The sequence below is a fragment of the Streptomyces sp. NBC_00236 genome, assembly GCF_036195045.1.
Classification (GTDB): Bacteria; Actinomycetota; Actinomycetes; order Streptomycetales; family Streptomycetaceae; genus Streptomyces.
Genome location: NZ_CP108100.1, coordinates 3600160 through 3830351, shown reverse-complemented (window position 1 = coordinate 3830351; position 230192 = coordinate 3600160). Strand labels below are relative to the sequence as shown.

Annotated in this window: 198 protein-coding genes, 2 tRNA genes, 3 rRNA genes and 2 pseudogenes (2 of these 205 only partly in view); 132 read left to right on the top strand and 73 right to left on the bottom strand. The window is 70.8% G+C overall.

The features are described from left to right. The 3 genes from OG446_RS17140 to OG446_RS17130 all read left to right on the top strand — a co-directional run. Positions 1 to 550, top strand: the 3' portion of a protein-coding gene (locus OG446_RS17140) for an aspartate-semialdehyde dehydrogenase (RefSeq protein ID WP_328894867.1). It extends 515 nt beyond the left edge of the window; the window shows 550 of its 1065 coding nt (coding positions 516–1065); its start codon lies beyond the left edge, outside the window; its stop codon occupies positions 548 to 550. A 359-nt stretch (positions 551 to 909) separates the two neighbouring features. Next, the gene (locus OG446_RS17135; protein ID WP_148019926.1) at positions 910 to 1485 is read left to right on the top strand and encodes a SigE family RNA polymerase sigma factor; all 576 of its coding nucleotides are present in this window, start codon (positions 910 to 912) and stop codon (positions 1483 to 1485) included. Positions 1486 to 1577: 92 nt separating this feature from the next. Beyond that, on the top strand, positions 1578 to 2744 hold the full coding sequence (locus OG446_RS17130; protein WP_328894866.1) for a hypothetical protein: 1167 nt from the start codon (positions 1578 to 1580) through the stop codon (positions 2742 to 2744). A 75-nt stretch (positions 2745 to 2819) separates the two neighbouring features. Here the strand turns inward: OG446_RS17130 and OG446_RS17125 are convergent, their stop codons facing one another. Together OG446_RS17125 and OG446_RS17120 are read right to left on the bottom strand one after the other, a co-directional pair. Beyond that, positions 2820 to 3674, bottom strand: coding sequence for an SURF1 family protein (locus tag OG446_RS17125; RefSeq protein ID WP_328894865.1), 855 nt, complete (start codon positions 3672 to 3674; stop codon positions 2820 to 2822). 83 nt (positions 3675 to 3757) lie between these two features. After that, positions 3758 to 5596 carry a S9 family peptidase gene (locus OG446_RS17120; protein ID WP_328894864.1) on the bottom strand — a complete coding sequence of 613 codons (1839 nt, stop codon included), beginning with the start codon at positions 5594 to 5596 and terminating at the stop codon, positions 3758 to 3760. 71 nt (positions 5597 to 5667) lie between these two features. Between OG446_RS17120 and OG446_RS17115 the strand changes: the two genes are divergently transcribed. Further along, positions 5668 to 6507, top strand: a complete 840-nt coding sequence (locus OG446_RS17115) for a class I SAM-dependent methyltransferase (RefSeq protein ID WP_328894863.1) — start codon at positions 5668 to 5670, stop codon at positions 6505 to 6507. A 75-nt stretch (positions 6508 to 6582) separates the two neighbouring features. Next, positions 6583 to 6984, top strand: coding sequence for a nuclear transport factor 2 family protein (locus tag OG446_RS17110; RefSeq protein ID WP_328894862.1), 402 nt, complete (start codon positions 6583 to 6585; stop codon positions 6982 to 6984). Between the two features lie 93 nt (positions 6985 to 7077). Here OG446_RS17110 and OG446_RS17105 read toward each other — a convergent pair whose 3' ends face one another. Beyond that, positions 7078 to 7872 (bottom strand): SGNH/GDSL hydrolase family protein, encoded by a 795-nt coding sequence (locus OG446_RS17105; RefSeq protein WP_328894861.1) that lies wholly within the window; start codon positions 7870 to 7872, stop codon positions 7078 to 7080. Positions 7873 to 8184: 312 nt separating this feature from the next. Beyond that, entirely contained in the window at positions 8185 to 9327 is a 1143-nt protein-coding gene (locus OG446_RS17100) for a cobalt-precorrin-5B (C(1))-methyltransferase (RefSeq protein WP_328894860.1), read from the bottom strand. Positions 9328 to 9338: 11 nt separating this feature from the next. Between OG446_RS17100 and OG446_RS17095 the strand changes: the two genes are divergently transcribed. Then, positions 9339 to 10094, top strand: coding sequence for a cobalt-precorrin-6A reductase (locus tag OG446_RS17095; protein WP_328894859.1), 756 nt, complete (start codon positions 9339 to 9341; stop codon positions 10092 to 10094). 12 nt (positions 10095 to 10106) lie between these two features. Here the strand turns inward: OG446_RS17095 and OG446_RS17090 are convergent, their stop codons facing one another. The 4 genes from OG446_RS17090 to OG446_RS17075 form a co-directional block, all read right to left on the bottom strand. Continuing rightward, positions 10107 to 10733, bottom strand: coding sequence for a precorrin-8X methylmutase (locus OG446_RS17090; RefSeq protein ID WP_328894858.1), 627 nt, complete (start codon positions 10731 to 10733; stop codon positions 10107 to 10109). A 138-nt stretch (positions 10734 to 10871) separates the two neighbouring features. Beyond that, the gene (locus tag OG446_RS17085) at positions 10872 to 11732 is read right to left on the bottom strand and encodes a carbohydrate ABC transporter permease (protein WP_328894857.1); all 861 of its coding nucleotides are present in this window, start codon (positions 11730 to 11732) and stop codon (positions 10872 to 10874) included. Continuing rightward, positions 11729 to 12697 (bottom strand): carbohydrate ABC transporter permease, encoded by a 969-nt coding sequence (locus tag OG446_RS17080; RefSeq protein ID WP_328894856.1) that lies wholly within the window; start codon positions 12695 to 12697, stop codon positions 11729 to 11731. Before OG446_RS17080 ends, OG446_RS17085 begins: the two co-directional genes overlap by 4 nt. Before the next feature lie 83 nt (positions 12698 to 12780). Further along, entirely contained in the window at positions 12781 to 14100 is a 1320-nt protein-coding gene (locus OG446_RS17075; protein WP_328894855.1) for an ABC transporter substrate-binding protein, read from the bottom strand. Between the two features lie 268 nt (positions 14101 to 14368). Between OG446_RS17075 and OG446_RS17070 the strand changes: the two genes are divergently transcribed. Then, positions 14369 to 16777: a glycoside hydrolase family 2 protein gene (locus tag OG446_RS17070; RefSeq protein WP_328894854.1), complete on the top strand. Its 2409-nt coding sequence runs from the start codon at positions 14369 to 14371 to the stop codon at positions 16775 to 16777. After that, positions 16774 to 17805 (top strand): LacI family DNA-binding transcriptional regulator, encoded by a 1032-nt coding sequence (locus OG446_RS17065; protein WP_328894853.1) that lies wholly within the window; start codon positions 16774 to 16776, stop codon positions 17803 to 17805. Before OG446_RS17070 ends, OG446_RS17065 begins: the two co-directional genes overlap by 4 nt. 315 nt (positions 17806 to 18120) lie before the next feature. Here the strand turns inward: OG446_RS17065 and OG446_RS17060 are convergent. Beyond that, positions 18121 to 19065, bottom strand: a pseudogene (locus OG446_RS17060) (ROK family protein); the annotation flags it as partial. A 261-nt stretch (positions 19066 to 19326) separates the two neighbouring features. Here OG446_RS17060 and OG446_RS17055 point away from each other — a divergent pair. Then, positions 19327 to 19668: pseudogene (locus tag OG446_RS17055) on the top strand (tyrosine-type recombinase/integrase); the annotation flags it as partial. A gap of 66 nt (positions 19669 to 19734) precedes the next feature. Here OG446_RS17055 and OG446_RS17050 read toward each other — a convergent pair. Both OG446_RS17050 and OG446_RS17045 read right to left on the bottom strand, forming a co-directional pair. Continuing rightward, positions 19735 to 19808, bottom strand: a tRNA-Pro gene (locus tag OG446_RS17050). 117 nt (positions 19809 to 19925) lie between these two features. Next, a complete protein-coding gene (locus OG446_RS17045; RefSeq protein WP_328894852.1) occupies positions 19926 to 20867 on the bottom strand; it encodes a metallophosphoesterase in 942 nt (313 codons plus the stop codon). 79 nt (positions 20868 to 20946) lie between these two features. Between OG446_RS17045 and OG446_RS17040 the strand changes: the two genes are divergently transcribed. Then, a complete protein-coding gene (locus tag OG446_RS17040) occupies positions 20947 to 21411 on the top strand; it encodes a GatB/YqeY domain-containing protein (protein WP_219573607.1) in 465 nt (154 codons plus the stop codon). A 146-nt stretch (positions 21412 to 21557) separates the two neighbouring features. Here OG446_RS17040 and OG446_RS17035 read toward each other — a convergent pair whose 3' ends face one another. Then, positions 21558 to 23807, bottom strand: coding sequence for a transglycosylase domain-containing protein (locus tag OG446_RS17035; protein WP_328894851.1), 2250 nt, complete (start codon positions 23805 to 23807; stop codon positions 21558 to 21560). A gap of 398 nt (positions 23808 to 24205) precedes the next feature. Between OG446_RS17035 and OG446_RS17030 the strand changes: the two genes are divergently transcribed. Then, a complete protein-coding gene (locus OG446_RS17030) occupies positions 24206 to 24556 on the top strand; it encodes a WhiB family transcriptional regulator (protein ID WP_018551136.1) in 351 nt (116 codons plus the stop codon). Positions 24557 to 24586: 30 nt separating this feature from the next. Here the strand turns inward: OG446_RS17030 and OG446_RS17025 are convergent, their stop codons facing one another. Both OG446_RS17025 and OG446_RS17020 read right to left on the bottom strand, forming a co-directional pair. Further along, positions 24587 to 26089: an ArsA family ATPase gene (locus OG446_RS17025; RefSeq protein WP_328894850.1), complete on the bottom strand. Its 1503-nt coding sequence runs from the start codon at positions 26087 to 26089 to the stop codon at positions 24587 to 24589. Further along, positions 26086 to 27075 (bottom strand): ArsA family ATPase, encoded by a 990-nt coding sequence (locus OG446_RS17020; protein WP_328894849.1) that lies wholly within the window; start codon positions 27073 to 27075, stop codon positions 26086 to 26088. Before OG446_RS17020 ends, OG446_RS17025 begins: the two co-directional genes overlap by 4 nt. An 82-nt stretch (positions 27076 to 27157) precedes the next feature. Between OG446_RS17020 and OG446_RS17015 the strand changes: the two genes are divergently transcribed. From OG446_RS17015 to OG446_RS17000, 4 genes are all read left to right on the top strand, one after another. Further along, positions 27158 to 27316: a DUF4177 domain-containing protein gene (locus OG446_RS17015; protein ID WP_003967454.1), complete on the top strand. Its 159-nt coding sequence runs from the start codon at positions 27158 to 27160 to the stop codon at positions 27314 to 27316. Beyond that, positions 27316 to 27786 (top strand): RidA family protein, encoded by a 471-nt coding sequence (locus OG446_RS17010; RefSeq protein ID WP_219573178.1) that lies wholly within the window; start codon positions 27316 to 27318, stop codon positions 27784 to 27786. The genes OG446_RS17015 and OG446_RS17010 overlap by 1 nt, the downstream gene beginning before the upstream one ends. A gap of 147 nt (positions 27787 to 27933) precedes the next feature. Continuing rightward, on the top strand, positions 27934 to 28818 hold the full coding sequence (locus OG446_RS17005) for an NUDIX hydrolase (RefSeq protein ID WP_328894848.1): 885 nt from the start codon (positions 27934 to 27936) through the stop codon (positions 28816 to 28818). Continuing rightward, positions 28815 to 29645 (top strand): MBL fold metallo-hydrolase, encoded by an 831-nt coding sequence (locus OG446_RS17000; RefSeq protein ID WP_328894847.1) that lies wholly within the window; start codon positions 28815 to 28817, stop codon positions 29643 to 29645. The genes OG446_RS17005 and OG446_RS17000 overlap by 4 nt, the downstream gene beginning before the upstream one ends. A gap of 157 nt (positions 29646 to 29802) precedes the next feature. Here the strand turns inward: OG446_RS17000 and OG446_RS16995 are convergent, their stop codons facing one another. After that, on the bottom strand, positions 29803 to 30477 hold the full coding sequence (locus tag OG446_RS16995; protein ID WP_123460131.1) for a Crp/Fnr family transcriptional regulator: 675 nt from the start codon (positions 30475 to 30477) through the stop codon (positions 29803 to 29805). Positions 30478 to 30945: 468 nt separating this feature from the next. Here OG446_RS16995 and OG446_RS16990 point away from each other — a divergent pair, with 468 nt between their 5' ends. From OG446_RS16990 to OG446_RS16975, 4 genes are all read left to right on the top strand, one after another. After that, positions 30946 to 31929 carry a hypothetical protein gene (locus OG446_RS16990; protein WP_328894846.1) on the top strand — a complete coding sequence of 328 codons (984 nt, stop codon included), beginning with the start codon at positions 30946 to 30948 and terminating at the stop codon, positions 31927 to 31929. A gap of 73 nt (positions 31930 to 32002) precedes the next feature. Next, entirely contained in the window at positions 32003 to 32836 is an 834-nt protein-coding gene (gene nth / locus OG446_RS16985) for an endonuclease III (protein ID WP_328894845.1), read from the top strand. A 61-nt stretch (positions 32837 to 32897) separates the two neighbouring features. Continuing rightward, entirely contained in the window at positions 32898 to 33641 is a 744-nt protein-coding gene (locus OG446_RS16980; protein ID WP_328894844.1) for an NUDIX hydrolase, read from the top strand. Positions 33642 to 33730: 89 nt separating this feature from the next. Continuing rightward, positions 33731 to 34936, top strand: a complete 1206-nt coding sequence (locus OG446_RS16975) for a MarP family serine protease (protein WP_328894843.1) — start codon at positions 33731 to 33733, stop codon at positions 34934 to 34936. 48 nt (positions 34937 to 34984) lie between these two features. On the opposite strand, the gene OG446_RS16970 is transcribed toward OG446_RS16975, so the two are convergent. The 6 genes from OG446_RS16970 to OG446_RS16945 form a co-directional block, all read right to left on the bottom strand. Further along, a complete protein-coding gene (locus tag OG446_RS16970; protein WP_328894842.1) occupies positions 34985 to 35188 on the bottom strand; it encodes a hypothetical protein in 204 nt (67 codons plus the stop codon). Between the two features lie 105 nt (positions 35189 to 35293). Next, positions 35294 to 36361 carry an alpha/beta fold hydrolase gene (locus OG446_RS16965; RefSeq protein WP_328894841.1) on the bottom strand — a complete coding sequence of 356 codons (1068 nt, stop codon included), beginning with the start codon at positions 36359 to 36361 and terminating at the stop codon, positions 35294 to 35296. Continuing rightward, on the bottom strand, positions 36358 to 36888 hold the full coding sequence (locus tag OG446_RS16960; RefSeq protein ID WP_328894840.1) for a phage holin family protein: 531 nt from the start codon (positions 36886 to 36888) through the stop codon (positions 36358 to 36360). Before OG446_RS16960 ends, OG446_RS16965 begins: the two co-directional genes overlap by 4 nt. 39 nt (positions 36889 to 36927) lie before the next feature. Next, positions 36928 to 38334: a Na+/H+ antiporter NhaA gene (nhaA, locus tag OG446_RS16955; protein ID WP_328894839.1), complete on the bottom strand. Its 1407-nt coding sequence runs from the start codon at positions 38332 to 38334 to the stop codon at positions 36928 to 36930. A gap of 223 nt (positions 38335 to 38557) precedes the next feature. Further along, the gene (acs, locus tag OG446_RS16950; RefSeq protein WP_328894838.1) at positions 38558 to 40555 is read right to left on the bottom strand and encodes an acetate--CoA ligase; all 1998 of its coding nucleotides are present in this window, start codon (positions 40553 to 40555) and stop codon (positions 38558 to 38560) included. A 183-nt stretch (positions 40556 to 40738) separates the two neighbouring features. Then, positions 40739 to 43600 carry a bifunctional SulP family inorganic anion transporter/carbonic anhydrase gene (locus OG446_RS16945; protein ID WP_328894837.1) on the bottom strand — a complete coding sequence of 954 codons (2862 nt, stop codon included), beginning with the start codon at positions 43598 to 43600 and terminating at the stop codon, positions 40739 to 40741. A 284-nt stretch (positions 43601 to 43884) separates the two neighbouring features. Here OG446_RS16945 and OG446_RS16940 point away from each other — a divergent pair, with 284 nt between their 5' ends. Then, positions 43885 to 45210 carry a hypothetical protein gene (locus tag OG446_RS16940; protein ID WP_328894836.1) on the top strand — a complete coding sequence of 442 codons (1326 nt, stop codon included), beginning with the start codon at positions 43885 to 43887 and terminating at the stop codon, positions 45208 to 45210. 455 nt (positions 45211 to 45665) lie between these two features. Here OG446_RS16940 and OG446_RS16935 read toward each other — a convergent pair whose 3' ends face one another. Next, positions 45666 to 46661: an ATP-binding protein gene (locus tag OG446_RS16935; protein ID WP_328894835.1), complete on the bottom strand. Its 996-nt coding sequence runs from the start codon at positions 46659 to 46661 to the stop codon at positions 45666 to 45668. A gap of 102 nt (positions 46662 to 46763) precedes the next feature. Between OG446_RS16935 and OG446_RS16930 the strand changes: the two genes are divergently transcribed. Then, a complete protein-coding gene (locus OG446_RS16930) occupies positions 46764 to 47588 on the top strand; it encodes an oxidoreductase (RefSeq protein WP_328894834.1) in 825 nt (274 codons plus the stop codon). A gap of 450 nt (positions 47589 to 48038) precedes the next feature. On the opposite strand, the gene OG446_RS16925 is transcribed toward OG446_RS16930, so the two are convergent. Further along, positions 48039 to 48887 carry an HAD family hydrolase gene (locus tag OG446_RS16925; protein WP_328894833.1) on the bottom strand — a complete coding sequence of 283 codons (849 nt, stop codon included), beginning with the start codon at positions 48885 to 48887 and terminating at the stop codon, positions 48039 to 48041. 567 nt (positions 48888 to 49454) lie between these two features. Here OG446_RS16925 and ssd point away from each other — a divergent pair. The 7 genes from ssd (at position 49455) to OG446_RS16890 (ending at position 54610) form a co-directional block, all read left to right on the top strand. Then, positions 49455 to 50516: a septum site-determining protein Ssd gene (gene ssd, locus OG446_RS16920; RefSeq protein ID WP_328894832.1), complete on the top strand. Its 1062-nt coding sequence runs from the start codon at positions 49455 to 49457 to the stop codon at positions 50514 to 50516. Next, positions 50513 to 51661, top strand: coding sequence for a TadA family conjugal transfer-associated ATPase (locus OG446_RS16915; RefSeq protein ID WP_328894831.1), 1149 nt, complete (start codon positions 50513 to 50515; stop codon positions 51659 to 51661). The genes ssd and OG446_RS16915 overlap by 4 nt, the downstream gene beginning before the upstream one ends. Before the next feature lie 29 nt (positions 51662 to 51690). Beyond that, positions 51691 to 52536 (top strand): type II secretion system F family protein, encoded by an 846-nt coding sequence (locus tag OG446_RS16910; RefSeq protein ID WP_328898323.1) that lies wholly within the window; start codon positions 51691 to 51693, stop codon positions 52534 to 52536. Continuing rightward, positions 52533 to 53375, top strand: a complete 843-nt coding sequence (locus OG446_RS16905) for a type II secretion system F family protein (protein ID WP_328894830.1) — start codon at positions 52533 to 52535, stop codon at positions 53373 to 53375. The genes OG446_RS16910 and OG446_RS16905 overlap by 4 nt, the downstream gene beginning before the upstream one ends. Positions 53376 to 53452: 77 nt before the next feature. Continuing rightward, positions 53453 to 53638 (top strand): DUF4244 domain-containing protein, encoded by a 186-nt coding sequence (locus OG446_RS16900; RefSeq protein WP_328898322.1) that lies wholly within the window; start codon positions 53453 to 53455, stop codon positions 53636 to 53638. A gap of 127 nt (positions 53639 to 53765) precedes the next feature. Beyond that, entirely contained in the window at positions 53766 to 54152 is a 387-nt protein-coding gene (locus OG446_RS16895; RefSeq protein WP_389256698.1) for a TadE family type IV pilus minor pilin, read from the top strand. After that, a complete protein-coding gene (locus OG446_RS16890; RefSeq protein ID WP_328894828.1) occupies positions 54149 to 54610 on the top strand; it encodes an Rv3654c family TadE-like protein in 462 nt (153 codons plus the stop codon). The genes OG446_RS16895 and OG446_RS16890 overlap by 4 nt, the downstream gene beginning before the upstream one ends. Here the strand turns inward: OG446_RS16890 and OG446_RS16885 are convergent. Then, complete coding sequence (locus tag OG446_RS16885) at positions 54549 to 57029, bottom strand: DEAD/DEAH box helicase (protein ID WP_328894827.1); 2481 nt, start codon at positions 57027 to 57029, stop codon at positions 54549 to 54551. The genes OG446_RS16890 and OG446_RS16885 overlap by 62 nt on opposite strands. Positions 57030 to 57107: 78 nt before the next feature. On the opposite strand from OG446_RS16885, the gene OG446_RS16880 reads away from it, so the two are divergent. The 12 genes from OG446_RS16880 to OG446_RS16825 all read left to right on the top strand — a co-directional run bounded on the left by OG446_RS16880 (position 57108) and on the right by OG446_RS16825 (position 75947). After that, complete coding sequence (locus tag OG446_RS16880) at positions 57108 to 57461, top strand: STAS domain-containing protein (protein ID WP_003967428.1); 354 nt, start codon at positions 57108 to 57110, stop codon at positions 57459 to 57461. 370 nt (positions 57462 to 57831) lie between these two features. Further along, a complete protein-coding gene (locus OG446_RS16875) occupies positions 57832 to 58305 on the top strand; it encodes an ATP-binding protein (RefSeq protein WP_328894826.1) in 474 nt (157 codons plus the stop codon). A 284-nt stretch (positions 58306 to 58589) separates the two neighbouring features. Further along, the gene (locus OG446_RS16870) at positions 58590 to 61025 is read left to right on the top strand and encodes a sodium-translocating pyrophosphatase (RefSeq protein ID WP_328894825.1); all 2436 of its coding nucleotides are present in this window, start codon (positions 58590 to 58592) and stop codon (positions 61023 to 61025) included. Positions 61026 to 61304: 279 nt separating this feature from the next. Next, complete coding sequence (locus OG446_RS16865; RefSeq protein ID WP_328894824.1) at positions 61305 to 61931, top strand: small secreted protein; 627 nt, start codon at positions 61305 to 61307, stop codon at positions 61929 to 61931. 72 nt (positions 61932 to 62003) lie between these two features. Further along, positions 62004 to 63539, top strand: a complete 1536-nt coding sequence (locus OG446_RS16860) for a class I SAM-dependent methyltransferase (protein ID WP_328894823.1) — start codon at positions 62004 to 62006, stop codon at positions 63537 to 63539. 725 nt (positions 63540 to 64264) lie between these two features. After that, positions 64265 to 64462, top strand: a complete 198-nt coding sequence (locus OG446_RS16855) for a hypothetical protein (protein WP_328894822.1) — start codon at positions 64265 to 64267, stop codon at positions 64460 to 64462. A gap of 313 nt (positions 64463 to 64775) precedes the next feature. After that, positions 64776 to 67646 (top strand): type I DNA topoisomerase, encoded by a 2871-nt coding sequence (topA, locus tag OG446_RS16850; RefSeq protein WP_328894821.1) that lies wholly within the window; start codon positions 64776 to 64778, stop codon positions 67644 to 67646. Between the two features lie 354 nt (positions 67647 to 68000). Beyond that, a complete protein-coding gene (tmk, locus tag OG446_RS16845; RefSeq protein ID WP_328894820.1) occupies positions 68001 to 71264 on the top strand; it encodes a dTMP kinase in 3264 nt (1087 codons plus the stop codon). A gap of 261 nt (positions 71265 to 71525) precedes the next feature. Next, a complete protein-coding gene (locus tag OG446_RS16840) occupies positions 71526 to 72731 on the top strand; it encodes a DNA polymerase III subunit delta' (RefSeq protein WP_328894819.1) in 1206 nt (401 codons plus the stop codon). A gap of 113 nt (positions 72732 to 72844) precedes the next feature. Continuing rightward, entirely contained in the window at positions 72845 to 74395 is a 1551-nt protein-coding gene (locus OG446_RS16835; RefSeq protein WP_328894818.1) for an alpha/beta hydrolase, read from the top strand. A gap of 98 nt (positions 74396 to 74493) precedes the next feature. Continuing rightward, positions 74494 to 74567, top strand: a tRNA-Thr gene (locus tag OG446_RS16830). 207 nt (positions 74568 to 74774) lie between these two features. Beyond that, positions 74775 to 75947: an acyltransferase family protein gene (locus OG446_RS16825; RefSeq protein WP_328894817.1), complete on the top strand. Its 1173-nt coding sequence runs from the start codon at positions 74775 to 74777 to the stop codon at positions 75945 to 75947. A 51-nt stretch (positions 75948 to 75998) separates the two neighbouring features. On the opposite strand, the gene OG446_RS16820 is transcribed toward OG446_RS16825, so the two are convergent. The 3 genes from OG446_RS16820 to OG446_RS16810 form a co-directional block, all read right to left on the bottom strand. Next, the gene (locus OG446_RS16820) at positions 75999 to 76793 is read right to left on the bottom strand and encodes an SDR family oxidoreductase (RefSeq protein WP_328894816.1); all 795 of its coding nucleotides are present in this window, start codon (positions 76791 to 76793) and stop codon (positions 75999 to 76001) included. A 107-nt stretch (positions 76794 to 76900) separates the two neighbouring features. Next, positions 76901 to 77542, bottom strand: coding sequence for a response regulator transcription factor (locus tag OG446_RS16815; RefSeq protein ID WP_328894815.1), 642 nt, complete (start codon positions 77540 to 77542; stop codon positions 76901 to 76903). 2 nt (positions 77543 to 77544) lie between these two features. Next, positions 77545 to 78864, bottom strand: coding sequence for a sensor histidine kinase (locus OG446_RS16810; protein ID WP_328894814.1), 1320 nt, complete (start codon positions 78862 to 78864; stop codon positions 77545 to 77547). A 133-nt stretch (positions 78865 to 78997) separates the two neighbouring features. Between OG446_RS16810 and OG446_RS16805 the strand changes: the two genes are divergently transcribed. Both OG446_RS16805 and OG446_RS16800 read left to right on the top strand, forming a co-directional pair. Next, on the top strand, positions 78998 to 79732 hold the full coding sequence (locus tag OG446_RS16805) for an ABC transporter ATP-binding protein (RefSeq protein ID WP_328894813.1): 735 nt from the start codon (positions 78998 to 79000) through the stop codon (positions 79730 to 79732). Next, positions 79726 to 82245: an ABC transporter permease gene (locus tag OG446_RS16800; RefSeq protein ID WP_328894812.1), complete on the top strand. Its 2520-nt coding sequence runs from the start codon at positions 79726 to 79728 to the stop codon at positions 82243 to 82245. The genes OG446_RS16805 and OG446_RS16800 overlap by 7 nt, the downstream gene beginning before the upstream one ends. Before the next feature lie 65 nt (positions 82246 to 82310). Here OG446_RS16800 and OG446_RS16795 read toward each other — a convergent pair whose 3' ends face one another. Next, the gene (locus OG446_RS16795) at positions 82311 to 82991 is read right to left on the bottom strand and encodes a phosphotransferase (RefSeq protein WP_328894811.1); all 681 of its coding nucleotides are present in this window, start codon (positions 82989 to 82991) and stop codon (positions 82311 to 82313) included. Positions 82992 to 83189: 198 nt separating this feature from the next. On the opposite strand from OG446_RS16795, the gene OG446_RS16790 reads away from it, so the two are divergent. Next, positions 83190 to 84545, top strand: a complete 1356-nt coding sequence (locus OG446_RS16790; RefSeq protein ID WP_328894810.1) for an alpha-lytic protease prodomain-containing protein — start codon at positions 83190 to 83192, stop codon at positions 84543 to 84545. A gap of 142 nt (positions 84546 to 84687) precedes the next feature. After that, positions 84688 to 85566 carry a carbohydrate-binding protein gene (locus tag OG446_RS16785; RefSeq protein ID WP_328894809.1) on the top strand — a complete coding sequence of 293 codons (879 nt, stop codon included), beginning with the start codon at positions 84688 to 84690 and terminating at the stop codon, positions 85564 to 85566. Between the two features lie 205 nt (positions 85567 to 85771). On the opposite strand, the gene OG446_RS16780 is transcribed toward OG446_RS16785, so the two are convergent. Beyond that, positions 85772 to 87481, bottom strand: a complete 1710-nt coding sequence (locus OG446_RS16780) for a bifunctional 3'-5' exonuclease/DNA polymerase (protein WP_328894808.1) — start codon at positions 87479 to 87481, stop codon at positions 85772 to 85774. 146 nt (positions 87482 to 87627) lie between these two features. On the opposite strand from OG446_RS16780, the gene OG446_RS16775 reads away from it, so the two are divergent. From OG446_RS16775 to OG446_RS16765, 3 genes are all read left to right on the top strand, one after another. After that, on the top strand, positions 87628 to 88539 hold the full coding sequence (locus tag OG446_RS16775; protein WP_328894807.1) for an NADP-dependent oxidoreductase: 912 nt from the start codon (positions 87628 to 87630) through the stop codon (positions 88537 to 88539). An 84-nt stretch (positions 88540 to 88623) separates the two neighbouring features. Beyond that, positions 88624 to 89808, top strand: coding sequence for a DUF2786 domain-containing protein (locus tag OG446_RS16770; RefSeq protein ID WP_328894806.1), 1185 nt, complete (start codon positions 88624 to 88626; stop codon positions 89806 to 89808). Between the two features lie 95 nt (positions 89809 to 89903). Next, a complete protein-coding gene (locus OG446_RS16765; RefSeq protein WP_328894805.1) occupies positions 89904 to 92051 on the top strand; it encodes an FUSC family protein in 2148 nt (715 codons plus the stop codon). 33 nt (positions 92052 to 92084) lie between these two features. Here the strand turns inward: OG446_RS16765 and OG446_RS16760 are convergent, their stop codons facing one another. Further along, the gene (locus OG446_RS16760) at positions 92085 to 92576 is read right to left on the bottom strand and encodes a hypothetical protein (RefSeq protein ID WP_328894804.1); all 492 of its coding nucleotides are present in this window, start codon (positions 92574 to 92576) and stop codon (positions 92085 to 92087) included. 251 nt (positions 92577 to 92827) lie between these two features. Here OG446_RS16760 and OG446_RS16755 point away from each other — a divergent pair, with 251 nt between their 5' ends. Further along, positions 92828 to 93070 (top strand): DUF397 domain-containing protein, encoded by a 243-nt coding sequence (locus OG446_RS16755; protein ID WP_328894803.1) that lies wholly within the window; start codon positions 92828 to 92830, stop codon positions 93068 to 93070. A 120-nt stretch (positions 93071 to 93190) separates the two neighbouring features. Here the strand turns inward: OG446_RS16755 and OG446_RS16750 are convergent, their stop codons facing one another. Beyond that, positions 93191 to 93691 carry an ATP-binding protein gene (locus OG446_RS16750; RefSeq protein ID WP_328894802.1) on the bottom strand — a complete coding sequence of 167 codons (501 nt, stop codon included), beginning with the start codon at positions 93689 to 93691 and terminating at the stop codon, positions 93191 to 93193. Between the two features lie 333 nt (positions 93692 to 94024). Between OG446_RS16750 and OG446_RS16745 the strand changes: the two genes are divergently transcribed. From OG446_RS16745 to OG446_RS16725, 5 genes are all read left to right on the top strand, one after another. Next, entirely contained in the window at positions 94025 to 94906 is an 882-nt protein-coding gene (locus tag OG446_RS16745) for a helix-turn-helix domain-containing protein (protein ID WP_328894801.1), read from the top strand. Between the two features lie 54 nt (positions 94907 to 94960). Continuing rightward, positions 94961 to 96418 carry an aldehyde dehydrogenase family protein gene (locus tag OG446_RS16740; protein ID WP_328894800.1) on the top strand — a complete coding sequence of 486 codons (1458 nt, stop codon included), beginning with the start codon at positions 94961 to 94963 and terminating at the stop codon, positions 96416 to 96418. A 119-nt stretch (positions 96419 to 96537) separates the two neighbouring features. Beyond that, positions 96538 to 97179: a PadR family transcriptional regulator gene (locus OG446_RS16735; RefSeq protein WP_328894799.1), complete on the top strand. Its 642-nt coding sequence runs from the start codon at positions 96538 to 96540 to the stop codon at positions 97177 to 97179. Positions 97180 to 97253: 74 nt separating this feature from the next. After that, positions 97254 to 98204 carry an ATP-binding cassette domain-containing protein gene (locus OG446_RS16730; protein WP_328894798.1) on the top strand — a complete coding sequence of 317 codons (951 nt, stop codon included), beginning with the start codon at positions 97254 to 97256 and terminating at the stop codon, positions 98202 to 98204. Then, positions 98201 to 98986, top strand: a complete 786-nt coding sequence (locus tag OG446_RS16725) for an ABC transporter permease (RefSeq protein WP_328894797.1) — start codon at positions 98201 to 98203, stop codon at positions 98984 to 98986. Before OG446_RS16730 ends, OG446_RS16725 begins: the two co-directional genes overlap by 4 nt. An 81-nt stretch (positions 98987 to 99067) precedes the next feature. On the opposite strand, the gene OG446_RS16720 is transcribed toward OG446_RS16725, so the two are convergent. Together OG446_RS16720 and OG446_RS16715 are read right to left on the bottom strand one after the other, a co-directional pair. Then, positions 99068 to 100492, bottom strand: a complete 1425-nt coding sequence (locus OG446_RS16720) for a glutamate decarboxylase (protein WP_328894796.1) — start codon at positions 100490 to 100492, stop codon at positions 99068 to 99070. Between the two features lie 152 nt (positions 100493 to 100644). Continuing rightward, complete coding sequence (locus OG446_RS16715; protein ID WP_328894795.1) at positions 100645 to 101931, bottom strand: ion channel protein; 1287 nt, start codon at positions 101929 to 101931, stop codon at positions 100645 to 100647. Between the two features lie 136 nt (positions 101932 to 102067). Between OG446_RS16715 and OG446_RS16710 the strand changes: the two genes are divergently transcribed. Further along, the gene (locus OG446_RS16710) at positions 102068 to 102826 is read left to right on the top strand and encodes a MerR family transcriptional regulator (protein ID WP_328894794.1); all 759 of its coding nucleotides are present in this window, start codon (positions 102068 to 102070) and stop codon (positions 102824 to 102826) included. A gap of 45 nt (positions 102827 to 102871) precedes the next feature. Here OG446_RS16710 and OG446_RS16705 read toward each other — a convergent pair whose 3' ends face one another. Next, positions 102872 to 103237 carry a YbjQ family protein gene (locus tag OG446_RS16705; protein ID WP_328894793.1) on the bottom strand — a complete coding sequence of 122 codons (366 nt, stop codon included), beginning with the start codon at positions 103235 to 103237 and terminating at the stop codon, positions 102872 to 102874. 148 nt (positions 103238 to 103385) lie between these two features. Here OG446_RS16705 and OG446_RS16700 point away from each other — a divergent pair, with 148 nt between their 5' ends. Beyond that, on the top strand, positions 103386 to 104102 hold the full coding sequence (locus tag OG446_RS16700) for a DedA family protein (protein WP_328894792.1): 717 nt from the start codon (positions 103386 to 103388) through the stop codon (positions 104100 to 104102). Positions 104103 to 104129: 27 nt separating this feature from the next. On the opposite strand, the gene OG446_RS16695 is transcribed toward OG446_RS16700, so the two are convergent. After that, positions 104130 to 105830: a threonine/serine ThrE exporter family protein gene (locus OG446_RS16695; protein ID WP_328894791.1), complete on the bottom strand. Its 1701-nt coding sequence runs from the start codon at positions 105828 to 105830 to the stop codon at positions 104130 to 104132. 141 nt (positions 105831 to 105971) lie between these two features. After that, positions 105972 to 106466 (bottom strand): inorganic diphosphatase, encoded by a 495-nt coding sequence (locus OG446_RS16690; RefSeq protein ID WP_123525235.1) that lies wholly within the window; start codon positions 106464 to 106466, stop codon positions 105972 to 105974. Between the two features lie 86 nt (positions 106467 to 106552). Between OG446_RS16690 and dacB the strand changes: the two genes are divergently transcribed. The 6 genes from dacB (at position 106553) to folE (ending at position 114148) form a co-directional block, all read left to right on the top strand. Then, a complete protein-coding gene (gene dacB / locus OG446_RS16685) occupies positions 106553 to 108058 on the top strand; it encodes a D-alanyl-D-alanine carboxypeptidase/D-alanyl-D-alanine endopeptidase (RefSeq protein ID WP_328894790.1) in 1506 nt (501 codons plus the stop codon). Between the two features lie 49 nt (positions 108059 to 108107). Next, positions 108108 to 109241, top strand: a complete 1134-nt coding sequence (locus tag OG446_RS16680; RefSeq protein WP_148019994.1) for a zinc-dependent metalloprotease — start codon at positions 108108 to 108110, stop codon at positions 109239 to 109241. Between the two features lie 201 nt (positions 109242 to 109442). Next, positions 109443 to 110534 carry a tRNA lysidine(34) synthetase TilS gene (gene tilS / locus OG446_RS16675; protein ID WP_328894789.1) on the top strand — a complete coding sequence of 364 codons (1092 nt, stop codon included), beginning with the start codon at positions 109443 to 109445 and terminating at the stop codon, positions 110532 to 110534. Positions 110535 to 110632: 98 nt separating this feature from the next. Continuing rightward, positions 110633 to 111172, top strand: a complete 540-nt coding sequence (hpt, locus tag OG446_RS16670; protein ID WP_037777945.1) for a hypoxanthine phosphoribosyltransferase — start codon at positions 110633 to 110635, stop codon at positions 111170 to 111172. A gap of 196 nt (positions 111173 to 111368) precedes the next feature. Then, the gene (ftsH, locus tag OG446_RS16665) at positions 111369 to 113393 is read left to right on the top strand and encodes an ATP-dependent zinc metalloprotease FtsH (protein ID WP_328894788.1); all 2025 of its coding nucleotides are present in this window, start codon (positions 111369 to 111371) and stop codon (positions 113391 to 113393) included. A 149-nt stretch (positions 113394 to 113542) separates the two neighbouring features. After that, the gene (folE, locus tag OG446_RS16660) at positions 113543 to 114148 is read left to right on the top strand and encodes a GTP cyclohydrolase I FolE (protein WP_326660608.1); all 606 of its coding nucleotides are present in this window, start codon (positions 113543 to 113545) and stop codon (positions 114146 to 114148) included. A gap of 28 nt (positions 114149 to 114176) precedes the next feature. Here folE and OG446_RS16655 read toward each other — a convergent pair whose 3' ends face one another. The 6 genes from OG446_RS16655 to OG446_RS16630 form a co-directional block, all read right to left on the bottom strand. Beyond that, complete coding sequence (locus tag OG446_RS16655) at positions 114177 to 114659, bottom strand: DUF3180 domain-containing protein (protein WP_328894787.1); 483 nt, start codon at positions 114657 to 114659, stop codon at positions 114177 to 114179. Between the two features lie 106 nt (positions 114660 to 114765). Continuing rightward, positions 114766 to 115377, bottom strand: a complete 612-nt coding sequence (gene folK / locus OG446_RS16650; protein ID WP_328894786.1) for a 2-amino-4-hydroxy-6-hydroxymethyldihydropteridine diphosphokinase — start codon at positions 115375 to 115377, stop codon at positions 114766 to 114768. After that, positions 115374 to 115733, bottom strand: a complete 360-nt coding sequence (folB, locus tag OG446_RS16645; protein WP_328894785.1) for a dihydroneopterin aldolase — start codon at positions 115731 to 115733, stop codon at positions 115374 to 115376. Before folB ends, folK begins: the two co-directional genes overlap by 4 nt. A gap of 212 nt (positions 115734 to 115945) precedes the next feature. Further along, on the bottom strand, positions 115946 to 116428 hold the full coding sequence (locus OG446_RS16640) for a nuclear transport factor 2 family protein (RefSeq protein WP_328894784.1): 483 nt from the start codon (positions 116426 to 116428) through the stop codon (positions 115946 to 115948). Continuing rightward, positions 116425 to 117285: a dihydropteroate synthase gene (gene folP / locus OG446_RS16635; protein WP_443050146.1), complete on the bottom strand. Its 861-nt coding sequence runs from the start codon at positions 117283 to 117285 to the stop codon at positions 116425 to 116427. The genes OG446_RS16640 and folP overlap by 4 nt, the downstream gene beginning before the upstream one ends. A 30-nt stretch (positions 117286 to 117315) precedes the next feature. Next, entirely contained in the window at positions 117316 to 119157 is a 1842-nt protein-coding gene (locus OG446_RS16630; protein ID WP_328894783.1) for a phosphatidylglycerol lysyltransferase domain-containing protein, read from the bottom strand. 140 nt (positions 119158 to 119297) lie between these two features. On the opposite strand from OG446_RS16630, the gene OG446_RS16625 reads away from it, so the two are divergent. Further along, positions 119298 to 120419, top strand: a complete 1122-nt coding sequence (locus OG446_RS16625) for an alpha/beta hydrolase (protein ID WP_328894782.1) — start codon at positions 119298 to 119300, stop codon at positions 120417 to 120419. Between the two features lie 329 nt (positions 120420 to 120748). Here OG446_RS16625 and OG446_RS16620 read toward each other — a convergent pair whose 3' ends face one another. After that, entirely contained in the window at positions 120749 to 121936 is a 1188-nt protein-coding gene (locus tag OG446_RS16620) for a betaine/proline/choline family ABC transporter ATP-binding protein (protein WP_328894781.1), read from the bottom strand. 130 nt (positions 121937 to 122066) lie between these two features. Here OG446_RS16620 and OG446_RS16615 point away from each other — a divergent pair, with 130 nt between their 5' ends. The 4 genes from OG446_RS16615 (at position 122067) to OG446_RS16600 (ending at position 125651) form a co-directional block, all read left to right on the top strand. Continuing rightward, a complete protein-coding gene (locus OG446_RS16615; protein ID WP_328894780.1) occupies positions 122067 to 122780 on the top strand; it encodes an ABC transporter permease in 714 nt (237 codons plus the stop codon). Between the two features lie 3 nt (positions 122781 to 122783). Beyond that, a complete protein-coding gene (locus tag OG446_RS16610) occupies positions 122784 to 123458 on the top strand; it encodes an ABC transporter permease (RefSeq protein WP_306070622.1) in 675 nt (224 codons plus the stop codon). Positions 123459 to 123528: 70 nt separating this feature from the next. After that, the gene (locus tag OG446_RS16605) at positions 123529 to 124515 is read left to right on the top strand and encodes an ABC transporter substrate-binding protein (RefSeq protein ID WP_328894779.1); all 987 of its coding nucleotides are present in this window, start codon (positions 123529 to 123531) and stop codon (positions 124513 to 124515) included. Positions 124516 to 124616: 101 nt separating this feature from the next. Continuing rightward, complete coding sequence (locus OG446_RS16600) at positions 124617 to 125651, top strand: hypothetical protein (RefSeq protein WP_328894778.1); 1035 nt, start codon at positions 124617 to 124619, stop codon at positions 125649 to 125651. Between the two features lie 50 nt (positions 125652 to 125701). On the opposite strand, the gene OG446_RS16595 is transcribed toward OG446_RS16600, so the two are convergent. Together OG446_RS16595 and OG446_RS16590 are read right to left on the bottom strand one after the other, a co-directional pair. Continuing rightward, positions 125702 to 126844, bottom strand: a complete 1143-nt coding sequence (locus tag OG446_RS16595; RefSeq protein ID WP_219567351.1) for an NADH-quinone oxidoreductase subunit D — start codon at positions 126842 to 126844, stop codon at positions 125702 to 125704. A 58-nt stretch (positions 126845 to 126902) separates the two neighbouring features. Then, positions 126903 to 127895, bottom strand: a complete 993-nt coding sequence (locus OG446_RS16590) for an SAM-dependent methyltransferase (RefSeq protein ID WP_328894777.1) — start codon at positions 127893 to 127895, stop codon at positions 126903 to 126905. A gap of 96 nt (positions 127896 to 127991) precedes the next feature. On the opposite strand from OG446_RS16590, the gene OG446_RS16585 reads away from it, so the two are divergent. The 3 genes from OG446_RS16585 (at position 127992) to OG446_RS16575 (ending at position 130564) form a co-directional block, all read left to right on the top strand. Beyond that, on the top strand, positions 127992 to 129206 hold the full coding sequence (locus OG446_RS16585; RefSeq protein WP_328894776.1) for a sensor histidine kinase: 1215 nt from the start codon (positions 127992 to 127994) through the stop codon (positions 129204 to 129206). Between the two features lie 71 nt (positions 129207 to 129277). Then, entirely contained in the window at positions 129278 to 129952 is a 675-nt protein-coding gene (locus OG446_RS16580; RefSeq protein ID WP_328894775.1) for a response regulator transcription factor, read from the top strand. 9 nt (positions 129953 to 129961) lie between these two features. Continuing rightward, a complete protein-coding gene (locus OG446_RS16575) occupies positions 129962 to 130564 on the top strand; it encodes an AAA family ATPase (RefSeq protein WP_328898320.1) in 603 nt (200 codons plus the stop codon). Between the two features lie 21 nt (positions 130565 to 130585). Here the strand turns inward: OG446_RS16575 and OG446_RS16570 are convergent, their stop codons facing one another. Beyond that, positions 130586 to 131704, bottom strand: coding sequence for a DUF5937 family protein (locus tag OG446_RS16570; protein ID WP_328894774.1), 1119 nt, complete (start codon positions 131702 to 131704; stop codon positions 130586 to 130588). Between the two features lie 80 nt (positions 131705 to 131784). Beyond that, the gene (locus OG446_RS16565) at positions 131785 to 133002 is read right to left on the bottom strand and encodes a threonine aldolase family protein (protein ID WP_328894773.1); all 1218 of its coding nucleotides are present in this window, start codon (positions 133000 to 133002) and stop codon (positions 131785 to 131787) included. A 176-nt stretch (positions 133003 to 133178) separates the two neighbouring features. Between OG446_RS16565 and OG446_RS16560 the strand changes: the two genes are divergently transcribed. The 10 genes from OG446_RS16560 (at position 133179) to OG446_RS16515 (ending at position 141330) form a co-directional block, all read left to right on the top strand. After that, complete coding sequence (locus OG446_RS16560) at positions 133179 to 134144, top strand: Rossmann-like and DUF2520 domain-containing protein (protein WP_328894772.1); 966 nt, start codon at positions 133179 to 133181, stop codon at positions 134142 to 134144. Next, positions 134141 to 135157 carry a pantoate--beta-alanine ligase gene (gene panC, locus OG446_RS16555; protein WP_328894771.1) on the top strand — a complete coding sequence of 339 codons (1017 nt, stop codon included), beginning with the start codon at positions 134141 to 134143 and terminating at the stop codon, positions 135155 to 135157. Before OG446_RS16560 ends, panC begins: the two co-directional genes overlap by 4 nt. Next, positions 135154 to 136890, top strand: a complete 1737-nt coding sequence (locus OG446_RS16550) for an L-aspartate oxidase (RefSeq protein ID WP_328894770.1) — start codon at positions 135154 to 135156, stop codon at positions 136888 to 136890. Before panC ends, OG446_RS16550 begins: the two co-directional genes overlap by 4 nt. A 2-nt stretch (positions 136891 to 136892) precedes the next feature. Beyond that, positions 136893 to 137936, top strand: a complete 1044-nt coding sequence (nadC, locus tag OG446_RS16545; RefSeq protein ID WP_328894769.1) for a carboxylating nicotinate-nucleotide diphosphorylase — start codon at positions 136893 to 136895, stop codon at positions 137934 to 137936. Then, complete coding sequence (locus tag OG446_RS16540) at positions 137936 to 138733, top strand: type III pantothenate kinase (RefSeq protein WP_148020019.1); 798 nt, start codon at positions 137936 to 137938, stop codon at positions 138731 to 138733. Before nadC ends, OG446_RS16540 begins: the two co-directional genes overlap by 1 nt. A 138-nt stretch (positions 138734 to 138871) precedes the next feature. Beyond that, positions 138872 to 139447: a hypothetical protein gene (locus OG446_RS16535; protein WP_328898319.1), complete on the top strand. Its 576-nt coding sequence runs from the start codon at positions 138872 to 138874 to the stop codon at positions 139445 to 139447. A gap of 45 nt (positions 139448 to 139492) precedes the next feature. Continuing rightward, entirely contained in the window at positions 139493 to 139672 is a 180-nt protein-coding gene (locus OG446_RS16530) for a hypothetical protein (RefSeq protein ID WP_148020020.1), read from the top strand. A 112-nt stretch (positions 139673 to 139784) separates the two neighbouring features. Continuing rightward, positions 139785 to 140282, top strand: a complete 498-nt coding sequence (locus OG446_RS16525; protein WP_328894768.1) for a BlaI/MecI/CopY family transcriptional regulator — start codon at positions 139785 to 139787, stop codon at positions 140280 to 140282. 99 nt (positions 140283 to 140381) lie between these two features. Then, complete coding sequence (locus OG446_RS16520; protein ID WP_371604830.1) at positions 140382 to 140849, top strand: amino-acid N-acetyltransferase; 468 nt, start codon at positions 140382 to 140384, stop codon at positions 140847 to 140849. A 145-nt stretch (positions 140850 to 140994) separates the two neighbouring features. After that, entirely contained in the window at positions 140995 to 141330 is a 336-nt protein-coding gene (locus tag OG446_RS16515; RefSeq protein ID WP_148020023.1) for a histone-like nucleoid-structuring protein Lsr2, read from the top strand. Here the strand turns inward: OG446_RS16515 and OG446_RS16510 are convergent. Next, positions 141309 to 141929, bottom strand: a complete 621-nt coding sequence (locus tag OG446_RS16510) for an SCO3374 family protein (RefSeq protein WP_328894767.1) — start codon at positions 141927 to 141929, stop codon at positions 141309 to 141311. The two genes, OG446_RS16515 and OG446_RS16510, sit on opposite strands and share 22 nt — an antisense overlap. Before the next feature lie 441 nt (positions 141930 to 142370). On the opposite strand from OG446_RS16510, the gene OG446_RS16505 reads away from it, so the two are divergent. From OG446_RS16505 to OG446_RS16495, 3 genes are all read left to right on the top strand, one after another. Beyond that, positions 142371 to 144899: an ATP-dependent Clp protease ATP-binding subunit gene (locus OG446_RS16505; protein ID WP_148020025.1), complete on the top strand. Its 2529-nt coding sequence runs from the start codon at positions 142371 to 142373 to the stop codon at positions 144897 to 144899. 221 nt (positions 144900 to 145120) lie between these two features. Beyond that, positions 145121 to 146308 carry a PQQ-binding-like beta-propeller repeat protein gene (locus tag OG446_RS16500; protein WP_328894766.1) on the top strand — a complete coding sequence of 396 codons (1188 nt, stop codon included), beginning with the start codon at positions 145121 to 145123 and terminating at the stop codon, positions 146306 to 146308. Positions 146309 to 146825: 517 nt separating this feature from the next. Beyond that, complete coding sequence (locus tag OG446_RS16495; RefSeq protein WP_328894765.1) at positions 146826 to 147551, top strand: M23 family metallopeptidase; 726 nt, start codon at positions 146826 to 146828, stop codon at positions 147549 to 147551. Between the two features lie 18 nt (positions 147552 to 147569). On the opposite strand, the gene OG446_RS16490 is transcribed toward OG446_RS16495, so the two are convergent. Beyond that, a complete protein-coding gene (locus OG446_RS16490; RefSeq protein WP_328894764.1) occupies positions 147570 to 148154 on the bottom strand; it encodes a TetR/AcrR family transcriptional regulator in 585 nt (194 codons plus the stop codon). A 123-nt stretch (positions 148155 to 148277) separates the two neighbouring features. Here OG446_RS16490 and OG446_RS16485 point away from each other — a divergent pair, with 123 nt between their 5' ends. Further along, complete coding sequence (locus tag OG446_RS16485) at positions 148278 to 149855, top strand: MDR family MFS transporter (RefSeq protein ID WP_328894763.1); 1578 nt, start codon at positions 148278 to 148280, stop codon at positions 149853 to 149855. 73 nt (positions 149856 to 149928) lie between these two features. Here OG446_RS16485 and cseC read toward each other — a convergent pair whose 3' ends face one another. The 5 genes from cseC to OG446_RS16460 form a co-directional block, all read right to left on the bottom strand. After that, positions 149929 to 151293, bottom strand: coding sequence for a two-component system sensor histidine kinase CseC (cseC, locus tag OG446_RS16480; RefSeq protein ID WP_328894762.1), 1365 nt, complete (start codon positions 151291 to 151293; stop codon positions 149929 to 149931). Next, the gene (cseB, locus tag OG446_RS16475) at positions 151290 to 151994 is read right to left on the bottom strand and encodes a two-component system response regulator CseB (protein ID WP_328894761.1); all 705 of its coding nucleotides are present in this window, start codon (positions 151992 to 151994) and stop codon (positions 151290 to 151292) included. The genes cseC and cseB overlap by 4 nt, the downstream gene beginning before the upstream one ends. Positions 151995 to 152004: 10 nt before the next feature. Next, the gene (locus OG446_RS16470; protein ID WP_328894760.1) at positions 152005 to 152769 is read right to left on the bottom strand and encodes a hypothetical protein; all 765 of its coding nucleotides are present in this window, start codon (positions 152767 to 152769) and stop codon (positions 152005 to 152007) included. Then, on the bottom strand, positions 152757 to 153401 hold the full coding sequence (locus OG446_RS16465; protein WP_328894759.1) for a SigE family RNA polymerase sigma factor: 645 nt from the start codon (positions 153399 to 153401) through the stop codon (positions 152757 to 152759). Before OG446_RS16465 ends, OG446_RS16470 begins: the two co-directional genes overlap by 13 nt. Before the next feature lie 206 nt (positions 153402 to 153607). Then, positions 153608 to 154510, bottom strand: a complete 903-nt coding sequence (locus OG446_RS16460) for an A/G-specific adenine glycosylase (protein ID WP_328894758.1) — start codon at positions 154508 to 154510, stop codon at positions 153608 to 153610. A 337-nt stretch (positions 154511 to 154847) separates the two neighbouring features. On the opposite strand from OG446_RS16460, the gene OG446_RS16455 reads away from it, so the two are divergent. Next, positions 154848 to 155672 carry a hypothetical protein gene (locus tag OG446_RS16455; protein ID WP_328894757.1) on the top strand — a complete coding sequence of 275 codons (825 nt, stop codon included), beginning with the start codon at positions 154848 to 154850 and terminating at the stop codon, positions 155670 to 155672. Positions 155673 to 155954: 282 nt separating this feature from the next. Here OG446_RS16455 and disA read toward each other — a convergent pair whose 3' ends face one another. Continuing rightward, positions 155955 to 157079 carry a DNA integrity scanning diadenylate cyclase DisA gene (disA, locus tag OG446_RS16450; protein WP_114245192.1) on the bottom strand — a complete coding sequence of 375 codons (1125 nt, stop codon included), beginning with the start codon at positions 157077 to 157079 and terminating at the stop codon, positions 155955 to 155957. Between the two features lie 124 nt (positions 157080 to 157203). Beyond that, positions 157204 to 158616 (bottom strand): DNA repair protein RadA, encoded by a 1413-nt coding sequence (radA, locus tag OG446_RS16445; RefSeq protein WP_148020034.1) that lies wholly within the window; start codon positions 158614 to 158616, stop codon positions 157204 to 157206. Positions 158617 to 158800: 184 nt separating this feature from the next. Here radA and OG446_RS16440 point away from each other — a divergent pair, with 184 nt between their 5' ends. Next, positions 158801 to 160741, top strand: a complete 1941-nt coding sequence (locus OG446_RS16440) for a hypothetical protein (protein WP_328894756.1) — start codon at positions 158801 to 158803, stop codon at positions 160739 to 160741. A 27-nt stretch (positions 160742 to 160768) separates the two neighbouring features. Here the strand turns inward: OG446_RS16440 and OG446_RS16435 are convergent, their stop codons facing one another. Then, positions 160769 to 161617, bottom strand: a complete 849-nt coding sequence (locus OG446_RS16435) for a hypothetical protein (protein ID WP_328894755.1) — start codon at positions 161615 to 161617, stop codon at positions 160769 to 160771. An 84-nt stretch (positions 161618 to 161701) separates the two neighbouring features. On the opposite strand from OG446_RS16435, the gene OG446_RS16430 reads away from it, so the two are divergent. From OG446_RS16430 to proC, 9 genes are all read left to right on the top strand, one after another. Then, positions 161702 to 162652, top strand: a complete 951-nt coding sequence (locus OG446_RS16430) for a Ppx/GppA phosphatase family protein (protein ID WP_328894754.1) — start codon at positions 161702 to 161704, stop codon at positions 162650 to 162652. 109 nt (positions 162653 to 162761) lie between these two features. Next, positions 162762 to 163571 carry a sugar phosphate isomerase/epimerase family protein gene (locus OG446_RS16425; RefSeq protein WP_371930509.1) on the top strand — a complete coding sequence of 270 codons (810 nt, stop codon included), beginning with the start codon at positions 162762 to 162764 and terminating at the stop codon, positions 163569 to 163571. After that, positions 163568 to 164236 carry a TetR/AcrR family transcriptional regulator gene (locus tag OG446_RS16420; protein WP_328894753.1) on the top strand — a complete coding sequence of 223 codons (669 nt, stop codon included), beginning with the start codon at positions 163568 to 163570 and terminating at the stop codon, positions 164234 to 164236. The genes OG446_RS16425 and OG446_RS16420 overlap by 4 nt, the downstream gene beginning before the upstream one ends. Positions 164237 to 164393: 157 nt before the next feature. Next, the gene (gene ilvD, locus OG446_RS16415; protein ID WP_328894752.1) at positions 164394 to 166244 is read left to right on the top strand and encodes a dihydroxy-acid dehydratase; all 1851 of its coding nucleotides are present in this window, start codon (positions 164394 to 164396) and stop codon (positions 166242 to 166244) included. A 589-nt stretch (positions 166245 to 166833) separates the two neighbouring features. Next, a complete protein-coding gene (locus tag OG446_RS16410) occupies positions 166834 to 167406 on the top strand; it encodes a hypothetical protein (protein WP_328894751.1) in 573 nt (190 codons plus the stop codon). 24 nt (positions 167407 to 167430) lie between these two features. Next, the gene (locus tag OG446_RS16405; protein WP_328894750.1) at positions 167431 to 168219 is read left to right on the top strand and encodes a class I SAM-dependent methyltransferase; all 789 of its coding nucleotides are present in this window, start codon (positions 167431 to 167433) and stop codon (positions 168217 to 168219) included. A 59-nt stretch (positions 168220 to 168278) separates the two neighbouring features. Further along, entirely contained in the window at positions 168279 to 169046 is a 768-nt protein-coding gene (locus tag OG446_RS16400; RefSeq protein ID WP_328894749.1) for an ABC transporter ATP-binding protein, read from the top strand. Next, positions 169043 to 169810: an ABC transporter permease gene (locus OG446_RS16395; protein WP_328894748.1), complete on the top strand. Its 768-nt coding sequence runs from the start codon at positions 169043 to 169045 to the stop codon at positions 169808 to 169810. Before OG446_RS16400 ends, OG446_RS16395 begins: the two co-directional genes overlap by 4 nt. Before the next feature lie 59 nt (positions 169811 to 169869). Further along, on the top strand, positions 169870 to 170679 hold the full coding sequence (gene proC / locus OG446_RS16390; protein ID WP_328894747.1) for a pyrroline-5-carboxylate reductase: 810 nt from the start codon (positions 169870 to 169872) through the stop codon (positions 170677 to 170679). 1 nt (position 170680) lies between these two features. Here proC and OG446_RS16385 read toward each other — a convergent pair whose 3' ends face one another. After that, positions 170681 to 171265, bottom strand: coding sequence for a cysteine hydrolase family protein (locus OG446_RS16385; protein ID WP_328894746.1), 585 nt, complete (start codon positions 171263 to 171265; stop codon positions 170681 to 170683). A 74-nt stretch (positions 171266 to 171339) separates the two neighbouring features. Here OG446_RS16385 and OG446_RS16380 point away from each other — a divergent pair, with 74 nt between their 5' ends. The 12 genes from OG446_RS16380 (at position 171340) to OG446_RS16325 (ending at position 185101) form a co-directional block, all read left to right on the top strand. Then, complete coding sequence (locus OG446_RS16380) at positions 171340 to 172362, top strand: GlxA family transcriptional regulator (protein ID WP_328894745.1); 1023 nt, start codon at positions 171340 to 171342, stop codon at positions 172360 to 172362. Between the two features lie 652 nt (positions 172363 to 173014). After that, positions 173015 to 174540: ribosomal RNA gene (locus tag OG446_RS16375) — 16S ribosomal RNA — on the top strand. Positions 174541 to 174838: 298 nt separating this feature from the next. Next, positions 174839 to 177963 (top strand): 23S ribosomal RNA (locus tag OG446_RS16370). Positions 177964 to 178042: 79 nt separating this feature from the next. Next, positions 178043 to 178159, top strand: a 5S ribosomal RNA gene (gene rrf / locus OG446_RS16365). The 16S, 23S and 5S rRNA genes sit together here, the layout of an rRNA operon. A gap of 74 nt (positions 178160 to 178233) precedes the next feature. Then, positions 178234 to 178878: an HAD family hydrolase gene (locus OG446_RS16360; protein ID WP_328894744.1), complete on the top strand. Its 645-nt coding sequence runs from the start codon at positions 178234 to 178236 to the stop codon at positions 178876 to 178878. Positions 178879 to 178920: 42 nt separating this feature from the next. Next, positions 178921 to 180126, top strand: a complete 1206-nt coding sequence (locus OG446_RS16355) for an MFS transporter (RefSeq protein WP_328894743.1) — start codon at positions 178921 to 178923, stop codon at positions 180124 to 180126. After that, the gene (locus tag OG446_RS16350; RefSeq protein ID WP_328894742.1) at positions 180095 to 181264 is read left to right on the top strand and encodes an acetoin utilization protein AcuC; all 1170 of its coding nucleotides are present in this window, start codon (positions 180095 to 180097) and stop codon (positions 181262 to 181264) included. Before OG446_RS16355 ends, OG446_RS16350 begins: the two co-directional genes overlap by 32 nt. 94 nt (positions 181265 to 181358) lie before the next feature. After that, entirely contained in the window at positions 181359 to 182174 is an 816-nt protein-coding gene (locus OG446_RS16345) for a phosphatase (protein ID WP_219573527.1), read from the top strand. Between the two features lie 128 nt (positions 182175 to 182302). Continuing rightward, entirely contained in the window at positions 182303 to 182515 is a 213-nt protein-coding gene (locus OG446_RS16340; RefSeq protein ID WP_123460011.1) for a helix-turn-helix domain-containing protein, read from the top strand. A 110-nt stretch (positions 182516 to 182625) separates the two neighbouring features. Beyond that, on the top strand, positions 182626 to 182724 hold the full coding sequence (locus tag OG446_RS16335) for a 30S ribosomal protein bS22 (RefSeq protein ID WP_003948845.1): 99 nt from the start codon (positions 182626 to 182628) through the stop codon (positions 182722 to 182724). A gap of 244 nt (positions 182725 to 182968) precedes the next feature. Next, entirely contained in the window at positions 182969 to 184057 is a 1089-nt protein-coding gene (locus OG446_RS16330; protein WP_328894741.1) for an NAD-dependent epimerase/dehydratase family protein, read from the top strand. 15 nt (positions 184058 to 184072) lie between these two features. Further along, the gene (locus OG446_RS16325) at positions 184073 to 185101 is read left to right on the top strand and encodes a lysophospholipid acyltransferase family protein (protein ID WP_328894740.1); all 1029 of its coding nucleotides are present in this window, start codon (positions 184073 to 184075) and stop codon (positions 185099 to 185101) included. A gap of 98 nt (positions 185102 to 185199) precedes the next feature. On the opposite strand, the gene OG446_RS16320 is transcribed toward OG446_RS16325, so the two are convergent. From OG446_RS16320 to OG446_RS16310, 3 genes are all read right to left on the bottom strand, one after another. Further along, positions 185200 to 186396 (bottom strand): DUF5667 domain-containing protein, encoded by a 1197-nt coding sequence (locus OG446_RS16320; RefSeq protein ID WP_328894739.1) that lies wholly within the window; start codon positions 186394 to 186396, stop codon positions 185200 to 185202. Positions 186397 to 186621: 225 nt separating this feature from the next. Then, positions 186622 to 187398, bottom strand: a complete 777-nt coding sequence (locus tag OG446_RS16315; protein ID WP_024490754.1) for an ECF subfamily RNA polymerase sigma factor, BldN family — start codon at positions 187396 to 187398, stop codon at positions 186622 to 186624. Between the two features lie 643 nt (positions 187399 to 188041). Then, on the bottom strand, positions 188042 to 188986 hold the full coding sequence (locus tag OG446_RS16310) for an HAD family hydrolase (RefSeq protein ID WP_328894738.1): 945 nt from the start codon (positions 188984 to 188986) through the stop codon (positions 188042 to 188044). Positions 188987 to 189212: 226 nt separating this feature from the next. On the opposite strand from OG446_RS16310, the gene OG446_RS16305 reads away from it, so the two are divergent. From OG446_RS16305 to OG446_RS16270, 8 genes are all read left to right on the top strand, one after another. Then, entirely contained in the window at positions 189213 to 189488 is a 276-nt protein-coding gene (locus OG446_RS16305) for a glutaredoxin family protein (RefSeq protein ID WP_326736901.1), read from the top strand. Between the two features lie 272 nt (positions 189489 to 189760). After that, positions 189761 to 190534, top strand: coding sequence for a redox-sensing transcriptional repressor Rex (locus tag OG446_RS16300; protein ID WP_148020057.1), 774 nt, complete (start codon positions 189761 to 189763; stop codon positions 190532 to 190534). Next, the gene (locus OG446_RS16295) at positions 190531 to 192027 is read left to right on the top strand and encodes a glutamyl-tRNA reductase (RefSeq protein WP_328894737.1); all 1497 of its coding nucleotides are present in this window, start codon (positions 190531 to 190533) and stop codon (positions 192025 to 192027) included. Before OG446_RS16300 ends, OG446_RS16295 begins: the two co-directional genes overlap by 4 nt. Further along, complete coding sequence (gene hemC / locus OG446_RS16290) at positions 192024 to 193010, top strand: hydroxymethylbilane synthase (protein ID WP_328894736.1); 987 nt, start codon at positions 192024 to 192026, stop codon at positions 193008 to 193010. Before OG446_RS16295 ends, hemC begins: the two co-directional genes overlap by 4 nt. Beyond that, complete coding sequence (locus tag OG446_RS16285) at positions 193007 to 194674, top strand: bifunctional uroporphyrinogen-III C-methyltransferase/uroporphyrinogen-III synthase (protein ID WP_328894735.1); 1668 nt, start codon at positions 193007 to 193009, stop codon at positions 194672 to 194674. The genes hemC and OG446_RS16285 overlap by 4 nt, the downstream gene beginning before the upstream one ends. A 121-nt stretch (positions 194675 to 194795) precedes the next feature. Continuing rightward, positions 194796 to 195794, top strand: coding sequence for a porphobilinogen synthase (hemB, locus tag OG446_RS16280; protein WP_328894734.1), 999 nt, complete (start codon positions 194796 to 194798; stop codon positions 195792 to 195794). A 442-nt stretch (positions 195795 to 196236) separates the two neighbouring features. Further along, positions 196237 to 196680, top strand: coding sequence for a hypothetical protein (locus tag OG446_RS16275; protein WP_328894733.1), 444 nt, complete (start codon positions 196237 to 196239; stop codon positions 196678 to 196680). Between the two features lie 691 nt (positions 196681 to 197371). Further along, positions 197372 to 198256 (top strand): helix-turn-helix domain-containing protein, encoded by an 885-nt coding sequence (locus tag OG446_RS16270; protein WP_328894732.1) that lies wholly within the window; start codon positions 197372 to 197374, stop codon positions 198254 to 198256. A 29-nt stretch (positions 198257 to 198285) separates the two neighbouring features. Here the strand turns inward: OG446_RS16270 and OG446_RS16265 are convergent, their stop codons facing one another. Both OG446_RS16265 and OG446_RS16260 read right to left on the bottom strand, forming a co-directional pair. After that, on the bottom strand, positions 198286 to 198525 hold the full coding sequence (locus OG446_RS16265; RefSeq protein WP_328894731.1) for a DUF397 domain-containing protein: 240 nt from the start codon (positions 198523 to 198525) through the stop codon (positions 198286 to 198288). Beyond that, positions 198522 to 199307 (bottom strand): helix-turn-helix domain-containing protein, encoded by a 786-nt coding sequence (locus tag OG446_RS16260; protein ID WP_328898317.1) that lies wholly within the window; start codon positions 199305 to 199307, stop codon positions 198522 to 198524. Before OG446_RS16260 ends, OG446_RS16265 begins: the two co-directional genes overlap by 4 nt. 152 nt (positions 199308 to 199459) lie before the next feature. Between OG446_RS16260 and OG446_RS16255 the strand changes: the two genes are divergently transcribed. Further along, positions 199460 to 199855 carry an ATP-binding protein gene (locus tag OG446_RS16255; RefSeq protein WP_328894730.1) on the top strand — a complete coding sequence of 132 codons (396 nt, stop codon included), beginning with the start codon at positions 199460 to 199462 and terminating at the stop codon, positions 199853 to 199855. A gap of 18 nt (positions 199856 to 199873) precedes the next feature. Here the strand turns inward: OG446_RS16255 and OG446_RS16250 are convergent, their stop codons facing one another. Further along, the gene (locus OG446_RS16250; protein ID WP_328894729.1) at positions 199874 to 200677 is read right to left on the bottom strand and encodes a HEAT repeat domain-containing protein; all 804 of its coding nucleotides are present in this window, start codon (positions 200675 to 200677) and stop codon (positions 199874 to 199876) included. Positions 200678 to 200785: 108 nt separating this feature from the next. Between OG446_RS16250 and OG446_RS16245 the strand changes: the two genes are divergently transcribed. Beyond that, complete coding sequence (locus OG446_RS16245) at positions 200786 to 201205, top strand: DUF3224 domain-containing protein (RefSeq protein WP_328894728.1); 420 nt, start codon at positions 200786 to 200788, stop codon at positions 201203 to 201205. Positions 201206 to 201290: 85 nt separating this feature from the next. On the opposite strand, the gene OG446_RS16240 is transcribed toward OG446_RS16245, so the two are convergent. Together OG446_RS16240 and OG446_RS16235 are read right to left on the bottom strand one after the other, a co-directional pair. Continuing rightward, a complete protein-coding gene (locus tag OG446_RS16240; RefSeq protein ID WP_328894727.1) occupies positions 201291 to 202043 on the bottom strand; it encodes a DUF4232 domain-containing protein in 753 nt (250 codons plus the stop codon). 53 nt (positions 202044 to 202096) lie between these two features. Continuing rightward, entirely contained in the window at positions 202097 to 202837 is a 741-nt protein-coding gene (locus OG446_RS16235) for a DUF4232 domain-containing protein (protein ID WP_328894726.1), read from the bottom strand. Positions 202838 to 203254: 417 nt separating this feature from the next. Here OG446_RS16235 and OG446_RS16230 point away from each other — a divergent pair, with 417 nt between their 5' ends. Further along, positions 203255 to 204697 carry a helix-turn-helix domain-containing protein gene (locus OG446_RS16230; protein WP_328894725.1) on the top strand — a complete coding sequence of 481 codons (1443 nt, stop codon included), beginning with the start codon at positions 203255 to 203257 and terminating at the stop codon, positions 204695 to 204697. Positions 204698 to 204903: 206 nt separating this feature from the next. On the opposite strand, the gene OG446_RS16225 is transcribed toward OG446_RS16230, so the two are convergent. The 3 genes from OG446_RS16225 to OG446_RS16215 all read right to left on the bottom strand — a co-directional run bounded on the left by OG446_RS16225 (position 204904) and on the right by OG446_RS16215 (position 208768). Beyond that, positions 204904 to 206187, bottom strand: coding sequence for a choice-of-anchor A family protein (locus OG446_RS16225; protein WP_328894724.1), 1284 nt, complete (start codon positions 206185 to 206187; stop codon positions 204904 to 204906). Positions 206188 to 206377: 190 nt separating this feature from the next. After that, positions 206378 to 207175, bottom strand: a complete 798-nt coding sequence (locus OG446_RS16220; RefSeq protein ID WP_328894723.1) for a DUF4253 domain-containing protein — start codon at positions 207173 to 207175, stop codon at positions 206378 to 206380. A 9-nt stretch (positions 207176 to 207184) separates the two neighbouring features. After that, positions 207185 to 208768, bottom strand: coding sequence for a hypothetical protein (locus tag OG446_RS16215; RefSeq protein WP_328894722.1), 1584 nt, complete (start codon positions 208766 to 208768; stop codon positions 207185 to 207187). Between the two features lie 314 nt (positions 208769 to 209082). Here OG446_RS16215 and OG446_RS16210 point away from each other — a divergent pair, with 314 nt between their 5' ends. Both OG446_RS16210 and OG446_RS16205 read left to right on the top strand, forming a co-directional pair. Beyond that, on the top strand, positions 209083 to 209661 hold the full coding sequence (locus tag OG446_RS16210; RefSeq protein WP_328894721.1) for a DUF6232 family protein: 579 nt from the start codon (positions 209083 to 209085) through the stop codon (positions 209659 to 209661). After that, positions 209658 to 210005: a hypothetical protein gene (locus OG446_RS16205; RefSeq protein WP_328894720.1), complete on the top strand. Its 348-nt coding sequence runs from the start codon at positions 209658 to 209660 to the stop codon at positions 210003 to 210005. Before OG446_RS16210 ends, OG446_RS16205 begins: the two co-directional genes overlap by 4 nt. 197 nt (positions 210006 to 210202) lie before the next feature. On the opposite strand, the gene argS is transcribed toward OG446_RS16205, so the two are convergent. Next, a complete protein-coding gene (argS, locus tag OG446_RS16200) occupies positions 210203 to 211978 on the bottom strand; it encodes an arginine--tRNA ligase (protein ID WP_328898316.1) in 1776 nt (591 codons plus the stop codon). A gap of 179 nt (positions 211979 to 212157) precedes the next feature. Between argS and lysS the strand changes: the two genes are divergently transcribed. Beyond that, a complete protein-coding gene (lysS, locus tag OG446_RS16195; RefSeq protein ID WP_328898315.1) occupies positions 212158 to 213924 on the top strand; it encodes a lysine--tRNA ligase in 1767 nt (588 codons plus the stop codon). A gap of 299 nt (positions 213925 to 214223) precedes the next feature. On the opposite strand, the gene OG446_RS16190 is transcribed toward lysS, so the two are convergent. Together OG446_RS16190 and OG446_RS16185 are read right to left on the bottom strand one after the other, a co-directional pair. Beyond that, a complete protein-coding gene (locus OG446_RS16190) occupies positions 214224 to 215162 on the bottom strand; it encodes an ACP S-malonyltransferase (protein ID WP_328894719.1) in 939 nt (312 codons plus the stop codon). Between the two features lie 287 nt (positions 215163 to 215449). Further along, positions 215450 to 216361: a UbiA family prenyltransferase gene (locus OG446_RS16185; protein WP_328894718.1), complete on the bottom strand. Its 912-nt coding sequence runs from the start codon at positions 216359 to 216361 to the stop codon at positions 215450 to 215452. 410 nt (positions 216362 to 216771) lie between these two features. On the opposite strand from OG446_RS16185, the gene OG446_RS16180 reads away from it, so the two are divergent. The 3 genes from OG446_RS16180 to OG446_RS16170 all read left to right on the top strand — a co-directional run bounded on the left by OG446_RS16180 (position 216772) and on the right by OG446_RS16170 (position 219403). Further along, complete coding sequence (locus tag OG446_RS16180; RefSeq protein WP_328894717.1) at positions 216772 to 217581, top strand: 4'-phosphopantetheinyl transferase family protein; 810 nt, start codon at positions 216772 to 216774, stop codon at positions 217579 to 217581. A 63-nt stretch (positions 217582 to 217644) separates the two neighbouring features. Then, the gene (locus OG446_RS16175; protein ID WP_328894716.1) at positions 217645 to 218745 is read left to right on the top strand and encodes a sensor histidine kinase; all 1101 of its coding nucleotides are present in this window, start codon (positions 217645 to 217647) and stop codon (positions 218743 to 218745) included. Beyond that, positions 218729 to 219403, top strand: a complete 675-nt coding sequence (locus OG446_RS16170; RefSeq protein ID WP_328894715.1) for a response regulator transcription factor — start codon at positions 218729 to 218731, stop codon at positions 219401 to 219403. The genes OG446_RS16175 and OG446_RS16170 overlap by 17 nt, the downstream gene beginning before the upstream one ends. 101 nt (positions 219404 to 219504) lie before the next feature. Here the strand turns inward: OG446_RS16170 and pdxR are convergent, their stop codons facing one another. Then, a complete protein-coding gene (gene pdxR / locus OG446_RS16165; RefSeq protein ID WP_148020077.1) occupies positions 219505 to 220905 on the bottom strand; it encodes a MocR-like pyridoxine biosynthesis transcription factor PdxR in 1401 nt (466 codons plus the stop codon). Between the two features lie 107 nt (positions 220906 to 221012). On the opposite strand from pdxR, the gene OG446_RS16160 reads away from it, so the two are divergent. The 9 genes in view from OG446_RS16160 to OG446_RS16120 are tightly spaced (at most 5 nt apart) and all read left to right on the top strand, a layout consistent with a single transcriptional unit that may run on beyond the window. Next, entirely contained in the window at positions 221013 to 222353 is a 1341-nt protein-coding gene (locus OG446_RS16160; protein ID WP_328894714.1) for a nucleotide sugar dehydrogenase, read from the top strand. Next, entirely contained in the window at positions 222353 to 223456 is a 1104-nt protein-coding gene (gene trpD / locus OG446_RS16155; RefSeq protein WP_328894713.1) for an anthranilate phosphoribosyltransferase, read from the top strand. Before OG446_RS16160 ends, trpD begins: the two co-directional genes overlap by 1 nt. Continuing rightward, a complete protein-coding gene (locus OG446_RS16150; protein WP_328894712.1) occupies positions 223456 to 224253 on the top strand; it encodes an indole-3-glycerol phosphate synthase TrpC in 798 nt (265 codons plus the stop codon). Before trpD ends, OG446_RS16150 begins: the two co-directional genes overlap by 1 nt. Then, positions 224250 to 225437, top strand: coding sequence for a tryptophan synthase subunit beta (gene trpB / locus OG446_RS16145; protein WP_328894711.1), 1188 nt, complete (start codon positions 224250 to 224252; stop codon positions 225435 to 225437). Before OG446_RS16150 ends, trpB begins: the two co-directional genes overlap by 4 nt. Beyond that, positions 225434 to 226231: a tryptophan synthase subunit alpha gene (gene trpA, locus OG446_RS16140; protein ID WP_148020082.1), complete on the top strand. Its 798-nt coding sequence runs from the start codon at positions 225434 to 225436 to the stop codon at positions 226229 to 226231. Before trpB ends, trpA begins: the two co-directional genes overlap by 4 nt. Further along, entirely contained in the window at positions 226228 to 227388 is a 1161-nt protein-coding gene (locus tag OG446_RS16135; protein ID WP_328894710.1) for a DegT/DnrJ/EryC1/StrS family aminotransferase, read from the top strand. The genes trpA and OG446_RS16135 overlap by 4 nt, the downstream gene beginning before the upstream one ends. Further along, the gene (locus OG446_RS16130) at positions 227385 to 228509 is read left to right on the top strand and encodes a DegT/DnrJ/EryC1/StrS family aminotransferase (protein WP_328894709.1); all 1125 of its coding nucleotides are present in this window, start codon (positions 227385 to 227387) and stop codon (positions 228507 to 228509) included. Before OG446_RS16135 ends, OG446_RS16130 begins: the two co-directional genes overlap by 4 nt. Before the next feature lie 5 nt (positions 228510 to 228514). Then, positions 228515 to 229417 (top strand): sugar phosphate isomerase/epimerase family protein, encoded by a 903-nt coding sequence (locus tag OG446_RS16125; RefSeq protein ID WP_328894708.1) that lies wholly within the window; start codon positions 228515 to 228517, stop codon positions 229415 to 229417. Beyond that, positions 229410 to 230192: the 5' portion of a M20/M25/M40 family metallo-hydrolase gene (locus OG446_RS16120; protein ID WP_328894707.1), read on the top strand. Its footprint extends 525 nt past the window's final position; the window shows 783 of its 1308 coding nt (coding positions 1–783); the start codon lies at positions 229410 to 229412; its stop codon lies beyond the right edge, outside the window. Before OG446_RS16125 ends, OG446_RS16120 begins: the two co-directional genes overlap by 8 nt.

Sequence of the window (230192 nt, the reverse complement as noted above, 5' to 3'; positions counted from 1 at the left end):
GCGCGAACAGCTGTCGATGGTGGCCGGCACCGAACTCGGTACGAAGCCGGGCGACGTGCGCCGCGTCGTGGGCGACACGGACGGCGGCCCGTTCGCCGCACCGGTGGCCCTCAACGTCGTGCCGTGGGCCGGTACGGACGCGGGCGACGGCTGGTCGTCCGAGGAACTGGCGATCCGCGACGAGTGCCGCAAGATCCTCGATCTGCCCTCCCTGAAGGTCTCGGCGACCTGTGTGTACGTGCCGGTGATCGCCACGCACTCGATGTCCGTGCACGTCCGCTTCGAGAACGAGGTCGCGGTCGACCGGGCCCACGAGATCCTGGCCACCGCGCCGGGCGTGGTGCTCTACGACAACCCCGGAGCCGGTGACTTCCCCACCCCGTCCGATGTGGTGGGCACCGATCCCACCTGGGTCGGCCGGGTCCGCCGCTCGCTGGACGATCCCCGGGCGCTGGAACTCTTCCTCTGCGGTGACAACCTCCGTAAGGGGGCGGCGCTGAACGTGGCGCAGATCGCCGAAGCGGTCGCTGCGGAATTTCCCCGGTCCTGATCGAACCTGTTTTGTACGCTCTGTGAATGCCCTGTGAGCAAGTTGCTGGTCTGAACCTCTTGAGCTGGGGTATCGCGGTGGCCGACGATGACCTTTCGGCTCGTCGCAACCGCCGGCCGGCCGGCAGGCGTCTGAGCGGTCACTTCTTGCGCAGCGGGGCGCATATTCGGGGCATTTGGGGAAGATCGGGTACGTATGAGGGCTTATCGCATGGAGCCAAACGCGGTGCCGTATGCGTACAACCCTGACGGGGGGAAACGTGTCCAACTGGCGTGGCAGAGGTTCTCGATATCACAGTGGTGGGCCCCCTGCGCGGCGCTTCGGTGCGACCGCTCAGACGGCCCCGCGCGTCCGGTGGTATGCCGGTGATCGCGCCCATGCCCGCAACGCGCGCCGCGGGGCTGCCGTCGCAACGCGAGGGCGCTGAGGAGAGCGTGGCAGCCGGAACCACCGTCGACCATCTCACCGAGACCTACCGCGCCCACTACCGTTCGCTGCTCGGCCTCGCCGCCCTGCTGCTGGACGACACGGCGTCCTGTGAGGACGTCGTGCAGGAAGCGTTCATCCGCGTTCATTCGGCGCGCAACCGGGTACGCGAGCCCGAGAAGACGCTTGCGTACCTGCGCCAGACCGTCGTCAACCTCTCCCGCTCCGCGCTGCGCCGGCGCATCCTCGGGCTGAAGCTGCTCTCCAAGCCCATGCCGGACATGGCGAGCGCGGAGGAGGGGGCGTACGACCAGCTGGAGCGGGACGCGCTGATCAAGGCGATGCGGGGGCTGCAACGGCGCCAGCGGGAGGTGCTGGTGCTGCGCTACTTCGCGGACATGACCGAGGCGCAGGTCGCCGAGACGCTGGGGATATCCCTGGGCTCGGTGAAGGCGTACGGTTCCCGCGGCATCGCGGCGCTGCGCGTGGTGATGGAGGCGCAGGCATGAGCGGGCGTCACGACGACGATCACCTGCACGACGACGGGAACCGGGGCCGGCCTGCCCGCGGACATCGGAATGACCGGACTGGAAACGGAATTGTGAACCACGGGCCGGAGAACACTCCGCACAGGGACGGCGAATCGGGCCGGGAAGCGGGCCAGGGGGCGCCGTCGGGCGCCGATGGCGCCGCTTCCGGTCTGTTCGGTCCGGGATCCGGATCCCTCGGCGATGACCTCCTCGACGAGGCCGCGCTGCGCCGGATGATGCGCGGCGCCGTGCAGGGCCTCGAACCGAGCGACGGCACCCTCGACCATCTGTACCGCGCGGTGCCCGCCCGACGTGCGCGGCGCCGGCAGGCGCTCGTCGGGGTGGCTGCGGCCGCCCTGCTCATCGGTACCGCGGTCCCCGCCTTCGTCCATGTGGCCGGCTCCGAGGGCTCCAACGCGGCCAGCCCCGCCATCGCCGGTCACGGTGAGCAGGCGCAGGGCGGCAACGGCGACAAGCCCGGCGCGGAGTCCGGCAACGGGGGCGGCACCGGCGGCAGCGACGGGCAGCAGAGCGGTACTCAGGGCCTTCCGGACACCACGGCGACCCCCTCCGACAGCAGCGGCCAGGGCGCGGGCGAGGAGACGAACGGCGGCTCCGCGGACGATCCGTCCGCCAGTAAGGAGGTCGTCATGCCGGCCTGTGCCCCGGATCAGCTCGGGGTCGTCTCGGCCGGCACCGGCGCGGTCGGTGCCGACGGCACGGTGTACGGGACCTTCCGCATCGCCAACGTGTCCGGCAAGGACTGCTCGGTGAGCAGCGGCGGCACGGTGGGATTCGCGGCGGCGGGGGCGGCCGACCCGGCCAGGATCGTGGTCGTCCGGCACACGCAGGGGGATCCGGCGTCCGGACTGCCCGATCCCGCGCAGGAGGAGGCGACCGTGCTCCTGAAGCCGACCATGGCCTACGAGGTGCAGTTCGCCTGGGTGCCCCAGGAGACCTGTCCGACCACCGGCGCCTCACCCTCCCCTACGCCCACGGACGGAGCGGCCGGCAGTACCGGGGTCGCGGCCGGCTCCACGACGGGCAGCGGGACCGGGGACGGCGAAGCGGGTACGGAGACGCAGCTCGGCAGCGACGAGGGCGACGGTGCGGCCAAGGGCACCGTGTCCGTGATGCACACACCCGAGCCGGGGGCGCCGGTCGCCGAGACGACGATCGCCAACGCCTGCGCGGGCACGATCTACCGGACGGGCGTGCTGGCACCCCCGTCGTCGTAGGCGCGGGGGTGTGCCTCGGCTCGCGGGGGTCCGCCGGAGCCGCTGGGCGCCGCGTGCCTCCGGGGCGCGGGCGGGTCAGCTCGCCCGGGTCTCCTCGTCGGCGACGAGACCGAGTTTCAGGTCCCGGGCTGCTTCGGCCTCGCGCCGGAGCAGCCGGAACCACATGAAGACGACGAACGCGGCGAAGACGAACCACTCACCCGTGTAGCCGAGGTTCTGGAACGCCTTCAGGTCGAGCCCGCTGCCCTCCGGCGCGGCGGCCGGCACGGGACGAAGCTCGGCTCCGCCCTTTCCCGGCGCGTCGATCAGGGCGGCATCGGCGGTCCCGGACGCGTCGGTCCCGGACGCACCCGTGCGGGCGCCGGTGTCCTGGAGGGTCACCCAGGCGTCGTAGACGTCGTACTGCACGAGGTTGACCAGGGACGCGGCGCTGATCATGCCGACCTGGCCGTCGGGAAGGCCGCCCTTCGCGTCGACGCCGTCCGTCCCCGTGTTCTCCGAGGCCTGGAGGTCGCCGGTCACGGTGACCCGGCCGGTTGGTGCGGCCGGCACCGGGGTCCGCCCGGCCTCCCCGGGCAGCCAGCCGCGTACCACCGGCAGGGCCTTGCCGCTGTCGGTGCGCAGCATGTCCAGCACGTAGAAGCCACTGCGGTCGCCCAGCTTCCGGCCGGGCACCAGGAACTGATCGGCGTACCGGCCGCTGGCGGTCGCGGGACGGCCGGAGGTCACCGTGTCGACGGGCAGCAGCTCGTCGAGCGGCTCGGCGGCCATCGAGCCGGGCGCGGGCTGCTTCTCGGCGGCCTCGTGCGTCTGCACGCGGTCCTCGAAGCGGCCGAGCTGCCAGGTGCCCATGAACACGCAGAACGGGATGGCCAGCACGACGAAGAGGTTGATCCCCCACCATCGCGGGGTCAGCAGGAACCGGTACACCCCTCCACGGTACGGTCCCCGCTCCGGCTCCCCGGAGCGGGGGCACCCCGTACGCCGCCTTTTATCCGGCCCCTACGCCACCGTCAGGCGCCCTCGCCCCGGTCTCCCAGGTGGCGCCGGGCGAAGTCGAGTTCCAGGCGTACCTGCTTGATGCGCTCCTCCACCACGAGCGAGCCGTGGCCCGCGTCGTACCGGTAGACCTCGTGCACGGCGTCGCGGCCCTTCAGCCGGTCGACGTAGTTCTCCACCTGGCGGATCGGGCAGCGCGGGTCGTTGACGCCCGCCGAGATGTAGACGGGGGCCCGCACGGCGTCGACGTAGGTGAGGGGCGAGGAGGCCTCGAACCGCTCGGGCACCTCTTCCGGAGTACCGCCCAGCAGCGTGCGGTCCATGGCCTTCAGGGCCTCCATCTCGTCGTGGTACGCCGTGACGTAGTCCGCGACCGGGACCGCGGCCAGGCCCACGGCCCAGTCGCCGGGCTGGGTGCCGAGACCGAGCAGCGTCAGATAACCGCCCCACGAGCCGCCGGCCAGCACGAGCTTCGCCGGGTCCGCGAGGCCGGACTTCACCGCCCACTCCCGCACCGCAGCGATGTCCTCCAGCTCGATCAGGCCGACCCGGTGCTTGAGCGCGTCCGTCCAGGCCCGCCCGTAGCCGGTCGATCCGCGGTAGTTGACCCGGACGACCGCGTAGCCGTGGTCCACCCAGGCGGCCGGTCCGGCCGCGAAGGCGTCGCTGTCGTGCCAGGTCGGTCCGCCGTGGATCTCGAAGACGGTCGGGAACGGGCCCTCGGCCGGAGCGGCCGGGCGCTGGACGAGCGCGTGGATGCGGCCCCCGGGCCCGTCCACCCACACGTCCTCGACCGGGACGGACACCGGGGCCTTCGCCCCGGGCGGATCGAGCACCACCGCGCCGGTGGTGGAGCGGACGACGGGCGGCTCGGCGGCCGACGACCACAGGTACTCCACCGTGCCGTCCGGCCGGGCCGTGGCGCCCGAGACCGTACCCGCGGGCGTCTCCACCCGCACCAGGGTCCCGTCGGCCGCGGCCGGCTCGTACCGCCAGAGCTCGCTGCGGGCCTCGAAGCCGTGCTCGACCAGCAGCGCGGAGCCGTCCGGATACCACTCGGCGCCGACATCGCCGGGCAGAGCGATGGCCAGGTCCGTCTCCGTGCCCGCCACCGGGTCCCAGATCATCGGCTCCCAGCGGCCGCGCCGCTGGTGCCCGACCAGCAGCCGGGTGTCCCCGGCGACCGGCGCGAAGCCGAGGACGGTGAGGCCGAGCTCCTTCGTGCCGCCCTCGGTGTCGTCCAGCTCCGCGACCGCGGTGCCGTCGGGCCGCACCACGCGCAGCGCGGAGTGCATCGCGTCGCCGTGCTCGGTGTGCTCCAGCGCGATCAGCGAGCCGTCGTGCGACAGGTCGCCCACCCCCGCCGACTCGCGGTGGCGGTAGATCTCCACGGGCGCCGCCCCGGGCCGTACGACGTGGACCGTCGTGCCGTCCTCGTCCGTCGAACGGCCGATCACCGCGGTGCCGTCGCGTCCGATGGCGAGCCCGGCCGGGTAGGAGGGATCGAGACCGGGAGCCGCGGGCTCGTCCACCGCTCCCTCGCTCCCGGCACCGAACGGCTGGCGCATCCACACCCCGAACTCGTCCCCGTCGGTGTCGTTGAACCACCACACGGCCTCGCCGTCCGGCGTCAGCACGCCGTCCGTCGTCCCGTTCGGCCGGTCGGTCACCTGGCGCCGGCCGCCCGTCGACCGGTCCCATGCGTACAGCTCGTACGTCCCCGTCGCGTTGGAGACGAACAGTGCGCGGTCCGGCGCGTCCTCCGCCCAGTCGGGCAGCGACACCCGGGGGGCCCGGAAGCGCTGCTCCCACGCCGGGGCGGAATCGTCTCTCGAACCAGTGGTCTCAGTCATGCCCCCCATTCTGCGCCGGAGGGCCGACAAACCGTTCGCGTCGTCCTCAGCCTGTGGATAACCTCGCCGACATGTTTGCTCCGATACCCGCCGACTGGCGCGAGGCCAACCGTGCGATGTGGGATGAGCGTGTGCCCATCCATGCCGAAAGCGACTTCTACGACCTCGACTCCTTCCGCGCGGGCAAGGACGCCCTGCGGGACTTCGAGCTGGCCGAGGTCGGGGACGTGACCGGCCGGACGCTGCTGCACCTGCAGTGCCACATCGGTGTCGACACCCTGTCCTGGGCCCGGCACGGCGCCGCGCAGGTCGTCGGCCTCGACTTCTCCGAACCGGCCGTCGAGACCGCCCGCGCGCTCGCCCGGGAGCTGGGCATGGGCCCGGACCGGGCGGCTTTCGTCGCCGCCGACGTCCACGACGCGGCACAGGCGGTGCCGGACGACGCGTACGACATCGTCTACACGGGCATCGGCGCGCTGAACTGGCTGCCCGACATCGACCGCTGGGCCGAGACGGCTGCCTCCCTCGTCGCGCCCGGCGGGTTCCTCTATCTTGCGGAGTTCCATCCGTTCACCGACTGCCTCGACGACGCGACCGGTTCGCGCGTCGTGCACGACTACTTCGCCCGCGACGCGTGGGTGGACGAGACGCCGGGCACGTACGCGGACTCCGACGCGCAGACCGTCCACAACCGCAGCGTCGAATGGCAGCACCCGGTGGGCACTGTGGTCTCCGCACTGGCCGCGGCCGGTCTGCGGATCGATTTCCTCCACGAGCACGACGCGTCGCTCTTCGCGCGGTTCCCGGTGCTGGAGCACGCATCGGACGGCTACTACCGCTTCCCGGCGGGGCGGCCGCGGATTCCGATGATGTACTCGGTCAAGGCGAGCCGGCCGGCCGGCCGCCAATAGCGCGACGGGCAGCCGGATGGTCCCGTTCGCCCAAGGTCGGGACCGATTGTCAGTGGTCGGGTCCAGACTCGCACCATGACCACGACTGCTGATTCGACGGCCGATCTGCGTGCCACGGTCGAGAGGTACTGGACCGCGGCCGACGTCCGTGACTGGGACACCTTCGGGGCGACACTCGCCGACGAGGTGCTGTACGACCTGCCGCAGACCCGCGAGCGCATCCGCGGCAAGGAGCGGTACATGGCGTTCAACCGGGATTACCCGGGGGACTGGCGGGTGCGTGTCGAGCGGGTCGTGGCCGACGGCGCCGGCCGGCAGGCCGCCGTCCGGACGCTGTTCACGGAGGGCGGCCAGGAGTCGCACGCCGTCCACTTCTTCACCTTCGACGCGCGGGGGCGGATCACGGGGATCACCGACTTCTGGCCCGAGCCGTACGAGCCCCCGGCCGGCCGGGAGCATCTGGTGGAGCGGTACTGAGCGGATGCGAAGCGACCGGTACGCACGGACGCGGCACCTCTTCGGAGCCGGGAACTCCGAAGCGATGCCGCGCCCGGTACAACCGTGCCGACCCTACGCGACCGAACGGAAGGCGGGCAGATAGCCGCCCAGCTGGCCGGAGTCCCTGGGGTGGTACGAGTTGTAGATGGGGATCGTGACGCTGTGGAGCCACGGGCTGCCGGAGCACAGCTCGTGCCCGGTAAACTCGTCGACGACGCTGGAGAAGGTGAATCCGGCGTTCGCCGCCTGCTTGGCGATGACGCCGTTCAGCACGTCGGACGCGTTGTTGATGGCGGTGCGCTCCTTCTCCGTGAGACCGGCGATGCAGTTGCCGCCGATCTTGTAGAAGCGCGGATAGCCCAGCACCACGACGTGTGCCTGCGGGGCCTTGGAGTGGATCGACGAGTAGAGCGAACCCAGCCGCGACGGCAGCGTGTTGTTCATCTGGCCGACGGCCGTGCTGACACCGGCGAGGCAGGCGGCCTCACCGGACAGCACGCAGTCCTGCATGACATCGGCGAAGCCGACGTCGTTGCCGCCCGCGGTGACGCTGACCAGCGCGGTGGACGAGCTCAGTGAGCCGAGCTGACTGCTCGCCACGGAGCTCGTGGTGGCGCCCGAACAGGCGACGAAGGCGAAGGACGAAGGGGAGTTCGCCGCCGCCCACAGGTAGGGGTAGGCCTTGGTGCTGCGACGGCAGTCACCGCTGTCGGACATATAGCTGCCGGCGCCGACACCGGACGAGTACGAGTCGCCCAGGGCGACGTACCCGCCGGCGGCGGCCGAGGCCGGCTGGGCCATGCCGAGAGCAGCGGCTGCGGCGAGGAGCAGCGTGGATGCGGATGCCCAGAATCTCCGTACTGACATAGCTGTCAGCCCTCCGAAGTGTGGGGGGTGGGTGGGGGATTGATGAAGCGTCACCTGTTGTAGCAGCTTCGGGTACCCGCCGGTAATGGCTTCGCGAGAACGTGCCGGATTTGCCCTAATGATCGTTCGGTAGTCATAGCTCCGCGCGTAGATAAACCTGCAACTGACCCTGAAACAAAGGTTTGAGGACCATCTGCTCATCACTTCGGAGGTAGCGGCGGAGTGTCCTGAGAGCAGATTCGAGGAGAAGCGAGGAGGGGAAGGACGACGCCCGAACGCCGCACCGTGCCGAGCCGGACGCCCGGCGGTGCCTCAGCGCACCGTGCTGCGCCCGACCACCGCGCCCGCCCGGTCGATGCAGATGACGTCGACGGCGACCGGCGCGCCCCGCAGCACCGTCAGCGCCTCGTCCCGCGCCGCCGAGGCCACCAGGTCCCCGAGCGGGATCCCGCGGGCCAGGCAGGAACGGAGCGCCGCGAGCCCGGTGTTGGCCGCGGCCACCTCGGCGGCCAGCACCTCGTCCGCCCCGCCCCGCCGGGCCAGTGCGGCGAGGAACGACGGATCCACCTGGGAGCGTGCGGAGTGCAGGTCCAGATGGCCGGCGGCGAGCTTGGAGAGCTTGGCGAACCCTCCGCAGACGGTGAGCCGCTCCACCGGATGACGGCGTACGTACTTGAGTACCGCGCCCGCGAAGTCACCCATGTCCAGCAGGGCGATCTCCGGCAGCCCGTACTCGGCCACCACGGCCTTCTCCGACGTGGAACCCGTGCAGCCCGCCACATGGGTCTGCCCGTCGGCCAGCGCCACGTCCACACCGCGCCGGATCGAGTCGATCCACGCCGAGCAGGAGTACGGCACCACCACACCCGTCGTGCCGAGGATTGAGAGCCCGCCCAGGATGCCCAGGCGCGGATTCCAGGTGGAGCGGGCGATCTCCTCGCCGTCGTCCACGGAGAGCGTGATCTCCACATCGCCCGCGCCCCCGTGCGCGGCCGCGACCCGCGCCACGTGCTCACGCATCATCCGGCGCGGAACGGGGTTGACCGCGGGCTCGCCGACATCGAGCGGCAGGCCGGGCAGCGTCACCGTGCCCACGCCCGGACCGGCCCGGAACACCACACCCGAGCCGGGCGGCAACAGCCGCACGGTGGCCCGGACGAGAGCCCCGTGCGTGACATCGGGGTCGTCGCCCGCGTCCTTGACGATGCCGACCGTGGCCTGCCCGTCGTGCAACTCCTCGACCGCGAGCGCGAAGGCGGGGGTCTGCCCGCCGGGCAGGGTGACGGTCACCGGGTCGGGGAAGTCGCCGGTCAGCAGGGCCGTGTACGCGGCCGTGGTGGCCGCGGTCGCACAGGCGCCGGTGGTCCAGCCGGGCCGCAGACCCGTGTGCTTGAGTTGGGCGCTGCGCCCGCCCGACGCCTCATCCTTGCCGCGCCCGCCCGACGCCTCACCCATGGAGGGATCCTATGCACGTGCTCGTACTCGGCGGCACGACGGAGGCCCGCCGGCTGGCCGGGCTGCTGGTGGCGCAGCTGCCCGAAGGGGCCGGGGTGACCAGTTCGCTGGCCGGCCGCGTGGCCGGACCGAGGCTGCCGCCCGGGGAGGTGCGCATCGGGGGCTTCGGCGGAGCCGGGGGCCTGGCCGCATGGCTGCGTACGCACCGGGTGGATGCGCTCATCGACGCCACCCATCCTTTCGCCGGGACGATCAGTTTCCACGCGGCCGCCGGTGCCGCTGCCGCCCATGTTCCTCTCCTCGCTCTGCGCCGCCCCGGCTGGGTGCCCGGTCCGGGCGACGACTGGCACCCGGCCGACTCCCTGGAGGAGGCCGCGGCGGTGCTCCCGGCCCTCGGCCGGCGCGTGTTCCTGACGACGGGGCGCCTCGGCCTGGCGGCCTTCGCCGGGCTGGACGGCCTGTGGTTCCTGTCGCGGTCGGTGGACGCCCCCGAACCGCCGTACCCGGCCCGCATGGAGACGCTGCGGGACCGGGGGCCGTTCACCCTCGACGGCGAGCGCGAGCTGATCCGCCGCCACCGCATCGACGTCCTCGTCACCAAGGACAGCGGAGGCGCCGCCACCGCCCCCAAACTCGCCGCGGCCCGCGAGGCCCGGATCCCGGTGGTCGTGGTGCGCCGGCCACCGGTACCGGAAGGCGTGGCGGTGGCCGGCACGCCGGAGGAGGCCGTCAGCTGGCTGCGCGCACAGCTCGGCCACCCGGACTGACCGGCCGCCGGCTCACTCCTCCTCGGAGGCCAGGGCGTTGACCGCCGAGGCCGCCATCGCACTGCCGCCCCGCCGGCCCCGCACGATCAGGTGGGCGAGGCCCGACGGGTGCGCGGCCAGGGCGTCCTTGGACTCGGCGGCGCCGACGAAGCCGACCGGCACGCCGATGACGGCGGCGGGCCGCGGCGCCCCCTCCTCGATCAGTTCGAGCAGCCGGAACAGCGCGGTGGGCGCGTTCCCGACGGCGACGACGGCCCCGTCCAGCCGGTCCCGCCACAGCTCCAGCGCGGCGGCACTGCGGGTCGTGCCGAGCTCCGCCGCGAGACCGGGAACGGCCGGATCGGACAGGGTGCACACCACCTCGTTGTCCGCGGGCAGCCGCCGCCGGGTGATGCCGCTGGCCACCATCGCCACGTCGCACAGGATCGGCGCACCGGCCCGCAGCGCCGTACGGGCGCGGCTCACCACGTCCGGGGTGAAGGCGAGATCGCGGACCAGGTCGACCATGCCGCAGGCGTGGATCATCCGGACCGCGACCTGGCTCACATCGGCCGGCAGCCCCGTCAGATCGGCCTCGGCCCGGATGGTGGCGAAGGACTGGCGATAGATGGCCGGTCCGTCCTTCTCGTACTGGTGCACAGTGCTGTCGCTCTCTTCGCGTGGCTGCCTTCTCGGCCCCGCGCGGACGCGGGGCGGCCGTACGGGCCCGACCGAGGCTATCCACTGGGCCGGCGGCCCCCGCACTGCCGTCCGCGGCGCGGTGGCGGGCCGCCGGATCTACTTGGTCGCGCCCTGGGCGAAGCCGTTGTAGATGTAGCGCTGGAGGAACAGGAAGATGAGCAGCGTGGGGAGGATGACGAGGATCGCCCCCGCCGAGATGTTCTCCCAGTGCGCTCCGAAGGGCCCCTTGAACCGGAAGAGGGCGGTGGAGACGGTGCCCAGGTCCTCCGACGGCATGTAGAGGAAGGGGATGTAGAAGTCGTTGTAGACGGTGATCCCCTTGATGATGACCACCGTGGCGATGGCCGGCTTGAGCAGGGGGAAGATGACCTTCCGGTAGACGGTGAACGAGTTGGCGCCGTCCAGGCGGGCCGCTTCGTCCAGCGAGACCGGGATGCCCCGGATGAACTGCAGGAAGATGTAGATGGAGACGATGTCGGTCCCCATGTACAGCAGGATCGGCGCCCACCGAGTGTCGAACAGCCCGAAGCTGTTCACCACCTGGAACGTGGCCACCTGCGTGGTCACCGCCGGCACCAGGGTCGCGATCAGGAACAGCCCCATGACAAGCTTCCTGGCCGGGAAGTGGAAGCGGTCGATGGCGTACGCCGTCATGGAGCCGATGATCACCGTGCCGGTGATGGAGAACAGCAGGATGAACGCGGTGTTGCCGAACGCGGTGATCATCTTGCCGTCGCTGAACGCGGTCGCGTAGTTGGCGAAGTTGAACCAGTCCGAGGGGAGCGACAGCGGTCCGCTGTCGGCCATCTCGTCCGAGGTCTTCAGCGAGGTCAGGAAGACCACGGCCAGCGGGATCAGGATGACCAGGGAGGCGAGCACCAGGGTCAGGTAGACGAACGTCCGGCCGATGAGGCCGCGTGTCCGGGCAGCTGCTGCGGTCTGTCGGGCCGTGCTCATACGAGATCCACCTTCTCATCGGGCACGAGACGGCGCTGGATCCAGGTGATCAGCAGGATGATCAGCAACAGCACCACCGCGGCGGCCGAGGCCAGCCCGGTCTTGTTGAACTGGAATGCGAGCTTGACGGTCTGGATGACGAACGTCGAGGTGCCGGTCGAGCCGCCGGTCATGATCCACGGGATCTCGAAGACCGAGAGCGACCCCGAGATCGCCAGGATGATGCTGAGGCTCAGTACGGGCCGGATGCTCGGGGCGATGATGTGCCGGAACTGCTGCCACCGGGTCGCACCGTCGAGCTGGGCGGCCTCGTAGAGCTCGCCGGGAATGGACTGGATCGCTCCGAGGAACAGCACGAAGTTCAGACCGGTGTAGCGCCAGATGGAGACGCCGGCCAGCGAGGTGTTCGCGGACGAGGGATCGCCGAGCCAGGCGTGGTCGGAGTCCATACCGACCCAGGACAGTACGGAGTCGAGGGTTCCGCCGTCCTTGAAGAAGTACAGGAAGATGAAGCCGATGGCCACGCCGTTGACCAGGTAGGGGAAGAAGAGGATTCCCTTGAACAGGTTGCGGAACCTGAGGTCGAAGCTGAGTACGGTCGCGAAGAAGAGCGCGATCGAGATCTGCACGACGGATGCGGCGAGGTAGTAGAAGCTGACGAAGAACACCCGGAAGAGCTCGGGCCGGGTGAAGATCTGGACGTAGTTGTCGGTGCCCGTGAAGTTGCGCTCCGGGCTGATGCCGTCCCAGTCGGTGAAGCTGTAATAGACCATGTTGGCCACGGGCACGTACGTGAACGTGATCAGCAGGGCGAGCGGGACGACGAGGAACATCCACGGGGTCAGGCGGCGCAGCAGCCGCCCGCGCGATGCTCGTCCCGGCGGGCGTCGCCGGCTGCCCGGCGCTTCGCGGCGGGCCGTGGCGCGCGGCGGTTTCACCGGGGCCAGGTCGGTGGTTTCGGTCATGTCAGGGCCTTCTCTCTTCCGCTTGCGCGTCAGGCTGTCGGCCCCGGCCGCTGCCGAGCGGCCGGGGCCGACCACCGCCGTTGTCAGGAACCGGCGGTCTTCGCGGCCTCGTCCCACCGCTTGTCGAGGCCGGCGAAGTAGTCCTTGAGGTTGCCGTCCTCCGCGCCGCGGGCGATGTCGATCAGCTTCTGGCGGTAGTCGGGGGTGTTGAGCCCGATCTCGGAGGCCTTGTCGATGTCGTTGACCTTCGCGGTGTCCGATTCGGACCGTTCCGTGAAGGTGACATCGTTGTCAACGAAGTCCTTGAGGGTGTCCGGCATGGCTGCGGACTTCACCGTCGGGACGGCACCCTCCTTGGCGGAGTAGCCGGACTTCTCCGTGAACCAGTCGATCCACGCCCGGGCGGCTTCCTTGTGCTCGGAGTTGATGTTGACGGCCTGCTGGTAGTCGGAGACCAGGGTGGCGCAGAACTTGCCGTCCTTCTGGGCCGGGAAGGGCATGAAGCCGATGTCGTCCTTCTTGCCGCCCGCCGCTTCGGCCGCCGCCTGCATCTGAGTGATCGACCAGGAGCCGAGCATCATCGAGCCGATCTTGCCCTTGGCGACGAGGTTCTTGGACTCCTCCCAGTTGGTGGTGTTGGGGTCCTTCTCGGACAGGCCGCCCTTGACGATGTCGTGGAGCAGCGAGTCGGTCACGTTGAGCTCGCTGCCGGCCTTCCAGGGCGAGACCGCCCCGGCGAGCTTGTTGCTGGCGTCCTTGTCGCAGGTGACCGAGCCGATGTTGCTGGTCCACTGCACCAGCGGCCAGCCGTCGCCGAAGTTGGTGTAGTAGGGGACGGCGCCGGTCTTGTCCTTGATCGCACCGAGTGCGGCGATGAACTCCTCGGAGGTCTTCGGCCACGCGGTGACGCCGGCCTTCTTCCACACGGCCTTGTTGTAGACGAAGCCGTTGGCCGTGCCGAACTGCGCGACGCCGTAGACCTTGCCGCCGACCGCCGTCTTGTCGCTGAAGCGGTACTTCTTGCTCAGCTCCTCGGTGGTGCCCAGGGGGGCGAAGAACCGCGGGTAGTCGTTCTTCGCCACGGCGCCCGGGATCATGAGGACGTCACCGTAGTGCTTGGTGTTCATACGGATCCGGGCCTCGCCCTCGTAGTCCGTGAGGCCCTCGAACTTCACCTTGACCTCGGGGTAGATCTTCCGGAACCGCTCCGCGTAGTCGTCCATCGCGCCGCTCTTGACGAGGTCGGTGCGCTGGGTGAGGACGGTGATGGTGCCGGACACCTTGCTCGCGTCCGTGGGTGCCGACGCGGTCTCCGTGGAGGCCGTTCCTCCGCCACTGCAGCCCGTCGCGGTCAGCGTGGCGACGGCCAGCAACGCACCGGCGAGGGTCTTGGTCTTGCCCATGTGCCCAACTCCTTCAAGATGGCGGCTCAAGGTCTGCGGTGGGATAGCGGCACTATGGCAGCCAGGTAGTGAACCGGTAAAGCTCAAATTTCGATCGTGATGCTCAATCGTTACCGGGGGGTCGATTCCGCCCCGTATATCCCGCACTGTGTGTGCGCAAGATTACGGATTGAGTACTAGACCGGTTTATAGACAGGCTGCGTTGGGCGGGATAGTTTATCGGCGTCGTACATCTACCGGCCTGAGTCAGGCGATTGGAGCCGCACCCATGAAGGACGTCACCCCGCTCACCGACGGCTGGACCCTGCGCCACGACGAGACGCCGCTCCCCGCTCAGGTCCCCGGCTGTGTGCACACCGACCTGTACGCCGCCGGGGTCATCCCTGACCCCTACCTCGGCCTCAACGAGACCGAGGTGGCCTGGGTGGGCAGGCGCTCCTGGACGTACGTCACGGACCTCGCCCCCGACAGCGGCCACGAACGCACGGACCTGGTCTTCGACGGCCTGGACACCGCCGCGACGATCACCCTGGACGGCCGGAAGCTGGGCAGCACCCGCAACATGCACCGGGGCTACCGCTTCGACGTCACCGGCGCCAACGGTGTGCTGGAGGTCGACTTCGCCTCCGCGTACGACGAGGCCGAGTCCGTCCGCGCGCTGACCGGGAAGCGGCCCAACGTCTACCCGGAGCCCTCGCAGTACATCCGCAAGATGGCGTGCAACTTCGGCTGGGACTGGGGGCCCACGCTGGTGACCGCCGGTATCTGGCGGCCGGTCGGGCTGGAGCACTGGTCCACCGCGCGCATCGCCTCGGCGCGGCCCCTCGTGACCGTCGAGGACGGCACCGGCCGGGTCGAGGTGCGGGTCCTGGTGGAGCGGACCGAGGGCGGCCGGGAACGTGGCCTGGTGGCCGCCGCGACGGTGGACGGGGTGCGCGTCGAAGTCGCCTTCGAGGGGGACGAGGCCGTCCTGCGGCTGGACGTCGAGGACCCCCGGCTGTGGTGGCCCCGCGGCTACGGCGAGCAGCCCCTCTACCGGCTGGACGTCGAACTCCGCGACGAGACGGGGGTACTTGACACCTGGGAGCGCCGGATCGGCTTCCGTACCGTGGAGCTCGACCGCTCGGCCGACGAGCACGGCTCCGGGTTCACGCTGGTGGTCAACGGGGTGCGGATCTTCGCCCGTGGCGTCAACTGGATCCCCGACGACGCCTTCCCCTCGCGGATCACCCCCGAGCGCTACCGCACCCGGCTCCAGCAGGCCGCCGACGCGAACATCGACCTCGTCAGGGTCTGGGGCGGCGGCATCTACGAGGACGACGCCTTCTACGGCGCCTGCGACGAACTCGGGCTCATGGTCTGGCAGGACTTCCTCTTCGCCTGCTCCGCCTACCCCGAGGAGCAGCCGTTGCGCGGTGAGGTCGAGGCCGAGGCGCGTGACAACGTTGTCCGGTTGATGCCGCACCCCAGCCTGGTCCTCTGGAACGGCAACAACGAGAACCTCTGGGGCTTCCGCGACTGGGAGTGGGAGCCCGAGCTGGCCGGCGACTCCTGGGGCGAGGGCTACTACCTCGGCCTGCTGCCGCGGATCGTCGCGGAGCTCGACCCCACCCGCCCCTACGCCGCGGGCAGCCCGTGGTCCGGTTCCTGGGACCACCACCCCAACGACCCCGCGCACGGCACCTACCACTCGTGGGAGGTGTGGAACCGCCAGGACTACGCCGAGTACCGGGCCAACGTGCCCCGGTTCGTGGCGGAGTTCGGCTGGCAGGCACCCCCGGCCATGGCCACGCTGCGGCGGGCCCTGCCCGGCGAGGAACTGGCCCCCGACTCCCCGGGCATGCTGCACCACCAGAAGGCGGAGGACGGCAACGGCAAGCTCGACCGGGGCGTGGCACGGCACTTCGAGCTGCCCGAGAACGACTTCGACCGCTGGCACTACCTCACCCAGGTGGTTCAGGCCCGTGCCGTGGCCGCGGGAATCGAGCACTGGCGCTCCCACTGGCCCGTCTGCGCCGGCACGGTCGTCTGGCAGCTGAACGACTGCTGGCCGGTGAGCTCGTGGGCGGCCATCGACGGCGACGGCAGGCTCAAGCCGCTCTACCACGAGCTGCGCCGGGTGTACGCGGACCGGCTGCTGACCCTGCAGCCGGGCGACGGCGGTGGCGGCGGCCCGGTCCTGGCCGTGATCAACCAGTCCGCCACCGAGTGGAGGACCGCGGTGACCCTGCGACGCCTGGAAGCCGACGGCACCACCGTGCACCGCGGCGTCCACGAGGTGACGGTCGGCCCCCGCTCGGTCCTCCGGCTCCCCGTCCCGGCGGAGCTGATCCCCGCCGAACAGTCGGCCAAGGAGTTCCTCGTCGCCGACGCCGACGGCCTGCGCGCACTCCACTTCCCCGTAGCGGACAAGGATTTCGCCTACCCGCGGCCGGAGTACGACGTCACCGTGGAGGCAGTGGAGGGCAAGAGCGCTACAGTCGACGTCGTGGTAAGCGCGCACACTCTGCTGAGAGACCTCCTCCTCCAGGCCGACCGCCTCGACCCGCACGCCGCGGCCGATCAGGGCCTGCGGACGCTGCTGCCCGGCGAGCAGGCCCGGTTCCGTGTGACCGGCTGCGGTTCCGTGGACGCGAAGAGGGCGCGGGCGGCCCTCTTCTGCGCGGACGCCAGGTGAACACTCCCGCACGTGTGACCATCAAGGACGTCGCCGCCCGCGCCGGCGTGTCCAAAGGTGCCGTCTCGCTGGCGTTCAACCAGAAGCCGGGCGTCTCGGACGTCACCCGCCGGCGGATCTTCGACGCTGCGAAGGAGCTGGGCTGGGCGCCGAACCTCACCGCGCGCAGCCTCTCCAGCCAGAAGGTCGACATCATCGGCCTGGCCCTGTGCCGGCCCGCCCGGCTGCTCGGCCTCGAACCGTTCTACATGGACTTCATCTCCGGCATCGAGAGCGTCCTCGCCGAACGGTCGTACTCCCTGCTCCTGAGGCTGGTGCGGGACCTCGACGAGGAGACCGAGCAGTACAAGTCCTGGTGGCGCAGCCAGACCATCGCCGGCGCCATCCTGGTCGACTTCCACGAGGACGATCCGAGGGTCCCGTCGCTGCAGTCCATCGGGCTGCCGGCGGTGGCCGTCGGTCATCCGTCCCTCACCGGCTCGTTCCCCGCGGTGTGGACCGACGACGCCACGGCCGCGGCCGAGGCCGTCCGCTATCTGGCGGCGCTCGGCCACCGGCGCATCGCCCGCGTCGGCGGCCCGGTCGGGCTCGGCCACAGCGCCATCCGGGCCACGGCCTTCGCCTCCACGATGCGGGAGTTGGGTCTTGAGGAGGGCCGCCAGATCGCGACCGGCTTCGACGGGAGCGAGGGGGCCAGGGCCACCCGCTCCCTCCTGATGTCGGCCGGCCGGCCGACGGCCATCGTCTACGACAACGACATCATGGCCGTCGCGGGAGCGGGGGTCGCCGCGGAGATGGGCTTCGTGGTCCCCGACGACGTGTCGCTGCTGGCCTGGGACGACTCGCAGCTGTGCCGGATCACGCATCCCACGCTGTCGGCCATGAGCCACGACGTGCACAACTTCGGGGCCCAGGTGGCCCGTACCCTGTTCGCCGTCATAGAGGGTGAGCACACCGGTTCCGTACAGGTGCCGACCCCGTCCCTCACACCGCGTGGCTCCACCGCACAGGCACCCGCCCGGAACTGAGCGCGCGTTCGCGAGCGCTGCGGCCTCTCCACCCGTCGTCCGGGTGGAGAGGCCGCAGCGTTTTCTGACGCGGTTCTTCTGCTCTGCCTTCCGATGTGCCCGCCGGTGCGGGGAGGGCCGGCCGGCTTACGGGTGCAGCCCCGAGGCGAGGGCGGGAACGCCGGCCTGCGCGGAGGCGACGGTGTCCTGTGCGGAGGCGATGCCCGGTTGTGCGGAGGCGACGGTGTCCTGTGCGGAGGCGACGCCCGCTTGTGCGGAGGCGACGGCGTCCTGTGCGGACGCGGCGCCCGCTTGTGCGGAGGCGACGGCGTCCTGTGCGGACGCGGCGCCCGCTTGTGCGGAGGCAACGGCAGCCGCGCCTATCAGTCCGGCGTCCAGGGCCAGGAGCGCCGGCACCACGGGCAGACCGCGGGTGAAGTCGAGGACGGCGTAGTCGGCCATGTGCCGGCGCAGGGGAGCGAAGAGTGTGTCGCCGGCCTGCGCCACGCCTCCGCCGATCACCACGAGGTCGAGCTCCACGAGAGCCGCTGTCGCCGCGATGGCGGCCGCGAGCGCCTGGGCCGCCCGTTCATAGGCCCGCCGTGCGTGCGGGTTCCCCGCCCGCGCCGCGTCCGCCACCGCTGCCGCGGTCGGGGCCACCCCGGCCGGCGCGGTCCATCCGGCCGACTGTGCGTGCGCGGCGATGGCCGTGCCGCTGGCGAACCCCTCGACGCAGCCGGGAGCACCGCACGGGCACAGCGAACCGTCCAGATCGACGGTGATGTGCCCGATGTGACCCGCGTTCCCCGTCCTGCCGGTGTGCAGCCGGCCGTCGAGGATCAGGCCGCCCCCGACCCCGGTGGACACCACCATGCACAGCGCGTTCGCGAACCCGCGCGCCGCGCCCAGCCAGTGCTCCGCGGCGGTCATGGCCACCGCGTCCCCGACCAGTACGGGCCGCAGCCCCGCGGGCAGTCGCGGGTGCGCCGCCACCCGCTCGGTCAGCGGGAAGCGCCGCCACGCGGGAATGTTGACCGGGCTGACCGTGCCCGCGGCGGTGTCGACCGGACCCGCGCTGGCGATGCCGAGGCAGGTCAGCTCGTCCCACATCGGGTGGAGGGCCAGTTCGTCGAGTACCGATGTCACCGCGGCCATGAGCTCGTCGGCGGACCGCTGTGCGGGGGTAGGCCTCTGCGCGCGTACGAGCAGGGTGCCCGCCTCGTCCACGAGCGCTCCGGCGATCTTCGTGCCGCCGATGTCCAGTGCTCCGTACACCGTCACGTCACCACACCTTTCGTGAAGGAAGCGGGTTTCCTTCGCTCCGATGACACTCTGACGGGTCCTGACAACGTTGTCTAGTAAACGTGTTTAGTTTAGGTCAAAGTTTAGTAAAATACCCGGAGTGACGGCATGCTGAGGCAGCTGAAGGCCGTTCGCCCCTGCGCACTTACGGCTGTGGGAGCGTCTCCTGATCCCTTGGACGCCACGCCGCCGAACAACGCCTCGCCGACGACACCATCGTCGAGGAGGCCCGCCTCACTCGGCTGGGAGCGGCTTGCCGCGGGCGACGACTGGGAGGAACACGGATTGGTCTTCGCCCCGGCAGTCGGCAAGCCTCTCGATGCGGCCAACCCGGGTGGTACTCAAGGCGGTCGAGGGGATTGACGCCGACGACTGGACGCCCCGGGAGCTCCGGCACGGCTTCGTATCCTGCTCTCCGACCGGGGTGTCCCTTTGGAGGAGATCTCTCGCCTCGTCGGCCACTCGGGCACGGCCGTGACCGAGGAGGTCTACCGGAAGCAGATCCGGCCCGTGATCCAGACCGGTGCGGTGGTCATGTACGGCATCTTCAAGCGGGGCCCGGAAGGGTGGTCACGCAGATAGACACGCACCCAAAACAGGTGAGGCACCTACGAAAATCCGTAGGTGCCTCACCTGCTGTTTTGGCTGTCGGGGTGGCGGGATTTGAACCCACGACCTCTTCGTCCCGAACGAAGCGCGCTGCCAAGCTGCGCTACACCCCGATCGCCGCCGGTCTCCCGGCGACATCGATTACTTTAGCCCACCGGCGGCCGGAGACGAAATCCGCTTTTTGTGCCGATCGCGCGGGCGCCGATGGGTCAGTGGCCGGGCACCCTCGGTCACACGTCTCGCGCCGTGAGGGTCAGCAGGGTCGCCTCCGGTGGACAGGCGAAGCGGACCGGGGTGTAGCGGTTGGTGCCGCAGCCCGCCGAGACGTGGAGGTAGGCGCGGTGGCCGTTGGCCGTGTGGCTGGAGAGGCCCTTCACCCGGTCCGTGTCCAGGTCGCAGTTGGTGACCAGGGCTCCGTAGAAGGGGATGCAGAGCTGGCCGCCGTGGGTGTGGCCGGCCAGGATCAGCGGGTAGCCGTCCGCGGTGAAGGCGTCGAGTGAGCGCAGGTAGGGGGCGTGGACCACGCCGATGGAGAGGTCGGCGCCGGTCTCGGGGCCGCCCGAGACTTCCGCGTAGCGGTCGCGCTTGATGTGCGGGTCGTCTAGGCCAGTGAAGGCCAGTTCCAGGCCGTCCAGCTTCAGGCGTCCGCGGGTGTTGGACAGGTTCAGCCAGCCCGCGTCGTCGAAGGCGTCGCGCATCGGTTCCCACGGGTTGTGGACGACGCCGACGGCCGGGGCGTTCCCGTTGAGGCCGTGCTTGCCCGCGGCCTTCTCGAAGAGGTAGCGGGCGGGGTTGCGGAGCTTGGGGCCGTAGTAGTCGTTGGACCCGAACACGTACACACCCGGGAACTCCATCAGCGGGCCCAGCGCGTCGAGCAGTTCCGGTACGGCCTCCGGGTCGGAGAGGTTGTCGCCGGTGTTCACGACGAAGTCCGGGCGCAGCCCGGCCAGCGACTGCAGCCAGGCGCGCTTCTTGCGCTGGCCGCAGACCATGTGGACGTCGGAGACCTGCAGGACGCGCAACGGGCGTGCCCCGTGCGGGAGTACCGGGACGGTGACCCTTCGCAGACGGAACGAGCGGGCCTCGAATCCGGCCGCGTAGGCGAGACCGGCGGCGCCGGCCGCGGCGGTGACCGCCGTGATTTTCAGGGGTACTCCGTAGCGTGCGCGCATGCGCCCATCGTCGCAGACGGTGCGTGTCCACGGGAAAACCGGCGGGCGGTGGGCACCCCGCACCTGCCACAATCACCCCATGACCACGCTCAAGTCCAAGCTCAAGGAAGACCTCACCACGGCCATGAAGGCGCGCGACGAGCTGACCTCGTCCACGCTCCGGCTGACCCTCACCGCGATCACCAAGGAGGAGGTCGGCGGCAAGACGGCCCGCGAACTCTCCGACGACGAGGTGCAGAAGGTGATCGCCAAGGAGGCCAAGAAGCGCCGCGAGGCGGCCGAGGCCTTCGCCAAGGGCGGCCGGACCGAGCAGGCCGAGCGGGAGAAGAGGGAGGGCGAGCTGCTCGACGCCTACCTTCCGCAGCAGCTGAGCGACGACGAGCTGACCGCGATCGTGGCGTCCGCCGTCGACGAGGCGAAGGCCGCCGGGGCCGAGGGGCCGCGCGCGATGGGCGCCGTGATGAAGATCGTGAACCCGAAGGTGGCGGGGCGCGCCGAGGGCGGCCGGGTGGCCGCCACGGTGAAGAAGCTCCTCGCGGGCTGAGCCTCGCGGGCCGAAAGGGCCGAAAGGGCCGAGAGGCCCGGCAGACAGCGGACATGAAGGTGGGGCGCTCCCGGACCGGGAGCGCCCCACCTTCATGTCCGGCGTACGTGTTCATGTCCGACGTACGCACGCGGAACGGGCCGGGATCAGGGGCCGTTCGTCCCGCCGTCGTTCTGGCCGCGGCCGTTGCCGTTGCCATCGTTGCCACCGATCAGGTCCGGCGAGATGCTGATGCCGGGGAAGGGGCTGTCGTCGCCGGGCTTGTCGTCGCCCTCGCCCTCGCCCGGCTTCTTCTTCTCCTTCTTGTCCTTGTCCTCCTTCACCTTCGCCCGCGGTACGTCGACCGGGTTGAAGGCCGGGGTCTCGGAGGCGTCGAGGGAGCCGGTCATCGCCGTCTTCCAGATCGGGCCGGGCAGACAGCCACCGCAGACGTCCTCGTAGTACTGGCCGCCGATGGTGATGTTGCTCATCGGGATCTGGCGGGCGCCGTCGCTGCCGACCCACACCGCCGTGGACAGGTTCGGCGTGTAGCCGACGAACCAGGCGTTGATGCGCTCGTCGGTCGTACCGGTCTTGCCCGCGTTGTCACGGTCACTGAGACCGGCCGACTGCCCGGTGCCGTCCGCGACGACGCCCTTGAGCATCTGGTTGATGGTGTCGGCCGTGTGCTCGCTCATGGCCCGGTCGCAGGTCGACTTCGGTACGTCGATCTGCTTGCCGTCCGGCTTGGTCACCGAGAGGACCGCGATCGGGGAGCAGTACGTGCCCCGGTTGGCGAACGTCGCGTAGACCGAGGCCATCGCCAGTGGCGTCGACTCCTGGCCGCCGAGCGTGGTGTTGGCGACCTGCCACAGCGGCTTGTTGTCGCCGCGGTTGTAGCCGACCTTCTTCGCCATCGCGAGCGTCTCGCAGAGGCCGGTCTTCTGCTCCAGCTTCGCGAAGTAGGTGTTGATCGACTTGCCCAGCGCGCTGGTCATGTCGAACATGCCCTTCTCCGTCTCGAGCTCGTTCCCCACCTCCCACGGCTTGTCGTCCGCGGGCTGGTTGTCGCAGGTGCGGAAGCTCTCGCCGGGCAGGGAGATCTCGTGCGGGGTGGTGAAGCTCTGGGCCGGGCTGATGCCCTTCTCCAGTGCGGCCGCCGCCGTGATCGGCTTGAAGGTCGATCCGACCTGGAAGCCGGCGTAGCTGCCGCCCATCTTGTGGTCGACGGAGAGGTTCAGCACGGTCTGGTGCTTGGACGCGTCCAGTCCGTACGGGCGGGACTGCGCCATCGCCAGGATCTGGCCGGTGCCGGGCTGGACCTGGACGACCGAGGCCGCGACCTTGTCGGTCTCGTTGACCCGTGAGGTCGCCGCCTCGTTGGAGGCGGCCTGGGAGCGCGGGTTCAGGGTCGTCTTGATGGTGAGTCCGCCGGTCGCCCAGAGCTTGGCGCGGTCCTTCGCGGTCTTGCCGAAGGCCGGGTCGCTCGTGACGACCTGGCGTACGTAGTCACAGAAGAAGCCGGACCCGCTGACCGCGGTGATGCAGCCGTTCTTCGGCCGCTTCACCTTCAGCTTGATCGGCGTGGCCTTGGCCTTGTCCGCTTCCTCCTGCGAGATGTCCTTGACGTCGGCCATCCGCTGGATGACGGTGTTGCGACGCTTGGTCGCCTCTTCCTTGTCGTTGACGGGGTCGTAGCGGCTGGGCGACTGCACGATGCCGGCCAGCATCGCCGCCTCCTCCAGCTTGAGGTCCTTCGCCGACTTGGAGAAGTACCGCTGGGAGGCCGCCTCGACGCCGTACGCCTGCTGTCCGAAGAACGTGATGTTGAGGTAGTTCTCCAGGATCTTCTTCTTGCCGAGCTCTTCCTCGACCTGGATCGCGTACTTCAGCTCCTGGACCTTGCGGCCCAGCGTCTGCTGGGTGGCCTGGGCGACCTTGGTCGGGTCGTCGCCCGCCTCCTCGACGAAGACGTTCTTCACGTACTGCTGGGTGAGGGTCGACGCGCCCTGCGCGGTCCCGCCCGCCTGTACGTTGCGGTTCATCGCACGCAGGATGCCCTTGAGGTCGACCGCGCCGTGCTCGTAGAAGCGGGCGTCCTCGATCGCGATGATCGCTTTCTGCATGTACGGGGAGATCTTCGTCAGCGGCACGACGGTGCGGTCCCGCGAGTACACCGTGGCGATCTGGCCGCCCTGGTTGTCCAGGATCGTGGTGCGCTGGCTCAGCGGCGGAGTCTTCAGATTGGCCGGGATCTCGTCGAATCCGTCGACCGTTCCCTTGGCGGCGAGACCCAGTGCTCCGGCGGCCGGCAGCGCGATGCCCGCCAGGACCACTCCGGAGAGTGCGGCGACACCGAGGAACTTGGCGGCCTGCTGGGTCGTCGTGAGACCCCCGCCCGAGCGCTTCTTTGGCATGGGGGCAGCCTACGTTCTCATTCGCCGGACACACGTATATGCCTTGGCCTAAGCTGCTCTCAACTGTCACAGCAGTCCGGTTTGGTATCAACCCCCCTGCATGACCCTGTGCATGACCCGGCCACGAGTTCAGGCGCTCCCGAAATCGCCTCGTGTGTCATCGACCGTCCGTTATGACTCAGGTGGTCTGTCCCGATTCTGCCGGGATAGTCCTGCATGTCCTCGCCTCACTCCCCTGGGTGATCTGCCGCATACGCATAGTCCGTTCGGGCCATTCAAGATTGGGCCCGAAGGGGGTGTTGTGCTGTCGCCACCTTCCGTAACGTCCTCAACTGGCAGCGGTGAATATGCCGCTACCGCCGTGGGGGAGCCTCGATTCGGGAGAGGACGGCGCCGGGATGGGCTGGGTAACCGACTGGAGTGCGCAGGCAGCCTGCCGCACTACCGATCCGGATGAACTGTTCGTACAAGGGGCAGCGCAGAACAGGGCCAAGGCGGTGTGCACCGGATGCCCGGTGCGGACCGAGTGCCTTGCCGATGCGCTCGACAATCGCGTCGAGTTCGGCGTGTGGGGCGGAATGACCGAGCGGGAGCGCCGCGCACTGCTGCGCCGGCGCCCGACGGTCACGTCCTGGCGCCGGTTGCTGGAGACCGCGCGCAGCGAGTACGAGCGGTCCACGGGCATCCTGCCCGTGGCGATCGGGCTGGAGGACGACGAACTGCACGAGACGTTCGCCGCCGTGGGGTAGCCCCGGGCGGCAGGACGGACGACGGGGAGACTACGCAGCTCCGGCCGAGGCGGAACCGGTCGCGAGCCGGTCCCCGATGGCTCGCAGCCCTGCGAGGTCATGGACATCTCCGGGCAGCGCGGCCACCGCGGTCACGGCCACCTCGGGATGCAGCGCGGTGAAGCGGTCGCGTGTGTGCTGTTCGCGCGCGACCACCTGCATCCGTTCGGCATGCAGGCGCAGCAGACCGGCCGTCAGCTGTTCGACGGTCACGGCGTCAGCGGTAGCTGTGTTCGGTGCGGCGTCGGTACGGGTGTCCGCTTCGGCGTCCGGGATGTCGGCGGGGTCATGCTCCGAGGCGTGCTCGGACGGTTCGGGGGTGGCGGCTCCTGCGGTGTCCGGGGTCGTTGCGGAACCGGCCGCGGGGGATTCGGCGGGCTCACGAAGTCCAGCCTTCCCGGCCCCCTGATCCACAATGCCGTCGGCATCAAGATTTTCTGCGGCGGCCAGCGCGCGCTCAGCGGAGAGCCGGGCGGCGTCACTGCCGTGGACCCGGTTGAGCACCAGACCGGCCAGCGGCATGTCCTCCGCGGCCAGCCGCTCCACGAAGTACGCGGCCTCGCGGAGCGCGTCCCGCTCGGGTGTCGCGACGACGAGGAACGCCGTGCCCGGTGCCTGGAGGAGCTTGTACGTGGCATCGGCACGGGTCCGGAATCCGCCGAACATGGTGTCCATCGCGGCGACGAAGGTCTGCACGTCCCGCAGGAACTGGCCACCGAGCAGCTTGCCCAGCGTTCCCGTCATCATCGACATGCCCACGTTGAGAAACTTCATTCCGGCCCGGCCGCCCATCTTGGCCGGGGCCATCAGCAACTTGATGAACTTGCCGTCCAGGAACGAGCCCAGCCGCTTCGGCGCGTCCAGGAAATCCAGGGCGGACCGTGACGGCGGAGTGTCGACGACGATCAGGTCCCACTCGTCGCGCGCCCGGAGCTGACCGAGCTTCTCCATCGCCATGTACTCCTGCGTACCGGCGAAACCGGCCGACAGGGACTGGTAGAAGGGGTTCTCCAGGATCGCCCGGGCCCGCTCCCCGTCCGCGTGCGCCTCGACGATCTCGTCGAAGGTCCGCTTCATGTCGAGCATCATGGCGTGCAGCTCGCCGGCGCCCTCGGTCCCGACGCCCGTCACCCGGCGTGGGACGTTGTCCAGCGAGTCGATGCCTATGGACTGGGCCAGCCGGCGCGCCGGGTCGATGGTGAGGACGACGACCTTGCGGCCGCGCTCGGCCGCCCGTACGCCGAGGGCCGCCGCGGTCGTCGTCTTGCCGACGCCGCCCGAGCCGCAGCACACGACGATCCGGATGCCCGGGTCGTCGAGCAGGGCGTCGGTGTCCAGGGAGGGGGCCGGGGCCGTGCCGGCGGTCGTGCCGGTGCCGGTGCCCGCGTCGGCGTTCGTGCCGGTGTCGGTGCCCGCGTCGGCGTTCGTGCCGGTGCCGGTGCCCGCGTCGGTACGCGCCTCCGTGTCCGGGCCCGTGCCCGTGTCCGATGTCATGAACCCACCCCTTGTCCGGCCGCCCCGTCGCCCACGCCCTGCTTGCGCAGTTCCTCCGCCAGTTCGTACAGCCCGGCCGGGTCCACGCCCTCGCCGATCAGCGGGAGTTCGTACATCGGCAGCCCCAGCCCCGTCAGTACGGCGCGCTGCTCACGCTCCAGCTCCACCCGCTGGGCGTGCTCGGCCGCCTGCGCGACCAGGGGCCGTACGAGTCCTGCGGAGCCGGTCACGCCCGCCCGGGTGAGGGTCTTGGCGATCTCCTTGCGACGGCCGCCCGCGGCGGTGCGCAGCGCGTCCTCGTCCAGCAGGTGCGGGCGCACCATGTTCACGATGACCCGGCCCACCGGAAGTTCGGCGGCGCGCAGTTCCGTGATGCCGTCGGCGGTCTCCTGGACCGGCATCTCCTCCAGGAGGGTCACCAGGTGCACCGCCGTCTCGGGGGACTTCAGCACCCTCATCACGGCCTGCGCCTGATTGTGTATCGGGCCGATCCGGGCCAGCCCCGCCACCTCGTCGTTCACGTTGAGGAAGCGGGTGATCCGGCCGGTCGGCGGGGCGTCCATGATCACGTAGTCGTAGACGAACCGGTTCCGCTTGTCCTTGCGGCGCACCGCCTCGCACGCCTTGCCCGTCAGCAGGACGTCCCGGACACCCGGCGCGATGGTGGTGGCGAAGTCGATCGCGCCGAGCTTCTTCAACGCCCGGCCCGCGCTGCCGAGCTTGTAGAACATCTGGAGGTAGTCGAGGAGGGCGCGCTCGGCATCGATCGCCAGTGCGTACACCTCGCCGCCGCCCGGTGCGACGGCGATCTTGCGCTCCTCGTAGGGGAGGGAGTCCGCCTCGAAGAGCTGGGCGATGCCCTGTCTGCCCTCGACCTCGACGAGGAGGGTGCGCCTGCCCTCGGTCGCGAGGGCGAGCGCGAGGGCGGCGGCGACCGTGGTCTTACCGGTACCGCCCTTGCCGCTGACGACCTGGAACCTGCTCACGTATTCGAGCCTAACCAGTCGCGCCGCAGGCTACGCACGAGGCCGGGCGTCCCGTGGACCGGCCAGGCATTACAGTCGGGCCATGACCAAGTGGGAATACGCGACCGTGCCCCTTCTCGTGCACGCGACCAAGCAGATTCTGGACACCTGGGGCGAGGACGGCTGGGAGCTGGTCCAGGTCGTTCCCGGCCCGAACAACCCCGAGCAGCTCGTGGCCTACCTCAAGCGGGAGAAGGCCTGATGGCGGGCGCCGTCGAGGCGAAGCTCGCCGAACTCGGGCTGGCGCTGCCGGACGTCGTACCGCCGCTCGCCTCGTACCAGCCCGCCGTGCAGTCCGGGGTGTACGTGTACACATCGGGCCAGCTGCCGATGGTGGACGGCAAGCTCGCCGTCACCGGCAAGGTCGGCGCGGAAGTCACGCCCGACGAGGCGAAGGAACTGGCGAAGACCTGCGCGCTCAACGCGCTGGCCGCCGTGAAATCGGTCGCGGGCGACCTGGACCGGATCGCCCGTGTGGTGAAGGTCGTCGGGTTCGTCGCCTCGGCCACGGACTTCACCGGCCAGCCCGCCGTGATCAACGGTGCGAGCGAACTGCTCGGCGCGGTGCTCGGTGACAAGGGCGTGCACGCCCGCAGCGCCGTCGGCGTGGCCGTGCTGCCGCTGGACGCGCCGGTCGAGGTCGAGGTCCAGGTCGAGCTGACCGGAGCCTGAGCCGAAGCCGTACCGCTGCCGGGGCGTCGCCCCGATTCCACGGGATCCCGTCCGGTCGTGACGACCGGGCGGGATCATCTGTGTACGGGGCATGTACGGATCACCGCGCCCCTCGAACATCGGCACGGTTCCGGATAGCCTCCGGCCATGTCCAATGGTCAGTGGTACCCACCGGAATGGCCCGACCGGATCCGGGCCCTCGCCGCAGGCGAACTGACGGCGGCGGCCCCCAGGCGGGCCGCCACCGTGATGCTGCTCCGGGACTCCGCCGCGGGTACCGGGGACGGGCCCACGGTCCACATGCTGCGCCGCCGCACCTCGATGGCCTTTGCCGGAGGTGCGTACGCCTATCCGGGTGGCGGGGTCGACCCGCGCGACGACGACCGGCTCGTCGGCTGGGCCGGACCCGCGCTGGAGGACTGGGCGAAGCGGCTCGGAGTCGGTACGCCGGCCGAGGCCCAGGCGATCGTGTGCGCCGCGGTCCGCGAGACGTACGAGGAGGCGGGCGTCCTGCTCGCAGGTCCGACCGCGGGCACGGTCGTCACGGACACCACCGGTGCGGACTGGGAGGCCGATCGCGAGGCGCTGGTCGCGCGGGAGCTGTCGTTCGCCGAGTTCCTCGACCGGCGCGGGCTGGTGCTGCGCTCCGACCTGCTCGGTGCCTGGGCGCGCTGGATCACTCCGGAGTTCGAACCGCGCCGCTACGACACCTGGTTCTTCGTCGCCGCGCTCCCGGCCGGCCAGCGCACCCGCAACGCCTCGACGGAGGCCGACCGCACGGTGTGGATCGGTCCGGCCGAGGCGGCCGACGGATACGACCGGGGTGAGCTGCTGATGATGCCGCCGACGGTTTCCACGCTGCGTGCGCTCAGGCCGTACGCCACCGCCGCGCAGGCGCTGGAGGCGGCATCGGGCCAGGATCTCGCCCCCGTGCTCGCACAGGCCCGCCTGGAGGGCGGAGAGCTGGTGCTGAGCTGGCCGGGGCACGAGGAGTTCACCAAGCACATCCCGGCGGGCGGTGGTTCCGCATGAGTGACGCGGCAGCGCTGCCCGGACAGCCGCGCGGCGGGGTGCTGTCCGGTCCCGCAACGACCCGTGCGGTCAACGTCCTCGCGCCGAACGCGTCGGCCATGACGCTGGACGGCACCAACACCTGGATCGTCGCCGAGCCCGACTCGGACCTCGCGGTGGTCATCGACCCGGGCCCGCTGGACGACGCCCATCTGCGGGCGGTCATCGACACGGCCGAGCGCGCGGGCCGGCGGATCGCGCTCACGCTCCTCACCCACGGGCACCCCGACCATGCGGAGGGGGCGGCCCGGTTCGCCGAGCTGACCCGGACGAAGGTGCGGGCGCTGGACCCGGAGCTCCGGCTCGGCGACGAGGGCCTGGGCGCGGGGGACGTGATCACGATCGGTGGTCTGGAGATGTACGTGGTGCCGACCCCGGGACACACCGCGGACTCGCTCTCCTTCCATCTGCCCGCCGACCGTGCGGTGCTGACGGGCGACACGATCCTCGGGCGCGGGACGACGCTGGTGGCGCACCCGGACGGGCGGCTCGGGGACTACCTCGACTCGCTGCGGAGGCTGCGTTCGCTGACGGTCGACGACGGGGTGCACACGGTGCTGCCCGGCCACGGCCCGGTGCTGGACGACGCGCAGGGCGCGGTCGAGTTCTACCTGGCACACCGCGCACACCGCCTGGCCCAGGTGGAGACGGCCGTGGAGGCCGGGTATCTGACGTCGTCCCAGGTGGTGGCACACGTGTACGCGGACGTGGACCGGTCCCTGTGGCCCGCGGCGGAGCTGTCGGTGCGGGCGCAGCTGGAGTATCTGCGGGAGCACGGACTGATCTGACGGGCCGCCGGCCGTACGGATCCCGGGCGGGCGCTGCCTCGTACGGATCCGTACGGGCCCCGGCCTGTGACGGACGCGAGGGGCCCCGGCCTGTGACGTACGCGAGGGGCCCCGCCGGTGTCGGCGGGGCCCCTCGGGCGTTGCGTACGGAAACGGGTCAGCGGGACCGCTTGGCCAGCCGCTCCACGTCCAGCAGGATCACCGCACGGGCCTCCAGCCGCAGCCAGCCGCGGCCGGCGAAGTCGGCGAGGGCCTTGTTGACCGTCTCGCGGGATGCGCCGACCAGCTGGGCCAGCTCCTCCTGCGTCAGGTCGTGCACGACGTGGATGCCTTCCTCCGACTGGACGCCGAAGCGGCGCGACAGGTCGAGGAGGGCGCGGGCGACCCGGCCCGGCACGTCGGAGAAGACCAGGTCGGACATCTGGTCGTTGGTCTTGCGCAGGCGCCGGGCGACGGCGCGCAGCAGGGCCGTGGCCACCTCGGGGCGTACGTTCAGCCAGGGCTGAAGGTCGCCGTGGCCGAGGCCGAGGAGCTTGACCTCGGTCAGCGCGGTCGCGGTGGCGGTACGCGGGCCCGGGTCGAAGAGCGACAGCTCACCGATCAGTTCGCCGGGGCCGAGGACCGCCAGCATGTTCTCGCGCCCGTCGGGGGAGGTGCGGTGGAGCTTCACCTTGCCCTCGGTGACCACGTAGAGGCGGTCACCCGGGTCACCCTCGTGGAACAGCGCGTCGCCGCGCGCGAGGGTCACCTCACTCATCGAGGCGCGGAGCTCCGCGGCCTGCTCGTCATCGAGCGCCGCGAAAAGCGGGGCGCGCCGCAGAACGTCGTCCACGAGTTCTCTCCTTGTCGGCCTGTTCAGGGAACCGTGGTCCCCATCATGCCGGACGGTAAAACAGTGCGATCAATCACAAACCAGTTTGACGCACGCAGGTGCCGGAGCGTACGGCAGGGGGCCGATTGGCGGCGGATCTCCCGTGACGGGGCGGATGCGGGGGCCGAGCGCTGGGCCGGACGGGTGACTTGAGCGCCGGTGAGCGTGCAGGCCGAGAGGGCCGACCGGGTGTCGGCGGGCCGCGATTCAGCTGTGGGCGAACAGGGCGTCAGAGGGCTCCGAAATGGCGGGCAGGCGAGTCCTCCGGGTCGGGGGCGGGAGGTGCGGGCGGGGGTGCCCTCCCTGAATCACATACCCCCACCCAGTATCGGGATCTGGATTGACCTCATACCCCTAGGGGGTATCTACTACTGACGTGGGCCCGCACCCGCAGGTATCCCGCCCGCCCTATTCGCCGAGGAGTCCGTCATGAACACCGCATGGAAGATCACCGCCTTCACCGCCGGTCTCGCCACCGTCTTCGGCGCCTCGTACGGCATCGGTCACGCCACCGGCGGCCCATCTGCGAAGCCGGCCACCGCCACCCACGCGGGGCATGCCTCCGCCGCGCCTTCGGATCCGGCCTCCACGGACGGCGACGGAGCCCCGGACGGCGCCGGCCCGCTGCCCGGGGGCCTGCAGATCTCCGAAGGCGGCTACACGCTCAGCCTCGGCGACCCCTACGTCACCGCCGGTGCCCCCGCCGACCTGCGCTTCCGGATCCTCGGTGCGGACGGCGAGCCCGTCACCGCCTACCGGACCGCGCACGGCAAGGAGTTGCACCTCATCGTCGCCCCGCGCGACCTCTCCACCTTCCAGCACCTGCACCCCACCCGCGCCGCCGACGGGACCTGGCGGACCTCCGCCGCCCTGCCCGCCGCCGGCGAGTACCGCGTCTTCGCCGACTTCACCCCGGCCGGCGCCTCGCAGGGCCTCACCCTCGGCGCCGATCTGCATGCCGCCGGCGATCTACGGCCCGTACCGCCGGCCAGGACAGGGCGCACCGTCACCGTCGACGGCTACCAGGTCACCCTGACCGGCGACCTCGTCCCGGGCCGCTCCACGCGGATCGGCCTCGCCGTGGCCAAGGACGGCAGGCCCGTCACCGATCTCCAGCCCTACCTCGGCGCGTACGGCCACCTGGTCGCCCTGCGAGCCGGTGACCTGGCCTATCTGCACGTCCACCCCGACGGAGAGCCCGGCGACGGCACCGCGCCCGGCCCGGACATCACCTTCACCACCACCGCGCCGAGCCGGGGCGCCTACCGCCTCTTCCTGGACTTCCGGCACGGTGGCGTGGTCCGTACCGCGGCCTTCACGGTCACCGCCGCCGACAGCCCGGCGGAGGCTTCCCCCACGGCTTCGGCGGCTGCCTCGGCATCCGCGGAGCACGACGGGGATCACCAGCACTGAAGCACCCACCGCCCGATCCGCGCCTGAGGAGAACCGGCCCCGGGGCTTCGCCCCTTCGGCGTAGCCTTCTGGCATGGCAGAGAGCAAGGTCCGCAAGCCCGCGGCCGAACCGGTGGTGAAGGCGGCGGTGAAGCCGGGGAAACCGGAGTCGCGCCTGGCGATGGTGCGGCGTGCGCGGAAGATCAACCGGGTCCTGGCGGAGACGTATCCGTACGCACACCCGGAGCTGGACTTCGAGTCGCCGTTCGAGCTGCTGGTGGCCACCGTGCTGTCGGCGCAGACGACGGACCTGAGGGTGAACCAGACGACGCCGGCGCTGTTCGCGAAGTACCCGACTCCGGAGGACATGGCGATGGCCGTCCCGGAGGAGATGGAAGAGATCATCCGGCCGACGGGCTTCTTCCGGGCCAAGACCAAGTCGCTCATAGGCCTCTCCGTCGCTCTCCGGGACCGCTTCGGCGGCGAGGTGCCGGGACGCCTCGCCGATCTCGTGACCCTGCCCGGGGTCGGCCGCAAGACGGCCAACGTCGTCCTCGGCAACGCCTTCGGTGTCCCTGGCATCACCGTCGACACGCACTTCGGCCGGCTGGTCCGCCGCTGGAAGTGGACCGAGCAGGAGGATCCGGAGAAGGTCGAGGCGGAGATCGCGACGATCTTCCCCAGGAGTGAATGGACGATGCTCTCCCATCGCGTCGTCTTCCACGGCCGCCGCGTCTGCCACGCCCGCCGTCCCGCCTGCGGTGCCTGTCCGGTCGCCCCGCTCTGTCCTTCGTACGGGGAGGGCGAGACGGACCCCGAGAAGGCCAGGAAGCTGCTGAAGTACGAGATGGGCGGTCAGCCGGGCCAGCGGCTGAAACCGCCGTCGGACTACCCGGGCAGCCCCGCCCCCGCGCTGGGCGCAGGCTGACCCGGCGAGGCGCTCCGGAACGAAATGCGTGAGGACAGGCGTTGTGAAACGAGGGGTGCCTATGAAGACGCATGAACACAGCACGGACGCGGCCGCCGCCGCTGCACGGGACGCCGACGACGAAATCGCCGGCCACGCCGCGATCGACGTCACGACCGAGGGCCTGCCCGACTGGCTGGAACCAGTCGCCCGAGCCGCGCGGACCGTCGAGCCGCAGCAGCTCAGCCGCTTCCTGCCGCCCGCGAGCGGCGCCGGGCGGCAGTCCGCGGTGCTCGTCCTGTTCGGCGAGGGCGCACACGGGCCGGAACTGCTCCTGATGGAGCGCGCCGGAAGCCTGCGTTCCCATCCGGGCCAGCCCTCCTTCCCCGGCGGCTCGCTGGATCCGGCCGACGGTGACCAGGAGACGACGGGGCCGCTCCGGGCCGCGCTGCGCGAGGCGGAGGAGGAGACCGGCCTCGATCCGCACGGGGTGCAGATCTTCGGTGTGCTGCCGCGGCTCTACATCCCCGTGAGCAGTTTCGTCGTGACTCCCGTCCTCGGCTGGTGGCGTTCGCCCAGCCCGGTCGGGGTCGTCGACCCGGCCGAGACCGCCCGGGTCTTTACGGTGCCCGTGGCGGATCTCACGGATCCGGCCAACCGGGTGACCACGCGCCACCCGAGCGGCCACCGCGGCCCGGCATTTCTGGTCGAATCCGCACTCGTATGGGGGTTCACGGCAGGGGTGATCGACCGGATTCTGCACTTCGCGGGCTGGGAGCGCCCCTGGGACAGGGCCAAGCAGGTGCCGCTCGACTGGCGCGCATGACAGGCTGACTCCCGAGCTCCGCCGCCGGGCCCTTCCCGGCCACGGGGGAGACGTACGGGCCCGGTGACGAATCTGCGAGGCAATAGACGGTGAACGTGCTGGACATCCTGCTGCTGGCCGGCGCCGTGTGGTTCGCAGTCATCGGCTACCGCCAGGGGTTCGTCGTCGGCATTCTGTCGGTGATCGGGTTCCTGGGCGGCGGTCTCGTCGCCGTCTATCTGCTTCCCGTCCTGTGGGACCAGGTGACGGACGGCTCGGAGGTCTCGTCGACCGCGGCCATCGTGGCGGTCGTCATCGTGATCGTGTGCGCCTCGGTGGGCCAGGCCTTCACCACCCACCTGGGGAACAAACTCCGCCGGTACATCACGTGGTCGCCCGCGCGCGCCCTCGACGCGACCGGCGGCTCCCTCGTCAACGTCGTCGCGATGCTGCTGGTGGCCTGGCTGATCGGTTCCGCGCTGGCCGGTACGTCCCTGCCGACGCTGGGCAAGGAGGTCCGCAGCTCCTCCGTTCTGCTCGGCATCTCCCGGGTGATGCCGCCCCAGGCCTCCACCTGGTTCACGGACTTCTCCTCGGTCCTCGCGCAGAACGGCTTCCCGCAGGTCTTCAGCCCGTTCGCCAACGAGCCCATCACCGAGGTCAGGGCCCCCGACCCGGCTCTGGCCGGCAGCCCCGTGGCGGCCCGCGCCAAGGAGTCGATCGTCAAGGTCGTCGGTACGGCCCCGAGCTGCGGCAAGGTCCTCGAAGGCACCGGCTTCGTCTTCTCCGACCGCCGGGTGATGACCAACGCCCACGTCGTCGGCGGCGTCGACGAACCGACCGTGCAGATCGGCGGCCAGGGACGGCTGTACGACGCGAAGGTCGTCCTCTACGACTGGCAGCGCGACATCGCCGTACTCGACGTGCCGGACCTTGACGCGAAGCCGCTGCGGTTCACCGACACCGACCACGACGCCGCGACCGGGAACAGCGCGATCGTCGCGGGGTTCCCGGAGAACGGCTCGTACGACGTGCGCTCCGCGCGTGTCCGGGCCCGTATCGACGCGAACGGGCCCGACATCTACCACCGCGGCACCGTCCGCCGCGATGTCTACTCGCTCTACACGACGGTCCGTCAGGGCAACTCCGGCGGCCCGCTGCTGACGCCCGACGGCAAGGTGTACGGAGTCGTCTTCGCCAAATCGCTCGACGACCCCGACACCGGTTACGCCCTCACGGCCGACGAGATCCGCGAGGACATCACGCAGGGCCGTACCGCCAACCAGCAGGTCGACAGCCAGGGGTGCGCGCTCTAGGAGTTGTGTGGGCCGTAGGTCCCGCCTGCGGGGTGGCGGGACCGCGGATCATCCGCGCGGGTGGCGCAGCCGCGCCGAGACCCAGCGGGCCCGGCGGCGGAGGATGCGCGGAATGCCGAGCCGGGGATCATGCAGAACATGCATAGCGTGCACCCGGCCCTGGGGGCCGCCCCCCTCATGAGTGCCCGGTGCCGCCGTGGCGGTCGAGCGACGATTGCGTGCTGCGTCACCGAAGTCGTGCGTCCAGCCCATACCCGGACGTCTGCCCGTGACACGTGGTCGGTAACCGCCCATCCGCCAGCCAATTGGCCTATGCGGCAGGCAAGTGGCTGTTCGTCGGACATGTGTGCCCGTCGGCTAGCGGTCGGGCTCGGAATCCTTGAGCCAGTTGATGAGTTCGGCCGAGAACCCGGCCGGATCCTCCTCATGGGGGAAGTGACCCAGACCGTCGAAAAGTCGCCAACGGTACGGCGCCTCGACGTACTCGCCGGACCCCGCCGAACTACGGGTGCGGACCGCCGGATCGAGTGAGCCGTGCAGATGCAGGGTCGGCACCCGCACCGGCCGCTTCATGCGCCGGTTGAACTGGATTCCGTCCGGCCGCGCCAGCGAGCGGACCATCCAGCGGTAGGGCTCGATCGAGCAGTGCGCGGTCGACGGGATGGACATGGCACGCCGGTACACGCCCACCGCGGCGTCGTCCGGGAAGTCCGCGGTTCCCGGGCCCGCCCACTCGTGGATCAGCCGTCCCACCAACGCCGCGTCGTCCGCCACGAGCTGACGCTCAGGCACCCAGGGCCGCTGAAAGCCCCAGATGTACGAGCCGGCACGGGACTGGGCGAAGTCGGAGAGCATCGAGGAGCGCCACCGGCGCGGATGCGGCATCGAGGAGACCACCAGCCGGCGCACCAGCTTGGGACGCATCACCGCGGCCGTCCAGGCCAGGTAGCCACCCATGTCATGGCCGACCAGCGCGGCGTCCGGTTCGCCGAGCGAGCGGATCACGCCGGTGATGTCGAGAGCCAGGTTGGCGGGGTCGTAGCCGCGGGGCGTCCGGTCACTGCCACCCACCCCGCGCAGGTCCATCGCCACGGCGCGGAAGCCCGCGTCGGCGAGTGCCGGAAGCTGGTGGCGCCAGGTCCACCAGAACTGCGGGAAACCGTGCAGGAGCAGGACCAGCGGGCCTTCGCCCATTTCGGCGATGTGGAAGCGGGCACCGTTGGCCGCGACGTCCCGATGGGTCCAGGGGCCGTCGAGGCGGACGGGACCGCCCGCCGCGGACGCGGGGCCCGTTGGACCGCCGGGAGCGGGGGCGGCCGGGCCGGGGGTGTGGCCCGACGGACCGGCCGGCTTCTCGTGGCCGGCCCGGTCTTCCGGGCTCACCGGGCTCACAGGGCGAAATGCGCTGGAATCGGGGACCGTCATGTAGATGAGCGTGCCACAGCAGACGCCTTGTCCTGGACCGGACGGTTCTCGATGGCCTTGTCCGCAAGTGTGCTGCCGCCCACCGGCAGGATGGCGTCCGCGCCGACGCTCGGACGCGGGTGCGGCTTGACCCCCTGAAGGACGGCGGCGGTCTGCTTCGCCGAGGCGATGGACTTCTCCGGCGGCTTGACCTTCTTGAACTTGGCAAGGCCGAAGAGGGCGAGCAGGACTCCCAGCAGAATGAACGCACTGCCCACGATCAGGAACGACCAGGCCAGGCCGAGTCCCAGGTTGTGGATTCCGTACGCGGCCGCGAAGCTCAGTACCGGGATCGCGAACAGAATCAGCACACCCGTGACGATGAACGCCACGCTGCCGATGACGCCACGCTTGACGTCCTGCCGCACCTCGGCCTTGGCCAGGGCGATCTCGTCGTGCACCAGCGCCGACAGTTCGGCCGTCGCCGAGGCGACCAGCTGGCCGAGACTGCGGTCGGCGCTGCCCGCGTAATTGCCGGGGTCGCTCATCCCTGACTCCCTCTCCTGTTCAACACATCCGATGTCAGATCATGCCGGACTGTCCGGCTTGCTGCTCGCTGCCCCCGCCACTTGGGCAAGGCGGCGGTGCTCGGCCGCCTTCTTCTCGTAGAGCGCGGCCATCCGCAGGTGGTACTCCGGATCGTCCTGTTCGTAGATGTCCGGAATCCCGGACGCGTCCTCGTCGAGTTCCTCCGCGTCGAACAGCGCCCGGTATCTGCGTACCCGCAGTTTGAGCAGTACACCGGAGACTACGGCGGCAATCAGGGAACCGATGAGAACCGACGCCTTGATCTCGTTGATCATGTCGTCGTCGCCGGCGAAGGCGAGCTCCCCGATCAGCAGCGAGACGGTGAAGCCGATGCCGGCGAGTGCGGCGACGGCGAAGACATCGGCCCAGGCCAGGTCCTTGTTCAGCTCCGCCCTGGTGAACCGGGTGGCCAGCCACGTACCGCCGAAGATGCCGATTGTCTTGCCGACGACGAGCCCGAGGACGACACCGAGAGTTTCGGGCCGGGTGAACACCCCGGCCAGTGCGCCGCCGGAGAGGGAGACCCCGGCGGAGAAGAGCGCGAACAGCGGTACGGCGAGACCGGCCGACAGGGGGCGGACCAGGTGTTCGATGCGTTCGCCGGGGGAGTGCTCCTCCCCCTCGCGCCGGGTGCAGCGCAGCATCAGGCCCATGGCGACACCGGCGATGGTGGCGTGGATGCCGCTGTTGTACATCAGTCCCCAGATGACCAGGGCGAGCGGGACGTAGACGTACCAGCCGCGGACGTCGAAGCGCAGCAGGAGGTAGAAGACGGCGAGGCCGGCGAAGGCGCCGATCAGTGCGACGAAGTCGATGTTCTCGGTGAAGAAGACCGCGATGATCAGGATCGCGAAGAGGTCGTCGACCACGGCGAGGGTCAGCAGGAACGCGCGGAGCGCGGCGGGCAGCGAGGTGCCGATGACGGCGAGGACGGCGAGCGCGAAGGCGATGTCGGTGGCCGTGGGGACGGCCCAGCCGCCGGTGGAGCCGTCGCCGACCACCGTCACGAGCGTGTAGACGAGGGCCGGTACCGCCATGCCGCACAGGGCGGCGACGACCGGGAGCGCGGCCGCCTTGGGGTCGCGCAGTTCTCCCGCGACGAGTTCGCGCTTGAGTTCGACTCCCGCGACGAAGAAGAAGACGGCGAGCAGTCCGTCGGCCGCCCAGTGCGCCACGGACAGATGGAGGCCGAGGACCCCGGGCCCGAAGTGGAAGTGGCTGACGCTCGAGTAGCTCGATCCGAAGGTGTTCGCCCAGACGAGGGCTGCCACGGCTGCGACCAGGAGTATGACTCCGCCGACCGTCTCCGTGCGCAGGGCGTTGGTGAGGTAGTTCCGCTCGGGGAGCGGCAGACGGCCCAGGAAGGGGCGGCGAGGAGAAGGGGGTGCGGGGGTGGGCGTGGCCACGGGGGGAGACCTCCGGGTCGGTACGGCAGCGACGGCATGGTTGATGCACTTGCCGACCAGACTTCCCGGCACACCCTGTGGAGATTTCTTATCGTTTTTTTGATCAGCTGCCACTGTACCCGGGGTGCGCGGGGCGGTGACCGGTGATCGTCACCCTAAATGCCCGAAGGGCATCCGGCGCGTTGGCCGGATGCCCTTCGGGGCGTGCGCTGCTTGCGGGCTGTCAGTCCTCGGACGAGGCGGACGGAAGCTGGGTCTGGATGAGGTCCATGACCGAGGAGTCGGTCAGTGTGGTGACGTCTCCCAGGGCGCGGTTCTCGGCGACGTCGCGGAGGAGGCGGCGCATGATCTTGCCGGAGCGGGTCTTGGGCAGTTCGGCGACCGGCATGATCCGCTTGGGCTTGGCGATCGGGCCGAGCGTGGTGCCGACATGGTTGCGCAGCTCCGCGACCAGTTCGTCGGAGTTGGTCGCGGTACCCCGCAGGATCACGAACGCGACGATGGCCTGACCGGTCGTCTCGTCGGCGGCGCCGACGACGGCGGCCTCGGCGACTGCCGGGTGCGACACGAGCGCGGACTCGACCTCGGTGGTCGAGATGTTGTGCCCGGACACGAGCATGACGTCGTCGACCCGGCCCAGGAGCCAGATGTCGCCGTCCTCGTCCTTCTTGGCGCCGTCGCCCGCGAAGTACTTGCCCTCGAAGCGCGACCAGTAGGTGTCGAGGAAGCGCTGGTCGTCACGCCAGATGGTGCGCAGCATGGAGGGCCACGGCTCGGTGAGGACGAGGTAGCCGCCTCCGCCGTCCGGGACCTCACGCGCCTCGTCGTCGACGACGGTGGCACTGACGCCCGGCAGGGCGCGCTGGGCGCTTCCCGGCTTGGTCTCCGTGACCCCGGGCAGCGGCGAGATCATCATCGCGCCCGTCTCCGTCTGCCACCAGGTGTCCACGATCGGGCACTTGTCGGCGCCGATGTGCTTGCGGTACCACATCCACGCCTCGGGGTTGATCGGCTCACCGACCGAACCCAGGACCCTGAGGCTGCTCAGGTCGAACTTGGCGGGGATGTCGTCTCCCCACTTCATGAACGTGCGGATCGCGGTCGGCGCGGTGTAGAGGATCGTGACGCCGTACTTCTGGACGATCTCCCAGAAGCGCCCCTGGTGCGGGGTGTCGGGCGTGCCCTCGTACATGACCTGCGTCGCGCCGTTGGCCAGCGGGCCGTAGACGATGTACGAGTGGCCGGTCACCCAGCCGATGTCGGCGGTGCACCAGTAGACGTCGGTCTCGGGCTTGAGGTCGAAGACGGCGTGGTGGGTGTACGCGGCCTGTGTGAGGTAGCCGCCGGAGGTGTGCAGGATGCCCTTGGGCTTCCCGGTGGTGCCCGAGGTGTACAGGATGAACAGCGGCTGCTCGGCCTCGAACGCCTCGGGGGTGTGCTCGGTGGACTGGCGGGCGGTGATCTCGTGCCACCAGACGTCGCGTCCCTCGTTCCACGCGGTGTCCTGACCGGTGCGGCGGACGACGAGGACGTGCTCGACGCTCTCGATACGGGAGACGGCGTCGTCGACCGCGGGCTTGAGCGCGGAGGGCTTGCCGCGGCGGTAGCCGCCGTCGGAGGTGATGACGACCTTCGCGTCCGCGTCCTGGATGCGGGCGGCGATGGCGTCGGCGGAGAAGCCGCCGAAGACGACCGAGTGCGCGGCACCGATGCGGGCGCAGGCCAGCATCGCGACGGCGGCCTCGGGGATCATCGGGAGGTAGACGGCGACGCGGTCGCCCTTGCCGACACCGAGCTCGGTCAGCGCGTTCGCGGCGCGGGAGACCTCGTCCTTCAGTTCCGCGTAGGTGATGGCACGGCTGTCGCCGGGCTCGCCCTCGAAGTGGATGGCGACCCGGTCGCCGTTGCCCGCCTCGACGTGACGGTCCACGCAGTTGTACGCCACGTTGAGCTCGCCGTCCGCGAACCACTTCGCGAAGGGCGGGTTGCTCCAGTCGAGCGTCTCGGTCGGCTCGGTGGCCCAGGTCAGGCGGCGGGCCTGCTCGGCCCAGAAGCCCAGCCGGTCCGCCTTGGCCTGCTCGTACGCCTCCGCTGTGACGTTGGCGTTCGCGGCCAGATCGGCAGGCGGTGCGAACCGCCGCTCCTCACGAAGCAGATTGGCCAAGCTTTCGTTGCTCACGACATCTCCCAGTCCCAGGGTGTCCGTTGTGTCCCGGGGCATAGCTCATCAGGCCAGGGGCCGGGTGACAAGTGCCTGCCGGGAATTGGTTTAGACCTGTGTCTTCGTGTATGGAGACATGATCCCGCTTCCGCGGCGGGGGTGGTGGTGCACGTCGTGCGTGGGTGGGGTGCGGGTGTGCGGAAGCGGGACCACAAGGTCTCACGGACCTGGGGGCCAGGTGGTTCAGGCGCCGGTACGCGCCAACTCGGCCGGATCAGCTGACGCATGCGCAGGCAAGGGGCCGGAGAAAGGCGACGAGGAGGGTGATGGTGACGGGGATGGAGGAGACGCGCTGACCGGGTCGAAGACCTCGTCGAGCCCGTTGCCGGCACTGGCGCCCTCTGTCAGCAGATACGACTGTGCCTCGGCCACGTGGAAGTACATGCCGTGGAGCTGGAGGGTGCCCTCGGTGAGGCGGCGTGCCACAGACGGATGGGCCCGTAGATGGTCCAGTTGCTGGACGATGTTGGTGAGGCAGAGCTGCTCCACCGCGTCGGCGGGCATCCGGCCGGAGATCCGCGCCCAGGGCCGGTCGCGCGAGGCCATGCGCTCCAGGCTGGGGAGCCCGTGCCGGAGCCAGCGCCAGAGGGCGGTCTCAGAACCTTCCGGCCGGGTGCTGAGCAGCGCGTTCATCGCACCGCAGCCGGAGTGCCCGCAGATGGTGATGGACTCGACCCCCAGCACGTCCACCGCGTACTCGATGGCCGCACCGACCGAATGGTCGCCGGTCTCGGAGTCGGACGGTGGGACGAGATTGCCGATGTTGCGGACGGTGAACAGATCGCCGGGCCCGCTTGCCGTGATCATGCTCGTGACGAGCCGGGAGTCCGCGCAGGTGATGAACAACTGAGAAGGGCGTTGCCCCTCCCTGGCCAGTCTCGCCAGCTCCTCGCGGACCAGCGGCGCCGTGTTGCGCTGGAACGAGCTGAGACCGCTGACCAGCCGCTGGCTGCCGGTCGGCAGCGGTCGTGCGGACCGATGATCGGGCGTGAAGTGACCGGCGTGATCCAGTGAGGGGCCGGCGTCTGCTTCTGCGTGGCCGAGTGCCTCCGGGGCGGGGAAGGGGCTGGGCCGCGTCCCGCCCGTGTCCGACGCGTGGTGATCCGGACGCGCGGGTGGTTGCGCGGCTTCCGGTGTCTCGGTCGTGGGGTGGACGGAAAGGGCCTTGGTCTCAGTCGTCACCGCAGGTGCAGGTGCAGGTGCAGTCGCAGGTGCAGCGGCAGTCACAGCCGCAGCTGCCGGCGTCGGCATGCTCGGCTCCGTGCTCATACGGGGGTGTGCGCGGCTACCCGTAGCGGTGACGGGCACGTGCTCGGGTCCGTCGTGGCAGTGGTGATTGCGCCAGGGCGTCCAGGGTCGGCAGCAGGAGTGTGCCGCAGAGGCCGGCTCGGCGATTCTGCCCCCGGAGCGGCCGGTGAAGGCGACCCGGCCGCCGTGGGCGGCATGGGCGTTGCTCCAGTCATGGATCAGCTCGTACGCCGCGTGATCCATGAAGAAGCCGTCCAACTCGACGACCACGTCCGCATCCTGCGGCAGTTGGCCCAGTGCTCTGCTGAGACGGGGCACCGCAAGGAACGTCAACTGCCCTCGCACGACCACCAGATGCTGTCCATCGTGGTCGGAGGACGTAATCCGTGTCCGGGCCAGCCGGTGCAGGGCGACGGCCACCGCCACGGCGATCCCGATCGCCACGCCCTTGAGTACGCCGAAGAGCAGCACCCCGGTGATTGTCGCGCCGTACACCAGGAATTCCCGGTGCCTGTGGACGTTGCGGATGTGTGCGAAGTTCACCATCTGGATGCCGACCACCATCACGAGCGCACCGAGGGCGGCCAGCGGGATCCATTCCAGTGCGGTGACCAGGAACCCGGTGGCGAGCAGGACCCAGACGCCGTGCAGCACTGTGGAGGCGCGCCCGGTCGCTCCGGCCCGTACGTTCGCCGAACTGCGCACCGCGCCACCGGAGACCGCCAGCCCGCCGAGCAGACCGGAGATGGTGTTGGCGATGCCCTGCGCGCGGAGTTCGCGATCGAGATCGGAGCGTTTGACCGGGGGTGCGGCCGCGGCGGGGGACCCGTCCGGGGCATCGGCCGCCGGCTCGCCGGTCCGGATGTCTTCGCTTCCGGCGGCGGGCCCCGCCGACTGCTCGCGGCTCCGGTCCGCAGCCAGCTTGTCCACCGCGACGGCGGCGAGCAGGGATTCCAGACTGGCCACCAGCATCATCGTGAATACGGCTGTGGCGAGACCGAGCAACGGTCCCTGAGGCATTTCCGGCAGGGCGTGCGAGCGCCAGGACGGCAGGTCCACCCGGGCGATCGAAGGGGCTGCGAGAGCGGCCACCGCAGTCGCCATGGCGACCGAGGCCAAGGCTGCCGGGACCCGCCGCACCTTCCGTCCGGCGCGTCCCGGAATCCGAGGCCAGAGCACCAGGACGGCGATGGTGAGCCCGCCGATCAACGGTGCCGCCGGGCCCGCCCGCTCCAACTGGGCAGGCAGATGAAGGGCGTTGGAGACAGCTGAGCTCTGAGGCGAGCCGCCGAGCACGATGTGCAGTTGGGCGAGCGCGATCGCCACACCGATGCCGGCGAGCGTCCCGTGGACGATGGCGGGACTGACGGCCAGTGCGCTGCGCGCGGCCCGCAGTGAGCCCAGCACGATCTGAAGAAGGCCTGCACCGATGGTGATCGCGCAGGTGGTGCGCCAGCCGTAGATCTGGATCAACTCGGCTGTCACCACGGTCAGTCCGGCGGACGGCCCGGAGACCTGCAAAGGGGTTCCGCCGAGCAGGCCGGCGACGATGCCGCCGACTGCGGCGGAGATGAGGCCCGCTTCCAGTGGCGCGTCCATGGCGACGGCCAGGCCGAGCGACATGGGGATGGCCAGCAGGAAGACGGTGATCGATGCGGACAGGTCGGCACCCGCGATGCGGAATCGTCCGCCGCGGTGCGGCGGTGGCGGGCTGTGCGGTCGCTTGACTCCCGAGGATCGGGGAGGGCGCGAACTGCGGGATGAGTGGTCATGACGAGTGGGGACGCAGGCAGACATGTTTCCCGTCTCCTCCGGGGCAGCGCGGTCGCGGAACGTGGGGACGCGGCCGTGGGTCACGGCGTGCAGCGGCGGGATATCTCAACTCTCGGTAAACAGATCGTAATGGAGAGTAAAGATCTGTGTCCAGGATTAGGGGTAAATGGGCCATTGAAGCACCCGTTCCAGTGAATAAGCAGCTTTTCATGCGGCCTGTCGCCCGAATTTGTGTGCAGTGCGTGCGACTTTGGCCTCGCCGTCTCGGCACTTCAGCGCAAGTTTCCTGCAAGGAAGAGGGTGGGCGGATGATGGCCGCCGCGAAGAGGTTCGCCTTGGGTGTCATGGCCGTTGCGCTGGTCGCGGGAGTGGCTGGCTGCTCCGGGGCGGGCTCCGGCCCTGGCGGCTCCGGACCCGGTGCCGCGAACGGCGCCGCAGGGGCGAAGAAGAAGGCGGCCGAAGCGGCCCCCCGGAGCGCGGTCCGTGTCATCGGTGATGGGTCGACCGCCTTCACGGGTGCCCAGCCGAAGCAGCCGGCCGTGCGCCGTCTGGCGCCCGGTCAGAAGCCTCCGCAGTTCGTGGTGTTCTCCTGGGACGGGGCAGGGGAGGACAGCCAGCGGCTCTTCTCGCACTTTCGCGAGGTGGGGAAGAAGTATCACGCGAGCATGACGTACTTCCTCAGCGGCGTGTACCTGCTGCCGGAGGCGAAGCGCGAGCTCTACGACCCGCCCAAGCACAACGTGGGCAGCTCGGACATCGGCTTCAACGACACCGGGGGCATCAGGGACACCCTGGCCCAGGTCCGCGGTGCCTGGCTGGACGGCAACGAGATCGGCACTCACTTCAACGGCCATTTCTGCGGCAAGGACGGTGGCGTCGGCACCTGGTCGGTGGATGAGTGGAAGAGCGAGATCCGCCAGGCCAAGTCGTTCGTGAAGGGCTGGAAGAGCAACGATCCGGACCTCAAGGACGAGAAGTCACTGCCCTTCGACTACGACAAGGAGCTGATCGGCGGACGGACTCCCTGCCTGGAGGGGCAGAAGAACATGGTCGCGGCGGCACGCTCGATGGGCTTCCGCTATGACTCCAGCGGAGTCAACGACCAGGTCTGGCCGAAGAAGAAGGACGGCATCTGGGACCTCTCGATGCAGCTTGTCCCGGTGCCCGGGCGCGAGTTCGAAACCCTGTCGATGGACTACAACTTCATGTTCAACCAGTCCGGCACGACACAGGGTGATCCGGACCAGCACGAGTACTGGGGCGATCAGATGCGCGACGGTCTGCTCCAGGCCTTCGACCGCTCCTACGACGGGAACCGTGCCCCGCTGATCATCGGCAACCACTTCGAGTCCTGGAACGGTGGCACGTACATGCGCGCCATCGAGGAGACGATCGCGACGGTGTGTACCAAGGAGGGCGTGCGCTGCGTGTCGTTCAGGCAGCTTGCGGACTGGCTGGACGCGCAGGATCCGGCCACGCTCGCCAAGCTCGGCACGCTGAAGGTCGGCAAGGCGCCGAAGGCCGGCTGGGCATCGTTCCTCGGCAAATCCGCGAGCCCGGTCAAGGGCGACGAGCAGGGCCGGGCTGAGGCGAAGGAGCCTGTCGGGTCCGCGGGGAAGCAGGCCGACCGCTAGGGCGTGTTTCGGAAGTCCCGCCTGCTCGGCGACGCCTGGCACTTCCCCGAGCTCTCGGCTTCGCTCGAGCAGGGGAGGCCCCCTTGCTCGCCGCGTTGTCGGGATCATCCCGATACAACCAGTATCGGGGCGACCCTCCGCCTTGCGATCGCACGCACCAGGCGCCGCCGAGCCCGCCCTCCGGGCGGACGGCGCTACGTCCGAAACACGCCCTGGACCGCCCACGGAGAATCGGCCCGCAGCCGGCCCGTCACCGGACCGGCTGCGGGAAGCCGTTCGGCCGCCGGACCCACTGATGACGGTCCGGCGGCGATCCGTGGTCGGACCGGAGCCCGGGTCTGACCCGGGGCTCCGCTCCAGGGGTTCCCAGGAGTTGTCTCTGCGGGCTGGGAGAAGCGTGAGCCCTGGAGCGGCAGCCGGTCAGGCGGGAGGGCGGGCCGTGGAGCGGCAGCCGGTCAGGCGGGCTGCGCGGCCGCGGCCCGCGCCAAACGCTCGTCGAGTACGAACGCGGGGTCGACCTGGGCCGCCAGGTCGGCCCCCGTCTTCTCGTTGCCCCAGCTCTCCGCGTTCCTCAGGTGGAAGTGCACCATCTGCCGCGTGTAGCGCTCCCAGTCGCGCTGCCCGTACGAGTCCTCCGCCGCGTTCTGCAGGGCCTGCAGGGCCATCCGGTTGTCCGCCTCCAGCAGCTCGAAGCGGGCGGGACGACCCTTTTCCATGGCCCGCACCCAGTCGGAATGGCCGACGGTGACCAGCAGATCCTCGCCGACCTCGGCACGCAGGAACTCCAGGTCGTCCTCTCCCTGCACCTTGTTCCCGACCACCTTCAGCGCGACGCCGAAGTCCTGTGCGTACTCCTTGTACTGGCGGTAGACCGAGACGCCCTTGCGGGTCGGTTCTGCGACCAGGAACGTCATGTCGAACCGGGTGAACATTCCGGAGGCGAAGGAGTCCGAACCGGCGGTCATGTCGACCACCACGTACTCTTCGGGGCCGTCGACGAGGTGGTTGAGACAGAGCTCGACCGCACCGACCTTTGAGTGGTAGCAGGCCACCCCCAGGTCCGATTCGGTGAACGGGCCCGTGACCATCAGCCGGATGTCCCCGTCATCGAGCCCGACGGTGCGGGCGCAGGCGTCGTAGACGGGGTTGTCCTCGCACACCCGAAGCAGCCGGGATCCTTCGCCCGGCGGCGTTGTCTTGATCATCGTCTCGGCGGAGGCGATGCGGGGATTGCTGCCCCGCAGGTACTCCTTGATCAGTGGCAGCTGCGCTCCCATGGCGGGCAGTGCCGCCGCTTCCTGTTCGTCGAGGCCCAGCGCGGCCCCGAGATGCTGGTTGATGTCGGCGTCCACCGCGACGACGTGAGCTTCATTGGCGGCAAGGTGGCGGATGAAGAGCGAGGACAGCGTGGTCTTGCCGCTGCCGCCCTTCCCTACGAAAGCGATCTTCATGTTCACCTAGGGTAGCGGCATGACTGCGGTCCGCTGTCACGGTTCGTGAAGAACGCCACTTTGGGCCGGTAGGTGTGCAAGGGGCGCGTAGCCTCGCTACTTATGAGTACGACTTCCTCGGACCCGCTCGCCGCTCTGGGCGCCCTGCCAGGGGTGACCGATGCGGTGGACTCTGTACGCAAGGCCGTCGACCGGGTCTATGGGCACCGTGTCATGCGGCGTCGCAGCAACGAGGTCACCGCCGAGGCAGCCCTGCGTGGCGCCCGGGGTTCGGCTGCGCTCTCGGGCGCCGACTGGAACCTTGAGGAGGTGCGCCGCCGCGCCGACTTCAGTGCTGACAGCGAGGCGCACGTGATCGGTGCGGCCCTGCGTCTGACGGCCGAAGCGGGCCAACTCCTTTCCATCTGGCGGCAGTCGCCTCTGCGAGTTCTTGCGCGACTTCATCTGGTGGCGGCAGGTGGCGCGGCGCCCGAGGACGCGGTCGGGCGGCCCCGGCTGGCGGACGAACCGGTGGATGAGCCTCTGATCGAGGCGCCCCTGCCGAGCGCCGGCGAGGTCGCGGGGCGGCTCGAAGGGCTCAGCGGACTCATTCTTTCGGGGAGTGCGGCGCCCGCTCTGGTGACGGCCGCTGTCGTGCACGGCGAACTGTTGGCGCTGCGCCCCTTCGGCTCGTACAACGGCCTGGTCGCGCGGACTGCCGAGCGGATCGTGCTGATCGGGAGCGGGCTCGACCCGAAGTCGATCTGCCCGGCCGAGGTCGGTCACGCAGAGCAGGGGCGGGCCGCTTACGTCGCCGCGTTCGAGGGATACCTGGCGGGTACGCCGGAAGGTATGGCCGCCTGGATCGCGCACTGCGGGCGGTCCGTGGAACTGGGTGTCCGGGAATCGACCGCCGTGTGCGAGGCGCTTCAGCGGGGAGCCGCGTAAAGCGCAGTGCTGCGTGGGGGGCGGCGCGGGGCGGTGGCACGGGAGCCGGCGCGGCTGGTTGCTGCTGTGATGGCTGACCGGCCGGTGCGGCGCTTCGCGCCCGCCTTGCGTGGTGGGGGTTGTTTGACGCCCGGTGGCAAGGGTTGCGGCGGTACCGAATTCGGTACCGCCGCTGGCATGTCCGCCCAGTTACCAAGCGTCCTCGATATATGCCCATCAGGTCGGGTACTTTGCCCGTTCCTGGTGCGGCTGGCCCGTAATCGACGGGTCGACGTCGCGTGGGTGCCCGGCTTTCATGCGCGGTCCGTGGGGCCTTCTCTGCGTTACAGGTCATCCTCTCGGACGTCCTTGGTCTCGCGGGCCGTTGAGTCCTTTGTACTCCAGGGGTCGGGTGAGCGGAAGTGCTGGCTGTACTTCTTTACTTTTAGGTTCAATTACGGACTAGTTGGTTCAAACGGGCAAGGGTGGCGTTGTGGTGGCACGACGCCGGGCGGTGTACCAGACGATCCCGGCCGTGATGGCTGCTGCGCCCACCGCCGCAGCAGCCATCAGTGCCGGCCGTGGCGGCATCGAGAGTGTGGGCAGGCGTTGCTTGAGTCGGACCGGGCGGTCGAAGACGAGAATCGGCCATTCCCTCAGGGTCGCCTCGCGCCGCAGTGCGCGGTCCGGATTGACGGCGTGCGGGTGGCCGACGGATTCCAGCATGGGTACGTCGGTGGCTGAGTCGCTGTATGCGTAGCAACGGGCGAGGTCGTAGCCCTCGGACACGGCGAGAGCCCTGATGGCCTCGGCCTTCGTCGGTCCGTACGCGTAGTACTCCACCTCGCCGGTGAAGCATCCGTCGTCGCCGACGACCATGCGGGTGGCGACGACGCGGTCGGCGCCCAGCAGCTCACCGATCGGTTCCACCACTTCGGCCCCGGAGGTCGACACGATGACCACATCGCGTCCGGCGGTGTGATGTTCCTCGATGAGGGTCGCCGCTTCGTCGTAGATGATCGGGTCGATCAGGTCGTGCAGGGTCTCGGCGACAATTTCCTTCACCTGCTGCACGTTCCAGCCCTTGCAGAGCGATGAGAGATATTCACGCATCCGCTCCATCTGGTCGTGATCTGCGCCCCCGGCGAGGAACACGAACTGTGCGTACGCAGTGCGCAGTACAGCGCGGCGGTTGATCAGTCCGCCTTGGTAGAAGGACTTGCTGAAGGTCAGTGTCGATGACTTCGCAATGACCGTCTTGTCCAGGTCGAAGAAGGCGGCTGTGCGCGGCAAGAAGCGGTTTTCCACAAGGCAGAGCATAGGGGCCCACCATTCGGCGTAAACCCCGGCGCGTGGGTTTGCCTGAGAAGGCCCTCGGGTACACCATGGAAGTCACGGATCGTTCGCGACCGTGCTAACCCGGTCCGACTCCTCCCCCCCCCCGAGTCGGCCGTGGGGACGACCCCCGCTCTCCCCCCCGGCGGGGGTCGTCGCATGTCCGGACGCGGTTCTGTCGCTCGGAATCACACACTTCTCCTCCTTTTCGGCCTTCATGGCCTGCATTCGTGGGCGACTCCGCTCAGCATGCATCGTCACGGTGCGTCACGGGGCGGTTCCTCTCGGAAGTCGCCGGTTTGAGCGACGGAGTTATTCACAACGGTGGAGTTGTCCACAGTTCTTGAGCAAGATCCACACGATTTTCCGAAGCACTGCACCGTGATTCCACCCGTGAAGTCCACGGGTTCCGGAATCACCGTTCTCGGAAGGCTCCGAGAACGCCGTGAACCGCGGTGAAGGTGAGCGAAGAAGGGGGCGGAGATCGTGGCTGAATCCAGTGCACGGGATCGTCTGCCGGCTGGCGAGGCCCGACGGGGCGGACCGCTGATTGTGACCGAGGATGTGGAACTGCTCGACGATCTGCTGAGGCTGTGCGCAGCCGCCGGAGCGGAGCCCGAGGTCCATCACACGATGCCTGACCGCCGAGGGGGATGGGAGCAGGCCCCCATGGTCCTCGTGGGGGACGACGCGGCGGTTCGGTGCCGCGGGGCGGCCCGCAGGCGCGGAGTGATGCTCGTCGGCCGCGATCAGGATGCTCCCGACGTGTGGCGCAGGGCCGTGGAGATCGGGGCCGAGTACGTGCTGCGCCTGCCCGATTCGGAGAACTGGCTGGTCGATCAGATCGCCAACGCGGCTGAGGGGATCGGCCGGCCGGCGCTGACCGTCGGGGTGATCGGTGGCAGGGGTGGTTCCGGCGCGTCAACGCTGGCCTGTGCGCTGGCGGTGACTGCGGCGAGGGCCGGGCGGCGGACGATGCTGATCGACGGCGACCCCTTGGGCGGGGGCATTGATGTGCTGCTCGGCGGTGAGCGGGCCGAGGGAATGAGGTGGCCTGATTTCGCCCATTCCAAAGGGCGGGTCGGTGGCGGCGCGCTGGAGGAGTCGCTGCCCGCCCTGCACGGACTGCGGGTGCTCAGCTGGGGTCGTGACGACTGGGTGGTCATCCCGCCACAGGCCATGCAAGCGGTGATGGGCGCCGCGCGCCGGCTCGGCGGGGTGGTGGTCGTGGATCTGCCGCGGCGGGTCGACGAGGCCGTGGCCGAGGCCCTGGCGCAGCTGGACCTCGGGCTCCTCGTGGTGCCCGGGGAGCTGCGGGCGGTCGCTGCGGCGAAACGGGTGGCATCGATGGCCGGAATGGTTCTGGAGGACCTCCGCGTGGTGGCGCGAGGACCGTATGCCTCCGGGCTCGACGACCAGTGGGTGGCGCACGCCATGGGGTTGCCGCTCGTTGGTGAACTCCCCTTGGAACCGGGGCTGCTGGCCGAGCAGGACATGGGGGAGCCGCCCGGAGGAAGCCCCCGCGGGCCGCTGGCCAGGTTCTGTACGGCCTTCTGGGACCGAGCCCTTGCGGGCGAAGCGGCCGGTGGCCAGGTCGTTGGGGGTGCGTCATGACCGAGGCGTTGCTCGACGCGGTAAGGCAGCGGCTGGCGCAGAGCGGTGCGGCGCCGACTCCGGCGGGGGTGGCGGCTGCGCTGAGGGCGCAGGGGAGGCTGCTCGGGGATGCCGAGGTTCTGGGCGTGGCCGATGAGTTGCGCGGGGAGCTGATCGGGAGCGGTGTGCTGGAGCCGTTGCTCGCCGATCCGGCGGTCACGGATGTACTGGTGTCCGCGCCCGACCGGGTGTGGGTGGACCGGGGCCGCGGGCTCGAACTCACCGCGGTGACCTTCGTGGACGCGGCGGCGGTCCGCAGACTGGCGCAGCGGCTGGCGGCCGTCGCGGGGCGGCGTCTGGACGATGCCAGGCCCTGGGTGGATGCCCGGCTGCCGGACGGGACCCGGATGCATGCCGTGCTGCCGCCGGTCTCCGTCGGATCGACCTGCCTGTCGCTCCGGGTCGTCCGGCCGAAGGCCTTCTCACTGGAGGACCTGGTCGCGGCGGGGACGATCCCACCGGGCGGCGACCGAGTGTTGCGGGCTCTGGTGGAGGCCCGGGTCTCGTACCTGATCAGTGGCGGGACGGGGGCGGGGAAGACAACGCTCCTGTCGAGCATGCTCGGCGTGGTGGGGGAGCGGGAGCGCATCGTGCTCGCCGAGGACTCGGCCGAGCTCCGGCCGGACCATCCGCACGTGGTGCGCCTCGAATCGCGCCCTGCCAATCAGGAGGGTGCGGGGCGGGTGACCCTTCGGGATCTGGTGCGTCAGGCCCTTCGTATGCGTCCCGACAGGCTGGTCGTCGGAGAGGTGCGAGGTGCCGAGGTCACCGAGTTGCTGGCGGCCCTCAACACGGGGCACGAGGGCGGCTGCGGAACTGTTCACGCCAATGCCGCCGAGCATGTACCCGCCCGGCTGGAGGCGCTGGGGACCGCTGCGGGGCTGGACCGGACGGCGCTTCACAGTCAGCTGGCGGCGGCGTTGTCGGTGGTGGTCCATCTCGTGCGGGACCGGACCGGCCTGCGGAGGATCTCCGAGATCCACGTACTGGAACGCGATGGAGCGGGGCTGGTGGTGACCGTTCCGGCCTTGCGCCGGGTAGCCGCCCGTTTCGAGCGGGAGCGGGGCTGGGACCGGCTGCGGGCGCTGATCGGGGACGCACGGTGAGCGGTACGGCGGTGGGGGCGCCGGAGGCGGTGGTTGCGGCCGCGCTGTGTGCGGGGGCGGCTGCCGGGCTCGTGGTGGCCGGGCGGAGTCAAGGGCACCGGAGAGCCCGTGCGCTGTTCGGTCCCGGGATGGTGCAGTCGCCGCTTCGTGAGGGCTGGGCGAACGGCCGGATCCGGTGGGGAACGCGGCTGCGGGGGCGACGGGAGTGGCTGTGCGTGCCGGTGGCTCTGGTTCTGGCCGTCCTCGGCGAGTCCGTGCTGCCGTTGATCGCGGGGGTGGTCGCGGCCCCCGTTGTGAGGCGGTGGCTGGGGAGAAGGGAGTTGCGCAAGGAGCGGGAGCTCCGTGCAGACGGGGTGGTGGACCTGTGCGGCGCGGTGGTGGGCGAGCTGAGGGCCGGGCACGAACCGGGGCAGGCGCTGCTTGTCGCGGTCCATGCCACGGGGGCACTGGGCGCGGCAGGGCCCGGGGTGTCGGCCGCGGCGCGGTTCGGCGGCGATGTTCCCCGGGCCCTGGGGCAGGCGGCGGGCGAGCCGGGCCTGGAGGGCCTCGCGGGAGTGGCGGCCTGCTGGCGGGTGGCAGCGGACGGCGGTGCGGGGCTCGCCGCCGGGCTGGACCGGCTGGAAGGTGCGTTACGGGCCGAGCGGCGTCAGCGGGAGGAGCTGAGGGCGCAGTTGGCCGGGCCGTGGTCGACGGTCGTGGTGCTGGCACTGCTGCCGGTGCTGGGAGTGGGGCTGGGATCGGCACTCGGGGCGGATCCGCTGGCGGTGTTGCTGCACAGCCCCGTCGGGCTGGGCTGTCTGGTGGTGGGCGCTTCGCTGGAAGCGGCCGGGCTGGTCTGGGCGACTGGGATCGTCCGCAAGGGAGAAGCGGCGTGAGCGCCGTGCTGGGTGAGGTTGTCCACAGGGTGGGGGCGGCGGCGCTGGTGCTGGGCGTGTGTGCCCAGACCGCTCTCGCTCTGGGCCGGCGCCGGACCGGGCAGCGGGTTCGCCGGCGCGGTCTGACGCTCCTGGCCGTGAGCTCTTCCGTTCCGGTGTCCCTGGGCGGGCGTGCGGGCCTGCTGGGAGGGCGCCCGGGGCGGATGCGGTTGCCGGTCTCCGTCGCCGGTGCCAGGCAGGGGGCGGCCGCGCTGGGCGCCCTTCTGACGGGCTGGATCCTGGTGGGCGGACCCGCGGGGTGGGTGGTTGGACTGGCGGCGGCCTGCGGTACCTGGAGATGGCAGCGGGCGCGGCTCGGACAGGCACCCCGAGCTGCTGCCGAGGCGGCGACAGCAGCGGAGGCGACGCGTCAGCTTCCGCTGGCGGCCGATCTGCTGGCGGCCTGCATCTCTGCGGGCGCCGGTCCGCGCGAGGCGGCCGAGGCGGTCGGGGAGTCGCTGGGCGGGCCGGTCGGCGAGCAACTGGCGCGTACGGCAGCGGAAATCCGGCTCGGTGGTGATCCTGCCGTCGCCTGGGGGAGGTTCGGGGCGATACCGGGAGCTGCCGCCCTGGCGCGCTGCCTGGACCGGGCCGGGTCGACCGGCGCTCCTGCGGCCGAGTCGGTGGCCCGGCTGGCCGAGGTCATGCGGGCCGAGAGGACGAGCGCGGCGGTGGCGCGGGCCCAGCGGGCGGCCGTTCTGATCACCGCGCCCCTCGGGCTCTGCTTCCTGCCTGCCTTTCTGACCGTGGGCGTGGCGCCTGTGGTGATCGGGCTGGCGGGAGGGCTGCTACAGCCTTGACGGCCATAAAGATCCTGGTAAGAGCAATTTCTCCATAGATATCGGTTAATCGGGGGTTTGAAGTGAAGCGGTCAATCATGTGCTGGGTGCGAACCGTGGCACGCAAAGTTCGGGCGGACACCGGAATGACGACGTCGGAATACGCGGTCGGAACGATTGCGGCGTGTGCGTTTGCCGCGGTGCTCTACAAGGTGGTCACCAGCGCGCCGGTGATGGCACAGATGCAATCGCTGCTCAAGGACGCGCTCGATGCGAAGTTCTGAGGGCGGAGCCGGAGCGGTACAGGGCTTCGGGGCAGGGGAACGGGCCGTGCGGAAGAGACGCGCCAGAGAGGGAGCCGGGCCCGCCGGGCGGGGGCGTGACAGGGGCGCGGTGACGGCTGAGGCGGCCATGGCGATTCCGGTGATAGTGATCTTCGTGCTCGCCCTCCTGTGGGCGTTGATGGCCGCCTCGGGCCAGATCCGGTGTGTGGACGCGGCGCGGGCCGGTGCCAGGGCGGCAGCCCGCTCCGAACCGGAGGCGCAGGTGAGGGAGGCGGCCCTGTCGGCGGCACCTGAGCGGGCCCGGGTCGAGGTGGAGCGGGCCGGGCAGCTGTGGCGGGTCACCGTGGCCGCACCGGCTCCGGGTCCCGGGCCGCTGGCCGTGACACTGAGCGCGGAAGCTGTGGCGGCGACCGAGGACATGGGGGCCCAGGACATGGCCGGGGTCGAGGACATGGCCGGGGTCGCGGCCGGGGGCACGGTGGCGGCTGAAGGCATTGCGGGGGTGGCGCCATGACGGCGGGGCCCGGTTCGCGAAGGACGGCCCGGGCCCCGGGCCGGCTCCGGATGTGCGGGAGGACGGGGGATCAGGGGCTGGCGACCGTGTGGGCGGCCGTGACCACGGCGACGTTGTGTGTCGTCTTCGCCGTGGTGCTGGCTCTCGGACAGGTGGTGGTGGTCCGGCACCGGGCCGCGGGCGCGGCAGACCTGGCCGCGCTCGCCGCGGCGGACCGGGCTCTGGAGGGAGCCGCTGTCGCCTGCGGGTCGGCCCGGGACGTGGCAGCGGCTCAGGGGGCGGAAGTGGTGCGGTGCGCCGTCCAGGGGGAGATCGCCGATGTGACGGCCCGGGTGCGCCGTGGGCCGTACGCACCCGAGGTCAGGTCCCGGGCGGGTCCGCCGACGGCGGCGCCCGTCAGCCGCTCGGACCGTCCGGCTCCACCGGGCCGGGCGGGGCGGACCGGAGGAGTTCCGTGAGCAGGCGGACGGCGCCTCGTTTGTGCAGGGGTTCGTTGCCGTTGCCGCACTTGGGGGACTGGATGCACGACGGGCAGCCCGCTTCGCACTCGCAGGACGCGATCGCCTGGCGCGTGGCGGTCAGCCAGGCACGGGCGGTGTGGAAGGCGCGTTCGGCGAAGCCGGCGCCGCCGGGGTGGCCGTCGTACACGAAGACGGTCGGCAGCAAGGTGTCCGGATGCAGGGGTACGGAGACCCCGCCGATGTCCCAGCGGTCGCAGGTGGCGAAGAGCGGCAGCATCCCGATCGACGCGTGCTCGGCGGCGTGCAGCGCGCCGCCGAGGATCTCCGGGTTGATCCGTGCGGCGTCGAGCTGGTCCTGGGTGACCGTCCACCACACGGCCCGGGTGCGCAGGGTGCGGGGCGGAAGGTCCAGTTTGCTCTCGCCGAGCACCTCGCCGGTGATCAGTTTGCGACGGAGGAAGGAGACCACCTGGTTGGTCACTTCGACGGAGCCGTAACAGAGCCTTCCGTCTCCCCAGGGGATCTCGGTGTCGGTCTCCAGGACGGTGATGGCCGTGGTGTCGCGGGCGGTCGTCGAGTACGGCGGACTGGCCTCCTCGACCAGGGCGACCGAGTCCTCCAGGTCCAGTTTCCTGACCAGGTAGGTGCGGCCCTGGTGGAGGTGGACGGCGCCTTCGTGGACGGCTGTGTGCGCGGCCGACTCGTCGACGGTGCCCAGCAGCCTGCCGGTGCCCTCCTCGACGATCTGGACGGGGCGCCCGCCCTCGCCCCGGATGTCGGTGAGGTCGGCGGCCCGCTCGCGCCGGGTCCAGTGCCAGCCCGAGGCGCGTCTGCGGAGCAGCTTGGCGGCTTCCAGCTGCGGCAGAAGCTCGGCCACGGCGGGACCGAAGAGGGCCAGATCCGATTCGGTGAGCGGTAGCTCCGCGGCGGCGGCGCACAGGTGGGGAGCCAGGACGTAGGGGTTGTCCGGGTCGAGGACGGTGGACTCCACGGGCTGCTGGAACAGCGCTTCGGGATGGTGGACCAGGAAGGTGTCCAGCGGGTCGTCTCGGGCCACCAGGATGGCGAGGGCGCCCTGGCCTGCCCGGCCGGCGCGGCCGGCCTGCTGCCACAGCGAAGCCCTGGTGCCGGGGTACCCGGCGATGATGACCGCGTCCAGGCCGGAGACGTCGATGCCGAGCTCGAGGGCGGTCGTGGCGGCGAGGCCGAGCAGGCTGCCCGAGTGCAGTGCGCGCTCCAGGGCGCGGCGTTCCTCGGGGAGGTAGCCCCCGCGGTAGGCGGCGACCCTGGAGGGCAGGGACCGGTCGACCTCGGCGAGGCGTTCCTTCGCGATGACGGAGATGAGCTCGGCGCCACGCCGCGAGCGTACGAACGCGACGGAGCGCACGCCCTGCACGGTCAGGTCGGTGAGCAGATCGGCGGTCTCGGCCGTCGCGGTACGACGCACGGGGGCGCCCTTCTCGCCCGACAGCTCGGTCAGGGGCGGCTCCCACAGGGCGAAGACCAGTTCACCCCGAGGGGAGGCGTCGTCGGCGACCTCGGTGACCGTGAGGCCGGTGAGACGGCCGGCCGCGACCGAGGGCTCCGCAGCGGTGGCCGAGGCGAGGAGGAAGACCGGATCGGCTCCGTAGCGGGCGCACAGGCGGCGGAGCCGGCGCACCACCTGGGCGACGTGCGAGCCGAAGACACCCCGGTAGGTGTGGCACTCGTCGATGACGACGTAGCGCAGGGCACGCAGGAAGGAGGACCAGCGGGGGTGGGACGGGAGTATCCCGCGGTGCAGCATGTCGGGATTGGTGAGCACGTAGTTGGCGTACTGGCGTACCCATTCGCGTTCTTCGACCGGGGTGTCGCCGTCGTAGACGGCGGGGCGGATCCCGTTGCCCAGCGGGGCCGCCAGTTCCTTCACCGAGCGTCGCTGGTCGGCCGCCAGGGCCTTGGTGGGGGAGAGGTAGAGCGCGGTCGCCCCACGGCCGTTGGGGGCTTCGGAGCCGTCCAGCAGGGCGCTGAGGACCGGGGCGAGGTAGGCCAGCGACTTTCCGGAGGCCGTGCCGGTGGCGATCACGACCGACTCGCCGTCCAGGGCGTGCTCCGCCGCGGTGGCCTGATGGGCCCAGGGATGATCGATGCCGGCGTTCTGGATGGCGGCGATCACTTCCGGGCGGATGCGATCGGGCCAGATGGCATGGGTTCCCGCGCGCGGGGGCAAGTGCTCCGTATGAGTGATGCGCGAGGACCGGCCCGCCGCAGCGGCGAGCCGGTCGAGAACCACGTCGGGAGAGGGGCGGGAGCCCCCGTTCCCGGGTGGTTCGCTGGGGCGGTGATTCTTGGCCATCGGCACCGAGTGTGTCACTGGCAGGACGGACAATGGTCCCAAGGCGTCGTGCATGGCTGCCCGTAAGTGATTGAATGCCATCGCGGCTGGCGATCCGTCCCCTGGCTCCGCCGGGGAGACCGAGGGGCGACCGCTCGATAGCAAGGTGCTGGAGGATCCGTGGACCTGTCCTTGTCGACTCGCAATGTGTCCGGCCCTGGTGGCGACCGTACGGTCGTCGAGGTCGGTGGCGAGATTGATGTGTATACCGCGCCCAAGCTGCGCGAGCAGTTGGTCGAGTTGGTGAATGACGGCAGCTACCACTTGGTTGTCGACATGGAGGGTGTCGACTTCCTCGACTCCACCGGCCTCGGCGTGCTCGTGGGCGGTTTGAAGCGTGTGCGGGCCCATGAGGGCTCGTTGCGCCTGGTGTGCAACCAGGAGCGCATTCTCAAGATTTTCCGGATCACCGGTCTGACCAAGGTGTTCCCCATCCACACCACGGTCGATGAGGCCGTGGCGGCCACCGACTGACGTCCCGTCCGCGGTCGGGCCGGCTCTGCAGCCGGTCCGGCGGTGGCCGGCGCGACAGCATTTCCGCACCAGGACGGCCTGGGCGGCGGTAGCCGTTCATCGGTGACCGGTGACCCCGGTCACTGGTGTCCGGCATCGTTCCGTCACCCGTTCGGCGGTATGCGGCCGACATTCGTCGGTCGGCGACGGCCGGTCGTCATGCGATCGGTCAGCGGTCGGAACAGTGGTCCGGCGGTTGTCGGACTGCTGAACGGTTGTCGGGCGGTGTCCGCCGGCCGACGGATCAGCGGCTTCGCAGACAGAGCTCAGGAGTACCGGGCCGCTGGCCCGGCTCCTGTGGATGCAGTTACGTACGTTCGAGGGGGATCGCATGGCCACCGTTGAACTCCGCTTCAGCGCCCAGCCCGAACACGTCAGAACGGCCCGCCTCGTGGCGGCTGCCGTGGCGCGCCGGGCCGGGGTCGACGAGGCAGTGCTCGACGAGGTCAGACTCGCCGTGGGAGAGGCCTGCAGCCGCGCGGTCGGGCTGCACCGCAGCCACGGCATCACGGCTCCCGTCACGGTCGTCCTGATCGAGGACGAGAAGTCCTTCTCCATCGAGGTCGGTGACGAGGTGCCCGGCCCGGGTGCCGACGGCTCCGTGCCCGGCGTCTCGGGGCGACGCGACCTCGCGCCCGGCGTGGGACCGGACGAACCGGAACCGGACGCCGACGGCGACGGTGAGGACGAGATGGGTCTGGCGGTCATCAGCGGTCTGGTCGATGACGTGGAGGTCAGGTCCGGTGCGGACGGCGGAGTGATCCGCATGAGCTGGCCGAAGACGCCTGTCACCGTTCTTCCCTGAGGCGGCTCGGGTCCCGGGGTGGTTCAGCCACCCCGACGGCGTAGTCGGCCGGCCCTGATCCAGTTTTCCGAGGCCCTGCTGAGCAGGGCCTTTTTCGTTTCCGCGCCGCCGGTGATCCTCCGGCACATGCATCTGTCCCATTACTGCATTCGGTCCATGCGGGGATCTCGATCAATTGCCGTTCGGTGGATGAAGAGCAATTGCATTTACCGCGCACTGTTTTGATCGTGTTCCGCTCCCTACAATCCGTCCACGTCTTGAGCGCTGAGCGTCAAGGAGGACGTATGGCGGGGTTCGGCACCACACCACTGGCAGAACTGACGCAGTTTTCCGCACTTTCCGACCCACCCACCACTCTCGCGGCCGCGGTACTCACCGATGACAACCGCATCATCGTGATCGTCGTCGCGGTCGTCGCCGTCGCCGCACTGATCGTCGCCCAGCTGCTGGTGCGGCAGGTGCTGGCGGCGGGTGAGGGCACCGAGCGCATGAAGGAGATCGCGGCCGCGGTCCAGGAGGGTGCGAATGCCTATCTGGCACGACAGTTGCGTACGGTCGGCGTATTCGCCGTCGTGGTCTTCTTCCTGCTTCTGCTGCTTCCGGCCGACAACTGGTCGCAGCGCGCAGGACGTTCGGTGTTCTTCCTGGTCGGTGCGCTTTTCTCGGCAGCCACCGGATACATCGGCATGAGGCTGGCCGTACGGAGCAATGTCCGGGTGGCGGCCGCCGCGCGTGAGGCGACCCCTGCGGAAGGCGAACCGGAAAAGGATCTCACCGCCGTTTCGCACAAAGCAATGAAGATCGCTTTCCGTACGGGCGGCGTGGTCGGCATGATCACCGTGGGGCTGGGGCTCCTGGGCGCCTCCTGCGTGGTTCTCGTCTATGCCGCCGACGCGCCGAAGGTGCTGGAGGGCTTCGGGCTCGGTGCGGCGCTGATCGCGATGTTCATGAGGGTCGGCGGAGGCATCTTCACCAAGGCGGCCGATGTCGGCGCCGACCTGGTCGGCAAAGTGGAACAGGGCATCCCCGAGGACGACCCGCGCAACGCCGCCACCATCGCCGACAACGTGGGCGACAACGTCGGGGACTGTGCGGGCATGGCGGCCGATCTCTTCGAGTCGTACGCCGTCACGCTGGTCGCCGCCCTGATCCTGGGCAAGGCCGCCTTCGGCGACTCGGGCCTCGCCTTCCCCCTCATCGTGCCGGCGATCGGTGTGGTCACCGCGATGATCGGGATCTTCGCGGTCGCCCCGCGCCGCTCCGACCGCAGCGGAATGACCGCCATCAACCGCGGCTTCTTCATCTCCGCCGTCATCTCGCTGGTGCTGGTGGCCGTCGCGGTCTTCGTCTACCTGCCGTCCTCGTACGCGGAACTGGACGGGGTCACGGATGCGGCCATCACCTCGCACGGTGGGGACCCGCGGGTCTTCGCGCTGGTCGCCGTTGCCATCGGCATCGTGCTGGCAGCCCTGATCCAGCAGCTGACCGGCTACTTCACCGAGACCAGCCGGCGCCCCGTCAGGGATATCGGCAAGTCCTCACTGACGGGGCCTGCGACCGTGGTGCTCGCGGGCATCGCCATCGGCCTGGAATCCGCCGTCTACACCGCGCTGCTGATCGGGCTCGGCGTCTACGGAGCGTTCCTGCTGGGCGGTACGTCGATCATGCTGGCGCTGTTCGCGGTGGCGCTGGCCGGTACCGGGCTGCTCACCACCGTCGGTGTGATCGTCGCCATGGACACCTTCGGCCCGGTCTCCGACAACGCGCAGGGCATCGCCGAGATGTCCGGTGATGTCACCGGCGCCGGCGCGCAGGTCCTCACCGACCTGGACGCCGTGGGCAACACCACCAAGGCCATCACCAAGGGCATCGCCATCGCCACGGCGGTTCTGGCGGCAGCGGCGCTCTTCGGCTCCTACCGGGACGCGATCGCCACCGCGGTCGACGATGTCGGCGCCTCGGCCGGGGAGCTGGGGCTGAGTCTGGACATCTCCCAGCCCAACAACCTGGTCGGCCTGATCCTCGGCGCAGCGGTGGTGTTCCTCTTCTCCGGCCTGGCCATCAACGCGGTCTCCCGTTCGGCGGGCGCCGTGGTCTACGAGGTACGACGGCAGTTCCGTGAGCATCCCGGGATCATGGACTACACGGAGAAGCCGGAGTACGGGCGCGTCGTCGACATCTGCACCAAGGACGCGCTGCGCGAGCTGGCCACCCCCGGTCTGCTGGCGGTGCTGGCGCCCATCGCGGTCGGCTTCACCTTCGGTGTCGGGGCACTCGGCTCGTACCTGGCGGGCGCGATCGGCACCGGAACGCTGATGGCCGTCTTCCTCGCCAACTCCGGTGGTGCGTGGGACAACGCCAAGAAGCTCGTCGAGGACGGTCACTACGGCGGCAAGGGCAGTGACGCCCATGCCGCGACCGTCATCGGTGACACGGTCGGCGATCCGTTCAAGGACACGGCCGGGCCGGCGATCAACCCCCTGCTCAAGGTGATGAACCTGGTGGCGCTGCTCATCGCCCCCGCGGTGGTGCAGTTCAGCTACGGCGAGGACGCGAGCGCGGGGGTGCGCGCGGTGGTGGCCGTGCTGGCCATCGCGGTCATCGTCGGTGCCGTCTACGTCTCCAAGAGGAGGGGGATCGCCGTGGGCGAGGACGGCGGTTCCGAGGGAGGTGACGGGGAGGGTACGGCCAGGCCGGCCGACCCGGCAGCCGCTCAGTGAGCCGGATTCGGCGTGACGTACGCGGACCCTAGATGACGGAGGATCAAGAATCGGGCGGGCGCGGCATTCTGATGTCGTGTCCGTCCGTCTCTGTGTCCGCAGGAGTGGTGGAGCGTACAGCTGTTCCCGTGCTCGGGGGCTGTGTGGGTGAGTTGTATCTCCCTCATTTCCCTTGGTGCAAATGGCTGCAAAAGGCTATCCATCGGACGCCCGGCACCCGGATGGGGGGCGTTCGGCGTGTAAGTTCCGGGGCCGAGAGCCTTGGAAGGGACCAATCCGGTGAACAAGAAGCTAGCGGCCGCGCTGTCCGGCGGTGCGGTACTGGTACTTACGTTGTCGGGCTGCAGTGACGACAGCGACGACAAGGTGAACGACTGGGCCAAGCAGGTCTGTGACCAGGTCCAGCCCCAGCTGCAGAAGATCGCGAACGCCAACGCCTCGATCCAGCAGCAGACCGCCGACAACAGCAAGCCCGCCGACGTCCAGGAGACCGACTCGGCCGCCTTCCAGCAGATCTCGCAGGCGTACAAGGCGCTGGGCACCGCTGTCGACTCGGCGGGTCCGCCGCCGGTCGACGACGGCGAGACGACGCAGAAGGAGGCCGTGAAGGAGCTCAACGCCTCCTCCGTGGCCTACGCGAATCTGCAGAAGAAGGTCGACGCCCTGGACACGAAGGACCAGGCGGAGTTCGCCGACGGCCTCAAGGGCATCGCCGACGAACTGAACAAGATCAGCACCAACGGCGACCAGGCGCTGAAGAAGCTTCAGTCCGGTGAGGTCGGTGAGGCGATGGCCAAGCAGAAGGGCTGCCAGAAGCCCACGGCCTCGGCTTCGCCCTCGGCCGGTGCGTCAAAGGAGGCGGCGCCCTCCAAGGAGGCGTCCGCCTCGCCCAGCAAGGAGTCGTAGCCGGGCCCGCGAACGGCCCGGCGCCCCTGATGGGCCGCCGGGCCGCTGCCGTTGTCAGTGGGAGCCGTCACAATGGGGCATGTGAGTAAGACCAGTCTTCCCGCAGCAGACCACGCGACCCGGCTCCGCGAAGCCCTGCTCGCCGCCGCCTTCACCGCAGACGGGCTCCTCGAACTGCTCGGCGCACCCGCCTATGCCGCGCTCGCCCGCAGCGAGACGGTCCCGGCGCTGAGGGCCACCCGGGGCGACGCGCCGCTCGACACGCTCGTGCGCCTCTTCCTTCTTCAGCGCCCGGTCCCCGCCGGACGGGCAGCCGCCGTGCTCCCGCTGACGGAGTGCGTGGCGGACGGCTGGCTGACCGAGGCGGACGGCGAGGTGCGGGCCACGGTCGACGTGCGGCCGTACAGCGGCCCGGAGGACCAGGACTGGTTCATCGTCTCCGACCTGGGCTGCGCGGTGGGCGGTGCCGGCGGGATCGGTTCGCACGAGGAGGGCGTCGTCCTCGGCATCGGCGGGGCGTCCACCACCCTCGCCGGGATCACCGTCCGCAGGCCCGTCGGATCCGCCCTGGACATCGGTACGGGCTCCGGCATCCAGGCGCTGCACGCCGCACAGCACGCCACCCGGGTCACGGCCACCGACCTCAACCCACGCGCCCTCGACTTCACCCGGCTCACCCTCGCCCTGTCCGGCGCCGCCCCGGCCGACCTGCGCGAGGGTTCGCTGTACGAGCCCGTCGGCACGGAGACGTACGACCTCATCGTCTCCAACCCGCCCTTCGTCATCTCGCCCGGCGCCCGCCTCACCTACCGCGACGGCGGTATGGCGGGCGACGACCTGTGCCGGACCCTCGTGCAGCAGACCGGCGACCGGCTCAACGAGGGCGGCTACGCCCACTTCCTGGCCAACTGGCAGCACACCGAGGTCGAGGAGTGGCAGGACAGGCTGCGTTCCTGGGTGCCGCAGGGCTGCGATGCCTGGATCGTGCAGCGCGAGGTGCAGGACGTCACGCAGTACGCCGAGCTGTGGCTGCGTGACAGCGGCGACCACCGCACGGACCCCGCGGAGTACGCCGCGCGGTACGACGCCTGGCTCGACGAGTTCGAGGCCCACGGCACGAAGGGGGTCGGCTTCGGCTGGATCACGCTGCGGAAGTCCGCCGCGGCAGCCGCCGGGGAGGCCTCGATCGTGATCGAGGAGTGGCCGCATGCGGTGGAGCAGCCGCTCGGGCCGGCCATCGAGGCGCACTTCGCCCGCCAGGACTATCTGCGGGAGCAGGACGACGCGGCGCTGCTGGCCGCTCACTTCACCCTTGCCGCCGAGGTCGTGCAGGAGCAGGTGGGCCTGCCGGGGGCCGAGGACCCGGAGCATGTGGTGCTGCGTCAGAACCGCGGTATGCGGCGCGCGACGAAGGTCGACGCGGTCGGTGCCGGGTTCGCCGGCGTGTGCGACGGATCGCTGCCCGCCGGCCGGATCCTGGACGCGATCGCCCAGTTGATGAACGAGGACCCGGTGCTGCTGCGCGACCGCACCCCGCAGGCCATCCGGCTCCTGGTCGACGAGGGCTTCCTGGAGCCCCTGCCCCCGGCCGGGCGGATGGCTGGGTGAGCTGAATCGGGCCGGATGATCCGTCGGAGGCCCGATGATCCGTGGCGGGCTGGGCGAGGCCTCATCGGGCTGGACGAGGCATCTGCCGGTGTGGGGCGGCCCGCCGCCGGGCGACTGTGGGGCGCGTTCTGTGGCCTGCCTCCTGCCCCGGGCCGCCCGGAACTGCGCTGCTGAGCCCTGGGGGCGGCTCCGGTTCGGGGCGGGGCACCTCTGCCGTATGTGCCGGATGGCCTTGTCACCAGTACTTTCCCCGGAGCTTCGGCGCGGTCGCTGCTTCGGCGCCGGACTCCGGTTGGGTACTGGCCGGACCCGCGGGCGTGAACGCGCACTCTCGGGGAGGTTCCGCCGACGTCCTACGAGGGCTGATCCGGGCCCGAGTTGTCCGCGGGAGACGGCCTCCGGGGCTGGCCCCATGTCCGGCCCTCATGTCCGGCCTCCATGTCCGGCCTCCATGTCCGGCCTCCGTGTCCGGATTCCACGTATGAGTTCCATGGCTGAGGTGGCGGCACAGGGGGACCCCGCCCGTGATGTGAATTCGGCCATGGTTGCCGCGCCTGTGGTGATGCGCCGAGGGGGCGTCAGCCGTGAGGTGTCCACCACGGCCCGGCTGTTCACCCGGAGTTCGTGCCTGCGACGTTCCACGGTGGGAACCTCCCCCGAACCGGGCGGCACCGGGCGGGCGGACCGTGCCGGGCCGCGCCGGGGGGACGGGGAGGCGTACGGGTATGGAGAGCGGACCTGCTGTCTTCGCCGGAACGGTGTTCGCGCTGTTCGGCGCGGCATTGCTGCTGTGGACGGGGGCGCGCGTGCTGCGCCGTGCGCCGGTGGCGTACGGGGTGAGCCCCGTCGCCTCCACCGCACTCGCCACTGTGTTCGGCGTACTTTTCCTCGTCCTCGGGGTGTGGTGCCTCACCCGCATCTGAAACCCGATCCGGTCCGTTCCCGCCCCGGCCGGCGCGGGAACACGCCCGGGCCGGGCGCCCCGGGGGCTTCTCGTCCGCAGGGCGGCCACAGCGCCGCCGAAACCCGCAGGCAGCGGCCGCGCGGACGGCGGACGGAGCGGGCCGGGCGGCAGGAATGGCGGAAGTCGGGTTACCGTTCGAGTGGCCGTTGCGGGCTTTTGCCGTTTGACACGGGGGCGGGTTGTACCGTCACACTCCGCAGCGACAGCACTGTCGGCAGCGCCATCGCGCTGCCCTGATGCCCACCGAGCGTCGACCGGAGAGAAGAGCGAAGTTGTCCCCGACCAGCGAGACCGCACAGGGCGGCCGCCGACTCGTCATCGTCGAGTCGCCTGCCAAGGCGAAGACGATCAAGGGCTATCTCGGCCCCGGATACGTCGTCGAGGCGAGCGTCGGGCACATCCGCGACCTCCCGAACGGCGCCGCCGAGGTGCCGGACGAGTACACCGGCGAGGTACGCCGTCTCGGCGTCGACGTGGAGAACGACTTCCAGCCCATCTACGTCGTCAACGCCGACAAGAAGGCCCAGGTCAGGAAGCTGAAGCAGCTTCTGGCCGAGTCCGACGAACTCTTCCTCGCCACCGATGAGGACCGCGAGGGCGAAGCCATCGCGTGGCACCTGCAGGAAGTGCTCAAGCCCAAGGTCCCGGTCCACCGGATGGTCTTCCACGAGATCACCAAGGACGCGATCCGGGCCGCCGTCGCCAACCCGCGCGAGCTCAACCAGCGCATGGTCGACGCCCAGGAGACCCGCCGTATCCTCGACCGCCTCTACGGCTACGAGGTCTCGCCGGTCCTGTGGAAGAAGGTCATGCCGCGGCTGTCGGCGGGCCGTGTCCAGTCCGTCGCCACCCGCCTCGTCGTCGAGCGGGAGCGCGAGCGCATCGCCTTCCGTTCCGCCGAGTACTGGGACCTGACCGGCACCTTCGCCACCGGCCGCACCGGTGACGCATCCGACCCCTCGACGCTCACCGCCCGCCTCAGCGCGGTCGACGGGCGCCGCATCGCCCAGGGCCGCGACTTCGGTCCGGACGGGCAGCTCAAGGCCGGCTCCGCCCAGACGCTGCACCTGGACGAGACGAACGCCCGCGCCCTGGCCGCCGCGCTCGCCGACTCCGCGTTCGCCGTGCGGTCCGTCGAGTCGAAGCCGTACCGCCGCTCGCCGTACGCCCCCTTCCGTACGACGACCCTCCAGCAGGAGGCGAGCCGGAAGCTGGGCTTCGGGGCCAAGGCCACCATGCAGGTCGCGCAGAAGCTGTACGAGAACGGCTTCATCACCTACATGCGTACCGACTCCACGACCCTCTCGGACACCGCGATCTCCGCGGCCCGGGCGCAGGTCACGCAGCTCTACGGTGCGAATTACCTGCCGGACAAGCCGCGCACGTACGCCGGCAAGGTCAAGAACGCGCAGGAGGCGCACGAGGCGATCCGCCCCTCCGGCGACCGCTTCCGCACCCCTGCCGAGACCGGTCTCACCGGTGACCAGTTCCGGCTCTACGAGCTGATCTGGAAGCGGACCGTCGCCTCCCAGATGAAGGACGCGGTCGGTAACTCCGTCACCGTCAAGATCGGCGGCCGGGCGAGCGACGGCCGGGACGCCGAGTTCTCCGCGTCCGGCAAGACGATCACCTTCCACGGCTTCATGAAGGCGTACGTCGAAGGCGCCGACGACCCGAACGCCGAGCTCGACGACCGCGAGCGCCGACTGCCGCAGGTCGCCGAGGGCGACGCGCTGACCGCCGACGAGGTCACCGTCGACGGCCACGCGACCAAGCCGCCGGCCCGCTACACCGAGGCCTCGCTGGTCAAGGAGCTCGAAGAGCGCGAGATCGGCCGCCCGTCGACGTACGCCTCGATCATCGGGACGATCCTCGACCGCGGGTACGTGTTCAAGAAGGGCACGGCGCTCGTCCCGTCGTTCCTGTCGTTCGCCGTGGTCAACCTGCTGGAGAAGCACTTCGGCCGGCTCGTCGACTACGACTTCACGGCCCGCATGGAGGACGACCTCGACCGCATCGCGCGGGGCGAGGCCCAGTCCGTGCCGTGGCTGAAGCGCTTCTACTTCGGTGCGCAGGAGGGCGACGACGCGGCCGGTGCCGGAAAGGCCTCCGACGCGGGCAACGGCGACGGCGACCACCTCGGCGGGCTCAAGGAGCTCGTCACCGACCTCGGCGCGATCGACGCCCGGGAGATCTCCTCGTTCCCCGTCGGCAACGACATCAAGCTGCGGGTCGGCCGGTACGGCCCGTACATCGAGCGCGGCGAGAAGGACTCCGAGGGCCACCAGCGCGCGGACGTCCCCGAGGAGCTGGCGCCCGACGAGCTGTCCGTCGAGTACGCGGAGGAGCTGCTGGCCAAGCCGAGCGGCGACTTCGAGCTCGGTGCGGACCCGGTCAGCGGGAACCAGATCATCGCCAAGGACGGGCGCTACGGCCCGTACGTCACCGAGGTGCTGCCCGAGGGCACCCCGAAGACCGGCAAGAACGCGGTGAAGCCGCGGACGGCCTCGCTCTTCAAGTCGATGTCACTGGACACGGTGACGCTGGCCGACGCGCTGAAGCTGATGTCGCTGCCGCGTGTGGTCGGCGAGGACGCCGAAGGCGTCGAGATCACGGCGCAGAACGGCCGCTACGGCCCGTACCTGAAGAAGGGCACGGACTCGCGGTCCCTCACCTCCGAGGACCAGCTCTTCGACATCACGCTCGAAGAGGCCCTCGCCATCTACGCCCAGCCGAAGCAGCGCGGGCGGGCCGCTGCCAAGCCGCCGCTGAAGGAGCTGGGGACCGACCCGGTGAGCGGTGCTCCGGTCGTCGTCAAGGACGGGCGCTTCGGTGCGTACGTCACGGACGGCGAGACGAACGCGACGCTGCGGACCGACGACAGCGTCGAGGACATCACGCCGGAGCGCGGCTACGAGCTGCTCGCCGAGAAGCGGGCCAAGGGGCCGGCCAAGAAGAAGACGGCAAAGAAGGCCCCGGCAAAGAAGGCGCCGGCAAAGAAGGCGACTGCGGCCAAGAAGACGGCCACGGCGGCCAAGAAGACCGCGGCGAAGAAGACGACTGCCGCGAAGAAGACGACCACTGCGGCGAAGAAGACCGCGGCCAAGAAGACGGCTGCTTCCTCGGCTTCCGTGGAGGACTGACCTTCCTGGGGCCCTGGGCTCCTTGACGCCGGAGGGGCTGGACGAGTGTCCAGCCCCTCCGGCGTTGCCGTTTCCGGGGGTGGGAGGCGGGTGAGGGGGCGAGGGGTTGCGCCTGCGGCGGACCTTTCCCTACCTGCCCCTTTCCGTAACCGAGGGCTCCGCCCCCGGACCCCCGCTCCTCAAACGCCGGAAGGGCTGGAGTCGCCGAGGCGCCGGCCGGGCTGGAGACGCCGGCGGGATGGTTCTGCGGTCCCCGGGTCCGCGTGCCCGTCGAGTGGGTCGGATCGTGAGGTCGACGGTCGTATGTTCGGACGCGGACCGCGGGCACCGCCCCGCTCCCGATAGGCTGGGCGGATGACGCGAGCCGAGCAGCCAACGGTCGTGAGCCCCACCTCCGACACACTTGCCGCAGACTCACGCGAGCGCGCCGTACGAGCCCTGTTGCGTGTTCCCCCGCTGAAGCGGTTGTGGAGCGCCCAGCTCGTCGGCAGTACCGGCGATGCACTCGCCCTTCTCGTGCTGGTGTTGCTGTCGCTGCAAGCGGCGGTCCTTGAGGGCTCATTCGGATCCGGATACCGCGGGGCGGCCTTCGCCGTCGCCGCCGTCTTCGGGGCCCGGATTATTTCCACCCTGCTCTTCGGAGCCGTACTCCTGGGGCCGTTGACGACCCTGACGGCGCCGGGAGGGCCGCTCGACCGGCGGTGGCTGATGATCGGCGCCGACGGGCTGCGGCTCGCGCTGCTGGTCGTCGCGCCCCTGTGGATCGACTGGACGCCCGACAAGGCGCTCATGATGATCCTCATCACCGTCTTCGTCACCGGCGCCGGTGAGCGCCTGTGGACGATCGCGAAGGACGGGGCGGCGCCCGCGCTGCTGCCCGCACCGCCGATCGAGGGCGCCGCGGTGCGTCCGTTGCCGGACCACCTCGACTCACTGCGCCGGCTCTCCCTGCGTACGGACTTCGCCGCCGTTCCCGCCGCCGCGGCCGTTCTGCTGGTCGCCACGCTGATCGGCAATCTGCTGGGCTCGGGCCTGGAGTGGTTCTCCTTCCACCAGGCGGCCCTCGGCTCGTACGTCGCGGCCGGGCTGTTCTCCGCCTCGATCTCGACCGTGTACTTCCTGGAACTGCCCGGCACACCGACGCCCCGCCCGCGCTCGCCCCTGGAGGGGTTGCGCCGGCCGTCCGCCGGCAGCGGACCGGACAAGGGCCGTACGGGCGCCGTCCCGCTGATCGTCGCGACCTGCGCCGCGGTCGCCGGAGCGATCGCGGCCGCGGCCGCCGTCGCCGTGCTGGACGCCGCCGACCTCGGTGGTGGCCCCGCCACTTTCGCCCTGCTGATCCTCGCCCTGACGGGTGGTACGGGTGTCGGCATCCGTACCGCGCAGAAGGTGCTGCCCACCCTGTCGCGGCGGCGGCTGCTCTCCCTGGCCACCGCCGTCACCGGAGTCGCCCTCCTGGCGATGGGTCTGGTCCCGGACACGGCGACCGTCCTCATGCTCGCCGTGCTCGCCGGATACGCGGCGGGCGTCGCCGCGAACACCGGCCATGTGCTCGTCGACCAGGAGACCGAGGAGTTCCGCCGGGCCAGGACCACCGAGCACCTCCAGGCCGTCGTCCGGGTCCTGATCGCGCTCGGCGCGGTCGGCGGCCCGCTGGTGGCCGCCGCCATCGGCACCCACCGGCTGACCGCGGGCGACTTCGTCTTCGCGCACGGCGGTGCCGCCTTCACCCTGATGCTGATCGGCGCCCTGCTGCTGCCGGTCGCCGCGATCGTCCTCGCGAAGACGGACGACCGTTCCGGAGTGCCGCTGCGCCGCGATCTGCGCGAGGCGCTGCGTGGGGGCGACCCGGCGGTCGCGCCCGCCGGGACCGGCTTCTTCCTCGCTCTGGAGGGCGGTGACGGAGCGGGCAAGTCCACCCAGGTCGAGGCGCTCGCCGAGTGGATCCGTGCCAAGGGCCACGAGGTCGTCGTCACCCGCGAACCGGGTGCGACCCCCGTCGGCAAGCGGCTGCGCTCGATCCTGCTCGACGTGTCGTCGGCCGGGCTCTCCAACCGGGCCGAGGCACTGCTGTACGCCGCCGACCGCGCCGAGCACGTCGACTCGGTCGTGCGCCCGGCGCTGGAGCGGGGCGCGATCGTCATCTCCGACCGCTACATCGACTCGTCCGTCGCCTACCAGGGCGCGGGCCGTGATCTCGCGCCGACCGAGATCGCCCGGATCTCGCGCTGGGCGACGAGCGGACTCGTACCGCATCTGACGGTGCTGCTGGACGTCGACCCGCAGACCGCGAGGGAACGGTTCACCGAGGCGCCCGACCGGCTGGAGTCCGAGCCGCCCGAGTTCCACGCCCGGGTGCGTTCCGGATTCCTGACGCTGGCCGCCGCCGACCCGACGCGTTACCTGGTGGTGGACGCCGGCCAGGAACCGGAGGCGATCACCACGGTCGTGCGTCACCGGCTCGACCAGCTCCTTCCGCTCTCCGAAGCCGAGATCAAGGCCCGGGAAGAGGCGCGCAAGGCCGCCGAGGAAGAGGCCCGGCGCCTCGCCGAGGAGGAAGCCGCGCGCAAGGCGGAGGAGGAGCGTCTGGAGCGCGAGCGCCAGGAGCAGCTCGCCAAGCTCCGCGCCGAGGAGGAGGAGCGCAAGCGCCGCGAGGAGGAGGAAGCCCGCAGGCGCGAGGCCGAACGCCAGGCGGAAGAGGCCAGGCAGCGCGCCGAGGAGGCCCGCCGCATCGCCGAGGAGGAGCGCGCCCGGGTCGAAGCCGAGGACGCGGCCCGCGAGGCCGAGCAGGCCCGGTTGCGCCGCCAGGCCGAGGAGGAGGCGCGGCTGCGCCAGGAAGCCGAGGCCCGGCGTCTGGAGAAGCAGCGCAAGGCGGAGGAGGCCCTGCTCCGGGCCGAGGCGGCTCGACGGCAGGCAGAGGCAGAGGCCGCTGCCGCCGCGGAGAGCGCCCGGGCCCGGGCGGCGGCCGCGCAGGCGGAAGCCGACGCGGAGGCCGCCGAGGCCGCCCAGGCCTCGCGTGCCGCCGAGAGGCCCGGGTCGTCCGGGTCGTCCGAGCCATCCGTGTCGGACAGCGAGCTGACGGTGCCGACCCCGATCGTCAACCCGAACGAGATCACGCAGCCGGTGCCCTCCCCGGTGGATCCGAAGTCCGGCTCCGGGCGGTCCCGCAGCGCGTCGCCGTCCGCGCCCTGGCCTTCCGACGAGGCCGAGACCGCGATGATCCCGAAGATCTCCGACGCGCCCGGGCATCCCGGTGCGGCGGACGAGACGGCGGTGCTGCCGCCGGTACGGGACGCGGGAGGGCATGACTCCGCACGCGACGCCGACCCCGCGGACCGGGTACCTCGTGGCATCTTCCGGGACGAGCGCCCGGCGGCCTCCGTACCCGAGGGCGAGAACGAGCGCACCCGCGAGCTGCCGCAGATCACCGACCCGCAGGCGAACCCGCCCGCGGACCGGGACCGGCAGGGGCCGTCCGGCCGGTCGGGGCGTCCGCGTCCGGACTGGGCGGAGGAGACGCCGCTGGACGATCTGCCCACGCTGGCGGACGAACTGCTCGGCGACCACGACGACGAGGACCCGGGGCCCAGGGGCCGGGGACGCCGCCCGCGTCGCTGACCGGGTACGACGCCGATGGCCCCGCGCGAACAGGCGCGGGGCCATCGGCGTCCGGCAGCCCGGGCTGCCTTCGTCTCTCCGGCTGCCCCGGCTGCCGTTGTCCCTCCGGCAGTCTGCCGGGATTGTCAGACCCGTCCCCCACAATGGGAAGCCGGACCGACGCACATCACGGCGACAGCCGTGACGAGAGCCACCCGGGCCGTACCACCGTTCCGACGGAACGGCGGCTCGGCCCGCACACCACCGGAAGGGCGGTGACCCATGTCCGTATGGGACGACCTGGTCGGCCAGGACCGCGTGCAGGAGCAGCTCGGTGCCGCCGCCCGGGACGCCGACGTGCTGGTCACCGCCATTTCCGCGGGAGAGCCGGTGCCGCCCGGCTCGAAGATGACCCATGCCTGGCTGTTCACCGGCCCCCCGGGCTCCGGCCGGTCCACCGCCGCCCGGGCCTTTGCCGCCGCCCTGCAGTGCACCAGCCCGGACCGTGCCCTGGGCGGGGCGCCGGGGTGCGGCTTCTGCGACGGCTGTCACACGAGCCTCATCGGTACGCACGCCGATGTGGACGTGATCCGCACCGATCTGCTCTCCATCGGTGTGAAGGAGACCCGCGAGCTGGTCCGCCGTGCCCAGCTCTCGCCGGCCGTCGGGCGCTGGCAGGTCATCGTCATGGAGGACGCCGACCGCCTCACCGAGGGCGCGGGCAATGTGCTGCTCAAGGCGGTCGAGGAGCCCGCGCCGCGCACGGTGTGGCTGCTCTGCGCGCCCTCGCTGGAGGACGTGCTGCCCACGATCCGGTCGCGTTGCCGCCACCTCACGCTGAGCACGCCGTCGGTCGACGCCGTCGCCGATGTCCTGATCCGGCGCGACGGCATCGATCCGGAGCGGGCCATGTCCGCCGCCCGCGCCACCCAGGGGCACATCGGCCGGGCCCGCCGTCTCGCCACCGACGAGCGGGCGCGTGCCCGCAGGGCCGCCGTCCTGAAACTTCCGCTGCGGGTCGATGACATCGGCGGCTGCCTCAAGGCCGCCCAGGAACTGATCGACACCGCCACCGACGATGCCAAGCAGGCGGCCGAGGATGTCGACGTCAAGGAGACGGAAGACATGAAGGCCGCGCTCGGCGCCTCGGCCGGGGGCCGGATGCCTCGGGGCACCGCAGGGGTGATGAAGGAGCTGGAGGACCGGCAGAAGCGGCGCAAGACCCGTACCCAGCGCGACAGCCTCGACCTGGCGCTCACCGAACTGACCGGGTTCTACCGCGATGTGCTCGCCCTGCAACTGGGTTCCCGGATCGCCATCGCCAACGCGGACGCCCAGGACTCCCTCGACCGCATCGCCCGCTCCTCCACGCCGGAGCGCACCCTGCGCCGGATCGAGGCGGTGACCGCCTGCCGCCGGGCCCTGGACCGCAATGTGGCCCCGCTGCTCGCGGTGGAGGCGATGACGATGGCGTTGCGGGCCGGCTGAGGCCGTCGGTCACGGCTGCGCGACGCGACGGTCGCACAGCCCCGGCCGATCTCCGAATCACCCGAAAGAGCAGGGAATCGGACGAGCCGACGCCCGGCGGCTACGCTCCGGACATGCATAACAGGCGCCCGCTCCGTACCCTCGCCCTAGCGCTCGGCACCGCCGGCCTCCTCATCTCCGGCTGTACCGACGGGGGTTCGACGACGGGCGCCTCGTCGCCCGCGCAGGCGGCCTCGGCCACGCCTTCCGCCGTACCGGCGGCGCTGAAGCCGTTCTACGCCCAGCAACTGAGCTGGCGGGACTGCGGCGTCACCGGATTCCAGTGCACCACGATGAAGGCGCCGCTCGACTACGCGAAGCCGGACGGCGGCGAGATCAAGCTGGCGGTCTCCCGCAAGAAGGCCACCGGGCCCGGCAAGAAGATCGGCTCCCTCCTGGTCAACCCGGGGGGTCCCGGCGGATCGGCCATCGGCTATCTCCAGGGATACGCCGCGATCGGCTACCCCGCCCAGGTGCGCGCCCGCTACGACATGGTCGCCATCGATCCGCGCGGGGTGGCGCGCAGCGAGCCCGTCGAGTGCCTCACCGGTTCACAGATGGACGCGTACACCCAGGTCGACCAGACCCCGGACGACGCCGTCGAGGTCGCGAAGCTGAGCAGTTCGTTCAAGAAGTTCGCCACCGGCTGCGAGCAGCGCTCGGGCGAGATCCTGCCGCACGTCTCCACCGTGGAGACGGCCCGCGACATGGACATCCTGCGGGAGCTGCTCGGGGACGAGCAGCTGCACTACGTCGGCGCCTCGTACGGAACGTTCCTGGGAGCGACGTACGCCGAGCTCTTCCCCGCGCGGGCGGGCCGTCTGGTGCTCGACGGTGCGATGGATCCCTCGCTCCCGGCGGCCGAGATGAACCGGGACCAGACCGCGGGATTCGAGACCGCGTTCCAGTCCTTCGCGGCGGACTGCGTGAAGAAGGCGGACTGCCCGCTCGGCACGACGTCCGCCGCCGACGCGGCGACGAACCTGAAGAAGCTGTTCAGCGACCTCGACGCGAAGCCGATCGCCACGGGCGAGTCCCGCAAGCTCGGTGAGTCCCTCGCCACCACGGGTGTCATCGCCGCCATGTACGACGAGTCGGCCTGGCCCCAGCTCCGCGAGGCGCTCGCCGGTGCCGAGACGGGCGACGGCTCGGGGCTGCTCTCCCTGGCGGACAGTTACTACGAGCGTGAGCCGAACGGCACGTTCGCGAACCTCATGTACGCCAACGCGGCCGTGAACTGCCTCGACCTCCCACCCGCCTTCGCCACCTCCCAGGCGGTCACCCAGGCCCTGCCCAGCTTCGAGAAGGCCTCGCCGGTCTTCGGAAAGGGCTTCGCCTGGGCCTCCCTGAACTGCGCCTACTGGCCGGTCCCGGCCACTGGCACCCCGCACCCCGTCAAGGCCGAGGGCGCCGCCCCGATCGTGGTCGTCGGAACGACCCGGGACCCGGCGACCCCGTACAAGTGGGCGAAATCCCTGGCCGGCCAGCTCTCGTCGGGCACCCTCCTCACCTACGAGGGCGACGGGCACACGGCGTACGGCCGCGGCAGCGACTGCATCGACACGGCGATCAACACGTACCTGCTGGAAGGCACGGCGCCGGACGACGGCAAGAAGTGCTCCTGACCTGCGGCTGAGGCGTGGAAACGGGGCGGTACGGAGCACCCCTGGAAACTGTGTAGACTTGGCGTCGCTGCTGATCGCATCATGGTGCGACAGGGCGTGCCGCCTTAGCTCAGTTGGCCAGAGCAACGCACTCGTAATGCGTAGGTCTCGGGTTCGAATCCCGAAGGCGGCTCGGATCAGCCCCAGGACTCACTCGCCGTGACCTGGGGCTTTTTCATGCCCGGAGCCGTTTTCGGGTCCGGAGCGCTGCGGTCCCACGCCCGTCGGCGGGACGGCCCGGAGGCGCCGCGCATCCCCGGTGGCCGGGGGGTAGCCGGCGGGGGAATACGGTGGGTCGGCGCGGGATCCTTTCGGTGCCGCCCGGCGGGGGCTGCTGTGTATGATCACCGCCCGGGCCGGACGGCCGGCATTCTGCGCCGCTGCAATGGACCCGATCAGCAGGGTGTTCTGGAGGAGACGGCGGATGACAAGCCCCATGGGCGGGGAGATACCGGGGCCGGCCGGCGAGAGAGCCGTCCTTACGGTGCCCCCCGCACCGGAACGGTCGGCTGCACCCGTGCCCGCTCGGGACGGCAGGGATCCCTTTTTCGACAATGCCAAGTTCCTGCTGCTCGTCCTCGTGGTCTGCGCGCATTTCTGGGCCGACTGGATCAACCACAGCGATGCCGTCAGGTCTGCGGCAGCCTGGGTCTACTCCTTTCACATGCCGGCCTTCATCGTGCTTTCCGGCTTCCTCTCCCGCAGTTACACGGGGCGCCCGGATCAGGTGCAGCGGCTGATCACCGGGGTCCTGGTCCCGTATCTCATCTTCGAGACCCTCTATGCGCTGGTCCGGCAGTACGTTCTCGACGAGGGCGAGATCGACGTCACGATCCTCCAGCCCTGGTTCGTGTGCTGGTTCCTCGTCGCGCTGTTCATCTGGCGGATCACGGTGCCCGTCTGGCGTGCCGTGCGGTGGCCGGTGGCCGTCGCTGTCGTGATCTCGATGCTTTCGGGCCTCACCAGCAATGGGAACATCCTGCAGTTCGCCCGGGTGCTCCAATTCCTGCCCTTCTTCGTGCTGGGCCTGCAACTGCGCCGGGAGCACTTCGCATGGCTGCGCTCCCGGCGCATCAGGGTGGCCTCGGCCGTGGTGATGTGCCTGGCTCTGCCCGTCTCCTATCTGGTCGCTCCGCGTCTGAACGACTGGGAATGGTTCAGCTGGCGGCACGACTACACCGAGCTGCACGTATCGCTTTCCTTCTGGTTCTTCATGCGGGTCGCGCTGTTCGTCGCCGCGGTCGTGATGACGGCGGCGTTCTTCTCGCTCGTCCCGAACCGCAGGACGTGGTTCACGGTCATGGGCACGCGCACCATGTACGCCCTCCTGCTGCACCCGCTGCTCTACCGTGCCGCGGTGCACGCCGGGGTGTACGACCGGCTCGATTCGCCGTGGGGCAAGATCGCGCTGACCGCCGTGGCCGCGGTTGTCGCCGTCGTGCTGATGACCGCGGTGGTGCAGCGGATCTTCCGGCCTCTTGTCGAGCCGCGTGTGCAACGGCTCATGACCTGATTCCCGGGGCCGGGGCGGGACGTCGGCGCCTCCTCCGTGCGGGCGGTGAGGCTACGCCGATCCGCCGTTGCTCTTCAGCAGCTGGCCGTTGACCCACTGACCCTGCTGCGAGCAGAGGAAGTCCACCAGGTGCGCGGTGTCCTGCGGGGTGCCGAGGCGGCCCAGTGGGGTGTTGCGTACGAGGAGTTGGGAGAGTTCGTCGTTCATCCAGCCGGTGTCCACGGGGCCCGGGTTGATGACGTTGGCGGTCACTCCCAGGTGGGCGAGCTCGTGCGAGGCGGCCAGGGTGATGCGGTCCAGGGCCCCCTTGCTGGCGCCGTACGGGAGGTTGCCGACCGTGTGGTCGCTGGTGAGGGCGATGATCCGGCCGGAGCCCGGGGCGGCGCGGAAGCGGAGCCCGTACTCCCGGATCAGCAGCCAGGTGGCGCGGGCGTTCACGGCGAAGTGCCGGTCGAAGCTCTCGACCGTGGTGTCGAGGAGGCCGGAGTCGACCGACTCGGCATGGCTGAGCACGAGCGCGGTGACCGGTCCGATCCGGCGTTCGGCCTCGTCGAAGATGCGGGACGGGGCGTCGGGGTCGACCAGGTCCGCCTCGATCGCGGCCGTGCGCGCGCCTTGTCCGGTGAGGGATGCGGCGATGGCCGCGGATGCGCCCTGCTCCTCGCCCCAGGTCATGCGCCGGTCGTACGGCGTCCAGTAGGTGAAGGCGATGTCCCAGCCCGAGGCGGCCAGTTGGCGGGCGATACCCGCACCGATGCCGATCGTGCGGCCGACTCCGGTGATCAGCGCGAGGGGGCGGGGCGACGCGGAGGGCTGTGGCTGCGGGGGTTGTTCGGCTGTGGTCACAGCGTGGAATCCTCCGTCACGGGGGTGCGCCCCGGCAATGTCTTTTGGGTGCCGGGTGCCGGGTGCCGGGTGCCGGGTGCCGGGTGCCGGTACGCCGGCGACGCCGGTCAGCCCCGCAGGTACGCCAGAACTGCCAGCACCCGGCGGTTCGTGGTGTCGTCCAGCGAGAGGTCGAGCTTGCTGAGGATGCTGCCGAAGTGCTTGCTGACCGTGCCCTCGCTCACCGTCATCGCCGCGGCGATCGACGCGTTGGACCTGCCCTCCGCCATCAGGGCCAGCACCTCCTGCTCACGCGCGGTCAGCCGGGAGAGCGGGTCCCGGCGGCGACGGATCAGCCGGCGGACCACCTCGGGGTCCACGACCGTGTTCCCGGCCGCGACCCGGTGCAGGGCGTCGACGAACTCCTCGACGTCGCCGATGCGTTCCTTGAGCAGATAGCCGACGCCCGCACCGTCGGCGGAGTCGAGAAGGTCCTCGGCGTAGGCGCGCTGGACGTACTGGCTGAGTACGAGGACGGGCAGGTCCGGCTGCCGGGTGCGCAGTTCGATCGCGGCGCGCAGGCCCTCGTCGGAGAAGCCGGGCGGCATGCGCACATCGGTCACCACGATGTCCGGGCCGTGCTCGGCCACGGCCGCGATCAGCTCGTCCGCCGTGGAGGCGCCCGCCACCACCTGATGGCCGAACCGCTCCAGAAGTCCGATCAGGCCTTCGCGCAGGAGCACACTGTCCTCGGCCAGTACGATGCGCACGCTCACGTCCTCGTATCCGCAGGTGAGAGGGGGACCTGCAGCCGAAACACCGTGGGCCCGCCGGGCGGACTGGACACTAGCAGGTGGCCGTCGAGCACCGAGATACGGTCGGCCACGCCCTGGAGCCCCGTGCCGCCACGGGTGTCGGCGCCGCCCGATCCGTCGTCCCACACCTCCACCACCAGTCGGCCCCGCTCCGCCCGGCCGCTCACCCGGGCACGCCCCGCACCGCTGTGCTTGGCGACATTGGCCAGCGCCTCGCAGACCGCGAAGTAGACCGCCGTCTCCACGGTTTGGGGGAGCCGGTCCGGCAAGGCGAAGTCCACGTCCACCGGGACCACCGACCGGTCCGCGACGTCCTCGACCGCCGCCCGGAGGCCGCGGTCGGTGAGGACCTGGGGGTGGATGCCCTGGATGAGCTCCCTGATCTCCACCAGCGCGACCCCGGCCTCCTGGTGGGCCTTGGCGAGCAGCCCGGCCAGCGGTTCGGCCGGGTTCTCCAGCCGGGCCAGACCCAGCGTCATGGAGAGGGCGACCAGCCGTTGCTGCGCGCCGTCGTGCAGATCGCGCTCGATCCGTCGGCGTTCCGCCTCGAAGGCGTCGACCAGCCGCATCCGGGAGCGGCCCAGCTCCCGCAGCCGGGAGTCGAGGCCGGCTTCCGGAGCGGAGAGCAACTGCCGGGTCAGTGTGGCCCGGCAGGCTGCGAGGACCCCCAGCGGATAGGCGAACAGCGGGAGCAGGACCAGTCCGGCGAGCAGCGCCGCGAAGGCGGGCGGGTAGCTGTGGATCAGCCAGATCTTGAGCACGCGGGCCTCCTCGCCGCCGCTCGCCGCCAGCATCACGGGGGCGGCGATCAGTCCGCCGCAGGCGACGAGGGCCGTGCCCACGGCCAGCGCCTCCAACGGCCACAGGACCAGGGCGAACAGCAGCGCGTAGCCCAGTTCCCGCCAGGTGGCCCGTTCCTGGAGGCGGGTGCGCAGCCAGGCGGAGAGGCCGGTGCCGTCCGGTTCCCGGTGGGCCGGGACGAGGGGCCGCGGGTCGAGCAGCCGTAGCCTGCGCCGTTCCAGGGCGGCCAGCGGGATGCCCGCGAGCACGAGGGTGAGGAGCAGCGGGATGCCGATCAGGACCACGGTGAGCGCGCTGCCCGCGACGGTCAGGAGGAGGAGCGCGGTGAGGGTCGCGATGCCCAGCGGCACGCTCGTCAGCAGGTAGAGCGTGGCGCGCCACGGCCAGGCGCCGCGCAGGTAGCGGCGCCGGCGCAGGGCCTGCCACAGGCCCGGGGAGGGCAGGGGGTCGGCGGAAGGGGTGGCGGGGGAGGGCATGGGGGAACGGTAGGCCGGGTCCGGTGGGGTGGACCACCCGGCGAGGTGGAGCCCGGGGGTGGAGCTACCTCCACCCCCGGGACTCCCTCTCGCTGCGATGTGCCGCAGGTACGGCGCCGGTTGAGTGGTGGTCATGAATCACGCAGCTGTCCGGCTTCGCTCGGTCACCCGGTCCTACGGCAGGAACCCCGGCGCGGTGACCGCGCTCGACGGGGTCACCCTCGACGTCCCCCGGGGCACGTTCACCGCCGTCATGGGCCCGTCGGGCTCCGGCAAGTCGACCTTGCTCCAGTGCGCCGCCGGTCTCGACCGGCCCACCGGCGGGCAGGTGTTCCTCGGCGACACCGAACTGACCGGGCTCAGCGAGCGGAAGCTGACGCTGCTCCGCCGCACCCGCATCGGTTTCGTCTTCCAGGCGTTCAACCTGCTTCCCTCGCTCAGCGCCGAGCAGAACGTCGCCCTCCCGCTGCGGCTGGCGGGCCGCCGGCCGAAGCGGGCCGAGGTCCTGGACGTCCTGGAGCGCGTCGGGCTGCGCGACCGGTCCGGGCACCGGCCCGGTGAGCTCTCCGGCGGCCAGCAGCAGCGCGTGGCCCTGGCCCGCGCCCTGGTCACCCGGCCCGATGTGCTGTTCGGGGACGAACCCACCGGAGCGCTGGACTCCGAGACCGGCCGACAGGTGCTGACGCTGCTGCGCACCATGGTGGACGGCGGCCAGACCGTGATCATGGTGACGCACGACCCGGTCGCCGCCTCCTTCGCGGACCGGGTGCTGTTCCTGGCCGACGGCCGGGTGCGGGACGAGCTGGCCTCCCCGTCCGCCGGGCAGGTCGCGGCGCGCATGACGCGGTTGGCGGCCCTGCCGTGCTGAGTATCGCGCTGCGCTCCATGCGGACCCGCTGGGTCACCTTCGTCGGCTCCTTCCTCGCGCTGGCCCTCGGCGTGGGGATCGTCGCCACCACCGGGCTGGCCCTCGCGGCCACGTTCGACGCCCCCCGGCACGGGCCCGAGCGGTTCGCCGCGGCGCCCGTCGTGGTCCGGGGTGAGGACCGGCTGCGGGTAGGGACCCCGATCGGAGTCCGTACGCAGGAGCTGACCTCGCCCCGGCCGGTCCCGGCGGAGCTCGTCAACGCCCTCGCGGAGCTCGGCCGTACGGTCGAGGACCGCACGTTCCCCGTCTCGGTCGCCGGTGCCCGCCTCGACGGGGACGGCGAGTCAGGCCGGGGCGCAGACGGTGAGGGAACGGTCGGCCACCCGTGGCCCGTCGCGGCCGCCGCCCCGTACCGGCTGGCCACCGGACGGGCCCCGGCCGCCGCCGGAGAGGTCGTCGTCACCGCGGGGAACGGCTCCGATGTGCGTACGGGGGAGCGGATCACGGTCACCACCGGCTCGGGGACCGCCGCCCGGACCGTCGTCGGCACGGTGCGCCCCGCCGGGTTCGAGACCGCCGTGTTCTTCACCGCGGCCGAGTCGGCCAGGATCTCCCCGGCCGTCGACGCCGTGGTGGTGCACGCGGATCCGGCGGCGGTACGCGCGGTCGTGGCCCGCGAGGACCGGATGGCGGTCCTCACCGGCGACGACCGACGGCGGGCGGATCCCGACCCGGACCGGGACGCCGAGGCGCTGGTCTCCGTGAACGCGCTGCTGGGCACGGCCGCCGGCATCACCGTGTTCGTCTCCGTCTTCGTGGTCGCCTCGACGTTCTCCTTCGCGGTCGCCCAGCGCCGCCGCGAGTTCGGCCTGCTGCGCACGGCGGGCGCGACCCCCGGCCAGGTGCGGCGGACGGTGTACGCGGAAGCGGCGGTCATCGGCGTCCTGGCGTCGGCGGCGGGCTGCGGGATGGGCGTCCTCGGTGCGCCGCGGCTCGCCTCCTGGATGGCCGGTGAGCAGATCGCGCCCCGCTGGTTCGAGATCGGCGACCAGAACTGGCCGCTGCACACCGCCTTCTGGACCGGACTCGCGGTGGCGCTGGCCGGAGCGGTCGCCGCCTCGCGCCGGGCCGGAAGGGTGGGACCGGTCGAAGCGCTGCGTGAATCCGCCGTCGACAGCGGTTCGATGCCCCTGAGCCGGGTGCTGCTGGGCGCGGCCGTCCTGCTGACCGGGGTGGTTCTGCTGGGTATCGCGCTCGTCCAGGATCCCGGGAGCCTCCTGAAGCGCAAGACGTACGTCACCCAGCCGATGCTGCTGATCGTCGGCTGCGCCCTGTTCGCCCCCGTGCTGGTACGTCCCGTCACCCGCCTACTCGCCTGGGCGCCCGCCCAACTGCCGGGCGCCACCGGTGTGCTGGCCAGGGAGAACGCCTCCGCCGGGCTGCGCAGGACGTCCGCCGTCGCCGCACCCGTGATCGTCACCGTGGCGCTTGCCGCCTCGCTGATGGGCACCACGGCGACGCTCGACGAGGCGCGGGCCGTCGAGGCGCGTACCCAGGTCACCTCGGATTTCGTGGTCACGGCGGCCGGCGAGGGCGCCGCGCTCCCGCCGGAGTTCGTGGAGCGGGCCCGGCGGATTCGGGGCGCCGTCGTCAGCGCCTCGCGGTCCACCTCCGTGACCGTTCTGGAGGAGGGCACGGCACTCGTCACCTCGGAGGCGCGGGCGGTGGACGCGGCCGATGCGGCGGCGGTGTCGGCGCTCCCCGTGGTGGCGGGCAGTCTCGCGGGGCTCGACGACGGTTCCCTCGTCGTCAACGAGGAGTGGATGACCACGACGGTCGGCGAGCGCGTCGGCGTCTGGCTGGCCGACGGCCGCAAGGTCACCCTGCGGGTGGCGGCCGTGCTGAGCACCGGCACCGGGAACAACGGGGTGTATGTGACCCCGCGCAATGCCGGGGGTGCCGCAGTCGACCGTCTCGACGTCAAGGTCCGTGACGGCGAGGGGCGTTCGGCCGTCGCGGCGCAGCTGGCGGCGGCCGGGCGGGCTACGGGTACGGAGGTGGCGACGAGGGACGGGTGGCTGGCGGAGAACCACCGGCGGACCGGTGGGGACACCCGTCTCGGGCTCCTGCTGATCCTTCTCATCGCCGTGGTGTACACGGGCATCGCCCTGGCCGGCACGCAGGTGATGGCCACCTCGGACCGGGTGCGCGATCTGGCGGTGCTCCGGCTCGCCGGGGCGACGAAGGCGCACGTACTGCGGCTGGTGGGCGCGGAGGCGCTGGTCGTGGTGGCGGTGGGGGCGGTGCTCGGCGGGGCGGTGGCCGCGCTGAACCTGCTCGGCGTACGGACCGCGCTCGCACGGCTCGACGTCCGCTCGGCGGTGGTCGTCCCCTGGGGGGCCATCGGCTCGGTCGTCGCGGTGAGTGCGCTCCTGGCCGTGGTCTTCGCGGTGCTGCCCGCCTGGCTCGCGCTGCGCGTCAGGCCGGTCGAACGGGCGGGTGCGCGGGAGTAGTCCGGGTGTCCGGTCGAACGGGCGGGTGCGCGGGAGTAGGTCCGGGTGCCCGGCCGAAGGGGGCCTCAGCGGGAGAGCGCGGTGACCAGGGCGGCCGCCTCGCCGATGAGGTCCCGTTCGGCCGGACTCATCGTCGGGTTGGCGTCCCGGCGGGCGGCCGCGTCGGCGAGGTGGCGGGCCGGGATACCGCCGTCCGCGATCAGATGCGGCATCAGGGCGGTCAGCAGCTCGCGTCCGCCGTCCGTCGCGGGACTGTCCGGATCGACCGCCACCTGGGCCAGGATCAGCGCCGACATGGCCCGGTCCAGGGCCGGCGGGCCCTCCTCGGCGTTGCTCCAGTCGATCACCACCGGGCCGTCGGCCGTCAGCATCACGTTGTCCGGATGCAGGTCGAGGTGGAGGATCCGGTCCTCGGGATCCGGCGAGAGCCGGGCCGGGACGGTGTGCAGTTCGGCGAGCAGCCGGGCGAGCAGGGCGGATCCCTCGGTGGCGTCGATGTCGCCGCTCAGGAGGGACTCCAGCATCGTGGGACCGGTCAGCCGCTGCAGGACCAGATCGCCGGGACCGGCCGACGGGGGCTGCGGGCCGAGGCGGGGGACCGGGTAGCCCGAGGCCGACAGGTAGGACATGACGGGAAGTTCGGGGGTAGCGTCCAGCCCGTAGCGGTAGCGGCGCAGGACCCACGCCTCATCCAGTTCGTATACGTCGGCGTCGCGTCCGCTGCCCAGCAATTGGCCTATTCGCATGGGGGGAACCTACTCGTGACGGGCGTCCACGGGGAGATCGTTCGCGCGTGTCCTCGTATCGCGGCCGGTCGGGGACAGCTTCGGAACGGCCCCATAACGCGGTGCGATGGGGCGGACGGGATCTCCTGGAGATGACGTGTACGCGGCTACGTTGACGGCAATTCCCCCGAAGTCAAGGAGAGTTCCGTGGAGAGATCCATGCTCCGCAGACGTGCACTGGCCGCGTGTACCGCCACCGTGGCCGTCGGCGCGCTCGCGCTGGCAGGGCTGACCGGCACCGCGTCCGCCGACCCCTCCCCCCGACTGTCGCCGGCCGCGGCGGACCAGCTCTCGCCCGGTCTGCTGAAGGCCATGCAGCGCGATCTGGGACTCACCGCCGACCAGGCGGCGGAACGGATCGGTAACGAGTCCCGTGCGGCTGCCGTGGCCGCCGGACTGCGGCGCTCGCTCGGCACCGGGTTCGCCGGCGCCCGGGTGAGCGGCGATGCGGCGGAGCTGACCGTCGCCACGACCGATGCCGCGGACACCGGCCGGATCGCCGGAGCCGGCGCGCGGGCCGTCGTCGTCGACCACAGCCTGGCCGAACTCGACTCCGCCAAGGCCGCCCTGGACCGGGTGGCGCTGCGCAAGGCGCCGAAGGACGTGCCCGTCTGGTACGTCGACGTGCGCACCAACCGTGTGGTGGTCCAGGCCGGCCGGGTCGCCGCCGCCGACACCTTCCTCGCCGCGGCCGGGGTCGCGCGTGATCTGGTGACGGTCACCCGAAGTGCCGAGCAGCCGCGCACGTTCGCGGATCTGCGGGGCGGCGACGCGTACTACATGAACGGCTCCGGGCGGTGCTCCATCGGCTTCCCCGTCAAGCGCGGCACCCAGAGCGGCTTCGTCAGCGCCGGGCACTGCGGAACGCCCGGCGTCAGCACCAGCGGATACAACCAGCAGGCCCAGGGCTCCTTCCAGGGATCCACCTTCCCGGGCCGTGACTACTCCTGGGTCGCCACGAACACCAACTGGACACCGCGCCCGCTGGTGAACGGCTACGGCAACGGCGATGTGACGGTCACCGGGTCCACCGAGGCGCTGGAGGGGTCGTCGGTCTGCCGCTCCGGCTCGACGACGGGCTGGCACTGCGGCACGGTCCAGCAGCGCAACACCAGCGTCACCTACCAGGAGGGCACCGTCTCCGGGGTGACCCGCACCAACGTGTGCGCCGAACCGGGCGACTCCGGCGGCTCGTTCATCTCCGGCAGCCAGGCCCAGGGCGTCACCTCGGGCGGGAGCGGCAACTGCTCCCAGGGCGGTACGACGTACTTCCAGCCCCTGAACCCGGCGCTCCAGGCGTACGGACTCACCCTGGTCACCAACGGCACCCCGACCGATCCGCCGGACCCGACGGACCCGCCGACCAACCCGGGCGGCAGCTGGGCGGCAGGCACGTCCTACGCGGCCGGTGACGTGGTGACGTACGGCTCCGCGAGCTACCGCTGCCTCCAGGGACACCAGGCGCAGCCCGGCTGGACGCCCCCGAACGTCCCCGCGCTCTGGCAGGCCCTGTAGGGCGTGTTCTGAACTCCCGCCTGCGCGGGCAGCACGGCCGAAACCCTCCGGCGACAGGAACGGGGGTGGGGGCCCGAGCCCTGACCCCGGGCCCCCACCCCGCCCCGCACGTGCCCTCCCCCACCACCCCGAGGAATCAGCCATGACCTCAGACCCGATCCCCGATCCGGCACCCGGCCCGTCCGGCGGCTCCGCCGGTGACCGGCCCATCAGCCGCAAGACCCTCCTCAAGGCGGCGCTGGTCGCCACCGCCGTCCCGCTGCTCGCCGGGGGCGGGGTCGCGCTGGCGCGCGACACCGGTGCCGCCGGGGTGCCGCTCGCCCCGACGCCGGACTGCGACGACGGCGACGAGCCCACGCACGACCAGATGGAGGGCCCGTACTTCAAGCCCAACTCCCCGTTGCGCACCAGCCTGGTGACCGCCGGGACCCCCGGGGTCCGCCTGACGGTCAGCGGATACGTCTTCGGCCGTGAGTGCCGGCCCATTCCCGGGGTGCTGCTCGACTTCTGGCAGGCCGACACCAACGGTGCGTACGACATGAGCGGTTACGCCTTCCGCGGCCACCAGTTCACCGACCAGTCGGGAGCGTTCACGCTCACGACGATCGTGGCGGGGCTGTATCCCGGCCGCACCCGGCACATCCATGTGAAGGCCCAGGCGCCCGGCTCGGGCATCCTCACCACCCAGCTGTACTTCCCGGGCGAACCGCGCAACAACACCGACGCCCTGTACGACCCGGCGCTCCTGATGAACGTCCGGTCCGTGGGCTCCGGCAAGGAGGGGACCTTCGACTTCGTCCTCGACGTCGCCCAGGACCCCACGGATCCGACCGATCCGCCGACCGATCCGCCGACCGACCCGACGGATCCGCCGACGGGCGGCAGCTGGGCGGCCGGAACGCTCTACAACGCGGGCGACCGCGTCACGTACGGCGGGGTCACCTACCGCTGTCTGCAGGCTCACACCGCCCTGACCGGCTGGGAGCCGTCGAACGTCCCCGCGCTGTGGGAGCGCGGGTAGACGGGCAGACCGGCGGGGTACCACCGCCGCGCGCGCACGCCCCGGGCCTCTTCCCGGGGTGTGCGCCGCGCCAGGCCCGGGCCGGAGCCTTCCGGCCCGGGCCGCTTCCCTGCAACGGTGATCCGCTCGGTGGGCCGTGTCCCTGCCATGGCGAACCGCGCTGTGGGTCGTGCCCCTGCATCGGTGAACACCGCTGCGGGCCGGTTCACTTCGCGTCCGAATACCGTTCCACCACCGCCGTGGTGAACGGGAAGCGGACCGGCGTGTCACCGAAGGCGGTCCGCCCGGCCAGTTCACCGGCCGCCCGGATCGCCTCCACCACGGTCTCGGCCTCCTCCTGAGGGCAGTGCACGATCACCTCGTCGTGCTGGAAGAAGACCAGTTCCGCCCGGAGCCCGGCCGCCGCGATCGACTGCCGCAGCGCGGCCAGGAGCAGCAGTGCCCAGTCGGCCGCACTGCCCTGCACCACGAAGTTACGGGTGAACCGGCCCCGTGCACGGGCGTTGGAGGAGGCGTAGCCCGGAGTGAATCCGCCGTCCGCCGCCTCCGAGCCGTCCGCCGGCCGGTCGTCGCTCTCCTGCGGGATGCCGGCCTCCCCGTCGTCCCCACTGCCCGCGGCGGGCGGGCTGGTCCGGCCCAGCCAGGTCCGTACGAGACGGCCCTCCTCGCCCGCCTTCGCCGCGTCGTCCACATACGCGACCGCGTGCGGGAACCTCCGGCGCAGCGCGGCCAGGTTCTTCAGCCCGTCGCCCGACGTCTGGCCGTAGACCGCGCCGAGCAGCGCGATCTTGGCGTGGTCGCGGTCGCCGTGGAAGGCGCGGTCGGACAGCGCGGTGTACAGGTCGCCGTCATGACCGGCCACCTCCATCAGGCCCCGGTCGCGGGAGATGGCGGCCAGCACCCTCGGCTCCATCTGGTCGGCGTCCGCCACGACGAGCCGCCAGCCCTCGTCGGCGACCACCGCCCGCCGGATCACCTTCGGGATCTGCAGCGCCCCGCCGCCGTTGGTCGTCCAGCGGCCGCTGACCGTGCCGCCGGGCTGGTACTCGGGGCGGAAGCGGCCGTCGCGGACCCAGTCCTGGAGCCAGCTCCAGCCGTGCGCCGTCCAGATCCGGTACAGCTTCTTGTACTGGATGAGCGGACGCACCGCCGGATGGTCCAGCTCCTCCAGCTCCCAGCGGCGGGTCGACCGCACCTTGATGCCCGCCTGCGCGAAGGCCTTCACCACATCGGCGGGAAGGTCCGGGCGGACCCGGCGGCCGAACGCGGCGGACACCTCGTCCGCCAGCTCGGCCAGCTTCCGGGGCTCGCCGCCGCCCGCGTACCGCTCGCCCAGGAGCTCGTGCAGCACCTCGCGGTGGACGTCGGCCCGCCAGGGCAGGCCCGAGCGGTTCATCTCGGCGGCGACCAGCATGCCGGCGGACTCGGCGGCCGTCAGCAGACTCATCCGGCCCGGCCGGTCCGTGGCGTCGTGCCGGGCGAGCTGGTCCGCGTACACCTGGAGCAGGGCGTCGAAGGGCAGCTCGGTTCCCGACTGCGGCTCGAACAGGGAGGACTGGGAGCCGGGTACGGCCGAGCGCGGCGGCGGATCGGGCGGCACCGGGCCGCGCAGCAGACGGGCGTGGGCGGCCGCGGCGGAGCGGGGTTCACCGAGGCGGCCCTCATGGCCCAGCAGGAGGGACTCGGCGACCTCGATGTCGTAACAGCGCGCGACAGAGACCCCGGCGGCCAGCAGCCGTGGGTAGACCTCGGCCGACGAACGCCACACCCAGCGGGTGACACCGGGCCGCGAGCGGACGGCCTCGGCGAGGTCCGGTTCGGTGACGGCCGGGGCGGTGGGGCGGCCGGTGCGGTCCAGCGGGGCGAGGCGCGCGCCACCGCTCTCCGTGACGGCCACAGCCCAGCGTTCGGTCATGGATTCGAGTCTGGCACCCGGCACTGACAGCGAGGCGGAGCGCGCGCGGGCGGGGACGCTGGAAGGATGGGCCGGGCCCGGGCAGGCGGGACTTTTCGGGACACGTCCCGGTCCGGATCCGTTGCGACGAGGAGGCAGACGACACGATGGAAGCAATCGTTTTCGAGGAGTTCGGCGGACCCGAGGTACTGCACCCCGCCCGGGTCGAGGACCCGCACCCCGGCCCCGGGCAGGTGCGGGTGAAGGTCAGGGCCGCCGCGGTCAACCCGATGGACTACAAGATCCGGCGCGGCTGGATGGAGGACGTGTTCCCGACCTCGCTCCCGGCGATTCCCGGCGTCGAGTTCGCCGGGGTGGTCGACGTGACCGGTGAAGGGGTCACCGATGTCGCGGTCGGGGACGAGGTGCTGGGCTGGAGTGCCACCGGTTCCTACGCCGAGTACGCCCTGGCCGACGCCGCTCTCGTCGCTCCCAAGCCCCCGGAGCTGAGCTGGCCGGACGCGGCGGCCCTGACCATCGCCTCGAACACCGCCCAGCGCGTCCTGGACGAACTCGGCGTGGAGGCGGGCGAGACCCTGCTGCTGCACGGGGCCGCCGGGGCCGTCGGATCGGCCGCGGTCCAGCTGGCGGCGGCCCGCGGTGCGACGGTGATCGGCACGGCGTCCCCGGGCAACCACGACTACCTGCGGGTGCTCGGTGCGACCCCGGTGGAGTACGGGGACGGGCTGGTCGACCGGGTGCGCGCACTCGCTCCCCAGGGTGTGGACGCGGTCTTCGACGCGGCGGGACGCGGGGCGCTCCCGGACTCCATCGAACTGCGCGGCGGCACCACGGACCGGATCGTCACCATCGCCGACCCGGAGGCGGGCACCTACGGCGTGGCCTTCTCCGGCGGTGGCTCGCGGTCCGGGAAGCAACTGGCCGAGCACGCCCGCCGTGCGGCCGACGGCGAGCTGCGGGTGCCCGTCGCCGAGACGTTCCCCCTCAACGAGGCGGTCAGGGCGCAGGAGCTGAGCGAGGCGGGGCACGTACGCGGAAAGGTCGTGCTGCTGCCGTGAGGGAGGGCGGGAGCGGTGCCCGGCGAAAGTTGTCCACAGGGTGTGGATGAATTCCGGTGGGGCCGCCACGCCTACCCTGACCTCATGGAACCGGTGATCGACCAGGCCTTCGCGGCAGCCCTGTACTCGGACGACGACTCCGGCCTCGACACCGGCGCATCCCTCCTCGCCGCCGACCCGGCCTCCGACGCGGAGCTGCGGCGCCGGGGCGAGGAGTTCGTGCGGCGCGCCTGGGACCGGGGCTGGCTGCCCGCCGACCTCGTGCGCCTGGTCCGCCGCGAACTGGACGAGCACGCGGCCGGCCTGGCCGCCGGGCTGATCGGCTCGGAGGTCCGGCGCTACGAGGTGCTCCCGCCCCGCTGGCAGGCACAGCTGGACGAGCTGCCCGCCCCGCCGCCGGCGGGGCGGCCGGACCGCTTCTCGTACACCTCCGCGCTCCTCGGGCTCTACCGGCTGCTGCTCCGGCTGCCCGGCATCGAGCCCGTCGGGCCCCCGCCCGGGGCCTTGCGCGAGACCCTGCACCTGCCGCCCGCGCACGACGAACCGCGCATGCTGACCCGGATCCGGGCCCTGCTGGCCAAGGCCGAGGCGACCGGATTTCCGGAGGAGGCGGAGGCGCTCACCACCAAGGCGCAGGAGCTGATGGCCCGGCACAGCATCGACGAGGCCCTGCTGGCGGCCCGTACGCACAGCGGCAGCGTGCCCGGCGCCTGCCGGATCGGGGTGGACGCCCCGTACGAGACGGCCAAGGCGATCCTGCTCGACGCCGTCGCCTCGGCGAACCGCTGCCGGGCCGTGTGGAACAGCGACCTCGGCTTCTCGACGGTGGTCGGCTTCGAGCCGGACCTGGAGGCCGTGGAACTGCTCCACACCTCGCTGCTGGTGCAGGGCACGGCGGCGATGACCCGGGCCGAGGCGGGCCAGCGGGCCGGCGGCCGCAAAAGGACCAAGGCCTTCCGGCAGTCCTTCCTGATGGCCTACGCCCAGCGGCTGGGCGCCCGGCTGGCGGACGGCACCGCCCGCGCCACCGTCGAGGCCGAGGCCGAGGGTGCGGTCCCCGGTGCTTCGTCCGCCGGGGCCGGGCTGCTGCCGGTACTGGCCGCCCGGGACGTGGCGGTCACCGGCGCCGCCGAGAAGATGTTCCCCGAGACCACGACCACCCGGGTCCGCGGCGCCACGGACCTGGATGGCTGGGCCCACGGGACGGCCGCGGCGGACCGGGCCCGGGTGGGCGGGAACGCCACGGAGATCCCTGGCCGAGGGCGGTGACCCTGCCCCCGCGGGCACGTCCGGACCAGGCACGCGAAGCAGGGAAGCGCACCCGACAACTCGGGCATATCAGAAAATCCGGTTAGGCTCTGCGCATGAGCTGGCTCCGGGCGCTGAAGGAGACCGCCCGCTCGGGGCTGACGATCGAGAGGACGCGGCTCGAACCGCTGATCGCCATCCGCGGCGCGGCGGGTCTCGCCCTGGTGATCGGGGTGAGTCTCGCGCTCTTCGGGCCCGTGGTCGCCGCCAGCTCCGCGTTCGGCGCGTACCAGGCGGCGATCGCCACCTTCCAGCGCAGCTGGCGCCCCCGGCCGGTGCTCGCCCTGGTCTCCGGTTTCAGCCTCGGCGTGTCGACGTTCCTCGGCTACGTCACAGGCTCCCATCTCCCCCTCTTCCTGATCCTGCTGGTGCTCTGGACCTTCCTGGCAGGGCTGGCCTGGGCGGCGGGCCCGACGGGCGGCATCATCGCCGCGTCCAACGTCGCGATCATGCTGGTGACGGTCACCCTGCCCACCTCCGTCGCCGAGGCGGCCCTGCATGCCCTGATGATCACCTTCGGCGGGGTGGTCCAGGCGGCGCTCATCGTGGTGTTCCCGGTCCGCAGATGGGGCGCCCAGCGCGACGCCCTGGCCGACGCGCTGGCCGCCGAGGCCGACTACGCCCGCAGACTGCGCCACGACCCGGTCGCCCACTTCGACCCGGTCCCCCTGATGGAGGCCCGCAGAGCCGCCGCCGTCACCGCCCGCCAGGCCCGGCGCCGCCCCGCCGAACTGCACGGCTCGCGCGGGGCCGCCGAGCGGATCAGGCCCGTCCTCGCCTCGCTCGCGGACCCGGCAATGGGCGTCCCGTCCGAGGGCCCCGAACGCGACCGGGTCCGCGAGCTCCTCGCCGCCGCCGCCTCCCTGCTCGACGCGGCCGCGCGGGCCATCCGCCACGGCGACCCGGTACGCCTGCCCGCCCCCGCCGTCGCTGCGCTGAAGACCCCCGACACGGGCGCGCTGCTCACCGGCCCCCCGCTCCGCGCCGCCGACCGGCTGGCCGCCCTGCTCTCCGACGTCATCGAGGCCGCCGAGGGCGACGGCACGAAGGAGGAGCGGGCGGGGGCCGCGGAGGCCGCCGACGCCATCGAGGCCGGGCGGGGCGGCCGGGTCCCCGCCGAGCACCACCGGCGGCCCACCCTGCTGCGGCTGGTCCCGGTCGTGATCGCGTCGATGCGCCGCGAGCTGCACCACGGCTCCCCGATCCTGCGGCACGCGATCCGGATCTCCGTCGTCGCCGCGGTCGGCTACCTGCTGGGTCTGGCGCTGCCGTACGGCCACGGCTACTGGGTGCCGATGGCGGCCGTCATGGTGATGCGGCCGGAGTTCTCCCGGACGTACGAACGGTCCGTGGCGCGCTTCGGTGGCACCGTCGTCGGGGTCTTCGTCGCCAGCGTGATCGTCGAGGCGGCCCACCCCCGCGCCGGGCTGTCCGCCGTGCTCGCCGTGGTCTGCGCCCTGCTGATGTACCTGCTGATGCGGACCGGCTACGCCGTCGGCCAGGCCTGCGTCGCCGCGTACGTGGTCTTCCTGCTCGGCATGGCGGGCGACGACCTCTCGCAGACCGTGCTCGAACGGGTCCTCCTGACCCTTCTCGGCGGTGTCCTGGCGATGCTCTCGTACGCCGTCTACCCGGCCTGGGAGACCCCGCGGCTGCGCGGCCGCCTCGGCGACTGGCTGAAGGAGGACGGCCGCTACGCCGCCTCGGTCGTCGACCAGTACGCGGATCCGGCCGACCGCGGCCATGACGACGTCCGCCAGGCCCTGCTCGCCACCCGGAACGCCCGCGTCGCCTGGCAGGAGGCGGTGGCCACCGCCCAGAACGAGCCGGTGCGCCACCGCGGCCTCTCGCACGCCGCGGCCGACGGCACCCAGCACGCGCTGGCCCAGCTCGGCCGGGTCGCGATGCTGATGGAGGCCCACCTTCCGGAGGGCGGTGCCACGCCCGTACCGGCCGCCGCTCCACTTGCCGACGCGCTGCGCCGGGCCACCGAACAGGGGGCCAAGGCGGTAAGGGAGCGCCGGGTGCCGGACTGGACGGCGGTGCGGGAGGCGCTGGCGCAGTGGGACGAGGAGGAGCGGCTCCGCGAAGGAGGGTCGGACCCGGTCGTACGGAACGGGGCCGACCTCCTGCTCGAAGCCCTGGAGGAGTTCTCCGAAGGCCTGGAGAGCGGCTCGTCGAGCTCCCGCGCCCCTCGTGACTGAGGGGCGGTCAGGCCCCCGGCCGACGCCCGCGGGTCAGGGGGTCGGCAGGTCGGGCAGGCCCTCCAGGGAGTCGGCGTCGGTCTTGGCGAGCGTGTCCTTGGTGCCGCCGTCCCACGACACGACGACGGTCTTGCCGTCGTTGGACTCGACGGTTCCCGTGGTCCGGTCGGTGTTGCCGTCGGCGCACGTCAGCGCCAGCATCGGCTTGCCCGTGTCCTTGGCGGTCCCGGAGCAGACGTGGGAGTCGGCGACGACCACGGCCTTCCCGGATGCGACGGACAGCACCACGGCCTTGCCGTCGGTCTGCCCGGCCCAGGCGCCCTCCAGCGCCTTGAGGCCGCCGGTGGCGTCGTCCGCTCCGGAGGAGGCGTCGTCGCCCGTGCTGCCGGCGGGTGCGGGGGTGGCGGCGGAGCCGGAACCCTTGTCCGCGCCGTCCTTGTCGCTGCCGCCGCCGCACCCGGTCAGGGCGAGCACGGTCAGCAGTCCGGTGGCGACGACGGCGCCGGTACGTACGCGTTTGTACATGCTGAATTCCCCCTGGTAGATGAATGACCGTCCAAGCTACCAGCCGGTCACCATTGGGGCGGAGCGGTCAACTCCCTGAATCGGGAGCGGAACAGCTCTCCCGTTCGTCTTTCCTCTGCAGAGAGCTGTAACCGAGGGAACACCCCGCGTGCACGTGCATCTGCCCATGCATCCGCTCATGCACCAGAAATTGAACACAGCTATGATCCGAGACAGTTGACACTTGCACTTTGCAACTCGGGGAGCGTCCTGTGCACCACGTGTACAACGGCATGGCGGCCACAGAGCTTCGCGGAGTCGTCTGGCAGAAGAGCAGGCACAGCAACTCCCAGGGATCCTGCGTGGAGTTCGCGAAGCTGCCCGACGGTGATGTGGCGATGCGCAATTCGCGCTACCCCGACGGGCCGGCGCTGGTCTATACGCCCGCGGAGATAGAGGCTCTGCTGCTCGGCGTGAAGGACGGCGAGTTCGACCACCTCGTAACGGAGGCGTGAGCGATAGCGGAGGCGTGAGCGCTTTCTTCCGGCGCGTCATGCGGGGGCCGCGCGCCGCACATGTGCCCGCGCGCGCCGCACGTGCACGTGCGGCGCGCCTGTTCCGTGCCTGTTCCGGTGTCAGGCCGGTTCGGACAGCCGGAAGAGTGCCCAGACGACCTTTCCGCGCGGCGCCGGCACGGTGACGGCGCTCCCCGTCGTCCATACGGGTGAAGGGTGCCAGCCCCAGCAGTCGCTGAAGGAGTCCACCAGGAAGAGCCCGCGGCCCGACTCCGCAGAGTCCTCGGCCTCGGACGCGACGGGGCTCGCCTGACTGGGATCGCGCACCGCGCACACCAGCCGCGAGGTCCAGCGCATCAGGTGCAGGCGGACCGGCGGGTCCTGGGGCTCGCGCGGCGCGTCGGTGGGCAGGGCGTGCCGCAGGGCGTTGGTGACCAGCTCGGACACGACCAGGGCGACGTCGTCGAAGCGCTCGTTCAGGCCCCAGCCGCTCAGGGTCGTCCGGGTGAACTGCCTTGCCCCGCCGACGGCTTCGTAACGAGCGGGCAGGGCGCAGGTGGCTGATCCGGAGACGGCGGAGGGGTCGATGGGGGGGAGCCCCTGCCGTAACGGCTCGAGCATCGTCGATCCATTCGTCCCCATGCGAGGCACTCCCGAGAATCGCGGCTGTAATCGGTACTGCGGGTACGCGGGTACAGCGGCACAACACGAACGAGCACGCAGGTGCGCGAGGCCCATGGTTCCGAATGCGCAGAGCAGATGCAAGGGCAGATGCACGTGCACGCGCCTGACCTGTCCGATACCGTGCCGGTTCTTGCTCATTTCTTCCTGTGCGGAGTTTCTGGACCTTCGGGAAGTCTTCTCATTTCCGTAATCGAATGAGTACGGGCTGAAGCGTTTTGATGGCAGAATCCGGCTCTTGGGGTTCGGGGGGACCCCGATGTCCAGGAAGCGATGGGGAGGGTTGGACCGGTGGCGGCAGGCGAGTCGAGTGGATCCGTGGTGCGGCGCATCCTGCTGGGCTCGCAGCTGAGGCGGCTGCGGGACTCACGCGGCATCACGCGCGAGGCGGCCGGCTACTCCATCCGGGCTTCCGAATCGAAGATCAGCCGCATGGAGTTGGGACGGGTGAGCTTCAAGGCCAGGGACGTCGAGGACCTGCTCACGCTCTACGGAGTCACGGACGAGGCGGAGCGCGACTCCCTGCTCGGCCTGGCGCGTGAGGCCAACGTGACGGGCTGGTGGCACAGTTACGGGGATGTGCTGCCCGGCTGGTTCCAGACGTACATCGGCCTGGAAGGCGCCGCCTCGCTCATCCGGATCTACGAAGTCCAGTTCGTTCACGGCCTGTTGCAGACCGAGGACTACGCGCACGCGGTCGTCTCGCGGGGCATGCGGGGTGCTCCCGCCGCCGAGATCGACCGCCGGGTCGCGCTCCGGCTGGAACGTCAGAAAGCCCTTGTGTCCGAACGGGCCCCCCGCTTCCACGCCGTACTGGACGAGGCGGCGCTGCGCCGCCCGTACGGCGGCCGGGAAGTGATGCGCACCCAATTGCGCCATCTGATCGAAATGTCGGAACGGCCGAACATCACGCTCCAGGTCATGCCTTTCAGTTTCGGTGGGCATGCGGGCGAGAGCGGTTCCTTTACGATGCTGCGATTCCCGGAATCCGATCTGTCGGACATTGTCTATTTGGAGCAGCTGACAAGTGCGCTCTATCTGGACAAGGCAGAAGAAGTCGCCCAGTACGAAAAGGCGATGGTCCGGCTCCATGCCGACAGCCCGGGGCCGGAGGAGAGCAGGGATCTGCTCCGCGGTCTTCTCCAACTCTCCTGATATTTCAGTACGATGACGTACCGACAGGAGTCTGCACCTGCAGTAAGGGATCGCATGTCCTTCTTCCACGAGCTGGCTGCCCAGTACATCGACGGTGAATGGCGCACCGGCACCGGCTCGTGGGACATCATCGATTTCAATCCCTACAACGGGGAGAAGCTCGCCGCCATCACCGTCGCCACCGCGGACGAGGTCGATGCCGCCTACCGCGCCGCCGAGCGCGCCCAGCGGGAGTGGGCCGCCACAAGTCCGTACGAACGACGGGGCGTCCTTGAGCGGGCCGTGCGGATCTCCGAGGAAATGGCCGACGACATCGTCGAGGCGGTCATCGACGAACTGGGCGGCACGCGGGCCAAGGCGCTGTACGAACTGAGCGCCGCCCAGGACTTCCTGCGCGAGGCGGCCCATCAGGCGCTGCACCCCGAGGGCCGGATCGTGCCCTCCCCGGTGGACGGCAAGGAGAACCGCCTCTACCGGCTCCCGGTCGGCGTCATCGGCGTCATCAGCCCCTTCAACTTCCCGTTCCTGGTGACGATGAAGTCCGTCGCACCGGCCCTGGCGCTCGGCAACGCGGTCGTCATCAAGCCCAACCAGAACGCGCCGGTGACCGGCGGCGGGCTGATCGCCCGGATCTTCGAGCGGGCCGGACTGCCGGCCGGGCTGCTCAACGTCGTCGTCACCGACATAGCCGAGATAGGCGACGCGTTCATCGAGCACCCCGTCCCCAAGGTGATCTCGTTCGCCGGGTCGGACCGTGTGGGGCGTCATGTCGCCGCGACGGCGGGCGCGCTCTTCAAGCGCACCATTCTCGAACTCAGCGGCAACAGCGCCCTGGTGGTGCTCGACGACGCGGACATCGACTACGCGGTCGACTCGGCCGTCTTCAGCCGCTTCGTCTACCAGGGCCAGGTCTGCATGGCCGCCAACCGGATCCTGGTGGACCGTGCCGTCGCCCCCGAGTTCACCGAGAAGTTCGTCGCCCGGGTGGCCGCGCTCAGGGCCGGTGACCCGCGTGACCCGCAGACGCAGATCGGCCCCGTCATCAACACCTTCCAGGCCGACGCGCTGACCGCTCTCGTCGACCAGGCGCTCGCGGACGGGGCCACGGCGCCGGTCCGGGGCCGCACGCGTGGCAACCTCGTCGAGCCCACCGTGCTCACCGGGCTCCCGGACGGTTCGCCGCTGCTCTCCCAGGAGATCTTCGGCCCGGTGGCGCTGCTGATCGAGTTCGACGGCGAGGAGGAGGCCGTACGGATCGCCGACGACAGTCCCTACGGGCTCAGCGGCGCCGTGCACACGGCCGACGCCGAACGCGGAGTGCGCTTCGCCCAGCGGATCGACAGCGGCATGTTCCACGTCAACGACGCCACCGTCCAGGACGATCCGCTGGTCGCCTTCGGCGGCGAGAAGAACTCCGGGAACGGCCGGCTGAACGGCGAGGCGACGGTCGAGGCCTTCACCACCCAGAAGTGGATATCGATCCAGCACGGCCGGAGCCACTTCCCGCTCTGACCGCGGAGCTGTTTCCCGCTGGGGCCCGGAGCCACTTCCCGCTCCGGCCTCAACGCCCTGATCCGTTCCCGATCGGCGCACCGCTACTCTCGTCAAAGTTGAGTAGAGAGGTGGGTGGGATGTCAGCGATCCGGTTGTTGGTCCTCTGTGCCGTGCGGCAGCACGGCCGCGCACACGGCTATCAGATCCGCAACGACCTGGAGTACTGGGGCGCGCACGAGTGGTCCAACGCCAAGCCGGGGTCGATCTACCACGCACTGAAGCAGATGGCGAAGCAGGGCGTGCTGCTCGCCCACGAGGTCGCACCGAGCACGGTGGGCGGCCCGCCGCGCACCGAGTACGAGATCACCGAGCAGGGCGACGAGGAGTACTTCACGCTGCTGCGCGCGGCGCTGACCTCGTACGACCAGAAGCTGGACGTGCTGTCGGCCGGGCTGGGCGGGATCGTGGACCTGGAGCGGGCGGAGGCGGTGGCCCTGCTCAAGGAGCGGGTGGCGGGCCTCACCCGCTGGCGGACCTCGGTCACCGAGTACTACACGCCCGAGGAGGGGCCCGAGTCGATCGGGCACATCGGCGAGATCATGAACATGTGGGTGCACTCGGCGGACTCGGGCGCGGAATGGACCCGGGGGCTGATCGAACGCATCGAGGGCGGGGCGTACACCTTCGCGGGTGAGGGTGATCCGTTCGTCGGCGTGCTGGCCGAGGGGGAGGCGAACCCGTACGCGACCGGGGTCGCTGATCCGGGGGACGCTCACTAATCAAGTTTGACGAATGGTTGCCCGTCCGCTACCTTTCCCGTTCTAGTCAAGTTTGACTAATAGGGGGTGTGGCGATGTCTGACGACGCGATCGTCGTCGAAGGAGTGCACAAGCGCTACGGGACGAAGCGGGCGCTGGCCGGCCTCGACCTCACGGTCGCCCGCTCCACCGTGCACGCGGTGCTCGGCCCCAACGGAGCGGGGAAGACCACGGCGGTCCGCATCCTGTCGACGCTGCTGCGGTACGACGAGGGCCGGGTCGAGGTGGCGGGGTACGACGTGCGGCAGCGGCCGGGCGAGGTCCGGCGCCGGATCGGGCTGCTCGGCCAGAACGCGGCGGTGGACGAACAGCTCGGCGGCCGGCAGAACCTGGAGATGTTCGGGCGGCTGTACCACCTGGGCGCACGCCGGGCGGGAGCCCGGGCGGACGAACTGCTGGAACGGTTCGGCCTCGCGGACACCGGCCGCAAGGCGGTCGCGGAGTACAGCGGCGGCATGCGGCGGCGGCTCGACCTGGCCGCCTCGCTGATCACGGATCCGGAGGTGCTCTTCCTCGACGAGCCGACGACCGGTCTCGACCCGCGCGGCCGTGCCGAGGTGTGGGCGGCGGTGCGGGCCCTGGTGGGCGGCGGCACGTCCGTACTGCTGACCACGCAGTACCTGGAGGAGGCGGACCGGCTCGCGGACCGGATCTCGTTGATCGACGGCGGGCGCGTCGCCGCCGAGGGAACGGCCGACGAACTGAAGGCGCGGGTGGGCGGCGACCGGATCGACGTCGTCGTCCGCGACGGCGCGCACCTGGAACGGGCGGCCGCCCTGATCGAGGGCGGAACGGTGACCGACCAGGACCGGCGGATGGTCGGCGCACCCGCGGGGGACCGGATGGCGACGCTCTCGCGGACCCTACGGGCCCTGGAGGAGGCGGGTATCGAGGCGGAGGACATCGCGGTGCGCCGGCCGACGCTGGACGAGGTGTTCCTGTCCCTGACGGGCGGCAGGCAGGACGACGTGGAGGTGGCGGTATGAGTACGGCCGGCTGGGCGGCAGTCGATTCCTGGACCATGACCCGGCGCGAACTGGCGCACTGGGCGCGGCAGCCGGTGCAGGTCGTCGTGGGGCTGGTCTTCCCCGTGATGCTGCTGCTGATGTTCAACTACCTGGTCGGCGGCGGCCGGGGGGTCGACGGCGACACCACCGAGTACCTGGTGCCCGGCATGCTCGCCCTCACCATGGCCTTCGGCCTGGAGTCGACGATGCTCGCGGTCACCCAGGACCTCAACAAGGGCGTCGTCGACCGGTTCCGCTCGATGCCGATGGCATCCGGCGCGGTGCTGGTCGGGCGGGCCGTCGCGGACATGCTCCAGTCGGTGGCCGCGCTGGCCGTCATGACCGGTGTGGGGTACGCGATCGGCTGGCGCTGGCACCACGGGCCGCTCGCGGCGCTGGGGGCCCTGGGGCTGCTCCTGCTGCTGCGGTTCGCGATGCTGTGGCTCGGCATCCTGCTGGCGCTGGTGGCGGGGCGGCCGGAGATGGTGCAGGCGGTGCAGATCCTGGTCTGGCCGGTCGGTTTCCTGTCCAACGTCTTCGCGGTGCCGGAGTCGATGCCGGGATGGCTGGGCGCGGTCGTCGAGTGGAACCCGATGTCGGCGACGGCCACGGCGGTGCGCGATCTGTTCGGCAACCCGGGCGGGGGCGGGGGCTCCTGGGCCGCGGACCATGCCGGGCTGCTGGCGGTCGTGTGGCCGCTGGCGCTGCTGGCGGTGTTCTTCCCGCTGGCGGTACGGCGGTTCGCGCGGCTCAGCCGCTGACTCGGTGGCGTACGGCTCCGGCCCCCGCCCGGCGTTCACGGGCGGGGGCCGGAGCGTGCCGACAGCCTCTCGGCGAGCCGCTCAGTGGTGGAACGACGTCGCCGGGCCGTGCTCGGCGCTCAGCGGGTGGTCCTGGCTGCGCAGCTCCGGCAGCAGCAGCCGCAGGTCCTCCAGCAGCAGCTCCGCCAGGTCGGACGAGAACCCGTTGCGGCACACGATCCGGAGCACGGAGAGGTCCTCGCGGTTGGCCGGGAAGGTGTACGCGGGCACCAGCCAGCCGCGTTCACGGAGCCGGCGCGACACGTCGAAGACGTCGTACGCCGTCACCTCGGGCTTGGTCGTCACGGCGAAGACGGGCAGTTGGTCGCCCCGGGTGAGCAGCCGGAAGTCGCCGAGCTCCTCGAACTTCTCCGCCAGTCCCGTCGCCACGTCCCGCGACGCCTGCTGCACGGCCCGGTAGCCCTCCCGGCCCAGCCGCAGGAAGGTGTAGTACTGCGCCACGACCTGGGCGCCCGGCCGGGAGAAGTTCAGCGCGAAGGTGGGCATGTCGCCGCCGAGGTAGTTGACCCGGAAGACGAGTTCCTCGGGCAGTTCGGCGGGCGAGCGCCACAGGGCCCAGCCGACGCCCGGGTAGACCAGGCCGTACTTGTGCCCGGAGGTGTTGATCGAGGAGACCCGGGGGAGGCGGAAGTCCCACACCAGGTCCTCGTCCAGGAACGGCGCCACCATCGCGCCGGACGCCCCGTCGACGTGGACGGGGATGTCGAGGCCGGTGCGCTCCTGGAGGGCGTCCAGGGCGGCGCAGAGTTCGGCGATGGGTTCGTAGCTGCCGTCGAAGGTGGAGCCGAGGACGCCGACGACCCCGATGGTGTTCTCGTCGCAGAGGTCGGCGGCGGCCTGCGGGTCGAGGTGGTAGCGGTCGCCCTCCATCGGGACGAGGCGCGGCTCGACCTCCCAGAACGTGCAGAACTTGTCCCAGCAGACCTGCACGTTGACGCCCATGACCAGGTTGGGCCGGGCGGTCGCCGGATAGCGGTCGGCGTTCCTGGCCGCCCAGCGGCGTTTGAGCGCCATGGCGGCCAGCATGCAGGCCTCGCTGGACCCGGTCGTGGAACAGCCGACGGCCGTGGCGGGGTCGGGGGCGTTCCAGAGGTCGGCGAGCATCGCCACGCAGCGCCGTTCCAGTTCGGCGGTGCGCGGGTACTCGTCCTTGTCGATCATGTTCTTGTCGCGGCACTCGCTCATCAGCACACCGGCCTGGGGTTCCATCCAGGTGGTGACGAAGGTGGCGAGGTTGAGCCGTGAGTTGCCGTCGAGCATCAGCTCGTCGTGGACGAGGCCGTAGGCGGTGGCAGGCGGCAGCGGTCCGTCCGGCAGCTTGTGCCGGGGCGGGGCGGAATCCATCCCGGCGGTGGGGTCGGCCTCCCCGAAGAAGGGGTTGAGTGCGAGCCGGCGTCGCGCGTCGGACGGTTCGGTGCCTTGTGCGGAGCCCTTGTGGAGAGCCATCGCAGACCTGCCCTTCTCGGCTGTCGCCGGCATGACGGAATGAATCCGGCGATACGGACAAAGTCTGACGATACGGATGGCGGAGGTGTCCGGCGATACGGACACGACGCCCGCCCGGCCGCAGGGCGTGTCGCAGCGCCGCGCCGCCCGTCTCAGCGCAGCGGGGTACCGTCCGCGCGCAGTTGCATCAGCGGCCTCCCGGTGACCAGCAGCCAGGCCGGCAGGGTGGCGACGCAGAGCAGGGGGAGCAGGGTCATGTCGGAGGCCAGTACCGCAGCGGTGAAGAGGCTGAGCCAGCCCTGCCGCGTGATGGCGAGCAGGATGCCGAGCACCCCGCACGTCACCGCGAGGGCCACCGGCACTCCGTCGACCAGGGCGTGCGCGCACAGGCCGAGCGCGACGCCGCAGAACACCGCCGGGAAGATCCGGCCGCCCCGGAAGCCGCAGGCGGCCGCGACCAGCAGGGCCGCGGTCTTCACCACCGCCATGCCCCCGAACCCGCCCGCCGACCAGCCGTCCGGATCGGCGGCCAGTACCTTCACCTCGTCCAGCCCCTTGAACAGGGTGAGGTGCCCGCCGAGGGCTCCGAGCAGGCCCAGCAGCAGCCCGCCCGCCGTCATGGCCAGGACCGGGTGGCGCAGGGCACGGAAGGCGCGGTGCGCGTACGGGAACGCGTACACCGCCGCCAGTCCGAGCAGCGCGCCCGCGCAGGCGATCACGACGGCGGAGAGCAGGTCGCCCCAGTGGGCTCCGGTGTAGTCGGGCAGCGACAGGTCGAAGCTGGGGTGAGCGGCCAGCGTCATGGTGAGCGCCCCCGCGGCGCCGGCCGCGAGCGGTCCGAAGAGGCGGTCCCAGAGCGCGCCCGGGCCGGGCGTGGAGGCGAGCGTCTCGGAGAGGATGAGCGCGGCGGCCACCGGGGTGCCGAAGAGTGCGCCGATGGTGCCCGCGGCGGCGAGCGCGAGCCACAGCTCGGCCGGGGCGCTCGGTGCGAACCGGCGGCCCGCCCAGCAGGCCAGCGCGATGTTGGCGGCGGTGATCGGGTTCTCCGGGCCCAGGCTGACCCCGCCCGCCAGGGCCAGCACCGTCACGATCAGGAGTCCCGGCAGCACGGCCGGCGGCAGGGGCGGGTCGACCAGCCCCGTGGTCGCCGGGTCGGGTCCGGCGTGACCCGGCACCGTCCGGATGGTCAGTCCGGTCACCAGGCCGATCGCGGTGAGCGTCACGATCATCCACAGCGAGGAGTACCGGCCGATCGACAGGGCGTCGGGCAGCGTCTCCCACAGGACGTCCTGCACCTGCTCCGCGACCAGGCTGACGCCGAGCAGGACGAGGGCCGAGACCACGCCGACGGCCAGCGCGGGGACGATGAGCAGCAGCAGGCGGCGCGCGGGGGCCGGTTCGGCGGAGACGGGGGAGCCGGCGGCGGAATCGGTGGCCATCGGCTCACCATAGCGGCGCAAAAGGCCTATAACCCATCAAATAGGGCAGAGGCTGCGGGATTTCGGACTTGCACCTCACGTCACGTCAGGGCCGAGGCTCGGACAGGTACCGACCACACGGAAGGAGCGGGGCGCCATGGAGCACTCCGTGGGACAGGTCGCCGGGTATGCCGGGGTCACGGTGCGGACGCTGCACCACTACGACGGCATCGGACTGCTCTCGCCCGGAGGGCGCAGCCACGCGGGCCACCGGCGTTACGACGACGCCGACCTCGACCGGCTGCAGCAGATCCTGTTCTACCGGGAGCTCGGCTTCCCGCTCGACGAGATCGCCGCACTGCTCGACGACCCGGACGCGGACCCGCAGGAACATCTGCGCCGCCAGCACGCGCTGCTGTCGCACCGGATCGCCGAGCTGCAGCGGATGGCCACGGCCGTCGAGACAGCCATGGAGGCACGGAAGATGGGCATCAACCTCACACCCGAGGAGAAGTTCGAGGTCTTCGGTGACAAGGACCCGGAGAGTTACGCGGAGGAGGCCGAGCGCCGCTGGGGCGGCAGCGACACCTACGCCGAGTCGCAGCGCCGCGCCGCCCGCTACACCAAGGAGGACTGGCAGCGGATGAAGGCCGAGGTCGCCTCCTGGGGCGAGCGCTACGACGCGCTCATGGAGGACGGTGAGCCGGCCACCGGCGAGCGCGCGATGGACCTCGCCGAGGAGCACCGGCTCCACATCTCGACCTGGTTCTACGACTGCACGACGGAGATCCACCGGGGGCTCGGCGAGATGTACGTCGCCGATCCGCAGTTCAAGGCGTTCTACGACGCGATGCGGCCGGGTCTCGCCGAGCACCTGCGCGACGCGATCGACGCCAACGCGGAGCGCCGGGAGTAGCCGGGGCCGCGTGTACGGGGGCGGGGCCCCGCCCCCGTACGTCGCTCAGCTTCTGCTGATCACCGCAGCGGTGCCGTACGCACAGACCTCCGTGCCCACGTCCGCCGCCTCGGTCACGTCGAAGCGCATCATCAGCACCGCGTTGGCGCCACGGGCCCGTGCCTGTTCCACCAGCCGTTCCATGGCCTGGTTGCGGGTCTCGACGAGCGTCTTGGTCAGCCCCTTCAGCTCGCCGCCGATCATGGACTTCAGCCCGGCACCGATCTGGCTGCCGAGGTGACGGGATCTGACCGTCAGCCCGAAGACCTCACCGATGACCTGCGTCACCTGGTGGCCTGGTACGTCATTGGTGGTGACGACCAGCACATCGGACTGTGCCGTCTGACCGCCGCCGTAATCCTCAATGCCCATGGTGTGGCACCTCCTGGGACCGAGTTTTGCCCCGGTTCATCCTGTGTGCATCTCCACGGGGGCCAGTGGAACCGGGAGGGGGGCTGCGGCGTTGATAGCTTTGGGCGGCCACGCAGCCGCCATCGACCACATCCTGGAGCCCGGACCCTTGAATACGCTTGCGCTCGGACCGAGCTGGCTGGACCCGGACCACCTCATCGGGCAGTTCGGGCTGATCGGTGTGCTGGTCATCGTCTTCGCCGAGTCCGGGCTGTTGATCGGGTTCTTCCTGCCCGGCGACTCGCTCCTGTTCACCACCGGTCTGCTGGTGACGACGGACAAGCTGGACACCCCGCTGTGGCTGGTCTGCGTCCTGGTCGCCCTGGCGGCGATCATCGGCGACCAGGTGGGCTATCTGTTCGGCCGCAAGGTCGGCCCCTCGCTCTTCAACCGCCCGGACTCCCGCCTCTTCAAGCAGGAGAACGTCGAGAAGGCCCACGAGTTCTTCGAGAAGTACGGGCCGAAGTCGCTGATCCTGGCCCGCTTCGTGCCCATCGTGCGGACGTTCACGCCGATCATCGCCGGTGTCAGCCGGATGAACTACCGCTCGTTCATCACGTTCAACATCATCGGCGGCATCCTGTGGGGCGTCGGCGTGACGCTCCTCGGCGCGGGACTCGGCCAGATCGAGTTCGTCCACAAGAACATCGAGGCGATGCTGGTCCTGATCGTGCTGATCTCGGTCGTGCCGATCGGCATCGAGTTCCTGCGCGCCCGCAGCAAGTCGAAGAAGGAAGCCGCGTCGGGCGAGGACGAGCACCAGGACGCGGCCGCCGGTGGCAGCACGGCCGCGGGCCGCCGCGGCGGCCGCCACGCCAAGCGCTGACACCGAGCCCGCGCCCGCGGGTTCCCGTCAGAAGCCGCGCGTCCGCTTGGCCGCGCGGCGGTTCGCTCCGCCGACCGCTCCCGGCACCCGCATGAACAGCCGGGAGATCTCGCTTCCCAGATTCACCCCGATCGCGATGGCCAGCGCCGTCGCCACCGCGGTCGACAGGGAGGCGAGCCCCCGGTCCAGCTCGTTCTGCGCGACACCCAGCAGACCGAAGTACGTGGCCGAGCCGGGCAGCAGCGGGCCGATCGCGGCCGTGATGAACGGCAGCGACGAGGTGTACCGGTAGCGCGAGAACAACTGCCCGAACAGCCCGACGAGACCGGCGGCGGCGGCGGTGGCCGCCACCGCGGAGAGGCCGCCCGTCCGGGCCATCGCCCCGTAGATGACCCAGGCCACGCCGCCGTTGAGGGTCACCGCCAGCACCGTGGACCGCTCCTGCTGGAGCAGGATCGCGAAGGCCAGCGTCAGCACCATCGACGCCAGGATCTGCACCACCGGCCGGTCATGGGAGATGAGCCGCGCCTCCGGGTCCAGCTCGGCACCCAGCTGGAGCCCCCCGTAGAGAGCCAGCAGCACCCCGGCGACGATCGCGATGAAGAAGTACATGACCTCCAGCAGTCGCGCCGACGCGGTGATGTAGTAGCCGGTCAGGCCGTCCTGCACACCGGCGACCAGCGCCCGCCCCGGCAGCAGCGCGAACAGCCCACCGGTGATCACCGCCGACGGCCGTACGTCCGACCAGTGGGTGAGGGTCAGCGCCACGCCCATCGCGGCGGGCGGCATCGCCGCCACGACGAACTGGTAGAACTCCGGCAGCCCGCGTCCGGCACACAGCCAGGCCAGCCGGTCACCGAGCATCGCGCCGAGCGCGGCGATCAGGAACACCAGCGGACCGCCGCCGACCAGCACCGATGCCGCGCCGGCCAGCCCGCCGGCGGCCATGGTGAGCACCCAGCCGGGGTACGGGTGCCGGTTGCGGCGGATCTCCGCGAGGCGCCGGTAGGCCTCCTCCAGCGAGATCTCGCCCTCTTCGGTGGTGATGTCGTCGATGAGCCGGAAGACCGCGGCCAGCCGGGTGTAGTCGGTGCCGCGACGGCGTACGGTCCGGCTCGCCGTGACCGGGTCCTCGACCAGCGACGGCTGATGCGAGATCGACAGCAGCGTGAAGGTGACGGTCGGCTCGCAGCGGTCGAGCCCATAGCTGCGGGTCACCGCGAACATGGCCGCCTCGACGTCCTCGGCCCCCTCACCGCCGGCGAGCAGCAGCTCCCCGATACGCAGGGTCAGGTCGAGCACGCGCGGCACCGCGGGCCCCGCGGCGTCGTCGTGCCGCTGGACCGTTTCCGGTGCCGGACGATCGTGCACCGGCATCCGCAGCATCGTGCGCATCCGGTCCTGCCAAGGGGCCTCCTTGGTCAGCCGGATCATCGGGATGCCGTGCGCCGGCGTGAAGGCGGGCGGCGAGTTCCGGGCGTCGTAGGTGCGCGGCGGGGCGAAAGCGGAACCGATTGTGTCCGAACCGGACGCGGCGCCCGTTCCCGGGCCGGCCGCAGGACCCTGCGGCTCGGGCGCCAGCCCTGACGGCAGGGAGAACTCCGAGGTCGGATGGTCGTCGTCCGCCGACGGCACGGACCTCTCGACCCCGGCGGGCTGGGAGAAGGCGCTGCGCGCCTCGTCGGACTGGGGCTTCTGGTCATCGGGACCGCCCGGTTCCGCCACCACTCGACCTCGCTCCTCGTCGGCTGCGCGTCTTCGGCTGCGCTTCTGCCCAGTATGGCCACGCCTATGGGCGGTCATGCGAACGGGCGGCACACCCGTGAAGGTGTGCCGCCCGGCAGCCTGCTCAGAACCGCAAGCGGAACGTCAGTGCGCGCCGCCCTGCGCCTCAAGGCGCTTGTACGAGTTCTCGATCTCGGCCTCGGCCTCGACCCGGCCGACCCAGTCGGCGCCCTCGACGGACTTGCCGGGCTCCAGGTCCTTGTAGACCTCGAAGAAGTGCTGGATCTCCAGGCGGTCGAACTCCGACACGTGGTGGATGTCGCGCAGGTGCTCCACCCGGGGGTCGGAGGCCGGCACGCACAGCAGCTTGTCGTCGCCGCCGGCTTCGTCCGTCATCCGGAACATGCCGATCGCGCGGCACTTGATGAGGCAGCCGGGGAAGGTCGGCTCCTCCAGGATGACCAGCGCGTCCAGCGGGTCGCCGTCCTCGCCGAGGGTGTTCTCGACGAAGCCGTAGTCGGCCGGGTAGCTGGTCGAGGTGAAGAGTCGACGGTCCAGGCGGATCCGACCGGTCTCGTGGTCCACCTCGTACTTGTTCCGCGAACCCTTCGGGATCTCGATAACGACGTCGAACTCCACGGGTGGCTCCTCCATGATCAACACATACGACTGATGGTTAAGTGTCCCCCACGGAGTTGTGTGCTCGCGAAAGGGGCTGGTCAACGGTGGCCGAGCCGGTGAAAAGAACGTCGATCAATCCGTTCTCCGCACAGACCGGGACGGCTCTCGCGGACCGTCTGGGCATGCGCGGCGGACTGAGCAACCGGCAGTTCACGGCCGTCTCCGCTGCCCTGGGCCTGGCGCTCGCAGCCGGCGCCGTCTTCGCCGCCGGTCCCTGGGACTCGGGTCAGCGTAAGGCCGAGCAGGACTGGGCTGCTGCCCGGACCCGTACAGGTGGTGCACATCACGAGCCCGCCGCCCCCTCTGGACCTGCCCCGGCGCCCAGCGCCCCGGCCGTGCTGGCGGTGCTCGGCACCGGTGCCGACAAGCCCGCGCCGGACGCCGCGGCGGCCCCGGACGGAGCAGCGGCCGGACTCCGCGCCGTACTGGACCCGCTGCTGAGGAACGAGGCGCTCGGTACCCGGCGCAGTGCCGTCGTCATCGACACGGCCACCGGCAAGCGGCTGTACGGGCTGGGGGCCGACACCCCCATGACGCCCGCTTCCACCGTCAAGATCGCCACCACGGTCGCGGCCCTGACCGCGCTCGGCCCGGCCCACCGCATCCCCACGACCGTCGGGGCCACCGCCGATCTGCGTACCGTGACGCTGGTCGGCGGCGGCGACCCCACCCTCGACCGGGCGGCCCTGCGCTCCCTGGCCGCCGACACGGCCCGCGCCCTGAAGGACGGCGGGGTCCGCTCGGTGCGGCTGCGGTACGACACCTCCGGCTACTCGGGACCCGCACTCCACCCGATCGGCCCCAACGAGAACATCGCGCCGGTGAGCGCCCTGATGGTGAACGAGGGCCGGCTCGACGGCACCTCCAGCGGCCCCGCGCCGCGCAGCGAGGACCCGGCCCGCGATGCCGCCGACGCCTTCGGTGAACTCCTGGAGGAGGCCGGGATCGGCATCGGGGACGGGGCCGCCCCCGGCCGGGCGGCCGCGAAGTCCCGGCCCGTCGCCAAGCACCTGTCCGCCCCGCTGTCCGCCCTCGTCGAGCGCGCGCTGACCAACAGCGACAACGACATCGCCGAGGCACTCGCCCGGCAGACCGCGCTCGCCACGGGCGAACCGGCCGACTTCAACGGCGGCCGACGGGCCGTCACCGCGCAGCTGAAGAAGCTGGGTCTGCCGCTGAAGGGCGTGGCCTTCGCCGACGGCAGCGGGCTCAACCGCAAGGACAAGGTCACCGCCGCCCTGCTCGCCGGGCTCCTGGCCCGCGCGGCCGACCAGGACCACCCGGAGCTCCGCCCCGTCCTCACCGGTCTCCCGGTCGCCGGCTTCAGCGGCACGCTCAGCGACCGCTACACCACGAAATCCGGCGGCACCGGCCTGGTCCGCGCCAAGACCGGCACCCTCACGGGCGTCAACAGCCTCTCCGGCACGGTCGTCGACCCCCACGGCCGGCTGCTCGCCTTCGCCTTCCTCGCGTCGGGCACCACCGCCCCGTCCGAGGCCCAGTCCGCCCTCGACGCGCTCGCGACGGCACTGGCGGCCGGCCGGCGATGAGCCGGTCAACACCTCACCCGAACAAGGGCCGAGCACGTACGGTTGACGCATGACGAGCATCGGTGGTGCCGGGATGGTCGACTGGAATCTCGCGGTCGCGACAGCGACCCGGCTTGTGCGGCCGGGTCCCGAGATCAGCCGCGAGGAGGCCCGCGAGGTCGTCGCGGAGCTGCGCAGGCATGCCAAGGCGGCGGAGGAGCACGTGCGTTCCTTCACCCGGATGATCCCGGAGGGGACCGAACCGGAGGACACCCCGGTCCTGGTCGTCGACCGGGCGGGCTGGATCAAGGCGAACGTCGCGGGCTTCCGGGAACTGCTGCGCCCCCTCCTGGACAAGATGGAGGAGCGGCGCGGCGGCGGTGCGGGCGGTGCCGTGCTCGGCGCGGTCGGCTCCAAGGTGACCGGTGTGGAGGTGGGGATGCTGCTGTCGTTCCTGGCCTCCCGGGTCCTCGGCCAGTACGAGACGTTCGCCCCCGCCACCCGTGAGCTCCCGGCCTCGGCCGACGGCGGCGGCCGGCTCCTGCTGGTCGCCCCGAACATCGTCCACGTCGAGCGGGAGCTGGAGGTGGACCCGCACGACTTCCGCCTCTGGGTCGCCCTCCACGAGGAGACGCACCGCACGCAGTTCACCGCGGTGCCCTGGCTCCGCGACCATCTGCAGGGCGAGATCCAGTCATTCCTCGACGAGACCGACGTCGACCCGATGACGGTGCTCGAACGGCTCCGTGAGGCCGCCCAGTCGCTGGCCGGCGGGCGGCCCGAGGGCGAGGAGGGCGAGGACGGCGGCCGCAGCCTCGTCGAGATCGTCCAGACACCCGCCCAGCGCGAGATCCTCGGCCGGCTCACCGCGGTGATGTCCCTGCTGGAGGGGCACGCCGACTACGTGATGGACGGCGTCGGCCCCGAGGTCGTGTCCTCCGTCGGCGAGATCAGGGAGAAGTTCCAGCAGCGCAGGGCGCGCGGCGCGAGCCGCCTCGACCAGGCGCTGCGCAAGCTGCTCGGGCTCGACGCCAAGCTGCGCCAGTACCGCGACGGCGAGCGGTTCGTGCGCGCCGTGGTCGACGAGGTCGGGATGGACGGCTTCAACCGGGTCTGGACCTCGCCCAACACCCTCCCGACCAAGGCGGAGATCGCCAAGCCGGAGGACTGGATCGCGAGGGTGCACCGTAAGGCAGAGTCATGATCACGGCTCGCGCACAAGCCCGGGACCCGAGGGCAACGCGCCGGTAATCACCCATCCGAGGGACCGTAGGGGCATGGGAAGGCGTGCAATGCTCGATGAACGGGTTTGCTCTGTCACCATCGACGCACTCTGAGTGACGGCACTTTTCTCGGTCCCGCCACTCGGAGGCACCTCTCCAGAACTTCACGAAGGGCACCGGACATGGGTCCCCATCCTGCGGTCGCGGCGATACGCCTGGCGGTCCGCCGCGTACTCCACGACGTACTCACCGAATTCGCCGAACAGACCGAACGCACCGGGCACGCCCCACGCGTCCCGCATCCCGAGCTCGCCGAGGCCGGGGCGGGCAGGCGGCGCCCCGCACTTCCCGAACGCACCGACACCCCCCTGGTACTGGTCGCGTGTTCCGGCGGCGCCGATTCCATGGCGCTCGCCTCCGCCCTCGCCTTCGAGGCCCGGAAGCTCGCCGTCCGGGCCGGTGGCATCACCGTCGACCACGGCCTCCAGAACGGCTCCGACACCCGCGCCACCGAGGTCGTCGGCCGCCTCACCGCCATGGACCTCGACCCGGTCGAGGCCGTCGCCGTGCGGGTCGGCCATGAGGGCGGGCCCGAGGCCGCCGCCCGCGACGCCCGCTACGCGGCCCTGGACGCCGCCGCCGAACGCCACGGCGCCGCCGCCGTCCTGCTCGGCCACACCCGCGACGACCAGGCGGAGACGGTGCTGCTCGGCCTCGCCCGCGGTTCCGGTATCCGCTCCCTCTCCGGCATGGCCGCCGCATCCGGACCGGCCGGCCGCTACCGCCGCCCCTTCCTCCAGCTCGACCGGCAGACCGCCCGCACGGCCTGTCTGGCCCAGTCCCTGCCCGTCTGGGACGACCCGCACAACATCGACCCCGCCTACACGCGCTCCCGGCTGCGCCACGAGGGCCTGCCCGCCCTGGAGAAGGCGCTGGGCAAAGGAGTCGTCGAGGCGCTGGCCCGTACGGCGCAGCTCTCCCGCGACGACGCCGACGCCCTGGACACCTGGGCCGCCGAGGCCGGACGTGATGTACGCGACGACGCGGGCCTGCTGGAGTGCGCCAAGCTGCACGCGCTGCCTCCCGCCGTCCGCCGCCGCGTCCTGCGCCGCGCGGCCATAGAGGCGGGCTCCCCGGCCGGGTCCCTCTTCGCCCGGCACATCGAGGAAGTCGACCGCCTCATCACCGGCTGGCGCGGCCAGCAGGCCATCAACCTCCCCGGCCGCGTCGAAGCCCTGCGCCAGGGTGGCAGACTGGTGATTCGGCAGAGCTGACGTACAAGCGGCTGACATGCAGGCGAGCGGCCGCGCAGGCCCGGGCACCGTCCCGGACCCGGCAGGCAAAGAAAGAGACGCGGGTGAACGAGAAGGACATGGGTACCGACCTTCAGTCGGTGCTCCTCACCAAGGAAGAGATCGACGCGAAGCTCGTCGAGCTGGCCGCGAAGATCGACGCGGAGTACGCGGGCAAGGACCTGCTCCTCGTCGGAGTCCTCAAGGGCGCGGTGATGGTCATGGCGGACCTGGCGCGCGCGCTGTCCACCCCCGTCACCATGGACTGGATGGCCGTCTCGTCGTACGGCGCGGGCACCCAGTCCTCCGGTGTCGTCCGGATCCTCAAGGACCTCGACACCGACATCAAGGGCAAGCACGTCCTGATCGTCGAGGACATCATCGACTCGGGCCTGACGCTGTCCTGGCTGATGTCGAACCTGGGTTCGCGCGAGCCCGCGTCGCTGGAGATCTGCACCCTGCTGCGCAAGCCCGACGCGGCGAAGGTCGCGCTCGACTGCAAGTGGGTCGGGTTCGACATCCCCAACGAGTTCGTCGTCGGCTACGGGCTGGACTACGCGGAGAAGTACCGCAACCTGCCCTTCGTCGGCACCCTCGCCCCGCACGTGTACGGCGGCTGACTCCGACACCGGCGAACCCGCCCCGGCGGCGGGGAACCCTCACCGATTTCCCGCCGTTGAGCCTTCGAAGGCGGGTTTGACAGACGTCCCCGACGGTCGTCGGTGACAATGCTGGGGTACCGTCCGAAGAACAGTCTTTACTCACAGCAGCATTTACCTACGGGCAGGAGGGACGGGGCGACTTCGCTCCGTATGGATGGACGTGAAGCGATACTTCCGTGGGCCGGTCATGTGGATCGTGCTGGCCGTCCTCGCCGTGGTCGTGTTGATGAATGTCGTCGGCTCGGGTGGCGGCTACAAGACGGTGGACACCGGCAAGGTGATCCAGGCGATCAGTAAGAACCAGGTGGATGAGGCCAAGCTCACCACCGGTGACGATCACATCATCAAGATCGAGCTGAAAAAGGACCAGAAGCTCTCGGGCGAGTCCGGCAGCAAGTTCCAGGCGAGCTACATCGGCAACCAGGGCGTCGAGCTCGCCGATACGCTGCAGAAGAAGTTCGAGAGCGGTGACATCGAGAACGGTTACACCGTCTCGCCGTCGAAGCAGTCCCCGTTCGTCTCGATCCTCTTCTCGCTGCTGCCGTTCGTCCTCATCGTGGTCGTCTTCCTGTTTCTGATGAACCAGATGCAGGGTGGCGGCTCCAAGGTCATGCAGTTCGGCAAGTCCAAGGCCAAGCTGATCACCAAGGACACCCCGAAGACGACGTTCGCCGATGTGGCGGGCTCGGACGAGGCGGTCGAGGAACTCCACGAGATCAAGGAGTTCCTGCAGGAGCCGGCGAAGTTCCAGGCCGTCGGCGCCAAGATCCCCAAGGGTGTCCTGCTGTACGGACCTCCCGGTACGGGCAAGACGCTGCTCGCACGCGCCGTCGCCGGCGAGGCGGGCGTCCCGTTCTACTCGATCTCCGGTTCCGACTTCGTCGAGATGTTCGTCGGTGTCGGTGCCTCCCGTGTCCGTGACCTCTTCGAGCAGGCCAAGGCGAACGCCCCGGCGATCGTCTTCGTCGACGAGATCGACGCTGTCGGCCGGCACCGCGGTGCCGGTATGGGCGGCGGCCACGACGAGCGCGAGCAGACGCTGAACCAGCTGCTCGTGGAGATGGACGGCTTCGACGTGAAGGGTGGCGTCATCCTGATCGCCGCCACGAACCGTCCGGACATCCTCGACCCGGCGCTGCTGCGCCCGGGCCGTTTCGACCGGCAGATCGCGGTCGACCGGCCGGACATGCTGGGCCGTCTGGAGATCCTCAAGGTCCACCAGAAGGGCAAGCCGGTCGCACCGGACGTCGATCTCGGCGCCGTTGCCCGTCGTACGCCCGGTTTCACCGGTGCCGACCTGTCGAACGTGCTGAACGAGGCGGCGCTCCTCACGGCGCGCGGCAATCTGAAGCTGATCGACAACAACATGCTCGACGAGGCCATCGACCGCGTCGTGGCGGGCCCGCAGAAGCGGACCCGGATCATGTCCGAGAAGGAGAAGAAGATCACCGCGTACCACGAGGGCGGACACGCCCTGGTCGCGGCGGCCTCACCTCAGTCGGACCCGGTCCACAAGATCACGATCCTCTCCCGCGGCCGTGCCCTCGGTTACACGATGGTGCTCCCGGAGGAGGACAAGTACTCCACGACGCGCAACGAGATGCTCGACCAGCTGGCTTACATGCTGGGCGGGCGCGCGGCCGAGGAGCTGGTCTTCCACGACCCGACGACCGGCGCTGCCAACGACATCGAGAAGGCCACGGCAACGGCCCGCGCGATGGTCACGCAGTACGGCATGACGGAGCGGCTCGGCGCGATCAAGTTCGGTGGCGACAACACCGAGCCGTTCGTGGGCCGCGAGATGGGCCACCAGCGCGACTACTCGGAAGAGGTCGCCGCGCTGGTCGACGAAGAGGTCAAGAAGCTCATCGAGACCGCGCACAACGATGCGTGGGAGATCCTGGTCGAGAACCGCGACGTTCTGGACGCCCTGGTTCTCCAGCTCCTTGAGAAGGAGACCCTCGGCAAGGCGGAGATCGCCGAGATCTTCGCTCCGATCGTCAAGCGTCCGGCCCGTCCGGCGTGGACCGGCTCCGCCCGGCGCACGCCGTCCACCCGGCCGCCGGTGCTCTCCCCGAAGGAGCTCGCCCTCACCAACGGCGCCACCACGGCGAACGGCTCGGTCACGGACACGGTTCCGGTGACCGAGGCGGTCCCCGAGGAGCGTCCCGAGAGCTAGACACCGACCCCGGTGTGGCCCCTGTCACGGGGGCTGTACCGGGCCCGGAATGGATGCCGCGCCCCCCAGGTTTTAGCCTGTGGGGGCGCGGCTTTTCCGTACACCTGCGCGGATGTCCACGCAGTGAAGCTCTGAGGAACGAGGCACAGATGACCGACCCGGTGACGCTGGACGGCCAGGGTTCGATCGGCGAGTTCGACGAGAAGCGGGCCGAGGCGGCCGTACGCGAGCTGCTCATCGCCGTCGGGGAGGACCCGGACCGGGAGGGGCTGCGGGAGACTCCGGGGCGCGTGGCGCGGGCGTACAAGGAGATATTCGCCGGCCTCTACCAGGAGCCCGAGGACGTCCTGACGACCACGTTCGACCTGGGCCACGACGAGATGGTGCTGGTCAAGGACATCGAGGTGTTCAGCACCTGTGAACACCACCTGGTGCCGTTCCGCGGAGTGGCGCACGTCGGGTACATCCCGGCGACCAGCGGCAAGATCACCGGTCTGTCGAAGCTGGCCCGGCTGGTGGACGTCTACGCCCGCCGGCCGCAGGTCCAGGAGCGCCTCACCACGCAGATCGCCGAGTCCCTGATGGGGATCCTGGAGCCGCGCGGCGTCATCGTCGTCGTGGAGTGCGAGCACATGTGCATGTCGATGCGCGGGATCCGCAAGCCCGGGGCGAAGACGCTGACCTCGGCGGTGCGCGGACAGCTCCGCGACCCCGCGACGCGCGCCGAGGCCATGAGCCTGATCATGGCGCGCTGACGCGCCGGCCGGGACGGGAACGGGCGGCCTACGCCGCCGCCGCGTTCTTGTTGTCGTCCTCGTCGTCCGGGAGCTTGCAGACACGTTCCAGGAACAGGGCCGCCGCGATCACCGCGATGCCGGCCAGGACCGCGAAGCCCGCGTAGATGGCCTGGTCGCGGCGGGGCGGGATGTCGAGGGAGCCGAGCAGGAAGACGCCGGTGCCGCCGTACATCCCGGCGACCAGGGCGACGACGAGGGCGCTGGCCTGGCCGAAGACCACGGCACGGGCCGCCATCAGGGGCTCGACGCCCTTGGCGCCCGGCCGGCGCTCGCGCTGGGCGCGCAGCCGGGAGCGGATGGAGAGCGCCGTCGCCAGCAGGACCACGGCGATCACCGCGAGCACGATGGGTGCGAACAGCGGGACGCTCGGCAGGGTGCCGAGGGAGTCCCAGAGGCGGGCGCCGCCCCAGGACAGCACCCCGGCCGCGGCGAAGAGGCCGGCCAGTACTCCGAGCCGTAGTTGCTTCACCGGGTGAGCCGCCCTTCGCCGCCTGTGGATGTCCAGGCCCGTGGATGTTCTGGCCTGTGGAGGGCCTGGCCTGTGGATGTCCTGCTGTCTCCTCCGAGCCTAACGACTACTCGGGCAGCCGGAGTTCCAGGTCGGCCCGGGGCAGTACGCCGTCGCGCCCCACACCGGCCAGCAGAGCGGCGACGGGGCCGGCGCCGGGCAGTTGGGCCTCGGGGTCCACGTCGTGCCACGGGGCGAGCACGAAGGCGCGCTCGCGGGCCCGGGGGTGGGGGAGGGTGAGCTCCGGGTCGTCGGAGACGACGTCGGCGTACGCGACGATGTCCACGTCGATGGTGCGCGGCCCCCAGCGCTCCGCGCGTACCCGGTCGAAGGCCTCCTCGATGGCCTGGCCGCGCTCCAGGAGGGAGGACGGGGGCAGCGTCGTCTTCACGACGACGACCGCGTTGAAGTACGACGGCTGGGAGCCGGGGTCGACGCCCCACGGCTCCGTCTCGTACACGGGGGAGACGGCCTTGACCCGGAGGCCCGGCGTGTCCTCCAGGGCGTCGATGGCGCCCTGGAGGGTCTCCAGGCGGTTGCCCAGATTGGAGCCTAGGGAGATCACGGCGCGTTTGGGGTTGGAGAGGGTGATGTCCGCGGCGTCCACCTGCTCGACCACGGAGGCGGGAACCGGCTGTACGGTCGGGTCGCTCTGCCCCTCGGTAGAAAATGCAGTCATGCTCGGCTCCGGGTGATGGTGACGGTGACGTCGTCGAAGGGGACGGTGATGGGCGCATCCGGCTTGTGGACCACGACCTCCACCTCCTCGACGCCTTCGTGCTTGAGGCACTGCTGGGCGATGCGCTCCGCGAGCGTCTCGATCAGATCGACCGGTTCGCCCTGGACCACGGCCACGACCTCTTCGGCGACCACGCCGTAGTGCACGGTCCTGGTGAGGTCGTCCGCGGCTGCCGCGGGGCGGGTGTCGAGGCCGAGCACCAGGTCCACGATGAACGTCTGTCCCTCTTCCCGTTCCCGGGGAAAGACGCCATGGTGCCCACGGGCCTTGAGGCCGCGCAGCGCGACACGATCCACGCGAATCACTCCTGCTGTTGTTGTCGAGGGGGTACGGAGCCGCGTGCGGGCGGCCGCATACCCATTTCCGAATCTACCTGCGAGCGCCGACAGTCCTCCCCCGCGGGGGCTATGGACACGGCGGTACGGGACTGGTAGCCGCTGATACCCCGATGTGCCCGGTTCCAACCCCGCCGAGCTGCCTTTCGGGCCCCTATGGGCGTTGTACCCGCTCAGGACGAGGAGTCTTCGTCCTCTTCCTCACCGGTTTCGGCCAGTACGGGCGAGCCGTGGTGGGACCAGAGCTTCCAGCCGTCCGGAGTGCGGCGGAACACATTGGTCGCGACGACCAGTTGGCCGACGAGCGGCCCGAGCGAGCTGCCCTCCTCGGCGGGGCCGCCGCTGAGGATGTTCTCGGTGCAGGTCACCAGGGCGGTGTCGCCCGTCATGGAGACCCCGACGTCGGTCAGGAAGAACTGGATGTACTCGGTGTTCGCCATGATCAGGGCGTAACTGCGCAGCACCTCGCCGCGTCCCGTGAGCACCGGCCAGCCGGGGTGGACGCAGGAGACGGTGAGGTCCTCCCCGGGCAGCCAGAGCCCGGTCAGCTCGTCCAGGTCGCCGCGCTCCATGGCCTCGTAGAACGCGGTGTTGGCCCGCTCGACCGCCGCGATGTCGTCGGCGGCGGAGGTCTGCTCGTCCTGCGGCTCGTTCACGCGGCTCCCTCGACCGCGCGGGCGACCCGGACGGCGTCGGCGGTGGCCCGTACCTCGTGGACCCGGACGGCCCAGGCACCGGCCCGGGCGGAGAGCGCGGAGACCGCGGCGGTGGCCGCGTCGCGCTCGCGGGCGGGCGGCGGGGCCCCGCCCTCACCGGCCAGTACGTGCCCCAGGAACCGCTTCCGCGACGCCGCGACCAGCAGCGGGCGGCCGAGGCCGTGCAGCGCGTCCAGCCGGGCGATGAGCGACAGGTCGTGGGCGGCGTCCTTGGCGAAGCCGAGGCCCGGGTCGATCACGATCCGTTCGGGGGCGACACCCCCGGCGACCACGGCGTCCATCCGGACCCGCAGTTCCTCCACGACCTCGGCCACGACGTCCCCGTACACCGCCCTGCTGTTCATGGACTCGCTGAAGCCGCGCCAGTGCATGACGACGAACGGCACCGAGGCGGCCGCGACGACCGGGACCATGTCCGGGTCGGCGAGCCCGCCGCTCACGTCGTTGACCAGGACCGCTCCCGCGGCGACGGCCTGCTCGGCGACCCGGGCCCGCATGGTGTCGACGGAGACCGTGACCCCCTCCGAAGCCAGGCCGCGGACCACCGGGACCACCCGGCGAAGCTCCTCCGACTCGTCCACCCGGCTCGCACCGGGGCGGGTCGACTCACCGCCGACGTCGACCAGGTCGGCGCCCTCACCGACCAGGTCGAGGCCGTGCTTGACGGCCGCCGTGGTGTCGAACCAGCGGCCCCCGTCGGAGAAGGAGTCCGGGGTCACGTTGACGACACCCATGACCGCGCAGCGGTCCCACTCCGGCAGGCCCTGCACCGTGCCTCGTCCATGCAACGTACTCATACGACCAGCGTAGGCCCGTACGGGGACCGGTCACGCCGGACGGACACCGTGCTCCCCCGCGGCGGCCCGCACGTGCGGGCACGGGCGCCGCCCGCCCGACGGCAGCCGGCGGGCCAGCGGGCGGGGGAGCGCGAAGCTGACGAAGCCCTCCGCCTGCATGGCGGCCAGGGAGATCCGGGGCAGCTCGCGGGCGGTGCGGTAGACCACGAACCGGGGCTCCCAACGCGGCCGGAACTTGGCGTTGAACTTGTACAGCGACTCGATCTGGAACCAGCGCGACAGGAAGACCAGCAGCCCGCGCCAGGCCCGCAGGACCGGCCCGGCCCCCAGCTTCTCGCCGCGGGCCAGGGCGGAGCGGAACATCGCGAAGTTCAGCGAGACGCGCGTGATGCCGAGCCGGGGCGCGGCCTCCAGGGAGGCGACGATCAGCAGTTCGTTCATCCCCGGGTCCGCGGCGCGGTCGCGGCGCATCAGGTCGAGGGACATCCCGTCGCTGCCCCACGGGACGAAGTGGAGTACGGCCTTCAGATCGCCGTACGGGGACTCCGCGTCCTGCTCGCCGGCCTTGTGGGCGGTGGCGACGAAGCAGTCCCGGTCGGCGCCGTCGCCGATCCGGCCGAGTGCCATGGAGAAGCCGCGCTCGGTGTCCGTGCCGCGCCAGTCGGCGGCTGCTCGCCGGATGCGGGCCAGTTCCGCCTCGCCGATGTCGGCCACGCGCCGGACGCGCGTCTCGTACCCACCGCGCTCAATGCGCTTCACCATCTGGCGCACGTTGCGCATCGCGCGTCCGGCCAGCGAGAAATCCGCGACGTCCACCACCGCCTCGTCGCCGAGTTCCAGGGCGTCGAGTCCGGTCTCGCGGGTCCAGACCTCGCCACCGGTCTCGCTGCAGCCCATCACCGCGGGGGTCCAGGAGTGCGCCCTGGCCTCGTCCATGAAGCGTTCGATGGCGCCCGGCCAGGCCTCCACGTCGCCGATCGGGTCGCCGCTGGCCAGCATCACCCCGGACACCACGCGGTAGCAGACGGCGGCCTTGCCGCTGGGGGAGAAGACCACGGCCTTGTCGCGGCGGAGCGCAAAGTGGCCCAGCGAGTCGCGGCGGCCGTGCCGCTCCAGCAGGGCGCGCAGCTGTGCCTCGTCGTCCTCGGTGAGACGGGCGGCCGGATGCTCGGGCCGGAAGGCGAGGTAGATCGTGGTGACGGCCGTCAGCAGGCCGAGCGCGCCCAGCGAGTAGGCCACGGTCCAGGAGGTGTCGCCTGCGTAGTCGACCGGGCCCTCGAAGCCGAACAGTCCGTACAGCACGTGCTGGAGCCGGTCCGCGATGCTGGGGTTCCCGACCAGGCGGCCCGGGTGGGCGCTCACGATGACCAGACCGAGCCCGAGCGAACCCGCGCCGAGCAGGACGAAGTTGGCCAGGGCCCTCCAACGGCTGCGCGGGTCGGGGAGCGCGGCGAATTCACTCCGGTGGCGCACCAGCAGGTAACACAGCGTCAGTGAGACGACGGCGCCCAGGACCGAGTGCCGGTAGGTGAACTGGGCCACCGCGCCGGCCGGGAGCAGGACGACGGCGGCCCGCCAGGCCCGGCGCTTGTGCCGCTTCAGGCCGTGGGCCAGGAGCAGCAGCAGGACGCCGGCGCTCAGCGAGAGCGCGGCGGCGAAGGGGCCGAGGGCGCCGGGGAGTACCTCGGCGAGGGTGTGCATCCGGCTGTGCCGGAAGCGCGGGAAGACGCCTGCGGCGACGTCGATCAGGCCGACGGCGGTGCAGGCGGCGCCGACGAGTGCCGGCACGGTCTCGGGTCGCGGTCCGTGCACGAACTTGCGTACGCCACTCGGAACCGATCCCGATTTATCCCCATCTAGCGTGACAGACATCGCTTCCCGTGGTTCCGCGAGAGATTCTTGGAGTCCGTCGGCCGGAGCCCTGCGGACGATGTGCGACCTCTAGGACGAGGCTTCCGGGCCGCGGGTTCACCCGGCACCCGGAAATTTCCTGACAAGAAAGTTCTACCGCCATGGGCCTTACCGGCAACGCAGTGCTGATCCTGGCGATCACGCTGGCCGTCGTGCTGTTCGCCGTCACGATCTGGTGCTGGCCGAGGCTCGCCCGGCGCAGCGTCCCCGTGGTGTTCGGCAGGGTGGGCCTGCTGCTGTCGACCCAGGTGGCGGTGTTCGTCTCCGTCGGCCTGATGGCCAACAACTCGTTCCTCTTCTACGGCTCCTGGGCCGATCTGTTCGGTCAGAAGCAGGATCTGGGTGTGGTGACCGACCACGCCCAGGGGACGCTGGCGGAGAAGAACATCGTCCGGGTGGGGACGCGGCGGCCCGATGTGCCGGGGGGCTCCCGTCCCGCCTCGGCGGGGCGGATCGACAAGGTGGTGGTCGCCGGGCGGAGCTCGGGGATCGAGACCTCGGCCTATGTGTACCTGCCGCCGGAGTACTTCCAGGAGGCGTACGCCCGGCGGAAGTTCCCGGCGGTCGTGGTGCTCACCGGCTACCCGGGCACAGCGGAGAACCTCATCAAGGGGCTCGACTACCCGAAGACATCACTCCAACGGGTGCGGGCGGGCCGCTCCCAGCCGATGATCCTGGTGATGCTGCGGCCGACCGTGGCGCCGCCGCGGGACACCGAGTGCGTGGACATAAAGGGCGGCCCGAAGGCCGAGACGTTCTTCGCGGACGACCTGCCGTCCGCCGTCTCGGCGGCGTACCGGGTCGGGCGGCACGCCCGGAACTGGGGGATCATGGGCAACTCGACCGGCGGCTACTGCGCCCTGAAGATCGGCCTGCACCATCCGGGACGCTTCACGGCGAGCGCGGGGCTCTCCGCGTACTACAAGGCGGCCGAGGACCCGACGACCGGTGACCTCTTCCACGGCGACCGGCGGGCGCGCGAGCGCGCCGATCTGCTGTGGTCCCTGGAGCACCGGCCGCAGCCCGAATCGTCCTTCCTGGTCACGACGTCCCGCCGGGGCGAGGCGAACTACGCCGCGACGCGGAAGTTCGTGGCCGAGGTGAAGCGGCCCGCGCGGGTCTCGTCGATCGTGCTGGACAGCGGCGGGCACAACTTCAACACCTGGCGCCGGGAGATCCCCGCGGCCCTGGAGTGGATGAGCAGCCGGCTCAGCGAGAGCTGACCGCAGGCGCTTCGGCGCGCCGCCTCCGTGGGAGCCGGGCCGGGCGGCCTTGGTGGGAGCCGGGCCGGGCGCCTCGGTGGGAGCCGGGCCGGGCGCCTCGGTCCCCGGCTCGGTGGGAGCTGCGCCGGCCGCCTCGGTCCCCGCCTCGGTCCCCGGCTCGGTGGGACCTGCGGCGGGTTGCCTCGGTGGGAGCTGCGCCGGGCGCCTCGGTCCCCGGCTCGGTGGGACCTGCGGCGGGTTGCCTCGGTGGGAGCCGGGCCGGGTTGCCTCGGTGGGACCTGCGCCGGCCGCCTCGGTTCCCGGCTCGGTGGGACCTGCGGCGGGCCGCCTCAGGCCCCCGTGGTCTTGGCGACGGCCGCCACGCTCTCGACGGCCACCTCGGCGCGCGGTACGGCCCGGTCGTCGGCGCTGATCGAACGCCGCAGCGCCTCGTGCAGCCGGGCCGGGGTGAGCACCCCGAGGAACCGGCCCTCGCTCCGCTCGTCGATGACCGCGATCCAGCCGGCGTCGTGCTGGAGCATGGTGGCGAACGCCTGCTTGAGCGGGGCGCCGACGGGCAGCCAGGCCTCCATCCGGCGGGCGTGTTCGCGGACCGTGCCCTTGGCGCCGCCCAGTGCGTCACCGGCCGGGATCCAGCCGTGCAGTCGGCCGTCACCGTCCAGCACCACGGCCCAGCGCGCCCCTTCCGCGCGCAGCCGCTCGGTCGCCCGGTCCAGCGGGTCGTCGAGGTGGACGACCGGCGGCCGGTCGAGGTCGCTCTCCTCGACGGCGGTGACCGAGAGCCGCTTCAGTCCGCGGTCCGCGCCGACGAAGTCGGCGACGTAGTCGGTGGCGGGGGCGCCGAGCACGGTGGCCGGTGAGTCGAACTGCTCGATCGAGCCCTGCCCGTAGACGGCGATACGGTCGCCGAGGCGGACGGCCTCCTCGATGTCGTGCGTCACGAACAGCACGGTTTTGCGGACCTGGGCCTGAAGCCGCAGGAATTCGTTCTGCAGCCGTTCCCTGACGACCGGGTCGACCGCGCCGAAAGGTTCGTCCATCAGCAGAACCGGCGGGTCTGCCGCCAATGCCCTTGCCACGCCGACGCGTTGGCGCTGGCCACCGGACAGCTGTTCCGGATATCGGTCGCCATAAACGGAAGGGTCGAGTCCGACCAGGTCGAGGAGTTCCGCGGCGCGGGCGCGGCCCTTTCCTCGTTTCCAGCCGAGGAGATGGGGCACGGTCGCGGTGTTCTCCAGCACGGTCCGGTGCGGAAACAGACCGACCTGCTGGATCACATAGCCGATACGGCGCCGCAGCTGGACGGGGTCGATGGCGGATATGTCGTCCCCGTCGAGGAATATCCGGCCCTCGGTCGGTTCGATCAGCCGGTTCACCATCTTCATGGTGGTCGTCTTGCCACAGCCCGACGGCCCGACGAGCGTGACGAGTTCACCTTCGGCGACCTCGAAGGAAAGGTCGTCGACGGCGGTGGTGCCGTCCGCATACCGCTTGGTGACGTGCTCGAAACGGATCATGGTTCCCCATTGTCGCGCGTGTTCTGTGAAGGACGTGTTGCTGGAATACAACGGCCTCGGCGATTGTCAGTGGTCGAGGATAGGCTCGCCGGACATCAGTACGAGAGGCGATCGGGAGGTGGGGGGACGGATGGCCGGACAGAACTGCCTGGTGACGAACGACTGGATCTGCGGTGAGTATCTCCGCTCCCGGAGCCAGGAGTTGACGGATGCGACGGTGCAGCACATCTGGATCACCGCCGTCTCGGTGGCGATCGGGGTGGCCGTGGCCTTTCCGCTGGCGCTGCTCGCCCGTCGTGGCCGGCACTTCGCCGGCCCCGTGCTCGGGCTGACGACGGTGCTCTACACGGTGCCGTCGCTCGCGATGTTCTCGCTCCTGCTGCCGCTGTTCGGACTCTCCGCGGCGCTCGTCGTCACCGGGCTCGTGCTGTATTCGCTGACGATTCTCGTACGCAACATCCTGGCGGGTCTCCAGGCCGTTCCGCAGGAGGCGAAGGAAGCCGCCCGGGGCATGGGATACGGGCCGGTGCGACTGCTGTGGGAGGTCGAACTCCCGCTGGCGATGCCCGCGTTGATGGCCGGGATACGGATCGCCACCGTGTCCACGATCGCGCTGACCACGGTCGGATCGATCGTGGGCCGCGGCGGCCTGGGCAATCTCATCGAGGACGCCCTGCCGAGCTTCTTCAAGGCCCAGGTGCTGGCCGCCTCGGTGCTCTGCGTACTGCTCGCGGTGGTCGCGGATCTGCTGCTGCTCGGTGTCCAGCGGCTGCTGACCCCCTGGACCCGAATACCGGCCGCCCGCGACACCGTGGGCGCACCCGTTCCGGCGAAGGCGGTCTGACCCGTGGGAGTTCTCGGCGAGGCCTGGACCTGGCTCACCACCGGTGCCAACTGGTCGGGGGAGAGCGGTGTGGCCCACCGGCTCGGCGAGCATCTGTACGTCAGCGGGGTGGCGCTCGCCCTGTCCTGCGCCATAGCCCTGCCCATCGCCCTGTACCTGGGACACATCGGGAAGGGCGGTGCGCTCGCCGTCAACATCTCCAACGTGGGGCGGGCGATACCGGTCTTCGCGGTGCTGGCCCTCTTCATGGTCTCGCCGCTGCGCAACGCGGGATACATACCGACGATCATCGCCCTGGTGCTGTTCGCCGTGCCGCCGCTGCTGACCAACGCCTACGTCGGGATGACGGAGGTGGACCGTTCGGTGGCGGAGGCCGCGCGGGGGATGGGCATGTCCGGCGGGCAGCTCTTCCTCCGGGTCGAACTCCCGCTGGCCTACCCCATGATCATGACCGGGCTGCGCTCGGCGGCGGTGCAGGTCGTGGCCACCGCGACGATCGCCGCGATGGTCGGCCAGGGCGGTCTCGGCCGGATCATCACCGCCGGCTTCAACACGTACAACACCCCGCAGGTGGTCGCGGGCGCCCTGCTGGTCGCCGTACTGGCGCTGCTGGTGGAGACGGCACTGGTCGGTATCGACCGGCTGCTGTCACCGCTGCGCCGCCGCCGGACCGCATGAGCGTCCGGACGGACTGCTCAACCGATAACGCATATCGCATATGGCCTCGTTGCCGTGGACGGAGAACAGTATGAGCAGGACATCGCGCCTGGCCGGTGCGGTCATCGGCATCGTCGCGCTCGCGGGCTCGCTCGCCGCCTGCGGCGGCGACAGCCTGGAGAAGGACAAGGGCGGATCCGCCGCGTCCGACGCGGACAAGGGCTCGGGGAAGAAGGGCTCGCTGGTCGTCGGCGCCGCCGCCTTCACCGAGTCCAAGGTGCTCGCGGAGCTGTACGCCGGCGTTCTGTCGGAGGCCGGATACAGCACGTCGGTCACCACGGTGAAGAACCGCGAACTCTACGAACCGTCGCTGGAGAAGGGCGAGATCGACGTCGTTCCGGAATACGCGGCGACGATCGCGGAATTCCTCAACGCCAAGGTGAACGGGGCGAAGGCGGCCGAGGCGAAGCCGGTCGCCTCGGGCGACACCGCGGCCACGGTCGCCGCCCTGGAGAAGCTCGCCACTCCGCGCGGGCTGAAGGTGCTGCCGGCCGGTGCGGCCGTCGACCAGAACGCCTTCGCGGTCACCAAGGAATTCGCCGAGACGAACAAGCTCAAGACGCTCTCGGATCTCGGCGCCTCCAAGATCAAGGTGAAGATCGCGGCGGGTGACGAGTGCGAGGTGCGGCCGTTCTGCGCACCCGGGCTGAAGAAGACGTACGGCATCGACGTCACCGGCATCGATCCCAAGGGGGTCGGCACCCCGCAGTCCAAGCAGGCGGTCAAGGACGGCAAGGACCAACTGGTCCTGACGACGACCACGGACGCGGTGCTGGACACCTTTGGCCTGGTCTTCCTGGAGGACGACAAGAAGCTGCAGAACGCGGACAACGTGCTGCCCGTCCTCAATGCCGAGGACGCCGGCGCCCAGGACATCGCCGACGCGCTCGGCAAGCTCACCGACGCGCTCACGACACAGGATCTGGCGGAACTGAACCGCAAGGTCGACGCCGAGCGCGCCAAGCCCGCCGATGTCGCCAGGGAATACCTGGAGACGAAAGGTCTGATCAAGAAGTAGCAAGGGCGGAATGAGCGATTCAGGGGCCGTCAGGTAACTGCCGGGGAACAGATTGCCGGGCGGCCCCCCAAGCGGACCGTACGCACGGTAAATTTCAGGCCATGCCACGTGGACGCCATCGCCATTCGCCACCTCTGCACAGAATCCTTCCGCCTTCGGCCGTCGCCGGAGCGGCGGTCCTCTGTGCCGCGGGAGCCTGGCTGCTCGCCGAGCCGCTGGTCCTGCGCGGACTGGTCGCCGCCGCGGCGGCCGCCGCCGTCACCGGCGCGTATCTGATGCGCAGCTGGGACCGGGAGGCGGGCCGTCGCGTCGCGGAGCTGACGCGCGCCCGCGCCAGTGACGAATGGCGCGCCGAGGAACGCGTGGCGGAACTGGAAGCCGATCTGGAGGAGTCGCGCGAACTGCGCGCCCGTCTGGAGACGAAGCTGCGCCGCAAGCGCGTGGAGCTCGCCGGACTGCGGGGCGAGCACGCCGCGCTGCTGCGGCGGTACGCCAACGCGGAGACCGAGCGCGCCAGTGTCCTGGAGAGCCGTCGGCAGCTCGCGCTGGAGGCGTCCGCGCCGCCCCGCGAACTGCCCACCGCGCGCAGCACCCCCACGCCGTCCGCGTATCTGCGGGCCGCCCAGGCCCTCGACGACCTCTCGCGCAACGGGGCCCTCCAGGAGGCCCGGCGCACGGCCGAGCAGGCGCGCAAGCGCGATCTCGCGGAGCGGGCCCGGGAAGCGGAGGAGCCGCAGGGGAAGCACGCGGCGGCCGCGGACCCGCAGGCAGCCGCCGGGCAGGCGGGCGCCGAGCAGCACCGTCGCCCGCAGACCGCCCTGCCCGCGAGCCGGCCGGACCGGGCCCTGCCCGCCCCGCGCGCGGTTCCTGCCGCCAGCGCGGTCGTTCCGTACGCGGCGTCGCGCCGCCATCTGGTGCCGCAGGGCAGCTTCGACTTCTTCGGCACGCAGAAGGCGCACGCCGCGATCGAGTCCGTGCAGAACGAGGACCTCGCCGACGTGGTGGGCGAGGAGGCGCTGGCCGCGCACCGTACGGGCGCGGCCGAGAACCGGGCCGTCGGCAAGGTCATCGACCTCACCGCGCACGACGAGACCGAGCAGCTGGACGTGGCGGAGCTCCGCAGCGCGATCTCGTAGAACAGAACAGAACGGAACGGAACGGAGCAGGCGGCGGCAGGCGCCGTCGGCTACTTGTCGATGTCGCCGACGACGAAGAACAGCGAACCGAGAATCGCCACCATGTCGGCGACGAGCGTGCCCGGCAGCAGTTCGGTGAGCGCCTGGATGTTGTTGAACGAGGCGGAGCGGAGCTTCAGCCGGTACGGGGTCTTCTCGCCCTTGGACACCAGGTAGTAGCCGTTGACGCCGAGCGGGTTCTCGGTCCAGGCGTAGGTGTGTCCCTCGGGGGCCTTCAGTACCTTGGGCAGCCGCTGGTTGATCGGACCCGGCGCCAGGTCCGCCATCCGGTCCAGGCAGGCGTCCGCCAGGTCAAGCGCGTTGTGCGTCTGCTCCAGCAGGCACTCGAACCGGGCCAGGCAGTCGCCCTCGGTACGGGTGACGACCTTCAGGGTGTCCTGGAGCTCCCCGTACGCCAGATACGGCTCGTCGCGCCGCAGGTCGAAGTCGACGCCCGAGGCGCGGGCGATCGGCCCGGACACCCCGTAGGCGTGCACCGCCTCCGCCGACAGGACGCCCACTCCACGGGTACGGCCCCGGAAGATCTCGTTGCCGAGCACCAGCTTGTCGTAGACGTCCATGCGGGAACGGACCGACGCGACGGCGTCCCGGGCGCGGCCGAGCCAGCCCGCCGGGAGGTCCTCCTTGAGGCCGCCGACCCGGTTGAACATGTAGTGCATCCGGCCGCCGGAGACCTCCTCCATCACGGCCTGGAGCTCCTCGCGCTCCCGGAACGCGTAGAACACCGGAGTGATCCCGCCGAGTTCCAGCGGGTACGAGCCGAGGAACATCAGGTGGTTGAGGACCCGGTTCAGCTCGGCGAGCAGGGTGCGGGTCCACACCGCGCGCTCCGGCACCTCCATGCCGAGCATCCGCTCGACGGCCATCACGACGCCCAGTTCGTTGGAGAACGCCGACAGCCAGTCGTGGCGGTTGGCGAGCATCACGATCTGCCGGTAGTCGCGGGCCTCGAAGAGCTTCTCCGCGCCGCGGTGCATGTAACCGATGACCGGTTCGGCGTGCTGGATGCGTTCGCCGTCCAGGACGATGCGCAGACGGAGCACGCCATGGGTGGAGGGGTGCTGGGGGCCGATGTTGAGCACCATGTCGGTGCTCTCCGCCGCGCCGCCGATGCCGACTGTCGTCTCCGTCATGGGGGACAGTATTGCCTGCGGGCCCGATTCCGGGGGCGCTGCCCCCGGACCCCGCTCCTCAGTCGCCGGAGGGGCTGAGAGGGCCCACCCGCTGCGTCAGCCAGCCGAAGTCGCCCAGTCCGCCCCGGGACGTGAGTTCCGCGGCCTCGCCCGCCGAGGCCAGTGCCCGCACGTAACCCGCCGGATCGCTCGCCGCGAGCGACAGCGGCGGGCGTTCACCAGTGATGCCCAGCTGCCGCAGCGCCTCGCGTTGCGTGCGGATCTCCGCTCCCGGCCCGCCCGCGGCCGCACACGCGTCCAGAGCCACGTGCGAGGTGAGGTCGCAGCTGCCGTCGGGCACCGGCCGTACCTCGCGCCCCGCCCGGAAGCCCGTCAGCGTGCCGAACGGCGGTCGCTCCTCCCGTACGTGGCAGTAGTCCACCGCCACCGCGATCCCGCCGGACAGCGTGGCCACCGCATCCGCCCACGCCTCGTCGCGCGGGCGGCCGATCTCCGCCCTGCTGCCCGGCCCCGCCGAGGGCCACCAGCGGCGCAGCCACCGGGCGTCCGCCCCGCTCACCGGGTCGCCCAGCCGTTCCGCACCGTCCGCCGTCCGCACCAGGACGTACCGCTCGATGCCGTCCGGGTCCGTCTCGGCGACCGGTACCGGCACGTTGTCCAGCCACTCGTTGGCGAACAGCAGCCCGCACACTCCCTGCGGCGGCTTCGCGCACCACTGGACCCGTGGGTCCAGGCCGGGCGGACGGGCGGCGAGCTCCACGGCGTACGCCCGTACCGTGAGGCCGTCCCCGCCCTCGGCCGGCAGCGCGGCGAGCACTCCCGTCAACAGCTCTCCGCGCCCCGCCCCCAGATCCACCAGGTCCACACACGAGGTCCGCAGTTCCCCGGCCGTCCTGACCAGCAGCCGGGCGACGGCCGCGGCGAACAGCGGGGAGGCGTGCACCGAGGTGCGGAAATGCCCCGCGGGCCCCTCCTGGCTCCGGTAGAACCCCCCGTCCCCGTACAAAGCGGTCTCGGCCGCCTCCTGCCACCCACGCCACTCATCCGTCACGTTCCCAAGTCTCCACCTTGGGGAGTACGGTCTCCGGACCTGGATCGGCCCTTCGGCTGACCCGCGCCCCCCTCGCCTTTCCCTACGCTGGGTTACGTGCAGCGCCTCTACGACTTCATCCGCAGACACCCGACGGGCGTCGACTGCTTCTGGGCTGTCTTCCTCCTCGGGATCTCCGGCATGACCATCGTGGTCGGCGACGTGGGGCACGGCGGCCGCGCCGAGCGCATCGCCATCGTGCCGATCGTCATCGGCCTCTGTGTCGTCGTGGCGCTGCGCCGGCGCGCGCCCGAGAAGATGCTGCTGCTCGCCATCGCGATGGGCGTGGCCCAGCTGGCGTTCGGGGTCAGACCGACGGTCGCGAACTTCGCCATGCTGGTGATCACCTTCACCGTGGCCACGGTGGGCGAACGCTGGGCCTCCCGGCTCGCCCTGGCATGCAGTCTGTGCGCGGCCACGCTCTCCCAGCTCCGCTGGCCGGAGCCGGAGGACATGCCGCGCAGCTGGGCGGAGTCGGTCTTCCTCGTCGTCGTGATGACGGTGCCGTTCGTGCTGGCCTGGGTGCTCGGCGACTCGATGCGGACCAGGCGGGCCTACTTCGACCAACTGGAGGAGCGGGCCGCCCGGCTGGAGCGGGAGCGCGAGGCGCAGTCGAAGGTCGCGGTGGCGGCCGAGCGGGCCCGTATCGCCCGCGAGCTCCACGACGTCGTCGCACACAACGTCTCGGTGATGGTGGTGCAGGCGGACGGTGCCGCCTATGTGATGGACGCGGCCCCCGACCAGGCCCGGCAGGCGCTGGAGACGATCTCCAGCACCGGCCGGCAGGCGCTCGCGGAGATGCGCCGGCTGCTGGGCGTGCTGCGCACGGGCGACGGCCCGGAGACGGGGGAGTACGTTCCGCAGCCCGACGTCGAGCAGATCGAGGATCTGATCGAGCAGGTCAGAGCGGCCGGTCTGGCCGTCGATTTCAGGGTCGAGGGCACTCCGCGCTCGCTGCCCAGCGGAGTCGAGCTGACGGCGTACCGCATCGTGCAGGAGGCGCTGACCAACACCCGCAAGCACGGCGGTCCGAACGCCGGGGCAAGTGTGCGGCTGGTCTACTTCGACGACGGGCTCGGCCTGCTGGTGGAGGACGACGGCCGGGGCGCGGCGCACGAACTGTACGAGGACGGCGGCGCCGACGGGGCGGGCCACGGCATGATCGGTATGCGCGAACGGGTCGGCATGGTCGGCGGCACACTGGACGCCGGACCGCGCCCCGGCGGCGGATTCCGTATCAGCGCGCTGCTGCCGCTCAAGGCCGCGAACTAGTGCAGCACCAGTGCCCCTCCGTCCGGACCAGGCCGAACCGACCGCAGGACGAAACAGGAGACAGGGACCCCATGGCGATCCGCGTGATGCTCGTCGACGACCAGGCGCTGCTGCGTACAGGCTTCCGGATGGTGCTCGCCGCGCAGCCGGACATGGAGGTCGTCGCCGAGGCGGGTGACGGCGCGGAGGCGATCGAGAACCTCCGCTCCACCGCCGTCGACGTGGTGCTCATGGACGTGCGGATGCCCCGGCTGGACGGGGTCGAGGCCACCCGCCGCATCTGCGCGCAGCCCGATGCGCCCAAGGTGCTCATCCTGACGACGTTCGACCTCGACGAGTACGCCTTCTCGGGGCTGAAGGCAGGGGCCAGCGGCTTCATGCTCAAGGACGTGCCGCCGGGTGAACTGCTCGCAGCGATCCGTTCCGTGCACAGCGGCGACGCCGTCGTCGCCCCGTCCACCACCCGCCGGCTGCTCGACCGCTTCTCGCCGATGCTGCCCAGCAGTACGGCCGAGCCGCAGCACAAGGACGTCGCCAAGCTCACCGAACGCGAACGCGAGGTGATGCTGTTGGTCGCCCAGGGCCTGTCGAACGGCGAGATCGCGGGTCGGCTGGTGCTCTCCGAGGCGACCGTGAAGACACATGTCGGCCGGATCCTGACCAAGCTGGGCCTGCGCGACCGGGTGCAGGTCGTGGTCCTCGCCTACGAGACGGGGCTGGTGCGCGCCGGAGGCGGGGCGGGCTGACCGGTGGGCGTGCTCCTCTGGATCAACGGCCCGTTCGGCGGCGGAAAGACGCAGACGGCGTACGAACTCCGGCGACGGCTGCCCGGCAGCGTGGTCTGCGATCCGGAGCACGTCGGCTTCGGGCTGCACCGGACGCTGCCGCCCGCGCTGCGCGGCGACTTCCAGGACCTGCCGGCGTGGCGGCAGGGGGTGCACGACATGCTCGCCCTCGCCCTGAGCGGGCACCCCGGCACGGTCATCGCCCCGATGACCCTGGTCGACCCCGGCTACTTCGCGGAGATCGTCGGGCGGCTGCGCGAGGGCGGGCGGACGGTCCATCACTTCGCCCTGCTCGCCGAGCGCGAGACCGTGCTGGGGCGCTTGCGAGAGCGCGGCCTCGGGCGCGGACTGAAGCGCGAGAGCTTCGCCGTCGCGAAGCTGGACCACTGTCTGGAGCGGCTCGAAGCCCCGGAGTTCGCCGAGCACATCCGTACCGACCGGCTGACGGTCCCGCAGGTCGCCGACCGGATCGCCGCGTCGGCGGGCCTCACCCTGCTGCCGGACACGGACAGTGCGCTGCGGCACCGGATGCGGCGGGCCTGGACGGGGGTCCGGCACATCCGGTTCGACTGAGAGGGCGCGCCCGCCGGGCTCTCAGCGCAGGATCCCCTCCAGGAAGTCGCTGCCGAGCCGGGCCACCACGGTCAGGTCCAGCTGGTGCAGTACGTACCGGCCGCGGCGCCGCGTCGTGACCAGGCCCGCCTTCTTGAGGACGGTGAGATGGCGGGAGACCTCGGGGGCGGTGATCCCGTTCGTGTCGGCGAGCTCTCCGGTCGTGTAGGGCGAGCGGGCGATGTTGCGGCACAGACGCATCCGCAGCGGGTGGGCCAGCGCCTCCATCCGGAGCTGGAGCAGTTCCACCGAGGCGGGCGAGGGCAGTTCGGGGCGGTGCACGGGGTAGTGGATCACCGGTCGCCAGCCCGGGGCGTGCAGCACCATCAGATGCGGCCAGCCGAGGCTGGTCGGGATGAGGGTGAGTCCGGCGCCGACGGCGGGGTCGGTGGCGTCGGTCGAGCCCTCGGTGAGCTTGTCGACGCTGATCCGGGCACCGTCCTCGTCGACGGAGAGGGCGGGCGAGACGGCCCGTACGGCCTCGGCGATCCCCTTGTGCCGCAGCAGATCCGTCTTGTGCCGTGCGTCGGCCGCCAGCGGGACCCGCACCCGCTGCCAGGTGTCCGCGAAGAACGCCTGGTCGCAGTCCTCGAACAGACGCCGGATCCAGCGGCGTACCGGGGCGGGGTCGGCCAGCAGCCGCTGGGTGAACTCCACCTGCTGCGGCCCGCGCGCCGCCGCCATGTCCAGGGCGCGGGCCCGCATGCCGGGGTCGTGGAGCGGGGAGGCCGCGCCGGTCCCGTACAGGTTCGCGCAGGTGAACTCCAGGGCCGCGGAGACGAACCGCTCGTCGTCCAGCCGGTCCAGGATGTCCAGGTCCTCGGCGAGGTCGGCGCCGGTCCTGCCGTCGCCGCCGAGGACACCGGCGAACGGCATGAAGATGTCCGAGAACGTGTTCCGCCACAGGAAGTCCGCTTCGTGCAGCCGGTCGGCCAGGTCCGGCTCCAGGGACGTGGTGGTGGCCGTCGCCCAGCCGTTCAGCCCGGGGTGGTGCCCCGGCTCGGAGAGCGCGTGCAGGGCGACCCCCAGCTCGACGAGGGGCGAGGTCTCGAAGACGACGTGCCGGGGGTCGAGGCCCGCGATGCCGATGGTTACGCTCACCCGTCCATGGTGCGGGGTGGGCGGGGCGGTCCGGACCCCGATTGACGGCCGGCGTCAATCGGCGGCCCGCCCAGCGCGCCTCACCCCTGCCGGGCCACCCGCTCCAGGAACTCCGCCGCCGCCGCGCGGACGTCGGCAGCCGTCCACTCCAGCCCCGCCTCCGACACCGTGACCTCGGTGAACGACACCCCGGGCGGGCCCGCGGCTGCCGGGTGCCAGAGGCGGAAGAGGGCCACGCCCGTCTCCTCCGCCTGGCGCAGCGACGCCTCCTCCAGGACGTCCGCCGGGTAGGGCAGCCAGACCTGGAACTGGTGGGTGTGCGGGGGGTCCGGATGCACCCGGAACCACCCGGCACCGGCCTCGGTGAACCCCTCGGCCAGCGCCGCAGCGACCACCTTCGCCTGGGCCACGTACGACGGCAGCTTCGGCAGCTCCCGGTCCAGGCCGATCAGCGCGGCGAGCGCCGCCGGGAACTGCTGGAAGAGCTGGCCGCCGTACCGGTGCCGCCAGGTGCGGGCCTCCTCGATCAGCGACGCGGAGCCGGCGAGCGCCGCCCCGGAGATCCCGCCGAGGGTCTTGTAGAACGACACGTACACGCTGTCGGCGAGCCCCGCGATCTCCGGCAGTTCCCGCCCGAAGCGGTCGGCGCACTCCCACAGCCGGGCCCCGTCGAAGTGCACCACCGCGTCGCGCTCACGGGCCGCCGCCACGACGGCCTCCAGCTCCTCCCACGTGGGCAGGACGAAGCCCGCGTCACGCAGCGGCAGCTCCAGCATCAGGGTGCCGAACGGCTCGGCGAAGTCGCGGATCTCGTCCGCCGTGGGCAGCCGAGGCTCGTTCGTCGGGTGGACGGTACGCAGCCCGGTGACCGCGGACAGGGCGCCGCGCTCGTGCACCTCGGGGTGGGCGAGCGGGTGCAGGGCCACCGTCGGGTTGCCGGTGCGCCCGGCCCAGCAGCGCAGCGCGACCTGCTGCGCCATCGTCCCGGTCGGGAAGAACGCGGCCTCCTCGGTGCCCAGCAGCCCGGCGATCCGCCGCTCCAGCTCGGCGACGACGCCGTTGCCGTAGATGTCGGCGGGCCGGTCGAGATCGGTGACCGTGGCCGCGCCCGCGGTCAGCGACGCCAGCTGCTCGCCGAGCGGGCGGTCCACCGGCGACCGGGACAGGAGCTTCCGGGCCTGCCGCCACGCCGCGATGCGGCGCAGCCGCTGCGGGTCGGGCTCCTCGTCCCCGTATCCGCGGGGGGTCTGCGGCCCGTCCGTCGCCCCGTCGTGCACCTGCTCGTCTCTGTCTGCCATGGGACGATCATCACGCAGAACGCAGTCCCTGCCCACAGGATATGGACGGCGGGTGGCGCCGCGACCGGGACTGTCCACAGCCTGTGGACAGTCGGTGGCCGGGGCGATGCGCTGGCGTAGCATGCAGAGGAATCGTCCGGTACCCCCCGCGGACTGGAACGGAAGGCCACCGCCGCGTGAATGCAATGACCCCCAAGGAGCCCCTCGACGCGAGGGACCGTCCTGCCCGGCTCACCGTCGGCGTCGTGGGCGCGGGCCGTGTCGGCCCCGCTCTCGCCGCCTCCCTGGCGCTCGCCGGGCACCGCCCGGTCGCCGTGTCGGGCGTCTCCGACGCCTCGGTGCGCCGCGCCGCCACCCTGCTTCCCGACGTACCGCTGGTACCGCCCGCCGAGGTCCTCGCGCGCGCGGAGCTGGTCCTGCTGACGGTGCCCGACGACGCCCTGCCGGGGCTCGTCGAGGGCCTCGCCGAGACCGGTGCGGTCCGCCCCGGCCAGCTGATCGTCCACACCTCGGGGCGGTACGGGACGAAGGTGCTGGATCCCGCGCTGCGGGCCGGCGCCCTGCCGTTGGCCCTGCACCCGGCGATGACGTTCACCGGCACCTCCGTCGACGTCCAGCGGCTGGCCGGCTGCTCCTTCGGGGTCACCGCGCCCGAGCAGCTGCGGCTCGCCGCGGAGGCGCTGGTCATCGAGATGGGCGGCGAACCCGAGTGGATCGCCGAGGAGTCCCGCCCGCTCTACCACGCGGCGCTCGCCCTGGGCGCGAACCACCTGGTCACCCTGGTCGCCCAGTCGATGGAGCTGCTGCGCACGGCGGGGGTCGCCGCCCCCGACCGGATGCTCGGCCCGCTGCTCGGCGCCGCCCTGGACAACGCCCTGCGCTCCGGTGACGCCGCCCTGACCGGCCCGGTCGCGCGCGGTGACGCGGGCACGGTCGCCGCGCACATCGACGAGCTGCGCGCCCATGCCCCGCAGACGGTGGCCGGTTACGTCGCGATGGCCCGCGCCACCGCCGACCGCGCGCTCTCCCACGGCATGCTCAAGCCGGAGCTGGCCGAGGACCTGCTCGACGTCCTGGCCGATGGCTCGGGCGGCTCGGGTACCCCCGGAATCGCCGGAACCGGACCGGAGGAGTCCCGATGACCGCATCCGCCGCCACGCTGCTGCGCACCGCCGCCGAACTGGCGGGGTACGCCCCCGAGGGGGGCCGGGCCGAGCGTGCCGTCGTCATGACGATGGGCGCCCTGCACCAGGGCCACGCCTCCCTGATCCAAACCGCGCGTGCGGTTGTCGGACCGGGCGGCCAGGTCGTCGTCACCGTCTTCGTCAACCCGCTCCAGTTCGGCGAGAGCGCCGACCTGGACCGCTACCCGCGCACCCTGGACGCCGACCTCGCCGTGGCCGGCGCGGCCGGGGCCGACGTGGTCTTCGCGCCGTCCGTCGACGAGGTCTACCCCGGCGGCGAACCGCAGGTCCGGATCTCCGCGGGCCCGATGGGCGAGCGGCTCGAAGGCGCCTCCCGCCCCGGACACTTCGACGGCATGCTCACGGTCGTCGCCAAGCTGCTCCATCTGACCCGCCCCGATGTCGCGTTCTTCGGGCAGAAGGACGCCCAGCAGCTGGCGCTGATCCGCCGCATGGTGCGCGATCTGAACTTCCCGGTGGAGATCGTGGGCGTGGAGACGGCCCGGGAGGCCGACGGCCTCGCGCTCTCCAGCCGCAACCGCTTCCTCGACGCGCAGGAGCGCCACACCGCGCTCGCCCTGTCCCGGGCCCTGTTCGCGGCCCGTGACCGGCTCGCCGCCCAGCAGGCACTGCACGCCCGCGCGCAGACGACGGGCGCGACGGAGGGCCGGGCCGCCGGACTCAACCGGCTCGGCGAGGCGAGGCTCGCGGCCGACGCCCAGGCCGTCGCCCGGGCCAGGCCGGACGGGGGCCCCGCAGCCGTGCGCGCGGCGGCCCGCGCGATCCTGGACGACGCGGCGGCCGAGCAGCCCCCGCTCGCCCTCGACTACCTGGCGCTCGTGGACCCGGCGGACTTCACCGAGATCCCCGACGACCGCACCGCGGGCGACGCGATCCTCGCCGTCGCCGCACGGGTGGGCACCACCCGCCTCATCGACAACATCCCGCTGACCTTCGGAGCCACCGCGTGACCGGAATACGGCTGACCGCCCCCGCCCCTGGCTGGTCCATCGACGCCGACGTCGTGGTGGTCGGCTCCGGCGTGGCCGGCCTCACCACCGCACTGCGCTGCGCCGCCGCCGGCCTCGCCACCGTCGTCGTCACCAAGGCCCGCCTGGACGACGGCTCCACCCGCTGGGCCCAGGGCGGCGTCGCCGCCGCCCTGGGCGAGGGCGACACTCCGGAACAGCACCTGGACGACACCCTGGTCGCCGGCGCGGGCCTGTGCGACGAGGCGGCGGTCCGCACCCTCGTCACCGAGGGCCCCGACGCCGTACGCCGGCTGATCGGGACCGGCGCCCAGTTCGACACCGCGGACGACGGCACCATCGCCCTGGGCCGCGAGGGCGGCCACCACCGCCGCCGCATCGCCCACGCGGGCGGCGACGCGACGGGCGCGGAGATCTCCCGCGCCCTGGTCGAAGCGGTCCGCGAAGCCGCCCTGCACACCGTCGAGAACGCCCTCGTGCTCGACCTGCTCACCGACGCCGAAGGCCGTACCGCGGGCGTCACCCTGCACGTCATGGGCGAGGGCCAGCACGACGGGGTCGGCGCGGTCAACGCCCCCGCGGTCATCCTCGCCACCGGCGGCATGGGCCAGGTCTTCTCCGCCACCACCAACCCGCCGGTCGCCACCGGCGACGGCGTGGCACTCGCGCTGCGGGCGGGCGCGGAGGTCTCGGACCTCGAATTCGTCCAGTTCCACCCCACGGTCCTCTTCCTCGGCGCCGGTGCCGAGGGGCAGCAGCCGCTCGTCTCCGAAGCGGTACGGGGCGAGGGCGCCCATCTCGTCGACGCACACGGCACGCGCTTCATGCTCGGGCAGCACGAACTGGCCGAGCTCGCCCCGCGCGACATCGTCGCCAAGGCCATCACCCGCCAGATGCAGCTGCACGGCACCGAGCACATGTACCTCGACGCCCGCCACTTCGGCGCCGAGATGTGGGAGCAGCACTTCCCCACCATCCTGGCGGCCTGCCGGACCCATGGCATCGACCCGGTCACCGAGCCGATCCCGATCGCCCCGGCCGCGCACCACGCCTCCGGCGGCATCCGCACCGACCTGCGGGGGCGTACGACCGTGCCCGGCCTGTACGCCTGCGGCGAGGTCGCCTGCACCGGGGTGCACGGCGCGAACCGGCTGGCGTCCAACTCGCTCCTGGAAGGCCTCGTCTTCGCCGAGCGCATCGCGGCCGACATCGTCGCCCACCGGCCCCGGGCCGGTACCGCCACCGTCACCGGCCACCCCGCGCCCTCCCCGCTGCTGCCCCCCGAGGCCCGGAGCACGATCCAGCGCATCATGACCCGCGGCGCCGGTGTCGTGCGTTCCGCCGACAGCCTCGCCAGGGCCGCCGAGGAGCTGGAGGACCTGCACCGCAGCGCGTTCCTGAAGGCCGGCGCCGACGAGCCCAAGGACGCGGTGCCCGGGGTCGAGGCCTGGGAGGTCACCAACCTGCTCCTCGTCTCCCGGGTCCTGGTCGCCGCCGCCCGGCAGCGCGAGGAGACCCGAGGCTGCCACTGGCGCGAGGACCGGCCCGAGCGCGACGACGAGAACTGGCGCCGCCACCTCGTCGTGAAGCTCACCCCGGACCGGCAGCTCGTCCTCCGTCGGACGGATACCGAGGCGTTCGGGCCCGTACAGACGTCCGGGGCAGCAGACTGCGCAGCGACAGGCACCAACCACCCCACTCCCGAGGAGCCGTAACCGTGAGCACGCCCGAAGAGAATCCGCGCCCCACACCCGTGGACGTACCGCTGATCCAGATCGGCGCGCCCGCATCCGCCGCGGGCGGCTGCGGTGACGGCTGCGGCTGCGGCGGGGAGGACGGCTACGACCTGGACGCCCTGGAGTGCGGCCTGGACCCCGCGCTCGCCCAGCTCCTCGCCGACGCGGGCCTGGACCCGGTCACCGTCGAGGACGTCGCGCACGTCGCCATCGAGGAGGACCTCGACGGCGGGGTGGACGTCACGACCGTCGCCACCGTCCCCGAGGACGCGGTGGCCACCGGTGACTTCACCGCCCGTGAGGCGGGCGTCGTGGCCGGTCTGCGGGTCGCCGAGGCCGTGCTCTCCATCGTCTGCACGGACGAGTTCGAGGTCGAGCGGCACGTCGAGGACGGCGACCGCGTCGTCCCCGGCCAGAAGCTGCTGACCGTCACCACCCGCACCCGTGACCTGCTCACCGGCGAGCGCAGCGCCCTCAACCTGCTGTGCAGGCTCTCCGGCATCGCCACCGCCACCCGCGCCTGGGCCGACGTGCTGGAGGGCACGAAGGCCGAGGTCCGCGACACCCGCAAGACGACTCCGGGCCTGCGGGCCCTGGAGAAGTACGCCGTGCGCTGCGGCGGCGGCGTCAACCACCGCATGTCGCTGTCCGACGCCGCGCTGGTCAAGGACAACCACGTGATCGCGGCGGGCGGGGTCGCCGAGGCGTTCAAGCGGGTCAGGGAGGAGTTCCCGGACCTCGCGATCGAGGTCGAGGTCGACACGCTGCAGCAGGTCACCGAGGTCCTGGACGCCGGTGCCGATCTGATCCTGCTGGACAACTTCACCCCGTCGCAGACCGCCGAAGCGGTCGAGCTGGTCGGCGGCCGCGCGTACCTGGAGTCCTCGGGCCGGCTGTCCCTGGACTCCGCCCGCGCCTACGCGGAGGCCGGTGTGGACTACCTGGCCGTCGGCGCGCTGACCCACTCCTCGCCGATCCTCGACATCGGCCTGGACTTCCGCGACACCGACGGGGCCGGCGTCTGATGCTGCTCACCATCGACGTCGGCAACACCCACACGGTCCTCGGGCTGTTCGACGGTGAGGAGATCGTCGAGCACTGGCGCATCTCCACCGACGCCCGCCGCACCGCGGACGAGCTCGCGGTGCTGCTCCAGGGCCTGATGGGCATGCACCCGCTGCTGGGCATGGAGCTGGGCGACGGCATCGAGGGCATCGCGATCTGCTCCACCGTCCCGGCCGTCCTGCACGAGCTGCGCGAGGTGACCCGCCGCTACTACGGCGACGTCCCCGCCGTCCTGGTCGAGCCGGGCATCAAGACCGGTGTGCCGATCCTGATGGACAACCCGAAGGAGGTCGGCGCGGACCGCATCATCAACGCGGTCGCCGCCGTCGACCTGTACGGCGGCCCGGCGATCGTCGTCGACTTCGGCACCGCCACCACCTTCGACGCGGTCTCCGCCCGCGGCGAGTACACCGGCGGCGTCATCGCGCCCGGCATCGAGATCTCGGTCGAGGCGCTCGGCGTCAAGGGCGCGCAGCTGCGCAAGATCGAGCTGGCCCGGCCGCGCAGCGTGATCGGGAAGAACACCGTCGAGGCCATGCAGGCGGGCATCATCTACGGCTTCGCCGGCCAGGTCGACGGTGTCGTCGGCCGGATGAAGAAGGAGCTGGCCGCCGACCCCGACGACGTCACCGTCATCGCGACGGGCGGCCTTGCTCCGATGGTGTTGGGCGAGTCCTCCGTCATCGACGAGCACGAGCCCTGGCTCACGCTCATCGGGCTGCGCCTGGTGTACGAGCGCAATGTGGCGCGCCTGTAGCGACGCGGCCCTGACCGGGAGGTTCCCGGCGCGGTGGCTCACCGGAGCCGCCGCGCCGCCGACGGCCAGTTAAACGGATTTTGTCCATTTAGCACGTATTGTCGCGCTATGCCCACGCCCTACGGATCACGCGGCGGTATGGCGTTCAGCGCGGACGAGCTGCGAGTGCTCCGCCGTGCCCTCGCCATCGCCCTCCACCCCGCGCCCCTGCCCGACGAGGACGTCCAGGACTGCCTGCGGCTAGCGGGCGCCGTCGACGAGGCGGTCGGTGAGGCCGGACGGCTGCGTGCCTTCCTCCTCGCTGACCTCGTCCGCTACCGAAACGCCCTCCCCGGCTCCCTCAGCGGCTATCTGGAGCGCCTCCAGGACGCCCTGGCCGCCGGATACGACCCCCGCCCCGAGGATCTGGCCGCGCTGCGCGCCCTGCGCGGCGGACCGGTCGCCGCGGCGCTCCTGGAGCGCTGCCAGGTGCTCGCCGAGCGTTCCGTGCGGGCCCGTCTCGCCGGACGCGCGGTCCCCGCCACGGCGCCCGCGCCGCGCAGCCGGCTGCTCGCGCTGCCCGGCGGCCGTGCCGCGGAGCCCGAGAAGCCGAAGACCCCGGCGGCCCCGGCCCGTCCGGCCGCACCGTCCGAGCGGCCGGCACCCAAGCCCTCCGAGGTCTTCCCGCCCCGCCGCCGCCCGGTCCCGCCGCCGCAGCAACGCGCCGCGGGGTAGGGCCCTGCCTCGGTGACGGCGGCCGGGCTCGCTACTCTGGACGCCATGGACTACGTATCCGCGCTCGTGCCCCCCGTGGTGATGGCCGCCTTCTTCATCGGCCTGGTCGTGACGATCGTCAAGAGCCAGGGCGGGCCGAACAAGGCCAAGGAGGACGCGGCCGTGGACGCCGCGATCAGCCGCGCGGAATCGGCGCAGCGCACGCCGCGCACCGACGGGGTCTGACCTCCCGGCACGCGCAGCACGCAGACGAAGGGCGTACGGCTCCCCGGAGCCGTACGCCCTTTTGCTGTGTAAATAACCGCCCATTCCAGACATCTGGCACTAAGGTGACGCTGTGCCCCGCCAATTGGGAGAGCTGGAAGACGCCGTGATGACGCGGGTCTGGCAATGGAACCGACCGGTAACCGTGCGGGAAGTCCTTGAAGACCTTCAGCAGGAGCGGTCCATCGCCTACACCACCGTCATGACGGTTATGGACAATCTCCATCAGAAGGGCTGGGTCCGCCGGGAAGTGGACGGCCGTGCATACCGATATACGGCGGTCTCCACCCGTGCCGCATACTCGGCCGCACTGATGAACGAAGCCTGGTCGCAGAGCGACAACCCCGCCGCCGCACTGGTCGCGTTCTTCGGCATGATGTCGGCCGAGCAGCACGATGCCCTCAGGGACGCCATGCGGATCGTTCTGCCCACACTTCCCGAGGGTTCCGTTCCGGTGGTCGGTGAAGATGTAGGCGAAGGCACTGGTGAAGACACCGGTGAAGGCGCCGGGGGCGGATCCGGCGAAGGCGCCGAAGCGGCCGATGACGCGGAGCCGGACGCCGGGCGATAGCGTCGGGGTATGTCCTCAGAGCTTCCGCAAACCGATTTCCAGACCGCTCAGTCGGTTATAAACATGCCCATCACCGTCCGCCGTGCGAGGACGAGCGATGTGGCCTCGGTCCGGCGTCTCCTCGACGGCTACGTACGAGAAGGCATCCTGCTCGACAAAGCGACGGTCACGCTTTACGAGGACATCCAGGAGTTCTGGATCGCCGAACGCGACGAGGACGCCCGGGTCATCGGCTGCGGTGCACTGCACGTGATGTGGGAAGACCTGGCCGAAGTGCGTACTCTCGCCGTCGATCACAGCATCAAGGGCGCAGGAGTCGGCCATCAAGTACTGGACAAGTTGTTGCAGACCGCCCGTTGGCTGGGCGTGCGACGGGTTTTCTGCCTCACCTTCGAAGTCGACTTCTTCGCGAAGCACGGCTTCGTGGAGATCGGAGAGACGCCGGTCGACGGAGATGTCTACAGCGAGCTGCTGCGTTCCTATGACGAGGGAGTCGCGGAGTTCCTCGGTCTCGAACGAGTGAAGCCGAACACCTTGGGCAACAGCCGGATGCTTCTGCACCTGTGACCGTCGGAAGAAGCCCGATCCCTATGTCCGAATCGCGCACGTTTCCCGTCTTCTTGTGCTCCTGAACCTCTCCCGGGGGTTTGTGTTTTCCGGTGAAAAGCGGTTTCCTTTCCGCGTACTCCATTTTCGATGAAAGGAAATCCCGGTGGCACAGAAGGTTCAGGTCCTTCTTGTTGACGACCTCGACGGTGGCGAGGCGGACGAGACCGTGACGTTCGCTCTCGATGGCAAGACGTACGAGATTGACCTCACGACGAGCAACGCGGACAAGCTCCGGTCCCTTCTGGAGCCGTACGCGAAGAGCGGCCGGCGCACCGGTGGCCGTGCGGCGTCCGGTCGCGGCAAGGGCCGTGCCGTTCCCGGCGGCAACAAGGACACCGCCGAGATCCGTAAGTGGGCGCGCGAGAACGGCCACAGTGTGAATGACCGCGGTCGTGTTCCCGCGGAGATCCGCGAGGCTTACGAGAAGGCCAACGGCTGAGCGGCCGATTTCCTGGGGCGCAACCCCGTCCGGGCGCGCGTCAGCCGTGCCCGGTGGCATTCCGTCGCCACGGCGTCCACGAGCCGGATGAGATCGGGAGCATCCCCACCCCTGCTCCCGAAGCCGGAGAGGGCCGGGAACACCGGCTCCCCCTCCTGCTCGTGCGGTGGACAGGGGGGCCGCAGCCATACGGCGGCCCCCGGCGGACCCGGCCGGCCCGGCGGCGGCGGTGCGGTGATCCGCCCGCCCGCACCGAGAGCGGTCAGTTCGAGGGCGACGCCGCCCCACTCCAACCAGTCGAGCAGCCCCGGCAGCTCGTCGGCGCTCCCCGGCGCCACCAGCAGGCTCATCCGCCGGCCCGTCAGCGCCACGGGGCCGGTACGGCCCACCCTTTCCAGCGCGGCATGACCGGCGGCCGCCGGGACCACGAGGGCGTCGAACCGCAACCCGGTCAGCAGCCTCACCGGCGCACTGCCGGCCGTCGCCCAGCCGAGCTCCTGCTCGTACCACCGGGCGCACGCGCCCAGTGACGCACCGCAGGCACGACCGTCCCGCTCTGCGGGGAGCGCCGTGCGGGGAGGCGGGACGGTGAGGGCCATGACGAAAGAACTCCCGAGCGACGCCAAGAGTTACGCAGAGTCCTTGATCGAACGCGTACTGTGTCCGGGTTGGGGGCGTACGGGCGCATTCGGGAGCACGAATATGTTCGCCCGTAGCGGAGGGAACCCGCGTACGCCGCATGGACTGTCTGTAATTGCGGGTAAGACATCCCTAGTGGGGAGGGGCGACACGCAAGCCACGGACGTCTCACGTTCGCCATCGGCGTACAGGTGATAGGGGTATCTGCCTGGCCTGCGGGAACATCGTCTCGCACCATCGGGTTGGAGCAGTTGTCGGCGTTCGGGGCAGGAGATCCCCCGGGAAGCAGGGCCGGGTGTCGGCAGTTGAAATGAGCGGTCCCCGCTTGCGGGACTAAGCTGCGGAAGGACAGGGAGGGGACCGACCCCTTACTGCCTGACCGCTCTGAGGAGCGATTAACGATGTTCGAGAGGTTCACCGACCGCGCGCGGCGGGTTGTCGTCCTGGCTCAGGAAGAAGCCCGGATGCTCAACCACAACTACATCGGCACCGAGCACATCCTCCTGGGCCTGATCCACGAGGGTGAGGGTGTCGCCGCTAAGGCCCTGGAGAGCCTCGGGATTTCGCTCGAGGCGGTCCGCCAGCAGGTGGAGGAGATCATCGGTCAGGGCCAGCAGGCCCCGTCCGGGCACATCCCCTTCACACCCCGAGCCAAGAAGGTCCTGGAGCTCTCGCTCCGCGAGGCCCTTCAGCTCGGCCACAACTACATCGGCACCGAGCACATCCTGCTCGGCCTGATCCGCGAGGGCGAGGGTGTCGCAGCCCAGGTCCTCGTGAAGCTGGGCGCCGACCTGAACCGGGTGCGCCAGCAGGTCATCCAGCTGCTGTCCGGCTACTCGGGCGGCAAGGAGGCGGCCACAGCGGGCGGCCCCGCGGAGGGCACGCCCTCCACGTCGCTGGTGCTCGACCAGTTCGGCCGGAACCTCACCCAGGCCGCTCGTGAATCCAAGCTCGACCCGGTCATCGGGCGCGAGAAGGAGATCGAGCGGGTCATGCAGGTGCTGTCCCGCCGTACGAAGAACAACCCGGTCCTCATCGGCGAGCCCGGCGTCGGCAAGACGGCGGTCGTCGAGGGCCTGGCACAGGCCATCGTCAAGGGCGAGGTGCCCGAGACCCTCAAGGACAAGCACCTCTACACCCTCGACCTCGGTGCGCTGGTCGCCGGTTCCCGCTACCGCGGTGACTTCGAGGAGCGCCTGAAGAAGGTCCTCAAGGAGATCCGCACCCGCGGCGACATCATCCTGTTCATCGACGAGCTCCACACCCTGGTGGGTGCGGGCGCCGCCGAGGGCGCGATCGACGCGGCGAGCATCCTCAAGCCCATGCTGGCGCGAGGCGAGCTCCAGACCATCGGTGCCACCACGCTCGACGAGTACCGCAAGCACCTGGAGAAGGACGCCGCTCTCGAGCGACGCTTCCAGCCCATCCAGGTCGCGGAGCCGTCGCTGCCGCACACCATCGAGATCCTCAAGGGTCTGCGCGACCGCTACGAGGCCCACCACCGCGTGTCCATCACGGACGAGGCGCTGGTCCAGGCCGCGACGCTGGCCGACCGCTACATCTCGGACCGCTTCCTGCCGGACAAGGCGATCGACCTGATCGACGAGGCCGGTTCCCGGATGCGCATCCGCCGGATGACCGCGCCGCCGGACCTCCGCGAGTTCGACGAGAAGATCGCGGGCGTGCGTCGCGACAAGGAGTCGGCCATCGACTCCCAGGACTTCGAGAAGGCGGCGTCTCTCCGTGACAAGGAGAAGCAGCTGCTGGCGGCGAAGGCCAAGCGCGAGAAGGAGTGGAAGGCCGGCGACATGGACGTCGTGGCCGAGGTCGACGGCGAGCTCATCGCCGAGGTCCTCGCCACCGCCACCGGCATCCCGGTCTTCAAGCTGACGGAGGAGGAGTCCTCCCGTCTGCTGCGCATGGAGGACGAGCTCCACAAGCGCGTCATCGGCCAGAAGGACGCCATCAAGGCCCTCTCGCAGGCGATCCGCCGTACGCGAGCCGGTCTGAAGGACCCGAAGCGCCCCGGTGGCTCGTTCATCTTCGCCGGTCCGTCCGGCGTCGGTAAGACCGAGCTGTCCAAGACGCTCGCCGAGTTCCTCTTCGGTGACGAGGACGCGCTGATCGCCCTCGACATGTCGGAGTTCAGCGAGAAGCACACGGTCTCGCGGCTCTTCGGCTCTCCCCCCGGCTACGTCGGGTACGAGGAGGGTGGCCAGCTCACCGAGAAGGTGCGCCGCAAGCCGTTCTCCGTCGTCCTGTTCGACGAGGTCGAGAAGGCCCACCCCGACATCTTCAACTCCCTGCTCCAGATCCTGGAGGACGGTCGCCTGACCGACTCCCAGGGCCGGGTCGTGGACTTCAAGAACACGGTCATCATCATGACGACCAACCTCGGGACCCGGGACATCTCCAAGGGCTTCAACCTGGGCTTCGCCGCCCAGGGCGACGTCAAGACGAACTACGAGCGGATGAAGACGAAGGTCAACGAAGAGCTCAAGCAGCACTTCCGGCCCGAGTTCCTCAACCGTGTCGACGACACGGTCGTCTTCCACCAGCTCACCGAGGAAGACATCATCCAGATCGTCGACCTCATGCTCGCCAAGGTGGACGAGCGCCTGCGGGACCGCGACATGGGCATCGAGCTGAGCCCGGCCGCCAAGTCCCTGCTGGCGAAGAAGGGCTACGACCCCGTGATGGGCGCCCGGCCGCTGCGCCGGACGATCCAGCGCGAGATCGAGGACATCCTCTCCGAGAAGATCCTCTTTGGTGAGCTGCGCCCCGGTCACATCGTGGTCGTCGGCACCGAGGGCGAGGGTGACGAGCAGAAGTTCACCTTCCGCGGCGAGGAGAAGTCGGCTCTGCCCGACGTCCCTCCGATCGAGCAGGCGGCAGGCGGCGCCGGCCCGAACATGACGAAGGAAGCGTGAGCGGCGCCTAGCGCCCGAGCGTACGAAGAGGCGGCCCCGACCCGGTTTCACACCGGTTCGGGGCCGCCTCTTTGCTGTTGTGTACACAGTGACAGGCGTGTCACAGAGATGTCCCGGTCGAGTCCGGGCCGCGCAGCGGCGGAAAATCGCTGGCTAGTCTGGCCCGGCTCCGGACGCGTCGTCCGGGCGCGGACGAGACAGCAAGGGGGACGGGGCGGATCATGCGCAGAAGCGATGTGTCACGCAGGCAGATGATGAAGGCGGCGGGCGCCGGGCTGGTGCTGCTGGGGGCCGGGGCATCGGCCTGCGGGCCGGAGGACGAGCCGGGCGCCGGCGGGCCGGACATACCGAGGCCCAGCACGCCGACGCCGGAGAGCAAGCCGAAGCCCTCCTGGCAGCACGCCTCAAGGTACGACGGGCTGGCGTGGATCGACGCGGTCGCGGTCGTGGGCAACGTCGTCCTGGTCTCGGGCGATCCGCTGGTGGCTCGCGACATCACCACCGGCAAGGAGATCTGGTCCCGCGCGGAGGTCACCACTCCGGGCGCCACCATGCTCGTCGGCGACGGGACGCTCTACCTCAAGAGCGCCCGCTACGACGGGAACATCGTCGGCCTGGATCACGCCACGGGCAAGGACGTCTGGCGCAGCCACATGGGGGACCAGTACTCCCAGCCCCGGCCCATCGCCGTGGACACGAACCGCCTCTACGTCGTCGCGGGAATCCTGGACAAGGAGTTCAGGACGCCGGAGAACGTGATCGCCGCGATCGACACCACCTCGGGCAAGGTCCTCTGGCGCGAGAAGCGTGACAAGGGGACGGAGGAGAACGGCATCACCGCGCGGGTGGAGGGCAGGCGTCTCGTCTACACGGACTTCCGGGAGAACCTCACGGTGCGCGACACCGTCACGGGCCGCCAGATCTGGACGAAGAAGATCGGCCGGTCCAACAACCGCGGTTTCGTGGTCCACGACGGTCTCGCCATCCTCGCCAACGGGGAGCGGATGCGTGCCTTCGACCTGGCCGACGGCAAGGAGCGCTGGTCCTTCAGGACCGAGGAGTTCAGCCGTTTCAACGACCCGGCGGTCCTGGACGGCGTCCTCTACGTCTCCGACAGCGCCCACGGCCTCTGGGCGGCCGATCCCGCGACGGGGAAGGCGCACTGGCACGACAAGGGGAGCCTGGACGTCGCCGCCCCCTGGCAGTTCGCGAAGGTGGGCGACGTCCTCTACGGGGCGACGGAGTTCGACAAGAACGGCGGCATCCACGCCTACGACCCCAGCAGCGGGAAGCTGCACTGGACGTACAACGACGGCAGCGGCGACCTCCAGCGGTGGTATCTGGCGGCGGGCAGCAACCAGCTGGTGGCTCTGCACGCGAAGAAGGTGACGGCGCTGCCCGTTCTCTAGGGCGTGTCGTCACGCTGCCGTCGTCGCCCGAAGGGCGGCCGCGCGGCGTCAGGTGCGTGCATGGCGTCGCGCGGCGGACGGCGGTTCGACGACAGGCCCTGGCGCCGCGACCCCGGGCCGAAGGTCCCGAAACGGACAGCCCTTGGTCCCACCGCCGGTGACAAGGCGCACAGCCCTTTCGGGGCCTACTAGGCGTGTTAGGAGGAAACGTCCTCATCGTGGGCGGGACCTTCGGCCCGGTGTGCGGAGGGACCTTCGGGGGTGTGGGGCGAACTGCCCGGACGGCGGGGCTGTGTCCGGTATGGACGGTTTGGAACTGGGGTTAAACCTGTCCCGACGAAGACTTTCGGCAGTGGCCGTGGGGTGCGGAGCGGGCCCTGCGACGGCGAATTCCCGGGCCTCCGGCTACGGCTTTTCTTCGTAGATGGGGGGTTTGAGTGGATCCGGGGGTGCGGGTTACCAAGGTATGGCCAGCCCGGCACGCCGCCGGGTCCAGTCATCCGGAGGTTTTCTGCTTATGTCGAAGCGCGTTACGTTCCAGACCCGCCGCCCGTCCGCTTCCCGTGTCCGTGGCGCCGTGGTGGCAGCCGGCCTGGGGACGTCGATGGTTCTCGGTGCGGGCGCTGCGTTCGCGGCCGGCACGGCGGGCACCACCGGCACGGCGAGCCTGGCGAGTGCCACCACCGCCGAGTCGGTCGCCCAGCAGGCGGCCGCACAGGGCAAGGCGGCCGAGCACGCCGCGGCGAAGAAGGCCGAGGCGTCCAAGAAGAAGGCCGCCGCCGCGAAGAAGAAGGCAGCCGCCAAGAAGAAGGCCGCCGCGAAGCTCGCGTGGGAGGCCCCGGTCGACCACTACGAGCTGAGCGCCAGCTTCGGCAACGACGGCAGCCGCTGGTCGCACAAGCACTCCGGCCAGGACTTCGCCGTGCCGATCGGCACCAAGGTCGAGGCCGCGCACAACGGCACCGTCGTGAAGGCCGGCCCGAACGGCGGCGGCGACGGTCCCGCGTACGGCAACGCCATCGTGATCAAGCACAAGAACGGTACGTACTCGCAGTACGCGCACCTTTCGAAGATCAAGGTGCACATCGGCGAGCACGTGAAGAAGGGTGAGAAGATCGCCCTCTCCGGCAACACCGGCAACTCCAGCGGTCCGCACCTGCACTTCGAGATCCGGACCACCGCAAACTACGGTTCGGCGGTCAACCCGGTCAACTTCCTGCACAAGCACGGCATCTCGGTCTGACCGACCGGGACCATCCCGCTACTGGGCGGAACCCGGGCCATGCGCCCGGGTGACCAGTTCGACGGCGACTTCGAGGGCGGCCTTCCGCTTGTCCTCGGGGTCGCCGTCGACGTCTTTCAGTGCGAGCATCCCGGCGTGCAGGGTGAAGAGTGCGCTGAAGCACCGCACCTGGTCGGTGAGCGGGGCGTCGGGATCCTTGATCAGGTCCACGAGCGCCAGGACCCGGTCCTTGATCGTCACGCCGATGCTCAGGTCGCGCACGGTCGCCTGGTTCTCCTGCATGAAGCGGAAGAGCGGGGCGGCGCCGGCCAGCGCCTCGCTGTAGCGGCTGAGGATCTCCTTCTTCGTCTCCAGCGTGCGCGGCTGCTTCTCACCCCAGGTGATGAGCTCCTCGACGGGCCGGTTGAGGTCCTCGAAGATGCTGACCAGGATGTCTTCCTTGGTCTTGAAGTGGTAGTACAGCGCGGCCTTGGTGACATCGAGGTGCTCGGCGATCTCGCGCAGTGAGGTCTTCTCGTAGCCCTGATCGGCGAAGAGGTTCAGGGCGACGTCCTGGATGCGCTGGCGGGTGTTGCCCCGGCGCGGCTGCGGCGTGCTGCCCATGGTGCTCTCCCAAAAACTTACTTGACGCCCGGCTAGTTACGGGGCTACCTTCCCCTAGTGTAGTCAACTAGCCGGGCGGCAAGTAAGTGCCCGGTGTACAGGGGAACTGGGGAGTTGGGGAACATGGCGGACCTGATGAAGGCGGCGGACGGGAAGGCGGACGCCCCGCCCGGACGGGCGGAGAAGCCCGCCCCGCAGCAGCGCAGCGTGCGGGTGGTGGTGTTCGCCCTGATGATCGCCATGCTGCTGGCCATGCTCGACAACCTGATCATCGGCACGGCCATGCCGACCATCGTCGGCAGCCTCGGCGGCCTGGAGCACATGTCCTGGGTCGTCACCGCCTACACCCTGGCCACCGCCGCCTCCACCCCCATCTGGGGCAAGCTCGGTGACATGTACGGGCGCAAGGGCATGTTCCTCGCGTCCATCGTGATCTTCCTGATCGGCTCGGTCCTCAGCGGAATGGCCCAGGACATGGGCCAGCTGATCGGCTTCCGGGCGGTCCAGGGCCTGGGTGCCGGCGGTCTGATGGTCGGCGTGATGGCGATCATCGGCGACCTCGTGCCGCCCCGCGAGCGCGGCAAGTACCAGGGCATGATGGCCGGCGTCATGGCGGTCGCCATGATCGGCGGACCGCTGGTCGGCGGCACCATCACCGACCACCTCGGCTGGCGCTGGAGCTTCTACATCAACCTGCCGCTGGGTGCCGTCGCCCTGGCCATGATCGTCACCGTGCTGCACCTGCCCAAGCGGGAACGTACCAAGGCGAAGGTCGACTACCTCGGCGCCGGACTGCTGACCGTCGGCATCACCGCGATCGTGCTGGTGACCACCTGGGGCGGCTCGGAGTACGACTGGAACTCCGCCGTCATCATGGAGCTCATCGCGATCGGCGTCGCCGCGCTCGCCGGCTTCCTCTTCGTCGAGACCAAGGCCGCGGAACCGATCATCCCGCTGCACATCTTCCGTAACGCCAACTTCACGCTGATGTCCGTGGTCGGCTTCATGGCGGGCTTCGTGATGTTCGGCGCGGTGCTCTACCTGCCGCTGTTCCAGCAGTCCGTCCAGGGCGCGTCCGCGACCAACTCCGGACTGCTGCTCCTGCCGATGCTCCTGGCGATGATGATCGTCTCGTTGGTGGCCGGGCGGATCACCACCAGCAGCGGCCGGTACAAGATCTTCCCGATCGTGGGATCGATCCTGATGGTCACCGGGCTCTTCCTGCTGTCGACGATGGACACGGACACCACCCGGTTCACCTCCGGCATCTACATGGCCGTGCTCGGTGCGGGCATGGGCTTCCTGATGCAGATCACGATGCTCGTCGCGCAGAACAGCGTTGAGATGAAGGACATGGGTGTCGCCTCGTCCTCGACCACCCTGTTCCGTACGCTCGGCAGCTCCTTCGGTGTCGCCATCATGGGCGCGCTGTTCACCGGACGGGTCCAGGACGAGATGGCCGCGCGCGGCGGTGGGGGCGCAGCCATGCACTCCGCGACGCTGGACGCGGAAAGCATGGCGAAGCTGCCGGTACCGGTACGGGAGGCATACGAGTTCGCGGTGGCGTCCGGCACCCACATCGCGTTCCTGGTGGGTGGCTCGGTGGCGCTGATCGCGCTGGTGGCCGCGCTGTTCGTCAAGGAGGTCCCGCTGCGGGGCGCAGGACCGGAGAAGGCCGCCCCGGTGGCCGAGGCGGTGTAGGCGCCCTCATACGGGAAAGGCCGCGGGGTACGCACCCCGCGGCCTTTCCCGTCTCTCCGTCCGGAACGGCCGTTCAGTGGCCGCGGTCGGCGGCCTTCCTGCCCCGCGGCTCCGGACCGCGCTGCTCGCCCAGCTGGAGCATGGGGAAGCTGCCCGTGTCGGTGGGCGCGTGCTCGGGCAGCCACAGGACGGCGATCGCCCCGCCGGCGCCTTGGGCGGCACCCTCGGGGGCCGCGTTGCGGAAGGTCAGCCGGGCACCGAGCACCCGGGCCTGACCGGCCGCGATCGTCAGCCCCAGCCCGTGCCCGTGCCCGGCCCGGTCGGTGGATCCGGTACGGAAGCGGCTCGGCCCCTCCCGCAGCAGCGCCGCGGGGAACCCGGGGCCGTGGTCGCGGACCCGCACCACCCGGCCTTCGACCGTCACCTCCACCGGGGTGGAGCCGTGCTTGGCGGCATTGCCCAGCAGATTGAACAGGATGCGCTCCAGACGGCGCGGATCGGTGCTGACCCACGACTCGTGGACCACCTGGACCCGCACCTCGGGGTCCAGCAGCGCCACCCGGCGGCTGACGAACTCGCCCAGCGCGACCTGCTGCAGCTCGGCCCGCTCGGACGCGCTGTCCAGCCGGGCCACCTCCAGCACGTCCTCGACCAGCGTGCGCATCGCCTGCGCCCGGTCCCGTACGAGCTCCGTGGGGCGGCCAGGCGGCAGCAGCTCGGCGGCCGTCAGGAGACCCGTCACGGGAGTGCGCAGTTCGTGCGCGATGTCCGCGGTGACCCGGCGCTCGGCCTCGATCCGTTCGTTCAGCGCGTCCGTCAGGGCGTCCACCGCACCGGCCAGCTCATCGGTCTCGTCCCGCACGACCCCGCCCACGGCGTCCCCGACCCGTACATCGGTATGGCCCTGCGCGACCCTTCCGGCGGCGGCCGCCGCCTTGCGCAGCCGGCGCGAGAGCTGGCCGCCGATCAGCACGCCCAGCGCGGAGCCGCCGAAGACCACCGAGACCGAGCCGATGATCAGGGCCCGGTCGAGATCGCCCAGGATCGTGGTGGAGCGGTCGGCGAAACGGGTGTGCAGCGAGAGCACGTCGCCGCCGGGCAGCGGTACGGCCGCCCAGACGTCGGGCACTCCGCCGCCGTCCTCGACGTGCGTCGCGCGCCGGTTGCGCCGGGTCTCCTGGCGCAGGCTCTGCGGCATCGTCGGATCGTTGAGCTTCGCGCCGAAGCGGGGATCGGCCTTCTTCGTCTTCGTCGCCTCGTAGAGCAGCTGGGCGTAGTTCAGCCGCTCCAGCTGGACCTCGCGCGCGTTCTCCAGCATGGAGACCCGGGCGGCGTTGTGGACGACCAGGCTCAGCGCGACCGCGATCAGGGCGCCGACCGCCGCGATCGCGATGCTGATCTTCCAGCGGACGCCCGTCCGCAGGGCCGGGCGCCTCATGCCCTGAGCTTGTAGCCGAAGCCGCGGACCGTTTCGATCCGGTCCTGGCCGACCTTCGTACGCAGCCGCTGGACATGGACGTCCACGACCCGGGTGTCGCCGCCCCAGCCGTAGTCCCAGACCCGTTCCAGCAGCTTGTCGCGGGAGAGGACCGTGCCGGGCGCGGACGAGAACTCCAGCAGCAGCCGCATCTCGGTGGGGGTCAGAGCCACCTGCTCGCCGCCCTTGCGTACCTCCATGCCCTCGGTGTCGACCTCCAGGTCGCCGAAGACGAGCACGCCGCCCTCGGCCCCCTCGGCGCTCTCGCCACCGCCCGCCCCGCTCCCCGCGGCATGGCCGAAGCGGCGGAGTACGGCCCGGATCCTGGCGACCAGGACCGCTCCGTCGAACGGCTTCGTGACGTAGTCGTCGGCGCCCGCCTCCAGGCCGAGCACCACGTCGATCGAGTCGGCCCGGGCCGACAGCATGATCACCGGAACCGTCGACTCGTCCCGGATGCGCCGGCACAGGCTGACCCCGTCCAGGCCGGGGACCATCACATCGAGCAGCGCGATGTCGGGCCTGTCCCTGCGGAACGCTTCGAGGCCGAGGAGGCCGTCGGGCATCGCGGTGACCACGAAGCCGTCCCGCTCCAGCGCCAGCTGGGTGGCCTCGCGGATGACGTCGTCGTCCTCGACGAACAGGACATGGGTCTCGGCCATCGGACTGCTCTCAGTTCTTCGTCGGTTCGGCCGGCTCGGGGAACTCCCCGTCGCCGGCACCGACGGCTCTGTTGAAGTCGTTGTGCACCCGGTCCTGCTCGCTGAACCGGGTGTCCGCCCAGTGGTACGTGATCACTTCCTCGCCCGAGGGGTAGGCGACCGCGTCCTTCTTCCCGTACACCTGCGTCGTCACCACCAGGTCACCTCGGTCGATGGTCCCGTAGACCGCCGGCTGCTCGATGGTGAACACGTTCTCGTACGTACCGTCGGGCCGCGGCCGGTACACATAGGTGCCCACGCCGACCGAGTCGCCGCAGGTCATCACGTTCACCACCACGTCGGCGGACGGGCCGCCGGTCAGAGTGCCGTACGAGGTGTCCACCGGGTACTCGTCACCGGTGCAGGGCCTCAGATCGGTCCTGACCCGCTCGCTCACCCTCGGATCCGCCTTGAGCAGACCCACCGCGTCGACCCGGGGCGTCGGCCTCGCCGTGGACGGGCCCGTGGCACTGGGCGTGACCTGGGCGACCGGCTGGGTGCCCGCCGGGCCCTCGTCCCGGGTGCCGGTGCCCCCGGTGGAGCAGCTGACGGCGAACAGCCCGAAGGCGGCGAGCCCGGCCAGAGCCGTGCTGCTCGCCGCCCATCCGGTCAGCCGGGGTCTCCGCCCGCCACCGGTTCCGTCCCCGGTGGAGCCGGTCCCGTCCCCCGTGGGTCCTCCGGTGAAGGGGCCGCCGCTTCCGCCGCCGCCCTCACCGCTGCCTGTCAGGCCGCGCACCGCTCCCGCCCCCGCTCGTCGTGACGCCCCTCCCGGGGCGCCCCTGCCTGTGCCCGCGACCGGACCGGGGTCCGGGGCGCCGCGACGCGGACATCCGCCACGCGCTCCCCGCCCTCACGGATCCGCTCCGCACGGCTCGCCGCTTCCCTGCTCTCCAGCTCCTGGCGCAGTCGTGCCAGGGCCCGGTGCAGGGTGCTCTTCACCGTACCGGCCGACATGCCGAGCGCCGCGGCCGTCTCCTCCGTGCTCATCTGTTCCCAGTGTCGCAGCACGACCACGCTGCGCTGCTTGGGAGCCAGCACACCCAGGACGTCCATCAGCAGGGCGCGGTCGGCGCGCTGTTCGGTGCCGTCCTCGACGCTGGCGTCGGGCAGCTGCTCGGTGGGGACCTCGTCCAGCTTGCGCGCACGCCACCACTCGGTGCGCGTGTTGATCATGACGCGGCGCAGATAGGCGTCGGCGAGGGACTTGTCGGCGATGCCGTCCCAGCGGCCGTACGTGCGGGCCAGCGCGGTCTGCAGCAGGTCCTGCGCGTCCACGGGATCGGGGACCAGTCGGCGCGCGCTTCGCAGCAACGCGTCCTGCCGGGTACGTACGTACTCCTCGAAACCGAGCACCTCACCCTGCGCCATGACAACCGCCTCCGTCCCCGTGAAACCCCGTAGACCACCGTCAGCCGCCTGGTCGTCGGGCTGACTTCGGTGACGCTACGGAGCTGTTGTCACGAGGCTGTGCGGAGCAGCCGTACGCGGACGCACGGCTGTCCATCGGTTGTGTAACAGCGCAGGAGGAGAGGGACAAAGGGACCGGCGGACCGGAACGCCCCCGTCCCGGTCCATCAGGTCAGCGGCAGCCGGTACTGGCCGCCCGCCAGCGGTTCGACCAGGCCGTCGGCGACCAGGCCGTCCAGCGCGCGGGCCCGCTGCACCGGCTCCTCCCACACCGCGTCGAGTGCCGACTGCGGCACCGGGTTCACCGATTCGCGCAGTACGGCGAGGAGCCTGCCGCGTACCTGCCGGTCCGTGCCGGCGTAGGTCTGGCCGCGGCGCGGGGGCCCCTGGTGCGCGGGCTTCCCGGCCAGCCGCCAGGCGCACTGCTCCGAGATCGGGCAGCGCGAGCAGTCCTCGTTCTTCGCGGTGCAGACGAGGGCGCCGAGCTCCATGGTCGCGGCCGCCCACCGGGCGGCCTGCTCGTCCTCGTCCGGCAGCAGGGCGCGGGCGAGCTTGCGTTCGGCGGCGGTGGTCGCGTTGGGCGGGTACTGGATGCCGGAAGCGGCCCGGGCGAACACCCGGCGGACGTTCGTGTCGAGGACGGCGTGCCGCTGCCGGTAGGCGAACGAGGCCACGGCCGCTGCCGTGTACTCGCCGATCCCGGGCAGGGCGAGCAGCTGGGCGTGCTCGCTCGGTACGTCGCCGCCGTGCCGTTCCGTTATGGCCTGGGCGGCGCCGTGCAGGCGCAGGGCCCGCCGCGGGTAGCCGAGCCGGCCCCAGGCGCGGACCGCCTCGCCGGGCGGTTCTGCTGCGAGGTCGGCGGGTCGCGGCCAGCGGGCCAGCCACTGCTCGTACACCGGGAGGACCCGGTTGACGGGGGTCTGCTGCAGCATGAACTCGCTCACCATCACGCCCCAGGCGCCCGCTTCGGGGCGGCGCCAGGGCAGATCGCGGGCGTGCTGGTCGAACCACCCGATGACGGGAGTGTGGAGGGAGGTGGGGGGCGTCTGTGTCGCAGTCGTGGCAGTCATCGCACCATCGATCCTGGCACGGAAGTGCAGAGAGAGGTCAGGGGCACGGGGGTGTCGCCCCGCATAAAAGCCCTTGGAGTGATAGTGACCCCCGTCTTTCCGTGCCCCGCCGGACCCGCGTTCCGGCAAGTGGCGGCACGTCCCGCGAGCCGTTGCGGCAACTGGCCCATGGTCACCGCGCGGGGTCACGCAGAGCGGTTACGTGATCACGTGAGGTGCCGGTACCGTGCGGGCGGAGCGGGAACGGGCCGCCCCAGGATGATGATCCGCAAAACTTGGACGCCTGTAGCGGCGGGTGGGGCGGGAGTTGGTGCCGTTCTCTCGTACAGTTTGCGCCGTGGGATCTCTGCGTAATCCGATCGGGCCGCTTCCCTCCACCATCTACTGGCGACGGAGGGCGGTAGCGGCGACGCTGATTGCGCTGCTCGCGTTGCTGGTCGTATGGGCCGTCACCAACGGTGGCGGCAAGGGGAATCACGACGACTCCCGGGCTCCCGGCTCCGGTCCCGTGAACTCGATCACGCCAGGTCCCTCCGGTTCGGGCCCGGCGATCAGTGAACAGCCGGGCGGACGCGACGAGTCGGGCGACACCGGTGGCAGCGGCGGGAGCGGCGGCGGAAGTTCGGACGCGGGCTCCGGCGGAACCGGCGACGGAACGGGCGACAGCGGCAACGGCCCGGACACGGAAGCCGGTTCCGGTACGGGCGGTGGCTCCGGCAGCGCGACCGCGGGGCAGCAGCTCCCGCCCGGCTCCTCGCTCCCGGACTGCGCGCCCGCCGCGCTGCGGCTGACGCTGAAGACGGAACTCCGCTACGGGCCCGGCGAGAAGCCGAAGTTCCGGCTGATCGCCACGAACACCTCGTCCACCGCGTGCAAGGCCGACTTCGGCCCGAAGTCCGCGGTGCTCACCGTCACGGAAGCCGGCGGCGGGGACGAGGAGGTGTGGTCCTCCAAGGACTGCCCGCGCGACGCGGCCGCCGTGCTGCTGAAGGTGCCGGCGGGTGCGACCGTCGAGCACGCCGTGGAGTGGGACCGCGCGAAGAGCGCCCCGAAGTGCGCGACGCCGCCCGCGGGGGCCGTGGGCGCCGGTACGTACCTGGTCGAGGCGAAGGCCCCGGGCGAGCCCGTGCAGCGCGCCTCGTTCGTCCTCGCGAAGGACTGATGACGGCGAACCGCTGACGCCGGTGAATGGCTGGCGCGGTGAACGGCGGGCGCCGGTGAACCGCTGACGCCGGTGAACGGCTGGCGCAGCGAATGGCTGGCGCCGGTGAATGGCTGGCGCAGCGAACGGCGGGCGCGGTGAAAGGCTGACGGCAGCGAACGGCCGGCACCAGCGGACAGCTGACGGCAGCGAACGGCCGGCACCAGCGGGGGACGGGGCCGCGCAGGGCCGGGCCGGGAGCGGCCGGAGCCGCGAGCGCGCCCCGCAGGGCTGCCGCTCCGGCTACACGTACCGTTCGAGGATCGACGACTCGGCCAGCCGCGACAGGCCCTCGCGCACGCTGCGCGCCCGTGCCTCGCCGACGCCGTCGACCGTCTGGAGGTCGTCGACGCTCGCGGCGAGCAGCTTCTGCAGGCCGCCGAAGTGCTCCACCAGCCGGTCGATGATCGCCCCGGGCAGGCGCGGCACCTTCGCCAGCAGCCGGAAGCCGCGCGGCGACACCGCCGAGTCGAGCGTCTCCGGGGAGCCGCTGTAGCCAAGCGCCCTTGCCACGACCGGGAGTTCGAGCAGCTCGGTGTGGGACAGCGCGTCCAGCTCGGTGAGCGCCTCCGCCACCGTGCGGGAGCGCTTCGCGGTCGGCTCCGGCACGTAGTCGCGCACGACCAGCTCGCGCTCCGGCTCCACGCCCGCGATCAACTCGTCGAGCTGGAGCGAGAGGAGCCGGCCGTCGGTCCCGAGCTCCACCACGTACTCGGCGATCTCGGTCGCGATCCGGCGGACCATCTCCAGCCGCTGGGCGACCGCCGTCACGTCCCGGACCGTCACCAGGTCCTCGATCTCCAGGGCGGAGAGCGTGCCCGCGACCTCGTCGAGCCGGAGCTTGTACCGCTCCAGCGTGGCGAGCGCCTGGTTGGCGCGGGAGAGGATCGCGGCGGACTCCTCCAGGACCCGGCGCTCCCCGTCCACGTACAGCGCGATGAGGTGCATCGACTGCGAGACCGAGACGACCGGGAAGTTGCACTGCTTGGAGACCCGGTCCGCCGTGCGGTGCCGGGTGCCCGTCTCCTCGGTGGGGATCGAGGCGTCCGGGACCAGCTGGACGCCGGCCCGCAGGATCTTGGTCATGTCCTTGTCGAGGATCAGTGCCCCGTCGAGCTTGGCGAGCTCGCGCAGCCGGGTCGCGGTGAACTCCACGTCCAGCACGAAGCCGCCGGTGCACATCGACTCGACGGTCCTGTCCATGCCGAGCACGATCAGCCCGCCGGTGTTGCCACGGAGGATGCGCTCCAGGCCGTCCCGCAGGGCCATTCCGGGCGCGACGGCGGTCAACGAGGCGCGCATCAGCGCCTCGTTACCGGTGCCTTGGCCGGACTTTCCGGGCGATGCTGCCCGGTCGCTGGCTGCCACTGCACTCCTCCGGTCACAGGTTTGCGGTGCCCTCGGGGCCTCTCGTTCGGATCGATCCCGATCCAGATGAAAGACCCTATGTCCCTCATACCGTTCGTACGGACGGGCGAGACCAGGGCAAAGTCTACCGGCGTGCGCCGTCCTCCTGTGGGGCCTGTGCGCGAGAGCGGCGCGGGAGCACCCGGAGCGCATCGCCCATGTTGGCCACTTCTGTGACCTTCATACCGGCCGGGACCTTCCCCGGATCGGTCGGGACCAGGGCGTGGGTGAAGCCCAGGCGGTACGCCTCGGCCAGTCTGCGCTGGACCCCGGTGACCCGTCTGACCTCGCCCGCGAGCCCCACCTCGCCGATCGCCACCAGGTTCTTCGGCAGGGGTGTGTCGCTCGCCGCGCTGGCTAGGGCGAGCGCGATCGCGAGGTCCGCGGCCGGTTCGGAGAGCTTCACGCCGCCGACCGTGGCGCTGTAGATGTCCCGTTTGCCCAGGGAGCTGATCCGGCCGCGCTGCTCCAGGACGGCCAGCATCATCGACACCCGGGACGTCTCGAGCCCCGAGGTGGTGCGCCGGGGCGAAGGGATCTGGGAATCGACGGTGAGGGCCTGCACCTCGGCGACCAGCGGGCGCTTGCCCTCCAGGGTGACGGTCAGGCAGGTGCCCGGCACGGGCTCGTCGCGGCGGGTGAGGAAGAGGCCGGAGGGGTCGGCGAGGCCGGTGATGCCCTCGTCGTGGAGCTCGAAGCAGCCGACCTCGTCGGTCGCCCCGTAACGGTTCTTGACGCCGCGCACGAGCCGGAGCCGGGCATGCCGGTCGCCCTCGAACGACAGCACCACGTCGACCAGGTGCTCCAGCAGCCTGGGCCCGGCGATCGCGCCGTCCTTGGTGACATGGCCGACCAGCAGGGTCGACATGCCGCGCTCCTTGGAGGCCCGGATCAGCGCCCCGGCCACCTCGCGGACCTGCGCCATCCCGCCGGGCGCGCCCTCGATCTCGGGGGAGGCGACGGTCTGCACGGAGTCCAGGACGAGCAGGGACGGTTTGACCGCGTCCAGATGGCCGAGGACCGCGGACAGATCCGTCTCGGCGGCCAGGTACAGGTGGTCGTTGATCGCCCCGATCCGGTCGGCACGCATCCTGACCTGGCTGGCGGACTCCTCCGCCGTGACGTACAACGTGCGGTGCTCGTCGCTCGCGGCCTTGGCCGCCACGTCCAGCAGCAGCGTCGACTTGCCCACGCCCGGCTCGCCCGCGAGCAGCACGACGGCGCCGGGCACCAGGCCGCCGCCCAGCACCCGGTCCAGCTCACCCACGCCCGTCGAGCGGGCGGTGGCCTGGCGGCTGTCGACCTGGCCGATGGGGAGCGCGGCGGTGGAGACGCGGCCGGCCGCCGTGGTGCGCACCGCGGGGGCGCCGCCGAACTCCTCGACCGTCCCCCATGCCTGGCACTCGGGGCAGCGGCCGAGCCACTTGGCGGTCGTCCAGCCGCATTCGGTGCAGCGGTAGGACGGCCGGTCCTTCGCGGATTTTGTACGGGCAGCCATGGCGCCACCGTATAGGTGGGGTCGGACAGTGCGGCCCGCCGCGGTGCGGGCGCGGGCGGCGGTGCCCGGGCAGGGGCGCGGAATCACGAGTTCCTGTCCCTTATTGAGCGATACGTTCACCCGTAAGGGTTAAATGTGCTCAAGGGGTGCCAGGGCCCTGCCCCGCGCTGCCTACGGTCGCAAGGTGACGAGCAGCAGGCTGGAGACCCCCACGAACGCCCCCGGCGCACACCGGGCGCAGCACCGCGCGCCCCACTCCTCGCCGAAGCGGCCGCCCGCCCGTTACGAGCCGCATCTCGACGGCCTGTTCACGTACTGCCTCTCCGTGCTCTGCGACCACGACGCCGCCACCGAGGCGCTCGGCGGCGTACTGGCGCTGGCCGAGCGACAGAACGGCCGGTGTCCCACCGGCGAGGAGGAGCGCAGAACCTGGCTGTACGCCCTGGCCAGGTGGATGTGCCTGCGCAGGCTCGGTGAGCAGCACCAGGGCCGCAGGGCGCACCGCAGGCCCGACGGGCCGCCGACGCACAGGCAGCCGGCCAGGGCGCAGGACGACCACCGTGGCCCCGCCGCACCGGGGGCCCGCGCCGGACGGCGTGCGCCCGGGGGCGCGCACGCCATGAAGCCGGCGTCCGCACCACCGGCCACGCCCTCCGCGCCCCCGACGTCCTCCGCACTCCGGTCCGTCGCGTCGGCATCCGTCGCACCCGCCTCATCCGTCGCACCCGCCTCGCCAGGCGGCGTACCTGTGGAGAGCCCCGCGGCTGCCGAGGCGCACCGCCGGGAGCTGGCCCGGCTGGCCTGGCCCGAGGCGGCGGGCACCACCCCGGAACAGCGCGAGGCGCTGGAGCTCGCGGTCCGCCACCGGCTCACCCCGCGTGCCGTCGCCGCCGTCCTCGGGCTGCAACCCGCGACGGCCCGGGAGCTCCTGGCCGCCGCCGCCTGCGAGGTGGAACGGACGAGGGCCGCCCTCGCCGTCGTCGAGAAGGGCAACTGCCCCGCGGTCGGCCGGCTCACCGGCGACCACCGTGTGCTGCTCTCCGCCACCCTGCGCCGCGAGCTCGTACGGCATGTGGACGACTGCCCGAGCTGTCGCCGCGCCGCCGAGCGGGCCGGCGCCCAGGGCCCCTGGCCGGGTGCCGCGGTCACGCCCGTGGCCGCGCTGGCGGTCGTCGAGGCGCCCCGCCCGTCCGCCTATGTGGCGATGATGCACGCGCAGAAACATCAGAAGAATCGGTCCGCCACTCCCCGTTTCGACCGGACGGGATTCCCGATGGACCCGAAGGACCACGCCGCGCGCCGGGACCGGCTGCGGTCCAGGGTCATGACGACGACGGTCGTCGCCACGGTCGTCGCCGCCCCCGTGATCGCCCTGTGGTCCGCCTACCGGGGCGCGCCCCTCACCGGCGAGGGGCGCGACGGTTCGGCGGTCACCGCGACCGAGACGGACGACGGCCACGGGAGCGACGACCCCTACGGCCACTACGAGAACGCGGGCAACGCCCGTCCCGAGCCCGGCCCCGGCTTCACGCACGGCGCCCGCGGCCTCCCGGACGTCACCGCCGAGGTCATCAGCGTGGGACCGGACCCGGACGGCGCAGGGGCCACCGCGGGCCGCCTCACCGTCGAGGCCCGGTCCTCCGGCGGCACGACGACGATCACGCTCACCGCGTCGAAGGCGGGCCCGGTCGTCTGGTCGGCCGGCACGGGCCAGTCCTGGCTGCGCCTGAGCAGCACCGCGGGAACGCTCGCGGCGGGCGACAGCATCACGGTCCGCGTCCTCGTGGACCACGCGCGCGAACCGGACGGGTACTGGACGGCACGGATCGCCATCGCCCCCTCGGGGTCCGTCGTGGCGATGCACGGGTACGGCGGGCCGGCGTCGACCACCGGACCGCGTCCGCCGCTGCCGAGCGGCCCGGTCCGCCCGCACCCGCCCGTACCGCAGGAGCCGTCGCCGTCCTCGCCGGACCCCGACCCGACCCCCACACCGACACCCGACCCGACGGACACCCCGACGCCGACGGACCCGGGCTCACCGAGCCCGTCCCCGGACCCGACGACGGAATCCCCGTCCCCGTCGGACCCGGGCAAGGGCCCGAGCACCCCGCCGGCGGCGGACTGACGGGCCCTGGGGCGGGACTCAGGGGCCCTACGCCGGGTTCACCGGATCCGCCGGGTGGGGGGCCATCGGCAGCAGCGAGGAGAGCCGCTCCTCGCACAGCCCGACCAGCCGGTCGTACGCCTCCTTGCCCATCAGCTCCGTGAGCTCCGGCCGGTACGAGACGTACACCGGCTCCCCGGCACCGTGCGCCGATGTCGCCGACGTGCACCACCAGTGCAGGTCGTGCCCGCCCGGTCCCCAGCCCCGTCGGTCGTACTCACCGATCGTCACCTGGAGGATCCGCGTGTCGTCGGGCCGGTCGATCCAGTCGTACGTACGCCGGACCGGCAGCTGCCAGCACACGTCCGGCTTGGTCTCCAGGGGCTCCTTGCCCTCCCGCAGCGCCAGGATGTGCAGGGAACAGCCGGCTCCCGCGGCAAATCCGGGACGGTTCTGGAAGATGCAGGACCCCTCCCAGCGCCGCGTCTGGCGCTCCCCGTCGTCATCGGTCTGGACCCAGCCCGACTCCGTGCCCACGTCGTGGAACTGCCACAGGTCCGGGGTGAGCCGGGCCACGTGACCGGCCACCCGCTTCTCGTCGTCCTCGTCCGAGAAGTGGGCGCCCAGGGTGCAGCACCCGTCGTCCGCGCGACCGGCCTGGATGCCCTGGCAGCCACTGCCGAAGATGCAGGTCCACCTGGACGTCAGCCAGGTCAGGTCACAGCGGAAGACCTGCTCGTCGTCGGCGGGGTCCGGGAACTCCACCCACGCCCGCGCGAAGTCGATCCCCGTCTCGTCGGGCCCCTGGGGTCCGTCTGTCTGCGGCTGCTGCATCTCCTGCTTCGTCTTCTGATTCTTCGTGACTTTGCCCGGCTTCGCCTTTTTCGTCTTTGGCACGCGCCCAGAGTAAGACCGCGGGGCGCATGGGCGGAGACAGTGCGCCGGTCCGCCCCCGCCCGAAGCCGCAGTAGCGTTCTGCACATGAGACTCGGAGTCCTCGACGTGGGGTCGAACACGGTTCATCTGCTGGTGGTCGACGCGCACCCCGGCGCCCGCCCGCTGCCCGCGCACTCGCACAAGGCGGAGCTGCGCCTGGCCGAACTCCTCGACGGGGACGGGGCGATCGGCCCGCTCGGCGTCGACCGGCTGGTGACGACGATCGCCGGTGCGCTCCAGGCCGCCGAGGACAAGGGCTGCGAGGACGTGCTGGCGTTCGCCACCTCCGCGGTGCGGGAGGCGAGCAACGCCGACAAGGTGCTCGCCCGGGTGCGCGACGAGACGGGTGTCGACCTCGCCGTCCTCAGCGGCACGGAGGAGGCCCGCCTCACCTTCCTCGCCGCCCGGCGCTGGTTCGGCTGGTCGGCGGGCAAGCTGCTGGTCCTGGACATCGGCGGCGGTTCGCTGGAGATCGCGTACGGCATCGACGAGGAGCCCGACGCGGCCGTGTCGCTGCCGCTGGGCGCCGGACGTCTCACGGCCGGCTGGCTGGCCGGCGATCCGCCGGACCCGGCGGAGGTGAAGGAGCTGCGCCGCCATGTACGGGCGCGGATCGCCCGCAGTGTCGGCGAGTTCACCCGCTTCGGCCGCCCCGACCACGTCGTGGCCACGTCCAAGACCTTCAAGCAGCTCGCCAGGATCGCGGGCGCCGCACGTTCCACCGAGGGGCTGTACGTGCAGCGCACCCTCAGCCGCAAGGCACTGGAGGAGTGGGTGCCGAAGCTGGCCGCGATGACGGTGGAGGAGCGCGGGAACCTGCCCGGCGTCTCCGAGGGACGGTCCGCCCAGCTGCTGGCGGGCGCGCTGGTCGCGGAGGGGGCGATGGACCTCCTGGGCGTCGAGGACCTGGAGATCTGCCCCTGGGCGCTGCGCGAGGGAGTGATCCTGCGCCGCCTGGACCACCTGACGTCGAGCGAGGACGTGGCCCTCAACTGAAGGGGCCGGCCCTCGGGCGTGTCACCGTCATGGCCCTTCTCACTTTCGGCCGGACGCCCTCGGCGCCGCGCATCGCTGCCCGTACGCTGTCTGCGTGGCAGAACCAGTGGTGCGCATCCCGGATGCGAAGGTCGCCCTGTCGACGGCCTCGGTCTATCCGGAGTCGACGGCGACGGCCTTCGAGATCGCCGCGCGCCTGGGGTACGACGGCGTCGAGGTCATGGTCTGGACCGACCCCGTCAGCCAGGACATCGAGGCCCTGCGCCGGCTCTCCGACTATCACCAGGTCCCGATCCTGGCCGTTCACGCCCCCTGCCTCCTGATCACGCAGCGGGTCTGGTCCACGGATCCCTGGGTCAAGCTCCAGCGAGCGCGCGCCGCCGCCGAGAAGCTCGGTGCGTCGACGGTCGTCGTCCACCCCCCGTTCCGCTGGCAACGCAACTACGCCCGCGACTTCGTCACCGGGATCTGGCGGATGGCGGACGAGACCGACGTGCGGTTCGCCGTCGAGAACATGTATCCGTGGCGCTACCGGGACCGCGAGATGCTCGCGTACGCCCCCGACTGGGACGTCACCAACGACGACTACCGCCACTTCACGGTCGACCTGTCGCACACCTCGACGGCGCGTACGGACGGCATGGCCATGGTCGACCGGATGGGCGACCGGCTGGCCCACGTCCACCTGGCCGACGGCAAGGGCTCGGGCAAGGACGAACACCTGGTGCCCGGCCGGGGCGACCAGCCCTGTGCCGAACTGCTGGAGCGGCTGGCCCGTACCGGCTTCGACGGTCATGTCGTCATCGAGGTCAACACCCGGCGCGCGATGTCCACCGCCGAACGCGAGGCCGACCTCGCCGAGGCGCTCGCCTTCACCCGGCTGCACCTCGCCTCCTCCGCGCAGGTGCCGCGCCCGTGACCCCGGGCGCCGAAGCCCCGAGCCCCAGGCGCCGCGGCCGTCCCGCCCGCACCACGGCGACGGCGGGTCCCGACGCGCGCACCCGCATCCTGGAGGCCGCCCGCGCCGAATTCGCCGAACGCGGCTACGACAAGACGTCGGTCCGCGGCATCGCGAAAGCGGCGGGCGTGGACGCCGCCCTGGTCCATCACTACTTCGGTACGAAGGACGAGGTCTTCGCCGCCGCGATCGAACTCTCCTTCGAGCCCGCCCTGGTGGTCCCGGCGATCCTGGGCAGCGACAAGGACGGCCTGGGGGAGCGGCTGGCCCGCTACTTCATCGCGGTCTGGGAGAACCCGGCGTCCAGGACCCCGCTGCTGGCGGTCCTGCGGTCGGCCCTGACCAACGAGGCGGCGGCGAACGTCCTGCGCGGCTTCGTCCTGCGCCGCCTGCTCGGACGGATCGCGGAACAGCTCGACGTACCCGACCCCACCTTCCGCGCCGAACTGGCGGCCTCGCACATGGTGGGCATCGCGATGCTGCGGTACGTACTCCGGGCGGAGCCCTTGGCGTCGGCGCCCCCGGAAAAGATCATCGCCATGGTGGCCCCCACCCTGCAGCGCTACCTGACGGACAACTCAAGCGATCCGGACCACCCGGGCATTCCAAGCCCCTCCGGCGATTGAGGTGGGGGGGCAGAGCCTCGCCCCCCACGTCCCGCACGCACCCCCACCCCGCCCACCCCCTGAGCACTGCATCCCGCATTCCGGACACCGTGTCCAGATCCTGGCACGGGAGGCGTACGCTCGGAGGCAGTCTTTTCTGTCGAAGGAGCGAGAGACGATGCCCCAGCTGAGGTCCCGCACAGTCACCCACGGACGCAACATGGCGGGCGCGCGCGCCCTTATGCGCGCCTCGGGCGTAGCGAGCGAGGACATCGGCAAGCCGATCATCGCGGTCGCCAACTCCTTCACGGAGTTCGTCCCGGGCCACACCCACCTCGCCCCCGTCGGCCGGATCGTCTCCGACGCGATCAAGGCGGCGGGCGCGGTGCCCCGCGAGTTCAACACCATCGCGGTGGACGACGGCATCGCCATGGGCCACGGCGGCATGCTCTACAGCCTGCCCTCCCGCGATCTCATCGCCGACAGCGTGGAGTACATGGTCGAGGCGCACTGCGCCGACGCGCTGATCTGCATCTCGAACTGCGACAAGATCACCCCGGGCATGCTGATGGCCGCGATGCGCCTCAACATCCCCACGGTCTTCGTCTCCGGCGGTCCGATGGAGGCCGGCAAGGCCACCCTCGTGGACGGCACGGTCCGCAAGCTCGACCTGGTCAACGCGATCAGTGACGCGGTCGACGAGAGCATCTCCGACGAGGACATCCTCCGTATCGAGGAGAACGCCTGCCCCACCTGCGGCAGCTGTTCCGGCATGTTCACCGCCAACTCGATGAACTGCCTGACCGAGGTCCTCGGCCTCTCCCTCCCCGGCAACGGCTCCGTCCTCGCCACGCACACCGCCCGCAGGGCGCTGTACGAGGACGCCGGCCGCACGGTCGTCGAGATCACCAAGCGCTACTACGAGCAGGACGACGAGACGGTCCTGCCGCGCTCCATCGGCACCCGCGCCGCGTTCGACAACGCGATGGCGCTGGACATCGCCATGGGCGGCTCGACCAACACGATCCTGCACCTGCTGGCCGCCGCCGAGGAGGCGGAGCTGGCGTACAACCTCGACGACATCAACGAGGTCTCGCGCCGGGTCCCGTGCCTGTCCAAGGTCGCTCCCAACGTGGCCCCCGGCGGTACGTACTACATGGAGGACGTCCACCGGGCCGGCGGCATCCCCGCCCTCCTCGGTGAGCTCCACCGCGGCGGTCTGCTGAACGAGGACGTGCACTCGGTGCACTCCGACACGCTCGCCGAGTGGCTCAAGAACTGGGACATCCGCGGCGGCTCGCCGTCCCCCGAGGCCGTCGAGCTGTGGCACGCGGCCCCGGGTTGCGTCCGCTCCGCGACCGCCTTCTCGCAGTCCGAGCGCTGGGACACCCTCGACCTGGACGCGGCCGGCGGCTGCATCCGCGACGTGGCGCACGCGTACTCCAAGGACGGCGGCCTCGCGGTCCTCAAGGGGAACATCGCCGTGGACGGCTGCGTCGTGAAGACGGCCGGCGTCGACGAGTCGATCTGGACCTTCGAGGGTCCGGCGGTCGTCTGCGAGTCCCAGGAGGACGCCGTCGACAAGATCCTCCGCAAGGAGATCACGCACGGCGACGTCGTCGTCATCCGTTACGAGGGCCCGCGCGGCGGCCCCGGCATGCAGGAGATGCTCTACCCCACCTCCTTCCTCAAGGGCCGCGGCCTCGGCAAGACCTGCGCGCTGATCACCGACGGCCGCTTCTCCGGCGGTACGTCGGGCCTGTCCATCGGCCACGCCTCGCCCGAGGCGGCGTCCGGCGGCACGATCGCGCTGGTCGAGGACGGAGACCGGATCCGGATCGACATCCCGAACCGTTCGATCGAGCTCCTCGTCTCCGACGACGAGCTCGCCACCCGACGTGAGGCGCTGAACGGCGTGTACGCGCCGAAGAACCGCGAGCGCAAGGTCTCGGCGGCGCTGCGCGCCTACGCGGCCATGGCGACGAGCGCGGACCGCGGCGCCGTCCGCGACGTCTCCAAGCTGGGCTGAGCCACCCGCTTCCGCGGGTCCCCTGCGGGGTGCGGGGTGCTGTGGTGCGGGGTTCCGTCCTCAATCGCCGGACGGGCTTGAGTTGTGCGGGTGCCCCGCGGGGTGCGCCTTGACCCCCGGGTGGGGTCCGGTGCCCCTCCGGGGCGTCTCCTCAAACGACGAACGTTTCCAGTCCCACGCAGCGGACCCCGGTATCCGTTCGTCGTCCTGCGGGGACTCCCCTGCACGGCCCCGGACCGGCCGCCTTGCGTCTGCGACAGCAGTCCCACCGGCGTGCAGACGCAGGCGATGCCGGGTGGGGGCGTGCAGGGGAGTCCCCGCAGAAAATGGCGTACGACCCGGGTCGTTCGCGTACCGGGGTGCACACGCCATTTTTGAGGAGTCTCCCCGGAGGGACCCCACCCCCGCCCACCGGACAGGGGCGCACCCGCACCCACCGGGCGCACCCGCACCCCGCGAGGGGACCCGCACCCACCGGGGGCACCCGCACCCCGCGAGGGGATCCGCACCCCGCGAGGGGATCCGCACCCCGCGAGGGGATCCGCACGGTTGCTCCGGACTTCGCCCCGACCCTGGGACAATCGGTCGCGTGACCGAGAACAGCGACACCCCCGACGGCACGGCTCCCGGCACCCCCGAGTCCGGCGCGACGCCCACCAGCACCCCCGCGACCGCCCCCGGCCCGCAGCCCGAGCCCATCCGCTTCTTCGGCACGACCTGGGTCGCCCACGACGGCAACTACGGGCTCCGCCGGGCCGGAGTCGCCATCGGATCGCTCGCCGCCGCGGTCGCCTCCTGCTTCGTGCTCCGCTTCGCCTACCAGGGCCTGGAGATCGCCGATGTCGGCAGCTTCGTCGGCCTGCTGGTCGTCCTGATGTTCGCCATCTGCAGCGCCGTCGCGTTCCGTAAGACGTGGGAGGGCTTCAGCCGCCGCCCGGCCGATCCGGCCCGCGAGGACACGCTGCGCGGCCTCAAGACCATCGGCTTCATCGGCTCGCTCCTCGCGTACTTCTTCCGTACGTTCACCGAGGCGCCGGGCGAGAAGCTCCGCCGCGCGGAGTACGAGGCGGCCCAGGTCCGGTTCGCGAAGCGCCGTTCCTCCCGGACCGGCAATCCGGCGGCACGCAAGGCGCCCCGGGCGAAGAAGTCCCGGCGCAAGTAGGCCCTGCGGGGCCACGATGGCCCCATGACCGAAACGGACTCCCCGGAACGCGCCGCGCGCCCCTCGCGCGCCCTGTCCTTCGACGGGGCGGCCGCCCAGTACGCCGCTGCCCGCCCCGGCTACCCGGCCGCCCTGTTCGATGCCGTCGAGGAGCTCGCGGGCCTGCCCCTGCGCGGCGCCCGCACGCTCGACGTGGGCGCGGGCACCGGAATCTCCACCCGACGCCTCCATGAACGCGGCGCCCGCGTCGTCGCCGTGGAGCCGGGGCCCGGCATGGCGGCCGAACTGCGCCGGTCCCTCCCGCACGTTCCGCTGGTGCGGGCCGACGGCAACGGCCTCCCCTTCGCCGACGCCTCGGCCGACCTGATCACGTACGCGCAGTCGTACCACTGGACCGACCGCGCCCGCTCCACCCCCGAGGCCCTGCGCGTCCTGCGTCCGGGCGGCGCGCTCGCTCTCTGGTGGAACGTCGCCGACCACGCCGTCCCATGGGTCGCCGACCAGGACACCCGGCTGCGCCGCTTCTTCCGCGACGAAGCCGGGGCCGAGGACGAAAGCGCCCACGGCTCGCCCGCCCGCACCCGCGGTCTGCTGCCCGAGCTCGCCTTCGTGCACCGGCGCATCCCCTGGACCCGGCGCATCCCCCTGGCCACCCACCTCGCCAACCTCGGCAGCCACTCCGCGTTCCTGGTCCTCGGCGCGGAACCCACCCGGCGCTTCCTCGCCGAAGAACGCGAGCGCCTCACGCCGCTCTTCCCGGACGGCGCGGTGGAGGAGGCGTACGTCGTCGACCTGAACGTGGCCGCCCGCTGACCGCCCCACCCCGCCCGGTCCCTTGACGGCGCCGCCTCACCGGGACCAGAATTCATCACATGATGAATTCTTCGGGCGTCGCCATCGAGGCCCGTGGCCTCACCGTCGTACGAGGCAGCCGCACCGTCCTGAAAGGCCTCGACTTCACCGTCGAACCCGGCAGGATCACGGGCCTCCTCGGCCCCTCCGGCTGCGGCAAATCCACCCTGATGCGGGCCGTCGTCGGCACCCAGGCCAAGGTCACCGGCACCCTCGACGTCCTGGGCAGCCCGGCGGGCCACCCGAGCCTCCGCCCACGGATCGGGTACGTCACCCAGGCCCCGTCCGTCTACACCGACCTCACCGTCCGGCAGAACCTCGACTACTTCGCGGCGATCCTCCAGCCGGGCCGCCGGCATCGGGAGGACCGCCGCGCGGCCGTTGCCCGCGCGATCACCGAGGTGGACCTGAGCAGCCACGCCGGCGACCTCGCGGGCACCCTCTCCGGCGGTCAGCGCACCCGCGTCTCCCTCGCCGTCGCGCTGCTCGGCACCCCCGAACTCCTCGTCCTCGACGAACCCACCGTCGGCCTCGACCCGGTGCTCCGGCGCGACCTCTGGAGCCTCTTCCACGGCCTCGCCGCCGACCGCGGCACGACCCTGCTCGTCTCCTCCCACGTCATGGACGAGGCCGAGCGCTGCCACCGGCTGCTCCTGATGCGCGAAGGCGAGATCCTCGCCGACGACACCCCCGAGGCCCTGCGCCGGGGCGCCGGCACCGACACCGTCGAAGAAGCCTTCCTCCACCTGGTCGACGCGGCCGCCACCCGTCAGGAGAACGCCCGATGAGTACGACGACCACCGCCACCCCGCCCCTGAGCGCGGCCCGCACCCTCGCCACCGCCGGCCGGGTCCTGCGCCAGCTGACGCACGACCCGCGCACGGTCGCGCTCCTGCTGCTGATCCCGGTCCTGATGATCACGCTGCTGCGGTACGTGTTCGACGGGAGCCCGCAGACGTTCGACTCCATCGGCGCCTCGCTCCTCGGCATCTTCCCGCTGATCACGATGTTCCTGGTGACCTCGATCGCCACCCTGCGCGAGCGCACCTCGGGCACCCTGGAGCGCCTCCTCGCCATGCCGCTCGGCAAGGGCGACCTGATCGCCGGCTACGCGCTGGCCTTCGGGGCCGTCGCCATCGTCCAGTCGCTCCTGGCCACGGCCCTCTCGGTCTGGGCCCTCGGCCTGGACGTCACCGGTTCGCCGTGGCTGCTGCTCCTGGTCGCCCTGCTCGACGCCCTGCTCGGCACGGCGCTCGGCCTGTTCGTCTCGGCCTTCGCGGCGTCCGAGTTCCAGGCAGTCCAGTTCATGCCGGCCGTGATCTTTCCGCAGCTCCTGCTCTGCGGACTCTTCATCGCCCGGGATCAGATGGCTCCCGTCCTCGAAGCGATCTCGAACGTCCTGCCCATGTCGTACGCCGTCGACGGCATGAACGAGGTCCTCCACCACACCGACGTCACGGGGGACTTCATCCGTGACGTCGTGATCGTGGCCGGCTGCGCCCTCCTCGTCCTCGGTCTCGGCGCAGCCACCCTCCGCCGCCGCACCACCTGACGGGCCGGTGCGAGGATGACGCCACGAGAACCGTGAGCACCGCCCGGAGGGTGAAGCGCATGACCCAGACAGTTGCAGTCCTCGGCACCGGCAAGATCGGCGAGGCCCTGCTCAGCGGCATGATCCGGGCCGGCTGGCGTCCGGCGAACCTGCTGGTCACCACCCGCCGCTCCGAGCGTGCCGCCGAGCTGCACGACCGCTACGGCGTCGACGCGGTCACCAACGCGGAGGCCGCCAAGCGCGCCGACATCCTCATCCTCGCGGTCAAGCCCCAGGACATGGGCCGCCTCCTGGACGAACTCTCCGCACACATCACAGCGGACCGCCTGGTCATCAGCGCCGCGGCCGGCATCACGACCGCCTTCATCGAGGAGCGCCTCACCACCGGCACCCCGGTGGTCCGCGTCATGCCGAACACCCCCGTCCTGGTCGACGAGGGCATGTCCGTCATCTCCGCGGGCAGCCACGCCACCACCGAACACCTCGCCACGGCTGAGTCGATCTTCGGAGGCGTCGGCAAGACCCTGCGCGTCCCCGAGTCCCAGCAGGACGCGGCCACCGCCCTGTCCGGCTCGGGCCCCGCCTACTTCTACTTCCTCGTCGAGGCGATGACGGACGCCGGCATCCTGCTGGGGCTGCCCCGCGCCCAGGCCCACGACCTCATCGTGCAGGCCGCCATCGGCGCCGCCGTGATGCTTCGCGACAGCGGCGAGCACCCGGTCAAGCTCCGTGAGGCCGTCACCAGTCCGGCCGGCACCACGATCAGCGCCATCCGCGAACTGGAGAACCACGGCGTACGCGCCGCGCTCATCGCCGCCCTCGAAGCGGCCCGCGACCGCAGCCGCGAGCTGGCCTCCGGCAACGGCTGACCTACCCCGCGGCAGCGATCAGCTCCGCACTGCGCACCACCTTCGCGAACCCACCGCCGTGCAACGACACGGCGGTGGCCCGCGCCAGCTCCTGCGCACCGAGCGTCCACCCCCACGGACCGGTCCCGTCGAAGGTGTACGTCGCATCGAGCGCGAAGAACACCTCGTACCCCAGGTTCCCCGCCATCCGCGCCGTCGTCTCCGCGCACATATTGGTCTGGATCCCGGCCACCACGATCTGCCGCACTCCTGCGGCGTCCAGCCACGCCCCCAGATCCGGTGTCCCGTAGAACGCCGAGTTCACGCTCTTCGTCACGAACAGTTCCGCTCCGCCGCCCTTTCCCCGCCGCTCCTCCACGTACGGCTTGAAGTCGTTCCCGGGGTATCCCACCCGCAAGGGCGAATCGGGCTTGGGCGAGTCATGCCGTACGAAGACGACGGGCCGACCGCTCGACTGCCAGGCATCGATCAGCCCGGCGATGTTCTCGTCCGCCGCGGGATTGTTCCGCGGCCCCCAGTACTCCTCCTCCTCGAATCCCTGCTGCACATCCACCACGACCAGCGCTGCGTTCTCCGTGATCTCCATGGCTACGATCCTGCCGCCCGGGACCTCGGCCGCCCAGAGGTCAAAAAGCCATCGATCGATGCTTTACTGCCACCATGCAGACGCCCGGGACACCTCGTCCCGCCCCCACCCGGATCGCCCTCGTCTCCTTCCCCGGTGTCCGGGCGTTCGATGTCTCGGTCATCACGGAGGTCTGGGGCGTGGACCGCACGGACCGTGGAGTCCCGCCGTTCGACCTGCGCCGCACCGCGGCCACCGACGCCCCCATCCCGTTGCGCGGTGGCCTCTCCCTGACTCCCGACCGCACGCTGAGCTGGCTGGCCCGCGCCGACCTGATCGTCGTCCCGGGGCTCGACGACCATGTGACGCCGGCCCCGGAACCGGTCCTCGCGGCCCTGCGCCGCGCTCATGCCCGTGCCACGCCCATCGCGGCCCTCTGCGGAGGCGCCTTCACCCTGGCCCAGGCGGGTCTCCTGGACGGCCGACGGGCAGTCACCCACTGGAACCTCACCGAGCTCCTGCGCACCAGTCATCCCGCGGTGACCGTCGTACCGGACGCCTTGTTCGTCCACGACGACGATCTCTGGACGTCTGCCGGCACGGCAGCCGGTATCGACCTCTGCCTCCACCTCGTACGGACGACCCACGGAGCCGAGGCGGCGGCGACGATCGCACGCTCGATGGTCACGGCCCCCTTCCGCACCGGCACACAGGCTCAGTTCATCGAGCACCCCACGCCGCACACCGACCGCGATGCCGACACGCTCGCCGATGTCCGCGCCTTCGCCCTGACCCGCTTGGCGGATCCGCACACGGTGGCGGAGCTGGCCGACCGGGCCGGCATGTCGCCGCGCTCCTTCGCCCGCCATTTCCAGGCGAGCACCGGCACCACACCACTGCGCTGGCTGATCGCCCAGCGCATCGCAGCAGCTCAGAAGCTGCTGGAGCGCACCGACCTCCCGCTGCCCGAGGTCGCCCGCCGCACGGGCTTCGGCAGCGAGATCACCATGCGCCAGCACTTCGCCACCCACCTGGGCACCAGCCCCCGCGACTACCGGCTCGCCTTCCACCGCACCCCGACAGGGACCGGGGTTGACACGCCCACCTCGCATCCGTAGTGTGCTCCGAGTTGTCCGACGTGAGCGCCGACCCCGGTCGGTCCCCGGACAGCCATTCCGCAGTAACCACAACGAGCGAGCGACAGCTGTCGCCTGCCTCTGCGTGCGCATTCGCGAAATGAGGAATCCGCGTTCGAAGGAACGTGACCCCGATTAGCGTCGGGGCCCCGGATTCCGCTAACGTCTCACTCGTCGGAACGGCCCAACGGCCGCGAGGACAAGCCCCGCTGACTGGGAATCAGGCCCGAAAGGATCTGATAGAGTCGGACTCGCCGGAAAGGGAAAGCGCGAAAGCGAAGAACTGGAAAGCGAAATGCGAGACCCGCTTCGACCGGGAATCGGACACGAAAGAGTCTGATAGAGTTGGAAACGCAAGACCGAAGGGAAGCGCCCGGAGGAAAGCCCCAGAAAATGTTCTGAGGGTGAGTACAAAGGAAGCGTCCGTTCCTTGAGAACTCAACAGCGTGCCAAAAGTCAACGCCAGATATGTTGATACCCCGACCTGTTTCGGCAGGTTCGAGGTTCCTTTGAAAGTCCTAACAAGTCTTCGGGCTTGGTAGGCAATGCACACAGCGAGGACATAGCGAACGGCCGGTCATATTCCGACTTGGTCGTTCCGCTCTCGTGGTGTCTACCCGATTACGGGAAAACATTCACGGAGAGTTTGATCCTGGCTCAGGACGAACGCTGGCGGCGTGCTTAACACATGCAAGTCGAACGATGAAGCCTTTCGGGGTGGATTAGTGGCGAACGGGTGAGTAACACGTGGGCAATCTGCCCTTCACTCTGGGACAAGCCCTGGAAACGGGGTCTAATACCGGATAATACTTTCCCTCTCATGGGGGAAGGTTAAAAGCTCCGGCGGTGAAGGATGAGCCCGCGGCCTATCAGCTAGTTGGTGGGGTAATGGCCTACCAAGGCGACGACGGGTAGCCGGCCTGAGAGGGCGACCGGCCACACTGGGACTGAGACACGGCCCAGACTCCTACGGGAGGCAGCAGTGGGGAATATTGCACAATGGGCGAAAGCCTGATGCAGCGACGCCGCGTGAGGGATGACGGCCTTCGGGTTGTAAACCTCTTTCAGCAGGGAAGAAGCGAAAGTGACGGTACCTGCAGAAGAAGCGCCGGCTAACTACGTGCCAGCAGCCGCGGTAATACGTAGGGCGCAAGCGTTGTCCGGAATTATTGGGCGTAAAGAGCTCGTAGGCGGCTTGTTGCGTCGGTTGTGAAAGCCCGGGGCTTAACCCCGGGTCTGCAGTCGATACGGGCAGGCTAGAGTGTGGTAGGGGAGATCGGAATTCCTGGTGTAGCGGTGAAATGCGCAGATATCAGGAGGAACACCGGTGGCGAAGGCGGATCTCTGGGCCATTACTGACGCTGAGGAGCGAAAGCGTGGGGAGCGAACAGGATTAGATACCCTGGTAGTCCACGCCGTAAACGTTGGGAACTAGGTGTTGGCGACATTCCACGTCGTCGGTGCCGCAGCTAACGCATTAAGTTCCCCGCCTGGGGAGTACGGCCGCAAGGCTAAAACTCAAAGGAATTGACGGGGGCCCGCACAAGCAGCGGAGCATGTGGCTTAATTCGACGCAACGCGAAGAACCTTACCAAGGCTTGACATCGCCCGGAAAGCCGTAGAGATACGGCCCCCCTTGTGGTCGGGTGACAGGTGGTGCATGGCTGTCGTCAGCTCGTGTCGTGAGATGTTGGGTTAAGTCCCGCAACGAGCGCAACCCTTGTTCTGTGTTGCCAGCATGCCCTTCGGGGTGATGGGGACTCACAGGAGACTGCCGGGGTCAACTCGGAGGAAGGTGGGGACGACGTCAAGTCATCATGCCCCTTATGTCTTGGGCTGCACACGTGCTACAATGGCCGGTACAATGAGCTGCGATGCCGCGAGGCGGAGCGAATCTCAAAAAGCCGGTCTCAGTTCGGATTGGGGTCTGCAACTCGACCCCATGAAGTCGGAGTTGCTAGTAATCGCAGATCAGCATTGCTGCGGTGAATACGTTCCCGGGCCTTGTACACACCGCCCGTCACGTCACGAAAGTCGGTAACACCCGAAGCCGGTGGCCCAACCCCTTGTGGGAGGGAGCTGTCGAAGGTGGGACTGGCGATTGGGACGAAGTCGTAACAAGGTAGCCGTACCGGAAGGTGCGGCTGGATCACCTCCTTTCTAAGGAGCATCTAGATTCCGCAAGGAATCCAGAGCCACTACGCCGGCAAATGTTCGGCGGTGGTTAGCTCATGGGTGGAACGTTGACTATTCGGCACGGTTGGCTGGTTTTCGTAAGTACTGCTTCGGCGTGGAACACGTAAACGGGTTGACTGTGTCGGGCACGCTGTTGGGTATCTGAAGGTACGGCCGTCATGGTCGTCCTTCGGTTGCCGGCCCCGGTAAAGCACTGCGTAAGTGGTGTGTGACGGGTGGCTGGTCGTTGTTTGAGAACTGCACAGTGGACGCGAGCATCTGTGGCCAAGTTTTTAAGGGCGCACGGTGGATGCCTTGGCACCAGGAACCGATGAAGGACGTGGGAGGCCACGATAGTCCCCGGGGAGCTGTCAACCAAGCTTTGATCCGGGGGTTTCCGAATGGGGAAACCCGGCAGTCGTCATGGGCTGTCACCCGCTGCTGAACACATAGGCAGTGTGGAGGGAACGAGGGGAAGTGAAACATCTCAGTACCCTCAGGAAGAGAAAACAACCGTGATTCCGGGAGTAGTGGCGAGCGAAACTGGATCAGGCCAAACCGTATGCGTGTGATACCCGGCAGGGGTTGCGCATGCGGGGTTGTGGGATCTCTTTTTCATGGTCTGCCGGCCGTGAGACGAGTCAGAAACCGTTGATGTAGGCGAAGGACATGCGAAAGGTCCGGCGTAGAGGGTAAGACCCCCGTAGCTGAAACATTAACGGCTCGTTTAAGAGACACCCAAGTAGCACGGGGCCCGAGAAATCCCGTGTGAATCTGGCGGGACCACCCGTTAAGCCTAAATATTCCCTGGTGACCGATAGCGGATAGTACCGTGAGGGAATGGTGAAAAGTACCGCGGGAGCGGAGTGAAATAGTACCTGAAACCGTGTGCCTACAAGCCGTGGGAGCGTCGCTGTATGTGCTTGCACATGCAGTCGTGACTGCGTGCCTTTTGAAGAATGAGCCTGCGAGTTTGCGGTGTGTTGCGAGGTTAACCCGTGTGGGGAAGCCGTAGCGAAAGCGAGTCCGAATAGGGCGATTTAGTAGCGCGCTCAAGACCCGAAGCGGAGTGATCTAGCCATGGGCAGGTTGAAGCGGAGGTAAGACTTCGTGGAGGACCGAACCCACCAGGGTTGAAAACCTGGGGGATGACCTGTGGTTAGGGGTGAAAGGCCAATCAAACTCCGTGATAGCTGGTTCTCCCCGAAATGCATTTAGGTGCAGCGTCGTGTGTTTCTTGCCGGAGGTAGAGCACTGGATAGGCGATGGGCCCTACCGGGTTACTGACCTTAGCCAAACTCCGAATGCCGGTAAGTGAGAGCACGGCAGTGAGACTGTGGGGGATAAGCTCCATGGTCGAGAGGGAAACAGCCCAGAGCATCGACTAAGGCCCCTAAGCGTACGCTAAGTGGGAAAGGATGTGGAGTCGCAGAGACAACCAGGAGGTTGGCTTAGAAGCAGCCACCCTTGAAAGAGTGCGTAATAGCTCACTGGTCAAGTGATTCCGCGCCGACAATGTAGCGGGGCTCAAGCGTACCGCCGAAGTCGTGTCATTCCAGCATGTACCCCCAACGGGGGCTGGGATGGGTAGGGGAGCGTCGTGTGCCGGGTGAAGCAGCCGCGGAAGCGAGTTGTGGACGGTTCACGAGTGAGAATGCAGGCATGAGTAGCGATACACACGTGAGAAACGTGTGCGCCGATTGACTAAGGGTTCCTGGGTCAAGCTGATCTGCCCAGGGTAAGTCGGGACCTAAGGCGAGGCCGACAGGCGTAGTCGATGGACAACCGGTTGATATTCCGGTACCCGCTTTGAAACGCCCAATACTGAATCAGGCGATGCTAAGTCCGTGAAGCCGGCCCGATCTCTTCGGAGTTGAGGGTAGTGGTGGAGCCGACGAACCAGACTTGTACTAGGTAAGCGATGGGGTGACGCAGGAAGGTAGTCCAGCCCGGGCGGTGGTAGTCCCGGGGTAAGGGTGTAGGCCGTGTGGTAGGTAAATCCGTCACACATTAAGGCTGAGACCTGATGCCGAGCCGATTGTGGTGAAGTGGATGATCCTATGCTGTCGAGAAAAGCCTCTAGCGAGTTTCATGGCGGCCCGTACCCTAAACCGACTCAGGTGGTCAGGTAGAGAATACCGAGGCGTTCGGGTGAACTATGGTTAAGGAACTCGGCAAAATGCCCCCGTAACTTCGGGAGAAGGGGGGCCATCACTGGTGAGGGAACTTGCTTCCTGAGCTGGGGGTGGCCGCAGAGACCAGCGAGAAGCGACTGTTTACTAAAAACACAGGTCCGTGCGAAGCCGTAAGGCGATGTATACGGACTGACGCCTGCCCGGTGCTGGAACGTTAAGGGGACCGGTTAGCTGACTTTCGGGTCGGCGAAGCTGAGAACTTAAGCGCCAGTAAACGGCGGTGGTAACTATAACCATCCTAAGGTAGCGAAATTCCTTGTCGGGTAAGTTCCGACCTGCACGAATGGCGTAACGACTTCTCGACTGTCTCAACCATAGGCCCGGTGAAATTGCACTACGAGTAAAGATGCTCGTTTCGCGCAGCAGGACGGAAAGACCCCGGGACCTTTACTATAGTTTGATATTGGTGTTCGGTTCGGCTTGTGTAGGATAGGTGGGAGACTTTGAAGCGGCCACGCCAGTGGTTGTGGAGTCGTCGTTGAAATACCACTCTGGTCGTGCTGGATGTCTAACCTGGGTCCGTGATCCGGATCAGGGACAGTGTCTGATGGGTAGTTTAACTGGGGCGGTTGCCTCCTAAAGAGTAACGGAGGCGCCCAAAGGTTCCCTCAGCCTGGTTGGCAATCAGGTGTTGAGTGTAAGTGCACAAGGGAGCTTGACTGTGAGACCGACGGGTCGAGCAGGGACGAAAGTCGGGACTAGTGATCCGGCAGTGGCTTGTGGAAGCGCTGTCGCTCAACGGATAAAAGGTACCCCGGGGATAACAGGCTGATCTTCCCCAAGAGTCCATATCGACGGGATGGTTTGGCACCTCGATGTCGGCTCGTCGCATCCTGGGGCTGGAGTCGGTCCCAAGGGTTGGGCTGTTCGCCCATTAAAGCGGTACGCGAGCTGGGTTTAGAACGTCGTGAGACAGTTCGGTCCCTATCCGCTGTGCGCGTAGGAATATTGAGAAGGGCTGTCCCTAGTACGAGAGGACCGGGACGGACGAACCTCTGGTGTGCCAGTTGTCCTGCCAAGGGCATGGCTGGTTGGCTACGTTCGGAAAGGATAACCGCTGAAAGCATCTAAGCGGGAAGCCTGCTTCGAGATGAGTATTCCCACCCTCTTGAAGGGTTAAGGCTCCCAGTAGACGACTGGGTTGATAGGCCAGATGTGGAAGCCCGGTAACGGGTGGAGCTGACTGGTACTAATAGGCCGAGGGCTTGTCCTCAGTTGCTCGCGTCCACTGTGTTAGTTCTGAAATAACGAACGGCCGTGTTTATTTCCGGTGTTGGTTAATTTCATAGTGTTTCGGTGGTCATTGCGTTAGGGAAACGCCCGGTTACATTCCGAACCCGGAAGCTAAGCCTTTCAGCGCCGATGGTACTGCAGGGGGGACCCTGTGGGAGAGTAGGACGCCGCCGAACTCCTTTTGAATAGTTAAGCCCCGTGCCCTTGTGGCACGGGGCTTTTCTGCGTTCCGACCGTTTAAGGTCATGGCATGCGCTACGAACTGGTCATCTTCGACAACGACGGTGTGCTCGTGGACAGCGAGCCGATCTCCAACACCATCCTGGCCGGCTACCTCACAGAGCTCGGTCACCCCACCTCGTACGAGGAGTCCCTCCGCGACTACATGGGGTCCGCCGTGCACCGCGTGCACGACCTCGTCGAGGAACGGGGCGGGGAGAAGCTGCCCGCGGACTTCGACGACACGCTCCACTCACGGATCTTCGCCGCGTTCCAGCGGGAGCTGGAACCCGTCCCCGGCGTGCAGGAGGTGCTGGGGGAGCTCGTCGCCGACGGGATCCCGTACTGCGTCGCCTCCTCCAGCAGCCACGAGCGGATCCGGGTCAGTCATCACCGGACCGGGCTCGATCAGTGGTTCGAGGAGGAGTGGATCTTCTCGGCCGAGGACGTGGGCCGGGGGAAGCCGGCGCCCGACCTGTTCCTCTTCGCCGCCGAGCGGATGGGTGTCGCTCCCGAACGGTGCGTCGTCATCGAGGACAGCCCGCTCGGCGTGGAAGCGGCCCGGGCCGCGGGCATGGACGTGTACGGGTTCACGTCGATGATGCCGGCGGACCGGCTGGCCGGTGTGACCGGGCATTTCTCCGACATGGGACAGCTGCGGGAATTGCTTGCCTGACGCGTCTACCCATGGGTAGAGACTGGCCCTACGCTCGCGCCCATGACAGACGCACGTTTGCGGCACGGCAGAGCCTCCCTTGCACTGAGCTTCTTCGTGCAGGGCGTCACCTTCGCTCTCCTCGTGACCCGGATCCCCGCCATTCAGGACCGGTACGGGATATCCGACGGCCTGCTGCCCGTGTTCCTCGCCGCCGTGCCGATCCTGGCCGGTGTGGGCAGCGTGGTCACCGAGAAGGTGGTCGCACGGGTACGACCGAGGGTCGTCCTGCGGTGGGCGCAGCCGGTGGTGCTGCTTGCGCTGCTCGGCGTCGGTGCCGGGAGCGAGGTGTGGGAAGCGGCCCTGGCGCTCGGTGTGTTCGGGCTGTCCGTGGGTGCGCTGGACGCCTCCATGAACATGATGGGGGTCAGTCTCCAGCGGGCGTACGGGCGTTCCATCATGCTCGGCTTCCATGCCGCGTACAGCCTGGGCGGGATCGCCGGGGCGTCCATGGCGTGGGCCGGAGCGCACTGGGATCTCTCGCTGCTGGTCTCGTACCTTCCGGTGGTCGTCGTGCTGCTGCCCGTCGCGTTCGTCGGGAGCCGGTGGTACGTCGAGGGGAAGCAGGAGGACGAGCAGCAGCAGGGTGCGGCGCGGGGTGCGGCCGGGGCGGTCTCGTTCAAGCTCCTGATGCCGCTCTGTCTGGTGATGTGTTTCGCGTACATCGGGGACTCGACGGTCTCCAACTGGAGTGCGAAGTACCTCCAGGACGTGCTGGGGAGTTCGGAGCAGCTCTCGACGGTCCCGTACAACGTCTACATGGTGACGACGCTGCTGGGGCGGGCCGTCGGGGACTTCGGGGTGCGGCGGTTCGGTGCCGTGGCCGTGGTGCGGTTCGGGAGTGTGCTGGCCGCTGCCGGGTTCGGGGTGGTGGCCGTCGCGGGTGGGGCCTGGGTGGGGATGCTCGGGTTCACCATGCTGGGGCTGGGGCTCTGCGTGATCGTGCCGCAGACCTTCGCGGCCGCCGGGCGGATGTTCCCCGGGGCGAGCGATACCGCCATCGCCCGGCTGAACATCTTCAACTACGTGGGTTTCCTTGTCGGCTCGCCCCTGGTGGGGGCGCTCGGGGACGCGTGGAGCTACCGGGGCGCGATGCTCGTGCCCATGGTGCTGGTGCTCGCGACGCTGGTGTACGCCAAGTCGTTCGGCCCGGAGCCTGCCCGATACGGTGGCGGGCATGAGCGGCCGCGCACAGTTGATGTGGGATGACGCAGTAACGGGATACGACTTCGGGGACAGTCATCCCATGGACCCGGTCAGGCTCGCCCTGACGATGGGCCTGGTACGGGCGTTCGGTCTCGACCGTGCAGTGGATGTCGTGGCGGCCAAGGCGGCCGGGGACTCCACGCTGCGGCTCGTGCACCGGTCGGACTACGTGGCGGCCGTGCGGGCCGCGTCCGCCGATCCCCGGGCCGCGGACCAGAAGTACGGGATCGGGACGACGGACGATCCGGCGTTCGCGGGGATGCACGAGGTTTCGGCGCTGATCGCCGGACAGTCGGTGGCGGCGGCCGAGGCCGTGTGGCGGGGCGAGACCGGGCACGCCGTCAACTTCTCCGGCGGGCTCCATCACGCCATGCCCGGCGGCGCTGCGGGATTCTGCATCTACAACGATCCGGCGCTCGCCATCGCGCGGCTGCTGGAGCTGGGGGCGGAGCGGGTCGCGTACGTCGATGTGGACGTGCATCACGGTGACGGGGTGCAGGCGGCGTTCTGGGAGGACCCGAGGGTGCTGACCGTCTCGCTGCACGAGCACCCGCGCACCCTGTTCCCGCAGACCGGGTGGCCGGAGGAGACCGGTGCCGGGGCGGGTGAGGGCGGTGCGGTCAATGTGGCGCTGCCGGCCGGCACGGGCGACGCGGGATGGCTGCGGGCGTTCCACGCGGTGGTCCCGGAGCTGCTGGCGGACTTCCGGCCGCAGGTGCTGGTGACGCAGCACGGGGCGGACACGCACTTCGAGGACCCGCTGGCCCATCTCGCCGTGTCGCTGGACGCGCAGCGGGCCGTGATGGCGGCCTGCCACGATCTGGCGCACGAGTACGCGGACGGGCGCTGGGTGGCGCTCGGCGGGGGCGGTTACGCGGTGGTGGACGTGGTGCCGCGGTCCTGGACCCATCTGGTGGGGATCGCCGCGCACGCGCCCGTGGATCCGGAGTCGGTGATCCCGTCGTCCTGGCGCGACGAGGTCTACGCCAGGACCCGGCAGTTGGGCCCGGCCCGGATGACGGACGGGCGTACTCCGTCGTGGAAGGCGTGGGAGGACGGTTACGACCCGGCGGACCGGCTGGATCAGGCGGTGCTCGCGACCCGGCGTGCGGCGTTTCCGCTGCGGGGGCTGCTGACCTGACGGCCGGAACGGTGGCGCGTTCCGGTTACGCCAACTGTGGGGCGGAATCCGGGTTTTGGCCCCCGGGCGCCGGCGGTGGGGGAGCATCGGCAGGGTGTTGAGCACCGGAGCGCTGCGTGCGCATCTGCTGGCGGCCCGGCTGGCCGGGCCCGTGGCCACCTCGCGGGAGACGAGCCTGCGGAGTTATCGGCTGTTCGCGGCCAGGGACCCGCGGGTGACGCTCGGACTCGACCCCGGACGGGGGTGGGGGGAGCGGGACCTGCTGCGGCTCATGGCCGACAAGTGCGGGGTCTCGGACGACCCGGCCCATGTGTCGGGTCCCGACGTGATCGATCCGGAGCGGACGATGGCGGGTCTTGACGCGTTTGCCGAGCGTTTGTCGGACGCGGCGGTCCGGCGGGCGCCGGTGCTGTTCGGGACGGGGCATCCGCATCGGCTGATCGGCTTCTACGCAGCGCTGGCAGACGCGCTGTCGGCGGTCGGGTGTGCCGTACTCACCCCCGCGCAGGGGCGACGTATCGACATAACGACCCGGTTCGGGGTACGCACGTACCACCTCGACTACGTACGGGGAGTCGCGCTGGTGCGCGAACCCGGCGCGCGGGTGCCCGGTGGTGGCACCGGCGCACACACCCACTCACCGCTGCCGCTGAGGGTGGCGCTGGAGGCTGCCGCGGAGGCCCGCGGGCCGCTGCCGGAACTGGTCGTGGGGGACCACGGCTGGGTCTGCGGGGCAGGTCAGCTGGGCATCGAGGCGATCGGCCTGGCGGATACGGACGATCCGGCGCTGTTCGTCGGGGAGGCGGAGGGCCGGGTGGCGGTCGCCGTTCCGCTCGACGACGGCGTGCGGTCCGCGTACTACCTGCCGCTGACGCGCTATGTGCTCAATCGGGCGTGTCTGTCACAGTAGGCGGCCGATCGTCTCTCCTCTTCCCCACTCGCATCACCCGCCCCTAATCTGGGGAGTGAGCGCACAACGACGAAGAGTCACCGGAGGGGAAGCCGGTGCGCGTCTCGTGCGGAAGGTACAGGTGGGTCATGGCTGCTGACAGCGAGAGGCCTCTCAACGAGGTCAAGTTTCTGACCGTGGCGGAAGTCGCCTCGGTCATGCGAGTGTCGAAGATGACCGTGTACCGCTTGGTGCACAGCGGTCATCTGCCGGCGATCCGGGTGGGAAGGTCCTTCCGGGTGCCGGAGCAAGCGGTTCACGAGTATCTCCGCGAGTCCTTCGTGGGGGTGGGGACGGCCTGACGTTCCCCTCGGATTACGTACCTCACGCGGTGGCGGGTAGGCTAGGCCGACGTAGGTCGTGTGGGCCCAGACGCCCCGCACCAGTGAAGAAGAAGTGAGCGAGGGTAGTCGTGGGCTCTGTTATCAAGAAGCGGCGTAAGCGGATGGCCAAGAAGAAGCACCGCAAGCTGCTCAAGCGCACGCGCGTTCAGCGTCGCAACAAGAAGTAAGCGAACGCAGTTCGTGAGATCCGCAGCCCTTTCGCCGATGAGGCGGGAGGGCTGCGGTGCTGTGCGGGCCCGGTACGCGGCGGTGTGGACGGCGGGTGCGCACATTCGGGCCAAGACGCGGGAGAACGCAGCCGCGCAGACGTCACAGGGCAACATCCACCCGCTACGGTGACGACCGGGGGAGTGCCTTTTCGCGGGCGCCCCTTCCACTCACCTCACGGGAGACCGACGGAAGGCGCTGATCTTGGGGAAGGTCGTGCTCGTCACGGGAGCGGCCCGGCAGCTGGGCGGCCGGTTCGTGCGGCGCATCCAGCGTGAACCGGATGTGGACCGGGTGATCGCGGTCGACGCGGTCGCGCCCGGGGACCGGCTGGGCGACGCCGTCTTCGTGCGCGCGGACATCCGCCAGCCCGCCATCGCCAGGGTCCTCGCCGAGCACATGGTCGACACGGTCGTGCACCTGGACGTCAGCGGCAAGGCGCTCGGGGCCCAGGGGCGTACCGCGGTCAAGGAGACCAACGTCATCGGCACGATGCAGTTGCTCGGCGCCTGTCAGAAGGCGCCGTCGGTCCGGCGGATGGTGGTCAAGTCCAGTACGGGCGTGTACGGCTCCGCGCCCCGCGATCCGGCGGTCTTCCACGAGACGACGCCGCCCAAGTCGCTGCCCGGCGGTGGCTTCGCGAAGGACGCGGCGGAGGTCGAGGGGTACGTGCGGGGCTTCGCGCGCCGCAGGCCGGACGTGGCCGTGTGCGTGCTGAGGTTCGCGAACATCCTGGGGCCCGACCCGGACTCGCCGCTCGCCGACTATCTGGCGCTGCCGGTCCTGCCGACGGTGTTCGGGTACGACCCGAGGCTCCAGTTCGTCCACGAGGACGACGTCCTCGACGTTCTCGGCATCGCCTCGGGCGAGCCGCGGCGCGGGACGCTGAACAGCGGCACGTTCAACATCGCGGGGGACGGGGTGCTGCTGCTCTCGCAGTGCGCGCGGCGGCTGGGGCGGCCGACGATGCCGCTGCTGCTGCCCGCGGTCACGTGGGTCGGGCAGGCGCTGCGTACGGTCGGCATGACGGACTTCTCGCCGGAACAGATCCGGCTGCTCACCCATGGCAGGGTGGTCTCCACGGTCCAGATGCGCGAGACCCTGGGCTTCCGCCCGCGGTTCTCCACGGCGGAGACCTTCGCCGAGTTCGCGCGCAGCCGTGGGCCGGGGCTGCTGCCGCCCGCGGTGGTGGGCCGGGCCGTCGACAGGCTGGCCGCGCTGCCGTTCGCCGGGGGGACCGGCAGGGCCCCGGGGAGCAGCGGCGACACACACCCGACTCCGAGCGCCAGGTAGAGGAGCGCACCGACGATGGCGGATGCCAAGGTCATTCCGTTCGACGACGACCGTTCGCGGTCGGGGGGTGTGGCGCGTGCCGCGCGCCGGCGGCCCTCGGGACGCGGCACAGGGTCCGTCAGCGCCCTGCCCGGACAGCCGGGTACCTCGCCGCCACCGGAGGGGCAGGAGGAGGCTGTGGTGGTCTCTGAGGGCCCGGGTGGTGGTGGCTGGGACCGGCGGATCGCGGGCGGGCTCGCGTTCCTGCGGCGGCGGGTCACGGGCGAGTACGACGTCGACGAGTTCGGTTACGACGAGGAGCTCACCGACCAGGTCCTGATGTCGATGCTGCGGCCGGTGTACGAGAAGTACTTCCGGGTCGAGGTGAAGGGCATCGAGAACATCCCGTCGGACGGCGGGGCGCTCATCGTGTCCAACCACTCGGGGACGCTGCCGCTGGACGGGCTGATGCTCCAGGTCGCGGTGCACGACAACCATCCGGCGGGGCGGCATCTGCGGCTGCTCGCGGCGGACCTGGTCTTCATGCTGCCGGTCGTGAACGAGCTGGCCCGCAAGGCCGGGCACACGCTGGCCTGTGCGGAGGACGCGGAGCGGCTGCTGCGGCAGGGCGAGGTCGTCGGTGTGATGCCGGAGGGGTTCAAGGGCATCGGCAAGCCGTTCGGCGAGCGGTACAAGCTCCAGCGCTTCGGGCGGGGCGGCTTCGTGTCCACGGCGTTGCGGGCCGGGGTGCCGATCGTGCCGTGCTCGATCGTGGGGGCGGAGGAGATCTACCCGATGATCGGCAACTCGAAGACGCTGGCGCGGCTGCTGGGCATTCCGTACTTCCCGATCACGCCGACGTTTCCGTGGCTGGGGCCGCTGGGGGCCCTGCCGTTGCCGACGAAGTGGACGATCCAGTTCGGTGAGCCCATTCCCACGGACGGGTATCCGGTGGAGGCGGCGGAGGATCCGATGCTGATGTTCAACCTGACGGATCAGGTGCGGGAGCAGATTCAGCACACGCTGTACAAGTTGCTGGTGCAGCGGCGTTCGGTGTTCTTCTGACGTTGTGCGGGTGCGGTGCGGGTGCCGGTGCGCCCTGGGCGCGGGCTTTGTCCTCAATCGCCGGACGGGCTTGGTTCGTGCCCGTCCGGCGATGTTTATCAGTTCTTGTCGTCCTGGGCGTCGATTCCCAGGCCGCCGATCAGGCCGGGGAGCAGGGGCGGCAGGGTGATGTCCGGCGACGGGGTCGTGCTCGGTGTGTCCTGGGACGGTGTGGTGGCGTCGGGGGACGGCGGGTCGAAGAGGCCGTCCGTGCCGCCGCCGATCAGGCCGTCCGCGGGGCTGCTGCCCGAGCCCGACGGGCGGGGCGAGGAGCTGGTACCCGTACCGCCGTCGTGCGTGCCGGAGGGCGACGAGGGCGACGGGGCGTGCGAACGGGAGGACGGCGCCGAGCCGTTGCCGGTGGTGCCGGACTCCTTGGATCCGCTGTCCGTCTCCGGGGGGCGGGGGAGCAGCGACTGCAGCGGTTCGACCTCTTGGTCTATGGCTGCGAAGACCGAGCTCACCTGGTCGCCGATGTCGGTCAGCTGTACGGGGAGGCGGTCGCGGAGGTTGCTCCAGCTGTCGCGGTGGGTGCGGGAGAACGACTCGAGGGTCTGGATGGGGCCGATCGCGCCGTCGCGTTCGTAGGCGGCGTGGAGCAGGCGGTGGCCCTCCGTGGCGTCGTGGGTCATGCGGCCCAGCGTGCGTCGGACCTCGCCGAGCTGCTCGTGGTCCAGGTCGCCGGAGCGGGCGCGCTCCATCAGCCTGCGGGCTTCGCTGAGCCGGGTCGAGGCCTGGTCCAGGTAGACCTCGCCGCGGTCGGTGTCACTGTCGGCGAGGCCGAGGTGGATGTCCTCCATGCCGCGCTTCAGCCCGTAGAGGGAGTCACCCGGCAGGGCGTCGGAACTGGCAGCGGCCACTCCGCCGAAGGCTCCCGCGGCCACACCGACGGTGAGTCCGCCGGCCGCGAGGCCCTTCGTCCAGCGGGATCTGGGGCGCAGTTTCCGGAGTGGCGAGGCCCGGTGGGCCCCCTTGCCCCGTTGTTCGGGCACCGTAGGGTCCGCGGACGCGCCGCCCTCGGCGAACATGGCCTCCATGGCGGCGACGAGCTGGGCTCGCTGCACCACTTTGACCTCGGGATCCAACTCCGGCTTCGGTAGCTCACCGAGGCCGTTCGCCAGGGCCAACAGCGGTCCGGGGCCGGCCTGTTCGGCCGGGTCCTCGGGCTGTACGGCCGCCGCACCGCGGAGCGACTGCTCCTCCAGGGCCTGGGCGAAGGCGTTCGCCCGCCGGTGTGCCGAAACGTTTGCGATCACTGGCGGCACCTCCTCTCGTCATGACGGTCGACTCCCCTGTGGGTCCGGAAGGTTGCACACCTTGAGCGCATCCACACGATTGAGTGAGTGTCTGCGGACATGGAGTGACGACAGGGAGCCTGCAACCGGCACAACGAGCGGCGCGGCATTGGGGTTACGCACGAAAGATGATCGGACCAGTGCGTGATGAACATGTCGCCGAGAGTGACTCGGTCCGGGGTCGGGTCAGCGGGCATCGTCCGGAAGGAGCCGGGCGAGAGTGCGGACGGCGCGGTACTGCAGGGTCTTGATCGCGCCCTCGTTCTTGCCCATCACCCGGGCGGTCTCGGCGACCGAGAGGCCTTGCAGGAAGCGCAGGGTCACGCACTCCTGCTGCTGGGGGTTGAGTCGGCGCACGGCTTGCAGCAGTGCGGCATTGGAGAGGGACTCCAGGACGGAGTCCTCGGGGCTGCGCTCGACCTCGTTGGCGTCGAGCATCTCGCCGGTGGTCACTTCCAGTCGGAAACGACTGGATTTGAAGTGGTCGGCGACCAGGTTGCGAGCGATGGTGACCAGCCAGGCGCCGAAGTCGCGGCCCTGCCAGGTGAAGGTGGAGATGCGCCGCAGGGCGCGGAGGAAGGTCTCACTCGTGAGGTCCTCCGCCGTCGCCTTGCCGCCCACCCGGTAGTAGATGTAGCGGTACACGGTGTCGCTGTACTGGTCATAGAGGCGGCCGAAGGCGTCAGCCTCACCGGCCTGTGCGCGCTCGACGAGATCCATCATGCGCGCGCTGTCGCTGTCGGCGGTCGGCCGACGAACGGTGGACGTGGTCGTTGCGCCGCGGTTGCTGCGTCTTCCGACCGCCGCGCCGCGTTCGGCCAGGGCGTAGCAGGGGCCGGCAGGTGCAGGGGTGGCAAAGGCGGGTACGGCGTACGCGGTGGGGACGAAGCCGCGCAAGCGGTCGCCGACCGTTGCGCGCAGCGTAGCCAGGCCCGAGGCGTCAACCCCGACGTGTGGGTACACGGGACTCCCAGAGGCAGAGCTTCCATCACGTGCAGTGCGAAACCGTCACTCGTCGTAGTGAGTGGTGGGTTCCGGAATGCGTCTGAGGAGAATAACGCTTCGTACAGGCAGTGCTACACCCAGTTGCTCAAATCATCGATTACGTCGCTTCTGTAGCGACTATTCGACGCATCAAGTAGCACATCGTGACCGGTTATTGATCGGATTACTTCGAGATCTGTCACAGGCCGCGACGGGTTGTGGTCGAGTGCGGGTAACCCGACTGGCCGGAGCGGTCGGTGGGTATGGGGTCCCGATTGGCGGCAGGGGGCCGGGCGTGGCCCGGCCCCGGCGGCCTGCGGCCCCGGTGGCCTGCGGCCCCGGTGGCCTGCGGCCCCGGCGGCCTGCGGCCCCGGCGGCCTGCGGCCCCGGCGGCCTGCGGCCCCGGCGGCCTGCGGCCCCGGCGGCCTGCGGCCGGGGAGGGTCAGTGGCGACGGCGGTGCAGGGGGCCGGGCGTGGCCCGGCCCCGGTGGCCTGCGGCCCCGGTGGCCTGCGGCCGGGGAGGGTCAGTGGCGACGGCGGTGCAGGGGGCCGGGCGTGGCCCGGCCCCGGTGGCCTGCGGCCCCGGTGGCCTGCGGCCCCGGTGGCCTGCGGCCGGGGAGGGTCAGTGGCGACGGCGGTGCAGGGCGACGGCTGCCGCGGTGCCGCCGGCGAGGGCGCCCACGCCGGCGGCGGCCGGGATGCCGACCTTGGCGGCCTTGCGGCCGGTCCGGTAGTCGCGCAGCCGCCAGTCCCGGGCGCGCGCGTGCTTGCGGAGCTTGGTGTCCGGGTTGATCGCGTACGGGTGCCCGACCAGGGACAGCATCGGGATGTCGTTGTGCGAGTCGCTGTACGCCGCGCAGCGGGCCAGGTCCAGTCCCTCGGCCGCGGCCAGGGCGCGTACCGCCTCGGCCTTCGCCGGGCCGTGCAGGGGTTCGCCGACCAGGCGCCCGGTGTAGACGCCGTCGACCGATTCGGCGACGGTGCCCAGCGCGCCGGTCAGGCCGAGCCGGCGGGCGATGATCGTGGCGGTCTCCACCGGGGCGGCGGTGACCAGCCAGACCTTCTGGCCGGCGTCGAGGTGGGCCTGGGCGAGCGCGCGGGTGCCGGGCCAGATGCGGTCGGCCATGTACTCGTCGTAGATCTCCTCGCCGATCGACATCAGCTCGGAGACGCGATGGCCCTTGACGATGGACAGGGCGCTGTCGCGGGCGTCCTGCATGTGTTCGGGGTCCTCGACGCCGGCCAGCCGGAACCAGGCCTGCTGCCAGGCGAACCGGGTGAGCTCGCGGCGCTCGAAGAACTTCCGCTTGTACAGGCCGCGGCCGAAGTGGAAGATCGCGGCGCCCTGCATGACGGTGTTGTCGAGGTCGAAGAAGGCGGCGGCCCGGTCGTCGCCGACGACGGGGAACTCGGGTTCCCCGTCCTGCGCGGCGCCGTCCTCGGCACCGTCGGACTGCTCGGCGGCGAGCGAGGACTTCCGTGCTGCCTCCGCCGCTGCTTCGCCGGCCAGCACGCTGCGTGCTGTCGCGGAACGCCTACGCGGTGTGAGCCATCCAAGAGCGGCCATGCCGTGAGCATAGCCAGTCACCCCGCTCCTTCCCGACCTGCCGGGATGCGGCGGCGTGAACTCTCGGAGACCGACGCGTTAAACGGGCGATTCCCGGGCGTAATGGTTCAAGGCCGGCTCAAGACCGCTTCGGGGCCGGTTCGGGGCCGGTTCGGGGCCGAAGCGGGGCCGGGCAGGGGCCGCGCGGAGGTCGGATCGGGCCCGGGGGCGGCGCAGAATGAAAGGTATGAGTGCCCTGCTGCGTCGTACGAAGAAGAAGCCCGCCGACCGCGTGGTGACCCTGGTCGGGAAGCCGGGGTGTCACCTCTGCGACGACGCCCGGGCGGTGGTGCGGGCGGTCTGCGAGGAGACCGGTGCTTCCTGGGAGGAGAAGGACATCACCCGGGACGAGGAGTTGTACAAGGAGTACTGGGAGCAGATCCCCGTGGTGCTCGTAGATAACGAACAGCACACGTTCTGGCGCGTGGACCCGGCAAGACTGCGCAGCGCGCTGCTTTCCTGAGTGAAACCTGGTTACCATCGTGGGCGTTTTGAGTGGTCTCGGGGGCGTGGCTGTGAGGAGTGTGTTCCGCTTTGCCCCCTTCGGGCCTGCAACGGGCTGATGCGATCCGCGGTTCCTGGATCGCGCGACGAGTGCGCGTGACCCCGGTCACTTTGACCGGACAAAACGGACACCATCTTTGTGCACGCGTTCACAAAGACATAGCCTGCATTCGACGGGGCGGTCTTGGGACATACGGCCGCCTGCAGCCCCGCTCATCCCGCAGGAGCACCGTGGCAACTGGCCGAAATCACCGACCGGCGACCCGTAGCCGAGGAATTCCCGAGGCCACCGTCGCCCGACTTCCGCTGTATCTCCGTGCGCTGACCGCGCTCTCCGAGCGTTCGGTCCCCACGGTCTCCTCCGAGGAGCTCGCTGCGGCGGCGGGGGTCAACTCCGCGAAGCTGCGCAAGGACTTCAGCTATCTCGGTTCTTACGGGACCCGCGGTGTCGGCTACGACGTCGAGTACCTCGTCTACCAGATCTCGCGCGAACTCGGCCTCACCCAGGACTGGCCGGTCGCCATCGTCGGCATCGGTAACCTCGGCGCCGCGCTCGCCAACTACGGCGGTTTCGCCTCCCGCGGCTTCCGGGTCGCCGCGCTGATCGACGCCGATCCCGCGATGGCCGGAACGCCGGTCGCCGGGATCCCCGTCCAGCACGCCGACGACCTGGACCGCATCATCAGCGAGAACGGCGTCTCGATCGGTGTGATCACGACCCCGCCCGGCGCCGCCCAGCAGGTCTGCGACCGGCTCGTCGCCGCGGGCGTCACCTCCATCCTGAACTTCGCCCCGACCGTGCTCTCGGTGCCCGACGGCGTCGACGTGCGCAAGGTCGACCTCTCCATCGAGCTGCAGATCCTCGCCTTCCACGAGCAGCGCAAGGCCGGCGAGGACGCCGCTTCCGCCGACAGCGGACCGGACCCGGCCGCGCCGCCCGTGCGCGCCGCGACCAGCAGCCGGAAGGGACCCGACGGGGACATGCCCGCCGTGATGCCGGCATGAGTCTCCTTGTCGTAGGGCTGAGCCACCGCAGCGCCCCCGTCTCCGTGCTGGAGCGGGCCTCGCTGTCCGCCGACAGCCAGGCCAAGCTGCTTGAGGACACCCTCGCCGCAGAGCCCGCGGTCGAGGCCGCCGTCCTCGCCACCTGCAACCGCATCGAGCTGTACGCCGACGTGGACAAGTTCCACGCGGGCGTCGCCGAGCTGTCCACGCTGCTCGCCCAGCACAGCGGCGTCGGCCTGGACGAGCTCACTCCCTATCTCTACGTGCACTACGAGGACCGGGCCGTCCACCACCTGTTCTCGGTGGCCTGCGGACTGGACTCGATGGTCGTGGGCGAGGGACAGATCCTCGGCCAGATCAAGGACGCGCTGGCGCTGGGGCAGGAGCTCCACACCGCCGGCCGGCTGCTGAACGACCTCTTCCAGCAGGCCCTGCGGGTCGGCAAGCGCGCCCACAGCGAGACCGGGATCGACCGCGCCGGGCAGTCGCTCGTCACCTTCGGCCTGGAACAGCTCGCCGACGGCCGTGATCCCGCGGCCTGGGCGCAGGGCAAGCGCGCCCTGGTGATCGGCGCGGGCTCGATGTCCTCGCTGGCCGCCGCGACCCTGGCCCGTACCGGTGTCGCCGAGATCGTCGTCGCCAACCGCACCCGGGCCCGCGCCGACCGTCTGGTCGAGATCCTCAACCAGGCCGGCGGTACGGGAGTGGCCGCCCACGCCGTGGAGATGGCCGCGGTCTCCGACGAACTGACACGTGCCGACGTCGTCGTCTCCTGCACCGGAGCCACCGGGCTCGTCCTGAGCGCCGAGGCCGTCGCCGGAGCGCTCGGGCTGGACTTCGCCCCCGCGCACGAGGCGCCCGCCGCACCCGCGTCGGCCCCGCTCGCCGAGCCGGACGAGCAGCACGCCGCGTGGGTGGAGAACGGTTCCGCCACCGCGACCGCGCAGGCCCGCGCCGTCCGCCGGATCCCGGCCCAGTCCACCGGGCCCGTCCGGCTCGCCCTGCTGGACCTGGCCATGCCGCGCGACATCGACGGCGGCGCCGCCCGCCTCGACGGTGTGCGCCTCGTCGACATCGAGTCGCTCGCGGAGGCGTCCGCGGACGCCCCGATGGCCGCCGATGTGGACCAGGTGCGCAGCATCGTCGCCGACGAGGTCGCCGCCTTCGGTGCCGCCCAGCGCGCCGCCCACATCACTCCCACCGTCGTCGCCCTGCGCACGATGGCCGCCGGAGTGGTCGCGGGCGAGATCGCACGGCTGGACGGCCGCCTCCCCGACCTGGACGAGAAGCAGCGCGCCGAGATCTCGCAGACCGTGCGCCGCGTCGTCGACAAGCTCCTGCACGCGCCCACCGTGCGGGTCAAGCAGCTCGCCAGCGAGCCCGGCGGCGCCGGGTACGCCGATGCGCTGCGGGAACTCTTCGACCTCGACCCGCAGACGGTCGCCGCCGTCTCCCGGGCAGACCTGAACGACCCGAATCGAGGGCGGTCATGACCGACAACTCACCCCTGGGCGCGGGGCCACCCCAGCCGCTGAGGCTGGGGACCCGGCGCAGCAAGCTCGCCATGGCGCAGTCCGGCCTGGTGGCCGACGCGGTCAGCGAGGTGACCGGGCGCGCCGTCGAACTCGTCGAGATCACCACGTACGGGGACACCTCCCGCGAGCACCTCGCGCAGATCGGTGGCACCGGCGTCTTCGTCGCCGCGCTGCGTGACGCGCTGCTGCGCGGCGAGGTGGACTTCGCCGTCCACTCGCTCAAGGACCTGCCGACCGCGCAGCCCGAGGGTCTCGTGCTGGCCGCCGTGCCGGTGCGCGAGGACCCGCGCGACGCCCTGGTGGCGCGCGACGGGCTGACCTTCGAGCAGCTGCCGTCCGGTGCCCGTGTCGGCACCGGCTCGCCGCGCCGCATGGCGCAGCTCAACGCGTACGCCCGCAGTCACGGCCTCGACATCGAGACCGTGCCGATCCGGGGCAACGTCGATACGCGTATCGGATTTGTGCGAAGCGGTGAACTCGACGCGGTGGTACTCGCCGCGGCCGGGCTCAGCCGCCTCGGACGGAGCGGTGAGGTGACCGATTTCCTGTCGGTCGACACCGTTCTGCCCGCTCCCGGCCAGGGAGCACTGGCGATCGAGTGCGCTGCCAGCAGCGCCGACCTCGCCGCCGCGCTCGCCGAGCTCGACGACCCGTACACCCGGGCCGCCGTGACCGCCGAACGTGCCCTGCTCGCCGCCCTGGAGGCCGGCTGCTCCGCACCTGTGGGTGCGCTGGCCGACCTCCTGGCCGACGGCCAGGCTGTCAACGAACTGCGCCTGCGCGGTGTCGTCGGTTCCATCGACGGTTCCTCGCTGGTACAGATGTCCACCACCGGTCCCGTCCCCACGTCGCACGACGACGCGGCGGCCCTCGGTCGCGAACTCGCGGCCGAGATGCTCGCCAAGGGTGCGGCCGGTCTTATGGGGGAGCGAGCACTTTGAGCCCCACCGGCCACGCCGCATCCGATTACCCGGTCCTGTCCGCAGGGCACGTCACCTTCCTCGGCGCCGGTCCCGGCGACCCGGGACTGCTGACTCTGCGCGCCGTCGAGGCGCTTGCGAGCGCGGACGTTCTTGTCGCCGAGCCGGACGTTCTCGGCGTCGTCCGCTGTCATGCGCGGGCAGGCGTAAGCACGCCTGAGCTGACGGTTGTTGACGCGCAGTCAACAGCCGCCGGTGTTCCCGTTCTCAGGGATGCGGTCAATCTTGTCATGGAGGCCGCGAAGGGCGGCAGGCGGGTCGTCCGTGCCGTCTCCGGTGACCCCGGTCTCGACGGCAACGCGGGCGGTGAGATGCTGGCCTGCGCCGCCGCGGGCATCCCGTTCGAGGTCGTGCCGGGCGTCGCCAACGCCGTGGGCGTGCCCGCGTACGCCGGGGTGCCGCTGCGCGACGCGCAGGGCGCGGACGTCCGCTTCATCGACGCCCGTACCGCCTCGGACCGCTGCTGGAGCGAGGTCGGCGCCAGCGACTCCACGTGCGTGATCTCGACGCAGCTCGACGCGGTGGCCGCGGCCGCCGGCGAGCTGGTCTCGGCGGGCCGCAAGCCCGACACCCCGCTGACCGTGACGGTCGCCGGTACGACGACGCGCCAGCGCACCTGGACGGCGACGCTCGGCACGATCGCCCAGGTCTTCAAGCAGGGCAAGATCCTGCCGTCCCCGGACGGGCACCAGCCCGTCATAGCCGTGGTCGGGGAGCGCAGCTCCGCCGCCCAGCGCGACCAGCTCGCGTGGTTCGAGTCCAAGCCGATGTTCGGCTGGAAGGTGCTCGTGCCGCGTACGAAGGAGCAGGCGGCGTCGCTCTCCGATCAGCTGCGTTCGTACGGTGCCGTGCCGCACGAGGTCCCGACGATCGCCGTCGAGCCGCCGCGTACGCCGCAGCAGATGGAGCGGGCGGTCAAGGGCCTGGTCACGGGCCGCTACGAGTGGATCGCGTTCACCTCGGTCAACGCGGTGAAGGCGGTCCGGGAGAAGTTCGAGGAGTACGGGCTCGACGCCCGTGCCTTCGCCGGGATCAAGGTCGCGGCCGTCGGCGAGCAGACCGCCGCCGCGCTCGTCGACTTCGGTGTGAAGCCGGACCTGGTGCCCTCGGGTGAGCAGTCGGCCGCGGGTCTGCTGGAGGACTGGCCGCCGTACGACCCGGTCTTCGACCCGATCGACCGTGTCTTCCTGCCGCGTGCGGACATCGCCACCGAGACGCTGGTGGCCGGGCTCATCGAGCTCGGCTGGGAGGTCGACGACGTCACCGCGTACCGCACGGTCCGCGCCTCGCCGCCGCCCGCCGACACGCGTGAGGCGATCAAGGGCGGCGGTTTCGACGCGGTGCTCTTCACCTCGTCCTCGACCGTGCGCAACCTGGTCGGCATCGCCGGCAAGCCGCACAACGTGACGGTCATCGCGTGCATCGGCCCGGCCACGGCGAAGACCGCCGAGGAGCACGGCCTGCGTGTCGACGTCCTCTCCCCGGAGCCCTCGGTGCACAAGCTGGCCGAGGCCCTCGCCGAGTTCGGCGCGCAGCGCCGGGACGCGGCGAAGGAGGCCGGTGACCCGGTGACGCGGCCGAGCGAGCGCCGTCCGGGTGCGCGGCGGCGTCGTACGACGACCTGAGCGCACCCGCGGAAGGTCTCTGGGGTCCGGTCCGCTTCTCCGTGAAGCGGCCGGGCCCCTGCCCGTTTTTCCGGCACCAGTGTCGGCAAGAGCGTGATGTGTACGGGTCTAGTCTCGAAGGATGACTGTGTACGGAAACTTCCCCGGCTCTCGCCCCCGACGGCTGCGGACGACCCCCGTCATGCGGCGGATGGTCGCCGAGACCCGGCTCGACCCGGCGAACCTGATCCTGCCCGCGTTCGTGCGCGAGGGCATCGACGCCCCCGTCGCCATCTCGGCCATGCCCGGCGTGCAGCAGCACACCCTGGACACCCTGCGGAAGGCCGCGGTCGACGCGGTCTCGGCGGGCGTCTCCGGCATCATGCTGTTCGGCGTCCCCCTGGACGAGAAGAAGGACGCCCGAGGCACGGCAGGCACCGACCCGGACGGCATCCTCCAGCTCGGACTGCGTGCGGTGCGCGAGGAGGTCGGTGACGATCTCGTCGTCATGTCCGACCTCTGCCTGGACGAGACCACCGACCACGGCCACTGCGGTGTGCTGACCGAGGACGGCCGCGTCGACAACGACGCGACGCTGGAGCGGTACGCGGAGATGGCCCAGGTCCAGGCCGACGCGGGCGCCCATGTGGTCGGCCCCAGCGGCATGATGGACGGCCAGGTCGGTGTGATCCGCGACGCGCTGGACCAGACCGGGTACGAGGACGTGTCGATCCTCGCGTACACGGCGAAGTACTCCTCCGCCTTCTACGGCCCGTTCCGCGAGGCCGTCGGCTCCTCGCTCAAGGGCGACCGCAAGACGTACCAGCAGGACCCGGCCAACCTCCGCGAGTCGATGCGCGAGCTGGCGCTCGACCTCGCCGAGGGCGCGGACATGGTCATGGTCAAGCCGGCCGGCCCGTACCTCGACGTCCTGGCCAAGGTCGCGGACTCCGTGGACGTGCCGGTCGCCGCGTACCAGATCAGTGGCGAGTACGCGATGATCGAGGCCGCCGCGGAGAAGGGCTGGATCGACCGGGACGCGGCGATCCTGGAGAGCCTGACCGGGATCCGGCGGGCGGGTGCGCAGATGATCCTGACGTACTGGGCGACGGAGGTCGCGCAGAAGCTGCGGCGCGCGTGAGCGGTCGCTGAGGCGGGGGCCCGTGGCGAGCGCCGCGCCGCGGGTCAGGTCACCCTCAAGCCCTGGCGGCTCCTACGCGGGCTCCGAGGCTCCACCACCCGAATCAGTCTCCTGGTCGTAGTGGGTGTCGACGCCAACTCCGGCGAAGGGATACCACCGCGCGTAGATCTCGCCCCGTCCCGTGATCGGCTCGCCCAGAGCGGCTGAGACTTCCTCCTGGCTCTGACCGAACCTTTGAGCTCGTCACACGATCTTGTTGGGCGACCCTGGCTGGTCGTGACCCAAATGACGGTTCGGCCGAAGGCGGTTGCCAACCTGGCCGATCAAGGCCGGGAGGGTGGCAGCGCGCCCGGACTCCACACCAGCGGCCGACGAAGCCGGCAAACGGAAGTGTGGCAGCCATGGTCTGGAGGGCACGGAGACGACGTGCAAGGATGCCAGGATGTCTCGCCGATCACGTCTTCTGCCGTGGGCCGCCGTAGCGGCAGTATCTGCCGCACTGCTCGGCCTGCTCCTCTACGCCGTGGACGACAAGCGTGAAAACGAGCTCTTCCCGGCCAGCACGGAAGCCACGTCACCCGCGGTGGCTCGGACTGCGCGTGAGCATCTTCACCTGTCCCGCCCGTCGGGGAAGGAGAAGACGGTGCGGATGACGGTGGACGGCATTCTACGCGAACAGCACTACAACACCATTACGGGCACTCTGGACTTTCTCAACGATGAGGGCGAGGTCGTCGACCGGGTTCCCTTCCATGAAGGGGGTCTCGCCGAAGGGCCGGTAGAGAGCTCGACCAGCGAGCACACTCCGAACCAGCGCGTCGAGGACGCCACTTCGGTCAAGCTTGGACCGGGCCTAAAATTTTCGCAGTGGCGCGACGAGTGGTAAGGGCTTGCCCGGCAAGCCCTTGAGGGGCCCCACGGATTTCAATGGGCTCCATATCAACTCAGGACGCTCCCCGTCCCACAGGAACCTTTCCGCCCACCAGGCCACTGGTCCCACCCCTCATCCGCATGCGCGTGCAGGAAGCATGCTCGCAAGCCGTGGCGGCGAAGAGATCCGGAACGGGCGGGCTGGGGGGCTGCGGTGGAGCCGCCTGGAGAGAGCCTGCGCGGAGTGGCTGCCGGAAATTGCCGGCGAGGACGGCGCCTTCACTCCCGCCGGTGACGGGCTCCTGCGCCCCGGACGATTCCGGGCGGTCGACCGTCCGGGCGGAGGTCGTACGTACCGGGTCCGGAAACCACGACCCGGTGGGCCGCGACCCGCTGACGTACGACGCGGTGGGCCGCGACGCGGCGGCCCACGACGTAAAAAGCTTTTAAGTCCTTTGGGAAGAAGAAATCAACCAAACCCAACCCACCCCGGTGGACCTCTGCGGGCCCCCGCGCGCATGAGTGCGCGTGCGCGTGGCCGTTCGCGGGCCTCGTCACTCGCACGGGTGACATGGCCCAACTGAGCTGGATTTCGCCCCGGTTGCCTGGCATATGCTCACGAAACCAAACTTCAGACTGAGACGGCCCCCGCCGGGATTGCCATCCCGAGCGAGGGCCTGACCGCCGAGGAAGAAGAACCCTTCCCGATGGATACCCAGCAGGTTATCTCCCCCTCCCACGCCCCGTCCGGCGGCGTCGTCCACGTGAAGGTGCGCCACAGCAGCCACTTCACGGTCATCGGCAACCACCTCGCCCAGCACCACGAGCTCTCGCTCATCGCGATCGGCCTCGCCACGCACATCCAGTCGCTGCCTCCAGGCGCGAAGGTCGGCATCAAGTGCCTGGTCGAGCGCTTCCCCGAGAGCGAGGCGCGCATCGCCGCAGCTCTGCGGGACCTGGAGAAGCACGGCTACCTCCAGCGCACCCGCGAGCGCCTGCCGTCCGGCCGCGTCATCACCCGCACGATCTCGTACGACCGGCCCTGCAAGGTGACCCCGGCGGCCGTTCCCGCTCCCGAGTTGCCAGCGAAGCAGATGCGTTCAGCTGGCGCGCAAGCCCCGGACCCCGTCCACATCACGCCCAATCCGCCGATGCCCGCTCCCGGACCGGCGGTGCCGGCGAAGGTGGTGCCGCCGAAGGTCCCGGCGCCCCGGCCGGAGAAGCCGAGCCCCGAGTTGGATCGGATGGCCTCGGCGTTCCTGTTGGACCTGAACCAGCGGGCAACCGAGTTCGAGCTCTCCGAGGACGACATCCGGGAGCTCACCCCCGCCGTCGCCGCCTGGTTCGAACGCAAAGCCACTCCTGCCGCCCTCGGACGAGCGCTTACCACGGACCTGCCGGTGCCGGTGAAGTTCCCGGTGAAGTTCCTTGAGGACCGGCTGACCAAGCGGTTCCCGTCGCCGCTCCCGCCCGCCGAACGGCCCCCGCTCTACGACCCGCTGCAGAACTGCGACGGCTGCGACCGCGCCTTCAGGGCCCCCGAACCCGGAAACTGCGCCGAATGTCGCCGGGAGCTCGCTGTCACGGCGTAGCCGCCGCGGGGGCGTCGGTCGTGCGTCGTTCAGGAGCCGATGTGGGTGGCGAAGGCCGTCCAGGTGGTGGGGGCGAGGGTGAGCGTGGGGCCCTCGGGGTTCTTGGAGTCGCGGACGTGGACGGCGGCGGGGTGGGCGGCGATCTCGACGCAGGCGCCGCCCTCGTCGCCGCTGTAGCTCGACTTCTGCCAGTCGTAGGCGACTTCGAGGCAGGCGCCGCCCTCGCTGCCGCTGTAGCTGGACTTGAACCACGTGTATGCGGTGCTCATTGCTCTCCCAGCAGGCTGTCCAACAGACCCACGGTGTCTTCGGGGTTGAGGGCCTGAGCTCGCAGCATCGCATATTTCTGGGACAGGATGCTGACCTCGTCGGGGTCGGAGACGAGCAGGCTGCCGCGCTGTGTTTCCGAGTAGGCGACGTGCTGGTAGTCCGGTGTCTCCAGCAGGATGAAGGGTCCGTCGAGCCCGGCGTGTGTGCGGTGGCTCAGAGGGAGTACCTGGAGGCAGATGCCGGGGAGCGCGGCGCACGCGCGCAGGTGCCTCAGCTGCTCCGCATGCTCCTCGTCGTCGACGAGTTGCAGTCTCACGACCGGCTCCCAGATCACGAAGCTGATGGTCGGGGGCTGGGCGCGTCGCAGGATCTCCTGTCGCCCCAGGCGCCCTGCCGTCTGGTCCCCGATCTTCTCCTCGCTGAAGACCGGGACCCTGTTGCGGAACACCGCACGTGCGTACGCCTCCGTCTGGAGGAGCCCGGGAACGACCTGGTTGTCGTACCAGGACAGGGCGAGCGCCTCCCGCTCCAGGTCCATGTACTCCTCCGCCCACGCCGGGATCAGGTCCACCTCCGGCATGTTCTCCACCGCCGTCCCTAGCGCCCCCTTCGTCTCCAGCAAAGTGTCCAGGCGGCGCGCCAGAGGCAGTTGGAGGGCGCGTCTGCCCTGCTCGATCGAGGCGATGGTCTCCGGCTGGGTGCACGTCTGTTCCGCCAGTTGACGCTGGGTCATCCCGGCCGCCGTGCGGAACTGGGCAACCAACGCGCCCACCAGCCTCATTGCCGACGCGTTCTTGCGCTGCCGCTTCCTGGGTTGCATACGGTCCCCACTTCCCGCCCGCATTCGTGCTTCACGCGCGCGGGGCCCGTACAAGAAATCCGTACGGGCGCGCGCACTGCGACAGCGTAGTCACTGGGTGTGACGCTCGCCGCATGAACGAAACGATGCAACTCCCGTTGCTGCGCGAGCGGTTCTTCCGGCGGGAGCGCCGGTCGGTCCGGGCGGCCCGGGAGTTCGTACGGAGCGCGCTGGCCGACTGGGGGTTCGGCGAGGTGCGGGCGGACGACGTGCTGGTGTGTGTGAGCGAGCTGGCCACCAACGCGCTGGTGCACGGGGTGCCGCCGGGGCGCGGGTACCGGGTGATGCTGTGGCTGCGGGACGAGGGGCGGGTCCGGGTCGAGGTGCACGACAGCGGCGACGGGGAGCCCGGGGTGCGGGAGCCCGACGGGGAGTCGGGGCGGGGGCTGGTGATCGTGGAGGCGCTGGCGGACCGGTGGGGCGTGGGCGAGCGGGTGCCCGGGAAGGTCGTGTGGTGCGAGTTCGGGTGAGGGTGTTCGGGCGGCCGGTCAGGCCGGGGTCAGGCGGTCGGTGAACTCGACCGCCTCGCGTACGTCTTCGTCCGGGTCCTCGGCCAGTCGTCGGAGCAGCGCGTCGACTCCGGGCGTTCGCCAGCGGGCCACGGCCTCGACCAGGGCCACGCGGACGTCCGCGTCGGGATGGTCGGCGAGGTGGGCCAGTCGGTCGACCGGTCCGCGTCGCCGGAAGCCGAACCAGTGCAGGGTCGCGCACAGCTGTGCGGCGTCGCCGGGGTCGCCCGCGTCGGCGATACGGCTGAGGAGGACGGCGGGCGCGGGTGCCGGTCCGTCCAGCGGGTGCGGCTTGCGGCGGCGCAGGCGCTGGGAACCGTACTCGCCGCGTACCCGGCAGCCGTAACAGGTGCAGGGTGCCGTGCCGTTGGAGCCGGGGAAGTAGCGCCAGCCGGTGACCTGCCGGACCGTGTGCACGCGGTGGACCTCGGACCGGGCCGCGGCCCGTGGGACGAAGACCTCCCAGCCGCGCGGGTCCTCCAGGGCGGCCAGCCGGCGGACCGCTTCGCTTGCCGTGGTGGCGGTGGGGGCGGGGCGGTTGCTGTAGTGGCCGACCGTGACGGGTTCATCGTCCGGCAGTCGTAGGTGGACGGCGACGAGGCCCCGCGGGCCGCCGTGGCGGGCGAGTTCGCGCAGCCACTGGTGGGTCAGCGTGTAGGAGGGCAGGACCGGGAAGCAGAACAGGCCTTTGACGCCTTCGCGGTCATGGCTGACCGCCCGTATCCCGGTCTTGCGGATACGGGCCGCGTTGGCTGCGGGTGTCAGGTGGACGAACATGGCCATGGCGCCGATGGTAGAAGAGCCGGCCGGAGCGTGGCGCTGTGGGCGGACAGGGGCCGCATCCGCGGGTTCTCCGCCGCGTACCCCGGCTGTCTCCCTACGATCGGCGCCATGAGAGCTTCCGGAACCTTTACCGTCACCTCCTTCGTCCCGGCTGACCTGAAGCCCGGTCCCGAGATCACCACCGCACTGCCCGTCGGCGTCGCGACCCTCGTGAAGAGCTTCGAGGGCGAGATCGTGGGCCGTTCGACGACCGTGTTCACCGCCGCCTTCGACCAGGCGGCCGGCGTGGGTACGTACGTGGCGATGGAGTCCTTCGAAGGCGCGGTCGACGGCCGCGAGGGCACGTTCAACTTCGTGCACTCGGCCGCGACGAGCGGCGACGACCGCGCGAACGAGTTCTTCGCGATCGTGCCGTCGAGTGGGACCGGCGCCCTCGCCGGGATGCGCGGGGGCGGCGGGCTGGCCGTTGACGAGGACGGTACGCACCGGATCTGGTTCGACTTCGACCTCGGCTCCGATGCCGGTTGACCCGCGTCACGGCCTTCTGCGGCGGGTACGCGGACGGACCGGCCCTGCCGCACGTGGCGGAGGACCGGTCCGGAGGTGACGGGGCTCAGTAGGTGAGCGCGTCCGCCATCTCGGTCTGCCAGTAGGTGACGAAGCCGTTGTCGTCCCAGTAGGTGTCGGACGGGAGCGTCAGGGTGACCGGGGTGCCCGTGGAGCCCTCGCCGCTCCTGCCGGAGAAGTGCACCTGAAGGCGCGTGGCCTCGCGCGGGGACGGGCCGGCGCCGGGCTCTCCGGTCAGACCGATGCCGGCGTACGCGGACTTGCCCGGGTCGAGCGTCACGACGGCCTGCGGCATGCTGTCGTCCAGGACCGGGAAGGCGGCCTGCGCATCGTCGAAGCGGAGCGCCGGCGCGTAGTACGCGTAGCAGGGGCGGTCACCCGTGTTGGTCAGGGTCAGCAGCAGGTGGTTGAGGGGGCGACTCACCGTGGTGACGGCGGCCCGGGTGTTGGCGCCGTCGCACGTGACGGGGGTGCGGGCGGTGGTGGTGGTGCTGCCCTTGCTGCTGCTGCTGTCTGTCCGGTTCGTGGTGCCGGTGGTGTTCTTCCCGTTGCTCCTGGCGGGGGGAGAGGCGATGTCCTCGGGCCTGCTGCCGGTGCCGGTGTCGGGGGTCTTCTCCTGAGCGGCCGCGGCCGGTGCCGGGGGCAGGGACTGCTTGACGGCCTGGTGGGCGGCCGGAGCGGCCGCTCCCGCCTTGGCGCTCTCGCTGCCGGCGGTCTCACTGCCGCACGCAGTGAGGGAGAGGGCGGCCAGGAGGGCGGTGGCGGCGAGGGTGGTGGTGCGGAAGCGGTTGCTGCGCATGGTGGTTCTCCCCGTGAAGTCGTGAAATCTCAGTGGTCGTGGTCTGTGGCGGGTCAGTAGGTGAGCGCGTCGTCCATGCTCATCTGCCAGTAGGAGACGGTCAGGCTGCTGTCCACGTGGACGCTCTTGGAGAGCGGAACGCTGACCGACGAGCCGGTGTTGTCGGAGTTGCCGTCGCGGTTCTGGAAGCTGACTTCCAGGTCCTTGGTGTCGTAGCCGTTCGAGCCGCTGCCGTCGGCGGACGAGGTCAGGACGCCGGCGTAGGCGGACTCGCCCGGGTTGATGGTCGCCACTGCCTGCGGCTTGCTCTCGTCGAAGGTGTTCGGCACGGACTGGGCCTCGCCGAACTTCAGGTACGGGTAGTAGTAGGCGTTGCAGGCCTTCGAACCGGTGTTGGTCATCGTGAGCAGCATGTGGTTGACGGGGCGGCTCACCTCGGTGATCGACAGCTTGGTGTTCGCTCCGGTGCAGGTCACCGTGACCGCGTCGCCGCTGTCGTCGCCGGTGTCGTTGCCGCCGTTGTCCTTCGGCTTCGTCGTGGACGTGCCGCCGCCGGAGCCCGAGCCGGTGGAGTCCTTGCCCTGGTCGGCATCCGGGGCCGCCGTGCCCTTGTCACCGGAGGATCCGGCGCTCTCGGCCGGGGTCTTCGAGGCCGAGCCGGCGGAAGCGGAGGGAAGGGCGTCGTACGGCTCCGGGTCATCGCCCTGGCAGGCCGTCAGGGACAGCGAGGCGATCAGTGCGACGGCGCCGAGGGCGGAGGTACGGGCGGCGCGGCGGAAGTTGAGGGTACGCATGAGATGGATTTCCGTTCGTCGAGTGTTGCGGTGTGTGGGGCGCCGCTTTGGCGCACCGGGGCCTGACGGATGTACTGGACAATGACGTGTGGTCAGAGGTGCCACAGGAGTGCGATGACGGTCGCGACAGAGGCGATCAGAACTCCTGTGGCGACTGCGTCGGTCAGGCTGAGTTGAGGACGAGTACGCACGGCGGCTCCCGGTGGCGGGCAGAGTTGGTGGGTGTACGAGTCGCGCTGCTCGCCCTTGCCGGGGTGCCGCTGCGGTGTGTTCCACCATCGTGTCGGGCCGTCGGATCCGGTGGCAACGATTGCCGGCGGGTACGGGACGCTGGAACGGAAAAACGGCCTCTGACCTGCGAATACATCACCTGCCTGGGACGCCGTTCCGGGAGGGTAGGAGAGGGGAACGGTCAGGGTGAGCACGGAGATCCAGGACTTCGCGGCATTGCTCAGAGGGCTGAAGGAGCGCTCCGGGCTGAGCTACGGAGCGCTCGCCCGGAAGCTCCACATGAGCACCTCCACGATTCACCGGTACTGCAACGGCGAGGCGGTCCCGCACGACTACGCGCCGGTCGAGCGTTTCGCGCGCGTGTGCCGTGCTACGTCTGACGAGCTGGTGGCGCTGCACCGGCAGTGGATCCTCGCCGACGAGGCGAAGCGGCGGGGTGCCCGGAAGACCGAGGCCGCTGGGACGTTCGAGCCGTCGTTGGTGACGTCGGAGCTCTCGGCCCCGCCTGCGGCGGCGGAGCCGGAGCCGGTGAACGGGCCTGAGCCGGAGCCGGGACGCGGATCGGGACGTGGGCCGGAACCGGAGGCGGTGCCGGAACCGGAGGCGGTGCCGGAGTCGGACGTCGAGGACGTGACGCCGGATGCGCGGAGCGCCGGTGCCGCGTCGGCCACGGGCCGGTTGTCCGGCAAGCGGCTGCGGGTCCTGCTCGCGACCGCCGCCGTCGTGGCGCTCACCGTGCCCACGGCGTTGGCGATCAACCACTACTCGGGCGAGCGCACGCGCGAGGAGGGGATGGACACGCCCCGCAGCAGTGCACCGGTCACGCCGAGCCGGAGCGGCAGCACGTCTCCGTCGCCGAGTCCTTCGAAGCCCTCGCCGTCCGCGACCACCGGCTCCGCGTCACCCTCCGCCACGGCCGCGAAGTCCACCGCTGCGCAAGGCGCGGACGGGAAGGGAGAGAAGGGGGCAGCCGGATCGCAGGCCGTGCCGGTGACCGCGACCCTCAGTGCGTACAACTGGGACTGGCCCTGCGGGCAGTACTTCCTGCTCGACCGGGACCCCAAGGGCATGCCGCCGGTGCCCGACGCCGCGGACCGGGCCAGGCGCAGCTGGGCGGCGCAGCTGGGCGGGGTGGACGCGGGCAAGATGCTGCTCGAACTCACCTTGCAGGGGGAGTCGCAGGAGGCGGTCGTCCTGAAGGCGCTCCATGTCCGGGTGGTGAAGCAGGAGCCCGCGACCGACTGGCCCGCGTACTCGATGGGGGAGGGCTGCGGGAGCGGCATCGTGCCGCAGACGTTCAACATCGACCTGGACGACGGCCAGCCCGTGTCGCGGCCGGTCGCCGGTGAGAGCGGAGGCGAGGCTGTAGCGGCGAAGAACTTCCCCTACCAGGTGAGCTCCAGCGACGTGGAGGTGTTCCGCCTCGACGCGCACACCGAGGACCACGATGTGACCTGGTACCTGGAAGTGGAGTGGTCCAGTGGGGGCCGGAGCGGGATGCTGCGCGTCGACGACAACGGCAAGCCGTTCCGTACTTCCGGTATGAGGAACCGGCCCGTGTACGAGTACCGGCGGGACACGGCCGAGTGGGAGGACATCTCGGAGTCGCTGGAGGCGGCGGGCAACTGACGTCGGCCGGTCCGGCGGGCAACCTCGATCGGACTGGACCGGGTGGTCAGGTGGGGCCGTCGAACGGCGGCCCGACGCGAGCCGTCGCGATCCGGGTCGGCACCTTCGACCGGTGACGGGCGGGGGCGGTGGCGGAGACGCCGGGCGGCACTCGTGGCGGAGGAGCCGGGCGCGGTGGATCCGCGCCCGGCGTGTCACACGGGAGGTCAGGCCTGCTTGCGGCGGCGGGCCACCACGACGAGGCCGGCGCCTGCGGCGAGTACGGCCGCGCCGCCGATGACGATCGGGATCGTGCCGTTGCTGCCGGTCGATGCCAGGTCGCCGTCACCTCCGCCGTCGCCGGTGGCGCCGGGTGCGGAGCTGTCGGACGGGGACGGGGTGCCGGGTGTCGCGGACCCGGACGGGCCGTCAGTGGGCGTGGTGCTCGCCGACGGTGGCACCGAGGCCGACGGGGTTCCGGTCGCCGGCGGTGTCGTCGCGGGGGTGCTGCTCGGGGTCGCGCCGGGCGACGGGGTCTCCTTGCCGGGGACCTCGGGGAGGCAGCCGGTGAACGGGAAGTGGTGCGTCTCGGCGCCGCCGGAACCGTGCAGGGAGGCCACCCACACCGAACCGTTGACCGGTGCGGCCGTTCCGAGCTCCAGGTGGGCCTTGGGGGCGAGCACGCTGCCGGGCCAGGCGGCCTGGCTGTTCTTGGTGACCTCGGTGGCGTCGGGGAAGTTCCAGAGCAGACCGGCGCGCACCTTGCCCTCGGACGCGCTCTGCAGCTTGTCGTCCAGGACGAAGTCCTGACCACCCGACAGGAAGAAGCCCGTGGTGCCGGCCGCTGCCATGTCGTAGTCCTGGCCGCTGACGTTGACGATCGTCGTGGCCCCGGCCGGAACCTTGATGAAGACCTCCTTGGCCTTCTCCAGTTGGTCCGCCGGTACCGAGAAGACGTTACGGCCGCTGTCGCCGCCCTCCAGCGTCAGCCGGTTCCCTTCGAGCCGCACCTGGGCGCCGGGGGTCGCGGGCTCTTCGGCCAGTGCGGTGGAGTAGGACCGGAGCCTGGTGAACTCCGCCTCGAAGTCGATGAGGTCGGCCTTCTTCGCGAAGGTGCCCTGGTGCAGTTCGACGGCGCGGTCCTTGACCGTGCCGCCGACGACCGCGTTGCCCTTCATCACGACGGTGGCCGAACCACCGTTGAGCAGGTCGCCGCGTACGACGAGTGCCGCCCGGCCGGGCAGGGCGTCGACCTCGGCGGCCGAGAGCTCGTTGGCGACGCTGAAGCCGCCCCGGAAGTCGGCGTCGCCGCCGACGGCCACAGCGCCTTCGGCGTCGGGGGAGTGGACATCGTCCCCGAGGACGAACTCGCCGTACTTCCCTGCGATTCCGAAGGCGTCGGTGGTGCAGTCCGCGGTACCGGGGGCGGCCTGGGCGGCCGGAGTGACGGTGAGCCCGAGTACGAGGGCGCCGCCGATCGCCGCGAGGGCGGCGGTGGTGGGTATGCGCATGGCGTGTGGTTCTCCTGCGGAGCAGTTATGAAGGTTCTGTGGCAGCTCCGATCATGATTTTCACACATTCGAATATTGGTCAAGACCAATGAGTGAATCCGGTCGGTCGATGTGCGAGTTCGGGGCTCGAACCGCACTCGTCGCCGGACTCCGCGACCTCCTCGGAGCGCCCTGACGATGTGCCGGGGGCTCAGTCCCACCAGAAGGCCCAGGTCTGCTGGTTGAGCACGGCCTTCTCCGCGTACGCGTCCAGGCTGTTGAGCGTGGACTGCTGGATGTTGTCCGGGCAGAACGCGAAGTGCTCGGCGGCCAGGGCCTCGGACTCCGCGATGGTGGTCGGTGGGCGGCTCACCGAGACGACCATCGTGTCGAAGCCGAGCACCACGACCCGTGCCCCGAACCGGTCCTCCCAGGAACGCAGCACCGCGCAGAGCCGCGCCACGTCGTTCTCGTGGTTGAGCGGTCCCGACCAGCCGATCGCCGCCGGTATGTCCGCGCTGCGGCGCGCGGGCACGAGGGCCGCCCGCAGTCCGGTCATCGGCCCGCTCGCATCGGTCAGGAAGTCCGCGAGGCCCGCCGCCGACGTGTCGGGTTCCTCGCTCGCCGCCTCGGCCGGCACGGGGGCGAGGCCCGGCCAGTCGGCCGCGGCCTCGTCGAGGCCGAGCTCCTCGGGGGCGTACGCCTCCCAGATCTGGCTCAGGACCTCTTCCGCGTCGTGGTCGCCGGGGTACGAGGTCCTGGCCGGGCCGAGATCCCATGCCTCGGGCCACTGGTCGCGCATGCCGCCGTCGATCAGGACGGGCAGCAGGCCGACGGGCCGCCCGGAGGCGCGCAGCGCGGCCCAACTGCCGGGGGCGGCGGGTGCGTCCGCGTACCAGAGGAGGGGTTCGTGCCACACCTCGTCGATCGTGGTGTCCACGAAGGTGCCGGGCGGGAGTTCGAGTCCCGCGTCGGCCGGGGAGCGGAGTGGGTTCGGGAGTGTCGCCATGTCGAAACCCTAGGCGCCGCCGCTGACATCCGGGCCGTCACGGTGACCGCCCAGGGCCTGGGTGCCACTCGCGGTGCCCTCCCGAAGGATCGCGTCCCGCATCTCGCGTGCGGCCGCCGCGGCGGTCTCGTGGTCCAGGCCCGGTTCGTTGAGGACGAGCGTGCCGTAGCTGCGGCTGTCGGTCCACGAGCAGGCGGTGTGCGCGCCCTCCGCTTCCGTGTCGGCCGCGTACGAGACGCAGTGCAGCCGGCCGCCCGTGATGCCGGGGCTCGCGTCCCAGCTGTCGTCGATGACCGCGTCGGACTCGGTGAGGCCGAGCCGGGTGCCGTCGGCCACGTCGGGCGGTGCGTCGAGGCCGTCACCGGTCGAGCCGAAGGCGTAGGCGGCGGGCTGGGCACCGTAGGACGCCAGCTGTTCCATGGTGCCGTAGAGGTAGGCGAACGAGGTGTCGAAGGCATTGACCCACATCCCGGCCATCTTCGAGTCGACGCCGTCGACGGCCGGTTGCGCGGAGAGCAGGGGCCGGCCACGGAACGACGTGGGTGCCGGTACCGATGCCGGTCCCGTGCTGTGCGGGTCGTCGGTGTCGGAGGAGGTCACGAGCAACGCGGGGGAGAACAGTGCGAAGGCCCCCAGGGCGACGGCCGTCACGACCACGGCGGCATCGCGGGCGCCGGGTGCGGGGGGTGGCGGCAACAGGGTGTACGAGGGGTCGGTGTCGGCAGGGGGCGGCTGGAGGCGGGATGCGGCACGGGTGCGGGCCCGGTGTTCCAGGGCGCCGAGCAGGCGGTTCGGGATGAAGATGAGCAGGGCGGCGGCAGCGGCCCACAGGGACAGCGGGGACGCGGACCTGGGGATCATGGCCAAGGCCCCCAGCGCGAGGGCGAGGGTCACAGTCAGGTACGGGGCCCGGACCGGTGCCGTGAGCAGCCGGCGGCCCGGGCGGCCGAGGGAGGCCAGGGTTTCGGCGCGGATCAACCGGCGCAGGTCGTACGGGTAGTGCCGGGATTCCTCCTCGGCGAGGCGGGTGGCTTCGGCGAGGTTCGGGGCAGCGGCCAGGGCGGCGCGGACGTCGTGGCGTTGCGTGTGCGCGGCGGAGAGCGGGATGGGCGTGGCGAGTGAGGGCCTGCCGCCGCCCGTCGCCGCCATGAGGCCGCCGATGCCCTTGCTGATCCCGTCCAGGCGGAGCATGTGCGGTGAGTCCGGGGCCAGTTCGCCGACCCGGGCGACGAGGCCGGGGCCGCGGGCGTGGCGGCCGGGGCGGTCGAGCGCGTCGGATTCCAGGCAGAGTTCGGCGTACGCCGTGAGCAGGCCGAGGTCGTCGGGGAAGGCGTCCAGGCCCCGGCGGTAGGCGCGTTCGGCCTCGTCGTCGTGGTCGTCCTCGTTCTCGGCGACGTGGGCCCGGCCCAGCAGTGTGTAGAGGAGGGGATCGGGGCCGTACCGCTCCAGTGCGGCGGTCGCCTGCGCGCGGGCTTCGGCGGGTCTCCGGCCGCCGAGGGCGGCCTGGACCTCATTTGCGGCGGCCGCCTTCTCCTGCGCCGCGACTGCTTCCGGTGCCTCTTCGGGCGACGTGTCGTGTTCGGTGTTCTGCATGAGATCCCCACCCCTGATGACGCAGCCGACGTGGAATCGGCCGCGTCACTATCGCCCGCGGGCCGGAGGCCGGTCAACGGAGATCGGGTGACGATTTCGCAGTTCGGGCCATGTGTACGCGGGATCTTCCGTATGCGTGGGACCTGGCGTGGAGGGTGGGACAGGCGGCGATTGCGCCAACCCCCGGGCGGTATCGCGTCGGTGAGTTGATTTCCACTTGCATTGAACGGAGGTGCGACGCTTAATGGGCCCTTCGCAGCGAGCGGATCATTCGAGGGGGAGCCATGGAGCCACCGGCCATACCACCGCGACCCGTGGGCGCGCCGACGCCGCCCCTGGTGCGCGCGGTCGACCTCAGGGTCAGTAAACGGCTGCTGTGGGTCGGGCCGGCCGCATATCCGCTGGAGAACATCGCCCGCGTGTTCACGTTCGTGCTGCGTCCGCGTCGCAAGGAAGCGCTCATGCTCTTCAGTAAGCGCGTGGCGTTGACCCTCGCGCTGGCGGTGGGCCTGACCGTTCTCATCCTGCTGGTGGACGGAGTGTCGTCCCTCGGCCGGGGAGAGAGCAGCGGTGGACCGTTCATCACCCTCGCGTGGCTCGGGACGGTGGGTGCGCTGATCTTCTACCTGGTGGAGCTGATGCAGGTCCTGTCGGCGCGCCCGCACTTCGTGCTGGCCGTGGAGACGTCCGGGCCGTCGACGGCGATGGTGACCAGCCACGACCCGAACCACCTGATCGAACTCGTCGGTCGGATCGCGTATGCCATCGACCATCCGGAAGCGGAGTTCACTGTGCGGGTGGAGGGCATCAGCGCGAGTCCCCAGATCTACCACTTCGGGGACAACGTGAACATGTACGGCGGATCCGGGAATGTGGGGATAGCGAATTCATGAGCGGCGACAACGTGAACATGTACGGCGGCACGGGGAACACGGGAATCCAGAACAACCACTTCTCGCCTGCGGGCGCCGCATCTGTCTCTCCGGAGCTCCAGGAGGCGGTGCGGGAACTGCTCGGGCTGATCGAGGAGCTGCGGGGTCAGCTCCCTCCCGCCAGCGCCCGGGTCCTGGACGACAACCTGCCCGCCCTCACCGGCGACTCCGACGCGCCGCAGGCACCTGAGGACAGGCATCGCGCGCTGCTGGCGGTCGCCGGTATCGCGGCCACGGTGTCGACGGTCGGGGAGCCGGTCGTCGAGGCGGTCAAGAAGGTGCTCGGACTCCTGGGCGCTGCCTGAGCCGCACCCGGGGCAGTCGGATGTGCGGACGACGACGTCGCGGGAAGGTACCCGGGGCCACGTCCGCGACGCGTGCTTCGCCGGCCTCCCGGGCTTCGGCCGCTCCGGGGGCTCGACCCGTGGAACGGACAAAGCAGGGCCCGGCACACACCGATGTACCGGTGTGTGCCGGGCCCTCAGACGTCGGACCGCTCGGGTCAGAGGCGCTCGGGGGTCCTGATGCCGAGCAGCGCCATGCCCTTGTGCAGGGTGCGGGCGGTGAGCTCGACGAGGAAGAGGCGGTTCTCGACCACCTCGGCCGGGTTGTCGTCGCTCAGGACCTGGCACTGGTCGTAGAACGTGGTGAGGTGCGAGGCGAGCTGGTAGAGGTACGCGGCCAGCTTGTGCGGCTCGTAGCCCGCCGCCACCTCGGACAGCACCTCGCCGAACTGGTCCAGGTGCAGGCCGAGCGCCCGCTCGGCCGGGGCCAGTTCCAGCTCCGGGTGCGCGACCGGCTTCGCGTCGCCGGCCTTGCGCAGGATGGAGCGGATCCGGGCGTAGGCGTACTGGAGGTACACCGACGTGTCGCCGTGCAGCGACACCATCTGGTCCAGGTCGAACTTGTAGTCCCGTACGGCGGAGGTCGACAGGTCCGCGTACTTCACGGCGCCGATGCCGACGTACCGGCCGTTCTCGACGATCTCCTCCTCGGAGAGGCCGATCTTCTCGGCCTTCTCCCGGACGACGGCCGTCGCCCGCTCGACCGCCTCGTCGAGCAGGTCCTCCAGCCGGACCGTGACGCCCTCACGGGTCTTGAACGGCTTGCCGTCCTTGCCGAGCACGGTGCCGAAGGCCAGCTGGTGCGTCGTGACGCCGTCGTTCAGCCAGCCGGCCCGCCGGGCCGTCTCGAAGACCATCCTGAAGTGCAGGGACTGCCGCACGTCCACCACGTACAGCAGGGTGCTCGCCTTGAGGTTCTGCACCCGGTCGCGGACCGCCGAGAGGTCGGTCGCCGCGTAGCCGTAGCCGCCGTTCGTCTTCTTGACGATCAGCGGGGTCGGGTTGCCGTCCGGGCCCTTCACGTCGTCGAAGAAGACGCACAGCGCACCCTCGGAGCGGACGGCGACGCCCGTCTCCTCCAGGATCCGGCAGGTCTCCTCCAGCATGTCGTTGTAACCGGACTCGCCGACGATGTCGGGGTCGTTGATCTCCATGTCGAGCTTGTCGAAGACCGAGTAGAAGTAGATCTTCGACTCGTCGACGAACCGCTGCCACATGGCGAGCGTCTCCGGATCGCCCGCCTGGAGGGCGACGACCCGGTTCCGTGAGCGGTCCTTGAACTCCTCGTCGGAGTCGAAGAGGGCCCTCGACGCCTTGTAGAGCCGGTTCAGGGACGACATGGCGGCCTCGCCGTCGGCCGCCTGGTCGCCCTCGTGGTTCAGCTCGTCGGGGTGCTCGACCAGGTACTGGATGAGCATGCCGAACTGGGTGCCCCAGTCGCCGATGTGGTGGCGCCGGACGACGGACTCGCCGGTGAACTCCAGGATCTGCACCATCGCGTCGCCGATCACGGCGGACCGCAGGTGGCCGACGTGCATCTCCTTGGCCACGTTCGGCTGGGCGTAGTCGATGACGGTGGTGCCGGCGGCGCTGTTGTACGGCACCCCGAGCCGGTCCTCGTCGTCCGCGGCACGGGCGGCGAGGGTCTGGATGATCGCCTTGTCCGAGAGCGTGATGTTCAGGAAGCCGGGTCCGGAGACCTCGATGTCCTTGATCAGGTCGCTCGCCGGGAGGGCGCCGGTGACCTGGGCGGCCAGCTCGCGCGGGTTGCCCTTGAGCTTCTTGGCCAGCGCCAGGATGCCGTTGGCCTGGAAGTCGGCCCGGTCGCTTCGGCGCAGCAGCGGGTCCGCGGTACCGGCATCCGGCAGAGCTGCCGTCAGGGCGTCCGCCAGCTGCTGCTGGAGCGTGGAAGCGAGGGAATTGACCGAGGCCATGAGCTGGCTGCCGTTTCCGTAGGGGTACAAGGGATGGCCCAAGTATCCCACGGGCGTAAAGCGGTTTACGAGCCTCGCTTGACAAGCGCGGCCGCGCGCCCCGTAAAGGCGTTTTCGCGCTGTGGGCGGTACCTGGGAGAATGGTCCTCGCCCCTATGAGTCCTACAAGAGAGAAGGACGTGCCGACCGTGGCTCAGAGTCAGAGCAGCACCGAGACCGACTGGGTCTCCCGCTTCGCGGACGAGGTCATCGCCGAATCGGAGCGTCGTGCGCCTGGCAAACCGGTCGTCGTCGCGTCCGGCCTCTCCCCGTCGGGCCCGATCCACCTGGGCAACCTGCGTGAGGTCATGACCCCGCACCTGGTCGCCGACGAGATCCGCCGCCGCGGGTACACCGTCCGGCACCTGATCTCGTGGGACGACTACGACCGCTACCGCAAGGTGCCGAACGGGGTCGAGGGCGTCGACGCGTCCTGGGCCGATCACATCGGCAAGCCGCTGACCTCGGTGCCCGCTCCGGCCGGTTCCGCTTACGCGAACTGGGCCGAGCACTTCAAGGCCGCCATGACGGCGGCCCTGGACGAGCTGGGTGTCGAGTACGACGGGATCAGCCAGACGGAGCAGTACCTGGCGGGCACCTATCGCGAGCAGATCCTGCACGCGATGCGCCACCGCGCCGACATCGACGCCGTGCTCGACCGCTACCGGACCAAGAAGGACCCGGCGGCCGGCGGTGCCAAGGGCGGGAAGAAGCCGCAGCAGCAGAAGAAGGTCGACGAGGCCGAGCTGGAGGCCGAGGCTGGTTCCGGTGCGGCGAGCGAGGACGACGGCAGCGGCGGCTCGGCCGGCTACTTCCCGTACAAGCCCTACTGCGGCAACTGCGAGAAGGACCTCACGACGGTCACGTCGTACGACGACGAGAGCACCGAGCTGAACTACACCTGCACGGCCTGCGGCTTCGCCGAGACGGTGCGGCTCAAGGAGTTCAACCGCGGCAAGCTCGTCTGGAAGGTCGACTGGCCGATGCGCTGGGCGTACGAGGGCGTGATCTTCGAGCCGAGCGGGGTGGACCACTCCTCGCCCGGGTCGTCGTTCGTCGTCGGCGGCCAGATCGTCCGCGAGATCTTCGACGGGGTGCAGCCGATCGGACCGATGTACGCGTTCGTCGGCATCTCCGGCATGGCGAAGATGTCCTCCTCCAAGGGCGGCGTGCCGACCCCGGCCGACGCGCTGAAGATCATGGAGGCGCCGCTGCTGCGCTGGCTGTACGCGCGCCGCAGGCCCAACCAGTCCTTCAAGATCGCCTTCGACCAGGAGATCCAGCGGCTCTACGACGAGTGGGACTCGCTGGGCCGCAAGGTCGCCGACGGTTCCGTGCTGCCGGCGGACGCCGCCGCGTACGCCCGGGCCATCGGTACGGCCGCCGGTGAGCTGCCGAGCACGCCGCGTCCGCTGCCGTACCGGACCCTCGCGTCGGTCGCCGACATCACGGCCGGGGCCGAGGACCAGACGCTGCGCATCCTCAGCGAGCTGGACCCCGAGAACCCGCTGACGTCGCTGGACGAGGCCAGGCCGCGGCTCGACCGGGCCGAGAACTGGATCACCACCCAGGTCCCGGCCGAGGCCCGCACCGTCGTCCGGGGCGAGCCGGACAAGGAGCTGCTCGGTTCGCTGGACGAGCAGGGGCGCGAGTCGCTGCGGCTGCTCCTTGAGGGGCTGGACTCGCACTGGTCGCTGGACGGGCTGACCACGCTCGTCTACGGCGTGCCGAAGGTGATGGAGGGGCTGGAGGCCGATGCCAAGCCGACGCCGGAGCTGAAGGCGGCGCAGCGGTCGTTCTTCGCGCTGCTGTACCGGCTGCTGGTCAGCCGGGACACGGGTCCGCGGCTGCCCACGCTGCTGCTCGCGGTGGGTGCGGAGCGGGTGCGGACGCTGCTGGGCGCGTAGCGCGTAGGTACGCCTGTACGCCTGTACGCCTGTACGGGGAAGGGCCGTCACCCGGGATCCGGGTGACGGCCCTTTGTGCACCCCCGCGGGGGATGTACGGGGGTGGTGCGGGTCCCCGCGGGGTGCGGGGTTCCGTCCTCAATCGCCGGACGGGCTTGAGTGGTGCGGGTGCTCCGTGGGGGACGGGCTTGAGTGGTGCGGGTGCTTCGTGGGGTGCGTGCCGGACGGGGTTGAGTGGTGCGGGTGCTCCGCGGGGGATGGGGTTGGGTGGTGTGGGTGCTCCGTGGGGTGGCCTGTGGTCAGGCTGCGGGGGCCAGGGAGGTCTGCGGGTCGGAGAACGTGTCGCGGGGGACCCGGGGGACGGTGGCCTTGGCGAGGCCCGTCAGGGTCCTGCCGGGGCCGATCTCCATGAGGCGGTCGCAGGCCAGTTCCGTGGTGAGGGTGTGCAGCGTGTCCGCCCAGCGCACCGGTGCCGTGAGCTGGTGACGGAGGAGTTCCGCCCAGTGCGGCCCGCCGCGGTGGGCGCGGGCGTCCACGTTGGAGACGACCGCGGAGTGGCCCGGCATGAACCGGGCCGTGGCGAGGGCCGCGGCGAAGGGCTCGACCGCTTCGGCCATCAGCGGGGTGTGGAAGGCGCCGCCGACCGTCAGGGCCACCACTTTGGCCGCCCCTGCCCGCTCCGCCGCCCGGGAGCAGCGTTCGACATCGGCCGCGTGGCCCGCGATCACCGTCTGCTGCGGTGAGTTGAGGTTCGCCACCCACACCTGGCCGCCGTCCGCGTGGATCTCGTCGACCACGAGCTGGGCCTGTGCGGCGTCCAGGCCGAGGATCGCGGCCATCGCTCCGTCCGCCCGGGCGCAGGCCGTCTGCATGGCCGCGCCGCGTGCCACGATCAGCCGGACCGCGTCCTGCGGGTCGAGGATCCCGGCGGCGACGAGTGCGGAGTACTCGCCCAGGCTGTGTCCGGCGCAGGCGCCGGGGAAGGCGGCCAGCGGGTGCTGGCGGCGCAGCTCCGTCAGCGCCACCATGGCCAGGGTGAAGGTGGTCAGCTGGGCGTTGTCGGTGCGCCGCAGCGTCTCCGTGCCGGCGTCCAGCAGCAGGGCCTCCATGTCCCGGCCGGCGGCCTCGGAGACCTCGGCCACCACGGACCAGCCGGGGGTGCGGTGCCAGGGCAGGCCCATGCCAGGACGCTGCGCTCCCTGGCCGGGGAACATGAGCGCCAGTCGGGTGCTCGCCATCGTCTTCCGTCTCCTTCCTGCGGCCGGGGCGATATGCCACTGCGTGGTGGGTGACGCGTCACCGTCCACTGACACGCGTTCCCCGCCACTGGCGTCAGTGACTTTCCCATTCCCGGATACCGCGGTCCGGATCGCATTGTTGCGATCCGTTGCTTTCTCCGGTGATGAAACCACTTCAACCACCCTGTAAGGACGCTGCGTTGCACTTGAGTGGTGGCTGAATGCGCCTTTGGGAGGGGGGGTGTTCCTTTGTGTTTCCGGGCCGGTTTCGCGTGTCGATCCGCATATCAGGCGACGGCCTGGCCGAGCAGGGCCAGATGTGCGCAGTGCTGCGTGACCATGAAGAAGCGGTACGGGCGGCGGCGCAGATGGCGGTCGTCGGTGGCGTGGCCCGCGAGCGTCACGGCGGCCAGGGCCAGGCCGCCCACCAGGACCACGCAGGCGGTGGGCAGTTGCTCCGGCGCCCAGCGCAGCGCTCCGGCGGTGAAGAGGGTGCCCACGGCGACGGCGCCGGCCGCGACCAGGACGCGGGTGCGTCGTTCGCCCAGGGTGACGGCCCAGGTCCGGCGGCCGGCCGCGGTGTCACCTTCGATGTCGGAGAAGTCCTTGGCGACCGCGCCGACGAGCGCCATCCACAGGGACATGGCGAGGGCCGTGAGGAACAGCGCGGGTGAGCTGGGCGAGACGCCGAGCGCGAGGGGGCCTGCGGCGTAGGTGAGAAGCCCGGAGAGGAACACGACGCCCATCGCCGCGGGTGTGCTGTTCTTCCAGACGGTGCGGGGTGCGGAGTAGGCGTGCCCGAGCAGGAGCATGGCCGTGCACAGCAGCAGGGGGCCGAACCCGGCGCACGCCGCGGATATCAGCGAGGCGACGGCCGCACCGCGGGCGACGAGCAGTGCGGTGTGACGGGGCAGCCGGCCGCTCGCGATCGGGCGGGCCGAGCCGTTGACCCGGTCCTCGTGGTAATCCGTGCATCCGTTGTAGAGATAGGTGTAGAAGATGGCGCCGAACCATGCGAGGGAGCCGAACACCGCCTGAAGAACCGGTCGGGTGCCGAGGGCCGGATCCGCCGCGAGCGCCAGTGCGATACCGGCGAAATAGCGGAGCTGGAAGGCCATCAGAACGGCGGGGCGGGATTCTTCGATGCAGAGTCGCAGAATGCTTGGAATCCGGTACTTCGAACCACTGGGTGCAGTCACAGGCAGTGGCCGTATCGTCGCCATAGGCATGCCCAGGAGCCTAGGCACGGGCAGGGGTACCTGACTGTTCTGCAAATGAGCCATGCCTACCACTAAAGAGGCATGGAATACCGGCGGGTCGGATTCCGGAATTCCTCCCGTGCCGGAGCGGGCTGTGCCGGAGTCCTATGCCCCTGTTCCGGTAGCCGGCCCATCGCCGGAGTCCTGAGCCTCCGTTCCGGTATGCCGGTCCACCATCGGAGTCCTGAGCCTCCGTTCCGGTATGCGGGTCCACTGCCGGAGTCCCGAGCCTCCGTTCTGGTACGCCGGTCCACCGCCGAAGTGGACCCCCCGCCCGTCTCCCGCCCGCGCTTCGCTGGTGAGCAGGCGGGCGCCGTCGTTTCCGGCACCCCGCTTCCCGTTATGGGCCGTTGGCAGCCCTGGTCCGTTTCCGACCCCGGGAAGCCATCATGCGTACCCTCCTGTCCCCGTCCCTGCCCTCTTCGTCCTCGTCTCCTTTCCCGAGCATCCCGGTTCTCGCGCCGGGGGAGATCCATGTCTGGTCCGTCCCGCTGGACCATGTGCCGCCCGAGCGTGCGGACCTGGTCCTCGATCCCGGCGAACGCGCCCGTGCGGCGCGGATCCGTCACCCCCGTGCGCAGTGGCGCTACCGCCGGGCGCATCTCGCGCTGAGGACCGTGCTCGGCGGCTACCTCGGCGTCGCTCCCGGTCTGCCCCGTTTCACCCGCCGCTGTCCCGAGCCGGAGGTGTGCGGCGGCTGCGGCCGCGGACGGCCTGTGCTCGTGGACGGGCCGTGGCCTGATCTCGGCTTCAGCCTGTCTCATTCCGGAGCCGCCGCCCTGGTGGGCGTGGCCGGGGAGCCGGGCGCGGTCGGCGTGGACGTCGAGCGGCTCCGCGCGACCTTCGACTGGGGGCGTGTGCCCGCGGTGGGGGCGCAAGACCGGATTGCTGGATTCCGCACCTGGACCGCGGTCGAGGCGGTGGGCAAAGCGGCGGGAACCGGTCTGCGGATACCGGTGTCGGTCGGCGCTCCCGGGGCGGGCGGACTGCGGCGCGCGCACCGGTCAGGTGATTCCGCCGACTGGTACGTTCACGATGTGGACTGCCCCGACGGATATGTGGGTTGCGTCGCCACGGCGATGTCAGAGGCTGCGGTAAGCGTTTTCTCGTGGCCGTCACGCAACTTGTCTCAGAACGTGGGACGGGTGGAGTCGTGTTGACATTCCGTAACCGTACGATGATGATCCGACAGTCGGTTTCTGATGAGGGTGGGGGCTCTTTTGATGCATTCCGGTTTTGTTGAATCCGACACGGCCGAACAACTTCTGGGCCGGACGCATGAATTACTGTCCGACTACCGGGGCCGGCTCGAAAAGATCAAAAGCCCCCTGGTCGCTTCCGAAGAGACCTGGCATACCTGCGCCCTGCAGGCCGAACGGATCATCCGGGACTGCGCGGACAGCCTGCGCAACGGCCGGGCCGATGTGCGCGACCGGCTGATCCAGCAGGTCGAGGGCCTGGGTGTGGCGCGGGCGACGCAGGGCATCGACGCCGTCCACTCCATCCGTGCCGGGATGATCCTCTTCGACATCGTCTTCGACGCGCTCGGGAAGGCGATGGTCGACTCGCCCGCCGCGTTCGACGGCTTCCAGGCCGGTGTGCGTACGTTGCAGCAGGGGATCGGCAGACGGCTGGAGGCCGGCGCGATCGGCCACGACACCTATCTGCTGAACACGGTGCGGGAGGTCAACGCGGCCAGCCAGCGCCAGCTCGCCCGCGAGATACACGACCACCTCGGCAACCACGTCAGCCTCGCCCTGCGCCGTATCGAGCTGCACGAACTGACCTGGGAATCCAGCCCCGACGAGGTCGCCGTGCGGATCGGGGCCGTCAAGGACACCCTCACCGAGGCCCTCGGCATCATCCGCGACCTGGTGACCCAGCTGCGCCGTGCCGACCGCGAGGGCACGCTGGAGTCGGCGTTCACCGCGTTCCTCGAATCGATGGAGATCACCCCCTCCAAGGTGCGGATCAAGGTCAACGGCAGTGAGGAGTGGGCCCCGCAGGACGTGCTCGACGAGGTGTTCCTCGTGGTGCGGGAGTGCCTGCGCAACTCCCTGGCGCATGCGGAGGCCGAGCACGTGCTCGCGACGGTGGACATCGCACCGTACAAACTGCAGGCGCTGATCGAGGACGACGGATGCGGCTTCGACGTCTCGGAGGCCGCCACGGCGGGCCGGGCCAACGGGATCGCGTCGTGCACCGAGCGGGTCGAACTGCTCGGCGGCACCATCCTGTTCGCCAGTGCACCCGAGGGAACCCGGGTCACGCTCACGATCCCGCTGATGGACCTCCCAGGTGATTCCGTTGAACGCGCGACCTGAACTGATCCGCATCCTGGCGGCCGACGACCACACGCTGCTGCGCACGGCGCTGGCCGAACTGCTCAACGCTGAGGACGACTTGCAGGTCGTCGCCCAGGCGAGCAGTGGGCGGGGGCTGGTCGAGCTGGTGGAGCGGCACCAGCCGCATGTGCTGCTGCTCGACGTCGAGATGCCGGACCACCACCCCCGGGCGGCCGTGCGCGGGCTGCTGGAACGATTCCCCAGCCTGCGGATCATCATCCTCACCATGTACGACGACCAGCCGCTCGTCCATGAGCTGCTGCAGCTGGGCGCCCGGGGCTATCTGCACAAGAGCGTCTCCCGGGCGGCGCTGCTGAGCGCGGTCCGCAACGCCGCGCGGGACGACGACCAGATCACCATCCTGGTGCCGCGCTCGGGCTACACGGCGGGTGGCGACCAGGCGCACGACCAGGAGGCCGGGCCGGTGTCGCCGCGCGAGCGCGAGGTGCTGACGTGCGTCGCGGAGGCCATGAGCAACCGGCAGATCGCGGCCAGGCTCGGCATCACCGAAGGCACCGTCAAGCGTCACCTGCGCAACATCTTCGACAAGCTGGACGCGGTGTCGCGCATCGACGCGGTGAACAAGGCGCTGGCCCAGAAGCTGATCGCGGCACCCCGGGGCCGCTCGATGCGCTGAGGGGCGCGTGGCCGCTCGACGCTCCGGGGCCCGTGGCCCCGGGCGGAGGGGCCGCCGTACGGGCTCAGCCGCGGCGGGCCTCCTCGTACCGCCGTACGGGCTCAGCCGCGGCGGGCCTCCTCGTACGACGCGCCGATGGCCGCCACGGCCTCGGAGATGCCGGTGAGGGGCAGTGAGCCGTATCCCAGGAGCAGGCCCGGCTCGCCGGGCGGCCCGCCGAAGCGGAACGCCGCGCCGCTGCGGACCAGGACCGAGCGGCGCAGGGCGCCGTGCACCACGGCCGCCTCGTCGGTGCCCGGGGGCAGTACGGCGTAGCTGTGCAGGCCGGCCGCGCAGCCGATGATGCGGGCCTCGGGCAGGGACTCGTGGACGGCCGCGGCCAGCGCCTCGCGGCGGGAGCGGTAGCGGGAGCGGACCCGGCGCAGGTGCCGGTCCAGCAGGCCGCTGCGCATCAGCTCGGCGAAGGCCAGCTGGGTGAGGGTGTCGGAGCCCTGGTCCTGGCGGGAGCGGACCCGCTCCATCAGCGGGTACAGCTTCGGGGGTATCGCCAGCCAGCCCAGCCGCAGACCGGGGACCAGGACCTTGCTCGTGGTGCCCGCGTAGACCACCCGCTCCGGGTCGCCCTCCTGCAGTGCGGTGGGCCTGACCCCGCGGTCGAACCAGAACTCGCCGTCGTAGTCGTCCTCGATGATCCAGCCGTCCCGGGCCCGCGCCCAGGCCAGGAGCTGTTCGCGGCGCTCCGGCGACATCATGACCCCGGTCGGGAACTGGTGCGCGGGGGTGACCAGGACCGCGCGGGCGCCCGAGCGCTCCAGGGCCTCGACGATCAGGCCCTCCTCGTCGACGGGGACCGGCAGGGGTGTCAGCCCGGTGTCCAGGATGAAGCGGCGCTGGCCGCTGTGTCCCGGCTCCTCGATGGCCAGTTCATGGATGCCGAGGCGCTGGAGGGAGTCGGAGAGCAGGGCCAGGCCCTGGGCGAATCCCGCGGTGACCATCACCTGCCCGGGCTCGGTGTGGACCGAGCGCACCCGGCCCAGATAGCCGGAGAGTTCGTTGCGCAGTTCGGCGATGCCGGCGACCGGGGGGTAGTCCATGCCTTCGCGGCCGACGTTCTGCAGGACCTTCGTATAGGAGTTGAGCCACTCCTGGCGCGGGAAGTTCGACAGGTTCGCTATGCCGACCCGCAGATCCCAGCGCGCGCTCGTCGCCGGACGGGAGTCCAGCAGGGAGGTGTCGCCGACGCTGTCGGGCATCTTCCGCGCGACATGGGTGCCCGATCCGCGGACCGCGTCCAGGTAGCCCTCGGCGATCAGCTGCTCGTACGCCTCGACCACCACACTGCGCGAAAGCCCCAGGTCCAGGGCGAGTTGACGGCTCGACGGCAGGCGTGCGCCGGGGTGCAGAACCCGGTCCTCGACCCTGGTCTTGATGGCGTTCTGGAGCTGTGCGGTGAGTGGCACCGCCGAGTCCCGGTCCACTTGCACCGACAGATGCCAGGCCATCTGGTCTGCTCCGTCTCCCCCGCAGTGGTCTGGGTGGTCTCCCTCGCCCACTGGCCTACTTGATCACGCCAACGGCCTTTATTTATAGCACTCAGAGGGAGAACCCCATGGCTGAAATGACTGGCGTACTCGCTCCCGTGATCCATGGGCGGGACGGCGCAAGCGTCTTCGACGAGAAGATCGAACGCCGCACCCTGCGGGTGGGAATCGTCGGCCTCGGATACACCGGTCTGCCGCTCGGTCTCGGCTTCGCCGCGGCCGGCCTCCGGGTCCTCGGGATGGACACCGACGCCGAGCGCGTCGGCCGGGTGGCCCGCGGCAGTTCCTACCTTCCGGACGTGAGCGACTCCGAACTGGCCGCGGTCGGCGAGCGGTTGAAGGCGACCACCGAGTCCGGCGAGCTCGCCGGATCCGACGTCCTGATCGTCTGCGTCCCCACCCCGGTCACCGGTGACCAGCAGGCCAACCTGGACTACGTGGGGGCCGCGATGGACTCGGTGGCGCCGCTGCTGCGCCGCGGGACGCTGCTGATCCTGCAGTCCACGGTCCCGCCGGGCACCACCGCCACCGCGGCGGCCGCCCTGGCCCGCGCCACCGGCCTGGAGCCGGGCACCGACTTCCACGTGGCGATGGCCCCGGAGCGGGTCGACCCCGCCAACACGAGCGGCTGGAACCTGTCGAACACCCCGAAGGTAGTGGGCGGCCTCACCGAGGAGTGCACCCGCCGCGCGGCGGCCCTGTTCGGGCTGGTCTGCGAGACGGTCGTCCCGGTGTCCCGGACCGAGGTCGCCGAACTCTCCAAGGTCTTCGAGAACACCTTCCGGCTGGTCAACATCAGCCTCACGCTCGAACTGTCCGACCTGTGCCGGGCGTTGGACATACCGGTCCGCGAGGTGATCGACGCCGCGGCCACCAAGCCCTACGGCTTCCTCCCGCACTACCCGGGGCCGGGCGTCGGCGGCGAGTGCATCCCGGTCGATCCGCTGTTCCTGCGGGAGGCCGCGCACCGGGCCGGCACCGGAATGGACCTGGTGGCCGCCGCGTTCGAGCGCGTGGAGCAGCGGCCCTGGCAGGTCGTGGAGCGGCTCGCCGAGCTCGTCGAGGCGCGCGGCTCCTCCCTGAGGGGCGCCAAGGTGCTGGTGGTCGGGGTCAGTTACAAGTCCGGCGTCGCCGATCTGCGCAACGCGCCCGCCCTGGACGTCATCCGGGGCCTGCGGGCCGCCGGGGCCGTCGTCTCGTACCACGACCCGCTGGTGCCGGGGCTCGTCGTCGACGGGGAGCCGGTCACGTCGGCCGACTGGGCGGTGGTGGAGCTGGCGCAGCTGGACGCGGCGGTGATGGTCACCCCGGTGCCCGGCCTGGAGCAGGACCTGCTGTGGGGCATCCCGCCGGTCGTGCTCGACACCCACAACAAGCTCACGGCGGCCAGCAATGTGGCGGTGCTCTGATGGCGGCCACCCTGCTCGCCGGCCGTGCGCTCCCCACCGTCACCCGGGACGCGGTCGCGGGTCGTACGGTGTCGGCCGAGGCGGCCCGGGCGGCGGTGGCGGAGCTGCTGGACGAGGCCACGGACGAGGTGGACGCCGCTGCCTTCCTGACCGCGGTCGCGGTGGGCGGGGCGAGCCCGGTCCTGGTGGCGGCAGCGGTGGAGGCGGTGCTGGCGGTGGCCAGGCGGGTCGCCTGGACGGGCCCGGCGGTCGATGTGGTCGGCACCGGCGGTGACGGCAGCGGCTCGGTCAACATCTCCACGCTCGCCGGTCTGGTCGCCGCCTCGGCCGGGGCGACCGTGGCCAAGGCCGGTAACCGGGCGGCGACTTCGCAGTGCGGGAGCGCCGACCTGCTGGAGGCCCTCGGGATCGACCTCGACCCCGGGGAGCGCCTCACGGAGCTGCTGGCCGAGCACCGGTTCGCGTTCCTCTTCGCACCCGCGCTCCATCCGGCGCTGCGGAGACTGGCCCCGGTCCGCCGCCGGCTCGGCTTCCGCACCCTGTTCAACCTGTCCGGCCCGCTCGCCAACCCGGTCCCGCTGACCGGCCGGCTCATCGGCACGGCGACCCGGCAGGACCAGGAGGTGCTGGCGCAGGCCGCCCTGCGGCTCGGCTACCGGCGGACCTGGGTCATCCAGGGCTTCGACGGGATGGACGAACTGACCACCGCGGGCCCCGCACGGGTGCTCCAGGTGGACGGCGGCGAGCTCACCGAGTTCACCGTCGACCCGGCCGGGCTGCCGCTGCGAGCGGCCGGACGGGCCGAACTGGCGGGCGGTGACGCGGCACGCAACGCGGTCCTCGCCCGCCAGGTCCTCGACGGGACGGCCCCCGCACCGTTGCTGGACACCGTCCTGCTGAACGCGGCGGCCGTGCTCCAACTGTCCGGTCACGCCCCGGACCTGGCGTCCGGCGTCGCCCTGGCGCGCAGCGCCGTGGAGCAGGGAGCCCCGGCCGCCCTGACCGGCCGGCTCGCCCGCAGCCGGACGACGAAGGCCGCCCCGGCCCCGAGGACCGCCCGGGCCCCGCAGACCACCCCGATCACTACCCCGGAGACCACCTGATGGCCACGCACCTCGACGACATCGTCGCCGCCAAACGTGCCGCCTGGAGCGGCCCGGCGGCAGCCGACGCCGCAGCCCGCGGCCGCAGGACACCCGCCGTACCCGGCCGGTTCGCCGCCGCGCTCGGCGGCCCCGACATCTCGGTCATCGCCGAGATCAAGCCCGCGTCCCCGTCCAAGGGCCGGCTGCTCGACCCCGCGCTGGCCGTCCCCACCGCCCGCAGTTACATCGAGGGAGGCGCCTCGGCCATCTCCGTGCTCGCCGACTCGCCCTACTTCGGCGGCTCGCCCGAGCTGGTCCGCACGGTCGCGGAGCACCCGGACGTCACCGTCCCCGTCATGTTCAAGGACTTCCTGGTCGACGTCCGCCAGGTGACGCTCGCCCACGACAGCGGCGCCGACGGCATCCTGATCATCGCCCGCGCCGTCGACGACGCGCTGCTGACCGACCTGGTGCGCACCGCGCACGGCCTCGGCCTCGACGCGCTGGTGGAGACCTTCACCCAGGACGAGGTGGACCGGGCCCTGACCGCCGGCGCCCGCATCGTCGGCATCAACAACCGGGACCTGCAGACCTTCTCGGTCGACCTGGACAACTCGGCCAGGCTGCGCCGCGACATCCCGCGCGGCGTGCTGACCGTCAGCGAGAGCGGCCTGTCGGGCCGCCCCGACATCGAACGCATCGCCGCGCACGGCTTCGACGCCGCGCTCATCGGCGAGTCCCTGCTCAGCAGCCCCGACCCCGCCGCCCAGCTGCGGTCCTACACCGGGGTCCAGATTCTGGAGGTGGCCTCGTGAACGGCCGATTCGGCGAGTACGGCGGACAGTTCGTCGCGGAGACCCTGGTGGGCCCGCTTCAGGAACTGGAGGAGGAGTACCAGAAGGCGCTCCTGGACCCGGAGTTCACCGCGGAGCTCGACAAGCTGCTCAAGATGTTCGTCGGCCGGCCCACGCCGATCACCGAGCTGCACCGGCTCGGGGCCACGGAGAACGGCGTCAAGCTCTGGCTCAAGCGCGAGGACCTCACCCACACCGGCGCGCACAAGATCAACAACTCGATCGGGCAGGCGCTGCTCGCCCGGCGCCTCGGCAAGAAGCAGATCATCGCCGAGACCGGCGCCGGCCAGCACGGTGTGGCCGTGGCCGCGGCCTGCGCCTACCTCGGTCTCGACGCCACCGTCTACATGGGCCGGGTCGACGCCGAGCGGCAGGCCCCCAACGTGCAGCGGATGGAGCTGCTCGGGGCCCGCGTCGAGCTGGTCGACCTGGGCACGGCGACGCTGAAGGACGCCATCAACGCGGCGATCCGCGAGTGGATCGCGCGCCCCGACACCACGCACTACCTGCTCGGCTCGGTCGTCGGCCCGCACCCCTTCCCGACGATCGTGCGCAACTTCCAGTCGGTCATCGGCCGGGAGGCCCGCGCCCAGTTCCTGGAGGCGAACGACCGGCTGCCCGACGCGGTCGTGGCCTGTGTCGGCGGCGGCTCCAACGCGGCCGGGATGTTCAGCGCCTTCCTCGACGACCCGGTCCGTCTCGTCGGCGTACAGGCCGCCGGTGAGGGCAAGGGCGGGCAGGGCGGGCACGCGGCGCCGCTGCTCTACGGGGACCCGGGCGTCCTCCAGGGCACCCGCACCTATCTGCTGCAGGACGACGACGGGCAGATCCAGCTCACCCACTCCATCGCACCCGGCCTGGACTACGCGGGCGTCGGCCCCGAGCACTCCCACTACAAGGACACCGGCAAGGTCGAGTACATCTCCGCCTCCGACAACGAGGCCCTGGACGCGTTCGTCGCACTCAGCTCCCAGGAGGGCATCCTCCCGGCCCTGGAGTCCGCGCACGCGGTGGCCGGCGCCCTGAAGGTCGCCCGCGAGTGCGCCCCGGGTTCCACCGTCCTCGTCAACCTCTCCGGCCGCGGCGACAAGGACCTCACCTCCGCCATGGCCGCCCTCAAGCAGCGTGAGGAGAACGCCCGATGAAGCGCATCGAACAGACCTTCACCGACAACCGGACCAAGGACGAGACCACCCTCGTCGCCTACATCACCTCCGGCTACCCGCTGCTCGGCGAGACCGTCGGCCTGATCTCCGCCGCGGTGGAGGCCGGCGCCGATGTGATCGAGCTCGGTGTCCCGTTCTCCGACCCGCTGGGTGACGGACCGGTCATCCAGGCCACCGGCCAGGCCGCCCTGGACACCGGCACCACCGCCGCCGCCACCCTCGACGTCGTCGCCGAGGCGCGTGCCGCAGGCGTCGAGGCGCCGATCGTGCTGATGGGCTACTGCAACCCGTTCCTGCGCTACGGCCTCACCCAGCTGTACGACGACGCCAGGTCGGCCGGCGTCGACGGGTTCGTCGTCCCCGACCTGCCGGTCAGCGAGGGCGCCGAGTGGCTGGCGCACGCCGAGGCCAACGAGCTGGGCCAGACGTTCTTCACCGCACCCGGCAGCTCGGCCGAGCGCATCGCGGCCTCCGCCGCCGCCTCCCGCGGCTTCCTGTACGTGCTGGCCGCCAACGGCGTCACCGGAGTCCGCAAGGACCTGGACCCGGGCCTCGACGCCTACCTGGAGCGGGTCCGCGCGGCCGGCGACACCCCGATGGCCGTCGGCTTCGGCATCTCCCGCCCCGAGCACGTGGCGTCGCTGCACGGCAAGACGGACGGCGTGATCGTGGGCAGCGCGCTGCTCCAGGCCATCGGCGCCGCCCGGGACGCGGCGGGCCGCCGCCAGGCCGTCACGGGGCTGATCTCCTCCCTCAAGGCGGCCACGCGATGAGTGACGCCACCGCCATCCCGTTCTTCAGCGGGGCCGCCTCCGCCCGCCGGGACCGGGACCGACTGGAGGCCATGGTCCGCCAGGTCGCCGCCTCCGGCCGGTTCACCTCGGGCCCGGTCACCGCCGAACTGGAGGCCGCGATCGCCGCGCGCACCGGCGCCCGGCACGCGGTGGCCGTCGCCAACGGGACCGACGCCCTCGTGATCCTCCTCCGGGCGGCGGGCATCGGCCCCGGCGACGAGGTCATCGTCCCCGCGTACACCTTCTTCGCCAGCGCGTCGTGCGTCCTGCACGTGGGCGCCGAGCCGGTGCTCGTGGACGTGCTGCCCGGCAGCTACGCGATGGACCCGGAGCGCGCCGAGGCCGCGATCACCGAGCGCACCAAGGCGATCATGCCGGTGCACCTGTTCTCGCAGATGGCCGACATGGAGGCGCTGAAGGACCTGGCCGACCGGCACGGGCTGCTCCTGCTGGAGGACAGTGCCGAGGGCATCGACATGCGGGCGGGCGGGGTGCACGCCGGCCTGTGGGGCAGCGGCGGGGTGCTCTCCTTCTTCCCCACCAAGACCCTCGGCTCGCTCGGCGACGCCGGCATGCTCCTCACGGACGACGACGACATCGCCGCGTCCGCCCGGCGGCTGCGCCTGCACGGCCAGGGCACGGACGGCGCGTACGACACCGACGGTGCGTACGTCTACCAGGAGATCGGCTACAACAGCCGCTGCGACGAACTGCAGTCGGCGTTCCTGCTGCACCGCCTGGAGCGCCTCGGCGAGGAGATCGGGCGGCGAGCCGAACTGGCCGCCCGCTACGACCGGCTGCTCGCCCCGCTCGCCGGGACCGTGACGACGCCGTGGATGGCGCCCGCCAAGACGCCGAGCAACCAGGTCTATTACGTGTACCTGATCGAGTGCGACCGCCGCGACGAGCTGGCCGCGTACCTGGAGGCCCACGGGGTCGGGACCGAGGCGTACTACCCGCGCCCGCTCACCCAGCAGCCGCTGCTCGCCCCGCTGCCCGGCTCCCGCCACCCCGTCCCGGTGTCCGAAGCGTCCGCGCGGCGCGCCCTGGCGCTGCCCCTCTACCCCGACCTCACCGATGAGCAGGCCGACCGCGTCGCCGCCCTCGTCCACGCCTTCTACGGAGCCGCATCGTGACCACCGTCATCCCGTACTTCGACTGGCCCGCCCGCTCGGCCGACTGGGCCGACGACCTCGTGGAGGTCTTCCAGGAGGTCGCCGAGAGCGACGAGTTCATCCTGAAGTCCCGGGTCGAGCGGCTGGAGGCGGAGATCGCCGCACGCACCGGGGCGGCGCACGCCGTCGCCGTGGCGAGCGGCACCGGAGCACTGACCGTGGTCCTGGCCGCGCTCGGCCTCGGCGACGGGGACGAGGTCGTCACCCCCGCGTTCTCGTTCGTCTCCACCGCCTCCACCGTCGCCCTGCGCGGAGCCCGCCCCGTCTTCGCCGACGTCGAGTACGAGACGGGCCTGCTCGACCCGGCCGCCGCCGAGGCCGCCGTCACCGACCGCACCCGGGCGCTCCTGCCGGCCTATCTGTTCAGCGGCTCCCCGAAGATGGGCGCCTTCGCGGAGATCGCCGCCCGGCACTCGCTGCACCTGGTCGAGGACAGCGCGATCGCGCTGGGCGCCGAGGTGGACGGCAAGCCCGCCGGCCGGCACGGGCACGCCGGGGTCTACTCCTTCTTCCCGGCGAAGCCCGCGGGCGGCATCGGCGACGCCGGGATGATCGTCACGGACGACGACGACCTGGCCCGTACCGCCCGGATGCTGCGCAACCACGGCCAGCCCGCCGGCAAGCGCTTCTACCACGAGCTCCTCGGCTTCAACTGCCGGATGGACGAGCTGAGCGCCGGCTTCCTGCTGCGCAAACTCCCGCACCTGGACCGGCTCCTGGCCAGGCGCCGCGAGATCGCCGCCGTGTACGAGGAGGGCCTGCGCCCGCTCGGACCGGCGCTGCTTCCCCCGCCGGCCGGGTTCGAGGGCCGCTCCGTCTACACCTACGTGGTGCGCGCCCAGCAGCGCGAGGAACTCCGCGCCCATCTGGCCGGCCAGGGCATCGAGACGGCCGTCTACTACCCGCGCCCCCTCCACCTCCAGCCCGCCTTCGCCCACCTCGGGTACGGGCCCGGTGACTTCCCCGTGGCCGAGCAGCTCTCCCGTGAGGCGCTCGCACTGCCCCTGCACCCGGACATGGCGCCGGGGGCTGCCGAGCAGGTCGTGGCCGCCGTCAGCCGCTTCTACGCAGCGGGGAGGTGAGCGCGGTGTCTGTGCCGAACCTCCTGGGCATCACCGCGGACCGGCTGTGCGGCATCGGGGACGAGGCCGCCCCCGATCTGGCAGGCCAGCTGGCCATCCACCACGAACTGGGCATGGACGCCATCGAGTTGCGTACCGTCGACGGCCTCGGACTGCACGAGCTGCCCGCCGGCGACGCCGCCGACCTGGCCCGGCGCACCATCGTCGCGGGCCTGCGGGTGCCGGTCGTGGACACCCCGGTGGGCTCCTGGTCCACCACCGTCGCCACCGGAATGGACGGAGAGCTCGCGGCGCTGGAGCGCTCCGCGAAGGCGGCGGCGCTGCTCGGCTGCGACCGGCTGCGCGTCATGTCGTACCCCAACGACGGCCGGCCGGAGCGCGAGTGGCGGACCGAGTCGCTGCGCCGGATGCGGACGCTGGCCCGGGAGGCCGAGCGCCTCGGTGTGACCCTGCTGCACGAGAACTGCCAGGGCTGGGCCGGGCAGAGCGCCGCGCACACCGTGCACATGCTGGAGGAGGTCGCGAGCCCTCGCCTGCGGCTGCTGTTCGACACGGGCAACGGGCTCGCCTACGGCTACGACTCCCTCGACTTCCTGCGCCGGGTGCTGCCGTGGGTGGAGCACGTGCACATCAAGGACGGGATCCGCTCCGGCGGACAGGCCGAGTTCACGATGCCCGGCGAGGGCACGGCCCACGTCGCCGCGTGCGTGCGGCTGCTGGAGGAGCACGGCTACCGCGGCTACTACAGCCTGGAGCCGCATCTCGCCCACATCCCGCACCTCGGTCTTTCGGGCGATCCGGCCGCACTCGCCGACGGCTACCGCACGTACGCCCGGCGCTGCGCCGCGCTGCTCGGCATCGACATCACGGACAGCCGTACGTACTGGGAGGAGAGCCACCATGGCTGAGACGGCCCGCACGACCCGCACCGAGGGCGGCCTCGCGGCCGCGGACCTCCAGTGGCTGACCGAGCTGATGGCCGTCGACTCGGTCTCGCCCCTGGAGGGCGGCCCCCTGGACGGAGCGGCCCGCGCGCAGCGGGTGTTCCTGGCCGGCGCCGCCGAGCGCGGCTTCCGCACCGCACTGCACGGGCCGCCCGCGGCCGAACTGCTGGAGCGGCCCGAAGTGCCGGCCACGGTACGGGAGGTGGCCGGCCGGGACCTGTCCGGGTTCCTGGACGGACAGCCCTCCGTGGTGGTCGCGTACGGATCCCCGCAGCCGCAGGAGCGCCGGCTGGTCGTGAACTTCCACATGGACACGGTCGGCCCGCACGTCCCGCCGCGCCTGGAGGGCCGGGTCCTGCACGGCCGGGGCGCCGTCGACGACAAGGGCCCGGGTGTCGCCGCCGCGGCCGGGATCGCCGCCGCCTTCGCCGAGGACCCGGGGCTCGACGGCCGGATCGAGGTGCAGATCGCGTCCGTGCCCGGTGAGGAGGGCGGCGCGATGGGCACGTACGGGACGCGGGCGCTGATCGACGCGGGCCACACCGGCCGCCTGATGGTGTTCGCCGAACCGACCGGCAACACCTTCATGGACGGGTGCACCGCCGCGATGACCCCGCGGATCACGGTGGCGGGCCAGGACTCCACCGACGACCACCCCGCGGACGGGCACAACGCCACCGTGCTGCTGGGCTTCCTCGCGGACTTCCTCGCCCGCCGGCTCGGCCCGCTCGCCCACGGC

Excerpts from the sequence above, each read along its gene's own strand:
- OG446_RS16605 (WP_328894779.1), top strand. The coding sequence starts at position 123,529 with ATGAGCAGGACATCGCGCCTGGCCGGTGCGGTCATCGGCATCGTCGCG.
- OG446_RS17105 (WP_328894861.1), bottom strand. The coding sequence starts at position 7,872 with ATGTCAGTACGGAGATTCTGGGCATCCGCATCCACGCTGCTCCTCGCC.
- OG446_RS16275 (WP_328894733.1), top strand. The coding sequence starts at position 196,237 with ATGTCTCGCCGATCACGTCTTCTGCCGTGGGCCGCCGTAGCGGCAGTA.
- OG446_RS16770 (WP_328894806.1), top strand. The coding sequence starts at position 88,624 with ATGGAACCGGTGATCGACCAGGCCTTCGCGGCAGCCCTGTACTCGGAC.
- OG446_RS16720 (WP_328894796.1), bottom strand. The coding sequence starts at position 100,492 with ATGGCTCTCCACAAGGGCTCCGCACAAGGCACCGAACCGTCCGACGCG.
- OG446_RS17030 (WP_018551136.1), top strand. The coding sequence starts at position 24,206 with ATGGGCTGGGTAACCGACTGGAGTGCGCAGGCAGCCTGCCGCACTACC.
- OG446_RS16740 (WP_328894800.1), top strand. The coding sequence starts at position 94,961 with ATGTCCTTCTTCCACGAGCTGGCTGCCCAGTACATCGACGGTGAATGG.
- OG446_RS16380 (WP_328894745.1), top strand. The coding sequence starts at position 171,340 with ATGCAGACGCCCGGGACACCTCGTCCCGCCCCCACCCGGATCGCCCTC.
- OG446_RS16940 (WP_328894836.1), top strand. The coding sequence starts at position 43,885 with ATGATGGCCGCCGCGAAGAGGTTCGCCTTGGGTGTCATGGCCGTTGCG.
- panC (WP_328894771.1), top strand. The coding sequence starts at position 134,141 with ATGACCGCATCCGCCGCCACGCTGCTGCGCACCGCCGCCGAACTGGCG.
- OG446_RS16135 (WP_328894710.1), top strand. The coding sequence starts at position 226,228 with ATGAGTGACGCCACCGCCATCCCGTTCTTCAGCGGGGCCGCCTCCGCC.
- OG446_RS16775 (WP_328894807.1), top strand. The coding sequence starts at position 87,628 with ATGGAAGCAATCGTTTTCGAGGAGTTCGGCGGACCCGAGGTACTGCAC.
- OG446_RS17070 (WP_328894854.1), top strand. The coding sequence starts at position 14,369 with ATGAAGGACGTCACCCCGCTCACCGACGGCTGGACCCTGCGCCACGAC.
- tilS (WP_328894789.1), top strand. The coding sequence starts at position 109,443 with ATGGGTCCCCATCCTGCGGTCGCGGCGATACGCCTGGCGGTCCGCCGC.
- cseC (WP_328894762.1), bottom strand. The coding sequence starts at position 151,293 with ATGAGGCGCCCGGCCCTGCGGACGGGCGTCCGCTGGAAGATCAGCATC.
- OG446_RS16810 (WP_328894814.1), bottom strand. The coding sequence starts at position 78,864 with ATGCCCTCCCCCGCCACCCCTTCCGCCGACCCCCTGCCCTCCCCGGGC.
- OG446_RS16855 (WP_328894822.1), top strand. The coding sequence starts at position 64,265 with ATGGAGAGCGGACCTGCTGTCTTCGCCGGAACGGTGTTCGCGCTGTTC.
- OG446_RS16790 (WP_328894810.1), top strand. The coding sequence starts at position 83,190 with ATGCTCCGCAGACGTGCACTGGCCGCGTGTACCGCCACCGTGGCCGTC.
- OG446_RS16505 (WP_148020025.1), top strand. The coding sequence starts at position 142,371 with ATGTTCGAGAGGTTCACCGACCGCGCGCGGCGGGTTGTCGTCCTGGCT.
- OG446_RS16255 (WP_328894730.1), top strand. The coding sequence starts at position 199,460 with ATGAACGAAACGATGCAACTCCCGTTGCTGCGCGAGCGGTTCTTCCGG.
- OG446_RS16805 (WP_328894813.1), top strand. The coding sequence starts at position 78,998 with ATGAATCACGCAGCTGTCCGGCTTCGCTCGGTCACCCGGTCCTACGGC.
- OG446_RS17000 (WP_328894847.1), top strand. The coding sequence starts at position 28,815 with ATGAGTGACGCGGCAGCGCTGCCCGGACAGCCGCGCGGCGGGGTGCTG.
- OG446_RS16625 (WP_328894782.1), top strand. The coding sequence starts at position 119,298 with ATGGGCCTTACCGGCAACGCAGTGCTGATCCTGGCGATCACGCTGGCC.
- OG446_RS16260 (WP_328898317.1), bottom strand. The coding sequence starts at position 199,307 with ATGAGGCTGGTGGGCGCGTTGGTTGCCCAGTTCCGCACGGCGGCCGGG.
- OG446_RS16305 (WP_326736901.1), top strand. The coding sequence starts at position 189,213 with ATGAGTGCCCTGCTGCGTCGTACGAAGAAGAAGCCCGCCGACCGCGTG.
- OG446_RS16945 (WP_328894837.1), bottom strand. The coding sequence starts at position 43,600 with ATGTCTGCCTGCGTCCCCACTCGTCATGACCACTCATCCCGCAGTTCG.
- OG446_RS17120 (WP_328894864.1), bottom strand. The coding sequence starts at position 5,596 with ATGACTGAGACCACTGGTTCGAGAGACGATTCCGCCCCGGCGTGGGAG.
- OG446_RS16150 (WP_328894712.1), top strand. The coding sequence starts at position 223,456 with ATGGCCACGCACCTCGACGACATCGTCGCCGCCAAACGTGCCGCCTGG.
- OG446_RS16710 (WP_328894794.1), top strand. The coding sequence starts at position 102,068 with ATGGAGCACTCCGTGGGACAGGTCGCCGGGTATGCCGGGGTCACGGTG.
- OG446_RS16890 (WP_328894828.1), top strand. The coding sequence starts at position 54,149 with ATGACGGCGGGGCCCGGTTCGCGAAGGACGGCCCGGGCCCCGGGCCGG.
- acs (WP_328894838.1), bottom strand. The coding sequence starts at position 40,555 with ATGCCCCGGGACACAACGGACACCCTGGGACTGGGAGATGTCGTGAGC.
- OG446_RS16240 (WP_328894727.1), bottom strand. The coding sequence starts at position 202,043 with ATGCGCAGCAACCGCTTCCGCACCACCACCCTCGCCGCCACCGCCCTC.
- OG446_RS16935 (WP_328894835.1), bottom strand. The coding sequence starts at position 46,661 with ATGAAGATCGCTTTCGTAGGGAAGGGCGGCAGCGGCAAGACCACGCTG.
- OG446_RS16875 (WP_328894826.1), top strand. The coding sequence starts at position 57,832 with ATGGCCACCGTTGAACTCCGCTTCAGCGCCCAGCCCGAACACGTCAGA.
- proC (WP_328894747.1), top strand. The coding sequence starts at position 169,870 with ATGACCCAGACAGTTGCAGTCCTCGGCACCGGCAAGATCGGCGAGGCC.
- OG446_RS16745 (WP_328894801.1), top strand. The coding sequence starts at position 94,025 with ATGGGGAGGGTTGGACCGGTGGCGGCAGGCGAGTCGAGTGGATCCGTG.
- OG446_RS16825 (WP_328894817.1), top strand. The coding sequence starts at position 74,775 with ATGATCACCGCCCGGGCCGGACGGCCGGCATTCTGCGCCGCTGCAATG.
- OG446_RS16215 (WP_328894722.1), bottom strand. The coding sequence starts at position 208,768 with ATGCAGAACACCGAACACGACACGTCGCCCGAAGAGGCACCGGAAGCA.
- OG446_RS16600 (WP_328894778.1), top strand. The coding sequence starts at position 124,617 with ATGCCACGTGGACGCCATCGCCATTCGCCACCTCTGCACAGAATCCTT.
- OG446_RS16620 (WP_328894781.1), bottom strand. The coding sequence starts at position 121,936 with ATGATCCGTTTCGAGCACGTCACCAAGCGGTATGCGGACGGCACCACC.
- OG446_RS16220 (WP_328894723.1), bottom strand. The coding sequence starts at position 207,175 with ATGGCGACACTCCCGAACCCACTCCGCTCCCCGGCCGACGCGGGACTC.
- OG446_RS16530 (WP_148020020.1), top strand. The coding sequence starts at position 139,493 with ATGGACTACGTATCCGCGCTCGTGCCCCCCGTGGTGATGGCCGCCTTC.
- OG446_RS16895 (WP_389256698.1), top strand. The coding sequence starts at position 53,766 with ATGGCGATTCCGGTGATAGTGATCTTCGTGCTCGCCCTCCTGTGGGCG.
- OG446_RS16510 (WP_328894767.1), bottom strand. The coding sequence starts at position 141,929 with ATGGCCCTCACCGTCCCGCCTCCCCGCACGGCGCTCCCCGCAGAGCGG.
- OG446_RS16265 (WP_328894731.1), bottom strand. The coding sequence starts at position 198,525 with ATGAGCACCGCATACACGTGGTTCAAGTCCAGCTACAGCGGCAGCGAG.
- OG446_RS16780 (WP_328894808.1), bottom strand. The coding sequence starts at position 87,481 with ATGACCGAACGCTGGGCTGTGGCCGTCACGGAGAGCGGTGGCGCGCGC.
- nth (WP_328894845.1), top strand. The coding sequence starts at position 32,003 with ATGGCAGAGAGCAAGGTCCGCAAGCCCGCGGCCGAACCGGTGGTGAAG.
- OG446_RS16965 (WP_328894841.1), bottom strand. The coding sequence starts at position 36,361 with ATGACGGTCCCCGATTCCAGCGCATTTCGCCCTGTGAGCCCGGTGAGC.
- OG446_RS16840 (WP_328894819.1), top strand. The coding sequence starts at position 71,526 with ATGTCCGTATGGGACGACCTGGTCGGCCAGGACCGCGTGCAGGAGCAG.
- OG446_RS16350 (WP_328894742.1), top strand. The coding sequence starts at position 180,095 with ATGAGCGGCCGCGCACAGTTGATGTGGGATGACGCAGTAACGGGATAC.
- OG446_RS16750 (WP_328894802.1), bottom strand. The coding sequence starts at position 93,691 with ATGCTCGAGCCGTTACGGCAGGGGCTCCCCCCCATCGACCCCTCCGCC.
- OG446_RS16900 (WP_328898322.1), top strand. The coding sequence starts at position 53,453 with ATGTGCTGGGTGCGAACCGTGGCACGCAAAGTTCGGGCGGACACCGGA.
- trpA (WP_148020082.1), top strand. The coding sequence starts at position 225,434 with ATGAAGCGCATCGAACAGACCTTCACCGACAACCGGACCAAGGACGAG.
- OG446_RS17015 (WP_003967454.1), top strand. The coding sequence starts at position 27,158 with ATGACCAAGTGGGAATACGCGACCGTGCCCCTTCTCGTGCACGCGACC.
- OG446_RS16250 (WP_328894729.1), bottom strand. The coding sequence starts at position 200,677 with ATGGCCATGTTCGTCCACCTGACACCCGCAGCCAACGCGGCCCGTATC.
- OG446_RS16175 (WP_328894716.1), top strand. The coding sequence starts at position 217,645 with ATGCATTCCGGTTTTGTTGAATCCGACACGGCCGAACAACTTCTGGGC.
- pdxR (WP_148020077.1), bottom strand. The coding sequence starts at position 220,905 with ATGGCCTGGCATCTGTCGGTGCAAGTGGACCGGGACTCGGCGGTGCCA.
- OG446_RS16725 (WP_328894797.1), top strand. The coding sequence starts at position 98,201 with ATGAGTACGGCCGGCTGGGCGGCAGTCGATTCCTGGACCATGACCCGG.
- OG446_RS16715 (WP_328894795.1), bottom strand. The coding sequence starts at position 101,931 with ATGGCCACCGATTCCGCCGCCGGCTCCCCCGTCTCCGCCGAACCGGCC.
- OG446_RS16535 (WP_328898319.1), top strand. The coding sequence starts at position 138,872 with ATGGCGTTCAGCGCGGACGAGCTGCGAGTGCTCCGCCGTGCCCTCGCC.
- OG446_RS17110 (WP_328894862.1), top strand. The coding sequence starts at position 6,583 with ATGACCACGACTGCTGATTCGACGGCCGATCTGCGTGCCACGGTCGAG.
- OG446_RS16580 (WP_328894775.1), top strand. The coding sequence starts at position 129,278 with ATGGCGATCCGCGTGATGCTCGTCGACGACCAGGCGCTGCTGCGTACA.
- OG446_RS16490 (WP_328894764.1), bottom strand. The coding sequence starts at position 148,154 with ATGGGCAGCACGCCGCAGCCGCGCCGGGGCAACACCCGCCAGCGCATC.
- OG446_RS17005 (WP_328894848.1), top strand. The coding sequence starts at position 27,934 with ATGTCCAATGGTCAGTGGTACCCACCGGAATGGCCCGACCGGATCCGG.
- OG446_RS16680 (WP_148019994.1), top strand. The coding sequence starts at position 108,108 with ATGACGAGCATCGGTGGTGCCGGGATGGTCGACTGGAATCTCGCGGTC.
- OG446_RS17035 (WP_328894851.1), bottom strand. The coding sequence starts at position 23,807 with ATGCCAAAGAAGCGCTCGGGCGGGGGTCTCACGACGACCCAGCAGGCC.
- OG446_RS16340 (WP_123460011.1), top strand. The coding sequence starts at position 182,303 with ATGGCTGCTGACAGCGAGAGGCCTCTCAACGAGGTCAAGTTTCTGACC.
- OG446_RS16785 (WP_328894809.1), top strand. The coding sequence starts at position 84,688 with ATGACCTCAGACCCGATCCCCGATCCGGCACCCGGCCCGTCCGGCGGC.
- OG446_RS16430 (WP_328894754.1), top strand. The coding sequence starts at position 161,702 with ATGAGACTCGGAGTCCTCGACGTGGGGTCGAACACGGTTCATCTGCTG.
- OG446_RS16970 (WP_328894842.1), bottom strand. The coding sequence starts at position 35,188 with ATGGGCTGGACGCACGACTTCGGTGACGCAGCACGCAATCGTCGCTCG.
- OG446_RS16460 (WP_328894758.1), bottom strand. The coding sequence starts at position 154,510 with ATGACTGCCACGACTGCGACACAGACGCCCCCCACCTCCCTCCACACT.
- OG446_RS16980 (WP_328894844.1), top strand. The coding sequence starts at position 32,898 with ATGAAGACGCATGAACACAGCACGGACGCGGCCGCCGCCGCTGCACGG.
- OG446_RS16485 (WP_328894763.1), top strand. The coding sequence starts at position 148,278 with ATGGCGGACCTGATGAAGGCGGCGGACGGGAAGGCGGACGCCCCGCCC.
- hemC (WP_328894736.1), top strand. The coding sequence starts at position 192,024 with ATGACCGACAACTCACCCCTGGGCGCGGGGCCACCCCAGCCGCTGAGG.
- OG446_RS16885 (WP_328894827.1), bottom strand. The coding sequence starts at position 57,029 with ATGGCATTCAATCACTTACGGGCAGCCATGCACGACGCCTTGGGACCA.
- OG446_RS16225 (WP_328894724.1), bottom strand. The coding sequence starts at position 206,187 with ATGCGCATACCCACCACCGCCGCCCTCGCGGCGATCGGCGGCGCCCTC.
- OG446_RS16395 (WP_328894748.1), top strand. The coding sequence starts at position 169,043 with ATGAGTACGACGACCACCGCCACCCCGCCCCTGAGCGCGGCCCGCACC.
- folP (WP_443050146.1), bottom strand. The coding sequence starts at position 117,285 with ATGAGTACGTTGCATGGACGAGGCACGGTGCAGGGCCTGCCGGAGTGG.
- OG446_RS16960 (WP_328894840.1), bottom strand. The coding sequence starts at position 36,888 with ATGAGCGACCCCGGCAATTACGCGGGCAGCGCCGACCGCAGTCTCGGC.
- OG446_RS16360 (WP_328894744.1), top strand. The coding sequence starts at position 178,234 with ATGCGCTACGAACTGGTCATCTTCGACAACGACGGTGTGCTCGTGGAC.
- hemB (WP_328894734.1), top strand. The coding sequence starts at position 194,796 with ATGACTGTGTACGGAAACTTCCCCGGCTCTCGCCCCCGACGGCTGCGG.
- OG446_RS16835 (WP_328894818.1), top strand. The coding sequence starts at position 72,845 with ATGCATAACAGGCGCCCGCTCCGTACCCTCGCCCTAGCGCTCGGCACC.
- OG446_RS16860 (WP_328894823.1), top strand. The coding sequence starts at position 62,004 with ATGGGGCATGTGAGTAAGACCAGTCTTCCCGCAGCAGACCACGCGACC.
- OG446_RS17135 (WP_148019926.1), top strand. The coding sequence starts at position 910 with ATGCCGGTGATCGCGCCCATGCCCGCAACGCGCGCCGCGGGGCTGCCG.
- OG446_RS17080 (WP_328894856.1), bottom strand. The coding sequence starts at position 12,697 with ATGACCGAAACCACCGACCTGGCCCCGGTGAAACCGCCGCGCGCCACG.
- OG446_RS16630 (WP_328894783.1), bottom strand. The coding sequence starts at position 119,157 with ATGTCTGTCACGCTAGATGGGGATAAATCGGGATCGGTTCCGAGTGGC.
- hpt (WP_037777945.1), top strand. The coding sequence starts at position 110,633 with ATGGGTACCGACCTTCAGTCGGTGCTCCTCACCAAGGAAGAGATCGAC.
- radA (WP_148020034.1), bottom strand. The coding sequence starts at position 158,616 with ATGGCTGCCCGTACAAAATCCGCGAAGGACCGGCCGTCCTACCGCTGC.
- OG446_RS16795 (WP_328894811.1), bottom strand. The coding sequence starts at position 82,991 with ATGCGAATAGGCCAATTGCTGGGCAGCGGACGCGACGCCGACGTATAC.
- OG446_RS16730 (WP_328894798.1), top strand. The coding sequence starts at position 97,254 with ATGTCTGACGACGCGATCGTCGTCGAAGGAGTGCACAAGCGCTACGGG.
- ftsH (WP_328894788.1), top strand. The coding sequence starts at position 111,369 with ATGGACGTGAAGCGATACTTCCGTGGGCCGGTCATGTGGATCGTGCTG.
- OG446_RS16870 (WP_328894825.1), top strand. The coding sequence starts at position 58,590 with ATGGCGGGGTTCGGCACCACACCACTGGCAGAACTGACGCAGTTTTCC.
- OG446_RS16760 (WP_328894804.1), bottom strand. The coding sequence starts at position 92,576 with ATGTACAAACGCGTACGTACCGGCGCCGTCGTCGCCACCGGACTGCTG.
- OG446_RS17075 (WP_328894855.1), bottom strand. The coding sequence starts at position 14,100 with ATGGGCAAGACCAAGACCCTCGCCGGTGCGTTGCTGGCCGTCGCCACG.
- OG446_RS16325 (WP_328894740.1), top strand. The coding sequence starts at position 184,073 with ATGGCGGATGCCAAGGTCATTCCGTTCGACGACGACCGTTCGCGGTCG.
- trpD (WP_328894713.1), top strand. The coding sequence starts at position 222,353 with ATGGCGGCCACCCTGCTCGCCGGCCGTGCGCTCCCCACCGTCACCCGG.
- OG446_RS16735 (WP_328894799.1), top strand. The coding sequence starts at position 96,538 with ATGTCAGCGATCCGGTTGTTGGTCCTCTGTGCCGTGCGGCAGCACGGC.
- OG446_RS16495 (WP_328894765.1), top strand. The coding sequence starts at position 146,826 with ATGTCGAAGCGCGTTACGTTCCAGACCCGCCGCCCGTCCGCTTCCCGT.
- OG446_RS16235 (WP_328894726.1), bottom strand. The coding sequence starts at position 202,837 with ATGCGTACCCTCAACTTCCGCCGCGCCGCCCGTACCTCCGCCCTCGGC.
- folE (WP_326660608.1), top strand. The coding sequence starts at position 113,543 with ATGACCGACCCGGTGACGCTGGACGGCCAGGGTTCGATCGGCGAGTTC.
- OG446_RS16465 (WP_328894759.1), bottom strand. The coding sequence starts at position 153,401 with ATGGCGCAGGGTGAGGTGCTCGGTTTCGAGGAGTACGTACGTACCCGG.
- OG446_RS17085 (WP_328894857.1), bottom strand. The coding sequence starts at position 11,732 with ATGAGCACGGCCCGACAGACCGCAGCAGCTGCCCGGACACGCGGCCTC.
- OG446_RS16615 (WP_328894780.1), top strand. The coding sequence starts at position 122,067 with ATGGCCGGACAGAACTGCCTGGTGACGAACGACTGGATCTGCGGTGAG.
- OG446_RS17025 (WP_328894850.1), bottom strand. The coding sequence starts at position 26,089 with ATGACATCGGACACGGGCACGGGCCCGGACACGGAGGCGCGTACCGAC.
- OG446_RS16205 (WP_328894720.1), top strand. The coding sequence starts at position 209,658 with ATGAGCGGCGACAACGTGAACATGTACGGCGGCACGGGGAACACGGGA.
- OG446_RS17040 (WP_219573607.1), top strand. The coding sequence starts at position 20,947 with ATGACCACGCTCAAGTCCAAGCTCAAGGAAGACCTCACCACGGCCATG.
- OG446_RS17045 (WP_328894852.1), bottom strand. The coding sequence starts at position 20,867 with ATGCGCGCACGCTACGGAGTACCCCTGAAAATCACGGCGGTCACCGCC.
- OG446_RS16990 (WP_328894846.1), top strand. The coding sequence starts at position 30,946 with ATGAACACCGCATGGAAGATCACCGCCTTCACCGCCGGTCTCGCCACC.
- OG446_RS17115 (WP_328894863.1), top strand. The coding sequence starts at position 5,668 with ATGTTTGCTCCGATACCCGCCGACTGGCGCGAGGCCAACCGTGCGATG.
- OG446_RS16355 (WP_328894743.1), top strand. The coding sequence starts at position 178,921 with ATGACAGACGCACGTTTGCGGCACGGCAGAGCCTCCCTTGCACTGAGC.
- OG446_RS16500 (WP_328894766.1), top strand. The coding sequence starts at position 145,121 with ATGCGCAGAAGCGATGTGTCACGCAGGCAGATGATGAAGGCGGCGGGC.
- OG446_RS16565 (WP_328894773.1), bottom strand. The coding sequence starts at position 133,002 with ATGGCAGACAGAGACGAGCAGGTGCACGACGGGGCGACGGACGGGCCG.
- OG446_RS16915 (WP_328894831.1), top strand. The coding sequence starts at position 50,513 with ATGACCGAGGCGTTGCTCGACGCGGTAAGGCAGCGGCTGGCGCAGAGC.
- tmk (WP_328894820.1), top strand. The coding sequence starts at position 68,001 with ATGACGCGAGCCGAGCAGCCAACGGTCGTGAGCCCCACCTCCGACACA.
- OG446_RS17095 (WP_328894859.1), top strand. The coding sequence starts at position 9,339 with ATGCACGTGCTCGTACTCGGCGGCACGACGGAGGCCCGCCGGCTGGCC.
- OG446_RS16930 (WP_328894834.1), top strand. The coding sequence starts at position 46,764 with ATGAGTACGACTTCCTCGGACCCGCTCGCCGCTCTGGGCGCCCTGCCA.
- OG446_RS16310 (WP_328894738.1), bottom strand. The coding sequence starts at position 188,986 with ATGGCCGCTCTTGGATGGCTCACACCGCGTAGGCGTTCCGCGACAGCA.
- OG446_RS17010 (WP_219573178.1), top strand. The coding sequence starts at position 27,316 with ATGGCGGGCGCCGTCGAGGCGAAGCTCGCCGAACTCGGGCTGGCGCTG.
- OG446_RS17100 (WP_328894860.1), bottom strand. The coding sequence starts at position 9,327 with ATGGGTGAGGCGTCGGGCGGGCGCGGCAAGGATGAGGCGTCGGGCGGG.
- folK (WP_328894786.1), bottom strand. The coding sequence starts at position 115,377 with ATGACTGCATTTTCTACCGAGGGGCAGAGCGACCCGACCGTACAGCCG.
- OG446_RS16385 (WP_328894746.1), bottom strand. The coding sequence starts at position 171,265 with ATGGAGATCACGGAGAACGCAGCGCTGGTCGTGGTGGATGTGCAGCAG.
- OG446_RS16295 (WP_328894737.1), top strand. The coding sequence starts at position 190,531 with ATGAGTCTCCTTGTCGTAGGGCTGAGCCACCGCAGCGCCCCCGTCTCC.
- OG446_RS16190 (WP_328894719.1), bottom strand. The coding sequence starts at position 215,162 with ATGGCGAGCACCCGACTGGCGCTCATGTTCCCCGGCCAGGGAGCGCAG.
- OG446_RS16400 (WP_328894749.1), top strand. The coding sequence starts at position 168,279 with ATGATGAATTCTTCGGGCGTCGCCATCGAGGCCCGTGGCCTCACCGTC.
- OG446_RS16705 (WP_328894793.1), bottom strand. The coding sequence starts at position 103,237 with ATGGGCATTGAGGATTACGGCGGCGGTCAGACGGCACAGTCCGATGTG.
- OG446_RS16270 (WP_328894732.1), top strand. The coding sequence starts at position 197,372 with ATGGATACCCAGCAGGTTATCTCCCCCTCCCACGCCCCGTCCGGCGGC.
- OG446_RS16405 (WP_328894750.1), top strand. The coding sequence starts at position 167,431 with ATGACCGAAACGGACTCCCCGGAACGCGCCGCGCGCCCCTCGCGCGCC.
- OG446_RS16160 (WP_328894714.1), top strand. The coding sequence starts at position 221,013 with ATGGCTGAAATGACTGGCGTACTCGCTCCCGTGATCCATGGGCGGGAC.
- OG446_RS16765 (WP_328894805.1), top strand. The coding sequence starts at position 89,904 with ATGAGCTGGCTCCGGGCGCTGAAGGAGACCGCCCGCTCGGGGCTGACG.
- OG446_RS16245 (WP_328894728.1), top strand. The coding sequence starts at position 200,786 with ATGAGAGCTTCCGGAACCTTTACCGTCACCTCCTTCGTCCCGGCTGAC.
- OG446_RS16925 (WP_328894833.1), bottom strand. The coding sequence starts at position 48,887 with ATGCTCTGCCTTGTGGAAAACCGCTTCTTGCCGCGCACAGCCGCCTTC.
- ilvD (WP_328894752.1), top strand. The coding sequence starts at position 164,394 with ATGCCCCAGCTGAGGTCCCGCACAGTCACCCACGGACGCAACATGGCG.
- argS (WP_328898316.1), bottom strand. The coding sequence starts at position 211,978 with ATGGCCTCGGTCAATTCCCTCGCTTCCACGCTCCAGCAGCAGCTGGCG.
- cseB (WP_328894761.1), bottom strand. The coding sequence starts at position 151,994 with ATGGCCGAGACCCATGTCCTGTTCGTCGAGGACGACGACGTCATCCGC.
- OG446_RS16540 (WP_148020019.1), top strand. The coding sequence starts at position 137,936 with ATGCTGCTCACCATCGACGTCGGCAACACCCACACGGTCCTCGGGCTG.
- OG446_RS16595 (WP_219567351.1), bottom strand. The coding sequence starts at position 126,844 with ATGACGGAGACGACAGTCGGCATCGGCGGCGCGGCGGAGAGCACCGAC.